Annotated in this window: 221 protein-coding genes and 5 tRNA genes (1 of these 226 only partly in view); 101 read left to right on the top strand and 125 right to left on the bottom strand. The window is 62.7% G+C overall.

The genetic code is table 11. The annotated features are described in order from the left end of the window. The 3 genes in view from C7435_RS04215 to C7435_RS04205 are tightly spaced (each overlapping or abutting the next) and all read left to right on the top strand, a layout consistent with a single transcriptional unit that may run on beyond the window. Window positions 1-13 carry the 3' portion of an NAD(P)-dependent oxidoreductase gene (locus tag C7435_RS04215; RefSeq protein WP_121210167.1) on the top strand. 866 nt of this gene lie to the left of the window's left edge, so 13 of the gene's 879 nt are visible here — the last part of the coding sequence; its start codon lies off the left edge, out of view; its stop codon occupies window positions 11-13. Beyond that, entirely contained in the window at window positions 10-537 is a 528-nt protein-coding gene (locus tag C7435_RS04210; protein WP_121210166.1) for a hypothetical protein, read from the top strand. The genes C7435_RS04215 and C7435_RS04210 overlap by 4 nt, the downstream gene beginning before the upstream one ends. After that, window positions 534-1163, top strand: a complete 630-nt coding sequence (locus tag C7435_RS04205; protein WP_075190609.1) for a trimeric intracellular cation channel family protein — start codon at window positions 534-536, stop codon at window positions 1161-1163. The genes C7435_RS04210 and C7435_RS04205 overlap by 4 nt, the downstream gene beginning before the upstream one ends. Before the next feature lie 27 nt (window positions 1164-1190). On the opposite strand, the gene C7435_RS04200 is transcribed toward C7435_RS04205, so the two are convergent. The 4 genes from C7435_RS04200 to hemB all read right to left on the bottom strand — a co-directional run bounded on the left by C7435_RS04200 (window position 1191) and on the right by hemB (window position 4720). Continuing rightward, window positions 1191-2336 (bottom strand): trans-sulfuration enzyme family protein, encoded by a 1146-nt coding sequence (locus C7435_RS04200; RefSeq protein WP_121210165.1) that lies wholly within the window; start codon window positions 2334-2336, stop codon window positions 1191-1193. Between the two features lie 131 nt (window positions 2337-2467). Next, window positions 2468-2794, bottom strand: coding sequence for a hypothetical protein (locus C7435_RS04195; RefSeq protein WP_121210164.1), 327 nt, complete (start codon window positions 2792-2794; stop codon window positions 2468-2470). Between the two features lie 548 nt (window positions 2795-3342). Beyond that, a complete protein-coding gene (locus C7435_RS16935; protein WP_147422624.1) occupies window positions 3343-3717 on the bottom strand; it encodes a hypothetical protein in 375 nt (124 codons plus the stop codon). A gap of 22 nt (window positions 3718-3739) precedes the next feature. Continuing rightward, complete coding sequence (hemB, locus tag C7435_RS04190; protein ID WP_121210163.1) at window positions 3740-4720, bottom strand: porphobilinogen synthase; 981 nt, start codon at window positions 4718-4720, stop codon at window positions 3740-3742. 134 nt (window positions 4721-4854) lie between these two features. Here hemB and C7435_RS04185 point away from each other — a divergent pair, with 134 nt between their 5' ends. The 9 genes from C7435_RS04185 to C7435_RS04145 all read left to right on the top strand — a co-directional run bounded on the left by C7435_RS04185 (window position 4855) and on the right by C7435_RS04145 (window position 11632). Continuing rightward, the gene (locus C7435_RS04185) at window positions 4855-5991 is read left to right on the top strand and encodes an isobutyryl-CoA dehydrogenase (RefSeq protein WP_121210162.1); all 1137 of its coding nucleotides are present in this window, start codon (window positions 4855-4857) and stop codon (window positions 5989-5991) included. A 66-nt stretch (window positions 5992-6057) separates the two neighbouring features. Next, on the top strand, window positions 6058-6321 hold the full coding sequence (locus C7435_RS04180) for a type II toxin-antitoxin system Phd/YefM family antitoxin (protein ID WP_121210161.1): 264 nt from the start codon (window positions 6058-6060) through the stop codon (window positions 6319-6321). Further along, entirely contained in the window at window positions 6318-6731 is a 414-nt protein-coding gene (locus C7435_RS04175) for a type II toxin-antitoxin system VapC family toxin (RefSeq protein WP_121210160.1), read from the top strand. Before C7435_RS04180 ends, C7435_RS04175 begins: the two co-directional genes overlap by 4 nt. A gap of 12 nt (window positions 6732-6743) precedes the next feature. Further along, a complete protein-coding gene (locus C7435_RS04170; RefSeq protein ID WP_121210159.1) occupies window positions 6744-7799 on the top strand; it encodes an enoyl-CoA hydratase/isomerase family protein in 1056 nt (351 codons plus the stop codon). 67 nt (window positions 7800-7866) lie between these two features. Further along, complete coding sequence (gene mmsB / locus C7435_RS04165; protein WP_121210158.1) at window positions 7867-8760, top strand: 3-hydroxyisobutyrate dehydrogenase; 894 nt, start codon at window positions 7867-7869, stop codon at window positions 8758-8760. A 102-nt stretch (window positions 8761-8862) separates the two neighbouring features. Next, window positions 8863-9354 (top strand): transcriptional regulator LdtR, encoded by a 492-nt coding sequence (gene ldtR / locus C7435_RS04160; protein WP_121210157.1) that lies wholly within the window; start codon window positions 8863-8865, stop codon window positions 9352-9354. Between the two features lie 203 nt (window positions 9355-9557). After that, window positions 9558-9911: a DUF2200 domain-containing protein gene (locus C7435_RS04155; RefSeq protein ID WP_121210156.1), complete on the top strand. Its 354-nt coding sequence runs from the start codon at window positions 9558-9560 to the stop codon at window positions 9909-9911. A 239-nt stretch (window positions 9912-10150) separates the two neighbouring features. Then, window positions 10151-11374, top strand: a complete 1224-nt coding sequence (hemA, locus tag C7435_RS04150) for a 5-aminolevulinate synthase (protein WP_121210155.1) — start codon at window positions 10151-10153, stop codon at window positions 11372-11374. Window positions 11375-11404: 30 nt separating this feature from the next. After that, window positions 11405-11632 carry a DUF6898 family protein gene (locus C7435_RS04145; protein ID WP_075189903.1) on the top strand — a complete coding sequence of 76 codons (228 nt, stop codon included), beginning with the start codon at window positions 11405-11407 and terminating at the stop codon, window positions 11630-11632. An 11-nt stretch (window positions 11633-11643) separates the two neighbouring features. Here the strand turns inward: C7435_RS04145 and C7435_RS04140 are convergent, their stop codons facing one another. After that, entirely contained in the window at window positions 11644-12066 is a 423-nt protein-coding gene (locus tag C7435_RS04140) for a Ros/MucR family transcriptional regulator (RefSeq protein ID WP_075189902.1), read from the bottom strand. A gap of 267 nt (window positions 12067-12333) precedes the next feature. Here C7435_RS04140 and glyA point away from each other — a divergent pair, with 267 nt between their 5' ends. From glyA to C7435_RS04085, 11 genes are all read left to right on the top strand, one after another. Continuing rightward, window positions 12334-13641: a serine hydroxymethyltransferase gene (gene glyA, locus C7435_RS04135; protein ID WP_121210154.1), complete on the top strand. Its 1308-nt coding sequence runs from the start codon at window positions 12334-12336 to the stop codon at window positions 13639-13641. 9 nt (window positions 13642-13650) lie between these two features. Next, window positions 13651-14139, top strand: coding sequence for a transcriptional regulator NrdR (gene nrdR / locus C7435_RS04130; protein ID WP_075189900.1), 489 nt, complete (start codon window positions 13651-13653; stop codon window positions 14137-14139). Then, on the top strand, window positions 14136-14711 hold the full coding sequence (locus tag C7435_RS04125; protein WP_121210153.1) for a RibD family protein: 576 nt from the start codon (window positions 14136-14138) through the stop codon (window positions 14709-14711). Before nrdR ends, C7435_RS04125 begins: the two co-directional genes overlap by 4 nt. Next, window positions 14711-15316 carry a riboflavin synthase gene (locus C7435_RS04120; protein ID WP_121210152.1) on the top strand — a complete coding sequence of 202 codons (606 nt, stop codon included), beginning with the start codon at window positions 14711-14713 and terminating at the stop codon, window positions 15314-15316. The genes C7435_RS04125 and C7435_RS04120 overlap by 1 nt, the downstream gene beginning before the upstream one ends. A gap of 15 nt (window positions 15317-15331) precedes the next feature. Continuing rightward, window positions 15332-16453 (top strand): 3,4-dihydroxy-2-butanone-4-phosphate synthase, encoded by a 1122-nt coding sequence (gene ribB / locus C7435_RS04115; RefSeq protein ID WP_121210395.1) that lies wholly within the window; start codon window positions 15332-15334, stop codon window positions 16451-16453. Continuing rightward, window positions 16450-16878 carry a 6,7-dimethyl-8-ribityllumazine synthase gene (gene ribH, locus C7435_RS04110; protein ID WP_121210151.1) on the top strand — a complete coding sequence of 143 codons (429 nt, stop codon included), beginning with the start codon at window positions 16450-16452 and terminating at the stop codon, window positions 16876-16878. The genes ribB and ribH overlap by 4 nt, the downstream gene beginning before the upstream one ends. 2 nt (window positions 16879-16880) lie before the next feature. Beyond that, a complete protein-coding gene (gene nusB / locus C7435_RS04105; RefSeq protein ID WP_075189896.1) occupies window positions 16881-17363 on the top strand; it encodes a transcription antitermination factor NusB in 483 nt (160 codons plus the stop codon). A gap of 3 nt (window positions 17364-17366) precedes the next feature. Continuing rightward, entirely contained in the window at window positions 17367-18329 is a 963-nt protein-coding gene (gene thiL / locus C7435_RS04100; protein WP_121210150.1) for a thiamine-phosphate kinase, read from the top strand. Window positions 18330-18369: 40 nt separating this feature from the next. Further along, entirely contained in the window at window positions 18370-18888 is a 519-nt protein-coding gene (locus C7435_RS04095; RefSeq protein WP_121210149.1) for a hypothetical protein, read from the top strand. A gap of 198 nt (window positions 18889-19086) precedes the next feature. Further along, window positions 19087-21180, top strand: coding sequence for a sodium-translocating pyrophosphatase (locus C7435_RS04090; RefSeq protein WP_075189893.1), 2094 nt, complete (start codon window positions 19087-19089; stop codon window positions 21178-21180). 530 nt (window positions 21181-21710) lie between these two features. Then, window positions 21711-22823 carry a serine hydrolase domain-containing protein gene (locus C7435_RS04085; RefSeq protein WP_121210148.1) on the top strand — a complete coding sequence of 371 codons (1113 nt, stop codon included), beginning with the start codon at window positions 21711-21713 and terminating at the stop codon, window positions 22821-22823. Between the two features lie 138 nt (window positions 22824-22961). On the opposite strand, the gene C7435_RS04080 is transcribed toward C7435_RS04085, so the two are convergent. After that, window positions 22962-23456, bottom strand: coding sequence for an outer membrane protein assembly factor BamE (locus C7435_RS04080; protein ID WP_075189944.1), 495 nt, complete (start codon window positions 23454-23456; stop codon window positions 22962-22964). A 118-nt stretch (window positions 23457-23574) separates the two neighbouring features. Between C7435_RS04080 and C7435_RS04075 the strand changes: the two genes are divergently transcribed. The 6 genes from C7435_RS04075 to C7435_RS04050 all read left to right on the top strand — a co-directional run bounded on the left by C7435_RS04075 (window position 23575) and on the right by C7435_RS04050 (window position 27320). Beyond that, window positions 23575-24108: a ubiquinol-cytochrome C chaperone family protein gene (locus C7435_RS04075; protein ID WP_121210147.1), complete on the top strand. Its 534-nt coding sequence runs from the start codon at window positions 23575-23577 to the stop codon at window positions 24106-24108. 97 nt (window positions 24109-24205) lie between these two features. Next, window positions 24206-25261 carry a phosphate acyltransferase PlsX gene (gene plsX, locus C7435_RS04070; RefSeq protein WP_075189890.1) on the top strand — a complete coding sequence of 352 codons (1056 nt, stop codon included), beginning with the start codon at window positions 24206-24208 and terminating at the stop codon, window positions 25259-25261. Continuing rightward, window positions 25258-26235 carry a beta-ketoacyl-ACP synthase III gene (locus C7435_RS04065; protein WP_121210146.1) on the top strand — a complete coding sequence of 326 codons (978 nt, stop codon included), beginning with the start codon at window positions 25258-25260 and terminating at the stop codon, window positions 26233-26235. The genes plsX and C7435_RS04065 overlap by 4 nt, the downstream gene beginning before the upstream one ends. Before the next feature lie 98 nt (window positions 26236-26333). After that, on the top strand, window positions 26334-26639 hold the full coding sequence (locus C7435_RS04060) for an integration host factor subunit alpha (protein WP_075189888.1): 306 nt from the start codon (window positions 26334-26336) through the stop codon (window positions 26637-26639). A gap of 30 nt (window positions 26640-26669) precedes the next feature. Further along, complete coding sequence (locus tag C7435_RS04055; protein WP_075189887.1) at window positions 26670-27122, top strand: MerR family transcriptional regulator; 453 nt, start codon at window positions 26670-26672, stop codon at window positions 27120-27122. A gap of 120 nt (window positions 27123-27242) precedes the next feature. Next, window positions 27243-27320, top strand: a tRNA-Pro gene (locus C7435_RS04050). Between the two features lie 185 nt (window positions 27321-27505). On the opposite strand, the gene C7435_RS04045 is transcribed toward C7435_RS04050, so the two are convergent. Next, window positions 27506-28771 carry an NAD(P)/FAD-dependent oxidoreductase gene (locus C7435_RS04045; RefSeq protein ID WP_121210394.1) on the bottom strand — a complete coding sequence of 422 codons (1266 nt, stop codon included), beginning with the start codon at window positions 28769-28771 and terminating at the stop codon, window positions 27506-27508. Between the two features lie 153 nt (window positions 28772-28924). Here C7435_RS04045 and C7435_RS04040 point away from each other — a divergent pair, with 153 nt between their 5' ends. Next, entirely contained in the window at window positions 28925-29950 is a 1026-nt protein-coding gene (locus C7435_RS04040) for a COX15/CtaA family protein (protein ID WP_075189885.1), read from the top strand. A 17-nt stretch (window positions 29951-29967) separates the two neighbouring features. Here the strand turns inward: C7435_RS04040 and C7435_RS04035 are convergent, their stop codons facing one another. Then, on the bottom strand, window positions 29968-30816 hold the full coding sequence (locus C7435_RS04035) for a CPBP family intramembrane glutamic endopeptidase (protein WP_121210145.1): 849 nt from the start codon (window positions 30814-30816) through the stop codon (window positions 29968-29970). 83 nt (window positions 30817-30899) lie between these two features. Between C7435_RS04035 and C7435_RS04030 the strand changes: the two genes are divergently transcribed. Continuing rightward, window positions 30900-31379 carry a MarR family winged helix-turn-helix transcriptional regulator gene (locus C7435_RS04030; RefSeq protein ID WP_075189883.1) on the top strand — a complete coding sequence of 160 codons (480 nt, stop codon included), beginning with the start codon at window positions 30900-30902 and terminating at the stop codon, window positions 31377-31379. Window positions 31380-31465: 86 nt separating this feature from the next. Here C7435_RS04030 and C7435_RS04025 read toward each other — a convergent pair whose 3' ends face one another. Then, window positions 31466-32476, bottom strand: a complete 1011-nt coding sequence (locus tag C7435_RS04025; protein ID WP_121210144.1) for a hypothetical protein — start codon at window positions 32474-32476, stop codon at window positions 31466-31468. Next, on the bottom strand, window positions 32455-33870 hold the full coding sequence (locus tag C7435_RS04020; RefSeq protein ID WP_075189943.1) for an alkaline phosphatase PhoX: 1416 nt from the start codon (window positions 33868-33870) through the stop codon (window positions 32455-32457). Before C7435_RS04020 ends, C7435_RS04025 begins: the two co-directional genes overlap by 22 nt. Before the next feature lie 213 nt (window positions 33871-34083). Between C7435_RS04020 and rplM the strand changes: the two genes are divergently transcribed. Then, window positions 34084-34548, top strand: a complete 465-nt coding sequence (gene rplM / locus C7435_RS04015) for a 50S ribosomal protein L13 (RefSeq protein ID WP_075189881.1) — start codon at window positions 34084-34086, stop codon at window positions 34546-34548. 1 nt (window position 34549) lies between these two features. Continuing rightward, window positions 34550-35047: a 30S ribosomal protein S9 gene (rpsI, locus tag C7435_RS04010; protein ID WP_075189880.1), complete on the top strand. Its 498-nt coding sequence runs from the start codon at window positions 34550-34552 to the stop codon at window positions 35045-35047. Between the two features lie 66 nt (window positions 35048-35113). On the opposite strand, the gene C7435_RS04005 is transcribed toward rpsI, so the two are convergent. After that, entirely contained in the window at window positions 35114-36025 is a 912-nt protein-coding gene (locus C7435_RS04005) for a LysR family transcriptional regulator (protein WP_075189879.1), read from the bottom strand. Between the two features lie 112 nt (window positions 36026-36137). Between C7435_RS04005 and C7435_RS04000 the strand changes: the two genes are divergently transcribed. Together C7435_RS04000 and C7435_RS03995 are read left to right on the top strand one after the other, a co-directional pair. Further along, window positions 36138-36764 (top strand): class I SAM-dependent methyltransferase, encoded by a 627-nt coding sequence (locus tag C7435_RS04000; protein WP_121210143.1) that lies wholly within the window; start codon window positions 36138-36140, stop codon window positions 36762-36764. Window positions 36765-36797: 33 nt separating this feature from the next. Further along, window positions 36798-38687, top strand: a complete 1890-nt coding sequence (locus tag C7435_RS03995) for an ABC transporter transmembrane domain-containing protein (RefSeq protein ID WP_121210142.1) — start codon at window positions 36798-36800, stop codon at window positions 38685-38687. Here the strand turns inward: C7435_RS03995 and phaC are convergent. Continuing rightward, window positions 38684-40750 (bottom strand): class I poly(R)-hydroxyalkanoic acid synthase, encoded by a 2067-nt coding sequence (gene phaC, locus C7435_RS03990; RefSeq protein ID WP_121210141.1) that lies wholly within the window; start codon window positions 40748-40750, stop codon window positions 38684-38686. The two genes, C7435_RS03995 and phaC, sit on opposite strands and share 4 nt — an antisense overlap. An 83-nt stretch (window positions 40751-40833) precedes the next feature. Between phaC and C7435_RS03985 the strand changes: the two genes are divergently transcribed. The 10 genes from C7435_RS03985 to C7435_RS03940 all read left to right on the top strand — a co-directional run bounded on the left by C7435_RS03985 (window position 40834) and on the right by C7435_RS03940 (window position 46897). Continuing rightward, window positions 40834-41163, top strand: a complete 330-nt coding sequence (locus tag C7435_RS03985; protein ID WP_121210140.1) for a hypothetical protein — start codon at window positions 40834-40836, stop codon at window positions 41161-41163. A 52-nt stretch (window positions 41164-41215) separates the two neighbouring features. Beyond that, complete coding sequence (gene glpX, locus C7435_RS03980; RefSeq protein WP_075189874.1) at window positions 41216-42172, top strand: class II fructose-bisphosphatase; 957 nt, start codon at window positions 41216-41218, stop codon at window positions 42170-42172. An 11-nt stretch (window positions 42173-42183) separates the two neighbouring features. Next, window positions 42184-43995 carry a single-stranded-DNA-specific exonuclease RecJ gene (gene recJ / locus C7435_RS03975; RefSeq protein ID WP_121210139.1) on the top strand — a complete coding sequence of 604 codons (1812 nt, stop codon included), beginning with the start codon at window positions 42184-42186 and terminating at the stop codon, window positions 43993-43995. Between the two features lie 67 nt (window positions 43996-44062). Continuing rightward, window positions 44063-44137 (top strand) — tRNA-Glu (locus C7435_RS03970). 121 nt (window positions 44138-44258) lie between these two features. Continuing rightward, window positions 44259-44768, top strand: a complete 510-nt coding sequence (locus C7435_RS03965; protein WP_075189872.1) for a 6-pyruvoyl trahydropterin synthase family protein — start codon at window positions 44259-44261, stop codon at window positions 44766-44768. A gap of 373 nt (window positions 44769-45141) precedes the next feature. Beyond that, window positions 45142-45630: a cold-shock protein gene (locus tag C7435_RS03960; protein WP_170150333.1), complete on the top strand. Its 489-nt coding sequence runs from the start codon at window positions 45142-45144 to the stop codon at window positions 45628-45630. A gap of 113 nt (window positions 45631-45743) precedes the next feature. Further along, window positions 45744-46313, top strand: coding sequence for a DUF192 domain-containing protein (locus C7435_RS03955; protein ID WP_121210137.1), 570 nt, complete (start codon window positions 45744-45746; stop codon window positions 46311-46313). Window positions 46314-46354: 41 nt separating this feature from the next. Beyond that, window positions 46355-46431: transfer RNA gene (locus tag C7435_RS03950), tRNA-Pro, on the top strand. Between the two features lie 63 nt (window positions 46432-46494). Beyond that, window positions 46495-46800, top strand: a complete 306-nt coding sequence (locus tag C7435_RS03945) for an ETC complex I subunit (RefSeq protein ID WP_075189869.1) — start codon at window positions 46495-46497, stop codon at window positions 46798-46800. A 20-nt stretch (window positions 46801-46820) separates the two neighbouring features. Continuing rightward, window positions 46821-46897, top strand: a tRNA-Arg gene (locus tag C7435_RS03940). A 251-nt stretch (window positions 46898-47148) separates the two neighbouring features. Here C7435_RS03940 and C7435_RS03935 read toward each other — a convergent pair. Genes C7435_RS03935 through C7435_RS03920 form a run of 4 tightly spaced genes read right to left on the bottom strand, consistent with a single transcriptional unit; the run spans window position 47149 to window position 50743 of the window. Continuing rightward, window positions 47149-47709: a DUF1993 domain-containing protein gene (locus C7435_RS03935; protein WP_121210393.1), complete on the bottom strand. Its 561-nt coding sequence runs from the start codon at window positions 47707-47709 to the stop codon at window positions 47149-47151. Between the two features lie 58 nt (window positions 47710-47767). Continuing rightward, the gene (metC, locus tag C7435_RS03930) at window positions 47768-48916 is read right to left on the bottom strand and encodes a cystathionine beta-lyase (RefSeq protein WP_121210136.1); all 1149 of its coding nucleotides are present in this window, start codon (window positions 48914-48916) and stop codon (window positions 47768-47770) included. Window positions 48917-48920: 4 nt separating this feature from the next. Then, complete coding sequence (locus C7435_RS03925; RefSeq protein ID WP_121210135.1) at window positions 48921-49742, bottom strand: sulfurtransferase; 822 nt, start codon at window positions 49740-49742, stop codon at window positions 48921-48923. Then, window positions 49742-50743 carry a cysteine synthase A gene (locus tag C7435_RS03920; protein WP_121210134.1) on the bottom strand — a complete coding sequence of 334 codons (1002 nt, stop codon included), beginning with the start codon at window positions 50741-50743 and terminating at the stop codon, window positions 49742-49744. Before C7435_RS03920 ends, C7435_RS03925 begins: the two co-directional genes overlap by 1 nt. A 107-nt stretch (window positions 50744-50850) precedes the next feature. On the opposite strand from C7435_RS03920, the gene C7435_RS03915 reads away from it, so the two are divergent. Then, a complete protein-coding gene (locus tag C7435_RS03915) occupies window positions 50851-51495 on the top strand; it encodes a DUF6134 family protein (RefSeq protein WP_121210133.1) in 645 nt (214 codons plus the stop codon). Here C7435_RS03915 and C7435_RS03910 read toward each other — a convergent pair. Beyond that, entirely contained in the window at window positions 51492-52976 is a 1485-nt protein-coding gene (locus C7435_RS03910; RefSeq protein WP_121210132.1) for a cryptochrome/photolyase family protein, read from the bottom strand. The genes C7435_RS03915 and C7435_RS03910 overlap by 4 nt on opposite strands. A gap of 130 nt (window positions 52977-53106) precedes the next feature. Between C7435_RS03910 and kdsA the strand changes: the two genes are divergently transcribed. Next, window positions 53107-53955, top strand: coding sequence for a 3-deoxy-8-phosphooctulonate synthase (kdsA, locus tag C7435_RS03905; RefSeq protein WP_121210131.1), 849 nt, complete (start codon window positions 53107-53109; stop codon window positions 53953-53955). 13 nt (window positions 53956-53968) lie between these two features. Here kdsA and C7435_RS03900 read toward each other — a convergent pair whose 3' ends face one another. After that, window positions 53969-55171, bottom strand: coding sequence for a DUF3089 domain-containing protein (locus tag C7435_RS03900; RefSeq protein ID WP_121210130.1), 1203 nt, complete (start codon window positions 55169-55171; stop codon window positions 53969-53971). Between the two features lie 158 nt (window positions 55172-55329). Between C7435_RS03900 and C7435_RS03895 the strand changes: the two genes are divergently transcribed. Beyond that, complete coding sequence (locus C7435_RS03895) at window positions 55330-56037, top strand: DUF502 domain-containing protein (protein ID WP_121210129.1); 708 nt, start codon at window positions 55330-55332, stop codon at window positions 56035-56037. On the opposite strand, the gene recG is transcribed toward C7435_RS03895, so the two are convergent. Next, window positions 56034-58118: an ATP-dependent DNA helicase RecG gene (recG, locus tag C7435_RS03890; RefSeq protein WP_121210392.1), complete on the bottom strand. Its 2085-nt coding sequence runs from the start codon at window positions 58116-58118 to the stop codon at window positions 56034-56036. The two genes, C7435_RS03895 and recG, sit on opposite strands and share 4 nt — an antisense overlap. 76 nt (window positions 58119-58194) lie before the next feature. Between recG and C7435_RS03885 the strand changes: the two genes are divergently transcribed. After that, window positions 58195-58488 carry an FAD assembly factor SdhE gene (locus C7435_RS03885; RefSeq protein WP_121210128.1) on the top strand — a complete coding sequence of 98 codons (294 nt, stop codon included), beginning with the start codon at window positions 58195-58197 and terminating at the stop codon, window positions 58486-58488. A gap of 44 nt (window positions 58489-58532) precedes the next feature. After that, complete coding sequence (gene mfd, locus C7435_RS03880) at window positions 58533-62006, top strand: transcription-repair coupling factor (protein WP_121210391.1); 3474 nt, start codon at window positions 58533-58535, stop codon at window positions 62004-62006. Window positions 62007-62029: 23 nt separating this feature from the next. Here mfd and C7435_RS03875 read toward each other — a convergent pair whose 3' ends face one another. Then, the gene (locus C7435_RS03875; protein ID WP_075189858.1) at window positions 62030-63346 is read right to left on the bottom strand and encodes a PleD family two-component system response regulator; all 1317 of its coding nucleotides are present in this window, start codon (window positions 63344-63346) and stop codon (window positions 62030-62032) included. Between the two features lie 95 nt (window positions 63347-63441). Between C7435_RS03875 and C7435_RS03870 the strand changes: the two genes are divergently transcribed. Continuing rightward, entirely contained in the window at window positions 63442-64533 is a 1092-nt protein-coding gene (locus C7435_RS03870) for a CaiB/BaiF CoA transferase family protein (protein ID WP_121210126.1), read from the top strand. Between the two features lie 18 nt (window positions 64534-64551). Here C7435_RS03870 and C7435_RS03865 read toward each other — a convergent pair whose 3' ends face one another. Beyond that, window positions 64552-65721 (bottom strand): pentapeptide repeat-containing protein, encoded by a 1170-nt coding sequence (locus C7435_RS03865; protein ID WP_121210125.1) that lies wholly within the window; start codon window positions 65719-65721, stop codon window positions 64552-64554. Between the two features lie 329 nt (window positions 65722-66050). Here C7435_RS03865 and C7435_RS03860 point away from each other — a divergent pair, with 329 nt between their 5' ends. Continuing rightward, window positions 66051-66299, top strand: coding sequence for a hypothetical protein (locus C7435_RS03860; RefSeq protein ID WP_075189855.1), 249 nt, complete (start codon window positions 66051-66053; stop codon window positions 66297-66299). Between the two features lie 7 nt (window positions 66300-66306). Here the strand turns inward: C7435_RS03860 and C7435_RS03855 are convergent, their stop codons facing one another. After that, window positions 66307-67299, bottom strand: a complete 993-nt coding sequence (locus C7435_RS03855) for a helix-turn-helix transcriptional regulator (protein WP_121210124.1) — start codon at window positions 67297-67299, stop codon at window positions 66307-66309. Window positions 67300-67390: 91 nt separating this feature from the next. On the opposite strand from C7435_RS03855, the gene C7435_RS03850 reads away from it, so the two are divergent. The 5 genes from C7435_RS03850 to C7435_RS03830 all read left to right on the top strand — a co-directional run bounded on the left by C7435_RS03850 (window position 67391) and on the right by C7435_RS03830 (window position 74051). Beyond that, entirely contained in the window at window positions 67391-68317 is a 927-nt protein-coding gene (locus tag C7435_RS03850) for a YihY/virulence factor BrkB family protein (protein ID WP_121210123.1), read from the top strand. 60 nt (window positions 68318-68377) lie between these two features. After that, window positions 68378-69082 (top strand): CoA transferase subunit A, encoded by a 705-nt coding sequence (locus C7435_RS03845; RefSeq protein WP_075189852.1) that lies wholly within the window; start codon window positions 68378-68380, stop codon window positions 69080-69082. Next, window positions 69082-69741 carry a CoA transferase subunit B gene (locus C7435_RS03840; RefSeq protein WP_121210122.1) on the top strand — a complete coding sequence of 220 codons (660 nt, stop codon included), beginning with the start codon at window positions 69082-69084 and terminating at the stop codon, window positions 69739-69741. The genes C7435_RS03845 and C7435_RS03840 overlap by 1 nt, the downstream gene beginning before the upstream one ends. A 136-nt stretch (window positions 69742-69877) precedes the next feature. Next, a complete protein-coding gene (locus C7435_RS03835; RefSeq protein WP_121210121.1) occupies window positions 69878-72961 on the top strand; it encodes an efflux RND transporter permease subunit in 3084 nt (1027 codons plus the stop codon). Between the two features lie 22 nt (window positions 72962-72983). After that, entirely contained in the window at window positions 72984-74051 is a 1068-nt protein-coding gene (locus C7435_RS03830; protein ID WP_121210120.1) for an efflux RND transporter periplasmic adaptor subunit, read from the top strand. A gap of 47 nt (window positions 74052-74098) precedes the next feature. On the opposite strand, the gene C7435_RS03825 is transcribed toward C7435_RS03830, so the two are convergent. The 6 genes from C7435_RS03825 to kynA form a co-directional block, all read right to left on the bottom strand. Further along, complete coding sequence (locus C7435_RS03825; RefSeq protein ID WP_147422623.1) at window positions 74099-74623, bottom strand: hypothetical protein; 525 nt, start codon at window positions 74621-74623, stop codon at window positions 74099-74101. Window positions 74624-74751: 128 nt separating this feature from the next. Then, on the bottom strand, window positions 74752-76137 hold the full coding sequence (locus tag C7435_RS03820; RefSeq protein ID WP_121210118.1) for an L-serine ammonia-lyase: 1386 nt from the start codon (window positions 76135-76137) through the stop codon (window positions 74752-74754). A gap of 26 nt (window positions 76138-76163) precedes the next feature. Further along, window positions 76164-76430 carry an Lrp/AsnC ligand binding domain-containing protein gene (locus C7435_RS03815; protein ID WP_075189847.1) on the bottom strand — a complete coding sequence of 89 codons (267 nt, stop codon included), beginning with the start codon at window positions 76428-76430 and terminating at the stop codon, window positions 76164-76166. Between the two features lie 143 nt (window positions 76431-76573). After that, window positions 76574-77803, bottom strand: a complete 1230-nt coding sequence (kynU, locus tag C7435_RS03810) for a kynureninase (protein WP_121210117.1) — start codon at window positions 77801-77803, stop codon at window positions 76574-76576. Beyond that, a complete protein-coding gene (kynB, locus tag C7435_RS03805) occupies window positions 77800-78429 on the bottom strand; it encodes an arylformamidase (protein WP_121210116.1) in 630 nt (209 codons plus the stop codon). The genes kynU and kynB overlap by 4 nt, the downstream gene beginning before the upstream one ends. 4 nt (window positions 78430-78433) lie before the next feature. Beyond that, the gene (kynA, locus tag C7435_RS03800; protein ID WP_121210115.1) at window positions 78434-79282 is read right to left on the bottom strand and encodes a tryptophan 2,3-dioxygenase; all 849 of its coding nucleotides are present in this window, start codon (window positions 79280-79282) and stop codon (window positions 78434-78436) included. A gap of 164 nt (window positions 79283-79446) precedes the next feature. Between kynA and C7435_RS03795 the strand changes: the two genes are divergently transcribed. Beyond that, the gene (locus C7435_RS03795) at window positions 79447-80031 is read left to right on the top strand and encodes a HupE/UreJ family protein (protein WP_233350674.1); all 585 of its coding nucleotides are present in this window, start codon (window positions 79447-79449) and stop codon (window positions 80029-80031) included. A 62-nt stretch (window positions 80032-80093) separates the two neighbouring features. On the opposite strand, the gene C7435_RS03790 is transcribed toward C7435_RS03795, so the two are convergent. From C7435_RS03790 to C7435_RS03780, 3 genes are all read right to left on the bottom strand, one after another. Continuing rightward, window positions 80094-81956, bottom strand: coding sequence for a M2 family metallopeptidase (locus tag C7435_RS03790; protein ID WP_121210113.1), 1863 nt, complete (start codon window positions 81954-81956; stop codon window positions 80094-80096). Between the two features lie 121 nt (window positions 81957-82077). After that, complete coding sequence (locus C7435_RS03785) at window positions 82078-82524, bottom strand: YaiI/YqxD family protein (protein WP_121210112.1); 447 nt, start codon at window positions 82522-82524, stop codon at window positions 82078-82080. A gap of 3 nt (window positions 82525-82527) precedes the next feature. Then, window positions 82528-83652 (bottom strand): M14 family metallopeptidase, encoded by a 1125-nt coding sequence (locus C7435_RS03780; RefSeq protein WP_121210390.1) that lies wholly within the window; start codon window positions 83650-83652, stop codon window positions 82528-82530. 114 nt (window positions 83653-83766) lie between these two features. Between C7435_RS03780 and C7435_RS03775 the strand changes: the two genes are divergently transcribed. Then, a complete protein-coding gene (locus tag C7435_RS03775) occupies window positions 83767-84252 on the top strand; it encodes a hypothetical protein (protein WP_121210111.1) in 486 nt (161 codons plus the stop codon). On the opposite strand, the gene C7435_RS03770 is transcribed toward C7435_RS03775, so the two are convergent. After that, window positions 84192-84869, bottom strand: a complete 678-nt coding sequence (locus C7435_RS03770) for a protein-methionine-sulfoxide reductase heme-binding subunit MsrQ (protein ID WP_121210110.1) — start codon at window positions 84867-84869, stop codon at window positions 84192-84194. The genes C7435_RS03775 and C7435_RS03770 overlap by 61 nt on opposite strands. Before the next feature lie 23 nt (window positions 84870-84892). Further along, the gene (gene msrP, locus C7435_RS03765) at window positions 84893-85879 is read right to left on the bottom strand and encodes a protein-methionine-sulfoxide reductase catalytic subunit MsrP (protein WP_121210109.1); all 987 of its coding nucleotides are present in this window, start codon (window positions 85877-85879) and stop codon (window positions 84893-84895) included. A gap of 229 nt (window positions 85880-86108) precedes the next feature. Here msrP and C7435_RS03760 point away from each other — a divergent pair, with 229 nt between their 5' ends. Genes C7435_RS03760 through C7435_RS03750 form a run of 3 tightly spaced genes read left to right on the top strand, consistent with a single transcriptional unit; the run spans window position 86109 to window position 89625 of the window. Beyond that, window positions 86109-87653, top strand: a complete 1545-nt coding sequence (locus C7435_RS03760; protein WP_075189838.1) for a bifunctional GNAT family N-acetyltransferase/carbon-nitrogen hydrolase family protein — start codon at window positions 86109-86111, stop codon at window positions 87651-87653. After that, window positions 87653-88141: a GNAT family N-acetyltransferase gene (locus C7435_RS03755; RefSeq protein WP_121210108.1), complete on the top strand. Its 489-nt coding sequence runs from the start codon at window positions 87653-87655 to the stop codon at window positions 88139-88141. Before C7435_RS03760 ends, C7435_RS03755 begins: the two co-directional genes overlap by 1 nt. Then, complete coding sequence (locus tag C7435_RS03750; protein ID WP_121210107.1) at window positions 88138-89625, top strand: RimK family ATP-grasp domain-containing protein; 1488 nt, start codon at window positions 88138-88140, stop codon at window positions 89623-89625. Before C7435_RS03755 ends, C7435_RS03750 begins: the two co-directional genes overlap by 4 nt. A gap of 54 nt (window positions 89626-89679) precedes the next feature. On the opposite strand, the gene C7435_RS03745 is transcribed toward C7435_RS03750, so the two are convergent. Further along, window positions 89680-89808, bottom strand: a complete 129-nt coding sequence (locus C7435_RS03745; protein ID WP_121210106.1) for an entericidin A/B family lipoprotein — start codon at window positions 89806-89808, stop codon at window positions 89680-89682. Window positions 89809-89905: 97 nt separating this feature from the next. Next, window positions 89906-89993: transfer RNA gene (locus tag C7435_RS03740), tRNA-Ser, on the bottom strand. 123 nt (window positions 89994-90116) lie between these two features. Here C7435_RS03740 and C7435_RS03735 point away from each other — a divergent pair. The 7 genes from C7435_RS03735 to mazG all read left to right on the top strand — a co-directional run bounded on the left by C7435_RS03735 (window position 90117) and on the right by mazG (window position 96807). Further along, window positions 90117-91067: a septal ring lytic transglycosylase RlpA family protein gene (locus C7435_RS03735; protein WP_170150332.1), complete on the top strand. Its 951-nt coding sequence runs from the start codon at window positions 90117-90119 to the stop codon at window positions 91065-91067. A gap of 124 nt (window positions 91068-91191) precedes the next feature. Continuing rightward, window positions 91192-92337 carry a D-alanyl-D-alanine carboxypeptidase family protein gene (locus C7435_RS03730; RefSeq protein WP_121210104.1) on the top strand — a complete coding sequence of 382 codons (1146 nt, stop codon included), beginning with the start codon at window positions 91192-91194 and terminating at the stop codon, window positions 92335-92337. Between the two features lie 3 nt (window positions 92338-92340). Beyond that, window positions 92341-92976 (top strand): dTMP kinase, encoded by a 636-nt coding sequence (gene tmk, locus C7435_RS03725; RefSeq protein ID WP_121210103.1) that lies wholly within the window; start codon window positions 92341-92343, stop codon window positions 92974-92976. Continuing rightward, window positions 92973-94022 carry a DNA polymerase III subunit delta' gene (locus tag C7435_RS03720; RefSeq protein WP_121210102.1) on the top strand — a complete coding sequence of 350 codons (1050 nt, stop codon included), beginning with the start codon at window positions 92973-92975 and terminating at the stop codon, window positions 94020-94022. The genes tmk and C7435_RS03720 overlap by 4 nt, the downstream gene beginning before the upstream one ends. 2 nt (window positions 94023-94024) lie before the next feature. Beyond that, window positions 94025-94807, top strand: coding sequence for a TatD family hydrolase (locus C7435_RS03715; RefSeq protein ID WP_121210101.1), 783 nt, complete (start codon window positions 94025-94027; stop codon window positions 94805-94807). Window positions 94808-94854: 47 nt separating this feature from the next. After that, window positions 94855-95655: an MBL fold metallo-hydrolase gene (locus C7435_RS03710; protein ID WP_233350672.1), complete on the top strand. Its 801-nt coding sequence runs from the start codon at window positions 94855-94857 to the stop codon at window positions 95653-95655. Between the two features lie 330 nt (window positions 95656-95985). Then, window positions 95986-96807: a nucleoside triphosphate pyrophosphohydrolase gene (gene mazG, locus C7435_RS03705; RefSeq protein WP_121210099.1), complete on the top strand. Its 822-nt coding sequence runs from the start codon at window positions 95986-95988 to the stop codon at window positions 96805-96807. 16 nt (window positions 96808-96823) lie between these two features. Here the strand turns inward: mazG and hflX are convergent, their stop codons facing one another. The 10 genes from hflX to dusB all read right to left on the bottom strand — a co-directional run bounded on the left by hflX (window position 96824) and on the right by dusB (window position 109215). Beyond that, window positions 96824-98176, bottom strand: a complete 1353-nt coding sequence (gene hflX, locus C7435_RS03700) for a GTPase HflX (protein WP_121210098.1) — start codon at window positions 98174-98176, stop codon at window positions 96824-96826. Further along, window positions 98173-98445 carry an RNA chaperone Hfq gene (gene hfq, locus C7435_RS03695; protein WP_075189826.1) on the bottom strand — a complete coding sequence of 91 codons (273 nt, stop codon included), beginning with the start codon at window positions 98443-98445 and terminating at the stop codon, window positions 98173-98175. Before hfq ends, hflX begins: the two co-directional genes overlap by 4 nt. Before the next feature lie 106 nt (window positions 98446-98551). Beyond that, entirely contained in the window at window positions 98552-99397 is an 846-nt protein-coding gene (locus C7435_RS03690) for a D-amino-acid transaminase (RefSeq protein WP_121210097.1), read from the bottom strand. A gap of 10 nt (window positions 99398-99407) precedes the next feature. Continuing rightward, on the bottom strand, window positions 99408-100811 hold the full coding sequence (locus tag C7435_RS03685) for a potassium transporter TrkG (protein ID WP_121210096.1): 1404 nt from the start codon (window positions 100809-100811) through the stop codon (window positions 99408-99410). 3 nt (window positions 100812-100814) lie between these two features. Next, the gene (gene trkA, locus C7435_RS03680) at window positions 100815-102188 is read right to left on the bottom strand and encodes a Trk system potassium transporter TrkA (RefSeq protein WP_075189823.1); all 1374 of its coding nucleotides are present in this window, start codon (window positions 102186-102188) and stop codon (window positions 100815-100817) included. A 21-nt stretch (window positions 102189-102209) separates the two neighbouring features. Continuing rightward, the gene (gene ntrX / locus C7435_RS03675) at window positions 102210-103598 is read right to left on the bottom strand and encodes a nitrogen assimilation response regulator NtrX (protein ID WP_121210095.1); all 1389 of its coding nucleotides are present in this window, start codon (window positions 103596-103598) and stop codon (window positions 102210-102212) included. Between the two features lie 3 nt (window positions 103599-103601). Continuing rightward, window positions 103602-105821, bottom strand: a complete 2220-nt coding sequence (locus tag C7435_RS03670; RefSeq protein WP_233350671.1) for a sensor histidine kinase — start codon at window positions 105819-105821, stop codon at window positions 103602-103604. Window positions 105822-105893: 72 nt separating this feature from the next. After that, window positions 105894-107159, bottom strand: coding sequence for a sigma-54-dependent transcriptional regulator (locus C7435_RS03665; protein ID WP_121210094.1), 1266 nt, complete (start codon window positions 107157-107159; stop codon window positions 105894-105896). Continuing rightward, window positions 107156-108220 (bottom strand): two-component system sensor histidine kinase NtrB, encoded by a 1065-nt coding sequence (locus C7435_RS03660; RefSeq protein ID WP_121210093.1) that lies wholly within the window; start codon window positions 108218-108220, stop codon window positions 107156-107158. The genes C7435_RS03665 and C7435_RS03660 overlap by 4 nt, the downstream gene beginning before the upstream one ends. Beyond that, entirely contained in the window at window positions 108217-109215 is a 999-nt protein-coding gene (gene dusB, locus C7435_RS03655) for a tRNA dihydrouridine synthase DusB (RefSeq protein ID WP_121210092.1), read from the bottom strand. The genes C7435_RS03660 and dusB overlap by 4 nt, the downstream gene beginning before the upstream one ends. Window positions 109216-109295: 80 nt before the next feature. Here dusB and C7435_RS03650 point away from each other — a divergent pair, with 80 nt between their 5' ends. Next, window positions 109296-110459 (top strand): bifunctional 2-C-methyl-D-erythritol 4-phosphate cytidylyltransferase/2-C-methyl-D-erythritol 2,4-cyclodiphosphate synthase, encoded by a 1164-nt coding sequence (locus C7435_RS03650; protein ID WP_170150350.1) that lies wholly within the window; start codon window positions 109296-109298, stop codon window positions 110457-110459. Then, window positions 110456-110956, top strand: a complete 501-nt coding sequence (locus C7435_RS03645; protein ID WP_121210090.1) for a CinA family protein — start codon at window positions 110456-110458, stop codon at window positions 110954-110956. Before C7435_RS03650 ends, C7435_RS03645 begins: the two co-directional genes overlap by 4 nt. Here the strand turns inward: C7435_RS03645 and C7435_RS03640 are convergent. From C7435_RS03640 to C7435_RS03630, 3 genes are all read right to left on the bottom strand, one after another. After that, on the bottom strand, window positions 110927-111427 hold the full coding sequence (locus C7435_RS03640; RefSeq protein ID WP_121210089.1) for a type II toxin-antitoxin system RatA family toxin: 501 nt from the start codon (window positions 111425-111427) through the stop codon (window positions 110927-110929). The genes C7435_RS03645 and C7435_RS03640 overlap by 30 nt on opposite strands. Before the next feature lie 21 nt (window positions 111428-111448). Continuing rightward, a complete protein-coding gene (gene lipA, locus C7435_RS03635; protein WP_121210088.1) occupies window positions 111449-112426 on the bottom strand; it encodes a lipoyl synthase in 978 nt (325 codons plus the stop codon). A gap of 285 nt (window positions 112427-112711) precedes the next feature. Next, on the bottom strand, window positions 112712-113659 hold the full coding sequence (locus tag C7435_RS03630; RefSeq protein ID WP_121210087.1) for a hypothetical protein: 948 nt from the start codon (window positions 113657-113659) through the stop codon (window positions 112712-112714). Window positions 113660-114992: 1333 nt separating this feature from the next. Here C7435_RS03630 and C7435_RS03625 point away from each other — a divergent pair. Together C7435_RS03625 and C7435_RS03620 are read left to right on the top strand one after the other, a co-directional pair. Then, on the top strand, window positions 114993-115724 hold the full coding sequence (locus C7435_RS03625) for a hypothetical protein (RefSeq protein ID WP_121210086.1): 732 nt from the start codon (window positions 114993-114995) through the stop codon (window positions 115722-115724). Window positions 115725-115841: 117 nt separating this feature from the next. Further along, window positions 115842-116561 carry an SET domain-containing protein-lysine N-methyltransferase gene (locus C7435_RS03620; RefSeq protein WP_121210085.1) on the top strand — a complete coding sequence of 240 codons (720 nt, stop codon included), beginning with the start codon at window positions 115842-115844 and terminating at the stop codon, window positions 116559-116561. Window positions 116562-116567: 6 nt separating this feature from the next. Here C7435_RS03620 and C7435_RS03615 read toward each other — a convergent pair whose 3' ends face one another. From C7435_RS03615 to C7435_RS03600, 4 genes are all read right to left on the bottom strand, one after another. Continuing rightward, the gene (locus C7435_RS03615; protein WP_121210084.1) at window positions 116568-117080 is read right to left on the bottom strand and encodes a DUF6702 family protein; all 513 of its coding nucleotides are present in this window, start codon (window positions 117078-117080) and stop codon (window positions 116568-116570) included. Between the two features lie 25 nt (window positions 117081-117105). After that, complete coding sequence (locus tag C7435_RS03610) at window positions 117106-119541, bottom strand: M1 family metallopeptidase (protein ID WP_121210083.1); 2436 nt, start codon at window positions 119539-119541, stop codon at window positions 117106-117108. A 112-nt stretch (window positions 119542-119653) separates the two neighbouring features. Next, window positions 119654-120943 carry a hypothetical protein gene (locus C7435_RS03605; RefSeq protein ID WP_121210082.1) on the bottom strand — a complete coding sequence of 430 codons (1290 nt, stop codon included), beginning with the start codon at window positions 120941-120943 and terminating at the stop codon, window positions 119654-119656. A gap of 64 nt (window positions 120944-121007) precedes the next feature. Next, window positions 121008-121781 (bottom strand): hypothetical protein, encoded by a 774-nt coding sequence (locus C7435_RS03600; RefSeq protein WP_075189808.1) that lies wholly within the window; start codon window positions 121779-121781, stop codon window positions 121008-121010. Window positions 121782-122033: 252 nt separating this feature from the next. On the opposite strand from C7435_RS03600, the gene C7435_RS03595 reads away from it, so the two are divergent. After that, entirely contained in the window at window positions 122034-123698 is a 1665-nt protein-coding gene (locus tag C7435_RS03595) for an AMP-binding protein (RefSeq protein WP_121210081.1), read from the top strand. A 167-nt stretch (window positions 123699-123865) separates the two neighbouring features. Here the strand turns inward: C7435_RS03595 and C7435_RS03590 are convergent, their stop codons facing one another. The 3 genes from C7435_RS03590 to C7435_RS03580 form a co-directional block, all read right to left on the bottom strand. Beyond that, window positions 123866-124531 (bottom strand): hypothetical protein, encoded by a 666-nt coding sequence (locus C7435_RS03590; RefSeq protein WP_121210080.1) that lies wholly within the window; start codon window positions 124529-124531, stop codon window positions 123866-123868. A gap of 84 nt (window positions 124532-124615) precedes the next feature. Continuing rightward, window positions 124616-126016 carry a dihydrolipoyl dehydrogenase gene (gene lpdA, locus C7435_RS03585; protein ID WP_121210079.1) on the bottom strand — a complete coding sequence of 467 codons (1401 nt, stop codon included), beginning with the start codon at window positions 126014-126016 and terminating at the stop codon, window positions 124616-124618. Window positions 126017-126138: 122 nt separating this feature from the next. Continuing rightward, complete coding sequence (locus C7435_RS03580) at window positions 126139-126510, bottom strand: cupin domain-containing protein (RefSeq protein WP_075189935.1); 372 nt, start codon at window positions 126508-126510, stop codon at window positions 126139-126141. A 77-nt stretch (window positions 126511-126587) separates the two neighbouring features. On the opposite strand from C7435_RS03580, the gene C7435_RS03575 reads away from it, so the two are divergent. Further along, window positions 126588-127004, top strand: coding sequence for an ACT domain-containing protein (locus C7435_RS03575; RefSeq protein WP_121210078.1), 417 nt, complete (start codon window positions 126588-126590; stop codon window positions 127002-127004). A 55-nt stretch (window positions 127005-127059) separates the two neighbouring features. Continuing rightward, window positions 127060-127734, top strand: coding sequence for a 2OG-Fe(II) oxygenase (locus C7435_RS03570; protein ID WP_121210077.1), 675 nt, complete (start codon window positions 127060-127062; stop codon window positions 127732-127734). Here the strand turns inward: C7435_RS03570 and C7435_RS03565 are convergent. The 12 genes from C7435_RS03565 to C7435_RS03510 all read right to left on the bottom strand — a co-directional run bounded on the left by C7435_RS03565 (window position 127731) and on the right by C7435_RS03510 (window position 139195). After that, the gene (locus tag C7435_RS03565) at window positions 127731-128516 is read right to left on the bottom strand and encodes an acyl-CoA thioesterase (protein WP_121210076.1); all 786 of its coding nucleotides are present in this window, start codon (window positions 128514-128516) and stop codon (window positions 127731-127733) included. The two genes, C7435_RS03570 and C7435_RS03565, sit on opposite strands and share 4 nt — an antisense overlap. A 267-nt stretch (window positions 128517-128783) precedes the next feature. Further along, window positions 128784-130130, bottom strand: coding sequence for a pyruvate dehydrogenase complex dihydrolipoamide acetyltransferase (locus C7435_RS03560; protein ID WP_121210075.1), 1347 nt, complete (start codon window positions 130128-130130; stop codon window positions 128784-128786). Window positions 130131-130146: 16 nt separating this feature from the next. Then, a complete protein-coding gene (locus tag C7435_RS03555; RefSeq protein WP_121210388.1) occupies window positions 130147-130566 on the bottom strand; it encodes a GFA family protein in 420 nt (139 codons plus the stop codon). A gap of 4 nt (window positions 130567-130570) precedes the next feature. Then, on the bottom strand, window positions 130571-131971 hold the full coding sequence (locus C7435_RS03550; protein ID WP_121210074.1) for a pyruvate dehydrogenase complex E1 component subunit beta: 1401 nt from the start codon (window positions 131969-131971) through the stop codon (window positions 130571-130573). 53 nt (window positions 131972-132024) lie between these two features. Then, a complete protein-coding gene (locus C7435_RS03545; protein ID WP_199288353.1) occupies window positions 132025-132435 on the bottom strand; it encodes a nuclear transport factor 2 family protein in 411 nt (136 codons plus the stop codon). Next, window positions 132432-133064: a hypothetical protein gene (locus tag C7435_RS03540; protein ID WP_147422622.1), complete on the bottom strand. Its 633-nt coding sequence runs from the start codon at window positions 133062-133064 to the stop codon at window positions 132432-132434. Before C7435_RS03540 ends, C7435_RS03545 begins: the two co-directional genes overlap by 4 nt. 83 nt (window positions 133065-133147) lie before the next feature. Beyond that, on the bottom strand, window positions 133148-134188 hold the full coding sequence (pdhA, locus tag C7435_RS03535; protein WP_121210072.1) for a pyruvate dehydrogenase (acetyl-transferring) E1 component subunit alpha: 1041 nt from the start codon (window positions 134186-134188) through the stop codon (window positions 133148-133150). Between the two features lie 137 nt (window positions 134189-134325). Continuing rightward, on the bottom strand, window positions 134326-134631 hold the full coding sequence (locus C7435_RS03530; RefSeq protein WP_170150331.1) for an FtsB family cell division protein: 306 nt from the start codon (window positions 134629-134631) through the stop codon (window positions 134326-134328). Window positions 134632-134958: 327 nt separating this feature from the next. Next, window positions 134959-136233: a phosphopyruvate hydratase gene (eno, locus tag C7435_RS03525; RefSeq protein ID WP_075189933.1), complete on the bottom strand. Its 1275-nt coding sequence runs from the start codon at window positions 136231-136233 to the stop codon at window positions 134959-134961. 136 nt (window positions 136234-136369) lie between these two features. Continuing rightward, window positions 136370-138040, bottom strand: a complete 1671-nt coding sequence (locus C7435_RS03520; protein WP_121210070.1) for a formate--tetrahydrofolate ligase — start codon at window positions 138038-138040, stop codon at window positions 136370-136372. Window positions 138041-138225: 185 nt separating this feature from the next. Next, the gene (gene rpmF / locus C7435_RS03515) at window positions 138226-138408 is read right to left on the bottom strand and encodes a 50S ribosomal protein L32 (protein WP_075189795.1); all 183 of its coding nucleotides are present in this window, start codon (window positions 138406-138408) and stop codon (window positions 138226-138228) included. A 133-nt stretch (window positions 138409-138541) separates the two neighbouring features. Further along, window positions 138542-139195: a head GIN domain-containing protein gene (locus C7435_RS03510; RefSeq protein WP_121210069.1), complete on the bottom strand. Its 654-nt coding sequence runs from the start codon at window positions 139193-139195 to the stop codon at window positions 138542-138544. Between the two features lie 136 nt (window positions 139196-139331). On the opposite strand from C7435_RS03510, the gene C7435_RS03505 reads away from it, so the two are divergent. Together C7435_RS03505 and C7435_RS17435 are read left to right on the top strand one after the other, a co-directional pair. Continuing rightward, window positions 139332-140720 (top strand): pyridoxal phosphate-dependent decarboxylase family protein, encoded by a 1389-nt coding sequence (locus C7435_RS03505; RefSeq protein WP_121210068.1) that lies wholly within the window; start codon window positions 139332-139334, stop codon window positions 140718-140720. Between the two features lie 102 nt (window positions 140721-140822). Then, complete coding sequence (locus C7435_RS17435; protein WP_456085632.1) at window positions 140823-141095, top strand: Imm32 family immunity protein; 273 nt, start codon at window positions 140823-140825, stop codon at window positions 141093-141095. Window positions 141096-141261: 166 nt separating this feature from the next. Here the strand turns inward: C7435_RS17435 and C7435_RS03500 are convergent, their stop codons facing one another. From C7435_RS03500 to tpiA, 4 genes are all read right to left on the bottom strand, one after another. Next, the gene (locus C7435_RS03500) at window positions 141262-142890 is read right to left on the bottom strand and encodes a CTP synthase (protein ID WP_121210067.1); all 1629 of its coding nucleotides are present in this window, start codon (window positions 142888-142890) and stop codon (window positions 141262-141264) included. A 76-nt stretch (window positions 142891-142966) separates the two neighbouring features. After that, window positions 142967-143293 (bottom strand): preprotein translocase subunit SecG, encoded by a 327-nt coding sequence (gene secG, locus C7435_RS03495; protein ID WP_075189932.1) that lies wholly within the window; start codon window positions 143291-143293, stop codon window positions 142967-142969. Window positions 143294-143382: 89 nt separating this feature from the next. Further along, window positions 143383-144429 (bottom strand): response regulator, encoded by a 1047-nt coding sequence (locus C7435_RS03490; protein WP_121210066.1) that lies wholly within the window; start codon window positions 144427-144429, stop codon window positions 143383-143385. A gap of 81 nt (window positions 144430-144510) precedes the next feature. Beyond that, window positions 144511-145251 carry a triose-phosphate isomerase gene (gene tpiA / locus C7435_RS03485; RefSeq protein WP_121210065.1) on the bottom strand — a complete coding sequence of 247 codons (741 nt, stop codon included), beginning with the start codon at window positions 145249-145251 and terminating at the stop codon, window positions 144511-144513. A 175-nt stretch (window positions 145252-145426) separates the two neighbouring features. Here tpiA and C7435_RS03480 point away from each other — a divergent pair, with 175 nt between their 5' ends. Together C7435_RS03480 and trpE are read left to right on the top strand one after the other, a co-directional pair. Next, complete coding sequence (locus C7435_RS03480) at window positions 145427-147358, top strand: peptidylprolyl isomerase (protein ID WP_121210064.1); 1932 nt, start codon at window positions 145427-145429, stop codon at window positions 147356-147358. Next, window positions 147355-148851, top strand: coding sequence for an anthranilate synthase component I (gene trpE, locus C7435_RS03475; protein WP_121210063.1), 1497 nt, complete (start codon window positions 147355-147357; stop codon window positions 148849-148851). Before C7435_RS03480 ends, trpE begins: the two co-directional genes overlap by 4 nt. On the opposite strand, the gene C7435_RS03470 is transcribed toward trpE, so the two are convergent. Then, on the bottom strand, window positions 148816-149868 hold the full coding sequence (locus C7435_RS03470; RefSeq protein ID WP_121210062.1) for a divergent polysaccharide deacetylase family protein: 1053 nt from the start codon (window positions 149866-149868) through the stop codon (window positions 148816-148818). The genes trpE and C7435_RS03470 overlap by 36 nt on opposite strands. 99 nt (window positions 149869-149967) lie before the next feature. Here C7435_RS03470 and C7435_RS03465 point away from each other — a divergent pair, with 99 nt between their 5' ends. The 4 genes from C7435_RS03465 (at window position 149968) to lexA (ending at window position 153517) form a co-directional block, all read left to right on the top strand. Further along, window positions 149968-150558 (top strand): anthranilate synthase component II, encoded by a 591-nt coding sequence (locus C7435_RS03465; RefSeq protein WP_121210061.1) that lies wholly within the window; start codon window positions 149968-149970, stop codon window positions 150556-150558. Window positions 150559-150880: 322 nt separating this feature from the next. Next, window positions 150881-151900: an anthranilate phosphoribosyltransferase gene (gene trpD / locus C7435_RS03460; RefSeq protein WP_121210060.1), complete on the top strand. Its 1020-nt coding sequence runs from the start codon at window positions 150881-150883 to the stop codon at window positions 151898-151900. 24 nt (window positions 151901-151924) lie between these two features. Further along, window positions 151925-152722: an indole-3-glycerol phosphate synthase TrpC gene (gene trpC, locus C7435_RS03455; protein WP_121210387.1), complete on the top strand. Its 798-nt coding sequence runs from the start codon at window positions 151925-151927 to the stop codon at window positions 152720-152722. Between the two features lie 96 nt (window positions 152723-152818). Continuing rightward, the gene (gene lexA / locus C7435_RS03450) at window positions 152819-153517 is read left to right on the top strand and encodes a transcriptional repressor LexA (RefSeq protein ID WP_075189783.1); all 699 of its coding nucleotides are present in this window, start codon (window positions 152819-152821) and stop codon (window positions 153515-153517) included. 227 nt (window positions 153518-153744) lie between these two features. Here lexA and C7435_RS03445 read toward each other — a convergent pair whose 3' ends face one another. Next, the gene (locus C7435_RS03445; protein WP_121210059.1) at window positions 153745-155844 is read right to left on the bottom strand and encodes a ComEC/Rec2 family competence protein; all 2100 of its coding nucleotides are present in this window, start codon (window positions 155842-155844) and stop codon (window positions 153745-153747) included. Between the two features lie 70 nt (window positions 155845-155914). On the opposite strand from C7435_RS03445, the gene gltX reads away from it, so the two are divergent. Beyond that, a complete protein-coding gene (gene gltX, locus C7435_RS03440) occupies window positions 155915-157354 on the top strand; it encodes a glutamate--tRNA ligase (protein ID WP_121210058.1) in 1440 nt (479 codons plus the stop codon). A gap of 24 nt (window positions 157355-157378) precedes the next feature. Further along, on the top strand, window positions 157379-158683 hold the full coding sequence (gene gltA / locus C7435_RS03435; RefSeq protein WP_121210057.1) for a citrate synthase: 1305 nt from the start codon (window positions 157379-157381) through the stop codon (window positions 158681-158683). Window positions 158684-158730: 47 nt separating this feature from the next. Here the strand turns inward: gltA and lpxB are convergent, their stop codons facing one another. From lpxB to C7435_RS03320, 23 genes are all read right to left on the bottom strand, one after another. Next, window positions 158731-159897 (bottom strand): lipid-A-disaccharide synthase, encoded by a 1167-nt coding sequence (gene lpxB / locus C7435_RS03430; RefSeq protein ID WP_121210056.1) that lies wholly within the window; start codon window positions 159895-159897, stop codon window positions 158731-158733. Continuing rightward, window positions 159894-160736, bottom strand: coding sequence for an LpxI family protein (locus C7435_RS03425; RefSeq protein ID WP_121210055.1), 843 nt, complete (start codon window positions 160734-160736; stop codon window positions 159894-159896). Before C7435_RS03425 ends, lpxB begins: the two co-directional genes overlap by 4 nt. After that, entirely contained in the window at window positions 160729-161526 is a 798-nt protein-coding gene (lpxA, locus tag C7435_RS03420) for an acyl-ACP--UDP-N-acetylglucosamine O-acyltransferase (RefSeq protein ID WP_075189778.1), read from the bottom strand. The genes C7435_RS03425 and lpxA overlap by 8 nt, the downstream gene beginning before the upstream one ends. Then, on the bottom strand, window positions 161523-161969 hold the full coding sequence (gene fabZ / locus C7435_RS03415) for a 3-hydroxyacyl-ACP dehydratase FabZ (RefSeq protein WP_075189777.1): 447 nt from the start codon (window positions 161967-161969) through the stop codon (window positions 161523-161525). Before fabZ ends, lpxA begins: the two co-directional genes overlap by 4 nt. Window positions 161970-161974: 5 nt before the next feature. Beyond that, window positions 161975-163009, bottom strand: a complete 1035-nt coding sequence (lpxD, locus tag C7435_RS03410) for a UDP-3-O-(3-hydroxymyristoyl)glucosamine N-acyltransferase (RefSeq protein ID WP_121210054.1) — start codon at window positions 163007-163009, stop codon at window positions 161975-161977. 24 nt (window positions 163010-163033) lie between these two features. Then, the gene (locus C7435_RS03405; RefSeq protein WP_075189775.1) at window positions 163034-163624 is read right to left on the bottom strand and encodes an OmpH/Skp family outer membrane protein; all 591 of its coding nucleotides are present in this window, start codon (window positions 163622-163624) and stop codon (window positions 163034-163036) included. 4 nt (window positions 163625-163628) lie between these two features. Beyond that, entirely contained in the window at window positions 163629-166016 is a 2388-nt protein-coding gene (bamA, locus tag C7435_RS03400; protein ID WP_121210053.1) for an outer membrane protein assembly factor BamA, read from the bottom strand. A gap of 37 nt (window positions 166017-166053) precedes the next feature. Further along, the gene (rseP, locus tag C7435_RS03395; protein ID WP_121210052.1) at window positions 166054-167496 is read right to left on the bottom strand and encodes an RIP metalloprotease RseP; all 1443 of its coding nucleotides are present in this window, start codon (window positions 167494-167496) and stop codon (window positions 166054-166056) included. Window positions 167497-167513: 17 nt separating this feature from the next. After that, window positions 167514-168704, bottom strand: coding sequence for a 1-deoxy-D-xylulose-5-phosphate reductoisomerase (locus C7435_RS03390; RefSeq protein WP_121210051.1), 1191 nt, complete (start codon window positions 168702-168704; stop codon window positions 167514-167516). Further along, on the bottom strand, window positions 168701-169504 hold the full coding sequence (locus C7435_RS03385; protein ID WP_121210386.1) for a phosphatidate cytidylyltransferase: 804 nt from the start codon (window positions 169502-169504) through the stop codon (window positions 168701-168703). The genes C7435_RS03390 and C7435_RS03385 overlap by 4 nt, the downstream gene beginning before the upstream one ends. Then, window positions 169488-170225 (bottom strand): isoprenyl transferase, encoded by a 738-nt coding sequence (locus C7435_RS03380; RefSeq protein ID WP_121210050.1) that lies wholly within the window; start codon window positions 170223-170225, stop codon window positions 169488-169490. The genes C7435_RS03385 and C7435_RS03380 overlap by 17 nt, the downstream gene beginning before the upstream one ends. A 25-nt stretch (window positions 170226-170250) precedes the next feature. Next, the gene (frr, locus tag C7435_RS03375; protein ID WP_075189770.1) at window positions 170251-170811 is read right to left on the bottom strand and encodes a ribosome recycling factor; all 561 of its coding nucleotides are present in this window, start codon (window positions 170809-170811) and stop codon (window positions 170251-170253) included. 22 nt (window positions 170812-170833) lie between these two features. Further along, entirely contained in the window at window positions 170834-171625 is a 792-nt protein-coding gene (gene pyrH / locus C7435_RS03370) for a UMP kinase (protein ID WP_075189769.1), read from the bottom strand. Between the two features lie 49 nt (window positions 171626-171674). Beyond that, a complete protein-coding gene (gene tsf, locus C7435_RS03365; RefSeq protein ID WP_121210049.1) occupies window positions 171675-172613 on the bottom strand; it encodes a translation elongation factor Ts in 939 nt (312 codons plus the stop codon). Window positions 172614-172647: 34 nt separating this feature from the next. Further along, window positions 172648-173550, bottom strand: coding sequence for a 30S ribosomal protein S2 (gene rpsB / locus C7435_RS03360; RefSeq protein ID WP_075189928.1), 903 nt, complete (start codon window positions 173548-173550; stop codon window positions 172648-172650). 277 nt (window positions 173551-173827) lie between these two features. Further along, a complete protein-coding gene (locus C7435_RS03355) occupies window positions 173828-174292 on the bottom strand; it encodes a YybH family protein (RefSeq protein ID WP_170150330.1) in 465 nt (154 codons plus the stop codon). A 247-nt stretch (window positions 174293-174539) separates the two neighbouring features. Beyond that, the gene (dnaE, locus tag C7435_RS03350; protein ID WP_121210047.1) at window positions 174540-177983 is read right to left on the bottom strand and encodes a DNA polymerase III subunit alpha; all 3444 of its coding nucleotides are present in this window, start codon (window positions 177981-177983) and stop codon (window positions 174540-174542) included. Window positions 177984-178283: 300 nt separating this feature from the next. After that, a complete protein-coding gene (locus tag C7435_RS03345; protein WP_075189765.1) occupies window positions 178284-178973 on the bottom strand; it encodes an ABC transporter ATP-binding protein in 690 nt (229 codons plus the stop codon). Beyond that, window positions 178966-180297 (bottom strand): lipoprotein-releasing ABC transporter permease subunit, encoded by a 1332-nt coding sequence (locus C7435_RS03340; RefSeq protein ID WP_121210046.1) that lies wholly within the window; start codon window positions 180295-180297, stop codon window positions 178966-178968. Before C7435_RS03340 ends, C7435_RS03345 begins: the two co-directional genes overlap by 8 nt. After that, window positions 180290-181624, bottom strand: a complete 1335-nt coding sequence (proS, locus tag C7435_RS03335; RefSeq protein WP_121210045.1) for a proline--tRNA ligase — start codon at window positions 181622-181624, stop codon at window positions 180290-180292. Before proS ends, C7435_RS03340 begins: the two co-directional genes overlap by 8 nt. A 226-nt stretch (window positions 181625-181850) precedes the next feature. Further along, window positions 181851-182789, bottom strand: coding sequence for a sterol desaturase family protein (locus C7435_RS03330; protein ID WP_121210044.1), 939 nt, complete (start codon window positions 182787-182789; stop codon window positions 181851-181853). A 2-nt stretch (window positions 182790-182791) separates the two neighbouring features. Beyond that, the gene (locus C7435_RS03325; RefSeq protein WP_121210043.1) at window positions 182792-183250 is read right to left on the bottom strand and encodes a hypothetical protein; all 459 of its coding nucleotides are present in this window, start codon (window positions 183248-183250) and stop codon (window positions 182792-182794) included. Window positions 183251-183330: 80 nt separating this feature from the next. Then, window positions 183331-186051: a TonB-dependent receptor gene (locus C7435_RS03320; RefSeq protein WP_121210042.1), complete on the bottom strand. Its 2721-nt coding sequence runs from the start codon at window positions 186049-186051 to the stop codon at window positions 183331-183333. Between the two features lie 247 nt (window positions 186052-186298). Between C7435_RS03320 and C7435_RS03315 the strand changes: the two genes are divergently transcribed. From C7435_RS03315 to C7435_RS17340, 5 genes are read left to right on the top strand one after another with little or no spacing between them, the layout of a single operon-like run. Next, complete coding sequence (locus C7435_RS03315; RefSeq protein WP_121210041.1) at window positions 186299-187555, top strand: serine hydrolase domain-containing protein; 1257 nt, start codon at window positions 186299-186301, stop codon at window positions 187553-187555. After that, window positions 187548-189152: a GMC family oxidoreductase gene (locus tag C7435_RS03310; RefSeq protein ID WP_121210040.1), complete on the top strand. Its 1605-nt coding sequence runs from the start codon at window positions 187548-187550 to the stop codon at window positions 189150-189152. The genes C7435_RS03315 and C7435_RS03310 overlap by 8 nt, the downstream gene beginning before the upstream one ends. A gap of 14 nt (window positions 189153-189166) precedes the next feature. Next, the gene (locus tag C7435_RS03305; protein WP_121210039.1) at window positions 189167-190588 is read left to right on the top strand and encodes a coniferyl aldehyde dehydrogenase; all 1422 of its coding nucleotides are present in this window, start codon (window positions 189167-189169) and stop codon (window positions 190586-190588) included. A gap of 7 nt (window positions 190589-190595) precedes the next feature. Further along, window positions 190596-191354: an SDR family NAD(P)-dependent oxidoreductase gene (locus tag C7435_RS03300; RefSeq protein WP_121210038.1), complete on the top strand. Its 759-nt coding sequence runs from the start codon at window positions 190596-190598 to the stop codon at window positions 191352-191354. A 20-nt stretch (window positions 191355-191374) separates the two neighbouring features. Then, window positions 191375-191965, top strand: coding sequence for a methylated-DNA--[protein]-cysteine S-methyltransferase (locus C7435_RS17340; protein ID WP_325048639.1), 591 nt, complete (start codon window positions 191375-191377; stop codon window positions 191963-191965). Window positions 191966-191989: 24 nt separating this feature from the next. Here C7435_RS17340 and C7435_RS03290 read toward each other — a convergent pair whose 3' ends face one another. Further along, on the bottom strand, window positions 191990-192484 hold the full coding sequence (locus C7435_RS03290; protein ID WP_121210036.1) for a response regulator: 495 nt from the start codon (window positions 192482-192484) through the stop codon (window positions 191990-191992). Window positions 192485-192828: 344 nt separating this feature from the next. On the opposite strand from C7435_RS03290, the gene C7435_RS03285 reads away from it, so the two are divergent. Both C7435_RS03285 and C7435_RS03280 read left to right on the top strand, forming a co-directional pair. Beyond that, the gene (locus C7435_RS03285; RefSeq protein ID WP_121210035.1) at window positions 192829-193611 is read left to right on the top strand and encodes an isocitrate lyase/PEP mutase family protein; all 783 of its coding nucleotides are present in this window, start codon (window positions 192829-192831) and stop codon (window positions 193609-193611) included. A 176-nt stretch (window positions 193612-193787) separates the two neighbouring features. Then, window positions 193788-194135, top strand: a complete 348-nt coding sequence (locus C7435_RS03280; RefSeq protein ID WP_075189752.1) for a DUF6481 family protein — start codon at window positions 193788-193790, stop codon at window positions 194133-194135. Between the two features lie 94 nt (window positions 194136-194229). On the opposite strand, the gene C7435_RS03275 is transcribed toward C7435_RS03280, so the two are convergent. Continuing rightward, window positions 194230-196002: an N-acyl-D-amino-acid deacylase family protein gene (locus tag C7435_RS03275; RefSeq protein WP_075189751.1), complete on the bottom strand. Its 1773-nt coding sequence runs from the start codon at window positions 196000-196002 to the stop codon at window positions 194230-194232. Window positions 196003-196014: 12 nt separating this feature from the next. Then, window positions 196015-196953, bottom strand: a complete 939-nt coding sequence (locus C7435_RS03270) for a bile acid:sodium symporter family protein (protein ID WP_075189750.1) — start codon at window positions 196951-196953, stop codon at window positions 196015-196017. A gap of 122 nt (window positions 196954-197075) precedes the next feature. On the opposite strand from C7435_RS03270, the gene C7435_RS03265 reads away from it, so the two are divergent. Next, window positions 197076-197702 carry a winged helix-turn-helix transcriptional regulator gene (locus tag C7435_RS03265; protein ID WP_233350669.1) on the top strand — a complete coding sequence of 209 codons (627 nt, stop codon included), beginning with the start codon at window positions 197076-197078 and terminating at the stop codon, window positions 197700-197702. 428 nt (window positions 197703-198130) lie between these two features. Next, entirely contained in the window at window positions 198131-198445 is a 315-nt protein-coding gene (locus tag C7435_RS03260) for a hypothetical protein (protein WP_121210034.1), read from the top strand. Window positions 198446-198507: 62 nt separating this feature from the next. Here C7435_RS03260 and C7435_RS03255 read toward each other — a convergent pair whose 3' ends face one another. From C7435_RS03255 to C7435_RS03205, 11 genes are all read right to left on the bottom strand, one after another. Next, the gene (locus C7435_RS03255; RefSeq protein ID WP_121210033.1) at window positions 198508-199878 is read right to left on the bottom strand and encodes a M28 family metallopeptidase; all 1371 of its coding nucleotides are present in this window, start codon (window positions 199876-199878) and stop codon (window positions 198508-198510) included. 148 nt (window positions 199879-200026) lie between these two features. Further along, entirely contained in the window at window positions 200027-201001 is a 975-nt protein-coding gene (locus tag C7435_RS03250) for an NADPH:quinone oxidoreductase family protein (RefSeq protein ID WP_121210032.1), read from the bottom strand. A 26-nt stretch (window positions 201002-201027) separates the two neighbouring features. Beyond that, the gene (locus C7435_RS03245; RefSeq protein WP_121210031.1) at window positions 201028-201948 is read right to left on the bottom strand and encodes an SDR family NAD(P)-dependent oxidoreductase; all 921 of its coding nucleotides are present in this window, start codon (window positions 201946-201948) and stop codon (window positions 201028-201030) included. A 34-nt stretch (window positions 201949-201982) separates the two neighbouring features. Continuing rightward, window positions 201983-202441: a MaoC family dehydratase gene (locus tag C7435_RS03240; RefSeq protein WP_075189744.1), complete on the bottom strand. Its 459-nt coding sequence runs from the start codon at window positions 202439-202441 to the stop codon at window positions 201983-201985. Next, window positions 202441-204153 carry a class I adenylate-forming enzyme family protein gene (locus C7435_RS03235; protein ID WP_121210030.1) on the bottom strand — a complete coding sequence of 571 codons (1713 nt, stop codon included), beginning with the start codon at window positions 204151-204153 and terminating at the stop codon, window positions 202441-202443. Before C7435_RS03235 ends, C7435_RS03240 begins: the two co-directional genes overlap by 1 nt. A gap of 2 nt (window positions 204154-204155) precedes the next feature. Then, complete coding sequence (locus tag C7435_RS03230) at window positions 204156-205385, bottom strand: acyl-CoA dehydrogenase family protein (RefSeq protein WP_121210029.1); 1230 nt, start codon at window positions 205383-205385, stop codon at window positions 204156-204158. A gap of 60 nt (window positions 205386-205445) precedes the next feature. Next, a complete protein-coding gene (locus C7435_RS03225; RefSeq protein WP_121210028.1) occupies window positions 205446-206237 on the bottom strand; it encodes an SDR family oxidoreductase in 792 nt (263 codons plus the stop codon). A 29-nt stretch (window positions 206238-206266) separates the two neighbouring features. Beyond that, a complete protein-coding gene (locus C7435_RS03220) occupies window positions 206267-207406 on the bottom strand; it encodes an acyl-CoA dehydrogenase family protein (protein WP_121210027.1) in 1140 nt (379 codons plus the stop codon). A 27-nt stretch (window positions 207407-207433) separates the two neighbouring features. Beyond that, the gene (locus tag C7435_RS03215; protein WP_121210026.1) at window positions 207434-208600 is read right to left on the bottom strand and encodes an acyl-CoA dehydrogenase family protein; all 1167 of its coding nucleotides are present in this window, start codon (window positions 208598-208600) and stop codon (window positions 207434-207436) included. A gap of 189 nt (window positions 208601-208789) precedes the next feature. Continuing rightward, the gene (locus C7435_RS03210; protein WP_121210025.1) at window positions 208790-209698 is read right to left on the bottom strand and encodes an acyl-CoA desaturase; all 909 of its coding nucleotides are present in this window, start codon (window positions 209696-209698) and stop codon (window positions 208790-208792) included. 100 nt (window positions 209699-209798) lie between these two features. After that, entirely contained in the window at window positions 209799-211823 is a 2025-nt protein-coding gene (locus C7435_RS03205; protein ID WP_170150329.1) for a PAS domain-containing protein, read from the bottom strand. Between the two features lie 229 nt (window positions 211824-212052). Here C7435_RS03205 and C7435_RS16930 point away from each other — a divergent pair, with 229 nt between their 5' ends. Beyond that, the gene (locus tag C7435_RS16930) at window positions 212053-212268 is read left to right on the top strand and encodes a hypothetical protein (protein WP_143742968.1); all 216 of its coding nucleotides are present in this window, start codon (window positions 212053-212055) and stop codon (window positions 212266-212268) included. Here the strand turns inward: C7435_RS16930 and ccmI are convergent. The 5 genes from ccmI to C7435_RS03180 are packed head-to-tail and all read right to left on the bottom strand — an operon-like array spanning window position 212265 to window position 217647. Then, window positions 212265-213125, bottom strand: a complete 861-nt coding sequence (gene ccmI / locus C7435_RS03200; RefSeq protein WP_121210023.1) for a c-type cytochrome biogenesis protein CcmI — start codon at window positions 213123-213125, stop codon at window positions 212265-212267. The two genes, C7435_RS16930 and ccmI, sit on opposite strands and share 4 nt — an antisense overlap. Further along, complete coding sequence (locus C7435_RS03195; protein ID WP_121210022.1) at window positions 213122-213604, bottom strand: cytochrome c-type biogenesis protein; 483 nt, start codon at window positions 213602-213604, stop codon at window positions 213122-213124. Before C7435_RS03195 ends, ccmI begins: the two co-directional genes overlap by 4 nt. Continuing rightward, window positions 213601-214134, bottom strand: coding sequence for a DsbE family thiol:disulfide interchange protein (locus tag C7435_RS03190; protein WP_121210021.1), 534 nt, complete (start codon window positions 214132-214134; stop codon window positions 213601-213603). The genes C7435_RS03195 and C7435_RS03190 overlap by 4 nt, the downstream gene beginning before the upstream one ends. After that, entirely contained in the window at window positions 214131-216119 is a 1989-nt protein-coding gene (locus C7435_RS03185; protein ID WP_121210020.1) for a heme lyase CcmF/NrfE family subunit, read from the bottom strand. Before C7435_RS03185 ends, C7435_RS03190 begins: the two co-directional genes overlap by 4 nt. Before the next feature lie 58 nt (window positions 216120-216177). Beyond that, window positions 216178-217647, bottom strand: a complete 1470-nt coding sequence (locus C7435_RS03180; RefSeq protein ID WP_121210019.1) for a sodium/proline symporter — start codon at window positions 217645-217647, stop codon at window positions 216178-216180. A gap of 176 nt (window positions 217648-217823) precedes the next feature. Here C7435_RS03180 and C7435_RS03175 point away from each other — a divergent pair, with 176 nt between their 5' ends. Together C7435_RS03175 and C7435_RS03170 are read left to right on the top strand one after the other, a co-directional pair. Further along, on the top strand, window positions 217824-219044 hold the full coding sequence (locus C7435_RS03175) for an acyl-CoA dehydrogenase (protein ID WP_121210018.1): 1221 nt from the start codon (window positions 217824-217826) through the stop codon (window positions 219042-219044). A gap of 83 nt (window positions 219045-219127) precedes the next feature. Next, window positions 219128-219862, top strand: a complete 735-nt coding sequence (locus C7435_RS03170) for a tetratricopeptide repeat protein (RefSeq protein WP_121210017.1) — start codon at window positions 219128-219130, stop codon at window positions 219860-219862. 93 nt (window positions 219863-219955) lie between these two features. Here the strand turns inward: C7435_RS03170 and C7435_RS03165 are convergent, their stop codons facing one another. Further along, window positions 219956-220246: a hypothetical protein gene (locus C7435_RS03165; protein ID WP_143742967.1), complete on the bottom strand. Its 291-nt coding sequence runs from the start codon at window positions 220244-220246 to the stop codon at window positions 219956-219958. Between the two features lie 420 nt (window positions 220247-220666). Here C7435_RS03165 and C7435_RS03160 point away from each other — a divergent pair, with 420 nt between their 5' ends. After that, window positions 220667-221545: a glycosyltransferase family 39 protein gene (locus C7435_RS03160; protein ID WP_121210016.1), complete on the top strand. Its 879-nt coding sequence runs from the start codon at window positions 220667-220669 to the stop codon at window positions 221543-221545. Window positions 221546-221606: 61 nt separating this feature from the next. Next, window positions 221607-222080, top strand: a complete 474-nt coding sequence (locus tag C7435_RS03155; protein WP_121210015.1) for a hypothetical protein — start codon at window positions 221607-221609, stop codon at window positions 222078-222080. On the opposite strand, the gene C7435_RS03150 is transcribed toward C7435_RS03155, so the two are convergent. Genes C7435_RS03150 through C7435_RS03140 form a run of 3 tightly spaced genes read right to left on the bottom strand, consistent with a single transcriptional unit; the run spans window position 222077 to window position 223890 of the window. Then, window positions 222077-222739, bottom strand: coding sequence for an SOS response-associated peptidase (locus C7435_RS03150; RefSeq protein ID WP_121210014.1), 663 nt, complete (start codon window positions 222737-222739; stop codon window positions 222077-222079). The two genes, C7435_RS03155 and C7435_RS03150, sit on opposite strands and share 4 nt — an antisense overlap. A 10-nt stretch (window positions 222740-222749) precedes the next feature. After that, window positions 222750-223013 carry a hypothetical protein gene (locus tag C7435_RS03145; RefSeq protein WP_147422620.1) on the bottom strand — a complete coding sequence of 88 codons (264 nt, stop codon included), beginning with the start codon at window positions 223011-223013 and terminating at the stop codon, window positions 222750-222752. Window positions 223014-223059: 46 nt separating this feature from the next. After that, complete coding sequence (locus tag C7435_RS03140; RefSeq protein WP_121210012.1) at window positions 223060-223890, bottom strand: DNA adenine methylase; 831 nt, start codon at window positions 223888-223890, stop codon at window positions 223060-223062. A 150-nt stretch (window positions 223891-224040) separates the two neighbouring features. Here C7435_RS03140 and C7435_RS03135 point away from each other — a divergent pair, with 150 nt between their 5' ends. Continuing rightward, window positions 224041-224412: a hypothetical protein gene (locus C7435_RS03135; RefSeq protein WP_121210011.1), complete on the top strand. Its 372-nt coding sequence runs from the start codon at window positions 224041-224043 to the stop codon at window positions 224410-224412. Here C7435_RS03135 and C7435_RS03130 read toward each other — a convergent pair. From C7435_RS03130 to C7435_RS03105, 6 genes are all read right to left on the bottom strand, one after another. Next, the gene (locus tag C7435_RS03130; RefSeq protein ID WP_147422619.1) at window positions 224409-224606 is read right to left on the bottom strand and encodes a hypothetical protein; all 198 of its coding nucleotides are present in this window, start codon (window positions 224604-224606) and stop codon (window positions 224409-224411) included. The two genes, C7435_RS03135 and C7435_RS03130, sit on opposite strands and share 4 nt — an antisense overlap. Further along, window positions 224587-225024, bottom strand: a complete 438-nt coding sequence (locus C7435_RS16925; RefSeq protein WP_147422618.1) for a hypothetical protein — start codon at window positions 225022-225024, stop codon at window positions 224587-224589. The genes C7435_RS03130 and C7435_RS16925 overlap by 20 nt, the downstream gene beginning before the upstream one ends. Continuing rightward, on the bottom strand, window positions 225018-225350 hold the full coding sequence (locus C7435_RS03120; protein ID WP_121210008.1) for a ubiquitination-like system serine protease family protein: 333 nt from the start codon (window positions 225348-225350) through the stop codon (window positions 225018-225020). The genes C7435_RS16925 and C7435_RS03120 overlap by 7 nt, the downstream gene beginning before the upstream one ends. Continuing rightward, complete coding sequence (locus C7435_RS17335; RefSeq protein WP_325048636.1) at window positions 225347-226324, bottom strand: transglycosylase SLT domain-containing protein; 978 nt, start codon at window positions 226322-226324, stop codon at window positions 225347-225349. The genes C7435_RS03120 and C7435_RS17335 overlap by 4 nt, the downstream gene beginning before the upstream one ends. 71 nt (window positions 226325-226395) lie before the next feature. Then, entirely contained in the window at window positions 226396-226842 is a 447-nt protein-coding gene (locus C7435_RS03110) for a hypothetical protein (protein ID WP_121210007.1), read from the bottom strand. A 65-nt stretch (window positions 226843-226907) separates the two neighbouring features. Continuing rightward, window positions 226908-227621 carry a hypothetical protein gene (locus tag C7435_RS03105; RefSeq protein ID WP_121210006.1) on the bottom strand — a complete coding sequence of 238 codons (714 nt, stop codon included), beginning with the start codon at window positions 227619-227621 and terminating at the stop codon, window positions 226908-226910. Window positions 227622-227721: the final 100 nt, after the last annotated feature.

The raw sequence follows: 227721 nt of genomic DNA, 5'->3' as shown, positions 1-227721 counted from the left end.
GAGCGAGGCATGAGCGAACCGCAGGGCCAGATCGCCAATGATCCCGTCGTGATGGGCGTGTGGAAACGGCTGACCCAATTGTTTGCCGTCTGGCGCCTGATCGTGTTTGCAGGCTTTTCCAAGCGGATGCTCTATCAGGTGACCAATGACCAGATGAGTACGCTGATGCGGTCGCGGCACTGGAAGCTCGGCCTCGGCCTGCTCGGCGGGCTGGATGAGGCGCAAATTATCTTCCTTGCGGACTGGGCGCGCCTCAATGCCGAGCGGACCGAGCGTATTTTCCGCTCCACGGCGCTTATCATTGTTTCGATCCCTGTGGCCGCAGTATTCGGCATCTCCGAGTTGGACCCCGGCATTTGGGAAAGCCTCGGTTTTGCCCGTCTCGATACGCTGATCTTCATCATCGGGGCCTGGATGCTGGTCAGCGGCGTGATGATGGCGGCGGCCTGGCGCGCCCGTGACCTCGCCGATCTGCTGGATCTGGAAAAGGCCCGCCGCGCGCTCAAGCGGGCGCAGGCGGGAGCTGAAAGCGCGTGAGCATCGAGCTCCTCTTCATCGTCCTCGATTATGCTGGCATCGGCTTTTTCGCCTATTCCGGCGGCATGCTGGCGGCGCGCAAATCCCTTGATCCGTTTGGAGCGGTGATCATCGGCGCGGTGACCGGCATGGGCGGCGGAACGCTGCGCGACATCCTGCTCGGCTCGTTGCCGGTCTATTGGATCGTCGAACCGAAATACCTGCTGGTTGCCGTCTTCGGCGCGCTGCTGGGCTATTTTACCTCGCCCTGGGCGCAAGCCATCGCCACCCGCCGCGCCGCCCTGATCTGGGCCGATGCGATCGGGCTGTCGGTCTTTTGCGTGCTGGGTGCCCAGGCCGGTCTCGCCGCCGGCGCCCATTGGACGATCGCGCTTTTGACCGGGATGATGAGTGCGGCCTTTGGCGGGCTGTTGCGCGATATCATCGTCAATGATGTGCCGCTGGTCCTGCGTGAAGACATTTATGCGCTCGCCGCCTTGGCCGGGGCGGCGGCCTATGTCGGCGGCATGGCGCTGGGCTTCAATGCGAGCCTGGTCACGCTTGGCTCGGCACTTCTGGCGCTGGTCCTGCGCGGCTGCGCGATCCAGTTCAAATGGTCGCTGCCGGCGATCAAGCTGGGTGAGTAAGGCTGGGTTGCAGGCGGTCGACAGGCTTTAAATCCGCCCGTGACGGAGCGCCTGGCGGATGTCGACCAGCAGGTCGGCTGCGTCCTCCAGTCCGACTGACAGCCGCACCAGATTGTCGGCCACCGGACTGTCCGGCCCCTCGATCGGTTTGCGATGTTCGACGAGGCTTTCCACGCCGCCCAGCGAGGTCGCCTGGGTGAAGATCCGTGTCGACGCCGCAAAACGGGCCGCGGCCTCGTAGCCACCTGCGATGTGCAGCGAGAGCATGCCGCCAAAACCGTTCGTCATCTGACGTGCCGCGATTGCATGTCCGGGATGGTCCGCCAGGCCCGGATAGAGGACGGCCTCAAGCCCGTCCGCGCCCTGCAGCGCCTCGGCGATGGCCAATGCACTGGTACTTTGCCGCTCGAAGCGGACCCAGAGTGTGCGCAGGCCCCGGATCAGAAGCCAGGTCTCGAATGCACCGGGCACCGCGCCCGTCTTGGAGTGAATCTCGCCGATCTCGGTCCAGCGCTCATTGACCTCCCGCGTCGCCAAAACGCCGGCCAGCACATCGGAATGGCCGTTGAGGTATTTGGTTGCCGAATGCATGACGATATCGGCGCCCAGCGCCAGGGCCTGGGTGGTGCAGGGCGGGGCGCAGGTTGAATCGACCGCCAGTGTCGCTCCGACCGCATGGGCGATATCGGCCGTCTTGGCGATATCGACGACCGCCCAGGACGGGTTGGCCGGGCTTTCGATCCAGATCAGGTCTGTGTCGGGCCGGGCGGCGGCGGTGAGGGCGTGCAGGTCGCCGGGGGCGACGAGATTGAGCGATATCCGCTTCTTCCCCGCCGCGCGCTGCATCAGCAATTTGGCGCCGTAATACATTTCGGTCTGGGCGATCACATGGCCGCCCGTCGGCACGCTCTCAATCACCGCCGTGATGGCTGCCATCCCGGAGGAAAACAATTTGGCCTCCGGCGCGCCCTCCAGCATGGCCAGAACCCGGGCCGCCTGTTTCTCGGTCGGACCCGAGGGGCGGCGATAATCCTGCTCACCGATCAGCTGGTTGTCAGCGTCGCGCGCATAGGTCGTCGCCGGATGAATTGGCGGGATGACCGCGCCGGTTATTTCGTCGATCGCGTGCAGGGCCTGGACGGTGAGGGTGGTGCGGGTCGGTTTGTTGGACATATCAGTTTGCCTGCTCGGTCATGATGCAAGCTGACTAGGCAGGGGTTGGCGCCAGGTCAATCAATCCCCAACGAAAAGAGCCCCGGGCGTATAGCCCGGAGCTCTGTGGATGTCAGATCGGCTGGCGGGTCTCAGTCGCCCGACATGCCTGGTACGAGCCGCTCGGCCGTTGCCATCACGATGACCATGAGGGAGGCGGCCGCGAGTACGGCGCCGTAATTGCTGAAGATGGCGGTCAGATACTCACCGACCGCCGGAATGCCACCGAGGGCGCCAGCCCCGCCGGCCATGAGAAAGATCGCGGCGATCAACAGGCCGCGGCGATGATCACCCTTCACGAAGAAGCCGCAAGCCAGGCCGAGAATGGCCAGGATGAGGCCCGTGAATTCAAAGGTGACAAAGGCGAAAACAATCGCGGCGAGTGCAGCGACGGCATAGAGAATTTTGTCCAGCGACATGTGTGTCTCCCCAGAGTGTTTGTTTGCAACAACGCTCGTGAACCACAACACATGACGGACGGTAGGCCTGTGTTACGGGTGACGCAAGCGTCGTCGCGCTATATATTGTGGATTACTGGGGTTCGGCATACTCTATTTTGATTTCTGGCAAGGGTCGGGATGCTGTCTCTCGGCAGGTCATTTGCGACGGGATGAGCACGGCATGCGCAATCCTTCCTTCCCGGTACACTTGTCATCCCCGCAGTATGTCCGGCGAAGGCCGGACGGATGGCGGGGACCTATGTATTCGAACATCTAGGTCCCTGACTTTCGCCCCACCTTCGCGGGGCGTCCATCCGGGATGACAACAGCTGGAGGTGCGCGGTGCGAAAAAAATCGGCGCCTCGCGCGGAGCCGACCTTAAATCACTTGTCAGCCAGCGGGCCGTATCCGTTTCTTCAAGTCAAGGGCGCCGCAGGCGCCGCTCCGCGGTTGAAACCCTTGAGCTCAAGAACCGGATACGGCTTTCTCTCGGCAAGCGGTTTATGGCGGCGTGGGCGCCAAAGGCGCTAGCAGCGGATCGGCTTGGCGATTGAGTGAGCAATGATGGCGTAGACGAGGCTTGCCGCGAAAAATATGCCGGCGATCCACGGCAAGGGCGCGGCGAATTCGTCGGGAATCTTGTCGGATAGCAAGATGACCATCATGGTCATCCCGGCCAACCATACCGATGCAAACGAACAGATCAGCGGGATGAATGGCCAGATCGCCATGCGTTGAGCAAGATTGCAAACAGGGCAATGCGGTATCGGGTCACGACCAGTGAAGTGATAATAGTCCCCAATGTGAGATATCGGCTCACCGGCCGGACCAAGCTGTCGCCGCTTATCCTGGAGTTCGGCGACGTAGGCATCGAATACATGCCCGCAACCGAGACATTTCATCCGTCCCCACGCCATGGTCTCGCTACCTCGCCAACTTCATCGCCGCCCGCTTGGCGAAATACGTCACAACCCCCGCTGCCCCCGCCCGTTTGAAGGCCAGCAGACTCTCCATCATCACCCGTTCGCCATCGATCCAGCCATTGGCGGCGGCGGCTTCGATCATCGCGTATTCGCCGGAGACCTGGAAGGCATAGACCGGGACCGGGAAGGTGTCGGAGAGGGCGCGGACGATGTCGAGATAGGGCAGGCCGGGCTTGACCATGACCATGTCGGCGCCCTCGGCGATGTCGAGTTCGACCTCGCGCAGGCACTCATCGCGATTGGACGGGTCCATCTGATAGGTCTGCTTGTCGCCTTTCAGCGCCGCCGCTGAACCGATCGCTTCGCGATAGGGGCCGTAAAAGCCCGACGCGTATTTCGCGGCGTAGGAGAGGATCATCGTGTCGTGATGGCCTTCGCCCTCCAGCGCTTCGCGGATGGCACCGATGCGGCCATCCATCATGTCGGACGGGGCGACGACATCGCAGCCGGCAGCGGCCTGCAGCAGGGCCTGCTCGATCAGGCGTTCGACGGTCTCGTCATTGGCGATCCTGTCGCCCTGCAGGATCCCGTCATGACCATGGGTGGTGAAGGGGTCGAGCGCGACATCACAGATCACGCCGAGATCGGGGGCGGCATCCTTGATGGTGCGGATGGCATTGGGCACGAGGCCGTCCGGATTCAGGGCTTCGTTGCCGGCATCATCTTTCTTGGCCGGATCGATATGCGGGAAGATCGCCATCGCCGGGATGCCCAGGGCCTGGGCTTCCTTGGCGGCCTTCGCCAGTGCAGCGAGGGAGAGGCGTTCCACGCCGGGCATGGCGGCGACCGGTTCGACCGGGCCGGCGGTGTCGGAGACCACGACCGACCAGATGAGGTCATTCACCGACAGGGCATTTTCGCGCACGAGGCGGCGGGACCAGTCGGCCTGGCGGGTGCGGCGAAGGCGGGTATTGGGATACATGTCGGCCTCTGGTCTTGTTCGTTTGCAATGACATATCAAACTTGCCGCCGCGGCAAACCCGCGTTACGGCTCCGGCCAAAGCCGTCGGACAAGATTTGTCCGCCAAACAACCGAATAGCAACAGGAGTGCTGCTGTGGATTTCGCTCTCACAGAAGATCAGACCCTGATCCGCGACATGGCGAGAAAATTCGCCGAAGACCGTCTGAAGCCCAATGCCGCGCAGTGGGACGAGGAAAAGCACTTCCCCGTCCAGGTGATGCGCGAAGCCGCCGAGCTGGGTTTCGCCGGCATCTACACGGCCGAGGATGTTGGCGGATCGGCGCTGTCGCGCCTCGATGCCGCGATCATCTTTGAAGAGTTGTCGCGCGGCTGTGTGCCGACCGCGGCTTTCCTGTCGATCCACAACATGTGCGCCTGGATGATCGACAGCTGGGGCACCGAGGACCAGCGCCAGCGCTTCCTGCCTGGAATGATGTCGATGGAGAAGATCGCCTCCTATTGCCTGACCGAGCCGGGTGCCGGGTCGGATGCCGCCAATCTGCGGACCAAAGCCGTACGCGATGGCGACCACTACGTGCTCAACGGTGCCAAGGCCTTCATCTCGGGTGCCGGTACATCGGATTATTATGTCGTCATGTGCCGCACCGGCGGCGACGGACCCAAAGGCATCTCGACCATCGTCGTCGAGAAGGACACGCCGGGCCTCTCCTTTGGAGCGAACGAGCGGAAAATGGGCTGGAATGCCCAGCCGACCCGCGTTGTCACCTTCGAGGATTGCCGCGTGCCGGCTGCCAACCTGCTGGCGGAAGAGGGGATGGGCTTCACCCTGGCGATGAAGGGCCTCAATGGCGGCCGCATCAATATCGGCGCCTGCTCGCTGGGCGGCGCCACCGAGGCTTTCGAACTGGCGAAAGACTATGTCGGCACGCGCAAGCAGTTCGGCCGCGAGATCGGGCAATTCCAGGTCACCCAGTTCAAGCTGGCCGACATGGCCACCGAACTCGAAGCCTCGCGCATGATGCTTTATCGCGGCGCCGCGGCGATTGATGCCGGTGACCCGTCCGCCGCCAAGTATTGCGCGATGGCCAAGCGCTTTGCGACCGACACCTGTTTCGACGTCGCCAACCAGGCCCTGCAGCTGCATGGCGGCTATGGCTATCTCCAGGACTATCCGCTCGAACGCATCGTCCGCGATCTCCGCGTCCACCAGATCCTGGAAGGCACGAACGAGATCATGCGGGTGATTATCGCCAAGGATGTGATGAGGTAGGGAAACGCTGTTCGGGGACCCGGTTTCGCGTTATGATCTGACCATAATGCTGGTCAGGAGAAAATCATGATCGAAGTCGGTGTCCTGGAAGCCAAGACCCGGCTCTCCGCCCTGCTCGAGATGATCGAACAGGGTGAGGGGCCGATCGCGATCACCCGATACGGCAAGCGGATTGCGGTCCTTGCCAAGGATGTCAGCTATGACGAGCCGCCGCGCCTGTCCGGTACGGAATTGGCAGCGCGCTTGAAGGCTTTTCGCGAGCGCCAATCATCAGCGCCGGAACTGGACGGTCTTGTCTGGGACGAAATCAAGGACGAGAATCGGAAGTGACGCCGCTTGTCGTTGACGCATCAGCGGCCATCGCCTGGTTGGTGCGCTCGCAATCGGGGCCGGTGAGTGAAGCCTTTATCGGCAGGCTGGACGCTTACGAGTTGATCGCGCCGGATGTCTTTGCCTGGGAGATGGCCGACCTCCTGCGTCGCTTCACGTTGGCAGGCGTGCTGGACTTGGAGGAGGGTCTGGGTGAGTTGTCGGCTCTGGATATTCGTCATGCGCCTTCGCGACCGACCCAGCGGATATATGAGCTTGCACCTGTCGCCTTTGAGCTGAGGCTCAGCGTGTATGGTGCGGCCTATCTCGCCCTGGCGGCCGAAGCCGATGCGGAACTGGTCTCACGCGACAGAGCCCTGTTGACGGCGGCGCGGGCGCACGCCATCCCGTGTCACGACCTGAATGAGTAGAGCGGAAAAATCATGACCGACGAACCCGAAATCATCGCCCGCAAGATCGGCCAGGTTGGCCGGATCACGCTCAATCGTCCCAAGGCGCTCAATGCGCTGACCCATGGCATGTGCCTGTCGATGATCGAAGCGCTGCAGGCTTGGCGGAATGATGATGACGTTCAGGCCATCGTTGTGGACGGGGCTGGCGAGAAAGGGTTCTGCGCTGGCGGCGACATTCTCCAGCTGCACAATTCCGGCAAGGCGGGCGATGACAAGGCCTGGCTGTTCTGGCGCGATGAGTACCAGCTCAACACGCTGATCCATCACTATCCCAAACCCTATGTCGCCCTGATTGATGGCATCACCATGGGCGGCGGTGTGGGTGTGTCGGTTCATGGCTCGCACCGGGTCGCCGGCGACCGGACGATGTTGGCCATGCCAGAAACTGGGATCGGTTTTCACCCCGATGTCGGCGGTGCCTATTTCCTGCCGCGCCTCGCTGGCGAGATCGGCATCTGGATGGGGTTGACCGGCGCCCGTCTGAAAGCCCCCGATTGTGTCGCCGCGGGCCTCGCCACGCATTACTGCCCGTCCGGCCAGTTCGATGCGCTGGTCTCGGCTCTGGAGGCCGCTGACCTGACCGGCGAGGATGCGCTGGAAGTCCTGCTTGAGGAATATTCCGGCGATCCGGGTGACAGTGACCTCTCGGTGACGCGCGGCCTGATTGATGCGGCCTTTGCCGGTGATAGCGTCGAAGATATCCTCGCCCGCATCGCGGCGGCCGGTGACCCTTGGTCGGCCAAACAGGCGAAAGTCCTCGCCACCAAATCACCGACCGCGCTCAAACTGACCCTGGCCTGCCTGCGCAAGGGCGCTGATCTCTCCTTCGAGGGTGTGATGTGCCAGGATTTGCGGGTGTCCAGCTGGTGCCTGACCGGGACCGATTTCTACGAGGGCGTCCGGGCCGTGATCATTGACAAGGACCACGCGCCGAATTGGGCGCCGGCCGCAGATGACAGCGCGATCGAAAAGGCGTTCGCACCGCTTGATGCGGCCCATGAGATGAGCTTTCTCGACGAGGCCTGACGGTCACGACACGCAGACCACCAAGAAGACACCACAAAGAACACCACCATCCACCGGGAGACACAAAATGGCCCGCATCGCCTTTATCGGACTTGGAAACATGGGCTCCGGCATGGCCGCCAACCTGGTCAAGGCCGGCCATGAGGTCCACGCTTTCGACCTCAGCGCCGACGCAGTTGCCCACGCCGTGGAGCAGGGCGCCAAAGCCGCCGGTTCGGCGGTGGATGCGGTCACCGGCTCTGATGCCGTGGTCACCATGCTGCCCGCGGGCAAGCATGTCCGCGGTGTCTATGAGGGCCAGATCTTCGACGCCGCAGCGCCTGGTACGCTTTTCCTCGATTGCTCGACCATTGATGTCGACAGTGCGCGCCATGTCGGCGGCCTCGCGGTGGACAAGGGATTCCGTTTTGTCGATGCACCCGTTTCAGGCGGCGTCGCGGCGGCACAGGCTGGCACGCTGACCTTCATGGTCGGTGGCTCTGAGAGTGACTTTGCGGCGGCCGAACCGATCCTCGATGCGATGGGCAAGGCGGTGATCCGCGCCGGCGATGTCGGTGCCGGCCAAGCCGCCAAGATCTGCAACAACATGCTGCTGGCGATCACCATGATCGGCACCTGCGAGGCGTTTGCCCTGGCCGAGAAACTGGGTCTGGACCAACAGAATTTCTTCGACATTGCCTCCAAGGCGTCCGGCCAGTCCTGGTCGATGACGTCCTATTGCCCGGTGCCGGGTCCGATCCCGACCACGCCGGCGAATAACGGCTACACGCCGGGCTTTGCCACAGCGATGATGCTGAAAGATCTCAAGCTCGCCCAGGACGCGGCACAAAGCGCCGGGGCGACCACGCCGCTGGGTGCGCAGGCCGAAGCGCTCTATGCCATGTTCGACAATCTTGGCGGCGGTTCGGCAGATTTTTCGGGCATCTACAAACTGCTCGATGGCAGCTGGCAGAACAGGTGATTCGCATTTGAGCGTGCCTGTTAAGGGGATTTTTGCGCTTTCACATTACAGTCCTCACTGAACGTAAAAAACGATCATCAAAGATCGGGTGGAGTGTGTGTGATGGCGATGGCAGAAAGCGTGGCACCGGAAGCGGCGCCGAGTTCCGACTATCTTGAGCTTCTTCAACTGGTGGAACGTCTCCACCGGCAATTGCTTGATGTGGTCAAGGACGAGCTGGACCGCGAGGGACTGGACGATCTGAACAGTGTGCAGGCTCTGCTGTTGTTCAATATCGGTGACCAGGAACTGACCGCCGGCGAATTGCGTACGCGTGGCCATTATCTTGGCTCGAATGTCTCCTACAATCTGAAAAAGCTTGTTGATGCCGGCTATATCCGCCACGAGCGTTCGGCCGTTGATCGTCGTTCGGTCCGGGTCAGCCTGACCGAGAACGGGTTTGCCGTGTGTGGCCATCTCAACAAGCTGTTCGATCGTCAGGGCACGGCACTGAATCCGGTCGGCGGAGTAGATGTCGACCAGCTGCCGGGCATCAACACCGCGCTGGCCCGTATCGAGCGTTTCTGGGCCGATCATATCCGCTTCCGGATGTAGCCGAACTTTCCAGCGATCAAATCTGCAACACCACCGCTATCCTTGCCGGACAGCGGTGGTTTGTCGTGCCTGGAACCCTTGTTCCCGCGCGCTCGGCGGTTGTGCTAGTTTTCACCAGAGTCGGTCTGGCGGGTCGACCTTGCCGGTAAGGCGTGGTCGAGCGTTGGAACGAGGCGAGGGGGACGAGGCGAGGGGGACGAGGCATGACCAAACACCGTATCTACACAATGAGCTTTTCTTCCGTCTATCCGCACTATGTCGCCAAGGCGGAACGCAAGGGGCGGAAGAAGGCAGAGGTCGATGAGATCATTTGCTGGCTGACGGGATACAGCCAAACTGAGCTGGATGCCCGGATTGCGGCCGGGACAGATTTCGAGACCTTCTTCGCCACAGCGCCGTGTCTCAACCCCTTGAGGCGTTTGATCAAGGGCGTGGTCTGCGGTGTCCGCGTGGAAGAGGTCGAGGATGCGACGATGCAAGAGATCCGCTATCTCGACAAGCTTGTCGACGAGCTGGCACGCGGCAAGGCGATGGTACGGATACTGCGCACAGCCTGACGATCCGTCGGCCATTTGATCATGCGCGGGCATGAAATGCAGCGTCGCCATCGGGCGTTGTTCCTGGCTTTCGATCGTGCAAGCCCTCAATTTTATAGGGATATAGTTCGCGTCACTGCAGGTTGTTGTGATATTTCATGGGGGTGCGGCTGTCTGTCCTGTCGCCCTGGCGTGGCAATGCGGCTAGACAGGCTGTCAGATCACGACATGATCGGGCACGCACCACGAAAGGCCCCGAGATGAATTATGAACGCGCCTTTGAAGATGCTGTCCGCCGGGTCAAGGCCGAAGGGCGCTATCGCGTCTTTGCTGACCTGCTGCGCCGCAAGGGCGAGTTTCCGGTTGCACGCTGGCGCTCGGAAGACGGCAAGGTGCGTGATGTCACGGTCTGGTGCTCCAACGATTATCTCGGCATGGGGCAATTGCCCTGCGTCGTCGAGTCGATGAAAAAAGCGATCGATGATGTCGGGTCCGGCGCCGGCGGCACGCGCAATATTTCGGGCACAACGCATTATCATGTCGAGCTGGAGCGGTCGCTCGCCGATCTGCACCAGAAGGACGCGGCGCTGCTCTTCACCTCGGGCTATATTGCCAATGAGGCGACGCTGGCGACGCTCGGCAAAATCCTGCCGGGCCTGATCATGTTCTCCGATGAACTCAATCACGCCTCGATGATCGAAGGCGTGAAGGGCGCGCGCTGTGAAAAGCGGATCTGGCGCCATAATGACATCGCCCATCTTGAGGAATTGCTGGCCGCAGCGCCGCCGGACGCGCCGAAAGTCATCGCGTTTGAATCCGTCTACTCGATGGACGGTGATATCGGGCCGCTGGAAGCCGTCTGTGATCTCGCCGAGAAGTACGGCGCGCTGACCTATCTCGACGAAGTCCATGCTGTGGGGCTCTACGGTCTGCGCGGCGCCGGCATCGCCGAGCGCGAAGGGCTGATGGACCGGATCGACATTGTCGAAGGCACGCTCGGCAAGGCTTTCGGTGTGATGGGTGGGTATATCGCAGCCGACGGGGCCATCGTCGACGCCATCCGTTCGCTGGCACCTGGCTTCATTTTCACCACGGCGCTGCCGCCGGCATTGGCCGCCGGGGCCCGGGCCAGTGTCGAATATCTCAAGGCCGGCCATCACTTGCGCGAACAACATCAGGAACGCGCCGCGACGCTCAAGGCCAAGCTGAGCGATGCCGGTTATCCGGTGATGCCCTCGATGACCCATATCGTACCGGTCAAGGTCGGTGATCCGGTCTTGTGCAAGCGCATGTCCGACATGCTGCTGGAAGATCATGGCATCTACGTGCAGCCGATCAATTATCCGACGGTACCGCGCGGAACCGAGCGCTTGCGGCTGACACCGACACCGCTGCACAGCGATGAAATGTTTGACCAACTCATTGCGGCTCTCGATGATGTCTGGGAACGGGCTTGCGAACAGACCGGGGTGGCCCGGGCCTGACAGGCAGCGCCCGCATGCCGAGGTAGCAAGATGGCCGGCGACATATTCGTCGAAATCCAGCGTGTGGGGAATGCGTTGCGCGTTGCGGCGATCGACGCCACGACGGCTGAAGAAGTTGTCTTTCAGGTGCCGTCAAACACGCCGCGGGCCAGTATCGACGATCTGGCCCGGGCCAAGCTGGCCTGGAAACTCAAGCGCGCCTCCGCCAACGAAAAACGGCCGGACACAAGGCCCGGCCGTCGCGGAATCGAAGTCTAGGTGCGGTCGGCTTAGCCGTCTTTCTTGCCGCGGCCCAGACCGATATCCTTGGCAAACTGCGAGCGCTTGCGCGAATAGGCCGGTGCCACCATCGGGTAATCCGATGGCAGGCCCCATTTCCGGCGATAATCATCCGGCGACATGTTGTATTGCGAGCGCAGATAGCGCTTGAGCATTTTCAGTTTCTTGCCGTCTTCCAGACAGACAATGTAGTCGTCGGCGACAGACTTGGACACGGCAACGGCCGGTTTGGTCTTCGGCTCCGGCTTCACTTCGGATTCCGAAACTTCCTTCATGGTTGCGTGGACAGACCGGATCAGGTCAGGAACATTATCTGCCGGCATGGAGTTGTGCGAGAGATAAGATGCGACGACATCGGTCGTCATTCGCAGCAATTCTTCCTTGTCGACGTCAGGGAGCATGTCTTCGGCCATCGGGGCAACCTTTCAAACGTTGTCTTGCTTTTGTCACAAGTGGTGACTTCATTCATTATTGCAATGGGTGATCGGTATTATGAGTTGATGTTCAGTTCAAGCGTGTGAGTATGAATATCTTTCATGCGCGATACCACACATAACACTGCGTAAGTAAACTGGCTGACCTGGGCTGGTGGGCAGCAGACCTGTCATACCGTCAATTGCCCGCTTGCCCCGTCGGGAGCAGCACCTTATCACACGGGTCAAATATGATGAGGATGTGTCATGCCCGATACCCAGGTCGAAGCCGGTAATGAAAGCCCGTTTTTCACGCGCTCCATCGTCGAGAGTGATCGTGAGATCGCGCACGCCATTCATGAGGAAATCCAGCGCCAGCAGAGCCAGATCGAGCTGATTGCGTCGGAGAATATCGTGTCGCGAGCCGTGCTCGAGGCACAAGGCTCGCCGCTGACCAATAAATACGCGGAGGGTTATCCTGGTCGTCGTTATTATGGCGGCTGCGAGCATGTCGATGTGGTCGAGACCCTGGCCATCGAGCGCGCCAAGGCGCTGTTCGGCGCCCAGTACGCCAATGTCCAGCCCAATTCCGGCAGCCAGGCCAACCAGGGCGTTTTCCTCGCCCTGCTTCAGCCGGGTGATACTATTCTCGGCATGTCGCTGGACGCGGGTGGACACCTCACCCACGGCGCCCGCCCGAACATGTCCGGCAAATGGTTCAACGCCGAGAGCTATGGCGTGCGCGAGAGCGATGCGCGCATCGACTATGACGCGGTACGCGCCAAGGCGCAGGAGGTCCGGCCACAGCTGATCATTGCCGGAGGCTCGGCTTATCCGCGCGAGATCGATTTTGCCGAATTCCGCAAGATCGCCGACGAGGTCGGCGCCTGGTTCATGGTCGACATGGCGCATGTTGCCGGCCTGGTCGCGGGCGGGGTCTATCCCAATCCGATGCCGCACGCCCATGTCTGCACCACGACGACCCACAAGACATTGCGTGGCCCGCGTGGCGGCATGATCCTCACCAATGACGCCGATCTCGGCAAGAAGTTCAATTCGGCCATTTTCCCGGGCCTGCAGGGTGGCCCGCTGATGCATGTCATCGCCGGCAAGGCCGTGGCCTTCGGTGAAGCGCTGCAGCCGGAATTCAAGGATTATGTCAAACAGGTCGTCGCCAATTGCCAGGCGCTGGCCAAGGCCATCACCGATGGCGGATATGCGATCGTCTCGGGCGGCACCGACAGTCATCTCGCACTTGTTGACCTGCGCCCCAAGGGTCTGAAGGGCAATATTGCCGAGCAGGCGCTCGAGCGTGCCTACATCACCTGCAACAAGAACGGCGTTCCTTTCGACCCGGAGAAGCCGACCGTCACCTCCGGCTTGCGCGTCGGCTCGCCTGCCGCGACCACGCGAGGCTTCGGTGAAGCCGAATTTACCTTGGTTGGCGAGTTGATGGTGAAGGTCCTCGACTCCTTGGTTGATGCGCCCGACGGCAATGCCGAAATCGAGGCTGAAGTGCGCGAGGCGGTGAAGGCGCTCACGGCACGCTTCCCCATCTATCCCGAACTGGCCTAAGATACCCGCATGCGTTGTCCTTTTTGCGGTCATCCTGACACCCAGGTCAAAGATTCCCGTCCTGCCGAGGACGGGAATGCCATCCGGCGTCGGCGGCAATGCCCGTCCTGCGCGGCCCGTTTCACCACGTTCGAGCGCGTGCAGCTGCGCGAGCTGACGGTGATGAAGAAGTCGGGACGCCGGGTGCCGTTTGATCGTGAAAAGCTCAATCGCTCGATCCAGCTGGCGATGCAGAAGCGCAATATCGAACCGGACCGGATCGACCAGATGATTTCCGGCATCGTGCGCCGCCTCGAATCGACCGGCGAGACCGATGTCACCTCGGATCGCGTCGGTGAACTGGTGATGGAAGGCCTGAAAAACCTCGATGCTGTGGCCTATGTCCGCTACGCCTCGGTCTACAAGGACTTCCACAAGGTTGAGGATTTCCGCGAATTCATCACCGATGAAGCGCTCACCGCTCATTTCGGCGAACCTGACGACGACGGCGGGGCATGACCGGCACCGAGCGACCGCGGGTCACGCTCAAGCTTGCCACCTCGCTCGACGGCATGATTGCGCTGGGCAATGGCGCGTCCAAATGGATCACCGGTCCCGAAAGCCGTGCCGTGGTGCACCGGATGCGGGCGGCGCATGATGCCATTCTCACCGGTATCGGCACCGTACTCGCCGATAACCCGCAATTGACGGCTCGGCCCGAAGGCGGCTGCGAGCGCCAGCCGGATGTCATCATCATGGACTCAACCGGGCGGACACCGGGCGATGCCGCCGTGTTCAAGGGCGGCGACCGGTCGGTGACCTTGATCCCGCACCGTGATCTTGCTCGCGCCATCACCGGCCATGAGCGTGTGATGGTCGAGGCGGGTGGCAAGATAGCCGCCGCCATGATCAAGGCGAACCTGGTTGATTGCATCGAATGGTTCCGCGCTCCGATCGTTCTCGGCGGCGACGGATTGCCTGTGATGGCAGCGCTGGGCCTTGAGACGCTGGATGAAGCCCCCATTTTCAGGCGGACCGGTGTCGTTGAACGCGGCGCCGACCTGCAGGAAACATACGAACGGATACGCTGATGTTCACCGGGATTGTCACCGCCAAGGGCCGCATCCGCGCGATCAGTGGCGAGACTGTGCGACGCTTTGAGATCGAGGCGCCCTATGACGCCGACACGATCGCGCTCGGTGCGTCGATCGCCCATGCCGGCACCTGCCTGACCGTGGTCGACAAGGGCGTGTCGGGCGAGGGCTGCTGGTTTGCGGTCGAGATTTCCCCGGAGACACTTCGCCTGACCACACTCGGCGACTGGCGCGAGGGTGACCCGGTCAATCTTGAACGTGCGCTGGCACTGGGCGAGGAGCTGGGCGGGCACCTGGTTACCGGCCATGTCGATGGTGTCGGCGAACTTGTCGAGCGGCGCGATGAGGGCGAGTGGATCGTGCTGACCGTGCGGCCCCCGGCCGAACTCAACCGTTTCATCGCCCGCAAGGGTTCGATCACCGTTGATGGCGTGTCGCTGACCGTCAATGACGTGACCGCCGACAGCTTTGATCTCATGATCATTCCCCACACAGCCGAGGTCACGACGCTGGGCGCGCTGCAAATTGGCGCGCACGTCAATCTTGAGGTTGACCTCATGGCGCGCTACGCCGCCCGCCTGAGCGAATTCTCGCCGGCCTGATATTTGGAGACGCGCGTGAGCGACATCCCACTTTCCCCCATCGAGGACGTCATTGAGGATGCGCGCAATGGGCGCATGTTCATCCTGGTCGATGCCGAGGACCGCGAGAATGAGGGCGACCTGGTCATCCCCGCGAAGTTCGCCACGCCGGACGCGGTCAACTTCATGGCCAAGCATGGCCGCGGCCTGATCTGCTTGGCGATGAGCCAGGAGCGGGTCGAACAGCTCGATCTCAAATTGATGTCCAGCGACAATCGCTCGCGCCACCAGACCGCCTTCACCACCTCGATCGAAGCGCGTGAGGGCGTCACCACCGGCATTTCCGCTCATGACCGGGCCCGTACCATCGAAGTTGCGACCGACCCGTCCAAGGGCGCCGACGATATCGCCACGCCGGGCCATGTCTTCCCGCTGGTTGCCCGTGATGGCGGCGTGCTGGTCCGCGCCGGCCACACCGAGGCCTCGGTTGATGTCGCGCGTCTGGCCGGTGCCGGTTCGGCCGGTGTGATCTGCGAGATCATGAATGAGGACGGGTCGATGGCGCGCCTGCCGGACCTTGTCGCCTTTGCCCAGTTGCACGGTCTCAAAATCGGCACGATTGCCGACCTGATTGCCTATCGTCGCAAGAATGACCGCTTCATCGAGCGCCGGATCGAAAGCGAGTTCACCAGTCAATTTGGCGGTCCGTTCAAACTGATCGTCTTCCGCAACACCCTGGACGGTGCCGAGCATGTGGCGCTGGTCAAGGGCGAACCGAATGCGTCGGAACCCACGACGGTGCGCATGCACAAGGTCAGTTTCGTCGACGATGTCCTGCATGAGAGCGGTCCGCGCGGTGAGCTGATCGAGGCCGGGATCCGCGCCATCGCTGAGGCCAAGGGACCGGCGGTGATGGTCTTTATCCGCGAGACCTCGCACACCGCCATCATCGAGCGCCTTGGCGCCCATCCCAGCCTGCCGCAGGACGAGCGTGAAGCGCGGCGTCTGCGCGAATATGGTGTCGGCGCCCAGATCCTGCTCGATCTCGGCGTGCGCGACATGGTGCTTTTGTCAACCAAGCCGCAGACGATTGTGGGCTTGGAAGGATATGGTCTGTCCATCCGCGAAGAGCGGCATTTTCCGGAGGGTGACGCATGAGCGCGCCGAAATATCTCATCATTGCGGGCACCTTCTACCGTGATATCGCCGATGCCCTGATCAAGGGCGCCGTTGAAGCCGTTGAGGCCAAGGGCTTTGCCCATGACGTTGTGGAAGTTCCCGGCGCGCTGGAAATTCCCGGCACCATCGCCCAGGCCGAAAAGGCCGGGGCCGGCTATGACGGCTATGTTGCTTTGGGATGTGTCATTCGTGGCGAAACCTCTCATTACGACTATGTCTGCGGCGAATCTGCGCGGGGAATCATGGATTTGAACCTGCGTGCCATTCCCGTCGGAAATGGTATCCTGACGGTCGAGAACCGCGCCCAGGCCTTGAAGCGGGCGGTCGACAAGAATAAAGGCGCGGACGCAGCCAATGCAGCGATGATGCTGATCGAGCTGCGCAATCGCTTCAGGAGCGCGTGAGCATGGCCACTGCCAGCAAGGAAACCCCGTCGGAAAGCCGCGCCCGTCTGCGTCGGGCGGCCCGTCTGTCCGCTGTTCAGGCGCTCTACCAGATGGAAATCGGCGGGCTGGGTGCCAGTGCTGTCATCCGCGAGTTTCGCGACCATCGTTTCGGCGCCGACCATGAAGGTCCGGAATATGTTGAGGCGGATGAGGATTTCTTCGAGAGCCTGGTGGCCGGCGTGGTCGAGCGCCAGGCCGAGGTCGATCCGGCGATGGATGCGCTGTTGGCCGACAAATGGCGCCTAGAACGTCTCGATGCGACCGTGCGTGCGATCCTGCGTGTCGGCGGTTTTGAACTCCTGTACCGCAAGGACGTTCCGGCCCGCGTTGTGATCGACGAATATATCGAGGTCGCCAATGCCTTCTTCGAGGGCTCGGAACCCAAATTCATCAATGCAGCCTTTGATCGCTGCGCCCGCGGCGCCCGTCCGGACGAATTCTAGGCGATGGCCGGCGACGGCGAGTTCGACTTCATCCGACAGCGGCTGCAGCCGCTGACAGAAGGCGATCCCGCCGCTCTCGACCTGGCCGACGACGCCGCCTTGCTGACACCCGGAGCGGGCGAGGATCTGGTGCTGGCCTGCGACACACTGGTTGCCGGCGTGCATTTCCTCGAGACCGACACGCCGCAAGTCGTCGCGAGCCGGACGCTGCGGACCAACCTGTCCGACCTGGCCGCCATGGGCGCCGTTCCGCGGGCCTATCTGTCGGCCATCGCCTGGCCGCGCGAGCTGGATGCTGATTGGCGCGCCGCATTCACGGCTGCCTTGCACCGTGAGCAGGCGGGGTTCGGTCTCACCCTGATCGGCGGCGACACCACATCGACACCGGGCCCCCTGACGATCAGCCTCACCCTGGTCGGAACCGTGCCGGCCGGAACCGCGCTGCGTCGCAACGGCGCGCGTATTGGCGATGATGTCTGGATCTCCGGCGTGGTTGGCGATGCCGGTCTTGGCCTGAAGGCGGCCGGTGGGGCAGGGGGCGACCTCGCCGCTTGTTGCGCCGCCTATGAGGCGCCAGAGCCGCGCTTGGCGCTCGGGCAGGCGCTGCGCGGTTTCGCCAGTGCAGCAATTGACGTCTCTGACGGGTTGCTGGCCGATGCCGGTCATGTCGCGATGGCGAGCCGCTGTGCGATCCGGATTGATGTCGATGCCGTGCCGCATTCGCCCACCGCGCACGCTTGGCTGCGCGACGGTGGACAGGTCGAAACGCTTTTGACCTCGGGTGATGATTATGAACTCCTGTTTACCGCATCGTCGGACGACAGCGCTGCGCTGACAGCGCTGGGCGGTCGGCTTGGTCTGTCGTTGACCCGGATTGGTGCGGTGCGTGATGGGGCCGGCGTCGTGGCCGAAACCGCCGACGGGCGCCGCCTTGAGCCGCAGACGGCCGGGTTTACGCATTTTTGAGGCAAGTCTGTCAGTCTCCTGTCGTGATTGAGAGGCTGTCATGCGTTCCGTCTTTGCATTCCTGTTTGCTGCCCTTCTGGTGTCGGCTTCGCCAGTGCCGGGCTTGGCCTTGGCGTCGCCGCCGGCGGATTCCGGAAATGAGTCCGAAGGCGGCCAGCGTGGCAACCGCATCCTGACGCTCTTCAATCTTGCCGGGTCCGACGACGAAGAGGACGAAGTCGAGGAAGAGGACGAGGATGATCCGCGTTCCTTCACCATGCCGACCGTGGTCGCGCCCTTGTCGCGCGAAGGCCGGCTGACCGGCTTTGCCTACGTGCAGATCCGGGTCCGTATCGCTGACGGGCAGAATATCTGGTCCATCCGCGACGACGCGCATTACGCGCTCGATGCTGCCGTCCGGGCGGCCTATCGCAATTCCGTGTCCAATGTCGAAGGCTCCGGCCTCGACGTGACGCGGGCGGTGGCCGTGTGGCAGGCGGCGTTGGCCGAGCATTACGGACCGCGGGCAATCGAGCGTGTCGAGATTCGCAATGCCGATACCCGGCTCTTTCGTCGATAATTCTATATTGCGCTGCAGCAAGTCAATGTTTTGACTTGTTAAAGAGTGCGTGTTGCACCGCTCTAATGCTTTGGGCATAGTCCCCCCAACAATAAGAACAAAAGCGGGGAGATGTCTAAGGTCGGCGTGGGCACACGCGCATGACTCCCTGCATTCATTCCGAGACCACAACGAAGTGAACAAACGGGGCTGGAATCCATGAACATGCTTTTGTTGGCCATTGCGGCAGCTGTTCTCGCCATCATCTACGGGGTCGTGCAGACCCAGCGTTTGATGGCGGCGAGTGCAGGCACTGAGAAGATGCAGGAAATCGCATCGGCCATTCAGGAAGGCGCGAACGCCTACCTCAAACGTCAATACACCACCATCGGCATCGTCGGCGTCGCCGTCTGCGTCCTGATCGCTGTCTTCCTTGGTTGGCAGGTCGCGCTGGGTTTCGCCATTGGCGCCGTCCTGTCGGGCGCTGCCGGTTTTATCGGCATGCTGGTCTCGGTCCGCGCGAATGTGCGCACCACCCAGGCTGCCAGCACGAGCCTGGCTGCAGGCCTGGCCGTCGCGTTCCGCTCCGGTGCGGTGACCGGCATGTTGGTCGCCGGTTTGGCCCTGCTGGGTGTCGCTGGCTATTACTGGATTCTGACCGGTCCGATGGGCTTCGTGCTCGGCAGTGAAGAGAATGGCCGGGTCATCATCGACTCCTTGGTCGCGCTCGGCTTCGGCGCGTCGCTGATCTCGATTTTCGCCCGTCTCGGCGGCGGTATCTTCACCAAGGGTGCGGATGTCGGTGGCGACATGGTCGGCAAGATTGAAGCGGGTATTCCCGAAGACGATCCGCGGAATGCCGCCACCATTGCCGATAATGTCGGTGACAATGTCGGTGATTGCGCCGGCATGGCGGCTGACCTGTTCGAGACCTATGCCGTGACCGTGGTTGCCACCATGGTGCTCGCCGCCATCTTCTTCACCGGCGGACTGGCCACCACAATGGTGCTCTATCCGCTGATGATCGCGGCGGCTTGTATCGTCACGTCCATCATCGGCACCTTCTTTGTCAGCCTGGGCAAGGGCACCAATGTGATGGGGGCGCTCTACAAGGGCCTCATCGTTGCCGGTGTCTTGTCCATCGGTGCGCTTTATTTCGTGACCGATTTCACGATCGGCATGGGCGATATCGCCGAGGTCAATGGCAAGATGATCACCGGCATGAACCTGTTCTATTCCGGGATCATCGGCCTGGTCGTCACGGCGGCCATTATCTGGGTCACTGAATACTACACCGGCACCGAGTACCGCCCGGTCAAATCGGTCGCCCTGGCGTCTGAGTCCGGGCACGGCACAAATGTCATCCAGGGCCTCGCGGTTTCGCTGGAATCGACGGCGCTGCCGGCCCTGATCATCATTGGCGGCATCCTCGGCACCTACATGCTGGCGGGCCTGTTCGGCATTGCCATCTCGGTGACAACCATGCTGGCGCTCGCTGGCTTGATCGTGGCTCTCGATGCCTTCGGGCCGGTCACCGATAATGCCGGCGGTATCGCTGAAATGGCTGGGCTCGATGAAAGCGTCCGCAACACGACCGACACGCTGGACGCCGTGGGCAACACGACCAAGGCGGTCACCAAGGGCTATGCGATCGGTTCCGCCGGTCTCGGCGCCCTGGTCCTGTTTGCGGCCTATACGACCGATGTTGAACACCTGCTTGGCATCCAGCCGGACTTCTCGCTCGAGAATCCGTATGTGATCGTCGGCCTGCTGTTCGGCGGGCTGCTGCCTTACCTGTTCGGTGGCATGTCGATGATGGCGGTGGGCCGTGCGGCCACGGCCGTGGTCGCCGAAGTGCGCCGCCAGTTCAAGGAAATCCCGGGCATCATGGAGTACAAGGCAAAGCCGGATTATGGCCGCGCCGTGGACATCCTGACCAAGGCCGCGATCCGCGAGATGATCGTGCCATCGCTTCTGCCCGTCCTGTCGCCGATCGTGCTCTACTTTGCCATCAATGCCATCGCCGGTCAGGCGCAGGCACTGGCGGCAGTCGGCGCGATGCTTCTGGGTGTCATCGTCAATGGCCTGTTTGTCGCGGTCTCCATGACTGTCGGCGGCGGCGCTTGGGACAATGCCAAGAAGTATATCGAAGACGGCCATCATGGCGGCAAGGGCTCGGAAGCCCACAAGGCCTCCGTGACCGGCGATACCGTCGGTGATCCCTACAAGGACACCGCCGGCCCGGCTGTGAACCCGATGATCAAGATCACCAATATCGTGGCCTTGCTGCTGCTGGCCTTCCTGGCCCACTAGTCAGGCAGGATCATCGAGACGATCTGGGAGCTCCGGCCAGCGGCCGGAGCTCCTTCTTTTTGCCAGGGTCTCGCAGCGCGATTTCCAGGTTTCCTCGGCGTCGGAATAGGCGGCCTGACAGGCCCGCCAGACCGGATGCGCTTCGCTCTCCCCAATCCCCTGGATAACCGATCCATGGCCTGGGAACGGGAGTGATGATGGGGTGGGCGAAAAGGGGGGCGGACAAGTTTTCTCGATTTTTTGATGTGGCGCGCTTTCCCTCTCCCTTGGGAGAGGGTCAGGGTGAGGGGCAAGTCCCGGTGGGCGGAGGCGTTTCCCCCCTCATCCGCGTTGTGCGCACCTTACTCCCAGGGAGACGGCAAGTGGCCGGGAGCGGGGTCGGCACGTCGACGTCGCGCTCGGCGCGGGGCAATCGTTCGGCGGTGGCGATGGATCGTCGAGCGGCGATGATTGGCGGGGTCAGGTCAGCTAGCCTTGCTTCATGGCTGCGGCACCGGAACCCGCCGCGATAGCAAGGAGACAGGTCTTCCATGACGCATATTTTGACGATTGCCCTGGCGGCGGGGCTGGCCGCATGTTCCGCGAATACCGGTTCAACTCCGGCTGTGATGGCGCACGATCAGGCGGTAGACGCGATAGCGCGTGAATGGGTCGAAGCGCATGACTTCAATGGCGTCATCATGTCGAGCGCGCCAGGGCACCCAGCCTATCAACTGGTCGTTGGCGTGGCGGACCCGGATACCGCGCGGCCGCTGACAGCGGATACGGCATTCCAGACCGGCTCGGTCGAGAAGTATTTCGCGGCAATCGTGGTTTTCGCCCTGATGGATGAGGGGGTGCTGGACATTGACACCCCGATCTCGGCCTATCTTCCCGATTACCGGAGCGATACCGGCGACCAGCTGACCCTGCGCCATATCCTGAGCAATCAGTCAGGCCTTCCCAATGACATTCTCCAGGCGTTCCGACGGGCTGCCAATGGCGAGATGGAGGCGGTCGAAGCGATCCGTGTCCCTGATGCTGTTTCGCTCTACGCCAGCGGTGATCTCGGCTTCGAGCCGGGGGCGCAATTCGACTATGTCCTGTCGAATTGGCTTTTGGTTCAACACCTTCTGGAGGAAGTGACAGGCCTGCCTTACCCGCAATTGCGGGCGCGCTTTGTCTTCGATCCGGCGCAAATGCGCCAGAGTGGCGGCTATCTCAACGACCTGTTCAATACCGACCCGCGGGTAGATGATGTCGCGATCGGATTCGACCCGGGCGACCCGGCGGGGCAGGGCGATTATTGGTCGCCGAGCTTTTTTCGCGGCAGCTATACGACCGCGGCGGACATGATCGCACTGGAGCGGGCGCTTGCCGATGGGCGTGTGTTGAGCGCGGCGCGCCTGGAGTTGTTCCGGACGGTGCAGGCGCCACAGCAAGCCTATGCTTTTGGCGGCCGCTATCGGGACTGGGAGCTGTGTGGCGAGCCCCGCCTTGTCTCGACCCAGTCGGGCTCCAACGGGGCGTCCAACATGACGTCGGCCTTCGATATCCAGTCAGGTTACGCCGTGGCCATCATGACCAATGTGGATGAAAGCCAGGGTGAAATGTTCGCCCTGTCAGCGCGATTGATGGAAACCATGATGGGATGTGGTGAATAATCCCGAGCGCTGCCGGCGAACGTCCTTGGATGACAAACGCCGCTGAGGCCGGCCTGTGTCCGGGCCTTCAGCAAAGAAAAGCCCCGACCGGATGGTCGGGGCTTTTTTTGTGGATGCGACGCTGTTATGCCGATCGTCTTACTGGTCCCGACGCGGGCCGCCGGCGCCGCCGGGCAGGTTCTGTTCGCCACCGAATTGTTCCGTCGGGAGCCGTCCGACATTGCCGAGCAGCTGCTCGAGGAAGGTCAGCTCCCGGCCACGGGTCGGGGTTTCGCGACCGGCATAGGCGACGACGCGGCCGTCTTCCAGACCGTATTCAGACACTTCGCTGACCACGCCCTCTGCGTCGAAGGTGACGGCAATGATGCGGCGATCGCGCGTGGCGGGCCGCAGATAGGCGAGGCTCTCGCGTGTCGCGGAGATGTAATACCAAGTATTGTCTTCAAATGTGCCACGGGTCGACGGGTTGCCAAGGCGCGACAATACGGAGCTTTCCGTGTCCTCGGCGACCACGATATTGGGCTCTTCCTGCGTCGTGTAGCGATAGCCGTGCGAGCGGAGGACCGGATTGCAGGCCGAGGCGCCGATCGCGCAAGCGGCAATCAGGACTGTAAGGCTAACGCGACGCTTCATCAGGAACTCCTGCGACATGGGATCAGCCCCGCGCGACGTGATGACGCGTGCGGCCCTGTCTTGACCTAACCAAGGGCGAGCTTAGCTTCAAGCGCCAATTCTTGGGAGTGCGGATCGCATGTTGAACCGTCTTTTCAGCCGCAAGCCGGAAAAACGCCGGGCCGAGGCATTGTATCGTGACGTCGTGACAGCGGCCCGCGCGCCGCATCTCTATGCCGGGCTTGGCGTGCCGGACACGGTGGAGGGCCGGTTCGAGATGATCATCCTGCATTGCGCCGTGGTCGTATTGACCCTGAAGCCGGTCGACAGCGACCCGGCCCGCGGGCTCAGCCAGGCGCTGTTTGACACCATGTTTGATGATTTCGACGCCGCCATGCGCGAAATGGGAGTCGGGGATTCGGGCGTCGGCAAGAAAATCCGCTTCATGGCGCAGGGGTTTTATGGCCGTGCCGAAGCCCTTCGCGATGCCATCGACAGTCCCGATCCCGGCCAATTGCAGGCCGTGCTGGCGCGGAATGTGTTCAATGCCGGGCCGGATGATCCGCGTGCGCCCGCCCTTGCCCTATACGTCAACTCGGCGGTCGAGGCGCTGAACGGCCAGGGCGGGCAAGCGCTTCTTGATGGCGCGGCGCCCGATTTCCCGCAATCCTGATCGCCGCCTTGCTGCCTTGCATTGCTTCGGTCATGGTCTAAGTTCCGCGAGCTTTTTGGCGCATGGCGCCTCTGCGAGGGACTGAGCACCGCTACTCATGACAGGTATCCCCACGATTTCGGTCGACGCCATGGGCGGCGATCTCGGACCGGAGGCGGTCGTCGAGGGCATCGGACACGCGCTCAAGCGCTGGCCGGACCGCAAGGCAACCTACCTCCTTCACGGCGACGAGGCCTTGCTGGCCCCCTTGCTGGCCAAACATCCCAAGGTCGCCGCCGTGTGCGAGCTGCGCCACACCGACACGCTGGTCCAGATGACTGACAAGCCCAGCGAAGCCGTGCGCCGGGCGCGCGGCTCGTCGATGTGGAACGCGATCCAGAGCGTCAAGGCGGGTGAGGCGGGCGCCATCGTGTCGTCGGGCAATACCGGCGCATTGATGGCGATCAGCAAGGTCATCCTGCGCATGAAGAAGGGCGTCCACCGCCCCGCGATCTCGGCCAACTGGCCGACCCCGAAGGGCCACACCGTGGTGCTCGATGTGGGGGCCAATGTTCAATGCAATGCGACCCAGCTGGTCGAGTTTGCGATCATGGGCGAGGCCTATCATCGTGCCGTGTTCGGCGGCGAGGCGCCCAGTGTCGGCCTGTTGAATGTCGGTCAGGAAGAACTCAAGGGCAATGACACCGTCCGTGAGGCCGATCAGCTGATCCGCAAGGCCAATCTGGACATCGCGTATCAGGGCTTCATCGAGGGCAATGACATTTCCGCCGGCGGTATCGATGTCGTCGTCACCGACGGTTTCACCGGCAATATTGCGCTGAAAACGGCTGAAGGCACGGCCCGCCTCGTGGCCGGCTGGGTGCGTGATGCGCTGACCAGTTCGCTGCTGGCCAAGCTGGCGGCCGGCCTGTTGTCGCTGGGCGCGCTTGAACGCCTGCGTCAGCGCATGGATCCGCGCTATATCAATGGCGGCGTGCTGCTGGGTCTCAAGGGCATCGTGGTAAAGTCCCATGGCGGTGCCGATGGCGAGGGCTTTGCCTCGGCACTCGGCCTTGCCTATGTCATGGCGCAGAGCGATTTCATGGCCCAGATTCGCGCCAATCTCGACAAGTTTGCCAGTTTCGAAGAACAGGAAGTCGCAGCCGCGTCATGACTGAATTGAGTTCGCGTATAGCCGGTATCGGCTCGCATCTGCCCGAACGGATTCTCACCAATGATGAGATCTCGGCGATGGTGGATACCAGCGACAGCTGGATCCGCGAGCGCACGGGGATCCGCCAGCGCCATATTGCGGGCGAGGGGGTGACCACTTGTGATCTGGCCGAACGGGCAGCCCGGCGTGCGCTGGACGATGCCGGTCTGGCCGCGGAAGACCTCGACCTGATCGTGGTTGCCACCACGACGCCGGATTTCACCTTCCCGTCGGTTGGCACCATGTTGCAGGCGCGCCTCGGGGCGACCAAGGGCGCCGCGTTTGACGTCCAGGCTGTGTGCACCGGCTTTGTCTATGCGCTTGCCATGGCGGACAACATGATCGCTCGTGGTCAGGCCCGGACCGCTCTGGTGGTGGGCGCCGAGACCATGTCGCGTATCCTCGACTGGACCGACCGTTCGACCTGCGTCCTGTTCGGTGACGGCGCCGGTGCCATGGTGTTGCAGGCCGACGAGACCGCCAGCGGTCCCGAGCGGTCCGGCATTCTGGGCACCTATCTGCGCTCGGACGGGCGTTTCAAGGATTTGCTGCACGTCGATGGCGGTCCGTCCTCGACGGGCACGGTCGGGCATTTGCGCATGGTCGGCAATCAGGTCTTCCGGCACGCCATCACCAATATTGCAGAGTCGATGACCACGATTGCGGGCCGGTCAGGCGTCACGATCGAGGAGGTTGACTGGTTCGTGCCGCACCAGGCCAATCAGCGCATTCTCGAGGGTGTCGCGCGCAAGTTGTCGATCCCGACCGAGAAGGTGATTTCCACCGTCGCCGACCATGGCAACACGTCGGCAGCCTCGGTCCCGCTGGCTTTTGACCGCGCTGTGCAGGACGGTCGGATCAAGCGGGGCGACCTGGTTTTGATGGAAGCATTGGGCGGCGGATTTACCTGGGGCGCAGCCCTGGCCCGGTTCTGATCGACATTTTCCAGAGTTTCTCGCACCTATCCAAGACCTTGGCGTTGACCTGACCCGGTTTCGGGGCGTAGCCTGATATCGTCTTTGTGGGGATAGCCATGGCAGATAAAACCTTGACGCGAGCGGATCTGGCGGAAGCAGTCTACCGGGAGGTAGGTCTGTCTCGTCAGGAATCCGCAGATCTGGTCCAATCCGTGCTGGGCATGGTTTCGGACACGCTGGCGAAAGGCGAGTCCGTGAAGCTCTCCTCCTTCGGCTCGTTCCTGCTCAGGGACAAGCGTGGACGTGTGGGGCGTAATCCGAAGACCGGGGTGGAAGTGCCGATTGAGGCCCGCCGCGTTCTGGTGTTCAAACCGTCACAAGTACTAAAGGAGCGCGTCGACTCGGCTCTGTCCAAGGATTAGGGCGGACCCGCAGACTGACGCGAACAGCGCATGTCGGTCACGAACAAGTCTGCAGACGCATTTCGAACCATCAGCGAAGCCGCTGAGGAATTGGATATCCCCGCGCATGTGCTGCGCTTTTGGGAAAGCAAATTCGCCCAGATCAGCCCGCTAAAACGGGCCGGTGGCCGCCGTTTCTACCGGCCGCAAGACCTGCAATTGCTGCGCGGCGTGAAGCGTCTTCTCTATGAGGACGGCTACACGATCAAGGGCGCCCGCAAATATTTCAAGGATCATGGTGTCGCTGCCGTGATGGAAATGGGTGACCCGTCCGGCAGCCAGCCGCGTGACGCGCTGGCAATCGATGCCGCGGATCGTGAAACACCGACCGTGCGGACGCCGGCCAAACCGCGTCCGGCTGATGGCGCGCAACGCCAGCTCGATGATATCCTCGCCGACCTGGAAAACGCCCAGGCCAAGCTGAAAGCGGCGCTGGAACCGTGACCCTGGGTGCCCGGGCGTCGTCACCGCAGATGGTGCTGACAGGCCTGTTGCCCAGCGGCAAACCTCCCCCTATAAGCGACTTCCCCATCGGACGGGCCTGCCTGTCCAGCAAGTGAGTGTCGGAGCGTGGCGCAGCCCGGTTAGCGCACCGGTCTGGGGGACCGGGGGTCGCGAGTTCGAATCTCGCCGCTCCGACCATTTGCTTGCGATGTTCTCGACAATTCTGACCCCGTTGCGGGTATCAACCCACCTTCTCCTTGGGGAGAAGGTGGCCCGAAGGGCCGGATGAGGGGGATTCGCTCTGCGGTCACCGGGATTTACCCCTCACCCTGACCCTCTCCCCAGGGAGAGGGAAGGCAGGTGGCAGACGCGCGCGACCGCCTTTACACCCCCGCCATAGCCGCTTTCATCACATCCTTCATCGCCATCTCCGGATCCGCCAGCGCGACCGGGTCCGGCTTGGCGCGTTTCAGGATCATCATCTTGGCGGCCATGAAGCTTTGCGGGTCATTGATGCAGTCGGCGGCAATGAGGACGCCATTGGCGAGGTGGAAGAAGCTGCGCGGGGTTTCACCGTCGCCGCCACGGGTGATGGTGGTGTCGTGTTGGCCGATCAGGCCGGCGGTCTGGAGCTTGAGATCGAACTGGTCGGACCAGAACCAGGGCACTTCGGGTTTCGGTGCGGCCGCGCCGCAAATCGCCGCGGCGGCGTGCTTGGCCTGGTCGAGGGCATTGGGCACGCTTTCCAGGCGCAGGCGGGTGCCGGTGAGCCAGTTGTGCTGTTCGGCGCAATCGCCGATGGCGAAAATGGCCGGGTCATCGGTGCGGCACTCGGCGCCGACGCAGATACCGTTGGCGGTGGCGAGACCGCTGGCCGCGGCCAATTCCTGATTGGGGATGACGCCGATGCCGACGAGGACACTGTCGCAGGCAATCGTCTCTCCACTGGTCAGTTTGACCGCCTGCACGTGCTTGCCGCGTGAGAACAGGCCGGATTTGGCCTTGAGCGCCGCGACCTGGCTGTCCAGCCGCACCGAAACGCTGCGCGTTTCATGGGCGGTGCGGTAAAATTCCGAAACTTCGGGGACGGCGACGCGGGCCAGCAACCGGTCCATCGCTTCGATCACGACCGGTTCGGCGCCGCACTTTTGGGCCACGGAGGCCGCTTCCAGACCGATATAACCGCCACCGATGATGGCGATGCGCTTGCCGGGCGCGAAATCGGCCTTCAGGGCGTCGACATCGGCAATGGTGCGCAGATAGCGCACACCGTCGAGATCCGCGCCGGAGACGGGCAGGCGGCGGACCCGCGATCCGGTCGCCAGGACGAGATGGGTATAGGTCTCGCTCGACTCGTCGGCAAAGCGCACGATGCGGGCATCGCGGTCGATTTCGGTCGCTTCGCTGCCCAGGTGCAGCTCGACATTCTGCTCTGCCCAGGTTTCCGGCGGCTGCAGCCACAGCCGGCTTTCATCGATCTCGCCGGACAGATAGGTCTTGGACAAGGGCGGGCGTTGATAGGGCGGATGGGGCTCGTCGCCCGCCAGCACGATACGACCGGCAAAGCCGCCGCGCCGCAGCGACGCGGCACACTGGCCGCCTGCCTGGCCGGCGCCGAGAATGACGACTGTCTCGTCGGTATTGCTCACGCGCATCTCTCCCCAATTCGCGAACCGCTTGCGACATGATGGCGCGTCCGGTCCAGTCCTGCGAGTGCAATATCATCATGTCGGGGTCCGGCGGTGAGGCACAAGGCTTGTGCTGCGGCGTGGATGGGGTAGGTAGCCCGCCCGGGAGATTGCATGTCGTATCATTCCAGCACCACAAGCCGCGCCGTCTCGCTCTGGCTGCTCGTCGTTGCCGCGCTCGTCTGCGCCATGATCATTATCGGCGGCACCACGCGCCTGACCGATAGCGGCCTGTCGATCACCGAGTGGAAGCCGATCTCCGGCGCCATCCCGCCGCTCAGCCAAGCGGATTGGGAACGTGAGTTTTCGCTCTATCAGCAGACGACCGAGTTCCAGGTCCAGAATTCGGCGATGACGCTGGCCGAGTTCGAATTCATCTTCTGGTGGGAGTGGGGCCATCGCCAGCTCGGTCGCCTGATCGGCCTGGTCTATTTCGTGCCCTTCGTTTTCTTCTGGCTGCGCGGCCATCTCAGCGCCCGCCTCAAGCCGCGCCTGTTCGGGCTTTTCCTGCTTGGCGGCGCTCAAGGCGCGATCGGCTGGTGGATGGTGGCGAGCGGATTGTCCGACCGGCTCGATGTCAGCCAATACCGGCTGGCCACGCATTTGGGCATGGCCTTTATCATATTGGGGGCTTCGATCTGGCTGTCGCTGGAAGCGCGCTTCGGCCCGCCGCCGCTGCGCCGGGGACGACTGGCCGGTGTGACCACTGGTCTGCTGGCGCTGATCTTCGTACAGGTCTTGCTGGGGGCGTTTGTGGCCGGCCTCGATGCCGGACGCATCTACAACACCTGGCCACTGATGAATGGCGAGCTGATCCCGTCTGACTATCTCGGCGGCATGTCGTTCTTGCCGGCGATTTTCGAGAGCCATGCCGCCGTCCAGATGCACCATCGCTGGATGGCCTATCTGGTGGCGCTGTGCGTATTTGCGCATGCCGTCCTGATCTGGCGTGAGCCGCGGGTGTCGCTGAAACCCTTCATGATCATTCTGCCGGCCCTGGTGATCGGCCAGATGGCTTTGGGCATTGCGGCCCTGGTATCGGTCGTGCCGCTGCACCTGTCGCTGGCCCACCAGGCGGGGGCGATCCTGTTGTTCAGCGCCACGGTCTGGGCGGCCTGGACGGCGCGGCGGGCGGTCTGAGAGACGCCCTCGTCAGGCTAGAGACCGGCCCGGCGCGCGCGCTGCCAGTAGATGATCGCGATCAGGCTCACGGTGATCGGGATCATGAGTCCGTATTCATCGGTCCACAGGGCGGTTGAGGCATTCTCCACCGTCAAGGGCGTGAAGATTTTCTGGATGTAGATATTGTGGGCGCCGTGAAACATGATGGCAGGCCAAACCGACCCGCTCTTGAACGTGTAGTAGGTCATGATGACGCTCATCGCGATGATCATCACGGTGAAGCACGCCAGCTGAAACAGGGTGTTGCCGCCGCCATAGGCAATGATGACCGGGTAGTGCCAGACGGCCCAGATGCCGCCGCTGATCAGGCATGTGGCATTGAAAGAGAAGATCTTGCGCAACTCCCACACAAAGAAGCCGCGCCAGCCGATTTCCTCACCGGCGATCGTGCCCAATGATTTGACGAATTGTACGACGGCCATCAGCACGCCCATCAAGCCGATCACGACGAAGGCCGGAGCTTCCGGCAGTCCGAGTGACTGCCCCCATTCGGTAATGGTTTCGGCATTGCCAAACCCGCCCAGCCCGGTCAGCCAGACAAGCCCGTAGGCAATCGATACGTAGAGAACCGGGATCAGGTAACCGGCTCGATTGGCGCCGTGCTTGCCCCATTTCCAGGGCAGTGACGCGATCGTCCGGCGGCGGAGTTTGAGTGTCAGGAAGGCCGCCACGGCCGGCATCATCATGAGGGTGCCGACATAGAGCGAGGTTGGAATGAGCGCGACGATGGCGTAGTGGGCGAGGGCGCTCAGGACTGTGAGAATGCCGATAAATACCAGCAGGGTGATGACAGTCGTGCGTTTGTCAGCCTGGGTTTCGGTCATGGTGTGCGGCTTTCCTTTACGTGTGAGGCCGTCAGGTGTAATTTATGCACATAATTGTACAATTAATTGTATAAAGGCAAGCCATGCGTGACAGCAATATCATGGACACCCACCGGCTGAGCGGCGCTTTCGTGTCGAACAAGCTTCTGCGGCTGGTTGAAACCCTTGCCGATCAGGGTGAGGTCTTGTTGCAGACAGCCGGCATCGTCATTCCGCCGCGCGCCATTTCCACCGTGCTGATGATTGGTGAAGTGCCCGACGTCACTGCAGCGGATATCGCAACCGCGCTGGACCAGCCGCACCAGGTTGCGACCCAACGGGTGGCGCTCCTCATCAAGCTGGGACTTGTGTCCAAGCGGCCTCACTCATCGGACAGTCGCCGCAAGGTTCTGGAATTCACTGCGCTAGGCAGGACCCAGTATGATCTGATGATGATCATGCTGGAGAAAATTCGCGCGGCCATGGACGCGCTGTTTGACGAGTTGGGCGTCGATCTGGCGGCCAAGGCCGTGGAAGCGGTCCGATCGCTGAAGGCGACGCCGTTGGTCGACCGGGTTTCCTGACCGGGCCATGGCCATGCAAACAGGGCCATGCAAAATGAGCCGCGTGCGCGGCTCACCTTGATGTCTGATCGAATTTCAACCCGTCGCTAGTCTTGCGCCACAACGGCCCGGATCAGGGCATCGCGCGAGACGACTTTGAGACGGCCGGCACCCTCATCGAACACGACCATCAGCCCGTTGGCGTAGGCGGTGTAGCCGAAATCAGCATCGGTGACGGCGAGGGCGGCGGGTGTCTGGATGCCGGGGGTTGAGAGTCCGTCGACAATGTCGAGCGAGGCGCCCCGCACCAGTGTTTCCGCGTCAAAGCTTTCCACTGTCTCGCCACTGCCACTGGTCGCGAGCACGCGCTGGGTGCCGTTGAAGTCCCCGAGCGTGAGATTGGCAGCCCGGAAGGGATCCTCGGCCAGGATCGTGCCGTCACCGGACAGGCGGGCAATGCCGCCGACCGGGCTGGCCGTGTAGATGTCGCCGTCCAGGGTCGCGCACTGGCGTGCCGGCGCGGGCAGTGGGAAATCACGGACGCGTTCGACGCTGAGCTGGTCGCTGCCGGCATCGCGGACACGCCAAATCTCGGCATGGGCACCGGTGCCCAGAATGACCAGCTCGACAAAGCCGACGCCCTCACGCATCAGGCACAGCCCGGCGACGCCGTCGACCGGCTCGATGGCGCCAAGCGGCAGGTCGAGAACCTGGGCACCGTCGCGCACCACGGCATAGCCCCGGACGGCATTGGCGTCGCTGACCGATCCGAAAATGAGCGGCAGGGCTTCACCGCGCAGCTCGAAGGCCGGCGCAACAGCCAGACCGGTAAGGCGTTCACCGGCATGGCGGGTCTTGAGGAGCCCGTCGAGATCGAAAATGTCGATCCCGCCGGCGCCGGGTGCAGACAGCACAAAGCCCAAGGAAGGGGCGTTCGGATCGGGCAGGAAACCGACCGGGCCGCCGCCACCCTCAACAGCGGTGAAGGCCGCAGTGACAAGCACCTCGACCGGGCCGGTTTCCTCAATCTCCGCCGTCTCGCCTTCCGGCGCTTCCGCGTTCGGACCGCAGGCGGCGAGTGCCAGCAGCGAAGCGCCTAGAGCGAAGGCGCGGGCCAAGGACCGCGAACCGCGAAGGTTTGTCCGGGATAGCGCTGAACGTTGAAAAACAGGGTCGAACCGTCGGGACTGAAACATGGACCGCAAATCTCGCTTTTTTGACCTTCCGGCCCGGAGGCCGCATTGCGTCCAATCGTATACACCTCGCCATCGGGCGTCACGCCGCGGATGTACTGGTCCTGCGGCCCATCCTCGACGACGATCAGATCGCCCCAGGGCGCGACGCAGAGATTGTCGCAGCGCTCCATCACGGCATCGTCATGGCTCTCGAAGAAAAGTTGGAGACGACCGGCCTCGGCTGTTTCGTCCGCTTCGCCTTCGGCCGGGCTGGGCTGATAGCGCCAGATCTGGCCGAGACGCTCCGGGCCGCCGTCGGTGCAGGTGAAATAGCACTCATTATCGCCCCACCAGATGCCTTCGCCGCGGGTGAATTTGGCGGCGCCGGCGGCGATCCCGCGCAGGGCCAGGTCGGCATTGGGCGCCTCGACATCGTCGAGATCGATCCACTCGACGTCCAGCCATTCGCCCTGCGCGATGTCGGCACCGTTCCAATTGCGGGTATCCAAGCCCGGACGGCCACGCACGGCGAGACCCTGCAGCCGGCCGCCTTGCGCCAGCTCACCCGGCACATTGGCCAGAAAGCGGTAGAACAGGCACGCATCATACCGGTCCTCGGTGAGGTAGGCGATCAGCGTCCGCGGATCAATGGCAACGGCCTCGTGGCGGAAACGGCCCATTGCCTTGAGGGGGACCGGTTCGACCAGGCCGGTCGCGTCAGCAGGAACCTCGAATACATAACCATGTTCGACACCGGCTTCCGGTCCGGCATTGGTTTCGTTTTCTTCGCACGTCAGCCAGGTGCCCCATGGTGTCTGGCCGCCGGCGCAATTATTGATGGTGCCGACCAGGGACAGGTATTCGTCTTCGACGGCGAGGGTTTCCGGATTGAGGACGACATGGCTGGTGCCGCCAATATGCGGATTGCCGTCGGCGTCCCAGTCATGCACCAGCGAGCGATCAATCAATTCGAGCCCGGCATTGTCGACGCCAAACGGGCTCTTGTCGGTCTCACCGACACGCAATTCGTGATTGCGCACCAGGACCAGGCGCCCGTCGGTCCGCTGGAAACAGGCCATGCCATCAAAATCGCCGGGCACGATGAGGCCGTCGCTCATCGGCTGGCCGGCCGAGGAGATCACGTCATAGGTGAAGCCGCGGGGCAGATCGAACAGGCCGTCCGGATCGACCTGCAGATCACCAAAGCCTTCGACCTGGTTGAAATAGCCCTGTTCGGCCGGATAGCGACGCTGGCAGGCCGACAGGGCAGCCAGGCCGGAAAAGGCGAGGGTGGTGGCAGCGCTGTTGCGCAGGAAATGGCGTCGGGACAGGGACATGATGCTCTCCAGGGCGTGCGTGATCACCTTGTAACTACAACGACTTCGCGACGGATGCATGACGCCGCTGCAGCATACGGTATTATTTAACCGCATCCCTAGGTGTATAAAATTACAGCTAAAATCGGACACCCGCTTGACCGAGTGGAAAATCCCCCCTAAACGGCGCGCTCGAATTCAACCTGATCCAATCAGGCCTGAGGCAGGATTATTATGAAAACCATCTCCGTTAAGCCGGCGGATGTCGTTAAAAAGTGGGTCGTGATCGACGCAGAAGGTGCCGTTGTCGGTCGCCTCGCTGCTTATGTCGCCACCCGCCTGCGCGGCAAGCACCGTCCGGACTACACCCCCCATGTCGACATGGGCGACAACATCATCATCGTGAACGCCGAGAAGGTCGTCTTCACCGGCACCAAGCGCGATGACAAACGCTATTATCACCACACCGGTCACCCGGGTGGGATCAAGGAAACCAGCCCGGCGAAACTGCTGGACGGCCGTTTCCCGGAACGCGTTGTCGAGAAAGCCGTGCTGCGCATGCTGCCGAAAGACAGCCCGCTGGCGCGTCAGCAGTTCTCGAACCTGCGTGTTTACGCCGGTCCCGACCACAAGCACGAGGCGCAACAGCCGGAAGTGGTCGATTTCAAGTCCATGAACTCCAAGAATACGCGAGGCTGATATGTCTGAAGAAGCCCGCTCGCTCGAAGACCTCAAAGACGTCATCAAGGAAGCCGATGCCGGCACCGTGGTGGCTGACGAGTCCGTTCCGGCTGAGCCCAAAATCGATGAGCACGGCCGTTCCTATGCCACCGGCAAGCGCAAGAACGCGGTCGCCCGCGTCTGGATCAAGCGCGGCAATGGCAAGATCACGGTCAATGGCCGTGACCAGGAAGCCTATTTCGCCCGTCCGGTCCTGCGCATGCTGCTCCAGCAGCCGCTGCAGGCCGCCGAGCGCGTTGACGAGTTCGACATTGTCGCCACCGTCGTCGGTGGTGGCCTGTCCGGCCAGGCCGGTGCTGTGCGTCACGGCATCTCCAAGGCCCTCCAGCTGTTCGAGCCGGGCCTGCGCCCGGTCCTGAAGGCCGGTGGCTTCCTGACCCGCGACAGCCGTGTCGTCGAGCGTAAGAAGTACGGCAAGGCCAAGGCCCGCCGCTCCTTCCAGTTCTCCAAGCGCTAAGCTTTACGGGAACACGCCGAATACAAGACGGGCGGTGCCAATGGCGCCGCCCGTTTTCTTTTTGTCTCAGCTTCGGCGGCGCGACCGCGCCTGTTTTGCCAGCCCGTCCGCGATCGCATCGAAGACCAGTCGGATACGGCGGCTGGTATTGAGCTCGCGATGGGTGACCAGCCAGGTCTGGACGGGGATGGGCGGCAGCGCCGGCCACAGCTCCTCCAGCTCCGAATGCTGCTCGATCCAGTCGCGCGTCATCGGCGTCACGCCCAGGCCCTGCATGGCCAGCGCATGGTGAACGGTGCTGCTGCCGCAACTGATGGGGAAATTGTCAGGCGTGAGGCTGAGTCCGATCGCGTTGAGGGCCTCGATCACCCGTTCATTCTGCTCGAACCCGATGAAATCCATGCGATTGATGTCGTCGATTGAGGTCGGTCGTCCGACCCGGTCGAGATAGTCGGGATGGGCGTAGAGATGGCCGGTCGTTTCGCCAACCAGTCGCGCGATCAGGTCGGGCTGTTCGGGTCTTGCGTGACGGATCGCAATGTCGGCTTCACGCTTTTGCAGGTCGTGCAACTCGTTCGAGGCGATGATCTCCAGCCGGATGCCGGGTGCCGTCTCGCGGATGTGCCGGATGATCGGCGGCAGGTAGTAGGAGGCCATGATATTGGTCGCCGTCACGGTCACCAGCCCTTCAATCGTGCTGGACTGGCCGGAGGCGGTCAGGGATATCCGTTGCGCGGCTTCGCCCATGGAGCGGACATGTTCGACCAATTCCATGGCGGCGCCGGTCGGCACGGTGGCGCGCCGATTGCGCTCGAATAGCGTGACGCCCAGGTCCGATTCCAGCGCCGCGATCTGTCGGCTCAGCGTGGGTTGGGTTTGCCCCAGGGCGCGGGCAGCGCCGGAGAACGACCCTTCCTCGATTGTGGCGAGGAAGGCGCGGATCTGATTCCAGTCGAAGGCGATAGCGGACCAATTCATGGGTTTTCGTATATCAGAAACCCGTTTTGCGGCAATTCATATCCGGTCTGCGTATGCCTAAATATCAGCCGAGGCGATCACGACGGGTGGTCGTGGCCGGGAGAGACAGAACATGACGCAAGCGCACCGCTGGTGGGACAAGATCGCCGAGAAATACTCGACCCAACCCATCGCGGACATCCCCGGCTGGGAACACAAGCTGGACCGGATCCGCAGCCATCTGACCCCGGACACCCGCATGCTGGAGTTCGGTTGCGGCACCGGCGGAAATGCCCGCCGTCTGGCACCCCATGCCGGGTCGATCCTGGCAACCGACCTGTCGGGCGAAATGTTGCGTATCGCCAAGGCTCGGGGGGACGAAGAGGGATTGACCAATATCAGCTATGAGCGCGGCGATTTTCTCGAGCTCGACCTTCCTGCAGGTCAATTCGACATGGTCCTGGGGATGAGCATCCTGCACCTGCTCGACGACCGTCATGCGGCAATGGCCAAGGCGCGACAGCTGTTGAAGCCGGGCGGTCTTTTCATTACCAGCACGGCCTGCCTGCTGGACGGTTTCTGGTTCATGGTCCCCATCCTGCCGATCGGGCGAATGCTGGGCGCCTTTCCGCCGGTGAAGGCGTTTGGCGCCAAGACGCTGAAGCGCGAGATTGCCGATGCCGGCTTTGAGATCGAGTATGAATGGCGCGCCAAGCCGTCGGCGGCGCTCTTCATTGTCGCCCGCAAACCGGCTGGTTGACCGTTTTCACGCGCAGGATTGCAGGACACACAGATGAGCCAACAGGACGCATCGGCCAGTGATGCCGTGGATGAAGCGCGCGGGTCCGGCTTTGCCGCCGAGCTGGAACGAGATCAGGCCCATCGCGAAAAGGCCAAGACGGTGCAGCCCTTGCGCCGCCTGCTGCCCTATATCACGCGCTATCCGGGACTATTGGCGGCGTTTTCGGCCTTTCTGGTGCTCGCCTCCGGCCTGACCCTCGTTCTGCCGGCCGCCTTCCGCCTCGTGGTGGATTGCGGTTTCGCTGGCGATGTCCGGCCGGCGAGTTGCGGGACGCTGGGCGATGGCGGCGGTCTGGGCGTGTATTTCATGGCCGGCATGGCCGTCGCCGTCCTGCTCGGGCTCGCCAGCGCCTTTCGTTTCTACTTCATCAGCCGGCTCGGCGAGCGAGTGGTGGCGGATCTGCGCCGCGATGTCTTTGCCCACCTCCTGTCGCTCGATCCCGGCTTCTATGCCCGCACCCGGACGGGCGAGGTCCTGTCCCGCCTGACCACGGATACAACCCTGATCCAGACCGTGGTCGGTTCGTCGATCTCGGTCGCCCTGCGCACCGTTGCGACGACGACCGGGGCACTGGTCCTGATGGTGGTGGTGAGCTGGCAGCTGGCGCTGCTGGTGCTGGCACTCGGCCCGCTCATGCTGGGACCGATCCTGCTCTTCGGGCGCCGCATCCAGCGCCTGTCCCGGGTCAGTCAGGACAATCTGGCCGACGCATCGGCGCGGGCCGGGGAGACCCTGCAGGCAATTGAAACCGTGCAGGCCTTTACCCGCGAAACTGAGGAATCCACCCGTTTTGCCGATGCGGTGGAGATGACGTTCGGCGCTTCGATGCGCCGGATCGTCGTGCGCTCGATCATGACGGCCCTGATCTTCTCGGTCATTCTCACCGGCCTGATCGCGGTGTTGTGGTTCGGGGCGGTCCAGGTCCAGTCCGGCGCGATCACGCCGGGCGCGATGACGCAATTCGTCATGTATGCCTTCGTTGCGGTCAGCGGCGTTGCGATGCTGACGGAAACCTATACCGAGATGATGCGGGCGGCCGGTGCGACGGAACGCCTGATGGAATTGCTGGCGGCGCGGTCGACCCTGCCAGTGCGCGAGTCGGCCCTGCCGCTGGCCCAACCAGTACGCGGTGCCATCGGGTTTGATGCGGTCTCCTTTTCCTATCCATCGCGACCGCAGGACCCGGCGCTGCGTGATGTGTCCTTTTCCGTCGAGCCGGGCGAAACCGTCGCCATTGTCGGCCCGTCCGGTGCCGGCAAGAGCACAGTGTTCCAGCTCTTGCTGCGCCTGTACGACCCGCAGTCCGGGGAGGTCCGTCTTGACGGGGTCGATATCCGCGACCTCGATCCGCGCGCCGTGCGGCAGGAAATGGCAATCGTGCAGCAGAATGCGCCGCTTTTCTCCGGAAGTGTCGCCGACAATATCCGCTTTGGTCGCCCCGGTGCGTCTGATGCGGATGTCCGCGCGGCGGCGCAGGCCGCCAATGCTGACGGTTTCATCGCGGCCCTGCCGCAGGGCTATGACACGGCACTGGGCGAACGGGCGGCGACCCTGTCGGGCGGCCAGCGGCAACGCCTGGCCATTGCCCGGGCCATCCTGCGCGACGCGCCGGTGCTGCTGCTCGACGAGGCGACCAGCGCCCTCGATTCGGAAAGCGAGCAATTGATCCAGTCTGCCGTGGAACGCCTGTCCCAAGGACGCACCACGCTGGTCATTGCCCACCGCCTGGCGACGGTCCGCTCGGCTGACCGGATCATCGTGCTGGAAGATGGGTTGGTCGTCGATACAGGCCGGCACGAGGTCTTGCTGGCACGCGGCGGCCTCTATGCCCGCTATGTCGAACTTCAGTTCGGCCAGGACGGCGCCACCGCCGATCGCTAGTTGGCCTTCGGCGTGGTCTTTCCGGGCTTTCTGGCGCTGGTTTTCCGGGCCGCAGGTTTGCGCGCGGCAGGTTTCTTTGCGGTTGTTTTCTTGGCCGTGGCCTTTGCAGACGCCTGTTTTTTCGGCGCCGGTTTGCTGGACGCGGGTGTGGTGGCAGGCCGACTGTCTGCCGTGGACTCAGGACCGGCCGAGGTCGCGGCTTGGCCCTTGGGTGCATCGCTGCGCACCAGGACATTACGGCCTGGCGCCTTGCGGATGGGTTTCAGCTTGCCATCGCCGGGCGTGCGGGCCGGGACGTTGTCGCCGGAGCGCTCGAACAGCCAGTCGCGCCAATCGCCCCACCAGGAGCCGGGATGTTCGGTGGCCCCATCAATCCACGCCTCGACCGTCTCGGGCAGGGCCTCATTGGTCCAGTATTGGTATTTCTTCGCGTCCGGGTGGTTGATGACGCCGGCGATGTGACCGGATCCCGCCATCATGAAGCGGGCTTCGCCGCCATAGAGCCGCGCCGCGCGATAGACGGACGGGTAGGGGGCGATGTGGTCGTCGCGTGAGGCCTGGATATAGACCGGTGTCTTGACCGCGCCGAGATCGAGCTTGTGTCCGCCCAGCTCCAGCTCGCCCTTGGCCAGACGGTTATTCTTGTAGAAATTGTCGAGATACCAGAGGTGCAGCGCCTTGGGCATGCGGGTCTGGTCGGCATTCCAGAACAGGAGGTCAAAGGCCTGAGGCTGGCGCCCGAGCAGGTAATTGTTGACCACGAAGGACCAGACCAGATCGTTCGAGCGCAGCAGGTTGAATGTGTCGGCCATGGAACGGCCATCGAGCACGCCGCCCTGGCTATCCATGATGCGCTCGATCTCTTTCATCCAGACGTCGTCAATGAAAAGCAGGAGATCACCCGCCTTTTCAAAATCGGATTGGGCGGCAAAGAAGGTGGCTGAGCCGATGCGGTCGGCCTGGCCTTCCGCTTCCAGCCACGCCAGGGCCGAGGACAACAGCGTGCCGGCGACGCAATAGCCGACCGCATTGACCGAGGTCTCTCCGGTTGTCGCCTCAATCGCGTGCAGTGCCGCGAACAGGCCTTCATGCATGTAGTCGTTGAAGGTCTTGTCCTTCAGCTCGGGACCGGGATTGACCCACGAAATCAGGAAGACGGTGAAACCCTGGTCGACCAGCCAGCGGATCATCGAGTTCTTCTCGCGCAGATCCATGATGTAGAATTTGTTGATCCAGGGCGGCGCGATCAGCAGTGGGCGCTGCTTCACGGTCTCGGTGGTCGGCGTGTACTGGATCAGCTCCATCAGCGCGTTTTCGAACACCACTTCGCCCGGCGCCGTCGCCATGTCGCGGCCGACCTGGAAACCGTCCATATCGGTCTGTTTGAGTGCCAACCGCCCGTCGCCTCCGGCCAGATCGTCGAGCAGGTTTTGCAGGCCGCGGGTCAGGTTCTCGCCCTGGCTCTGCATGGTCTCGCGCAGGACATCGGGATTGGTCAGGGCGAAATTGGTCGGCGACAGGGCGTCGGTCATTTGCCGCGTCAGGAATTCGACCTTGCGTTTGGTGCGATCATCAATGCCCTCGACACTGCCCACCAGGCCCATCAGGAAATGCTGGTTGAGGAGATAGGATTGTTTGATCGCGTCAAAGACCGGGTTTTCCGACCAGTCGGACGAGCGCCAGCGTTTGTCGCCGGCTTCCGGCTCGATCGCGGGCTTGGTCTCGGCCTCGCCAGCCATCACGCGCTTGCTGGTATTCGACCAGAGATCGATATAGCCCTTCATCAGATCGGCCTGGGCGCGCATCATCAGGTCGGGCTGGGCGATGATCTGTTTCCAGACTTCCTGGAATTCCGGCGCCGAATGAAACGGGTCTGCGTTGGGCAGGACGGGGTCACCCTCAAGCGCCTTGCGCATAACATCGGACATCAGATGCTGCGATTTCAGCGAGGCCTGCATGAGATTGCGCGAAAGATGATCGAGTGTTTCGAGTTCTTTCTCCGTCAACTCGCTCCAACCCGCCGCACCGGATCCGGCCTTGCCTTTGCCCGACTTGTCGCTCATGGCAGTCCCTTGTTATCAACGGGTGACTCAGACCCTTATCAGCGTATAGAAAGCGCGACGCGCGTCCAGCGCGAGGAGATCCCATGCAACATGTCCTGATCGCCGTGTCCATCACGCTGCTTGTCGGGGGCTGTGCTGTCATCGACAGGCCGACGGAGAATGCCGGCAATCCGGATTGGGTTGAGGATCGTCTGGACCAGGCCGGGGATGGACGGCAGGCACCGGCGGTGGTACCGGTAACATCCATTCCCGCGGCGGAAACCAGCGCCATGGATGCCGAGGCCCGCCGGCTGCTTGCAGAACGCGCGGCCATGGCAGCCGAGGCCGAACGTCGGGACGCGGAAAACCGGCGTGGCTCTCCAGAAGAATTCACGTCCGAAGGGCAGGCACGCACGCAGCCGCCCCAGCAATGAACAGGAAGTCTCCGACCGGACCCGATCCGGACGGTGTTTTGAGGAAGACGAGATGAGCGATACGCATGCCTTGACCAATCTGGCCTTCCAGGCCGTCCGAGCGGCTGAAAGCGCCGCTGTCGCCGCATCCGGCTGGATCGGTCGCGGTGAGAAGGAGCTGGCTGACCAGGCCGCCGTCGACGCTTTGCGTACCGGTCTCAACGCCATGCCGATGAAGGGCCGGATCGTGATCGGCGAGGGCGAGCGCGACGAGGCGCCGATGCTGTATATCGGCGAGGAAGTCGGCACCGGTGAAGGTCCGGAGATCGATATCGCGCTTGACCCGCTCGAAGGCACCTCCCTGACCGCCAAGGGGCAGGCCAATGCGCTGGTTCTGGTTTCCTTCGCGCTGCGCGGTGGTCTCCTGTATGCGCCGGACACCTATATGGACAAGATCGCTGTCGGGCCGGGCCTGCCTGCGGGGGTGGTCGATCTTGATGCGACGCCGGGCGACAATGTCCGCAATCTGGCCAAGGCCAAAGGCGTCGATGTGTCCGAGATCACCGTCTGCATTCTCGAGCGCGAACGTCACCAGTATATCATTGATGGTGTGAAAGAGGCCGGTGGCCGTATCCGACTCATTCCCGATGGCGATGTTGCCGGTGGCATGGGCACGGCAGGACTCGGCGCCGGTGTCGACATGTATATCGGGCAGGGCGGGGCACCCGAAGGCGTGCTGCTCGCTTCCGCGCTGCGCTGCATTGGCGGCCAGATGCAGGCCCGCCTGGTTTTCCGCAATGATGATGAGCGTGCCCGCGCCGCCCGTACCGGTGTCACCGATCTCGACCGCAAATATGACGTTGCCGAGCTGGCGGCCAGCCATTGCCTCTTCGTCGCCGCCGGCGTCACCGATGGTGATCTGGTCGATGGTGTCCGCTTTGAGGGCGGTTCGGTGCACACGCATACGCTTTTGCTCGACTCAGCCGATCATTCGGTCCGCCGTATCCGGTCAGCCCGACCGGCGGCCTGATCGATGGTGTGATGCTCGACGACAATCCGACACTGACAAACGGCTCGCCCCCACTCCTGGGGGTGAGCCGTTCGCTTTCCGGCAAGCGCTGGCGGCTGCGTGAGGCCGATGAGAGCGCCGTGGTCACCATTGCCCGCCAGCAAGGTGTTCCGGACGCCCTGGCCCGTGTGATCGCGGCGCGCGGCATCACCGCCGAGGCGGCGGGCGCTTTTCTGACGCCGCGTCTGCGCGACAGCTTTCCCGATCCGTCCGATTTTGCCGACATGGACAAGGCTGCGGCCCTGGTCTGGGACGCCATCGAGGCGCAGCGGCCCATGGCCGTCTTCGCCGATTATGACGTCGATGGCGCGACGTCGGCGGCGCAGCTGATCCGCTATTTCCGGCATTTTGACCGGCCGGCCGACATTTATGTCCCCGATCGCATCGAGGAGGGCTATGGCCCATCGGGCGCGGCGTTCGAGACGCTGCAACAGCGTGGCGCCGAACTGGTCATCACGGTCGATTGTGGTGCAGCGGCGCATGCGGCCCTGGAGCATGCGGCCGGGATCGGGCTCGATGTCATCGTCATCGACCACCACCTGATGGACGCGGCGATGCCGCCGGCCGCCGCCCTCGTCAATCCCAACCGCGCCGACGACAAGTCCGGCTGTGGCCATTTGGCGGCGGCAGGGGTGACCTTCATTTTCCTTGCCGCGCTCAATCGCGAGGGCAGGCGGCGTGGCACGATCACACCGGACAATGAACCCGACCTGCTCGATTGGATCGACCTGGCGGCCCTGGGCACGATTTGTGACGTCGTTCCGCTGACCGGGGTCAATCGCGCCATCACGGCGCAGGGCCTCAAGGCCATGGGGCGCTGGTCGCATCTCGGCCTGCGCTGCCTGGCCGAGGCGTCAGGTGTCGAGGGCGAGGCCAATACCTATCATGCCGGCTTTCTGATCGGTCCGCGCATCAATGCCGGCGGCCGTGTTGGCAAGTCCGATCTCGGGGCCACGCTCTTGACCACCGAAGATGAAGCGCTCGCCCGGCGGATCGCCGGGGAGCTTGATGCGCTGAATGCCGAGCGCCGCAGCATCGAAGCCGATGTGCAGGAAGCGGCATTGGCGCAATTGGAGGGCCAGGCCAGTGAGCGCGCCATCCTGGTCGCGGCCGGGGAGGGTTGGCATCCCGGCGTGATCGGCGTGGTCGCCGGGCGTCTGAAAGAGAAATTCGACAAGCCGGTCATCGTGATCGGGCTGGATCGCGCGGCCTCACCGCCGATCGGCAAGGGGTCCGGGCGCTCAGTGCCCGGGGTCAATCTCGGCGGCGCCATTGCCGCCGCGCGCGATGCCGGCCTGTTGCTGTCGGGCGGCGGTCACGCCATGGCTGGCGGGTTGAGCATCGACCCGGACCGGATTACCGAGCTGGTCGCCTATCTTGACGACAGGCTGGCGCCGGAACTCGCCGCAGCGGCAGATGAGATGGCATTGCGGGCCGATGGCGTTCTGACTGCAGGCGGGATCACGACGGAACTGGCGCAATTGCTCGAACGGGCGGCGCCCTTCGGCCAGGGCAATGCCGAACCGCGCTTTGTGCTGCCGCGCATGCGGGTGAGCTTCGCCAAACGGGTTGGCACCGATCATGTCCGATTTACGCTGGGTGATCTCGACGGGCGGCGGGTTGATGGCATTTGTTTTCGCTGCGCCGAAACCCCGATTGGCGAGGCCCTGCTGGCCGCCGGGCCGGGCTTGTTCCATGCCTTCGGTCGTCTTAAGCTGGACACTTGGCAGGGTCGGGAACGGGTGCAGCTGCACTTGGAGGACCTCGCGACTGCAGCGGAATGAGATTTTACAGAAATCCCGCTTGCAAGGTCGCTCAGGCTTTTCTATACGACGGCCCTCACATCGCTGCGGTCCCTTCGTCTATCGGTTAGGACGCCAGGTTTTCAACCTGGAAAGAGGGGTTCGATTCCCCTAGGGACTGCCACGATGTTCCTCCCCATACAGAGCGATCCGACCCTGAACCCGGTCGCAAGTCCGGCGCCGGTTTGCCTTGGTGCAGGGTGCGGGCTATAGGCCCACACCGAACAGTGAGCGGAGAGTGGGGCATGGCCCATCTGTCGACCAAATCCTATGGCAATGAGCGCGGACTGTCCTGCTGTTCGCGGCAATGGGCGGCGGACAGTCATTGCGCACTCCTGCACGGTTACTCCTTCGGATTCCATTTCGTCTTCGCCGCTGAACAGCTCGACAAGCGCGGCTGGGTGCTCGATTTCGGCAGGGGTGGTTTCGGGCCGATCAAGGATTGGCTTCATGAGATGTTCGACCACACGCTTCTTGTCGCCGAGGACGATCCGGAACGGCCCGTCCTGGAAGCGCTGGGCGAGCGCGGCCTGGCGCGCGTGCGCATCGTGCAGGGCACCAGCTGCGAGCGGATGGCGGAACTTGCCTTCCACAAGGCCTCCGAGATCGTCCGCGCGGCGACCGGCGGGCGTTGCTGGGTCGAGTCGGTGGAATGTTCTGAGCACGCGTCCAATTCGGCCATCTACCGGTCGTCGGCGGCCATGGCACAGCTTGCCGAGGCGGAACGGCTGCAGGCCGAACTCTCCGGCGACTGATTCGTTTTCACCGGATTTGCCACCACCGGCTGACCGTCGAACAGGCAAATCCATGCGCACACGAACCGGTTTTTGTCGAATGTGAACGCTGTTAGCTGCTCAAGAAATTCGCTTTAAACGCGAATTTTGCAGATTACCAAACTGTCATGAAAACCGCATCAGATAGCGGTCGAAATTTGTCTATACCACAACATGTTGTGGTAATCTTGCTGCGACTGGCTCTCACTATCAAGATTTAGCGGAAGTTTCAAGCAACCAATCGTCGCTTTCATCTTCTCTTAACATGTCATTTTGTGTAACAATCCTTCGCTTGAGGGTTGTTTTAGCGAGTGACAAGATGGTTTTGGCTCACGAAGTCTTTGAAGACACAGAGATGCTTGAGCTCGAAGGCCGGGTAAAATGGTATGATCCAGCTCGGGGCTACGGGTTCATTGATGCAAGTGACGGGCAGGGGGACATCCTCCTTCATGCCAGTTGCCTTCGACGGTTCGGCCAAGGGCCGGCCCTGCCCAACGCGAAAATTGTCTGCAAGGCTGTTCAAGGCGACAAGGGTCGGCAGGCGGTCGAGTTGATGGCGATGACGGGTGGCGATGCCGAGGCGGAATCCCGCCCACGCCGTTTCCATCCCTATGCCGTGGTCAACACGCCGTTTTGTGAGGCCGTTGTGAAATGGTTCGACGCCTTGCGCGGCTATGGCTTCGTGACCTGCGATGATGTCGAGGGTGATGTCTTCCTGCATGCGGCCACACTGCGGCGGGCGGGTCTGGACGATATCCAGCCGGGTGACCGGCTCGAAGTGCGTTGCGTGGAAGGTCCCAAGGGGGCGCTGGCGGCGGAAATCAAGGTCGCCGGCCTGTCGTGAACAAGCGCGGACCGGGGCAGAAGGCCCGGTCCTGTTTGCCCGGCTCTGCCTGACGCTGCCCCTGCTTGTGATTGAGCGTTGCGCACGAACCGGTGCGCCGCTAGCTTCGGCGCATGCGAAACCTGATCCTTTCCGGCCTTCTGGCTCTTGGTCTTGCTGACGCCGCCTCGGCGCAGCAGACCGACCCGCAAACCAATCAAGATCCGACCGCCCGGGATGCGAGCATCGAATTCGGTGGTCCCGATCCTGTGCGCATCGTGACCGCGCGCGGCGATGAGTATGAAATCATGGCAGAAATTGCCGCGACGCCGGCCCAGATGGAGCGCGGGCTGATGTGGCGCGAGGCGGTCGAGCCGGGCAGCGGCATGCTGTTCCACTACGAACCGGCACAGCCGGCTTCGATGTGGATGCGCCATACCCTGGTTGACCTCGACATTGTCTATATCGACCCGGCCGGCGTGGTCGTGAAGATCATCGCCTACGCGCAAGCCGAATCGCTGCGCAGCCTGTCGTCGGATGCGACCGTGGCCGGTGTGCTGGAATTGGGAGCCGGTCAGGCGATCGAGATGGGATTGCGTCCCGGCGATATCGTGCATCATCCCTTTTTTGACACGGTTGAGGTCGAGGCGGCTGCGTTGGACGACGCGCCCGCTGCAGAGGAAAGCGCCGACGAGGCGCAGTAGGCTTGCCTTAATCGGGCGGCGCTTACATAAGGGCATCAAGTCGGGGCGTGGCGCAGTCTGGTAGCGCATTCGCTTTGGGAGCGAAGGGTCGCAAGTTCGAATCTTGCCGCCCCGACCATTTGCCGTTGACGTGATCAGCCCTGTGCTCCGGGCCGGTCGAGGGTTTGATTGGGAGAGGCGAATGTTCGCGAAGATCTACCGTCCCGCACGCAATGCCATGCAATCCGGTCGCGGCAAGACCAAGAGATGGGTCCTGGAATTCTCGCCGGAAATGGCCAAGCGCCCGGATCCGCTGATGGGCTGGACGTCTTCGTCCGACATGCGCGGTCAGATCAAACTCAATTTCGATAGCCAGGATGACGCGGTGGCCTATGCCAAACGTCAGGGCATTCCCTTCCAGGTCGTCGAACCGCAAGAGCCCAAGCGCTACGCCAAATCCTATTCCGACAATTTCTCGGCGACCCGCAAACAGCCCTGGTCGCACTAGCGCCTGCGCGCCTGATTTCAGCTTCCGTAGCTCAACCGGATAGAGCGCCCGCCTTCTAAGCGGATGGTTGCAGGTTCGAGTCCTGCCGGAAGCGCCAGCCATTCTTTTTGTTCCCGTTCCGCTCGACCCGAGGCGGTCACCGTTTCCGGTGCCGGGGTCGATGCCCACATGGAACGCGCTCAGGGCTGTGGTCTTGGCGCTTGATTGATCTTTGATCTCGCGGCAGTTCGCTGCGCGAACGCCACCGAGGGGCGGGCTGACCGCCCGGCGCTTGGACGCACTTGCGAACCCTGCGGGTTCGAATTGGTGGCGCGCCCGATCAATATCGCGGTCAGCCGGGATCCGCCGCTAGCCAGGCGTGTCCGCGGACTCGCGGCGATAGGCAAACATGTGGGCGACATAATCCGCCTTGCCCAGCTCGACACCCTGTTGGCGCAGGATCGCGTAGGCCATCGTGATGTGGAAGTAGAATTGCGGCAGGGCCCAATCCCGCACATAGGTCGCACCGTCGAAATCGAAGGCCAGGCCGATCGGCAGCTCGAGAGCGAGCGGGCGGTCGCCACCTGCGTCCATTTCCTCTGGGACAAAGGAGTCCAGGGCCGCCAGAGCCTCGTCGATCCGTTGCAGTGCGTCGGCCATGGTTCCCGGCGTGTCGCCGCCCTGCCGGCCTTCCTCGAGCAGAATATCGAGCTCTGCGGGAAAGTCCTGGTGACACAGACGGTGACCGCCCTCGTGGGCCTGCAGGCAGGCAAAGCGGATCTGTGTCGTCAACGGAAACATGTCCGGCGCCAGGCGAGCAGCCATCAGCGTGTCGGGGTTGTCGACCTGGTCACGCGCCTTTTCGAGCCAGGCGGCGAGGCCCTTGAGCATTTGCGTGTAGGTGCGAAGCAAAATTCCGCTGGGTGTCATCGTCATGGATTGGGATCTCTTGTTAATGGCGAGGTGGATCGGTTGCGATAACCGGCTTTCAGGTCGCTGCCTTAAATCCGCGTTCCAGATCCGCGATCAAATCTTCCGGCGCTTCCAGGCCGATCGACAGGCGGATCAGCGCGCCGTCATGCTTGTGCTCGGTCTTGCTGCGCTTCAATTGCGGGTCGCAATGGATGGCGAGGCTCTCATAGCCGCCCCAGGAAAAGCCCATGCCGAAAACCTCCAGCGCGTCGAGGAAACGCTCTGACGTCGGGATGTCCCAACCCGGCACTTCAAAGGCGAACAGGCCGCAAGCGCCGGTGAAGTCGCGCTTGAAAATGGCATGATCGGGGTGATCGGGCCGGGCCGGGTGGCGGATCGCACCGACGCCCTCGCGGGCCGCCAGCCAATCGGCGATGGCCAGGCTGCTCTCGGCGCTGCGCTGCATGCGAACACCCATCGAGCGCAGTCCGCGCAGGGCGAGATAGGCGTCGTCAGGGCCGGTGTGGAAGCCGAAGGCGCGTTCGGTGGTCTGCAGGCGCTGGAACAGGGCCTCGTCGCGCGCGACCACAGCGCCCATCAACAGGTCGGAATGTCCGCCGACATATTTGGTCAGCGCCTGGACGGCATAATCGACGCCGAGCTGCAGCGGTTTCAGGGTCAGGCCGGCGCTCCAGGTGTCGTCGATAATGGTGATGACGCCTTTTTCGCGTGCGATTTTGGCGATCGCCGGCACGTCCTGCAATTCCATGGTCAGCGAACCGGGGCTTTCCAGCAGGATGGCCTGGGTCTTGTCCGTGATGAGATCGGCGATTTCCGCGCCCATGCGCGGCGCAAAGAAGCGCGTCGTGACACCAAAGCGCGCCAGCTGGGTCAGCAGGAAATTGCGTACGGGACCGTAGATGCAATCGGCAGCCAAGACCTCGCCACCGGCTTCGGTCGCGGCCAGGATGGACAGCGTGTTGGCCATCAGGCCGGAGGAGGTGAGGGCACAGCCTGCGCCTCCTTGCAACTCGGTCAGTGCCCCGCGCAGCGCGTCATGGGTTTCAAGGCCGATGCGGCCGTAATGCTTGCGGCCCGGCGGGAAGTCGTAGAGTGCCGACGCTGAAGGGGCGAGCATGGTCGAGCCGCGCGCCACCGACGGATTGACCTGGCCGCGCTCATCATGGGGCCGACCGAGGCGGGTGAGTTTGGTCTCGTCTTTCATGGCGTCATGCTTCCGGTTCAATTGCGGTGTCGGGACGGCTGCCCCATTCGCTCCAGGACCCGTCATAGACCGCCGACTCCTTGCCCAGACAATCCAGTGCCAGCGACAGAATGCAAGCCGTCACCCCAGAGCCGCAGCTGGTGATGACCGGTTTGTCGAGATCAATGCCGACATCCCGGAACGCTTCGGCGCTGACCCGCAAACGACCGTCCGGGTACAACAGGGTGGTAAAAGGCAGGTTGTGGGCGCCGGGCATATGGCCGCTGCGCATGCCTTCGCGCGGTTCGGGAGTGCGGGCGGAAAAGCGGGCCTCGCCGCGCGCGTCAAGAATCTGCCGCTCGCCCGACGCAATCGCGGCCGCGACCGCCACCCTGTCAGCGACCCGTTGCGGACAGAAACGCGCCTGGAAATCGCCCTCCGGCCATGTCGGCTCAATCGTGTCGGCGATGAGTCCGCCGGCGATGGCCCAGGCGGGCAAACCGCCATCCAGGACCGCAACTTCATCATGGCCCATGGCGTGAAACATCCACCAGACCCGGGCGGCGCTGAACAGGCCGTAGCGATCATAGATGATCAGGCGTGAGGTGTTGTTGAGGCCCAATGCCCGGGCGTGGGCGGTGAACGTGTCGGCGTCCGGCAACATGTGCGGCAGCGGGTTGGCGCGGTCTTTCACCGTATCGATATCAAAGTGCCGACTGCCGCGGACATGACCGTCTGCGCCGGTTCGGGGACCGCCTGGAAAGGTCCAACTGCCATCCAGAAAGACCGTGTCCGGATCGTCAAGCCGAGCCACGGCCTCAGCAGCGGTGATGAGCGCGCGGGTCATCAGGCCAGCCAGGCCGGCACGGGCAGACCCTTCTCGCGCAGGAAGTCGGGATTGTAGAGTTTGGACTGATAGCGCCCGCCATGATCACACAATATGGTCACGATGGTGTGGCCGGGACCAAGGTCGCGGGCCATGTGCATGGCGCCGGCGATATTCACGCCGGACGAGCCGCCAAGGCAGAGCCCCTCATGCTGGACCAGGTCGAAGAGGAGCGGCAGGGCCTCGTCATCATTGATGCGATAGGCCCGGTCGACAACCGTCCCGTCCAGATTGGCGGTGACCCGGCTCTGGCCGATGCCTTCAGTGATCGAAGTCCCTTCGGATTTCAGTTCGCCGTGCTTGTAATAGCCATAGAGCGCCGCGCCGCCGGGGTCGGCAATGCCGATCTGGATGTCGTCGCGCTTGGCCTTGAGCGCCTTGGAAAGCCCGCCCAGCGTCCCGCCGGACCCGACGGCGCAGATGAAACCGTCCAGCTTGCCACCGGTCTGTTCCCAGATTTCCCGGGCGGTGGTGTCGGCATGGAAATCGCGATTGGCGGTATTGTCGAACTGGTTGGCCCAGATCGCCCCGTTCGGCTCGCTCTTGTCGAGCTGCGCCGCGAGTGCCCCCGAATAGCGGGCATAATGATTGGGATTGGCGTAGGGGACCGCATCGACCTCAATCAGCTCGGCGCCGAGCAGGCGGATCGCATCCTTCTTTTCCTTGGACTGGGTGCGCGGGAAGACGATGACCACGCGATAGCCCAGTGCGGCACCGACCAGGGCGAGGCCGATACCGGTATTGCCGGCCGTGCCTTCGACGATCGTGCCACCGGGCCGCAGAGCACCGCTGGCCTCGGCGGCACGAATGATGCCGAGCGCCGCGCGGTCCTTGATCGAGCCGCCCGGATTGAGGAATTCGGCCTTGCCGAGTATTTCACATCCCGTCGCTTCCGAGGCCGCCTTGAGGCGCAGGAGCGGCGTGTTTCCAATCAGGTCGATGACATTGCGGGCTGTTGGCACGGTTCGTCTCCTGAAATTGCGCGGTCCGGACTCATCTGGGTTTCGCGGATGGTGAATTAAATGGCAAGCGCTGCGATCCGGATACTGCGCTGAAACGTAGGGATAGCATGACCTTGCCAACACGATTCCGTATCGTCGCGCTCAGCGCCCTCCTGCTTGCCGCCGCGGTGCCTGCCGCCGCGAAGTCGGAGATGCCCCGGGACGTCGTCTTCGACGTCTATCGCAATGGTTCCCTGTTCGGAGAGCATGCCGTGCGGTTCGAGCAATTGCCGGGCGGCGAACTCCAGGTGGATATTGATGTCGAGCTGCGCGTCGGTTTCGGACCTGTGACTGTGTTCCGCTACCAACACGCTGCCGACGAAGTGTGGGCGGACGGCGCGCTCCAAAGCCTTCAGGCATCAACGCTGAAAGACGGGGATCGCGAGCGCTTCACGCTTCGCCGCCGACCGGACGGGCATGTCGATATTGATGGCGACATTGTTGAAGCGCTGCACCCGTCCAGTCACTGGTCCGGCTATACACCGGGCGTGCCGGCGGTCCTGAATACTGAGACCGGGGAGCCGATGCCGGTCGAGATCGAGGACCTCGGTGTCGGGACGGTGACGACTGCGGATGGAGTGATCGAGGCTCGGCATTTGCGCATGACCGGCACGGTTTCGGTCGATCTTTGGTATGACGCCACCGGGCGCTGGGTCGGTTGCGCCTTTACAATCGGTGATCAGGACATTGTCTATCGCCTGCGTGATACCTAGCCATCAATGCCGAGTGCGGTCGCGGCTTCGGCGTCAGCCTTCATGGACTGGTAAGCCTCCAGTGCCTGCTCGCGCCCCAGTTTCAAATCAATGATCGGTTCGGGATAGGTCTTGCCAAGCGTGACGCCAGCCTTGGCAAGCATATCCGTTGATTGATGCCAGGGGGTATGGATGGCCTTGCCGCCGAGATTTGCCAGTTCGGGCACCCAGCGACGGACATAATCGCCGTCGGGGTCAAACTTTTCGCCCTGGGTGACCGGGTTGAAGACACGGAAATAGGGGGCCGCATCAGCACCGGACCCGGCGACCCATTGCCAGCTCGCCGCGTTCACATTGAGGTCGGCATCAACCAGCGTGTCCTCGAACCAGGCCATGCCTTTGCGCCAATGCACGCCGAGGTGTTTGATCAGGAAAGACGCCGTGATCATGCGGGTGCGATTGTGCATCCAGCCGGTGGTCCATAGTTGCCGCATCGCGGCGTCGACCATCGGAATTCCGGTTTGCCCGCGTTTCCACGCGGCCAGGCTGTCCGGGTTTTCGCGCCATGGAAAATAGTCGAACTGGCGGTTGAAGTTGGTGGTGCGGAAATCCCCGAAATGGGTGGCGAGATAGGTCGCGAAATCGCGCCAGCCGATCTCGGCGAGGAGTTTTTCGGCCTGCTGGTACTGCCCGCTGCGCTCGGCATGTCCACGGGCCCGGTGCCACACCGTCCGCGGTGAAATTTCACCCCAGGCCAAGTGCGGTGACAGTCGCGACGTGCCCTCAATGTCGGGACGGTCTCGATGCTCGCGATAGTCGATCAGCCGGTTCGCCAGAAAACTGTCCAGCCGCGCGTTGGCGCCGTCTTCTCCGGGTGTCCAGTCGGCATCAAACCCGGTTGCCCAGTCCGGCGATGTCGGCCGGAGATGCCAGGTGTCCAGCCTGTCACTGACCAGGCGCGGGCCGCCGACAAGCCGGATTGGAGCCGGCAGGGCTTCCCTCGGATCGAGCTCTTTGAGTGCCGCCTTCCAGAAGGGTGTGAAGACCCGATAGGGGGCGCCGGAGCCGTTGAGATGTCTTTGCGGATCGATTAGCGTGCTGGCGCGAAACCCGCGCGCCCTGACGCCCATTCCGGCCAGTTCGCTGGCAAGGCGACAATCGCGGGCGTCGATCTGGGGGATGTCGCTGCGGTTCCAGAACACCTCGCTACAACCCGCCTCTTGGCACAGCGCCGGCAGGACCTGCGACGCCGGCCCCTGGCGCAGGACCAGTTGACCGCCGATGCTTTCGATCGCGTGACCAAGTCGTGTGAGCGAGTGGTGCAGCCACCAGGCCGATGCCGCACCCGGTGCCAGCGCGGTGTCGCTCCCGGTCTCGTGGATATAGACGCAGACAAGCGGTCGCCCGCTCTGCACGGCGGCGTGCAGGGCCGGGTTGTCTGCCAGTCTCAAGTCGCGTCTGAACCAGACGAGAGCTGTGTCGGTGGCGCTCGAACTTGCCATTCCTGTCCTGTCGCTCAATAAGGGCCTTGTCCGGTTACGTCATCGACCCGATATCGGATCACTCCGATACGCATCAGGTCGCAACACGTTCCGGCGAGCGACAGCGTCCGCACCGACAAGGAGACAGAGCGTGAGCCAGGTCAATTCCGTCATTTCCATTCCGCGTCCCGGTCAGGCCCCGATCGAGATTGGCAATGATCGCAAGCTGACGATGATCGCCGGCCCGTGCCAGCTGGAAAGTCGGCAACACGGTCTGGAAGTCTCCGCCCAATTGCGGGAAATCGCGGATCGCCTTGATATCGGGCTGATCTACAAAACCTCTTTCGACAAGGCGAACCGCACCAGTGCCAGTGCCCAGCGCGGGTTGGGCCTGGAAGCCTCTTTGCCAGTCTTCGCGGAAATCCGTGAGACCAGTGGACTGCCGGTGCTGACCGATGTGCACAGCGAAGAGCAGGCCCGGATCGCGGCCGGGGCCGTCGACGTGTTGCAGATCCCGGCCTTCCTGTGTCGCCAGACTGACCTGTTGATCGCTGCCGCCAAGACCGGCAAGCCGATCAACGTCAAAAAGGGTCAATTCCTGGCCCCTTGGGACATGAAAAACGTGATCGAGAAGCTGGCGGCTGCCGGCAATCCCAACATCATGGCCTGTGAGCGCGGGGCCAGCTTTGGCTACAACACGCTGGTGTCCGACATGCGCTCATTGCCGATCATGGCGCAATTCGGTGCGCCGGTAGTTTTCGATGCTACCCATTCGGTTCAACAACCGGGCGGGCAAGGCACCTCATCGGGCGGTCAGCGCGAATTCGTGCCGACGCTGGCGCGGGCGGCGGTTTCGATCGGTGTTGCGGCGGTCTTCATGGAAACCCATCCCGATCCGGACAACGCACCGTCGGACGGCCCCAACATGGTCCCGCTCAATGAGTTCGAAGCGCTGGTGAAGCGCCTTTTGGAATTCGACGCCCTGGCCAAGGGCTACTAGCCGACTTCGGGGATCAGAATTCGCGCCGGTCCGGGATCGGAACCACCGGCGCGTCTTCAACCTCTTCCAGCGTCTCAAGCGGCGGCGCCCAGCGCCGCTCCTCCTGCAGGATGCTGGTCAGGGCAAAGGCCCGGCGGGCCGCATCCAGCCGCAAATCCTCATAGAAAAGATTGAAGGGCGGTTCGCGGAAATCCTCGGCAAGCCGATGGGGGCGTTGCAGGTCACGGTGACGCGGTTCATCGACGAACAGGATACCGTCAGCGCATTGCGCACTCGTCTGCCCGGGTATCGGCGCCGGTGTCGTGTCGGGCGGCAGACCCTCGGCGGCAACGCCGCCGCGATGCTGGCGCGCGGTCGCATACTCGCTGCTTCGTGTGCCGAGAACAGGATTGACGCATAACAGGCCGCGACCTTCCACAAAGGCAAGATCGCCGCTGGGCGTCCAGCTCATTGTCCGTTCGGTCAGGATGCGGATCCGGTCGGTATCGTCCGGCCGGGCATAGGAATAGGCGTGCACGCAGCGTACATCCTCCGCTGTCTCGCAGGGGGGGATGGTCGCCAGCGGGCCCGCGAACAGGTCGAGCGGAACCGGGGTATCAATGACATAGGCCGCCACAAGGCGGGCGCGCAGGGCGGGAGCATCGGCAAACCGATTGAGAAGCAGGCCGAGAACATGAAATCCGCCCTGGCCAACGCCGGCGAGCAAGATCGGCCTGTCATCGCCGACCCGCAGCAGGAAGACATCGAAGGCCTGCTCGACATCGTCATAGGCAAACAGGCGGGCCTGCACGCTGTCCTCGCGATTATTCATGAAGGCATAGAGCGAGGCCTGGCGGTAGCGCGGCACGTAAAGCGTGCCTGATCGGGCGAAGGGCGCGGCGTAGTTGGGCAGGGCGATGTCGATTACGGCCTGGTTGGCGCTCTCCTTGTCGAGTTGCGCATTCCAGTTGGCGCCGCCGGAATAGGTGGTCGGATGCACAAAGAACACCGCCGCCTCTTCATCGTCGTCCGGCACGCTGAGCGCGTACCAGGCATTGGCATTGGCGTAATCGGCACCGGTTGGCGGCGTATAGGTCTGGAAGGGTTCGCCCGGGTCCTGGAAGGTCTGGAAGATCTGGTCACGCAGGAACCAGCTCGCCAGCGCTGCGATGACCAGGACGCCGGCGGTTCCGGCGAGGACCATCCAGCGCGCGATCGTGATCGGATTCGCGAGCATGTGCTTGGTATTCCCCTGTTACTCAACGCATCGTGCGAACATTGTGTCGGGCGATTGGCGACCCATTTGCCTTACCCTATGCTGACCCGGCTGCCGGGGGGTAGTGTTTACGCTGGCCCGGGTGTTATCCGGCCGGAAGTCATCAGGACGGGAGCGCCATGTTTCGCTGGCTTCGCAATAGTTTCCTCACAGGCATTGTCATCGCCACCCCGCTGGGCGTGACCTTCTACCTCATCGTGTCATTCGTCGGCTTCGTCGACAATGTGGTCAAGCCCCTGATCCCGGCGCGCTACAATCCCGAGACCTATCTGCCGGCCGATTTCACCATCCCCGGACTGGGTGTGTTGATCGCCGTCCTGCTGCTGACCGCGCTGGGCGCCCTGGCTGCCAATATCTTCGGGCGGACATTGATCGGCATCGGTGATCGCATCCTCAATGGCGTGCCGCTGGTGCGCAATGTTTATGGCGCACTGAAACAGATCATGGAGACGGTCTTTTCCGGCAAGGCCAATTCCTTCAAGGAAGTGGTGCTGATCGAATACCCGATGAAGGGGCTTTATGTGGTCGCATTCGTCTCGGCTCAGGGCCAGGGCGACCTCAAGCGCAAGATCAGTGATGATGTCGTGGCGCTTTTTGTGCCCACCACCCCCAACCCGACCTCGGGTTTCCTGCTCTACACCCCGCGCTCCAATACGATCCATGTTGACATGTCGGTCGAGGAGGCGGCCAAGCTGATCATCTCTTTCGGGATGGTCACACCGGACAAGCTGCCGGACGAGGTCAAGGCCAAGCTGCCGGCCGGTGTCGCTGATGCGGTCGACCTGGTCGAGCCGGTCGATACCCCCAAATCCGACAAGCCCGACTAGCCCGAGCGCAGGAAACGTACGCCCTGGTCATGGTCGAACAGGTAGAGCAGGGTGCGCAGGGCATCTCCCTGCTCACCAGCGAGTTCCGGGTCCTGATGGACAATCAGGCGGGCATGGTCATTGGCGAGCTCGATCAGCTCTGAATGGGCCTCCAGATCGGCGAGCCGGAATTGCGGCAACCCGCTCTGGCGCAGGCCGAGCGGGTCGCCGGCACCGCGCAGGCGCCAGTCTTCCTCCGCGATTTTGAACCCATCATCGGTCTCGCGCATCATTTCCAGGCGGGCGCGGGCCGTGTCGCCCAGCGGCCCCTTGTAGAGCAGCAGGCAGGAGGATGGCTTGTCACCGCGCCCGACCCGGCCGCGCAGCTGGTGCAATTGGGCCAGGCCGAAACGCTCGGCATGTTCAATGATCATCACGGTCGCGTCCGGGGCATCAACGCCGACTTCGATCACGGTGGTCGCGACCAACACATCCATTTCGCCAGCCCGGAAACGCGTCGCGATATCTTCCTTCTCAGCCGGCTTCATGCGTCCGTGCAACAGGCCGACACGCTCATCGCCCAGCGCCGCGCGCAGATGGCGCCAGCGGTCCTCGGCAGCGGAGAGTTCTGACATCTCGCTTTCTTCGACCAGCGGGCAGACCCAATAGACCCGGTCGCCGCGGCCGATCGCCCGACGCACGCCCTCAACCACCTCGTCAAGCCGATCCATCGAGGCCAGCCGTGTCTCTGGCGGAATCCGACCGGCCGGTTTCTCGTCCAACCGCGATACATCGAGATCGCCATAAACCGACAGGGACAATGTGCGCGGGATCGGCGTCGCCGTCATGACCAGCGTATCCGGCCGGTGCCCCTTCGATGTCAGGCGCATCCGGTCCGACACGCCGAAACGGTGCTGCTCATCGATCACCACCAGGCCGAGATCGGCGAACTCGATCCCGTCCTGGAACAGGGCATGCGTGCCGCATACGACATTGACGCTGCCGGCGACCATGCGTTCAAGGATGGCGGCACGCGCCTTGCCCTTGTCGCGGCCGGTCAGGGCGGTCACGGAAATGCCTGCGGGTTCCAGTATTTGCGACAATGTTTTCGCGTGCTGCCTCGCAAGAATTTCGGTCGGCGCCATGATCGCCGTCTGAACGCCGGCCTCGGCGGCATGGGCGGCGGCGAGGGCGGCGACGAAGGTCTTGCCGGCGCCGACATCGCCATGAAGAAGCCGGGTCATGCGAGCATCTGAGCGCAGGTCGCCGCGAATGTCCTCGAAAGCCCGCAGCTGGGCGCCGGTCGGTTTGAACGGCGCCTTGGCGAGCACAGTTTTGACGCGCGTGCCGTCAGCTTCCAGCGCCCGGCCAGGCTGGGCCCGACGCCGGGCGCGGACGATCTGCAGGGCCAACTGGCGAGCAAATATCTCATCGAAGGCCAGCCGTTCGCGCTCGGGCCTGTCTGGGGCCAGCGACACCGCGCCTTCCGGCGCGTGCAGTGCTTTCATCGCCGCCTTGAAGTCCGGCCAACCATGTTCGCCGCGCACATCCCCGGGGATCCATTCCGGCAATACCGGCAGGAAAGTCAGCGCCCCTTCGACCGCGCGTCGCATGACTTTGGCACTGAGGCCTGCTGTCAGCGGATAGACCGGCTCGATCAGCGCCATCTCGCTGGCTTCGTCCTCGCTGGCGACGAGGTCGGGGTGCACGATCTGGATCTCCGACCCGAAGCGTTCGAGCTTGCCCGAGACCACCCGGGTCTCGCCCTCGGGCAGGAGTTTGGCGAGATAGTCTTTGCGGGCGTGGAAAAAGATCAGGTGCAAAAAGCCGGTCTCATCACGCATCCGCACCTTGTAGGGCTGTCCCTGGCGCTGGGCCGGGATATGCGTTTCGACAACGGCCGTAAGGGTCACGATCTCGCCAGTCGGTGAGTTGGCGATCTCGACCCGGCGGCTGCGATCGACAACGCCCGTCGGTGGTGTGAACAGGATATCGCGGATACGACCGCCACAGACTTTTTCCACCAGCGTTGCCAGACGCGGGCCGATGCCGGGCAGTTTGGTGACATCCTGGAAGAGCGGAAAGAGAATCTCGGGGCGCATGGCATGCACCTTATCGGCAAGTTGTGCGGCTGCCACCGGTCGACGGCGGCGATGCGGCGGACTATATGCCCCGGTCATGACCGATGACATCGAAACCCAACGCAAAAAACTGCGCATTCGCGCCTGGCGCCGCGGCTTCAAGGAGGCTGACCTGATTCTCGGACGGTTTGCCGATGTGCATCTCGACGGGCTGTCGCCGGCATCGCTCGACGCGTTCGAAATCCTGCTCGACGAAAATGACGCCGATATCTATGCCTGGATCATCGGCAAGGCCGCAACGCCGGACCGGTTCGACACGCCGGTCATGGACGCGTTGAAAGGGTTTCGTGTTGATGCCGACGCCGCTTTCGGTGACGGACCGAAGGAATAGGCATTGTGAGCGACACAACGACGACCGGCTTGTCCGAAATTGAGATGGTGGCAGCTGTGCGCGGTCAAGCGACCGTGTGCGGGGCGCCGGAAGGTCTGGACGCGCTTGTCTTCGCAGACACGGCACGCCTGCGCGGCGGTGTGAATGTGTTCATTGCGCGCGATGATTCCCGGGCTGCCGCCTTCGTCTCGGCGCTGCAATTTTTCGCGCCGGACACCGAATTGCTGCGCCTGCCGGCTTGGGACTGCCAGCCCTATGACCGGATTTCGCCGAGTCCGCGTGTTGCCGCCCGCCGAGCGGCGACGCTGGCGCGTTTGGCGTCGGGTACACTGCCGGACACCGTGCTCGTCGTCACCACGGTCAATGCGATGGCCCAGCGCGTACCGCCGCGGGCCGTGCTGCAGGAGGTTGGTATCGCCGTTCGCCCTGGCGGTAGTGTCGACCTGGACGCGCTGATCCACCATTTCACCGTCAATGGCTATGCCCGCGCCGCGACGGTGATGGAGCCAGGTGATTTCGCCGTGCGCGGCGGCGTCGTGGATGTTTATCCGCCTGGCGCCGCAGAGCCGGTCCGGCTGGATTTCTTTGGCGATACGCTGGAATCGATCCGGGCTTTCGATCCCGAGACCCAGCGCTCGCTGCGCCAGCTCAAATCGATTGATTTCACGCCGGTCAGCGAAGTGCTTCTGGACGAAGCGAGTATTTCGCGTTTCCGCTCGGGTTTTGTGAAGACATTTGGCGCCGTGCGGGGCGGCGATCCGGTCTATGAGGCTGTCAGCGCTGGCGCCCGTCCGGCCGGGGTCGAACACTGGATGCCGCTATTCTATGACCAGCTCGACACGCCCTTCGATTATCTGCCGGACAACAGCCTGATCGCCATTGACCATCTGGCCGATGAAGCGTTGGACGAGCGTTTGAGTCAGGTCTCCGACTATTACGATGCGCGAATTGCGGCCGGCGAGAGCAAGCATGAAACCGCGCTGTCGGCGCCGACCTATCGCGCCCTGCCAGCCAAGGCGCTCTATTTCGCACCGCAGGACTGGGATGCGGCCCTCAAGGAGCGCCCGGTTCGTCGCTATACGGCCTTCCGCGAGCCCGGCGGCCAGACCATTGATATTGGCGGCAAGCAGGGCCGCGGCTTCACGGCCGAACGGGCGGCCGAGAATACCAATGTGTTCGACGCCGTCGCCTCGCATATCAAAGCGCTGACGGCGGATGGCAAGACCGTCATGCTGGCGTCGTGGACGGGCGGGGCTTCAGAGCGCCTGGCCAGCGTGCTGCACGATCACGGCATCGCGCGCATCCCGCTTGTCGACAATTGGCGCGATGTCGCGTCCGGCGGGAAGGGCGGTGTGTGCCGTGCCGTGCTGCCGCTCGAGCGTGGCTTCGAGACCGGCACGCTGGCAGTGCTGTCCGAGCAGGACATTCTCGGCGACCGCCTTGCGCGCCCCCGCAAGAAACGCAAATCAGCCGATATCATCGTTGAGGCCGGGTCGCTGTCGCCGGGCGATCTGGTTATCCATGCCGATCATGGTCTGGGCCGTTTTCTCGGCCTGAAGACCTTGCCGGTGCAGGACGCGCCGCATGACTGTATCGAGCTGGAATATGCCGGTGCGGCCAAGCTCTATCTGCCGGTCGAAAATATCGAGCTGTTGTCGCGCTATGGCGCCGAGTCGGAAACGGCCCAGCTCGACAAGCTGGGCGGGGTCGCCTGGCAGGCGCGCAAGGCCAAGGCCAAGAAGCGCCTGCGTGACATGGCGGATCAGCTCATCAAGATCGCGGCCCAGCGCCTTGCCCGCACCGCCGATCCGATCGAGCCGGCCTCCGGCGTGTTCGATGAGTTCTGTGCCGCCTTCCCCTATCCGGAGACCGACGACCAGCTCAATGCCATCGATGATGTCCTGACCGATCTTGGCAGGGGCCGGCCGATGGACCGGCTGATCTGCGGTGATGTCGGTTTCGGCAAGACCGAAGTCGCGCTGCGCGCCGCCTTCGTGGTCGCCCTGAGTGGGCAGCAGGTCGCGGTCGTGGCCCCGACGACACTGTTGGCGCGTCAGCATTTCAAGACCTTCTCCGATCGCTTCCGGGGCTGGCCGGTCAAGGTCCGGCTGTTGTCGCGCCTGGTGACGGCCAAGGAAGCCAAGGCAACGCGGGACGAGTTGGCGGCCGGCAAGGTCGAAATCGTCATCGGCACCCATGCGCTGCTAGCCAAGACGGTGAAATTCGCGGATCTGGGTCTTCTGGTTGTCGACGAGGAGCAGCATTTCGGGGTCAAGCACAAGGAAAGGCTGAAGGAATTGCGTTCGGACGTGCACGTTCTCACGCTGACCGCGACACCGATCCCGCGCACGCTGCAACTCGCGCTGACCGGCATTCGGGACCTCTCCATCATCGCCACCCCGCCGGTCGATCGACTGGCTGTGCGCACCTATGTTGCGCCCTTTGACCCGGTCAGCGTGCGCGAAGCCCTGCTGCGCGAGAAATATCGCGGTGGGCAGGCCTTTTTCGTCGTGCCCCGCATCAGCGATCTGGAAGAGACTGTACGCTTCCTGACAGACAGTGTGCCGGAGATCAGTTTCGTGGCGGCGCACGGACAGATGGCGGCCTCCCAGCTCGAAGACATCATGACCGCCTTCTATGAGGGCCGGTATGATGTTCTGCTGTCGACCACGATCATTGAATCGGGAATCGACATCCCGACCGCCAATACGCTGATCGTGCACCGCGCCGACCGGTTCGGCCTGTCCCAGCTTTACCAGCTGCGCGGACGGGTGGGGCGGTCCAAGACGCGCGCCTATGCGTATCTGACAACGCCGATGCGCCAGAAGATCACCGAGAGCGCGGAAAAGCGGCTGAAAGTGATGCAGTCGCTCGATTCACTTGGCGCCGGCTTTACCCTGGCCTCCCACGATCTCGATCTGCGCGGCGGTGGCAATCTGCTCGGCGAAGAACAGTCCGGGCATATCAAGGATGTCGGCGTCGAGCTCTATCAGTCGATGCTGGAAGAAGCCGTCGCCTCGCTGCGCTCGGGCGGTGATGAGAGCGATGAAGGAGACTGGTCGCCACAGATCAATGCTGGTGGTGCGGTCCTCATTCCGGATCACTACGTCCCCGATCTCGACGTGCGCCTGCAGCTTTATCGCCGCCTGTCCTCGCTGGACGAAAAAGCCGAGCGTGAGGGCTATGCGGCCGAGCTGATCGACCGTTTCGGACCCTTGCCGCGAGAGGTGGAAACCTTGCTGCGGGTGGTGGCCGTCAAGGCCTTGTGCAAAAAGGCCGGAATTGAAAAGGTCGATGCCGGACCCAAGGGGGCTGTCATCCATTTCCGCAATGACCGTTTTGCCGATCCGGCCGGCCTGATCGCCCATATTTCCGCCAATCCGGCCCTGTTCAAGGTGCGTCCTGACCACAAGCTGGTGCTGCGGGCGGAATGGGATGAACCGGAGGATCGCCTGCGCGCGATCGAGCGGGCCATGGCGCCGCTTGCGGAGCTGGCGACCAAGGCAAAGCAGGCCTAAGCCCCCATCAACGCGCGGAGGTATCAGGCGCTGGCGATGATCGGGCGCGGCCGGACCAGGCTGGCCAGCGCACGTTCAACCAGGGCGTCTGCGGTTTCACCGGGCCGGGTCTGGACCGGTGCGGCCCGGACGCTGAGCCGGAAGGGACGCAGCGGATCATCACTCTCAAACGCGGTGCATTCGGCGATTGCGGCAACGCGTGCGGCGACACAATCAATACCTGCCGGATCGGTAAAGGGCAGGACGGCGAGGAAGACATCATCCTCAAACCGGGCCGCCGCATCTTCGGTCCGCAGCAAGTGGCGCAGCATGGCGGCAAACTGGCGGCGCGCCTTCTCGGCGGAGACGTCGTCTGGACGTTCGCTGCCCTCGGGCAACAGGGTCTGCAACGCGATCAACGAGAAATGCAGCTGGTCGCGGCCGGTCTCGTTCAGCAGGTCCTGGATGTGTGAAACGAGGTAGGCCGGGTGAAACAGGCCGGTCTCGATGTCGAGCGAACGGGTGTCGCGGCACGATTCCAGGATCGCCTTGGCTTCGCGTCGGCGGCGACGTTCGGCGGTCAGGGTCAGGACTCGTTCGCGCAACTCGTCATCATCGGTGCGCGGCGGCAGGAGATCAGACACGCCGCGGGCAAAGGCTTCTTCCGCGGCGCCAGGGTCAACATCGTCGGTCAACAACAATACGGGCGTATGATAAAGCCGCGCATTGCGACGCATTGCCGACGAGATCGTGAAAGCAATGTCGCGCTTGCCGGCGGCATTGAGAACCACCGCATCGAAAGCGCGCTCGTGCAGGTAGTCGAAGGCGGAATAGGACGAGAACGCGGCGATCACCTCGGCATCGACCGAGGCGAGTGTGTGCTGCAGGGCCATGAAACGCGGCGAAGCGTCACCGACATAAAGCACGCAGGGCGGTTGGTCCTGACGTTCGACAAGACCCGGTTTCTGCCCGTAGAGCGCGCTGACCTCGGTGCGCCGGCGAGCGATGATTTCCATGGTGTGCAGGCGGAAAAGGGCGCGGATGCGGGCGGCAATCTGTACCGCCGATGCCGGTTCACGGATCCAGGCATCGACCAAGTCGGTCGGTCCATAACTGTCAGGCCCGACCACGAGCAGCGGCCGTTCGCCCGGTGCAAAACGCTGGAAGGCCTTCATGCCGTCTTCGACATCGCGGTCGCATTCGGCGAGCACAACGCCGACGGCCCAGTAATGATGGCGGCGTGCCGGCGGACTGTCAGCGCGGACGAGACGACAATTCAGCGCGAGGCGCCCGAGCTTTTCAGCCAAGGCCTCCACGCGGTCGGACAAGCCAAATACAAGGACGTCGAGTTCGCGTCCCATTCGTCCCCCAGCCATCGTCCCCGGTCCTCCGGTGTTTCGCGAGTTTGTCACAAGTGCCACGCTTTCAAAACAATCGATTCGAGAGGTGAAGCCCCATGAAAGCCCAAGGTCCTCTAAAAGGCGTTAAAGTGGTGGAGTTTGTTGGTCTGGGTCCGGCTCCCTTCTGCGCCATGATGCTGTCGGACATGGGCGCGGACGTGGTGCGGATTGACCGCCCGGGCGCGCTTGGGCTGGGCGCGGCGGACGTGCTGGGCCGGGGGCGGCGCTCGGTCGCGCTCGATCTCAAGAGCGAGGCCGAACTCGAAATCGCGCTGCGTCTGATCGCATCGGCGGATATTCTGTTGGAGGGATACCGACCCGGCGTGATGGAGCGCCTGGGCCTTGGACCGGATGTCGCCTTGGCGCGTAATCCGGCATTGGTCTATGGGCGGATGACCGGTTGGGGCCAGTTCGGCCCGCTGGCTCATGCCGCCGGCCATGACCTCAATTATATCGCCCTGACCGGAGCTTTGGGGTCCATCGGGGACACCGACAAGCCGACCATTCCGCTCAATCTTGTGGGCGATTTCGGTGGCGGGGCGATGTATCTGGGCTTTGGCGTGCTCGCCGCCATGCACCATGCCCGCGCGACGGGCGAGGGCCAGGTTGTGGACGCCGCAATCGTCGACGGGGCGGCGTCCCTCATGGCCTCGCAGCACCAGCTGGCTGCGCTTGGCCTGTGGTCCCGCGATCGCGGCACCAATCTGCTCGACGGTGCCGCGCACTTCTACACGGTCTATGAGTGCGCCGATGGCGGTTTCATCTCGGTCGGCCCGCTCGAGCCGGAATTCTATACGTTGCTGTGCGAGAAGACGGGCTTTGACGGCGGCAAATGGCCAGCCGATTGGAGCGGCAAGGGCTGGCCCGAGGCAAAGGCCGAACTGGCGGCCCTGTTCAAGAGCCAATCCCGCGATCACTGGTGCGACTTGCTCGAAGGAAGCGATGCCTGTTTTGCGCCGGTTCTGGACTTTGAGGAGTCGGCCACGCATCCACACATGGTGGAACGCGGTGTCTATGTCGAGCTGGACGGGGTTCGCCAGGCGGCCCCGGCGCCGCGCTTTTCACGCACGCCCGGTGCGATCCAGGGACAGGCGCCGACGCCCGGCGCCGACCATGAGGCCGTCTTGGCCGACTGGCTGGATGATTGACGGCTAACCCTGACCCGTTCAGGTGCGGGCATGGGCCGTGTCGCAGCCTGTTGTGCGGGCCTTCGACAGATCGCAATCGCGCAGGTCCGCAAAGCGCAGACGAGCGTCCATCAGATTGACTGGCAGCTCGCGTCCACCACCCAGCGTGAGCGGGTCGAGACAGGCACCGCGCAAATCGGCATGCGCGAGATTGGCGCCGGCCAAGTCTGCGCCGCGCAGGTCGGTTTGGCGCAAGTCACAACGGCGCAGATCGGCCCCGGTCAGGCGCGCGCCCTGCAGCTCGGCGCCGCGCAGGTCAAGCCCGCTCAGATTGGCCTGTACCGCCTGCAGCGCCGTGAGCGACGCCCCGGTGAGCCCTGCGACAGCACGCAGATCGCAACCGTCCAGCCGGGCCGGACTGCCTTCCTTGCCGCCGGTCCGGACACGTTTGATATGATCATCAATGCGCTGTTGCGGCGTGCGACTGTCACTGTCGGGCGGCAGGTCCGGCAATTGGCGTTTGTCGGGCAGGGCGCCGGTCAGCATGCCCTTGGTGGTCGCCATCGCCATGTCGGCTTCGGTCTCGGCGACGCCCCGAAAATCGGCGTTGGAGAGATTGGCACTGCCAAAGCTGGTGGTGGCGATCAGGGCGCCGGCAAAGACCGCGCCTTCCAGATCGGCCCGATGAAAGCGGGTGCCGGCCAGGCTGGTTTCGTCGAATTGGGTGCCACGGGCGCTGACGCCCGCAAGGCGGGCACCATCAAGGACCGAGCCGGACAGGCTGGCGGCATCCAGCCGCGTTGCTTGGCTGGCCGATGCTGAGCGGCTGACGCCCGGCGATCCCGGTCGGGCCAATTCACGGAAATCCGCACCGCTGCACTGGCTCGCCGTCAGGTCAGCGCCGGTAAAGTCGCAGCCGCGCAGGTCCGCACCGTCCAGCTGGCACCGGGCCAGATTGGCACCATCGAGACGGGCGCCGGCCAGTCGGGCGCCACGCAGGTCCGCTGCGCTCAGATCACAGCCCGTCATCACACAATCACGCAGATCCGCATCAGACAGGTTTCGACCAGTCAGCGACAATCCGGTCAGGACCTGACCGGCCAAGCGCGCCAATTGCCCGCCCGGCTTTCCGGCGAGCAGGCGTTCATGGGCCTCGCAGATCCGGTCAAGCGCGATCTGGTCGATGGAAGAAACAGCGGGCTGGGGCAAGCGCGGGTCCGGTCTGGCAGTCTGGAGTCGGGGAGTAGCCGGGACAGGTTAGACGATGGATAGCCGTTCAGGAAAGCGTTCATGTCGGGTTCAGGGGGCGTGCGTCATCTTCATCCTCGAGATCAGCGGACAATCTTTTTAGTCCCTCGCTCGTTCGCTGAACTCGGTATCGTAAAGATAGCCCCCGAAACGCCGATCACCCCCAATGATCGGCGTTTCTTCTTTGTGGGCGCCTGAAATGACAGGCCCCGGAAGGGGTGACAGGTTTTGTCTGGCACCCCTGTCATTGTGATCCTCAACGAAGCGAATGCACGTATGGAGAGATCACAATGGCTATCGCGATCAATGCTTATGTCGAAGGTGTCAGCGGTTTGCGCAATGTGGTGCCGCACCGTTTCCGCGATGGTTTTTACCGCATGCAGCGTCCCGGTGACGAGATCGACTGTTTGCACGTCGAAGATCTGCGCTCGGTCTGCCGCTATCTGAACAAGGGCTATCAGCTGGCCATGAGCACGTCGGACGGCCATTCCATGCCGTCCTGGCAGCCGGCGGAAACCGTGCGGATCGCGATCCGCTAGTTTTCCGTCATGGCAAGCCGGGAAAATCGCTGCGGCGGTGATCGCGGACCATCTCGGCCAGTTCCGGTGGGGCAAGCACTTCAACCTGGTCGCCCCACGCATAAAGATGCCAGCACATTTCCAGCCAGCCGCAGGCCTCAAAACGCACTGTGAGCGCCCCGTCTTCACCGGTTTGGCTGGTCTGGCCAGGATGGAAGCGATATCGCGCCGCATGTGGTGCCGCGTCCGGGCTGAATTTCCACACCACTTCGCCGAATTCACGCTCATCCTGGAAGACACCAAAGGCGCGATTGGCATAGGCGTCGAAATCAAATCCGTCCTCGCGGGCGAACCAGTCGGCTGTGGCTTCGGCCTGCTCGATGTCCTCGACGCGGAAGTGCCGCATATGGCCGTCCGTCCGGTCGCGGTCGCGACCGACCAGGTAGCGCCGGGCGCCGAGCAGCAGCCCATAGGGTTCGATCCAGCGGTCCCGCGCCGTCTCATCGCGGCGGCCGCGATAGCGGATTTTCAGCACGAAGGGGCCTTTGAGGGCGTCGGCGATCGCGGCATCGACTTGCGGATCCGACGCGGGTTGTGGTCCGGGGCGGGCGGCATGCCCCATGGCTTCCAGCAAGGCTTCCTCATCGGCCTCGACCCGGGCCCGGCCACGGTCCGGCATCAATAGATCAATCTTCGAACGCAGGCTGCGCAACTGGCCGGCCTCACGGCCAAGACCGTCGCGCTGAAGTGTCGAGAGCGCCAGTTCCAGTGCCGCAACTTCATCGGCCTGCGGCGCAAAAAACTCGCCGACCCGGCGACGCGGCACCCGCCAGCGCTTGATTCCCTCGCCATCGACATGGTCTTCGGTGTCCGGAAATACCTGTTCCAACGCCTGGGTCATGCGCTGTGCCGTGCGGCGGACGCAGCCAAATTCAGCCTCGATCTCGCTCAACGAAATGCCATTAAAGCTGGTCGCGAGGCGGGCCAGCCGGAGCAGGTCAACGGCTTTGGAAAATGACATCTCGACGTCCTGACTACCGGTCTGATTTTCCGCGCCTGAAGCCGGCCTGGTCTGCTAGACTCAGCGGCGCGTGATTTGCATTCGACAGGACATGAACACACCACTCAACCCGAACCCGCCGAAACACCATTTTTTGATCCGTTTCGCCGCTGTCATCATTGCCGCCGTCAGCCGATCGATGGCGCGCGACGTCATGCTGTTCGCCGGTGGGGCCTCCTTCTTCGGCATGCTGGCCCTGTTCCCGGCAATCGCCCTCGCGATGTCGGTCTATGGTCTGGTTTTCTCGGCAACCGATGCCGAACAACAGATCGCCCGGTTTGCCGAAGTCATGCCGCCAGGGGCACAGGATTTCGTTCTGGGACAGATGGGACGACTGGCCGACGCGCCGATTGCCGCCCTGTCGCTGAACGGTTTCATCGCCTTGCTGATCGCACTTTTCGCGGCCTCGCGCGGCGCCAAGGCGATCATTGCCGGCCTCAATCATCTCGCGGAAGATCGCGATATCCGCAATATTCTCCAGTTCAACATCCTCGCCATGATGAGCGTCCTGGTCGGCGGCGCACTGCTGACGGCCGCCAATCTGGCGGTGCTGCTGATCCCCGTCCTGCTTGCCCGTCTGTTCCGCATGGTCGGGCTGGAAGCCTTGGACATGGACTCGATCATCAATGAATGGTCGGCCGCAGCGGCTTTCATGTTCATCGCGCTGGAGCTTCTCTATCGCGTGACCATGCGCAAACGGCACGTAGCGGTGAGCTGGCGGGCCTCGACAGCGGCGGCCATCGTTGCCACATCCTTGTGGCTGGGCCTGTCGAAAGGATTTTCCACCTATGTCGGTGAAGTGATCGATTTCAGCGTCTATGGGTCACTTGGTGCACTTGTCGTCTTCCTGTTGTGGATTTACTGGTCGGCCTATGCCGTCTTCTTCGGAGGCGCACTGGCGATCGAGATCGACAACCGGGTCAAGGCGGCCCGGACCGGTCAAACCGGTGAGGGCGGGCCGACATCAGACGCGGGCTAGCAATTTGCGGCTTGCGCGATATAAACATGAACCGAATATCAACTTTGAAACGGGGTTCGCATGAAAAAGGTTTTTGCCGACGCCCAGGCCGCGCTTGACGGGCTGGTCTTCGACGGGATGACGATCATGGCCGGCGGGTTCGGCCTGTGTGGCATTCCGGAAAATTCCATCGCCGCTCTGCACAAGTCCGGCGTCAAGGACCTGACCGTGATTTCAAACAATTGCGGTGTTGACGGTTTCGGTCTCGGCGTGCTGCTGGACGCCAAGCAGATCAGGAAAATGGTCTCCTCCTATGTCGGTGAGAACAAGGAGTTCGAGCGCCAATTCCTGTCCGGCGAGCTAGAGCTGGAATTCAATCCGCAAGGCACGCTGGCCGAGCGGATTCGCGCTGGCGGAGCCGGCATTCCCGGTTTCTTCACCAAGACCGGCGTCGGCACGCTGATCGCCGAGGGCAAGGAACATCGCGAGTTCGACGGCGAGACCTTCATCATGGAAACCGGCCTCAAGGCTGATGTCTCCATCGTCAAGGCCTGGAAGGCCGACCCGCAGGGCAATCTCGTCTTCCGCAAAACAGCACGCAATTTCAACCCGATGATGGCGACCGCCGGCAAGGTCACCGTGGCCGAGGTCGAGGAAATCGTTGAGCTCGGCTCGCTGGATCCGGACGAGATCCACACGCCTGGCATTTTCGTCCAGCGCCTGTTTGTCGGCAGTTTTGAAAAGCGCATCGAACAACGCACCATTCGTGAGAGGGAGGTCGCATAATGGCCTGGACACGTGATGACATGGCGGCTCGCGCCGCCCAGGAATTGCAGGACGGTTTCTACGTCAATCTCGGCATTGGCATCCCGACCCTGGTGGCCAATCACATTCCTGAGGACATTGACGTCACCCTGCAGTCGGAGAACGGCATGCTGGGCATGGGGCCGTTTCCCTATGATGACGAGGTTGATGCTGACCTGATCAATGCCGGCAAGCAGACGATCACCGAGCTGCGCCGGACCTCATATTTCTCCTCGGCGGACAGTTTCGGCATGATCCGCGGCGGCCATATCGACTTGTCCATCCTGGGCGCGATGGAAATCTCCGAGGGCGGCGACATCGCCAACTGGATGATCCCGGGCAAGCTGGTCAAGGGCATGGGCGGCGCCATGGACCTGGTCGCCGGCGTCAAGCGCGTGGTGGTGATCATGGATCACGCCAACAAGGCCGGTGAGCCGAAATTGCTCAAGGAATGTACCCTGCCGCTGACTGGCAAGGCCTGCGTCCACCGCATCATCACTACGCTCGGCGTGTTTGATGTGGTCGAGGATGGTCTCAAGCTGATCGAACTGGCACCCGGCGTTTCGCTGGATCTTGTCGCATCCCAGACCGAGGCGAAATACACCGTCTCCGACAGCCTGCTCCAGCACGAGCCTGCCTGATCGAGCGGCACACACAAACTGTTGAAATGTCGAGGCGGCTCACGGATGCGTGAGCCGCCTTAGCATTGTTTAATCTGCGTTTCACACTCCCGGACAGGTGTACTCGGCTAGGACCGGCATGCGAGGGGAGACTCACATGCCATTGACACGTTTGTCGCTGAACAATCCGGCCGCCGTTTTTGTCGGCATCGCCCTGATTGCCCTGATGGGCGTCGTGGCGTTCACCAAACTCCCGATCCAGCTCTTTCCTGATACCGAGCGGCCGCAAGTCAATATCGCGACTTTCTGGCGCTCCGCCTCGCCGCTGGAGATGGAAAGCGAGATCATCGAACCGCAGGAGCAATTGCTGACCGGCCTTCCGGGCTTGGAGGAAATGCGCGTGTTCGTGGGTGAGGGCTCGGCCTTCATCAATCTCACCTTCGCACTTGAAACCGACATGACCCAGACGGCGATCGAGATCTCGAACCGCCTGTCGCAATTGCCACCTTTGCCGCGCGATGCCGTCGGCCCCAATATCGGCGGTTTTGGCGGTGACGCACAGCAGAGCCTGATCTGGTTCTTCATGCAGGCACTGCCGGGCAATCCGAACGAGATCCACGACTATTCCGCCTTCGTCGAAGACACTGTCATTCCGCGGCTGGAAGCCATTCCCGGTGTTGCCAGCGTACAGATCGGCTGGGGTCAGCGTCCCGAGGAGCTGCAGGTCACGATCGACCCCTATCGCGCGGCCGCCCTGGGCGTGACCCTGCCGCAGATTTCCGGTGCCATCGTCAACAATTCCGACGTCTCTGGCGGCAATGCCGAGATCGGCCGGCGGTCCTATCAGATGCGGTTTGAGGGCGAATTCGAGCCGGAGGAATTGGACGAGCTGGTCATTGTCTGGCGCGATGGCACGCCGGTGCGTCTGGGCGACGTCGCGACGGTCGCCGTCAATTTCGGCGAGCGCAACAATTTCACCTACCAGAACGGCAATCCAGCCATGGGCATCGAGGTCCGCCGCCAACCCGGCGCCAATGTCCTGTCGGCGCTTGATGCGGTGAAGGCGGAAGTGGCCGACATCAACGAAAACCTTCTCGCCGAGCGCCAGCTGGTCATGGCGCCGTCCTTTGATGCGTCGGTCTTCATCATGCGCGCCATCGACCTTCTGCGGACCAATCTCGCGCTCGGTGTCGCACTGGCGATCTTCGGCCTCTGGCTTTTCCTGCGCCGGGCGCGGGCGACGCTGATCATCTCGCTGGCCATCCCCGTCTCCTTGCTGTCGACGTTGATCGTGCTGTTCCTGCTCGGACGCTCGCTCAATGTGATTTCGCTCGCCGGTCTCGCTTTCGCCACCGGCATGGTGATGGATGCGGCGATCATTGTGCTGGAAAACATCATCCGAAGACGCGAGGCCGGGGAGGATGCGGACACCGCCTCCGACAAGGGCGCCCAGCAGGTCTGGGGCGCACTTCTGGCCTCGACCACGACGACCGTGGCGATCTTCCTGCCCATCATCTTCACCCGCAATGCCGAAGGCCAGATATTTGCCGACTTGGCCGTGACCATCGCGGTTGGGGTGGCGATTTCGATGATCGTCGCGGTGACCATCCTGCCGGTGGCGGCGAAATACTGGATACGGGACCGCACCACTGTCACGCGGCAGCCCATTCTCAACCGCATCGGCGGGTTCGTGCTGATGATCAGCGACAGCCCGCGCCGCCGGATCGGTGTCGCCGCCTTGCTGATTGCCCTGCCACTGGCCTTCACCTGGTTCTCGCGTCCGGCGATGGATTATCTACCGCCGGTCAAGCGCGACGCAGTCGATGCCTTCTTCATGTTCCCGCCCGGCTCCAATCTCGACTGGATCGAAGAAGAAGTCGCGGCCACGGTGATCGAACGCCTCGCCCCCTACATGTCCGGCGAGCGCGAACCGGCTCTGCGCAATTATTATTTCGGCACTTTCCCCGGCGGTGGCGGTGCGACGGCGGGCATCCGGGTGCAGGACCAGTCGCGCGTTGGCGAGCTGGAACGCATCGTCCGCGAGGAGATCATCACCGGCATTCCCGATGTGATCGGTTTTGCGCAACAGGGCAATCTGTTCGGCGGCTTCTCACAGGGCGGCAATATCCAGGTCAATATCCAGTCCTCGGACGAAGGCGCGCGGGCGCGGGCGACCCAGGTCGGTTTGCAGCTGCTGCGCGAGCGCTTCCCGGGCGTCAACATCAATGCCAATCCGCCGCCGCAATCGACCCAGCCGCGCCTGACCCTGGTGCCTGATGACCGCCGCATCCAGGAAGCGGGTTGGGCCCGCCGCAATGTGGCCGGCATGATTTCCATGCTCGGCGATGGCCAGTTCATCGGCGAATATTTCGATGGCGAAAGCCGGATGAACATCATCCTGCGTTCGGAAGGCTGGGCCACGCCGGACCAGCTCGCCGGCCTGCCGATTGCCACGCCGACCGGTGCCGTGGTGCCGCTGGGTGATCTCGTCCAGATCCGCGAGGAAGTGGGTGTCGGGGGCATTCAGCGTCTCAATCGCCGCCGCACGGTGACCATCAATATCAACCAGCCCGAGGGCGTCTCGCTGGAAGAAATCCTGACCGTGGTCCAGGACGAGGTCGAACCGGCCATCCGCGCTGAATTACCGGCCGATGGCTCGGTGATCTATGGCGGCAGTGCCGACAGTCTCGACCGGGCGATCAACACCATGCTGATGAATATGGGCATGGCGATGGTCATTCTCTTCCTGATCCTTGCCGGCATGTTCCGCTCGCTGCGCGACGCGGTGCTGGTACTGGTCTCGATCCCGCTGGCGGGCGTCGGCGGTGTGGCGATGCTGCAGATACTCAACCTCTTCGTCACCCAGCCACTCGATCTTCTGACCATGATGGGTTTCGTCATCCTGCTCGGCCTGGTGATCAACAATGCCATCCTGCTGGTGGACCAGACCCGGCAGGGCGAGCGTGACGGGCTTGGCCGCCGCGAGGCCGTTGAACAGGCATTGCAAATGCGCCTTCGGCCGATCTTCATGTCGACCATGACGAGTTTGCTGGGCATGCTGCCGCTGTTGCTGGTTCCCGGCGTCGGCAGCGCGATTTATCGCGGGCTGGCTGCGGCGATCGTCGGTGGCATGAGCATCAGCCTGGTCTTCACCCTCATCCTCATTCCCTGCCTGCTGCGGCTGGGTGAGGGCGCCCGCAAAACGCGCGCACAATCGACACAGACAATTCCGGCCGAATAGGCCCGAAAGGGAAGGCATACACATGCTGGCTCAAACGCTCATCCGGACACTCATACCGCTCGCCCTCGCCATCGGTTTGGCCACGGCGCCGGTTCACGCGCAGCAGGCGCCGCCCCCCGCCGTGGTGCGCACCGCGGAAGTCGTGTCGCTGGACATGGCGCGGACGATCATGACGCCGGCCAGTGTGATGTCGCGCAATGATGCCCAGATTGCCGCCGAGGCATCCGGCCGCATCACCTTCATCGCCGAGCCGGGCGACGAGATTGCCGAGGGCGGACTGATTGCCCAGATGGATGACCGCCAGGCCCGGATCGACCTGGAATCCGCCCGGGCACGCCATTCCCGCGCCGCCGCCAATGCCAGCTATCAGGGTGCCGAGGCGGCGCGTTATCAACAATTGGCAGAAAACGGCACCGTGCCGGCGACGCGCTTGCGCGAGGTTGAACTGGCCCGCGACCTGGCTGTCCAGGACGCGCGTGAGGCGCGCTCGGCGCTCGACCGGGCCGAACTTGCCCTTGAGCGCACCCAGATCCGGGCGCCGTTCGCAGGCCGCGTCGCCGAACGTCTGATCCAGGTCGGGGAATTGTCGGCGCCGGGTCGCGATATCGCCCGCCTTGTCGATATCGAACACAAGGAAGCGGTCGCCCAGGTGCCGGTGGCGGTGGCGCCCTTCCTGCGTGTCGGCATGGATGTGACTTTGTCCCTGTCCGATGCCAGCGCCATTCGCGCCCCGATCCGGGCCATCATTCCCGTCGGCAACGCCGTATCGCGGACATTCGAAGTCCGGATTGATCTGGAAGGGTCGGACTGGATCATCGGCTCGGCCGCCCGTGTCGCCCTGCCAGCGGAGACACCGCGGACCCAACTCGCCGCGCCCTATGACGCGGTCATCCTGCGCGCCAATGGCAATTTCGTCTTCGTGATTGATGATGACGACATCGCGCACCAGGTCGCAGTTGCACCGGGCGTGCGCACCGATGGTTATATCGCCATTGCCGGCGAGGTTGAAGCGGGTGACCGGGTGGTCGTCTCCGGCGCCGAGACCCTGTCAGAAGGACGGACCGTCACCGAGCTGGGCGAGGACGCCTGACCGGACAGCCCGGGGGGAGAGGGACTGTCCGGTGGCGCCGACAACCGCTACGCGGTCGCGAGCTTGTCCTTGGAAACACTGGTTGCCAACGTCTCGAAGACGATTTCCGACACCGACCCGGACAGGCGCATGACCTGAATGGGCAGATTGTTGGAAATGAGAATGAGGTCGGGCTTGCCGTCATTGACGACATTCTGGCCGCCGATCCACCAGTTATTGTGCGACGAATTGCTGCCTTGGGCGAGGTAGAGCGTAATGGGTGTCGCATTGGCGAAGGTGACCTGGACGCCGAACATGAAGTTCAACTGGTCCGGCGTTCCGCCACCGCCACCCTGCGGCGCGTATTCGTGGAGTGCGCCACCGCAAAGCCCGTTGAACTTGTCGGCCACGGGGTCGGATTTCTTGCGACCGCAATTGACCGTGATTTCCCATTGTCCCTTGCCGAGATTTTTCGGCGTCGGGCCGGAATCATAGGGCTGGCCGTCGGTAATGACGAATGTGCCGTCGATATAGATGATCGACTGGATATCGTCGGACTGCAGGATCACATTGTTGGTGTGAGAAGATGTCATGATGTTCGCCTTCATATTGCTCGTTTGAGACAGGAAACTGCGAACTACACTCCGGCCATTCCGGCCGGGACGCGCAATCTACCACAAATTCGAACGCGACACGACTATACCTTTGCGTGCATTTCGATTTAGCAGGCAACCACATTGACGGCGAGGCCGCCTTGGCTGGTTTCCTTGTACTTCTCCTGCATGTCGACGCCGGTCTGGCGCATCGTTTCGATAACCTGGTCGAGCGAGACCTTCATGTCCGAGGAGGTCGCCCGCAAGGCAAGCCGGGCCGCGTCGATGGCCTTGATCGCGCCGATCGCATTTCGCTCGATGCACGGAATCTGGACCAGTCCGCCGACCGGATCGCAGGTCAGGCCGAGATTGTGTTCCATGCCGATCTCGGCCGCGTCCTCGATCTGGGCATTATTGGCGCCCATGGCGGCGGCGAGCGCGGCGGCAGCCATCGAGCAGGCAACGCCGACTTCACCCTGACAACCAGCCTCGGCGCCGGAGATGGAGGCATTTTTTTTGTAGAGCGAGCCGATGGCCGCAGCGGTCAGGAAGAAGCGCTGAAGCGCTTCCTCGTCATCCTGGTCGCGATGATATTTGTCGAAATAGCGGGCCACGGCCGGAATGATGCCAGCAGCGCCATTGGTCGGCGCCGTGACGACACGGCCACCGGCGGCGTTTTCCTCGTTGACGGCCATGGCCCACAGATTGATCCAGTCCATCGCCGCCAGCGGATCTTTCTTGGGATCGACCGGCTCTGCCACCAGATCGCGATGCATTTTGGGGGCGCGGCGTTTGACGTTGAGGCCGCCGGGCAGCACGCCATCATGACGCAGACCGCGATCGATACAGTCTTCCATCGCCCGCCACAGCCCCTCAATCCCGGCCCGGATCGTGTCCTCTGGCAGGAAGGTGCGCTCATTGGCGAGCATGATGCGATAGATCGACAAGCCGGTTCGCTCACCAATTTCGAGCAGCTCGGCGGCCGAGTTGAACGGGTAGGGCTCACCCTCTTTCACATCGGCGGCGGAGTTGCGCCCGGCCTCGTGCTCGTCGATCACGAAACCGCCGCCGATCGAATACCAAATCTCTTCGCGCAAAACGCTGCCATCTTCACCGAGGGCGCGGAACTTCATCGCATTGGCATGGAAGGGCAGGCGGATATCACCGCGAAAATCAAGATCTCGGCGTTCCTCGAACCCGATCTCGCGGCCATCGGCGAGTTTCAGCGTCTTGTCCTCGCGAATGCGGGCCAAGCGGGCGGGTATACTGTCCGGATTGATCCGCGCGGGGTCGTGCCCCTCCAAACCCAGCAGTACGGCGGTGTCGGTGCCATGACCGAGTCCCGTCAGCGCAAGCGAGCCATAGAGTTCGGTCTGCAGCTGTGCGATCGGCTGTTCGGCGGTCTCCGACAGCACACGCTCGACGAAGACCTTCGCGGCTTTCATCGGGCCGACCGTGTGCGAGCTGGACGGACCAACACCGATCTTGAACAGGTCGAAGACACCAAAATGCATGGCATGTACTCGCTTTGACGTGGGGTTCAGCCGTCGCCGAGACCCTGGTCGCGGGTAAAGGCGTTGAAACAGATGATGGTCTGGGTGTCCTTGATGCCCGGAATTGTCTGGACTTTCTGGTTCACGAAGCGGCCGATATCGGCCTCGTCTTTCAGCGTGAACCGGGCCAGCAGGTCAAAGGCGCCGGAGATGGAATGCACCATTGGCGCTTCGTCGAGATCATCGACCAGCTTGGCGGCGACGTCATAGGTGTGACCCAGCTCGCATTTGATGAAGACGTAGAATTGACGCATGGCAAACTCCTCGCGGCGGCTGATTCAAATGCCGACTCTGGCGCGGCGGGTGGACAGTATCGACAAGTGGCGGCGGGTTGAACCGTGCATTCCCGACCCCGGCGGATCGTTCGCCAGTGCGAAACAGGTCCCGGGTGTCAGGCTCAGGTCACGGCAGCGCGGACATTGAAGCGGTCTTCACGCCATTCGCCTGTCCGCATGATCGTGGCCAGCGTGTCGACTGCCGTCCAGACATCCTCATAACCGACGTAAAGCGGGGTGAAGCCGAAGCGCAATATGTCCGGCGCCCGGAAATCCCCGATCACGCCGCTGGCGATCAACGCCTGCATGATGGCATAACCGTTTTCGTGCGCGATCGAGACTTGCGAGCCGCGCACGGCGGCCTCGCGCGGGCTGCGCAGGTCAAACCCCTCGAGGCGGTCCTCGACCAGCTCGATGAAAAGATCACCCAGCGCCTGCGACTTGGCGCGGATGGTCGCCATATCGGCTTCCAGCATGATATCGAGCCCGCATTCCAGCGCCGCCATGCCGAGAATGGCCGGCGTGCCGCACTGGAAACGGTCAATGCCGGCCGCCGGCTCGTAGTCATCGCGGAAGTCAAACGGTCGGGCATGGCCCAGCCAGCCGGACAGGACCGGGAAGATCGCGTCGTGATGGCGTTCGGCAACGAACAGGAAGGCCGGCGCTCCCGGCCCGCCATTGAGATATTTATAGCCGCAACCGACTGCGAAATCGGCGTGGCAGGCATTCAGTTCGACCGGCAGGGCGCCGGCGCTGTGGCTGAGATCCCAGATCACCGGAATGCCGAGCTGTTGCGCCTTGGCGGTCAGGTCGGCCATATCGTGCAGGCGACCGGACTTGTAGTGCGTATGGGTCAGCAAAAGCGCTGCGACATCGGTGTTGAGCGCTGCCTCGATGGCGTCGCTGGCGACCAGGCTTTGCCGGATACGCCCACCGGACAGGGCCGCCAAGCCTTCCATCATATAGGCGTCAGTCGGGAAATTCCCGGCCTCGGAAAGAATGACGGACCGCTCCGGCGCCAGCTGAAGGCATGCCGTGAGGGCCTTGAAAATATTGACGGATGTCGACTCGCCTGCGATCACCTCATGCGGTTTGGCGCCGATCAATCGGGCAATTTTCGCCCCCAGGCGCCGCGGCGCGTTGATCCAGTCATGCGTGTTCCAGGAGCGGATGAGATCAACACCCCATTCCTCGCGGATCATGCGGTCCATGCGGGCCGGAACATTAGCCGGCAAGGCGCCCAGCGAATTGCCGTCGAGATAGATTACGCCTTCGGGCAGGGCAAAGCGGTTGCGGAAACCGGCGAGCGGGTCGGCCGCATCGAGGGCGCGGACATCATCCAGGCGGGTCATGGCACGTCTCTCAATACAGCGCGCACCGGCGCGGCATCGGCGCCGGCGATCTTGAGTGGCAGGGCGATGAGCTCGTAGCGGCCATCGGGCACGTCGTCGAAGACAAGGCCTTCCAGTATCCGCATATCGTGACGCTGGACGGCATGGTGTGCGTCCATGGTCTTGGAGGTTTCCGGATCGAGCGAGGCGGCATCTACCCCGATCAAGCGGCAGCCGACGGCGGCGAGGCGGCCAATCGTGTCGGCGTGCAGGGCGCGGAAGTGCGAATCCCAGCGTTCATACGGAAATTCGGCATAGGTCCGGACCAGCACCCGCGTCTCGCCGGTGATCCGGGTCCAGTCGAGATCGTCAGGGCGCACGTGTGAGCTCTCGCCGCTGGCGGTGAGCAGGACACACGGTCCGACATAGGGCGTGAGATCGGCCGCAGCCATGTCGATCCCGTCCGGGTCGTAATGGCTGGGCGCATCGGCATGGGCGCCGCTATGGGTCGACAATGTCAGGCGCGAGACCTTGACCGGGCAGTCCGGCCCGATCGTCCAGACCGCCTCGCACTTGAAGGCGGTGTCGCCCGGCCAGACCGGAAGGGCAGGGCGAAGCGTTTGCGATATGTCCCAGAGCTTGGCCATGGCGTCAGAGCGAAGTCCGTACGGTCCAGATTTCCGGGAAGAAACGCAGATCAAGCGCTTTCACCAGATAGGAGACGCCACCCGTGCCACCGGTGCCGCGGCGATAGCCGATGATGCGCTCGACGGTCTTCATGTGATTGAAGCGCCATTGCTGGAATTTGTGTTCCAGATCGACCAGTTTTTCGCCCAGCTCATAGGCTTCCCAATGCGTGTCGCTGTCGCGGTAGACCGTGCGCCAGACATCCTCGACAGCGGAACTCGCCTCATAGGGCTGCGACCAGTCACGCTCCAGCTTGTCGGCCGGAATGTCATAACCCTTGCGCGACAGCCAGCGCAGCGCCTCGTCCCACAGGCTGGGCGTGTTGAGCGCGTCGCTGACCATTTTGTGGGCCGGCGGGTTGCTGGCATGGACGCGGGCGAGGGCGCCATTCTTGTTTCCAAGCCGGTATTCCAGCGTGCGGTACTGGAAGGACTGGAAACCGGAGGACGCGCCCAACTTGTCGCGAAAGGCGAGGTAATCGGCGGGCGTCATGGTGGCCAGGACTTCCCAAGCCTGAATCAATTGCTCCTGGATACGGCTGACGCGCGCGAACTTTTTCAAGGCCGGGCCTGCATCATCGCGGCGCAGGTCGTCCAAAGCGGCACCGGTCTCGTGAAGCAGAAGTTTCATCCACAGCTCGGCGACATGGTGGATGATCACGAACAGCATCTCGTCATGCTCGTCGGTGATCGGCTTTTGCGCCGCCAGAAGCGTGTCGAGCGCGAGATAGCCGCCATAGGACATCTCGTCCTTGAAATCCCAGTGAATGTCCTCACCAGACACATCGACCTGGGTGGTGAAACCCTCACTCATGCCGTTACTCCCCGTTCTCCGGTCGCGCGTCTGACCGACTCGCGGATGCCGTCGTCGTTGCGTCGAGGTGTAGGGGCTAACAAGGCTCACTGGCAACCGCGCCGCACGCTTGAAGCGCCCGCCGCGCCTGCCTAGCCTGCGGCCTGTCAATCGGGGGGCGTGTCTTGGACACTGCAGTGGAACAAACCGTCTGGGACGTGATCGCCCTCTATCTGCGCCAGGGCTATGTCCACATTTTGCCGATGGGGCTGGATCATATCCTGTTCGTGCTGGCACTGTTTTTCGCCTCGACGCGGATGAAGCCGCTGATCTGGCAGATATCCGCCTTCACCCTGGCCCACACCCTCACGCTCGGCCTTGCCACGCTGGGTTATGTGACGCTGGACCCGGCGATTGTCGAACCGATCATCGCCTTGTCGATCGCCTTCGTCGCCATCGAAAACCTGGTCTTCAAGGACATGACGCGCTGGCGTCCGGCGATCGTCTTCGCCTTTGGCCTTTTCCACGGTCTGGGATTTGCCGGGGTCCTGTCCGACTACGGCCTGCCGCAGGACCAGATTTTGCCCTCCCTCCTAAGCTTCAATGTTGGTGTCGAAGCGGGGCAGCTGACGATTGTCGGCGTGTGCTGGCTTGTCCTTCACCGCTTTGCCGATACGAGCTGGTATCCGTGGTTGGTGCGGATTGCCTCGGCGGCCATTGCCCTGATGGCGATCTGGTGGACCATCGAGCGCGTCTTCCTCGGCGGCTAAGGCGAGCAACAAAAAAGGCGGCCCCGGTGCGGCGCCGCCTTTCACTCAACCCGATGGATTGATTACCAGCCGCAATTGCGGTCGGCGTTCTGTTCTTCCAGATGTGTCATCAGCGGCTGGAAATAGGCAATGATCGCCGAACCATCCATCTCGCGGGTGCCGGTGAAGGCTTCCAGCGCGTCCGGCCAGGGCTGGCTGGCGCCCATTTCCATCATCGCGTTGAAGCGGGCGCCGACTTCCTCATTGCCATAGATCGAGCAACGGTGCAGCGGGCCTTCCCAGCCGGCCATTTCACAAGCCGCTTCATGGAATTGGAACTGCATGATGAAGCTCAGGAAATAGCGCAGGTAGGGAACATTGTTGGCGATATGGTATTTCGAGCCCGGATCGAAAGCGCCATCGCCGCGTTCCACCGGCGGCACAATACCCTGATAGCTCTCGCGCAATTCCCACCAGGCGTCATTGTAGTTTTCCGGCTGGATCTCGCCGCGCAGCACCCGCCAGCGCCACTGGTCCATCATGATGGCGAAGGGCAGGAAGGAAATCTTGTCGAGGGCCGTATCCATCAACAAGCCCAGATCCGCCGACGCGTCCGGCACATCGGCTTGATCGAGCAGGCCGATCTGAACCAGATAATCCGGGGTCACAGACAGGGCGATGAAATCACCGATGGCTTCGTGGAAACCGTCATGGGCGCCGCCCTGGAAGAGGAAGTCCTGCTGGTTATAGGCGCGCTGATAGAAGTTGTGGCCCAGCTCGTGGTGCACGGTGACGAAGTCGTCGGCATTGACGCGCGTACACATCTTGATGCGCAGATCATCGACACTGTCGAGATTCCAGGCCGATGCATGGCAGGCGACCTGGCGGTCACGCGGCTGGGTGATGAGTGAGCGATCCCAGAATGTGTCCGGCAGCTCTTCCATGCCCAGTGACGTGAAGAAGCTTTCCGCCGTCTCGGTCATGCGGATCGGGTCGTATTCGGCGTCGACAAGAAGCTGGGTCAGATCATAGGCCGGGCCGGCATCGCTGACCGAAGCCACGTCTGACAGCGCCGCCCAGGACTGGGCCCACATATTGCCCAGCAGATCGGCCCGGATCGGACCTTCGGCGGCCTGGACCTCGTCACCATAAAGCTCGTTGAGGTCGTCACGGACATAGCAGTGGAGTTGTTCATAGAGCGGCTCGACCTGGCCCCAAAGACGCTCGACCTCGGCCTCCATCTCGTCGGCGGGCATGTCGTAGTTTGACAGCCACATCTCGGCGAGGTCGGAAAAGCCCAGATCGCGAGCACCTTGGTTGGCGATCTCGACCATTTCGGCATAATCCGTCGCCATCTGCTCGGGACCATAGCTGTCACGCCAGCCAGCCCAGACATGCGACAGGAATTCGGGATCACGGCTGGTCCGCATGATGTTTTCCAGCTCGTTGTGATCAACCATCTCGCCGTCGATTTCCATCAGACCGGTCGAGTATGCCGACCCCATGCGGGTCGACAGCTCGGACAGGCGCGCTGCGGCCGCGCTGTCGGAGGGGGCGGGCAGGGTGATGCCGGCCCGTAGGACATTCATCTTGCGCGCCATCTCGGTGGTCAGCTCAAGATCATTGTATTGCGCGGTCTCGGTCGCCAGGCGCACGGCAATCTCGGTGCCCTGGGTCGACATGCGCTCCAGCAGCCAATTGGTGTCATAGGTGATAAAATTGTTTTGCACCCAGGCGGTGCGCGCACCGAACTCGCTGAACTCGCGCAGCTCGCTTTCGGCGTCGGCCAGGAATTGCTCGGCATCGGCCAGCGTGATCGGTGCATCAACCGAGGTGTTCGCTGCCTGATCGGCGGTGTTCGCAGCCGGCCCTTCGGTCGGCGCGCTGCAGCCTGCCATAGCAAGCAGAAGGGCGCTCGTAGCGACGCCCGTCATCAAACGTTTCATGATCATCTCTCCCCGTCTGCCCTGTCAGGCAGGTTTGGCTATCGCGCGCTATCCTGAGGCGCTTGCCGTGCAGGTCAAGCCACGCGCACGCAAATGTGTGCTGAAAAATCGGATGTTAGCGCTATTTGGCGGCAGCGGCCCGCATCACGCGTTCCATTCCGTCGAGAAAGGCCGAGCGATCCTTGGGGCCGAAAGGCTTGGCACCGGAGGTGACAGCCCCGGCTTCACGCAGGTCGGTCATCAGATTGCGGGTTGCCAGGGAGGCGCCGATATTGTCGACGGTCCAGAGCTTGCCACGTGGATCAATGCCGATCGCGCCGGCCTTGATACACCGGTCGGCGAGCGGAATATCGGCGGTGACGAAAACATCGCCCGGCCCGATATGCTCCGCGATCCAGTCATCGGCCGCGTCGAGCTTGCCCTCGACGATCACCAGCCGCGCCCATTGCGAGTTCGGTCGCCGCAATCCGCCATCACAGACAAACAGCATCTCGACCTGGTGGCGCTCTCCGACCCGGATGATCTCGTCCTTCACCGGGCAGGCATCGGCATCGACATAAATCGTCATGCGCTAAAGCTCGCTGACCAGGGCCAGCATGGCATCCAGATTGGCCGCCCCCAGCTTGCGACAACGCTCGGGCGACCAGCCGAACTCCGGGTCCGGCAGGTCGGCATTGTCCTTGAAGGGCATCTCCAAAGTCATCGCCAGGCATTTGAATTCATTGGCGAGATAATTGGTGCAGACGGAGAGGTTGGCGGTGCCGGGCGCGTCGACATCATAGCCGTGCTCGGTCTGGAAATCCGGACTGGCGAGGCAGAGCGCGTCCTTGTAGCCGTCCAGCAGCGCCTGGCCGCGCTCATCGAAATTCGGGGCACCTTCGCCGCCGGCGATGAAGTTGTAGGGCAGGGCCTCGTCGCCATGGACATCGAGCGCCAGGTCGATCCCGGTCTCGCGCATGCGACCCAGGACGTGGAAGACTTCCGGAGAATTCTCGATCGTCGCCTTGTCCCATTCCCGGTTCAGATTGACGCCCTTGGCATTGGTGCGCAGATGACCGCGCCTGGAGCCGTCGGGATTCATGTTGGGCACGATGTAAAAGACGGCCTGTTCGCGCAGCTTGCGGGCAACCGGATCGTCATCGTCAAGCAGGCGGCTGAGAAAACCCTCCATCCACCATTCCGCCATGGTCTCGCCAGGGTGCTGGCGCGCCGTGACCCAGATCGTTCGGGTGGCGCTGTCCTGTTCGCCCACCGTGAGCAGGTCCATCGTCTGGCCATCCAGCGTCTCGCCGATCACTTCCAGTTCGACAGCGTGATGCAGCTGCGCCCAGGCGATCAGATCCTGATGCCGTTCCATCGAGAAGGGGGCGAAATAGGCAAACCAGACGGTGTCCGCTTCGGGCAGGTGGTGGATGGTAAGGGTGCCGTCGGCATAATCGGTATCGACCCGGAACCAGGTTTCGCGATCATAGGAGGCACAGGCCTGATAGCCCGGCCAGCCTTCCAGATAGGCCGCGCCGCCGGCATTCTCGATCGCCATGGAGAGTTGTTCGCCCATCGCGCCGGTCACGCGGAAATGGAACCATTGATAGAAGTCGGAGCCATTGTCCTTGCGGATTTCAAGGCGAATGCGGGCCGGATCGGCGGCGTCGAGAACTTCGATATTGCCGCTGTCAAAGGCGTCGGTGATGTGCAGGCCCATTATGTGCTCCGCTTTCCTCGCTAAAGGGTGACTCGCTTGTGACCGTGATAGACCATATCGCACGGGCAATCGACGGCGTGCCTGCGTCGCGGCTTGGGAGACATGCACATGATGATCTGGCTTTCACGGGCCGTCCGCTTCGGGCTGCCACTCTTTGTTTCAGCGATCTTTCTCGACTCGCTGCGCTACAAATTTACCGATGCGCCGGAAACACAAGTGATCTTCGGGCGGCTCGATGGATGGGCCGCCGGCTGGGGCGCGCCGGGCCTGTTTGATCACGCCGGACTCTTCAGCCAATACGTCATCGGATCGGCAGAACTCCTTGCTTCCACGCTCCTATTGATTGGATTTATACCGGCATTTCGCCGTTTTCAGCTGCTCGGCAGCGCGCTCGGACTGGCCATCATGACGGGCGCGGTCAGCTTCCATCTCTTCACCCCGCTGGGCATCGATCCCAATAGCGATGGCGGCGGCCTGTTCGTGGCGGCCTGTCTGGTTTGGCTATCCTGCCTCACCCTGCTGGTGATCAAGCGTCAGGAGGCCTTGGCGCTGGCCTGTGACCTCGTCCGGGCGATCATCCCGAAAACCCGGTAGCCGAGCAGCACGGCCAGTATGCCGCCATGGATCCATGGGCCCAGCTGATTGCCCTTGACCATGAAGCCGTGATGGAAGACCGCCAGGATGGCGATCGGGTAAGCAAGGCGGTGCAACCCTTGCCAGCGCCGGCCGCCAAGCCAGCGCTGCACCCGGTTGAACGATGTCATCGCAAGCGGAATGAGCAGCACGAAAGCCGTCATGCCGAGCGTGATATAGATCCGTTCGGCGACATCGCGCCACAGACCCGCCAGGGCACCGGAGACACTCATCCCGGCGGCCAAAAAAAGATCCAGGCCCAGATAGGCGAGGATGTGCAGCAATGCATACCAAAAGGCTGCCAGCCCGATCCGCCGCCGGATCATCATGATCGGTCCCCAACGGGTCAGATCACGCACAGGCGTCACCGCCAGCGAAACCAGCAGGATGCGGATGGCGGCATCACCGAGAAAGCGGTGCGTGGTCTCGATCGGATTGAAGCCGAGATCATGGGGTTGGCCACTGAGCAATAGCGCCCATTGCCAGCCCAGCCACAGGCCGGGCAGGGCGAGAAGCCAGAAGGCGAGCGGCTTCATGATATGACGGCTGAATGTCCGCAGAACCGGATTGCGTGCCATGGGGCGAAATTATCCTGTCCGGCCTAGTGGTTCTCGATCAGGTCCATACCGGCATACATGTGAGCGACCTGTTCGGCATAACCATTGAACATCTCGGTATCCCGCCGGGCAAAGACATTGCCACCGATAACCCGCTCCGACGCCTGGCTCCAGCGCGGGTGCGCGCGGTTCGGATTGACGTTGGAATAGAAGCCGTATTCGCGCGGCGCCGACCGGTTCCAACTGGTTTCCGGCTGTTCCGACACAAAACGGATTTTCACGATCGATTTGATCGACTTATAGCCGTATTTCCACGGCACGACGAGACGCACCGGGGCGCCGTTCTGATTGGGCAGGACCTCGCCATAGAGCCCGACCGCCAGGAAGGCGAGCTCATTCATCGCCTCATCCATGCGCAGGCCTTCAACATAGGGCCAGTCGAGCACCCGGAACCGCGTACCCCGCATTTCGTCATGATCCAGCTTGGTTTCGAACTGGACGTAGCGGGCGTCCGATGTCGGCTCGAACGCTGCCAGGACCTGCGCCAGCGGTACGCCGATCCAGGGAATGACCATCGACCAGGCCTCGACACAGCGCAGCCGGTAGATGCGTTCCTCCAGGTTCGAGAAATCGACAACATCCTCGAGCGCAAACCGACCCGTGCGACCAGCATGACCCTCGACCTCGATTGACCAGGGATCCGTGGTCATCGCATCGGCATAACGGGCGGGATCATCCTTGCCGACGCCGAATTCGTAAAAATTGTTATAGCCTGTCACAGCCGGGTAGGGCGTCTGCGTATCCGCGACGTCATAAGCGGTGCCTCGATAGTCAAGCGCACCGCTGGTCGGTCGTGATCCGGAGGCCGCGCCACCGCTCGGCTGGCTGGCCGTCTCCGCCTCACACGCCGCCAGGCCTGACAGGGCCAGGGCGCCGCCCGAAGCGATGATCTTGCGGCGATTGAGGAACAAGCCCTTGGGTGTGACCTGGGATTCTCGGGCCTGCCAGGGGCGGGAGGTGCGAAAGAACATGTGTGGTTTCCGTGCCTGCTTGCCTAAAGAGATAAGCCGATTTGGCCGCGCGTCTGCCCCGTCTACGGTTTCGTGATCGCTTTGCGCGCGGATGTTACCCGAAAACAGGGGTGAAGCTTGCAGTTATGCCGGCAATATTGTCGTTGACGACACTGATGGTTGCTCTACGGATCAGTCTTGAAAGCACCTGCGGCCATGGGCCGGGGTCAACGCCTTACAGGGGATATGATTGCCCAGCCAACCCGGTCGCTCGACGCTCAATGTCCGTAATGCCACGCTGGACGATATTCCCCGGATCATTGATCTGGTCGGTCGGGTCTATCCTGAAATGGGCGCCTATTCCGCCGGCATGCTGCAGGGCCAGATCAGCAATTTTGCCGATGGCCAGGTTGTCGTCGAGTATGAGGACCAGATCGTCGGCTATGCGGCCAGCTTCATCATTGATGGCGAGACCGCGCTGAAACCGCACACCTGGGATGCGATCACCGGTGGCGGCTATGCCTCGCGCCATAATCCGAAAGGCGAGTGGCTCTATGGCATGGAGGTCTGTGTCGATCCGGCGCGGCGTCGATTGCGGATCGGTCAGCGCCTGTATGATGCCCGCAAGGAACTCGCGGAGCGCTATGAGCTGGAAGGCATCGTGTTCGGTGGCCGGATGCCGAACTGGCAGCGCAAACGCAAGCAATACCCCACCGCCAAGGGCTATCTCGATGCGGTCATGGCCCAGGAGATCGCCGATCCGGTGATCCGCTTCCAGGCGCGCATGGGCTTTGAGCCAATCGGCGTCCTGAAAGCCTATTTGCCCAGCGACCGCGCCTCGCGTGGCTGGGCCAGTCACATGGTGTGGCGCAACCCTTATGCCGTTGAACAAAAATTGAGTGACAACGCGCCGCCGGGGCAAAAGGACATTGTTCGGGTCGCGACGGTGCAATTCCAGCAGCGGCGGGTCGAGAGTTTCGACGAATTCATCAGCAATATCGAATACTTCGTCGATGTCACATCGGACTATCGCTGCGATTTCGTGGTGTTTCCGGAGCTTTTCACCCTGCAGCTTCTGGCGCTGGAGGAGACCCGTCTCACCCCGGCCCAGTCCATTGAACGCCTGACCGAGTACACGCCGCATTTCGTCGAGAAAATGCGCGAGCTGGCGATCAGCTACAATATCAACATCATCGGTGGATCTCACCCGACCCGGACCGAGGATGGCGATATCCAGAATGTCGCCTATGTCTTCCTGCGTGACGGTTCGGTCCACGCCCAGGAGAAGATCCACCCGACGCCATCCGAGCGTCACTGGTGGAATATCCTGGGCGGTGACGAGATCATCACCATCCCCACCGATTGCGGCCCGATCGGCGTGCTGATCTGCTATGACAGCGAATTCCCGGAACTGGCCCGCAAGCTGGTCGATGCGGGCGCCAAGCTGCTTTTCGTGCCCTTCTGCACCGACAATCGCCAAGGCTATCTGCGCGTACGCTATTGCGCCCAGGCCCGGGCGATTGAAAACCAGTGCTATGTCGTGATGTCCGGCAATGTCGGAAATCTGCCGGGCGTGGAAAACATGGATATCCAATACGCCCAGTCCTGCATTCTCACCCCGTGCGACTTCCGCTTTGCCCGCGACGGCATCGCCGCCGAATGCACCGAGAATGTCGAAACCGTCGCGATCGCCGATCTCGATCTCACCGACCTCGATTGGGCGCGGCAGGAAGGCACCGTCCGCAATCTGCGCGATCGCCGCTTCGATCTCTACAAGGTCGACTGGAAAGCCTGATGACGACCCCGGTGCGCCTGGCGGTGCGGGATGACATTGATCGCATCGACGCAATCGAGGCGGCCAGCTTCACCGCGGATCGTTTTGCGCGCCGCAACCTCCGGCGCATGCTGACCGGTGGTCGCACGCGCTTCTTCCTTGCGGATGCCGAAACCGGGCAGGGCGGTTATCTCGCCCTCAGCCTGCGCACAGGCAGTACGGTGGCCCGCATCTATTCGCTGGCCGTTGATCCGGTGTCGCGACGCCAGGGCATTGCGGACGCGCTTTTGCAAGCCGCCATTGCCTGCGCTGCGGCCGAGAATTGCGACCGTGTACGGCTTGAAGTCCGGCCCTCGAACAAGGCCGCGGTCAAATTGTATGAGCGCCTCGGTTTTCGCTTGCATGACAAGCGAATTGCCTATTACGAGGACGGCGAAACAGCCTTGGTTCTGGAGCGCCCCGTCGGGACCGGTTCCACAACCTTTCCAGCGGAGCATGACCCCTCGTGAGCGACTGGCTCATCCTTGTCGAATTTCCGAATGATCTCGCCCAACACGAGACCCCGCACAAAGTCCTGCGAGTCCGCGACTATCTCGCCAATCCGGGGCTTTTTACCCAACGGCGACCCAATATTCTCAATCTGGCGCGCTCCTACGGCTACCAGACGCAAGGCTATTACGCCTCCCTGCTGGCCGAGGCCCGTGGTCACCGGATTGCGCCGACAGCCCAGACCATGGTCGAGCTGTCGCGCAAGACACTCTACGCCCAGGCCCTGCCGGAATTGAACGCAGCCTTGCTCCGTGAGCGCGCCGACGCGGCGTCTTTGCCATCCGCCCTGACCATTGCCTTCGGGCGCGTGGATCAGCCCGGTCTTGGACGTTTCGGCAAACTGTTGTTCGACTGGTTCCGGGTGCCGGTACTGGAAGTCACGCTCACCAAATCGGGACAGGCGATCGAACGGATCCGGTCGTTGGCGCCCAATGCGCTCAAGGGCGAGGCGCGCGCCTTCTTTCTCGATGCCCTGGCACGCCACACCCAGCGTGGCTGGTCGGACCGCAAGGAGAAGGCGCCGGCACGCTGGTCGCTTGCCGTGCTGACCGACCCGTCCGAAGACATGCCGCCGTCCAGGCCCGCATCGTTGAAGCGGCTGGCGACCGTGGCGGCCCGCATGGGCGTCGAAGTTGCTCCGATCGGCCCCAACGATCTGGCCAGCCTCGCCGAATACGACGCGCTCTTCATCCGCATGACGACAGCCATCGACAATGTCACCTATCGCTTCGCCCGCCGGGCCGAGCAGGAGGGCATGCCGGTGATTGACGACACCACGTCGATGATCCGCTGCACCAACAAGGTCTTCCTGAAGGAATTGCTGGAACTGGGCGGCGTGCCGGCGCCGCGCACCGAAGTGATCGATGAGAACCAGTCGCTGGACGGGTTGATGGACCGTTTGGGAACGCCGGTCGTGCTCAAGGCGCCGGACGGCTCGTTCTCGCGCTCCGTCCACAAGGTCTCGACCGAGGCCGATCTGCGGGTGCGGGCCAAGCAATTATTTGAGGACACTGCGCTGATCATCGCCCAGGAATACCTGCCCACCAGTTTTGACTGGCGGGTTGGCGTGCTGGACGGGGAGGCGCTGTTTGCCTGCCAATACAAAATGGCCAAGGGCCACTGGCAGATCATCAAACATGTCGAGGGCGGCAAATCGCTGGAGGGCGGGTTTGCGAGTTTTGATGTCGCCGACGCGCCGCCGGCCGTCATCGAAACGGCCCTGGCCGCCGCCAAATTGATCGGCCGAGGCCTTTACGGCATCGACCTCAAGGAAACGCCGGACGGCGTCTATGTCATTGAGATCAATGACAACCCGAACCTGGAGAGCGATGTCGAAGGCGCCGTGCTCAAAGACAAGCTTTGGGAAGCCATCATCGGCTGGTTCGCCCGACGCCTCGAAGCCCGCATCGGAACGCCTGCTACCTTGCTCGTCGGCAAGTCCTGAACTGTTGGCGGCGGCACTTGGCGCCGCCGCCCAAACAGCTCCGGTCGTGTTTTCCTAGTTGGTCGAGTCCTGAACGGCCTCGCCGGCGCGCTCTATATCCTGTCCGGCCCCGCGGATCGTATTGCACCCGGCGAGGCTGACCGCAAAAAGCGCGACGGCGGCAAAAGTGACGATTCTCTTCATGGCGACCTCTGCTGATATGAGATGAGCAGAATGCCTGATGACGCTTGGGGCGGCAATGCCACTTTTATCGCGACGCCGGGGCCAGTTACCAAGCGAATGGCGGAGGGGGAGGGATTCGAACCCCCGGAACCTCGCGGTTCAACGGTTTTCAAGACCGCCGCAATCGACCACTCTGCCACCCCTCCGGTCGCTTCAATTAGACGGCTTGGCGCATGGTGCGCAACTCTCCAGATGCAGCTTACGCTCCTTTCACCATTCTGCGCTAAACAGGTGACTGGACCGAAATTCCAAAGCGGAGTGATCGCGGCGTGCAGAACTGGCGGCTTTTTCTGGCGGGCCTGGCCTTGAGCCTGGTGGCGGCCTGCTCATCGACACCGGACAATCTGCGTCATTATTCCAGTGGCGGTTCGACCGCCGGTGGTTCGGGGCCGTGGCAGCCGGCGACCAGCACGTCGACACGCTCCACAGCCCCGGTCAGTACCAACGGCCTGATCGCCGCATCGAGTGACCATCAAAAAGTCGGGCGCGCCTACACCGTTGCCGGGCGGACTTACCAGCCGCGGCGGGACGACCGCTACGACCAGACCGGTATCGCATCCTGGTATGGCCCGAATTTCCATGGTCGCCCGACCGCCAATGGCGAAGTCTTCGACCAGCACGCCATGACAGCGGCGCACACGACCCTGCCGATTCCCTCCATCGTCGAGGTCACAAACCTGGAGAACGGCCGTTCGGTGATCGTGCGGCTCAACGACCGCGGCCCATTTGTGGACAATCGCCTGATCGATCTCAGCCGTGCGGCAGCCACGGAGCTCGACTATATCGGTACGGGGCTGGCGCATGTCCGCGTGAGATATCTCGGCCCGGCCCACGAAGACGGTGCACCGCCGAACCGGGTCTATCATGCCAATGCCGAACCGGCACCGGCACAAGTGCCGACCCAAATGCCTGTCACGACACAAGTTGCGACAGTTGAACCGGTCACGATGGAGCCAAGCCCGGCCTGGCAGCCGGCCAGTGCAGGGGCCGGCCAGTTTTCACTGCAGCTGGGTGCTTTTTCCGATCCCGACAATGCCCAATCCTTCGCCCGGCGCCTGGATGGTGCCGGTGAGGTCTGGGTAGAAGCCGGCAATTCCGGTCGCGGACAGGTCTGGCGGGTCTTCTTCGGACGCTGGGCCGATCGCTCCGCAGCCCAGGCTGCGCGCGGCTCGCTGGCCGATTGGGGCGTCTATGAAACACGCATTGTCGCGATGAACTGACCGGGGATGTTGTCCCGGCCACTGCCGTCTTCGTGACCGCGGCGCTGGACGCCATCGTCTTGCCGCGCTTCAATGCTCATCTCGCCTCGAAGCAGTTCCGATTCCGGCCAGGGAGCGTATCGACGTGCGCGTCTTATCAGCATTTGCCTTCCTTCTTTCGCTCGTGATCACCGCGCCGCTTGCGGCACAGGCCACGTATCAGACCGATGCCAGCCACGCCGTCATTCTTGACGCCGAGACCGGTGAAGTCCTGTTCTCGCGCAATGGCGAGGAGGCGATGCCGCCCGCCTCGATGAGCAAGATGATGACCGTCCTGATGGTTATCGAGGCTCTTGAAGCCGGCTCATTGTCACTGGATGACGAGCTCCCGGTCTCTGAACATGCCTGGCGGACCGGCGGTGCGGCGTCCGGTTCCTCCACCATGTTTCTCGAGGTCAATTCACGGGCCCGCGTCGAGGACCTTCTGCGCGGCGTGATCATCCAGTCCGGCAATGATGCCTGTATCGTGCTTGCCGAAGCGATCGGTGGCAGCGAGCGGGGTTTTGCCGACATGATGACCGATCGGGCCCATGAGCTTGGCCTGACCAGCGCCAGCTTCGCCAACGCGACCGGCTGGCCTGACCCCGATCACCGCATCAGCGCCCTCGACCTGGCCCGTCTGGCCCGGATCCTGATCGAGGATCATCCGGACTATTACGGTCTCTGGGCCGAGCGTGAATTCACGTATAACGGCATCCGCCAGTATAACCGTAATCCGCTCCTGGGCGTGTTTTCCGGTGCCGACGGGCTGAAGACCGGCCATACCGAGGAAAGCGGCTACGGGCTTGTCGGCTCGGCCGAGCGTGATGGCGAGCGCCGCATCATCGTTTTCAATGGCATGACGTCGAACGCCGCCCGCGCCACCGAAGCCGAGCGCATGATGCGGGCAGCGCTGTCGGATTACGGCCTCTATCGCCTGTTCGAAGCCGGTGATGTGGTTGATCACCAAGCCGAGGTTTTCATGGGCGAAACGGAACGCGTTGCGTTGCGGGTCAATGCTGACATCACGGCCGGGCTGCATCGCCGCGCCCGGCGCGATCTGAGTGTCACGGTCAGTTATGACGGCCCGCTTGTTGCCCCGGTCAATGAAGGCGATGTCGTCGGCACGCTGATCGTTGAAGCCCCGGATTATCCGCCGCGCGAATACGATCTCGTTGCCGCAGAAAGCGTCGCCCAGAAAGGCCTGATGGGCCGGATTGGTGCTGCCCTTGCGCACATGTTGCGAGGCTGAGACGTGGCGGCGGGGAAATTCATCACGCTGGAAGGCGGCGAGGGCGTTGGCAAGACCACACTGATCCGCAGGCTGGCCGAAAAACTGGCCAAGCGCAGGATTGACGTCGTGGTGACCCGCGAGCCGGGGGGGACGCCGGGGGCTGAACTCCTCCGTGACATTCTTCTCAATGGCGATGTCAAACGCTGGTCGGCGCGCACCGAAGCCCTGCTCATGTTTGCGGCGCGCGTTGACCATGTCGAACGACGCATCAAGCCGGCCCTGGCCTGTGGCGCCTGGGTTTTGTGTGACCGTTTTGCCGATTCCACTCGGGCCTACCAAGGCGTGGCAGGCGGATTGTCGGCATCTGATCTGGCCGAGCTGCAGCATTTCGCACTCGGAGACTTCAACGCCGATCTTACCCTGGTCGTCGATCTCGATCCGGCGACCGGTCTGGAACGGACCGTGGAGCGGGGCGAAAAGGCAACCCGGTTTGAAAAATTCGACACCGCATATCATCAGCGCCTGCGTCAGGCTTTTCTCGACATTGCCGCCGAGGCGCCGCAACGATGCGCCGTCCTGGACGGCGCTTCCACGCCCGACCAGCTTCTTGACGCAGCCATGACCGCAATCGACACCCGGCTGATTGCCACCACATGAGTACCGATCCGGATATTGGCTCCGATGTCCAGCCCGGCTGCCTGCCGCCCCGCGAACGCTACGACTTGTTTGGCCATGACGCCGCCGAACAGGCCTTCGCCGACGCCTGGCAGAGCGGTCGCCTGCATCATGCCTGGATGATCACGGGACCGCGCGGCGTCGGCAAGGCAACCTTGGCCTGGCGCGCCGCGCGCCGTGTATTGGGAGCCCGCGCGATGCCGGAAGCGGGACCGCTCGGTGCCGGCGCCCAGGACCCGGTGTGCAAGCTGATCGAGTCGCAAGCCACGCCGGATCTTCTGTTATTGCGGCGCCCCTGGGACGAGAAGCGCAAGCGATGGCGCGGCGAGATCACGGTCGAGGAGGCGCGCCGGGCACCGCATTTCTTTGAAATGAGCTCGGGCGGTGGCGGCTGGCGGGTCTGCATTGTCGATAGTGCTGATGACATGAACAACAACGCCGCCAACGCACTCCTCAAGACACTTGAGGAACCACCGCATCGCGGCGTGCTTTTTCTGGTCACGCATACGCCGGGACGTTTGCCTGCCACGATCCGGTCGCGCTGTCGTCGCTTGTCGCTTCGCGCGCCTTCGGTCGAAGCCACAGCGGGCTGGCTGGAAGAGACGGGGGCTGCCGACAATGCCGGGTCGGCGTTGGCAGCCTCGAAACTGGCCGGCGGCGCACCCGGTCGGGCGCTGACGCTGATTGCCGGTGGCGGTGTCGAGCTGGCGGCCGAGGTCAATCTCCTGGTGGATCGCGGTGCAGCAGCCAGTGACGCTGATATCCGCAAAATCGCTGACCGCCTCAGCCTGAAAGGGCAGGAGGAGATGCGCGACCTGTTTTATGAAGTGTTGGCCAATGCGATCCGCGTCCAGGCGCGTGACCGGGCCGAGGCCGGTCGCGACGTAACGGACTGGCTGGATAGCTGGCGTAACCTCAACACGCTTGTCCGCGACGCCAACGCCCTTTATCTCGACCCCAAGCAGACAATTTTGAGCGCGCTCGGCCAGGTCCGCGATGTTGCGCGCAAGGAAAAGGCCCGCGCCTAGACATGTTCATCGACAGTCACGTCAATCTGCACGGCGAGCAATTCGCCGAGGATCTTGATGCGGTCATCGACCGAGCCCGGGCGGCCGGTGTGGGACGCATGATCACCATCTGTTGCCAGCTTGCTGATTTTGAAGCCGTTTCAGCGATCGCTGAAACGCATGACGATATCTGGTGCACGATCGGCGCGCATCCGCACCACGCCAAGGATCGTCCGGACATTACAGCGGACGAGCTGATCGAGATTGCCGCCCACCCCAAAGTCGTCGGCATTGGCGAAACCGGCCTTGATTTTCACTACGGCTACTCGCCCAAGGACCAACAATTTCAGTCGCTTGTTGCCCATATCGAAGCCGCTCGACGAACCGATCTGCCCCTCATCCTGCACACGCGTGACGCCGATGAGGCGATGGCCGATCTGCTGGAAGCGGAAATGGGGAAGGGGGCGTTTCGCCCGCTTTTGCATTGTTACACCGGCGGCGCCGAACTGGCCCGACGGGCGTCGAAGTTGGGTGCCTATTTCGCCGCCTCCGGAATCATTACCTTCAAAAAGGCCGACGAGGTCCGCGTGGTGTTCCGCGACGAGGTTGCCGACGACCGGGTCATTGTCGAGACCGATTGCCCGTATCTGGCGCCCATGCCGCACCGTGGACGCCGCTGTGAGCCGGCTTTCCTGCCGGATGTGGCGCGCGGCCTGGCGGCGGTGAAAGGTTGGAGCGAAGCAGAGTGCGAGCGACGCACGACCGAGAATTTCTTCCGCCTGTTTGACCGGGTCCCGGGTCCGTGAGTGGGGTCACCCGCCTGACGCTCCTGGGAACAGGATCATCCGGCGGCGTGCCACGCGCCAATGGTGATTGGGGCGATTGTGACCCCGCCAACCCGAGAAACCGGCGTCGGCGGTGTTCCGCGCTTGTCGAGCATGCACACTCCCAGGCCGATCTGGCGGGTGGCGAGGCGGTGACCCGGGTCGTTATCGACACATCACCGGATTTCCGCGAGCAGATGTTGTCGACCGCCGTGACGCGGATCGACGGTGTCCTGATGACGCATGACCATGCCGACCAGACCCATGGCATTGATGACCTGCGCGCCTTTGCCTATCTGCAGCGCCAGCGCATTCCGGTATGGATGGACACCGCTACCGCGAAAACCCTGACCACTCGTTTTGGCTATACCTTTCAGGCGGCACCGAATTCCGGCTATCCGCCAATCCTGGACCAGCGTCACATGCCGGCATTTGGCGAACGCGTGCTGGTCGGTGGTCCGGGCGGCGAGGTTGCGATCATCCCGTTTGACCAGGAACATGGCCGGATCCGATCGCTCGGGTTCCGGATTGGTCAGATCGCGTACTCGGCCGACATCAACGGACTGCCGGAGGATAGCGCCGAAATTCTCGACGGCGTGACTTGCTGGGTCGTCGACGCGCTGCGCGACGAACCGCATCCGACACATTTTCACGTCGATGCGGCGCTCGCCGCACTGAGCCGGGTCGATGCGACGATCGGCATTCTGACCAATCTCCACATCACACTCGACCATGCCGAGCTCGCGGCACGACTCCCGGACGGAGTCCGCCCAGGGCATGACGGTCTCATGCTGGAAGAGGTCGACGGCGTGATTTCGATCCGCGACTGACCGATTTGACCGGCACTTTGTCGCGCAGTTTCGCGCAGCGCCGGGCTCGATAAATCCATCATTTATTTCTCATAATATTTATTATGCGCTAAACGGACGTGCGCCAGCAACGAGATGCGCCGACACCCGGTAGCACCCCCTCATCCAATTTATCGAATAAATTCAATGCGACGCACCACCTACTTAAGGCGCGCTATCAGCGAGGAATTCGTTCGCGTGGTATGAGAGGTCTGAATTTTCTTCCTGCTTTAAGTATCGGCGGCGGGCTTACAGCGCGGCAAATCGGATTATGGTCGCGACGAAACTGCGCTCGACAAATCCGGAGACGTCATGGCCACGCCGCCCGAAAATCTCGCCCCTATCGACCGTCTTCGCGTCATCATGGCGAAGCTCCGTGATCCCGATGGCGGCTGCCCTTGGGATCTGGAACAGGATTTCGCGAGCATCGCGCCCTACACGATCGAGGAAGCGTATGAGGTCGCTGATGCGATCGAGCGCAAACGCTATGACGAGCTCAAGGACGAGTTGGGCGACCTCCTCCTCCAGGTCGTGTTTCACAGCCAGATCGCCGCTGAAGCCGGTCTGTTCGGCTTTGACGATGTCGCTGCCGCCATCAATGACAAGATGATCCGCCGCCACCCGCACGTGTTCGGAGATGCCGACACGCGCGATTCCGAGACGCAGACAGCTGAGTGGGAGGCGATCAAGGCAGCCGAACGGAAGTCCTCGGACAAGGGCGAGAGCCTGCTCGACGATGTGCCGGTCGCCCTTCCCGCCCTCAAACGCGCCCAGAAACTGCAAAAGCGCGCCGCCACGGTCGGCTTTGACTGGCCGACCGCTGACCGCGTTCTGGAAAAGGTCGACGAGGAGTTGGCCGAGGTGCGTGAAGCCATGGCGGCCGATGATGCCGACGCGGTCGCCGAGGAGATCGGCGACCTGATCTTCGTGTGCACCAATCTCGGTCGCAAGATGAAGGTCGATGTCGAGGCGGCAACACGCAGCGCCAATGCCAAGTTCGAGCGCCGCTTTCGGCATATCGAGGACACGCTCGCCGCCCGCGGTCAGGCGATGAAAGACACGTCCCTGGACGCCATGGAAGCACTGTGGGACGAGGCCAAGCGGATCGAGAAATCAACCACCGAACCGGCCTGATCAGCGACAGGTCCGGTCAGAAATCATCTTCGTCCTCGACCTCGCCAATCCCCTGCGGGATTGCCAGTTCGGGGAACTGTGCGCGAAACCGTCCGGCCTCGACCGGGTGCAGGCGAACCTGCATCGTGGTGGCACCGGTTTCCGCATCGATCTTGCTGGCCAACACATCGCCATGCGCATGCAGCCAGGCCAAGGCGCGTGCGTCCTGCGGCGGAATCCGGATTTCCAGCCGCTCATTCTCGCGTGACAAGGCCCGCTCGACGGCTTCGACGAGCACGGTAACGCCCTCGCCGGTCACCGCCGACAAGGCGAGCTTGACCGGGCGGCCGGCCTTCAGATTGGCCATCTGCACCGTGATGGCGAGGTCTTCAGCGCCGTCTTCGTCCAGTCGATCCGCCTTGTTCCAGGCTTCCAGCATGGCTTGTTCGTGCGCCGGCCCGGCCTCGATCGCATCCAGCACGCTCTCGACATCCTTGATCCGGCCGTCGCGATCCGGATCCGAGGAGTCGATGACATGGACCAGAAGGTCCGCCTCACGAACCTCCTCCAGCGTCGCCCGGAAGGCCGCGATAAGCTCGGTCGGAAGGTCCGTAATGAAGCCGACCGTGTCTGACAGGAGAATACGGGTGCCACCAGGCAGATCGACCGCCCTCACCGTCGGATCCAGGGTCGCAAACGGCATGTCCTGGGCGAACACGCCGGCACCGGTCAACGAATTGAAAAGCGTAGACTTTCCTGCGTTGGTATAGCCAACCAGCGCGACCGTCGGAAACGGCACATCCTGACGCTTCGAGCGGTGCAAGGCGCGCGTCCGGCGGACCTCGTCGAGCTGACGGCGCAGCTTGGCCATTTTTTCGTTCAGCAGACGCCGGTCGGTCTCGATCTGTGTCTCCCCGGGGCCGGCCAGGAAGCCGCGGCCGCCACGCTGGCGTTCCAGGTGGGTCCAAGTCCGCACCAGGCGCGAGCGTTCATAGGCCAGACGGGCCAGTTCGACCTGCAGCACACCTTCCTTTGTACGCGCGCGCTGGCCGAAAATTTCCAGGATCAGACCGGTCCGGTCGATCACTTTCACATTCCAGGCTTTTTCCAGATTGCGTTGCTGGATCGGCGACAGGGCGGTGTCGATTACCGCGACATTGGCCTCGAGATCGGCAATCATCTCGCCCAATTCGGCAAGCTTTCCACGACCAAAATAGCGGCCGCTATCGATCTTGCGGATTTGCAATATGGAAGCGTCCACGACCTCAAGGTCGAGGGCTTCGGCCAATCCGGCAGCTTCTTCGAGACGCGCCTCGGCGCGTTCCATGTCAGCGCGGCTGGCGGGATGAATGACAAGGGCGCGTGATACCGGCGCCTCGCGCTCAATCAATCCGTGGCGCTCTCTTCCGCTGCGTCTTCATCCGCCTTGTCATCCTCGAACAGCGAGACCGGTGCGGCCGGCATGATGGTCGAGATGGCGTGTTTGTAGACAAGCTGGGACAGCCCGTCGCGGCGAAGCAGGACACAGAAATTGTCGAACCAGGTGACAACGCCCTGCAGCTTGACCCCATTGACGAGGAAAATGGTCAGGGGCGTCTTCGTTTTACGCACAGAGTTCAGGAAGACATCCTGGAGATTTTGTTTTTTATCGTGCGACATGTTGGCTCCGCATGCGTCGCTTTGATCAGCGATTCGTATGTAGGGTATACAGCCCCTGCCTTGCCCTGCAACCACTTCATTTTGCATGGGAAGCTGGATTATGGGCTCACGCCTCGCCAAGATAGGCCTCGCGGAGCGCGGAGGTCAGTGAACCGGGTTCGCCATTGGCAATCACATTGTTGTCAATCGAAACTACCGGTGTCACGAACGAAGTCGCGGACGTCAGGAAAGCCTCGCGCGCATCCAGCGCGTCCTCCGGGGTGAAGGCGCGTTCCACGACATCAAGCCCAAGCCTTTGGGCACATTCAATAATTCGAGCGCGAGTTATGCCGTGAAGTATACCATGATCGGCCTGCCGTGTGAGCAATGTGCCGGCCTTGGTCACGATCCAGGCATTGGTCGAACTGCCCTCGGTGATGAAGCCGTCTGCGTCGACTTGCCAAGCCTCGACAGCCCCGGCCTCCACCGCCATTTGCTTGGCGAGGACATTTGGCAACAGGTTGACAGTTTTGATGTCACAACGCGCCCAGCGCTCGTCGGGAACGGTGATCACCGCGATTCCGGTCGCCGCACGGGCATCGGCCGCCGCGAAATCGAGTCGTTTGCAGGTCAGGACGATGGTCGGGGTGATCGGCTTTTTCGGAAACGCATGGTCCCGCCTCGCCTGCCCGCGTGAAACCTGCAGATAGACCAGCCCGTCGCGGACCCGGTTGCGGCGCAGGAGTTCGCGGATGATATGTTCCAGCGCCGGACGGCAGCGTGGCTCGGGAATGCGCAATTCCCCCAATGACCGGGCCAGACGCCCGAAATGCCCGTCCGCGTCCATCAATTGTCCGTTGCGAACGCTCCAGACCTCATAGACGGCGTCGGCGAACTGGAAGCCGCGGTCCTCGACATGAATGGCGGCATCGCCATGACGGCAGAAGCGTCCGTTGACATAGGCAAAGCGCATTGGTTTTTCGTCACTTCCTGATGAAGAGTGCCCACACGGCGGCGATCGCGGCGAGCACTTCCAAACGCCCCAAAATCATGGCTGAAATAAGGATGGGTTTGGTCTGGTCGGGCAGGTGCGACCAGCTCGCCAAGGGCTCGGACTGGTCGAACAACGGGCCGATATTGGCGAGCGCCGCCGTCATCGCGAGGAAAGCATCCTCGAAATTGAGACCGGCCGCCGTCAGCGCCATCGTACCCAATCCGATCGAGCCAACGAAAGCGAGCACATAGGCCCAGATCCCGACCAAAGCCGTCTCGTGTACCCGGCGGCCGCGAAAGCTCACCGGGACGACGCTTCGCGGGTCGGACAGGACCGCAAGCTCGGCGCCCATGCGTTTCCACAACAACAGTATCCGCGACACCTTGATGCCGCCTGTCGTCGACGCTGCCGCTCCGCCGATCAGCGCGACAAAGATCGATGCCGCGAGAGCCGGTATCACGCCACCGCCAGCGGAGAACCCACTGGTCGACACGATGAAGGCAGCATCCATGAAGTCCGAAAACGGTGTCCCGGGCCGCGCCAGGATAAAAAAGAAGCCCAAACCGATAATCAGGGCGCTGATGCCGAGAATGTCGGGGTCGCGCAGAACCGAGCGGTCACGGAGGACATCCCAGAACAGGGCAATGTTCAACGAGCCGAGCAGGCAGCCAATAACCACCCACAGTGTCGAGATCGGACCGATCGTGGCCAACAGGCCACCATCGGCGACCGTATAGCCGCTGGTCGAAATGGCGCTCATTGCCAGCACGGTCGAGGTGAACAATCCGTTGCCGCCAAACAGGAGACCGAGCCAGATCAGCGATGTCAAAATGGTGTAGATGACGCCGATGCGCCGTGCCGCTTGCGGCAAGTGGGAAAACACATTGTCGGACCGTAGCGTCAAAAGCGCCGACTTGCGGATCGCCGGAATGTCCCGATCGAGTGCCGCGAAAATGCCGATCGCGAGCAGTAGCGACGCATAACCGCCCAGCCAGGCCAGGATGGCGCGCCAGAAGATCAGCGAGCGTGGCAAATCCTCGGCCGGCAATAGCGTCGCACCGGTCGTCGTGACCGCCGAATAAGCTTCGAATACAGCATCGATCGGATCGAAATACCCGGTCAGCCAGAACGGCAGGGCCGCCATGGCCGGCGCGGTAATCCAGGATAGAAGCGCCAGACCCAGCGCATCGAGCGCACTCGCTTTTGATTGCAGGCCCCGCGTCGCTGTCAGGATGAAGATGCCGGGGATGAAGGCAATCAGCGCCGTCGTCCCGAACAGCGGCGCAAGATGCGGCTCGCCGACCGCCGCCGCCACGAAGGCCGCAAACAGGGCCACGCCCGCCAGGAGAACCCAGAGCGCGCCAAGCGGCCGGAGAAAGGCGACAGGCGTCATGGCTCAGAAATATTCGAGGCTGACGCGGAACAGGTGCTCAACCTTGGGAATGAGCGCGGTGTTGCAGAACAGGAGGACCCGGTCATTCTCGCGGATGCGGCCCTCGTCGCAGGGCAGGATCACCTTGTCGCCGCGCACCACGGCACCCAAGGCAACCCCGTCCGGCAATTCCAGCTCGTCGAGCGTCTTGCCGACCAGCGGTGAGGTGGACAGGGCAACGCCCTCCAGCGCTTCGGCCTGGCCGCCACCCAGGCTTTGCAGCCCCGTGATCCGGCCGCGCCGGATATGCTGGAGGATGGTCGAGACCGTGGTCGCCCGGGGATCGATCAGGACATCGATATCGAGGGCATCGCGCAGGCTTTCAAAGGCCCGGTCATTGATCAGCGACAGGGCACGTTCGGCCCCTTCCCGCTTGGCCATGACGGCGGACAACATGTTGACCTTGTCGTCATTGGTGACGCAGACCACAAGTTCGGCATCGGCGACGCCGGCTTCACGCATCAGCTTGGCATTGAGCCCGTCGCCATGCAGGACGACCGTCTTTTTCAAGCGTTCGGCGGCGGCTTCGGCGCGCGCCTTGTTGGCCTCGATCAGCCGGACCTTGACGCCACCGGCCCGCTCCAGCGCCCGCGCCACATAGACACCAATATTGCCGGCGCCGACGACCACAACGCGGCGGATCTGTTCGGAATTGCGTCCGAAAATGTCGAGAATTCGGCGTACCTGACGGCTTTCGGTAACAACATAGACGTCATCGCCGGCCAGCAAGGGGTCGTGCAGTTTGGGAATGAAGAGTGTTTGTTCACGTTGCACACCGACCACGGCGAGCCGGAGGTCGGGAAACAATTCCATGACCTGTTCGGTGGTTGAGCCGGCGACGGGCGAGTTTTCGTCGAGGCGCAGCCCCAACAATTGCACCCGCCCGCCGGAAAAGACGGCGGTGTTGAATGCGCCCGGTGTTTCGACCCGCTGCAGGATCGCCCGGCCAACCTCCAGCTCCGGCGAGATCACCACATCGACCGGCATATTCCCTGTCGAAAACAGGTCGCCCCAGGCCGGGTCGAGATAATTCTGTGCTCGCACGCGGGCAATGCGCATGGGTGTGTGGAACAGCGAATGGGCGACCTGACAGGCCACCATGTTGACTTCATCGGAATGGGTGACAGCGACCAACAGGTCCGCCTGGGCGGCGCCGGCGCGCTCCAGCACGTCCGGGTGCGAGCCGTGGCCGACAATGCCCTGGACGTCGAGATCGGTGACGACATTGTCGATCAACTCAGTCGACCAGTCGACGACCGTGACTGCATTGCCTTCACGCGCCAGTGCGCGGGCGATACCCACACCAACCTGCCCTGCTCCGCAGACAATCGCTTTCATGAGATATCCATCCGTCCGGCGTCAGGCCGCGCCTTCGCGTTGCGGGCTGCCAACCCCGAGCGATTTGAGTTTGCGATGCAAGGCCGACCGCTCCATGCCGATAAAGGCTGCGGTGCGAGAGATATTGCCGCCAAAACGGTCAATCTGGGCCTTGAGGTATTCACGCTCGAAATTCTCCCGCGCCTCGCGCAAAGACAAGGCGATCATCTTCTCGGCGTCAAACCCCACATCCTGGTTTTCCCGCGTCACGACTTCTGACGGCAGGGAGTCCAGCGTGATCGGTTCATCCATCGCGCCGGTCGCCAGAATGAGCAGGCGTTCGATATTGTTGCGCAACTGCCGAACATTGCCCGGCCAGCCATGGGCCTGCAAGGCGGCCATTACATCCTCACCGAAGCGGCGACGCGGCAGGCCGGCAGAGGCTGTTAGACGGTCCACGAAATGACCGACCAGGGCCGGGATGTCCTCGCGCCGGTCCGCCAGGGGCGGCACCTGCACCGGCACCACGGCCAGGCGGTGATAGAGGTCTTCGCGGAACAAGCCGCCCTGTATCCGACCAGCCAGATCCTGCGCCGTCGAGGAAATCACCCGCACATTGACCTGCACGTCGGCAGCGCCACCGATACGCCGGAAACGTTGCTCGACCAAGAGCCGCAACAACTTGCTCTGCGTGTCCTTGGGCATGTCGGCGATTTCGTCGAGATAGAGTGTGCCCCCATGGGCGCGCTCCAGCAGGCCGACATGCTTGACGCTGCCGTCCTCATTCTCGCGGCCGAACAATTCCTCCTCGACCCCCTCCGGCGACATACCCGGGGCACTGACGGCGACAAAATCTGCCTGTGCGCGCGGCGAGTTGTCGTGGATCAGCCGGGCTACCAATTCCTTGCCGGCGCCCGACGGGCCGCGAATGAGGACACGGCTATTGGTCGGCGCGACCCGGTCGACAAGCTGGCGCACCTGCACGATACCGCTGGAATCGCCGATCAGCGAGCTTTGTGCCTCGCTGCGTGCCCGCAACTGGGCATTTTCCTGGCGCAGGCGGCTGGTTTCCAGCGCGCGTGTCACGGTGAGCAGAAGCTTGTCGCTCTTGAAGGGTTTTTCCAGGAAGTCGTAGGCGCCCTTGCGGATCGCGGCGACGGCGGTCTCGATCGTGCCATGGCCGGAAATCACGATGACCGGCATGTTGGCATCAATGGCCCGGAATTCGTCGAGCAGTTCGATCCCGTCCAACCGGCTGCCCTGCAGCCAGACGTCGAGAATGACGAGGGAAGGTTTGCGGGCACGGATTTCGCCCAGCGCGCCGTCGGCATCCGCCGCTTCGCGCGTTTCATAGCCATCATCTTCCAGCAAGCCGCCGATCAGCTCCCGGATATCCGCCTCATCATCCACGATCAGAATGTCGCGAGCCATCGATCAGGCCTCCTGTGTGCTTTGAAGTTCTTGTTCTGGCAGTTCGGCGAGCGGGAATATCAACCGGACAACCGCTCCCGTTCCGCTGGGCGGCAGGTCGAGTTCGAGCCGCCCCTTATGGTCTTCCATCACGCGCTTGACGATGGCGAGGCCGAGGCCGGTCCCCTTCTCGCGCGTGGTCATATAGGGTTCGGTCAGTCGTTCCCGGTTCGCGGTCGGCCAGCCGAGCCCGTCATCGGTCACAGAGATGATGGCGAAACCATCCTGCTCGGTCAGCTGGACAGCAATGCCCCCCGAACCGCCATCCCTTTCCATACGCGCTTCGACACTTTCAGACGCATTCTTGAGAATGTTCGCAAGCGCCTGCCCGGACAGGCGGGCGTCGCACAGGCCGAGCACCGGGGCGGACGGCTTTTCGAAACTGACTTCGATGCCGGACGACGCCACGCGTCGTGCAAAAACGGCGGACTTGGTCAACTCGCCAAGTTCAACCGCCTCGACCTTGGGCTGCGGCATGCGGGCAAAGGAGGAAAACTCATCGACCATGCGACCGATATCACTGACCTGGCGGACGATGGTTTCGGTGCAGCGGTCAAAAGTCTCCAGATCGCTCTTTATCTCGCCGCGATACTTGCGGCGGATACGTTCGGCGGAGAGCTGGATCGGGGTCAGCGGATTCTTGATCTCATGGGCGATGCGGCGGGCCACCTCCCGCCATGCCGCATTACGCTGGGCGGTCACAAGGCGCGTCACATCATCAAAGGTGATCACCAGGCCGGCTTCCTCATCCATCGATGCGCGCGCGGTGATATGACGGATTTGTTCGTCGTCTGCCTCGAGATCGATCTGGGCTTCCGCGACTGAGCCGGGGCGCCGGCGTGCTTCATTGACGAGCCCGCTGAGCGCCGGGGTGATGTCATCCAGCCGGGCACCGATCTGATCGTGCGAACCGGGCGACAGCATGCCGATCGCGGAACGGTTGATCAGTGTGATCTTGTCGTCCTTGTCGAGGCCGATCACACCGGCCCGGACACCGGCCAGAATGGCCTCGATAAAAGCCCGGCGTTGTTCGCTTTCGGCATGGCTCTCGATCAGCTCGCGACGCTGGCTGCGCAATTGCCGGGTCATGCGGTTGAAGGCGCGGGCCAGGGCGGCAATCTCGTCATCATCGCGCCCCATCTGGACGCGCGCCTCCAGATCACCGCGACGCACCCGTTCGGCGGCAGCAACAAGGCGGGAAATCGGCGTGACAACGCGGGTGGCGGCGCTCAGGCCAAGCCAGACCGAGCCGATCAGTATCAGCGCGGCGACTTCGAAATAGAGCAGGAAGAATGTCTGCCGGATCGAACTTTCCTGCTCGTCGGCGCGGCGCAGCGCCACCCGCGCCTCCTCCATCTGCCGGAACAGGTCCACATTCATGGGGATAGAGGCGTAGAGATAAGCGTCTTCATAGGCCGTCAGCTGGGTCAGCAGGCGGACAACATCAGTTCCGACCGGGGAAAATTCCGGAGTCGACACAGCGACCCCACCCTCGCCTTCATCGGCGAGTTCATAGAGCCGGGTTGACGGCGCGACATAGGGCTCGTTCTCCTGGAACCGCGTTCGGGCCAACAGGTTGCCGCGTCCGTCCACGACATAAGCCGCCGAGAAGCTTTGCTGCGCCGCCAGTGCGCTCAGGCCCCAGACATACTGGATGCGACTGGAGCTGAAGGCCTCCACCGCATCGGGCTGATTCAGGGCCTCGACCATGGCGCTCAGCCGGTTGCCGGCCGCGTGCGTTTCACGTTCATAGATTTCGCCGGCCACGATTGCCGTGCCGTCGACGACGGTGGCGATGCGCTCGCCGAACCAATAATCGACACCACGATTGAGAACTGCACCAAGGAAGAGCGCCGCCAACACAGCCGGAGCGGCAGCGGCCAGCGAGAACAATGCCACAAAGCGAAGGTGAAGCCGCGGTGTCGGTTCGCCGAAACGCCGGGCCCGGACCCGCCGCACGAACCGCACGACCACCACACCGCCCAGACCGAGAATGAGCACCGCATTGCCGATCAGGAGCGCGGTCACCGTCCGGTCGTTCAGGCGCATCAGACCATTATCGCCCAGCAAGCCGGTTGCGGCGATGGTCAGGAAAATCGCTGAGGTGACGAAACCGATGCCAAACAGCGCCGCAGAACGCGGTGAGATGTTACGGATCAATGGCTTCGATGCAGTATTCGGCAAGTGTGTCTCACATGTTGCAGAAGCGCATCATTACTCCGTTGTTGCACACAATCAACACCCGTGCTGCATGGGTCACATATCGGCGTCTTCACCATCCAGCTCGGCCAGTCGCCGCGCGAGCGTATTGCGGTTCAGCCCGAGCAATTCAGCCGCCCGCGAACGATTGCCGCCGCACCGGTCCAGCGCCTGCGCAAACAAGGCCCGGTCGATGGCATCAATCGCGACATTGCGGGCATTATCGCGGGTCAGTGACAGCGCCGCGATCGCATTGGCGTGCACGTCGAGGTCTTCACGGGAATCACCGGCATCAGCCGAGAAGGCGACCAGAACATCATCCAGACCCGCGACCCGGCCGCGGGTGGCCAGCGACAGGCGCGACAAGACCGAACGCAGTTCGACAACATTGCCTGTCCAGGCCGAACCCTGAAGATACTGCACGGCGTCCTTGGACAGCCGGACGACGTCCTGTTTGTCACGGCGGGCAAACTGGCCGAGAAATGCCTCACACAAGGCAGGAATATCGCTGCGGCGCTCGCGCAATGGCGGCACCGTGATCACGCATTCCGACAGTCGCGCCACCAAGCGTGTATCGAGGGCCGCTTCTGGTGAATGGGACGCCGTCGCGATGACCCGGCCGATACCGGCATCAAGCGCATCACGGGCGGCGCGCTGCTGCTCGGCATTCCACTCCTCAAGGCGGAGCCAGACCACCTGGCGGGCGGCCTGTGTCGATCCGAAAATCTCCGTGGCCGTATTGGACGGTGTCACGACGATCGCATCATCGGCCGAGATGCCGCGGGCGCGCAGCAGGGCCTCCGCCGCCTGACGTTTCCCGACACCGGGCTCGCCGGTGATCATGACATGCGCCTGGCTGGTGGCAGCACGGGCAATGGCCTTGAACGAGGACTGCATGGCCGAGGACTGGCCGATGAATCCGGTCGGCTCGTCAGTCATCCGGCTGCGCCCGGTCTTGGCCACATCGCCAAGGGCCGCACCAACCGCTGAAATCATGTCGTCGAGATCAAAGGGTTTGGGCAGATATTCAAACACGCCGCCCTTGGCCGCATCGATCGCCGTCGAAGCGGTGGCTTGTGCGCTCATCACGATGACCGGCATTTGCGGTCGCAGACGCGACACCAGGCCCAGGTTTTCAAGGAAATTCGTGCCATCGAGCAAGACATCAGCAAGCAGGAGATCGCCTTCGCCATTGCGGATCCAGTTGAGCGCGGTATCGGGAGAGGCCGTCGCGCGAACCTGGTAGCCGGCCGAGCCGAGCGCGCGTGACAGGATGAGTTTCAGGCTTTCATCGTCTTCCAGGAGCAGAATTCGCGCGGTCACGGCATGTCCTTTTTTGCAATCGGCAGGCGGATATTGAAGAGCGTACGCCCCGGTTGGCTCTCGAAATCGATCTGACCATGATGCAGCGCGGCAATACGGGCCGAGAAAGCCAGTCCCAACCCCTCGCCTGCCGGCTTGGTCGTCACGAAAGGCGTAAAGATACCTGATCCGAGCGTATCGGGAATGCCCGGTCCATTATCGCGGACAGACAGGACGAGCGGGGTCGGATTGCCGCCGGTGCGGCTTTTCGGACCGGCATCGAAGCGGGTTTCAACGACGATCTCGGCCCCGGGGTCCGGTTTGACGGCGTCAAAGGCGTTTTGCAGCAGGTTGAGCACCGCCTGCATGAGCAGGTCCGGATCGCCGCTGATGGTCGGCAGGGAGGGGTCGAAATTGTCCTTGAGAACGCCTTTGGTCGCCGGATCGGCACGATGCAGACTGTCCATCGCATTGACCGCCAACAGGTTGAGATTGATCTCGGAATTCGGCCCCAGCTGGATATCCCCGACACGGCTCCAATGATCGGCCAGACGGGTGATCCGGTCGACATCCTGGATGATCAGGCGGGCCAGGTCGCGGGCGCCATCAAGGTCGGTTTCGCGGCGGATGAGCTGGGCGGCACCGCGCACGCTGGCGAGCGGGTTTTTGAGCTCATGGGCGAGCATGCGGCCAAAGCCCAGAGCCGGTGCCTCAGAGGCCTTGGCACCAGTTTCCTGGTGCGGCAGGACCGACAGGATCAACTGACTGTGTTCGTCCGACCAACGGGCATGGACATCAAACGGACCCTGGCCGCCGAGCATGCGGCCAAGGGCAACCACGGTGCGGTTGGCGGCGCAGGCCTGTTCGATGATGTTGGCGAGATGGGCGCATGTTGCCGACAGCGTTCCGAACCGGCTCTTGCGCATGTGCCGCATCGACAGGCCGAGCCATTCCTCCGCCTGGGTATTGGCCCACAGGCAGCGCGCTTCAGCGGAAAAGACCAACACCGGGATGGCGGCCTGATCGGCAGCGAGCTCGGCCGCGCCGGGGATGGTTGTGCCCGGGGTGGCTGCCGGCGTCATGCGACTGCACGTCCGGCCACATCGCGCAGGCCTTCGAGGGCGCTATGGACTTCGACCGGCCGGTCCGAACGGCACAGGCTGGCGCGTTGGGCGCGCACCCAATCGGCATCGCCGGCCCCGCATTCAACATCGCAGAAACTGGCAAAATGCTTGCGCATCATACGGATACCCAAGGCTTCGCCATAATGGGACAGGCTGTCCTCGAACTGCTGACCGAGGGCGTCGATCTTGTCGGCCCAGGGCGTTTCGCCGCCTTCCCGCCCGATCAGTTCGCGACCGATTTCGCCGAGCAGCCAGGGGCGGCCCTGGGCGGCACGACCGATCATCACGGCGGCCGCGCCGGAGCGTTGTAGCGCGTCACGGGCGTGGCCCGCCGTCTCGATATCACCATTGACGATGACCGGGATGTCCACGGCTTCGACGACGGCGCGGACAGCGTTCCAATCGGCCTCGCCCTTGTAGAATTGCTGCCGGGTTCGGCCATGCACGGTGACCAGGCGCACACCGGCATCGCGGGCCCGGCGGGCGAGGTCGGGGGCGTTGAGAGAGGCGTGGTCCCAGCCCAGTCGCATCTTGAGGGTGACCGGTTTGGAGGTTGCGCCGACGGTCGCTTCGATCAGGGTCAGGGCGTGGTCGAGATCGCGCATCAGGGCCGATCCGGACAGGCCCTTTGTCACTTGTCGGGCCGGACAACCCATATTGATATCAATGACTTCGGCGCCCGCATCTTCAGCGATCCGGGCCCCTTCGGCCATCCAGTGAGCCTGCCGCCCGGCGAGCTGGATGACGCAGGGCTTCAACGACGCGTCCAGCGCCGCCTTGCGGATCATGTCACGGCGACCGGCCGCCAAAGCGTCCGAGGCGACCATTTCGGACACCACCATGCCGGCGCCAAAACGCTGGGCCTGGCGCCGGAAAGGCAGGTCTGTCACACCGGACATCGGCGCCAGTATCACCGGTATTTCAATGTCGTGGCTGTCGATCGAAAAGCGCATGCGGCTGGACAAATCCTCGGTGTGCGTCGTAAGGCCGAAGGCTAGCGAGTATGCTGCGCTGCGGCAATCCACGAGGCCTGTTGATGAAGATCGCTGCTGTCATTGTTGCCGCCGGACGCGGTGAGCGGGCCGGTGGTGGTGTGCCGAAACAGTATCGCGAACTGGCCGGCAAAAGCGTGCTGTCCCGTACGCTTCATCGTCTGCGTCATGGCCGGGTCTTTGTCGGCATCATCGTGGTGATCAACCCGGCCGACCAGGACCATATCACGGCGGTCGAGGCGGAGCTGGGCACGAAACTGGATACAATCCCTGGCGGCGCGACCCGCACCGCCTCGGTCCGCGCCGGTCTGGAGGCGGCTCGCGCGACCGGTGCCGACGCCGTCCTGATCCATGACGCCGCCCGCCCCTTCGTCAGCCACAAGCTGATCGACCGCCTGGTCGACGCGCTGGCGACCCACGACGCAGTCATCCCCGCCTTGCCGGTTGCTGATGCGCTGTTCCGGTCCGCCGGCGACGACGGCACCACGATGGGTGATCCGGTCTCGCGTGACGGCCTTTTCGCCGCGCAGACGCCGCAGGCCTTCCATCTGGCGCCGCTGCTCGCCGCCTATGCGCAATTGGGTGACACCGCCCTGCCCGATGATGCCGCGGTGATCCGGGCGGCGGGGGGTGAGGTTGCGCTTGTTCCCGGTGAGGCGGAGAATTTCAAACTGACGACGGCGGATGATTTTGACCGGGCAGAAAGACAGATCATGAGCGAGACGATCACCGTCACCGGCCAGGGTTATGATGTGCACCGGCTGGAGCCGGCCGAAGTGATGTGGCTGTGCGGGATCGAGATCCGGGCCGGGCTGGGCCTCATTGGGCATTCCGACGCTGATGCCGGCCTGCATGCCCTCACCGATGCCATTCTGGGCGCGGCCGGTGCCGGTGATATCGGCCAGCATTTCCCGCCATCGGACCCGCAATGGAAGGGCGCGGCGTCGGACGCCTTCCTTTTGCACGCCGTAAAACTCCTGAAAGACGCTGGCGGCGAGCTCGTCCATGCCGACCTGACGATCATCGCCGAACGGCCCAAGATCGGCCCGCATCGCGAGGCCATGCGGGCGCGAGTGGCACAGCTGCTCGGCTTGCCGGAGGCGCGAGTCAATATAAAGGCGACCACCACGGAAAAACTCGGCTTTACCGGGCGCGGCGAAGGCCTGGCCGCGCAAGCCATTGTCACGGCGAGACTGACAGCATGATGTTCAACCACTCCCTGATCGAGCAGGCGGAAACCCTGATCGCCCGCGCCAAAACGGCTGGTGTGATGATTGCGACGGCGGAAAGCTGCACCGGCGGGCTGGTCGCCGGCCTGTTGACGGAGATTCCCGGCTCGTCGGACGTCGTCGACCGTGGTTTCGTGACCTATTCCAACGCCGCCAAGACCGAGATGCTGGGCGTTCCGGCGCGGGTGATTGCGGCCAATGGCGCCGTCTCGGTCGAGGTTGCCCGTCGCATGGCCGAGGAAGCGCTATTGCGTTCAAACGCTGATATCGCGGTGTCGATCACCGGCATTGCCGGGCCTGGCGGCTCGGACCACAAACCGGCCGGCCTGGTGCATTTCGGTCTCGCCTGTCGCGACAAGCCGACCCGCAGCGAAGTCTGCCGTTTCGGTGATCGCGGCCGCGATGCGGTGCGCCTGGCCAGCGTCGCCACGGCGCTCGACCTGCTAGCCGATGGCGTTGATCTCTTCGGCTAGGTCGAGGGCGGGATCACCCGCGCGCTCATGGCGCCGTTCCGCCTCGGCGGAAAACTTGCTGATCAGCACCCGGCCCGCCCGTTCCTGATTGCTCTCGAGCAGGACTTGCAGGATCGGGTTCTTGAACGCCGCCCGGATCGAGAAATCGACCAGACAGGAACCGTCGGACAAGGCGTGGAAATGCCAACGGTTTTCCAGCACCCGGAAAGGCCCGGCGACAAAGCTGACATCAATCCGCCGCGCCGCGCCGTCGGCCTCGACCCTGGATGTGAAACGCTCGCTGACGAATTTATAGCGCACGCGCGCTTCCGCCGTCAGCTCCAGACGCGGCCCGTCCCGGCGCTCATCGAGCACGCGCATGGCGGTGATCTGCGGGATGAAGTGCGGATAGCGGCGGACATCGCTGACCAGCTCGAACACATCATCGGCGCTGTGAAACAGGCGCAGGCGTTCGCGGACTTCTACGACCATCTTCGCCCCCGCTATGCCGATCTAACCGCGCGCCATCATCTGCTCGCGCGCCGCGCGCAGCTTGGCGAAATCATCGCCGGCATGATGGCTCGAACGGGTCAGCGGCGTCGCCGAGACCATCAGGAAGCCCTTGGCGCGGGCGATCGTCTCATAGGCCTTGAACTCGTCCGGGTGGACGAAGCGGTCAACGGCGGCATGCTTGCGGGTCGGCTGCAGATACTGGCCGATGGTGAGAAAATCGATGCCGGCGGACCGCATATCGTCCATCACCTGCATGACTTCTTCCTTGCTCTCGCCCAGCCCGACCATGATGCCCGACTTGGTGAATTGCGCCGGATCTCGATCCTTGACCCGCTCCAAAAGCCGCAGCGAATGGAAATAGCGCGCGCCCGGGCGTATCGAGAGATACAAGCGCGGCACCGTCTCCAGATTATGGTTGAACACGTCCGGCCTGGCATCGATCACGGCTTCGGCGGCGCCCGGCTTGCGCAGGAAGTCCGGTGTCAGGATCTCGATCGTGGTCGAGGGCGTGGCGGCGCGGATCGCACTGATCACATCAACAAAATGCTGCGCCCCGCCATCATCGAGGTCATCGCGGTCCACCGAGGTGATGACGACATGATTGAGCCCCATCTGCGCCACCGCCTCGGCCACACGGCGCGGCTCGTCCGTGTCGACCGCGGCCGGCAGGCCGGTCTTGACGTTGCAGAAGGAACAGGCGCGGGTGCAGGTATCGCCCAGGATCATGAACGTGGCGTGCTTTTGCTCCCAGCACTCACCGATATTGGGACAGCCCGCCTCCTCGCACACCGTCACCAGACCGCCATCCTTGACGATTTTCTGGGTCTCGGAAAACGTCTTGCCCAGGGGCGCCTTGACCCGGATCCACTCCGGCTTGCGCAGCACAGGCGTATCCGCCCGCTTCTGCTTCTCCGGATGGCGAGCCGCACGCGCGTCAGAGGCAGCGGAACGGGCAGTGGTGTCGATCAGATTGGCCATGGGGGCGATGTATGATGACAGGCGCGATGTGGCAAGGTCGGGGGGCTGTGGTGGTGGGGGGGATGCGGGCTTGATCCCGAAAGCGGGCCTGTACCGAGGCTCACGCTACGCCTACTCCTGCGCCCTATCGCACCACGGCACCCGCGCAACTCCGCGGTCCGCGCCGTCGCCGCTTGTTGGATATGGGATCGCGCAGCGGCCCTCAGGCCGCTGCTTTGCAAAGGTCGTGTAAAACAAGATGCCAACGCCCTCCACGGTGCGCCGGCAGTTTTTGCTTTCAGTGCGTTACCGAAAAAAAGCCACGGTGCCTTCTATAGACGCGACCTCGGCCTGATTGCTCGGATCCATGTCATAAAATGCAATATCGAGCGGGCTTTCGAGTCGATACGTACGACACCGCATGTGCCTGTGGCCGTGAGTCTGAAGGGGCAAATCCACGCCAGCAACATCAACTGCCGGTACGCGCCCAGGCTGGTCTGCTATCACCACTTGGAGGTAATTATTCGACGTCCCAGTCTGGCGGTGCTCTCCTCCATTGCAAATTTCTACCCGTCTTCGCCCGCCCAACGCGGGAATACGAACGTTGCCCTGACCAGCGAACACGAAAAACGTATACGGCGATGTGTAGGCGATTGCACCATAGCGAAACGTCTCCTGTGAAAACTGGCGAAACTCACTCGTGACCAAAGATCTGAACTCACCGTTAAGAGAACTTGCCACCTCGCCTCTCAACTCGAGGACAGCTACCTCCTCGTCTGGATTGGAGACTGCCGCCTCTACCGCTAATTCGAAGTCGCGATTGAAATTCGAGTTAATTTCCAACGATTCCATATAGAAGCCACTTAGCCCGGTCAGCAGTCGGTGGTCATGCCGCGATAGGGCAAGCTCCAGTATACAATTGTACAAATGCGCTCGTTGAGTGGCATCTCCATCCATCACGGTCCTATCGCGCAATTGCCGGATGACCCCGTCAGACAGCCGCACTTCAATGTACTTCCCTCGCGCGGCGACTATAGACGTCTGACCGCTTGCGAAGGCTGCGCCCACACCAGCGGCCGTTTCTTGGGAAATGCCGCGGCTAGACAGAAGATTGGCAAGGACAGGGCCAACATTGGCACGCGTACTGACCGCTCCACTTTCGGTGGTTGAGTAGTTTTCGGTCATTTCCGCGACCGTCAAAAACCCGGGTGTTTCCGTACCTGGCCGGGCATCGAGGGAGGACACGTCGAACATCTGAGTCGCCGTGCCTCCGCCGCATGTCGCGCCGGAGATCTGCCCGGGCAAGAGCAACTCTCCAACATGATCAAAATAGCCATCAATGTTGAGGTCGAGAGATAAATTCGGCTGCGAAGTTCGGAACGGAGTAACTTCTAACTGATCGCTACCCCTTGGACCTCGTCGTTCGCGCTCATCAAGAATGCACCCGTCGCCGCGTACGCAGAGTGCCCCGCGTGGCTGGCTTGAAGCACAGGACGAAAGGGTTTGTAGCGCTAGCAGCAGACTAACAATAAGAAATAGTCGTAACACTTTGCGTCCCCTCCAACCGGCCATACTCTAAAGTTGTATAACTAGACGCATCAATGTCAAGATATATCGAGTTTCCCAAAAATACTTGATCCGATGATTGGGGCGATGGCGTAGTCGTGTCTTAGGCCGGTATTCAACTGAATCTGATTAGTTATTGGGCCGGGTTGGCGAAGGGGTGTCCACCAGACCGGCAGCAGCTCACATTGACTATCGCGTTCCAGTTGGGGGTTCGTGACCATGAACGCATTACTCAAGATGATCGAGAAGTTGGCGCTCTCAATCCGTGGCGCCAACCCACCTGGTCCAGGTGTGGCTTGTCTACAGAGCACCGTGATCACGGTCGCGCTTACCTAGTCGCCGTAAGGCTGAACTGTGCTCCCCACCATGGGCGCTCCTGCGCCAAACTGGACTCAAATAGGCGCCCCACGCCCAATCATAGTCCTCCCGAACAGTGGGAACACACACCACTCTCCCGCACCCCCACCCCATAAACCCCATGCCATCCAGCGGGCCGTATCCGTTTCTTCAGGTCAAGGGCGCCGCAGGTGCCGCTCCGCGGGCATGCCCCTTGAGCTGAAGAACCGGATACGGCGATCTCCCGGCAATGGGTTTATGGCCCAGAGCGCGCTCGGCGCGCTTGTTTCATGTCTGGAAAGTGCGCGCTCTGCGCGCTTGATTGACGGGCTGTGGGATCGCCCGCCTGACCTCCCCATTTTTCCCGGACGCGCTTCGGCGCGATTCGGGATCTACCGGAAACACATTGCTGGGAAGGGCGCTCGGTGGGTCCCGGGTCTTCGCCCGGGAAAAATGAATGGGGGACGGGCACCGAACTCTCCTATCCGCGGTACTGACTTCCTTCTCCCTGGGGAGAAGGTGTCGCGGAGCGACGGATGAGGGGGATCAGCACCCAGGCACCGGGCTTTCCCCCTCACCCGGCCTTCGGCCACCCTCTCCCATGGGAGAGGGAATCCAAACCAGCCTTGCCTTGGCGGGCGCAACGCGCTCTGTAGAGACCGGCCTTTCGGCCCGGGGGGAAAGCATGATCTTGCGGCGTCTTGCCATTGGCCTGCGCAAGCAGGACTGGGTCACTGTGGTGATCGAAACGCTGATCGTGGTGTTTGGCGTGTTTATCGGTCTGCAGGTCAATAACTGGAATGAGGCGCGGCAGGAGCGGATCGAGACGCACAGCCTGCTGGAGCGGCTGGAGCGTGATTTCGAGCAGCAATTGGCGCTGACCGATAGCGGGATCGCGCGGCAATTGCTGTATCTGGAGGTCACGGAGCGCTTGATCACCGGTATCCGTGCCGGCCAGCTTGATGAGGACTTCCTCGCCTCTGACCTCGCCCTGGTGGATTCCATCGGCAGCATGCCGGCACCGTCCGCCGCATTTGAGGAATTGGTCTCGACGGGCCGGATGCGCCTGATCAGAAACGCGGCCTTGCGCGACGAACTCTACAGATATGACAGCTATACCGGCTTCCTGTATCTCCAATTCTCGCAAGTCGCCGAGCCGGTGGCCGAACTGAGCCGGGTCATCATCCGCGCGAAAACACTGGAACTGACCGGGCAACCGTCGACGAGGTTCGAACAGCTCGGCCGGGTTGAGGCGATCGATCACGCGGTTCTGCTGGAAGATCGAGACATCATGGATGCGTTGCAGAGTGCCTATATCACCCAGGACAACACACATCTCATCCTGATAGCCCTGCGGGCGCGGATCGAGCGAATTCTCGACCTTCTGGCCGAGGAGCGCGGAGAGCCGGGTCCCTAGTGCGAAACCGGGCCAAGTGGCGCTCCTGATTGGTCAGAATGCGCCCGCGCAAGCTTGCACCACAACACAAATCCCCTAACCTCGCCGCACCTTATTGTTTGTGTTGGGGATTCGGATATGACGCAGTTTCTTGGAGCAACCAGAGCGGCGTCTGTGCCGGTGCATTTGATCGGCTTTCATGTCGCGCTCGACGGGACGCGGCTTTATGACCGGATTGCCCTGACGATCGATGAAGATGGCCGGGTCGGCGGCACGCTGGACCGGATCGCCGAGCGCGACGGGGTGCCGCACCGGGCCGAACTGCGCGGGCTTCTGGTTGGCGAGCGTCTCGCCGTGATGCTGGAATTTGACGGCGTCTCGCCAAGCGGGGTGATGCTGGACCTGGTGCCCGAAGCCTGCCTCCATGGTGGCGCCATGAGCGGGCGCATTGCCGGCGGTGATGGCGAAGCGGCCCTGCCCTATGTCATGGCGCATGCGCCCGCCGCGCGGCTCGACCGCTCACCCACACATGGCTGGGGCACGGTGCTGGTGACACCGGTGGCGGCCGGCGAGACGGTGGTCGGGATTGATGGTCCGGTCGGCGCCGAGCAGACGCCCTATTCCTTCCGCACTGATGACAATCGCCATGTCGAACCGACCGGATACGGCCATTTCGTCAATCATGCCTGTGAGCCAAGCTGCGAGATCGTCTATGATCTCGAAACCGCCCTGCCGACCCTGGTGGCGCTGCGTGATCTGGCGGCCGGGGACGAGGTGACGTTTGACTATACCCGCACCGAAGGGCAGCTGGCCGGCAGTTTCCAGTGCCGCTGCCCGGCCCCGGTTCACAAGGTCTGAACGGTCTCAGTCGTCGCTGAAGCGGAGGCGGATCGGGGTGCGGCGTCCCGGTCCCTGCATGGCTGTGCGGACCAGCGAGTTGAAGCGCAGATTGGTCATCATCACCTGGTCGTCGAAGGTTTCGGCGAGCAGATCATTGTCGACGATGAAGCTGGCCTGCTCGGCCGGAACCGGCGCTGCGAAATAGATCCAGGCAAACTCGCCATCGATCTCGGCGCCGACAAAAGCGGGCTCCAGCAGCTCGCCGTCCGTGTCTGCCATGCGAAAAGCACCGGCCGCATAGGTGCCCACCGTCGCCATGCCGTCGGCCGTGGCCAGGAAATCGACGGCGTCGAGGCCGGTGCGGTCGAGGGCTTCCATCAGGTCGTGGGCGTAGATCCGGTGGATAATTTCCAGCTCGGCAGTGCGCGCATTGACGGCGATCTCGGTGACGCCGGCATGCATGCGATGGGCGTGCGACGGGGCTGTCACCAGGGACAGCCCCGCCAATACGGTCAGGAGGGTCAAGCGGATACGCATGCGGTGTCGCGGCCCTCCCCGTGGCCTATTCCGGACGCGTGCGGGTCGAGTCGCGGGCCACGCGCAGGTCCATGTCATCCATCATGCTGGAGGGATTGCTGGACGAGCGATAGAGCTCGAGACGCGTCGGTTCGATGCGCGGCGGATAATAATTATCCGTGCGATCGGCATCGGCAGTTTCGCGCAGCGGGTCGAGCTCGACCGAGACGACCTGACGGTCGGTGACATAGGTCCAGGTGACGTTTTGCGGATCATAGCGCCACACCTCGGCCGGAATCCGCACCAGATCAGTGCTGCCATCCGCGAAGGTGAACTCCAGGATGATCGGCATCACCACGCCGCCCTGATTGGTGAAGTCGAGATAGTAGACGCGGGTGTCGCTGTCGAGGATCTCCGCTTCCCAGTCTTCCATCCGTTCACGCGCGGTTTCATAGGCTTCCCGCTCGCGCTCGGTGACCGTGAACGGGTCATGGCGCGAATAGAAGTCCTGCACTTCCGGATTGCGCTCGGCATAGGTCACGATGCCCTCCGCCGCATTGCGCTGCGGGGTGAGGTTTTCGCGGAATTCGGTGTCGTCAGCTCGCTCCAGCAGATTTTCGATGGCCGGGTCCTCGGTGTCGAACGTGCCCTCGATCACCCGGTCGAGCGAGATGTCGACATGGTCGGTGGAGTAGAACCAGCCACGCCAGAACCAGTCGAGATCGACACCGGAGACCTCTTCCATGGTGCGGAAGAAGTCATAGGGCGTCGGCCGCCGGAAGCGCCAACGCTCGGAATAGGCGCGGAAGGCGTCGTCGAACAGTTCACGTCCAAGCACGGTTTCCCGCAGCACGACCAGCGCCGTGGCCGGCTTGCCATAGGCATTGCTGCCGAACTGAACAATCGAATCCGACTGCGTCATGATCGGCATCTGGCTGCTGGATGCCATGTAACCGGCAATCAGGTCGGGGTCGCCGCGGCGCGAGCGGAAGCCTTCTTCCCACTGCTGTTCGGCCTGGAATTGCAGGAAGGTGTTGATGCCCTCATCCATCCAGGTCCACTGGCGCTCGTCCGTATTGACGACCATCGGGAAATAGATGTGGCCGATCTCGTGAATGATCACGCCGATCAGGCCGCGCTTGGCGCGGAGCGAATAGCTCAAATTGCCGTCATCATCGACCATCGGACGGCCATAGGAACCGCCATTGAAGGTGATCATCGGGTATTCCATCCCGCCCTGCGGGCCGGCAATCGATTGCGCGACCGGATAGGGGTAAGGGAAGGCAAAATCATTATAGACATCGAGCGTGTGCTCGACGGCGCGGGTCGAGAAGGTCGACCACAAGGGCTCGCTTTCATTGGGATAAAACGACATCGCCATGACGAGGTCGGGCGCCTGCCCCATCCCGTCCTGCTCGACGCCAACCGCGTCCCAGATGAATTTGCGCGAACCGGCCCAGGCGAAATCGCGGACATTCTCGGCCCGGAACTCCCAGGTCGCCATGGAGCGGGTGCCGCGACGCTCATTGGCGCGGGCTTCGGCCGGGGTGACGATGAAGACCGGCTCGTCCGCGGTGCGGGCCTCTTCCAGACGCTCACGCTGCGGCTCGGTCAGGACCTCTTCCGGATTTTGCAGAACACCGGTCGCCGAAACGATGAAATCTTGCGGCACGCGGATGGACACGTCGTAGTCACCGAATTCGAGCGCGAATTCACCACGACCGAGGAAGGCCTTGTTGTGCCAGCCTTCATAGTCGGAGAAGACGGCGGCGCGCGGGAACCATTGGGCGATCTGATAGATGCAATCGCCGCCGGTATCCTCGGTCTCCTCGAAGCATTCCCAACCGGCGCGGCCGCCGATGACCTGGGTCTCGACCAAGCGGTAATCCCACTCGATCGTGAAGGTGACGCTGTCGCCGGTTTCCAGCACATCATCGAGATCAAGGCGCAGCAGCGTGTCGACAATGGTGAAGTCCATCGGCTCGCCGTTCGCATCGGTGACGCCGGTGATATTGAAGCCGTAACCGTCCTCATTGAGCATCTCGCGACGGCGCAGGGAACTGGCGGACATCCCGTCCGGGAAATCACCACCGACACGGCCGGCCGAACGGCCACCACCGCCAACAGTCTCGGTCATCACCGCGATGGAATCGGGACGGAAACGGTTCTGGTCGAGCAGGAACCACAGGAAGTCGAGCGTATCGGGTGCGTTATTGGTGTAGGTGACCGTCTCGGTGCCGAACAGATGCCGGGCCTCTTCATCGAGCCGGATATCGATGTCGTAATCGACCTGCTGCTGCCAGTAATCCGGACCCGGTGCACCGGTCGCGCGGCGTTCCCGGTTCGGCGAGGGCCAGTCTTCGTCCTCGAGCTGGCGGAAGGCATCGCGCCAGTCATTGACGGTCTGCTGGACAGGCTGGGCGACCGCGACGTTGAACGTCGCAGCCGCCGCTGCAAGAGCGATGATGTTGAGTGTGCGCATTATTCCCCGATACCCCTTTTGTGGGATTGTTCGGAGGCAGATTTAGCGCGCTCACCCGGCGAGGTCACCCCTGCCTTTCCGCATTGTCATGATGCGTCGTGCGACCAATTGCTCAGCTGGTTCCCGGTGCCGTCATCGCCGGCGTTGACTCACGGCGCTTGCCCAGCGACATCATCCACGAGCCCAGTCCGATGAAGAGCAGCAGGAAACCGGCCAGGAAGCCGAGTCCGCCGATCGCACCGAAGGCGGCAAAGACAGCCACGACACAGAAGGTGGACAGAAGGCGCATGCCCAGCCCCATAGTCTTCTCGTCCGGCTTGCGGTTGAAGATCATGTCGCCGACCGCGACCGCACCAAAGCCCATGCAAAGCAGCATGAAGGGCCAGAAGATCAACCACATGATCGGGATCAGCAGGATGCCGACCACGGTAATCGCCAGCAGGATGGTCATGATGATCAGGAAGACTGGCGACAGGGCAAAGCCGATAAATCCGAAAAAGCCACCGACCACCGGGCGGTCCCGGAAACGGGCCGCGACGGAGGCCACGCCATTGGGTGCCACCAGCAGGGCCATCACGGCCAGCAGGAAGACAGCACCGGGAATGAACAGGCCGAACACACCGGTCGGGGCATCAAAGTCGAAATCGATATGATCCCAGTCCTTGGCGCCGAAATTGAACTGGCGGTACTCATAGTCATAGCTGCCAAAACGGGTGCCATCGGCCACCACCGGCTCGTGCGGCGAGCGGATGCGGAGTTCACCGGCGACTTGCGTCCCGTCCAGGATATAGACTTCCTCAGCCATGATCTCGACATCGTCGAGAAAGATGCCGGCGAGGTGGATTTCACCGCCTTCGATATCAACCGGGCCGGTGAACTCGCCGGACAGGTGGACCTCGCCGCCCACGATCTCGGCGGCGCCGGCAAAGCGGCTGGCCGAACTGGTCTCGACAAAACCACCGGCCATTTTGGCATCACCGCCAACCTGGCTGTCGATCTCGACATGTCCGGAGGCCGCGTTGAGCATGCCACCGATAGTGCCGGAAATACGCGACTCCCCGCCGGCAAAATTGGCGTCTCCCGTGACATTGGCGCGCGAGACGACCTCGCCGCCGGCCAGGTCGATGTCCCCGCCGACCGATCCGGCGACGTCGATCTCTCCACCCACCAGCTGGACCGAACCGGTGACATCGGCGTTGACCCGGACACTGCCGGCCACGCCCTTTATGTCGCCATTGACCTGGCCGCGGACATTCATCTCGCCGCCCAGGAAAATGACATCGTGATTACTGCCATCGATTTCGACATCGCCACCGATGACCTGGGCCGATGCAGCCCCGGCAAAAAGGGAAATGGCCAGCCCCCCGGCCATGATCCACGTTTTCATCGTGATGTTGTTCATTGTAAAATCTCCCTGCGCCCCCCGGCGGTCAGGTGAAGGTTTCAAACGCGATTGAGTGACAGGCTCAGTCGTCGATCAGGTCATCGCAGTCGCGTCCATCGCGCGGCTGATAGTCCAGGCCGGAAACCCGGGCGCCGCTCTGCGTGACCGGCGGCTCTTCCGCCCACACCGTCACGCCGGGACCGACGCGGCTTGTGTCGGTAAAGACGACGGAAATGGCACAAATCTCGGCGCCGCCCGACAGCGTGCCGCCAACTTCGATCATCCCGCGCTGGTTTCGGCGACGGTTATTGCGGAGTTCATCGGCGGCGACGAGCTTGGCCGGTCCGACGGCTTCACCGGTGAACCAGATCTCGTCGGCCTGGGCATGCAGCGTGTCGCCGAACCAGCCGGCCACACGCATTTCGCCGGCCGCCAGAGCGGCCTCGCCATGGACGCGGCCGGTAAAGTCGATTTCGCCACCGGCGAGATTGAGGTCATCGTCAACCTCAGCGGAAAAATTGATGTCACCACCGGCGATCGAAACCTCGCCACGGACGCGGCCGGAAAAATCAATATCGCCGCCGGCGATCGAGGCTTCACCGCCAATATCCATGTCGTCGATATCGACATCGCCTGCGACCAGGCTGAGATCGCCACCGATCCGGCCACGCAGATTCATATCACCGGCCAGGCGGCTGTAATCCCCGTCACGGTCGAGCACGGTATAGCCGTCGGCAGTGCGGGTGCTGTGGCCACGCAGCATCTTGCTGTCATCGTCGTCAGCAACAACGATCACGCAGCCCGATGTCATCAGCGCGGTGGTCAGGGCCGAAGCGGCCAGCAGGACCTTTTGCATGCAAGTCTCCCGTTCATGTCAGGACTCTTCGAAGCCCCATTCATACGCTCCCCAGCGTTGAGTCGAAGCTTACATTATCGAAAAACGATATCAACCAGTTTTTTCGTTTTTCGATAAATTATTTCCGTAAATCGCGATATTCATGACGGTGATGAATGTGAATCATTCCTCCCCCTTCCCTCTGCGTCAGCCAAGCGTAATATCTCCGGTCAAACGAGCGTCCGCGACAAGGGGCGCCGATGGGAGGATTACATGGCTGACACCACAGCCGCCGGAAACATTCCGGCTGACGCCGGCACGCCGGACCAGGGCGCGCCGGTCGGGGAAACCTTCAAGGGACCCGACTTCAACCTCAACCGGATCCGCAAATCGGTCTTTGCCGCCCTGCTTGATTCCAAACGCCGGTATGGCAGCAAAAAGCTGGCAGCTGTCGATGCCGACGGCCGCGAGCTGAGCTTCGGCGACCTGACCAAGGCCGTCTTCGCGCTCGGCCACGCGCTCAAGGGCGGAACCGAGCCGGGCGAAGCGGTCGGCGTCTTGCTGCCGACCGGCGTCGGCGCGATCATCTCCTTTTACGCGGTCTCGGCCTATGGCCGTGTCCCCGCCATGCTCAATTTCACGGCCGGTGAACGCGCCCTCAAGGCGGCCTGCCGAGCCTGCAAGGCCAAGCGCATTGTCACCGCGCGGCGCTTTATCGAACTGGGTGAGCTGCAGGAGCTGGAAGCGGCCCTGAAGGAAGATCATGAGCTGATCTATCTGGAAGATGTCCGCGAAAACCTCTCCACCCTGGACAAGCTGGCCGCCGCCATCGGCATGGTGGCGCCCTTCCTGGTGCGCGCCCATCCCGATCCGGACAGCCCGGCCGTCTATCTCTTCACCTCCGGCACCGAGGGCGATCCCAAGGGCGTGGTGCTCAGCCATGCCAACCTGCTCGCCAATGTCGAACAGGTCCGCGACCATATCCGCATCCTGCCGACTGATGTGTTGTTCAATCCGCTGCCGACCTTCCATTGTTTCGGACTGACCGGCGGCGTGCTGGTGCCGCTCGGCCTCGGCGTACCGGCGATCTGCCACCCGACCCCGCTCCAAGCCAAGACCATCGTCAAGCGCATCGCCGAGACCAAGGCGACCATATTGTTCGCCACCGATACTTTCATGAACCAATATGCCCGCGCCGCTGACGAGAACGATCTGTCGACGCTGCGTATGGCCGTGTGCGGTGCCGAACGGGTCAAGGATGAGACACGGTCGTCGTTGCGCCGACGCTTCAATCTGGAAATCGTCGAAGGCTATGGCCTGACCGAGGCGGCCCCCGTCTTCTCGGTCAACCAGCCGGACAATAACCGGCCCGGAACGGTCGGCCAGATCATGCCGGGGTGTGAAGCGCGGTTGATCCCGGTTCCCGGCATCAATGATGGCGGCCAGCTGCACATCAAGGGGCCGAACATCATGAAGGGCTATATCCGTCCGGACGCGCCGCTGGTGCTCGACGCACCGCTGGATGGCTGGCACGACACGGGCGATATCGTCTCCATCGACGAGGACGGTTTCATCTCGATCCGCGGTCGCGTGAAGCGCTTTGCCAAGCTGGGCGGGGAAATGGTCTCGCTGGCCGTGGTCGAAAATTGCGCCACCTCGCTGTGGCCCGACAATATGCACGCCGCTGCCGCCATTCCCGACAAGCGCAAGGGCGAACAGATCATCCTGCTGACCGATTACGACAAGGCCGACCGCGCCGATCTGGTGGCCTTTGCCCGCAATCACGGCATTTCCGATCTCGCCATTCCGCGCAAGATCATCAAGGTCAACTCGATCCCGGTGCTGGGAACCGGCAAGACCGACTACGGCTCCGTCCAAAAAACTGTTGAGGCGCTGATGGCGGAAGACGCGGTACCGGTCGTAGAGTCGGCGGAGTAGGCGTCACCGCGCGACTGGATGTCCTGGATGGGTCCGGAGCCCGACCGCCTTGCCGAAACAAGAGGGAGCTGGAACCGGCGGGTCGTCCTGATGGACAACCATGGCCGCCGGACCCCGGATTCTTTGTCCCGGCGCGCTTGTTGCGCCGGGATGGAGCGTGCAGGCGATCAGATATATTTGCAGCTGCGATCACCAAGGGCTTCAAAGCGGAAACCGTCACCGCTCGGGCGCTGGTTCGAAATGACCAGGAGGTCACCCTCGATCCGGGCATTGCTGCGGATCTCGACTTCCGCCGCGCAGATCATGCCACCTTGTTGCAGGCGTCCGGCGAGTTCGACCCGGCCATTGCCACGATCATTGTCGCGCCCGTGACCGCGGACCGCCACCGGGCCGGCAATGTCAGCGCGCAGGATCATGCGTCCGCCATCCATCTCCAGACCACCATCAACGCGTCCGGCCAATTCCATGCGGCCGGCGGCGATGACGAGATTGCCGTTGATGATGGCGTCGACATAACCGGTGCCGGCGTCGATCTCTGCGTCGCCAGCCACTGTGCCGGTGAAACGCACCCGACCGCCGGCAGCGATCAAATTGCCACCGACCCGGGCGTCCGAGCGCACAGTGGCACCGGCCAGGTCCAGATTACCGCCGACATCCCCGTCGGCGCCGACAAACATGCCGGAAAATTCGGCGTCGCCGGGCACGTCGACATTGCGTGAGGCGACCAGTCCGGCCGATTCAACGGAACGGTTGTCGCCTTGGCCCGACACTGAATAGGTGCAGGCCGACAGGACTGTGGCGGTGATCGCAGAAAGCAGAATTCGGGTCAGCATGACATCCTCGCAAGGCTCTGGTTTGACCCTTGGATGCACGACGCGTCCGCAATGGATGCACGACCTTGATGAATTTTGTCAGCCCTAGAAGTGCAAGGCCCGGCCATAGGCGTCGAGCACGCTCTCATGCATCATTTCCGACAGGGTCGGGTGCGGGAAGACCGTGTGCATGAGTTCCGCTTCCGTAGTCTCGAGCTGGCGCCCGATCACATAGCCCTGGATCAATTCCGTGACTTCCGATCCAACCATGTGGGCGCCCAGAAGTTCGCCCGTCTTGGCATCAAACACGGTTTTCACGAGACCCTGATCGTCACCGAGCGCGATCGCCTTGCCATTGCCGACAAAGGGGAAGCGGCCGACCTTGACCTCATGCCCGGCCTCCTTGGCCTTGGCTTCAGTCAGACCGACCGAGGCAATCTGGGGGTGGCAATAGGTGCAGCCCGGAATATTGGACGTCTCAAAGGGATGGACTTTCTCGCCAGCGATCTTTTCGACACAGACCACTGCCTCATGGCTCGCCTTGTGGGCCAGCCAGGGCGGTCCCGCGACATCACCAACGGCGTAGAGACCCTTCACATTGGTGCGCCCGAAACCGTCATTGACGACATGACCGCGATCAATCTTCACGCCCAGCGCTTCCAATCCGAGGTTTTCGATATTGGCGGCGATACCGACCGCCATGATGACTTTCTCGACTTCCACGATCTCGACCTTGCCCTTGGCGTCCTTGACGTGGACCTTCACGGTCTTGGCCGTCTTCTCCAGCTTTTCGACCTGGGCCGAGACCATCAGTTTGAGTCCCTGCTTCTTGAAGCTCTTGGCGGCGAAGGCAGAGATTTCCTCATCCTCGACCGGCAGGACCCGGTCCATCATCTCGACGACGGTCACATCGGCGCCCATCGTGTTGTAGAAGCTGGCAAATTCGATCCCGATCGCACCCGAGCCGATGACCAGCAGGGATTTCGGCATGGTGTCCGGCACCATGGCTTCGCGATAGCTCCAGATCTTGTCGCCGTCGGGCTCAAGCCCCGCTTGGGGAATGGTGCGGGCGCGGGCACCGGTTGCAAGGATGACGTGTTTGGCAGTGTATGTGTCCTTGTCGACGATGACGGTCGGCGCATCGCCACCCTTTTTGAGCGTGGCTGTCCCCTTGATCACCGTGATCTTGTGCTTTTTCATCAGCCCGCCAATACCGCCGGTCAGGCGCGACGAGACCTTGCGGGAGCGCTGAACGATGGCCTGGATGTCAAAGCCGACCTTGTCCGCCGACAGGCCGAAATCCGCGGCATGTTGCATGAGATGATAAACTTCCGCCGATCGCAGCAGCGCCTTGGTCGGGATACAGCCCCAGTTCAGGCAAATGCCACCGAGTTCGTCGCGTTCGACCACGGCCGTCTTGAAGCCCAGCTGGGCGGCCCGGATCGCGGCCACATAGCCGCCCGGCCCACCACCAATCACGATCACGTCGAAAGCGCCTGAGCTCATGGTCTGCCTCTTTATTTCGCTAGCGAACCAATTATGGTTCCGTTATCAGCGAGATACCAGCCAGCGCCCCCCGGATCAATCCGCGACGTCGATCACCACAACAAGACTCGTCATCCGCGCACTCAGATATCGACCACGGTCTGGGTCAGATCACTGTCCGGATTATCGCCGGTATTGGTGACGCCGGCCTTCTCGATCAGCAGGATGTGCACGGTTTCGGTCTGGGTGACCGGACGGTGGCGTACGCCCTTGGGGATCACGCACAGCTCACCGGGCCCGAGGATGACGGCATCCTGCCCCTCGATCTCGATCCGCAGAACACCCTGGGTCACAAGGAAAAGCTCGTCTTCATCCGTGTGCGAATGCCAATCGAAGGAACCGGCGCCCTTGGCCAGTTTCAGCTCGTAATTGTCGAGGGTGGCAATCCGCTTGGGCGACCAGACCTCTTCGAACAGGCTGTGTTTTTGAACCAGCGAGATCGTTTCGACCGTCATGACATCCTCCCGCGCATCGCGACTCACGTATCACTATCGCTGTGCAACGACATTACCCGTTGGGAGGAACAAGCCAAATGACCGGTATCAGCGATCTGGGAACCCTGTTGGCCGGTCTGCGTCCGGAACCTGATCCAACCCGCTATGGCTTCGTCACCGCTGAACGAGTGCTACTTGCGCCGTATGCCGACACGGCCCTGATGATATTCCACGAGCGCGAAGGCACGACGCTGATCCTGCCCTGGCACGAGGCCGTGGCGGCGGACCTCGAGCCTGTCTTCCCCTGCCGCCGCATCACCCTGGCCATCCACTCCTCGCTCGAGGCGGTCGGCTTCATGGCCCATGTCGCCGCCGCCCTCGCCGCCGAAGGCATCGGCTGCAATCCGGTTGCCGGCTATTTCCACGACCATGTCTTTGTGCCCGAGGACCGCCTCGGCGATGCGTTGGCAGCGCTGAAGGCCTTGGCGCGGGCCAATGGTCGCGAATTTGATTGACGCCTTGACAGGCCAAGCCTAAGAGCGCCCTCCTCTTGTGGATGGATGCGCGCATTTGAGCCTGCTGCCTGCCGGTCTGACCGGCCTGCCTGCCTTCGACATCGACATGCTGTGCGACGCCCTCGCCGGACCCGGCTTTGCGGCCGTCCGCCTGACCGACACAGCGATGTTGTCAGCCCTGCGCCAGGAGGCCGAAGCCCTGTGGCAGGAAGACGCGCTCACTCCGGCCGGCATCGGCCGCGCCGAGGATCATGAGCTGATCGCCGGCATCCGCCGCGACAAGACGAAATGGCTCGACGGGTCGACGCCCGGACAGATCGCCTATCTGGCGTTCGCCGAAGCGCTTCGCCGCGAGGTCAATGCCCGGCTCATGCTCGGCCTGTTTGCCTTCGAGGCACATTTCGCCGTTTACGAGGCCGGTGCCTTCTACAAACGCCATGTCGACAGTTTCCGCGGCGCCCGCAACCGCGTCCTCTCGACCGTGCTCTATCTCAATCCGGACTGGCGCGAGGGCGATGGCGGGCATTTGCGCATATATGGCGAGGATGATCAGGTGCTGACCGAGCTGCGCCCGGAATTCGGCACGCTGGCAGTCTTCCTGTCCGAGGAAATTCCCCACGAAGTGACGGTCTCGCACCGCGAGCGCTTTTCGATTGCCGGCTGGCATCGCTGCAATGATCGTGGACTGGTGCCAGCACTGCAGGTGAAAGCACTGCCGATCGCGCCTTAAGCCAACGACCGGGCAGGCGTTGGCTTGCCGTCTGTGTCGAGCGCGACCATGACATAGTCCGCCTCACCAACCTTGCGGCGTTCGCCGGTCATCAAGTCTTCAGCTTCCGCCAGCACCGCGACCGTCATCGAGGTCCGTCCGACCGAGGCGATGGTCGCGATCACGTCGAGCAATTCACCTTCGCGCGTCGGCGCAATGAAATCGATCTTGTCCGACGCCGCCATGCCGACATCGCTGCGGGTGTGCCGCGAAGCGGCGATATAGGCCGCCTTGCCCATCAGCGACATGGCATTGCCGCCAAATAATTGGCCCAAGTGATTGGTGTCACCGGGGAAAACCAGTTGCAGCGTGCGGGCATAGCCCGGCGGGCTGGGCGCGAATTCCGGCTTGGCGTCGGGCGATGGCGGCAGTCGGTCCGGATTGGTCTTGCGGTCGGCAGCGACCATGGTGAAGGCCCCGCGTGTGCAGACATGACGGGCACCGGTGATCAGGTTTTCCGCCGCCAGCTCGACATCGACGATCAATGACGTGCGCCCGACCATGCGGACCTGTCCGGTCAGCTCGATCAGATCACCCAGCAGCGCCGGCGCCACGAAATCGAGCTTGTCGCAGGAGGCCGTCACGAAGGGGCGACGGGCATGACGCGCCGCGACCAGGAAGGCGATCTTGTCCATCTCCGCCATCGCCGCACCGCCGAAATAGCTGCCCTGGTGATTGGTCTGGTGCGGGAAGACGAGATCGGTGTGGCGGATCTCGGCGAGATGGCGGGGCTGGGTGGTCATGGGGATGGTCTCACTGTGTCGGAGATCGTAGGGGGTCGGCGCTTGCGCACAACCGCCCATTGATCGCTTGCCGAGACGACGCCTCAGCGTGTTTCTTCAGTCAAGGGGCATGCCCGCAGCGCGGCGCCTTCGGCGCCCTTGACTGAAGAAACACGCTGAGGCCCGCTGGCTGACAAGAGAACAATGTCTCCAACCGCGCAGAGCGCCGGTCTGATACGGGCCCGACTGGAACCGGCCGAGGCCGTTCATACCGCACCTACATCAGCCCTACATCAACATCGTCATCGGGTCTTCGACATAGGTCTTGAAGGCCTGCAGCCACTTCGCACCTGTCGCACCGTCAACGACGCGGTGGTCGCAGGTCAGTGTCACCGTCATCACCATGGCGATGGCCAGGGCGCCGTCCTTGACCACCGGGCGCTGTTCACCGGCGCCGACCGACAGGATCATGCCCTGGGGCGGATTGATGATGGAGGCGAAGCTGTCGATGCCGAACATGCCGAGATTGGACAGCGAGAAAGTGCCGCCCTGGAACTCTTCCGGCTTCAGCTTGCGATCCCGGGCGCGTGCAGCGAGGTCCTTGGACTGGCGCGAAATCTCGACCAGGCCCTTCTGATCCGCATCGGTGATGATCGGGGTGATCAGCCCGCCTTCAATGGCCACGGCCATGGAGACGTCGGCATGCTTGTGCCGCGCGATCATCCCGCCCTCGATCCAGGACGAATTGGCCGCCGGGACCTTCTTCAGCGCCAGGCCGGAGGCCTTTATCAGGATGTCATTGACCGAGACCTTGTCGCCATCCTTCTCGGCGGCGGCATTCACGCGCTTGCGGAAATCCATCAGCGCATCGATGCGGCAATCCACAGTCAGCGGGAAATGCGGGATGTCGCGGAAGCTTTCGGACAGGCGTTTAGCGGAAATCTTGGTGATCCCGTCGGCTTTTTCCAGCTCATAGCGGTCGCGGGCGATGCCATAGGCCTTGAGCGGGTCTTCCATATCGACGGGCTTGGCCGCGGGAGCCTCGGAAGCCGACGGAGCCTCGGAAGCCGACGGAGCCGCGGCTTGCGACGGCTGGGCGTTCTCGACATCGCGCTTGACGATCCGGCCATAGGGGCCGGATCCGTCGATGGTTTTGAGATCCAGACCCTTGTCGGCGGCGATGCGCTTGGCCAGCGGGCTGGCCTTGATGCGGTCGCTCGTTTCTTTTTCGCCCCCGCTTGCGGGGGAGATGCCGGGCTTGCCGGCAGAGGGGGCCGAAGCCGCAGGCTTCGGTTTGGCAGCCTCTTCGCTCGCTTTGCTCGCGCCGCCTTCGTCTCCGCCTGCGGCGGAGCCACTTCCCCCACCTTCGGCGGGGGCAGAAATCTCGGTCTCACCCTCTTCGAGAAGGATGGCGATCACGGCATTGACCTTGACGCCCTCAGTGCCGTCCTCGACCAGGATCTTGCCGACCGTGCCTTCATCGACGGCTTCGACTTCCATCGTCGCCTTGTCGGTCTCGATCTCGGCCAGGACCATGCCGCTTTCCACGACATCGCCTTCCTTGACGTGCCATCTGGCGAGCGTGCCCTCTTCCATGGTGGGCGACAGGGCGGGCATCAGGATTTCAATCGACATGGTTTCAGTCCTCGCCTCAGGCGTCATTGGCGCCCGGTTGGGCCAGTTCGGGGTTGATCTTGGAGACGTTCTTTTCCCAGTTCGCGCCGTCGAATTCCTCGAAGCGCAGCTGGAGGTCGGCATCGGCGTCGAGCGCGCGCAGATTGACGCTCCAGCCATCGGGATGCGAACGCGGGACGTAGAAGCTCTTCACGCCGCATTTCGAGCAGAACAGGTGCTTGGCCTCATGCGTGCCGAATGTGTAGGTCGTCAGGCTCTCCGCGCCGCGTTCGATCTTGAAATCGTCTTTTTCGACAATGAGATGAATAAAGCCGGTCTTTGCGCAGATCGAGCAATTGCACGACAGGGCGACGACACTGTCCGGCAGGTTCACGGCAAAGCCGACCTCACCGCAATGACACTCGCCGTGGCGCCAGGATTTTTGCGGAGATGCCATCATCCTACTCCGCGTAGCAGACGGCCCTCGCCGCCTTCACGATATCGTCCACGCCCGGCAAGGACAGCTTTTCCAGATTGCCGGCATAGGGCAGCGGGACGTCTTCCTGGTGGACGCGAGCGGGCGGGGCGTCAAGATAGTCGAAGGCCTCGGCGGTGACGACGGCAGCGATCTCGGCACCGACACCCATGCGGCCCCAGCCCTCTTCGGCGCAAACGATGCGATTGGTTTTCCTGACCGAGTCCACAATCGTGTCGGTGTCGAGCGGGCGCAGCGAGCGCAGGTCGATTACCTCGGCGGAGATACCGTCTTCGGCGAGGATTTCGGCGGCCTTGAGGGCATAGCCGACCATGCGGCTATGCGCCGTGATGGTGACGTCCGTGCCGGACCGGCGGATTTTGGCCTTGCCGATCGGCAGGACCCAGTCCTCCATCTCCGGCACGTCAAAGCTCTCGCCATAGATCAGCTCGTGCTCGAGGAAGACGACCGGGTTCGGGTCGCGGATGGCGGCTTTCAGGAGGCCCTTGGCGTCGGCAGCGTCATAGGGCGCGACGACTTTGAGGCCCGGCACATTGGCATACCAAGAGGAATAGTCATGGCTGTGCTGCGCGCCGACGCGGCTGGCGGCACCATTGGGTCCGCGGAAGACGATCGGGCAGCCCATCTGGCCGCCGGACATATAGAGCGTCTTGGCGGCCGAGTTGATGATGTGGTCGATCGCCTGCATGGCGAAGTTGAAGGTCATGAACTCGACGACCGGCTTGAGCCCGTTGAAGGCCGCACCGACACCCAGGCCGGCAAAGCCGTGCTCGGTGATCGGCGTGTCGACGACGCGCTTGGGTCCAAACTCGTCCAGAAGGCCGCGCGTGACCTTGTAAGCGCCCTGATATTCGGCGACTTCCTCACCCATCACGAAGACGGTGTCATCGCGGCGCATCTCCTCGGCCATCGCATCGCGCAGGGCGTCGCGGACCGTGGTGGAGACCATGTTCGTGCCCTCGGGCACTTCAGGATCGCTAGCGTCCGGGCGGCTGTAATCGATGACCTCCGGCTTGGCGTCGGCCTCGTCGTCGTTTTCGGCGTCATCGGAGCCATTATCGGCCGGCGCCTCATCCTTGGCTTCGGCTTTGGCCTTCGGCGCCTCAACCGCGCTGGCATCCTCACCGTCCTCGGCCAGGATGGCGATCGGGGAATTGACCTTCACATTCTCGGTGCCTTCGGCAACGAGGAGTTTGGCGACGACGCCCTCCTCGACCGCTTCGACTTCCATCGTCGCCTTGTCGGTTTCGATCTCGGCAATCACGTCACCGCTCTCGACGGTGTCGCCTTCCTTGATATTCCACTTGGCGAGCGTGCCCTCTTCCATCGTCGGGGAAAGGGCCGGCATAAGGATTTCAATCGACATGGCTCTACCTGTCCTGTGTCAAATCTTGCAGTGCGCCGGAGACCGGCGCGGCATCAACCGTTGGCGGCTTCGGGTTTGTAGCGCAGCGCGTGCTCGCGCATCTTTCCGGCAAACTCCATCAGCGTGTTCATCGGCCGGATCAGCACTTCGATGCGGGCCATCTGGCCCTCATCATTGAGGGTGATCTTGTCGATACCGACCAGACCCTTGCCCTCCACCGTGCCGGTGAATTCGAGCAGGAGCTCATTGCCGTTCACCCATTCCTGGCGATAGTCGAAGCCTTCAACCACCGTGATCACACCCATCAGGATGTGCAGCAGGTAATGCTTGTCCGCTGACGGCTTCCACACCACCGGCGAATGCAGTTCGCAGCCCTCGGCAATGATCGAGGACAGGCGCGCCGCATCGCGCTCACGCACGGCCTGGTGCCAATTGTCGAGGAAGTGTTTCACTTGCGGGGTCATTCCGACGGCTCCTGACTTGTGTCATCGCAGATCAATCGAGACCGAAGATCGTCAATCCGTTCCCGGGTCGAAGGGCCCGGCGCTTCATATCCGTCTTGGCCGCCGGTCCAGGCATCCAAAACCTCGACCAGTCTCTGACACCGCACATCGTCCTGGATTATTTCTTTTTCAACACCAAGCAAATAAATCAAGGCGTTGTAGCGACCGTTCGCTGCATCCTCGTGTGATGTTGCACCGGAAATCGCTAGGATCGCGTTGTCGGCTGCCGTGGGATCCTGAGCGAAGCGGTCGAGCAAGGATTCGGTCGCGGCAATCCGCTCAGCGCTCTCACCGGCCCCGATCGAACGAAAGAGCGTTTGCTGGTAACGCGCCGCATCCTGCGACACCAATGTTACCGTCCGGGTTGGAACAGACGCCCCCGGAGCTCGCTCCGTCGCCCCGCCGGACTCTTCACCAAGGATGACACGGCACTGATTGTTGAAATCCGTGTAGAAATCGGCTCGCAGCCGATAAATCCGGGACTCATGCAGGAAGCGGATATTGCGGCATGACGCTGCCGGGTCATCATCAATCATCGTCAGGATGAGTTCATGCCGATGTTCTTGATGCGACTGATAGACCGCAGCCACCGCAGCGAGACCACCCGACACGGTCGCGACGATAATGGCAGCGGGTATACCCAACAGCGAATGACTTGTTGCCGCCATACCGGTCAGACCTCCACCAACACATCCGTGTAGAGCTCACTCGGATCCGGCTCGGGGCTGTCCTTGGCGAATTGGGCGGCCTCGTTGACGATGGCTTTCACGTCCTTGTCGAGCGCCTTGAGCTCGTCTTCGGTCGCGTGCTTGCCCTCGATCAGGCGTTTCTTGATCAGGTCGATCGGGTCGTGGTGCGAGCGGATATCGTCGACTTCCTCGCGGGTACGGTATTTGGCCGGATCGGACATGGAGTGGCCGCGATAGCGGTAGGTCTTCATTTCGAGAATGTAGGGGCCATTGCCCTCGCGGGCGTGTTTGACGGCTTTCTCTGCGGCGCGCTTGACCGCCTCGACATCCATGCCATCGACTTCCTCACCGGGAATGCCGAAGGAGATGCCACGCTTGTGCAGCGCCGTTTCCGAGGAGGCGCGCTTGACCGAGGTGCCCATGGCGTACTGGTTGTTCTCGATCACATAAATGACCGGCAGATTCCACAGCTTGGCCATGTTGAAGCTTTCATAGACTTGGCCCTGATTGGCCGCGCCGTCGCCGAAATAGGCGACCGAGAGCTTGCCATTGCCCTTGTACCAGTCGGCAAAGCCCAGACCGGTGCCGAGTGCCACCTGCGCGCCGACAATGCCGTGCCCGCCATAGAATTGCTTCTCGCGCGAGAACATGTGCATCGAGCCGCCCTTGCCGCGCGAATAGCCGCCCTCGCGACCGGTCAGCTCGGCCATGACACCCTTGGGGTCCATGCCGCAGGCCAGCATGTGGGCGTGGTCGCGATAGCCGGTGATCACCTGGTCGCCCTCTTCGAGCGCCGCCTGGATCCCGGTCACCACGGCTTCCTGGCCGATATAGAGGTGACAGAAGCCGGCGATCAGGCCCATGCCATAGAGCTGGCCCGCCTTTTCCTCGAAACGGCGCATCATCAGCATCTCGCGATAATACTGAAGCAGCTCGTCTTTTCCGGCCGTTCCCGGCGCGACTGTCTTGGTCGTTTTGGCGGCCGGCTTGGATACGGCGGTCTTGCTGGTACGCTTGCTGGTCATTAATTCGCACGCGAAATATATTGTTCGCGCTCCCATCTGACGTCTATCGCCGCATAGCAGATGACGCACCGCACGGGCAAGCGCGAAGCAGTAATTCACTCAAATGGGGAATGGGCAGACTGTATGGAAGGCGTATCTCAGCGACGGTCTTCGCTGTCGATCTCGACGATGAATTCACGCGGATGGGCGACATTGAGAATGTCGCGGGCCCGCTCTTCGACGTAGTCGAGATCAAGGCTGTCAGAGCGCAGACGCGCCGCCGTGACTTCCAGCGCCTGCCGTTCGGCCTGGGCCAGGGCAAGCTCGGCTTCGGCTTCGCTGATCTCGTTTTTCACGACAATCCAGTTCAGCACGCCCTGCTCGCCCGTCAGCGCGTGATAGCCGAAATAGGCGATCGCGACGGTGAGCAATGCTGTCGTGGAAAAGCGCTTGATCGCGTCCAAAACCCGTACACCCTTGTTGAGACCGGCGCTGATACACCGTGTTCTTCTGCAAGGGTGATTCAACACGATCACACTTTAGGAGTCGTGAATCACGGATTCAGGACTGGGTAAGGGATTGGGCTGGAATGGGGCTGAGAGTTTCTGGATTCTCCCCCCACCAATCCTAATCCAATCGTCATCCCACGGTCGGCGCGAAGCGGTGATCCGGGGGACCTAAGCCAATACGCCAGTCCACCTCGCTCCGATGTCTAGCAGGCGAGCAAAGGTCCCCCGGACAAGCCGGGGGATGACGGAAGTTGATGCCGTTTGAAAAGTGCCGCTGACTACCTAACTCGCCAGGCCCGACGCGCCGGCATACATCCCGGTCTCGCCCAGCATGCTTTCGATCCGCAGCAGCTGGTTGTACTTGGCAGTGCGATCCGAGCGGGCCAGCGAACCGGTCTTGATCTGTCCGCAATTGGTGGCGACGGCAAGGTCGGCAATCGTCGCGTCCTCGGTCTCGCCGGAGCGGTGGCTCATCACCGCGCCATAGCCCGAGCGCAGCGCCATGTCGACGGCGTCGAGGGTTTCCGACAGCGTGCCGATCTGGTTGACCTTGACGAGGATCGCGTTGGCGGCCCCGGTCTCAATGCCCTGGGCCAGGCGTTCCGGATTGGTGACGAAGAGATCATCGCCGACCAGCTGGCATTTGCCATCCAGACGCTCGGTCAGAGCACGCCATCCGTCCCAGTCATCCTCGGCCATGCCATCCTCGATCGAGACGATCGGGTATTTATTTACCAGCTTTTCCAGATATTTGGCAAAGCCGGCGGCGTCATGGCTCTCGTCGGCGCCTTCCAGCACGTATTGGCCATTCTTGTAGAATTCAGTTGAGGCGACATCGAGGGCCAGGGCGACATCCTCGCCCGGCTTGTAGCCGGCCGCCTCGATGGCATCCATGATCACGTCGAGCGCCTGTTCGGCGGAGGTCAGGTGCGGCGCGAAACCACCCTCATCGCCGACATTGGTGTTGAGGCCATCAGCCTTCAGGCGCGATTTGAGGGCATGGAAGACTTCAGCGCCGCAACGCAGGGCTTCGGAGAAGCTGGGCAGACCGACCGGCATGATCATGAATTCCTGGAAGTCGATCGGATTGTCGGCATGGGCGCCGCCATTGATGATATTCATCATCGGGGTCGGCAGGACGCGGGCATTCATGCCGCCAATATAGCGGTAAAGCGGCAGGCCCTGGACGTCGGCGGCGGCGTGCGCGGTCGCCAGCGACACGCCGAGCATCGCATTGGCGCCGAGGCGGGCCTTGTTGGCGGTGCCATCAAGCTCGATCATCGCCTCGTCGATACGGCGCTGGTCTTCGGCATCCATGCCGGCAATGGCCTCGAAAATCTCGCCCTCGACCAGGTCGCAGGCTTTCAGGACACCCTTGCCGCCATAGCGTTCACCGCCATCACGCATCTCGACCGCTTCGTGGGCGCCGGTCGAGGCCCCCGACGGCACCGCGGCGCGGCCGAAGGAGCCGTCTTCCAGCAGCACGTCGACTTCCACGGTCGGATTGCCCCGGCTGTCGAGGATTTCGCGGGCAATAATGTCGGTGATGGCGGTCATGAGACTCTCTTCGGGATAAAGGCGCGTTGGGCGCTTCATAACCAAGGCTGGCCGGGACGCAAGCCCGAGCATGCCGGCAATGCGCCGTGTTACCGCGAACAGATGAAATAAGTGCGGTGAATAGCGGGTTTATTGGCTAGAACAGCCCCTCGACCTCCCCGGCTTTGTTGAGATGGATATCCAGCGCCGCCGGTTTCCGCGGCAAACCCGGCATGGTCATGATCGCGCCGCAGACAGCGACCACGAAACCGGCCCCGGCCGACAGGCGGACTTCGCGGACATGGAGTTCATGGCCCTCCGGCGCGCCGATCAGGCTCGGATCAGCAGAAAACGAGTATTGCGTCTTGGCCATGCAGACCGGCAATTGCCCGTAGCCCGCCTCCTGCCAACGCTCCAATTGCTGGCGTGCTGAGCGTTCATAGACGACCGAGCCGGCACGGTAGATCGAGGTGGCGATTATCTCGATCTTGTCGGCCAGGGTGAGGTCATTGCCATAGAGCGGCGCAAAACGGCTTGTTCCGCCCTCCACAAGGGCGCTGACGGCCTCGGCCAGTTTTTCCGCGCCCTGCCCGCCCTCGGCCCAGTGAGTCGCCAGTACGGCCTTGACGCCCCGCGCTTCGCAATAGGACTGGACCGCGGCGATTTCGGCTTCGCTGTCGGCGATGAAATGATTGATCGCGACGACGACCGGCACCCCGAACTTGGCCATGTTTTCGATATGACGGCCGAGATTGGCGCAGCCGGCCTCGACGGCGGCGACATTCTCTCCGCCCAGTTGATCCTTCGGAATCCCGCCATTCATCTTCAGCGCCCGGATCGTGGCGACCAGGACGGCGGCAGACGGCTCGAGGCCACCCTTGCGGCATTTGATGTCGAAGAATTTCTCGGCCCCCAGATCGGCCCCGAAGCCGGCCTCGGTGACGACATAATCGGCCAGGCGCAGGGCCGTGTCAGTGGCGACCAGCGTATTGCAGCCATGGGCGATATTGGCGAAGGGGCCGCCATGGATGAAGGTCGGCGTGTGTTCCAGCGTCTGCACGAGATTGGGTTGGAAAGCGTCCTTCAAGAGCACCGTCATTGCACCGGCCGCTCCGATATCAGCGGCCGTCACGCGCGAACGGTCAGCGCGCTCACCAACCACGATCTTGCCGAGCCGGTCCTCAAGGTCCGCCAGATCGCGGGCCAGGCACAGGATTGCCATGACTTCGGAGGCCACCGTGATGTCGAACCCGGCCTCGCGCGGCGTGCCATGGGCCGCGCCGCCCAGCCCGGTGACCAGATTGCGCAGGGAGCGGTCATTCATGTCCATCACCCGGCGAAAGGCGATGCGGCGGGTGTCGAGTTGTTGCTCATTGCCCCAATGGACATGATTGTCGACCAGCGCGGCGAGCAGGTTATGGGCCGAGGTGATGGCGTGGAAATCGCCGGTGAAATGGAGATTGATATCCTCCATCGGCACCACCTGTGCCATGCCACCACCGGCCGCCCCGCCCTTCATGCCAAAACACGGACCCAGGGAGGGCTCGCGCAGGCAGATGGCGACCTTCTTGCCGATCCGGGCGAGACCATCGCCCAACCCGACCGTGGTCGTGGTCTTGCCCTCACCCGCCGGAGTCGGACTGATTGCAGTGACGAGAATCAGCTTGCCGCGGGGGCGATCCTTGAGCGTGGCAATGTACTCGCCCGAAAGCTTGGCCTTGGAACGGCCAAAGGGAATGATGGCCTCATCGGGTATCCCCAGCCCCGCCGCGATATCGGCCATGGGCTTGAGCGTCGCCGCGCGGGCGATTTCGATATCGCTGGTCATGTCATCCCCTGTCCGTACGAGGCCGCCAGTTTGGGCAAGTTGCAGCCTTGTGCAAGCGGCGGGAGAAAACACCCAGAATTCCGCGCAAAAGGACAGAACACGCAAAGAAAAACGCGCCTGGCATTGGCCTGGCGCGTTTTTTTGTCAGCCATGTTGACCGGGCAATCCGGTCAGCCGGAAACGACTCAGTCGTCCTTCGGCTCGAGGATCTGGCGACCGCGATACATGCCCGACTTCAGGTCGACATGGTGCGGACGGCGCAGCTCGCCGCTGTCCTTGTCTTCAATGTAGACCGGGGCAGCCAGCTTGTCGTGGGCCCGGCGCATGCCGCGTTTGCTCGGCGTCGTTTTTCTTTTAGGGACGGCCATTGAGCCTCTCCAGCGCTATGAATCAGTGGTCGGGACAGCTTTCACCATCCGTTCGAGCCGCGCCGTATACAGGCTTAATCGACCCGGTGCAAGCATGGCGCGCGGCCTGTTGCAGGCCGCGCTGCTGCTTTGCCTAACCGCCGCTGGACAGGCTGACCGATCCGCCCATCGTGCTTCTGGAATGGCGCGCCGGCGGATTGCCGTGAATACGCACCGAAGCGCCCATGCTGGCCGAGGCGTCAGCGGCCTCGGTGGCATGCGCAGAGACCGAGGCTCCGGTCGAGGCATCAACCTCCACCCGGGCGCAAACCAGATCGCTGGCGCGCAGGGAGGTGCCGGTCGAGGCATCGATCTCAAGCGATCCGCACGTACCTGACAGGCGCACGGACGAGCCGGTGGCGACATCGACTTCAAGGTCCGCACTGTCAATCCCGGTCACCTCGGCACTGATACCGCGGCCGAAGGCCAGTTCGCTGATCGCAGGCAGGGTGACCTGTACCACCACATCGAGGCTGTGGCGCCGCGAGAACAAGCCGCTGTGCTGATCGATCTCAAGACGGTGGCCATCGACCTCGGTGTCGATCCGGTCGAAATCATCGGCATCGCCAATCAGCTCAACCGAAAACCCCTCGCCCTGCACGACAACCAGCTCGAACCCGCCATTGGCATCGATGGAATCGAACCCGGTGAGATTGCGGCTCTCATTGTCCTGGGCAAAGCCCGGTGCGGTGAGTGCGGCAGCCGCCAGAGCGGCGCCAGCGAGGGCGGTGAAACGATAACGATGCATGGCAGTCTCCTTGATCCCGTGGCCGCATGATAACGGCTTTGCCCGTTGGATGCCCGTGACAATGGGTTTAGATGCGCAAGACCTGAAAAAAATTCAGCCACCGGTCGCTCGTGGGCGACCGGTAGAGGGGATGAGGATGAAGCTCGAGGAATTTGGCACCTGGTCGCGGCGCATTGCCGACTGGTCGAAAACCTATCTGGAAACCCTGCGCGACCGCCCGGTCCGTCCGGCGACGCGGCCCGGGAATGTCCTCAACGCCCTGCCCGTTTCGCCGCCCGACGGCGCAACCGGCATGGACGAGATTTTCGCCGATTTCGAACGCCTCGTCCCCGACGCCATGACCCATTGGCAGCATCCGCGCTTCTTCGCCTATTTCCCGGCCAACGCGGCGCCCGCCTCCATGCTCGCCGAACAGCTCGTCAACACGATGTCAGCGCAATGCATGCTGTGGCAGACCTCGCCAGCCGCCACTGAAATGGAAACCCGCATGGTCGACTGGCTGCGTCAGGCGCTCGGCCTGCCGTCAGGCTGGCGCGGCGTGATCCAGGACAGCGCCTCCTCGGCCACACTCTCCGCTGTCATGACCATGCGTGAACGAGCACTCGACTGGCGCGGCATCCGCTCCGGACTCCGCGGTGAAGCGGCGCCGCGCGTCTACGCGTCAGCCCAGACCCATTCTTCCGTCGACAAGGCGTGCTGGGTGGCGGGGATCGGTCAGGACAATCTGGTCAAGATCGCCACCACCGACGATTACGGCATGGATCCGGATGCCCTGCGCGCTGCGATCACCGCTGACCGCGCCGCCGGTCATTTGCCGGCCGGTATCGTGATCTGCGTCGGCGGTACCGGTATCGGTGCCATCGATCCGGTCGCGAAGATCATTGAGGTCGCCCGCGAAGAAAATCTCTACACCCATGTCGATGCCGCCTGGGCCGGCTCGGCGATGATCTGCCCCGAGCTGCGCACGAATTGGAACGGCGTCGAGGGCGCCGACAGTATCGTCTTCAACCCGCATAAATGGCTTGGTGCCCAGTTCGATTGCTCGGTGCAGTTCCTGAAGGACCCGACCGACCAGCTCAAATCCCTGACCCTGCGGCCGGATTACCTCGAAACACCGGGCATGGACGACGCCATCAATTACTCCGAATGGACCATCCCGCTCGGCCGCCGCTTCCGCGCGCTCAAACTCTGGTTCCTGATCCGCGCCTACGGGCTGGACGGCCTGCGCACCCGCATCCGCAACCACATCGCCTGGTCAAACGAAGCCTGCGAGGCGATCCGCGCCCTGCCCGGCCTCGAAATCGTGACAGAGCCGCGCTTCAGCCTGTTCAGCTTCGCCTGCAAGGCCGGCGATGAGGCCACCGCGGACCTGCTGGAACGCATCAACACCGATGGCCGCACCTATCTCACCCAGACCCGCCATGACGGCCGCTATGTGATCCGCTTCCAGGTCGGGCAGTTTGATTGCACGCGGGAGGATGTGATGACGGCTGTGCGTGTGATCGGCGAGCTGGGGGGTGTTTGAAGCGGCAGCAATACCGTTGCGCTCGAGGAGCGCATAGCGCGCGAAACTTGCTTCGGCGAAATGAAGAAGTTGTCGCTGATTTAAAAAAGGAACAGACCGATTATGGCGGACACATTGGCGGACCTTGCGAGAAAGGCGCTTGAATCGAGAATGGCCGGGACGGCCTACGATCCGTTTATCAAGGGTGAATGCGCCAGAAATGACGGCCCGTTAGAAGTAAGATTGACCGGTTCAAGAGACGGTTTGCTGTACTTGGCTAAAGAGTGCCTTCGGGTAGCCGAATCCAAAAACGATTGGGTACATGCTCACGTGGACTCGGGAAATATTGGAGATCCCGCAAGCGTTCCGCTCACCATTGCCTTGGAGCAAAAGTGAGACTCCAATTCTGGTCGTCATCCCCCGGTCGACGCGAAGCGACGATCCGGGGGACCTCAGCCATCTTCCACACGCGTGAGTCGAGGTCCCCCGGACAAGCCGGGGGATGACGGTGGTTTCGGGTGTTCTAAATGGTTAAAAACACGGACCTAAGCCCGACACTCCCCTAAACCATCCGGCTCTGTTCCAGCGCCGCCGCGATAAAGCTCGCAAACAGCGGGTGCGGCTCGAACGGCCTTGATTTGAGTTCCGGGTGGAATTGCACGCCGATGAACCAGGGATGGTCCTCGATCTCGACGATTTCCGGCAACACGCCATCGGGTGACAGGCCGGAGAAGGTCAGGCCGCTCGCTTCCAGCTGGTCCTTGTAGCCGACATTGACCTCATAGCGGTGGCGGTGACGCTCTTCGATATGGGCCTGGCCGTAAATCTCGCGGACCTTGGAGCCGTCCTTGAGGACAGCCGGATAGGCGCCCAGGCGCATGGTGCCGCCCATATCGTCGCCGGCCTTGCGGGTCTCGACTTCATTGCCGCGGGTCCATTCGGTCAGAAGACCGATAACCGGCTCGCCCGATTCGGAGAATTCCGAGGAGACGGCCGTCGGCACGCCTGCGAGATTGCGAGCCGCTTCGAGCACCGCCATCTGCATGCCGTAGCAGATCCCGAAGAAAGGCACCTTGCGCTCGCGGGCGAATTTCGCCGCCGCGATCTTACCCTCGACTCCGCGTTCACCGAAGCCGCCCGGGACGAGCACGCCGTGCACGTCTTCCAGCGGTTCGAAGGCATCGTCTTTCTCGAACTGCTCGCTGTCGAGCCATTTCAGCTTGACCTTCACCCCATTGGCGATACCGCCATGGGCCAGCGCTTCGATGAGGGATTTATAGGCGTCCAGCAGGCCGACATATTTGCCGACCACGCCGATCGTCACTTCGCCATCGGGATTGGCGATGGTCTGCGAAATACCTTCCCAACGGGTCAGATCCGGCGCCGGCGCGTCGGCAATGCCGAAACAGCGCAGGATTTCCGTGTCCAGGCCCTGGCGGTGATATTCGAGCGGCACGTCATACAGCGAGGCGGCGTCGCGGCCCTCGATGACGGCGCTTTCCTTGACGTTGCAGAACAGGCCGATCTTGCGCTTGTCGCCGGGCGGGATCGGGATCTCGCAGCGGCACAGAAGGATATCCGGCTGGATACCGATCGAGCGCAGCTCTTTCACCGAGTGCTGGGTCGGCTTGGTCTTCATCTCGCCGGCGACCTTGATGAAGGGCAGCAGGGTGACATGCAGGAAGACGGCATTGCCGTCGCCCAGCTCCTGGCCGAGCTGGCGGATCGCCTCGAAGAAGGGCAGGCCTTCGATATCACCGACCGTGCCGCCAATCTCGCACAGCACGAAATCGACATCGCCGGCATCGGAGAGAACGAATTGTTTGATCTGGTCGGTGACGTGGGGAATCACCTGCACCGTCGCGCCGAGATAATCGCCGCGGCGCTCGCGCTCGATGATGCGCGAATAAATGCGTCCCGTGGTGATATTGTCGGCCTGGCTGGCAGCAACGCCGGTGAAGCGCTCATAATGACCCAGATCGAGGTCGGCTTCGGCGCCATCATCGGTCACATAGCACTCGCCATGCTGATAGGGCGACATCGTGCCCGGATCGACGTTGAGATAGGGGTCCAGCTTGCGCAGGCGGACTTTATATCCACGCGCCTGAAGCAGGGCTCCGATAGCGGCTGAAGCGAGGCCTTTTCCCAAAGAGGAGACCACGCCGCCCGTAATAAAGATATATCGCGGCATGGGCCGTCTGATTATCCCAGATTCGGACGCGTCGGAAGACGCGAGTTGAAATATGTGATGATTAAAGCGGGACCGACTAGCCGTCGGTGGGTACCGGAGCGCCCGTTTCCTCTTGCTCGACAACGCCGGTGGCCGGATTGTCGATCTCGGTATCAAACACGCTCGTGCCCTCGGCCGTGACGCCGGTCACGATGGCGAGCAGGATCGAATTACCGATGAAGACCGCGCCGAGGATCATGGTCGTGCGCGTCAGGATATTGGCTGCGCCGCGGCCCGACATCATGCCGCCGCCGCCACCGCCGCCACCGATACCCAGTGCCCCACCTTCCGATCGCTGCAGCAGGATGACGCCGATGAGACCAAGGGCGACCAGGAGCTGGATGATCAAAAGGACTGTGGTCATGAATACCGCCATAAGCCAGAACGCGCCGCCCAGTTGGCAGCCCGTCCAGTGATATAAGGAGTTCCCGGTGCGATGCCAGCACCGCCCGGTCACATGGCGGCGCGTTTTATATCAGGCGAACCGTCTTGGCCAGCATCGTCTGCGGTTTGGGCTGCGGCCGCCTGGGCCGCGAGCTCTGCCTTGCGCTGATTGGCTTCCGCTCGCGCCTGCAAGCGCTTGCGCAGATTGGACACGGTGCGTCCGATCTCATTCTTCGAACGCTCGATCGTGTCGCCATTGGCGAAAGCGGCATAGCTGCCCATCGCCAATTCCTTGGCCAGTTTCAGCGCTGCCGGAGGCGCGTTGCGGCCATCGCCGAGGGCCGCGATCTGCTCGATCAGGGCTTCAGCAACCTCGGCTGCCTCGCGTCGGCCCGCCCGCAGCACATGGGCCCGCAGCTCGCGGGCACCGCGTTGCAGGTCGTTGACATCGAGCGCCACCGGCACCTTGCCCTCATCCGTCTTGGAGGCCTCCAGCTCGACGGAAATGACAATCCGCATGGCGACACGGCGGACCCGCTCGCTGGTTACGGCGTCACGCGCCTCTCTGACCCATTGCTTGCCATTGTTGAGCGCCTGCTCATCATTTTCGACCGTCGCCTTGAGAAAATTCGGGACCGCAATCGGCGGCGCATCGGTCGAGCGCTCCGTATCCTTGCGGCGGTCCGGACCGATATAGTCGGAGGTGACGATGAAATCCTTGCGCCCCTTGATCAGGGTCTTGACGCGCTCCTCGGCAAACATGGTCGAAAAGGGCCGAACGATGACATCATCGGCCCCGCATTCGATCGCCTTGCGGATATGACCTGTATCGCGGCTCCAGGTCGTCAGCAGCATGACCACAAACGGGTTGCCGCCCAATTCACCGCGGCGCACCGAACGGACGAGATTGAAGATGTCGGCATCGGTGGCGCTGGACTCGGCAACGATCAACGTCGGTGCGCTGTCGGCGATGGCCGACTTGAAGTCCGACAAGGATGAGACGCATTCGATCTGGCGGAACCCGATTTCGAACAAGGCATAACGCGTTGTTCGCTGGTTCACGTGCACAGGATCGAAAAGCAGCACGGAGGCCCGGGCGTAGTCGATTTCGGCCATACTCGGCTCAGCTCCAAAGGCGGCGAATGAAAACTCAGCCTTGGACTGTCCGGCAAATAAGTTTCAATCCACTTACCGTACTTATTCGCGCTTGCGACTTGCCGCTTCGATTATTGCCGTAAAATCAGACGCATTCAGGCTCGCGCCCCCGACCAGCGCACCGTCGACATCGGCCAGGCCCAACAATTCGGCAGCATTGTCAGGCTTCACTGAACCTCCATAGAGAATACAAGAGGTTGCGGGATTTGGCAGACGCTCGCGAATGGCGGCATGCATGCTCGCGACATCGGCGACGGACGCGGTCAACCCGGTCCCGATCGCCCAGACCGGCTCATATGCTATGACCAAATCCACGCTGGCGGCATTTTCAGGCAGCGAACCGGCGAGCTGACCCGCGACAATCTCGACTTCGCGGCCCGCTTCTCGCTCGGACAGTGTCTCGCCGACACAGATCACCGGGACCAGGCCGGCAGCCAGAGCCGCCTCGGCCTTGGCGCGAATATCGGCATCGCGCTCGCCATGATCGGCGCGGCGCTCGGAATGGCCCAGAATGACATGTGTGGCGCCGGCATCGCGCAGCATCGCTGCGGAGATATCCCCGGTATGAGCGCCGCTCGGTGCGGCATGACAATCCTGGCCGCCGACCCGGACCACCGTACCGTCACAAGCCCGGGCGGCCTGTTGCAGCAAGGTCGCGGGCGGACAGACCAGCACCGTCGCCGGACTTTTGGCGGCGATGGGTGCAATCGCGCCGAAGAAGCCGAGCGCTTCTGTCAGCCCATGCATTTTCCAATTTCCCGCGATGAGTGTCTGACGCGTCATCTTGCCTCCCCGACCGGCCGATCCATACCCCTGATCCGGCGGCAGGAGTAATCATCAATTCCGGCGTCGGCAACGGTGCAAGCCGACAATCGCAGGACAACCGCCCCTCGCGCTTGCGAGGCCCATACCTCGCCGCTACCTTCCGCGCGACGTTTCCAAAAGGCATTTCGGTACCATGCTGTCCAATTTCCGGTCCTTCGCCCAGTCGCCTCTGGCGCTGATCATCATTGTCCTCCTGGTTCTCGCCTTCGCCATGACCGGCGCCGGCGGGATTTTCACCGGCAGCGGCACCGCTGTCGTCGTGGTTGGCAATGAGCAAGTCAGCCAACGCGAACTGGCCTATGCCTTCGACCGCGAAGTGCAGCGCCTGCAACAGCAAAACCCCGAAATCACCCGCGAAATGGCGCGCGAGGAAGGCATCGCCAACCAGGTCCTGCAACAGCAGATCACCTTCGCCACCCTGGCTGCCCGCGCCCATGAGCTTGGCCTCGCCATCTCTGATGCCGCCGTCGTGCGCGAGGCCGCCGCGATCCCGGCTTTCCGCAATCCGGTCACCGAACGCTTTGATCCGGACACGATGCGCTCGGCGCTGCAGCGCGTCGGGATGACCGAAGATCAATTCGCCAATGATGTCGAAGGCGACATGCTGCGCTCGCAGCTGATGGGCGCATTGACCCGCCTTGCCGACCTGCCGGACCAGATCGCCGCGACGCGTTATCTCGTGGCTGAAGAACAGCGCCGCATGTCCGCGCTCGTGCTTGACGCCTCGACCGCTGACGAGATCGCCGATCCGACCGACGAACAATTGCAGGCTTTCATCACCGAGACCCCCGGCCAGAACGGCCAGCCTCTATTCACCCGTCCGGAATTCCGGGCCATCACGCTGGTCCGTTTCCAGCTCGACGATTTCATCCGCGATGTTGCTGTCGACGAGTCGGTACTGCGCGAGACCTATGACTACCTGGTCGACACCAACCAGATCGGCACCCCGGCCGTGCGTAGCTTCACCCAGCTGACGGCGCCCGACCAAGCCACGGCCGAAGCCGCCGCCGAGCGTCTCGCCAATGGCGAAAGCGCCGCCCTGGTCGCGAGCGAGCTCGGCCTTGATGCGCCGCTCACCCTGGACAATGCCCAGCGCTACGAAGTGCCTGACACCCAGTTGGCCGACGCCGTTTTCGCCATGTCACAGGACGAAGCCCGGGCAGTGGAAGGCCGTTTCGGCTGGAGCGCCGTCCAGGTGACGCTGGCCGAAGAGGCCAATCTGCCCAGCTTTGAGGATGAGCGCGAACGCCTCCAGGCCGACGCCGCTCGCGCCCAGGCGACTGACGACATGTATGGTGCCATCTCGGCCTTCGAAGCCGCACGCGAAGACGGTGCCTCGCTTGAGGTCGCCGCTGAATCGAGCGGCACACCACTGGAGATTTACCAGCCGCTGGCCCAAAACTCCTTCGACGAAAATCTCGACTTCGATCCGGAGCGCTATCAAGCGCTGGCTGCAGAAATCCTGCCGGTCGCCTTCGCACAGGTCGAGGGTTTCGCAATCGACCTGCAGACCTACAACGACACGGATTTCTTCACCCTGCGGGTCGATTCGATTGTGCCCAGCCGTCCGTTTGAGTTGGAAGAAGTCCGCGAGCAGGCGGAAAGCCGCTGGCGCTCGATTCAAGTCGACACCCAGTTGCAGGCCCGGGCCGAGGACGCACTCGCCCAACTCGAGGCCGGAGACGATCTCGAGCTCGTCTCACTGACCGCAGGCGGCCGCACCGAAAGCTCGACGCTGCGACGCGACCAGACTGCTGGCGGATTCACCCGCGGCGCGGTCTCAACGGCCTTTTCCATGACGCCCGGCGAATACCGGATGCAACAGGTCGCCGAAGGCCGTTATCTCGTCCTGACGGTCGATGAAGTCATTCCTGCCGACATTGCCGCCGCACCGGCAGCGGATCTGGCCGGTATCGAAGGCGATCTCGTCAGCGAGTTCGGCAATGACGTGGTCTTCGCAACCCGCGACTTCCTGCTGCGTGAATACGAGATCACCGACGCATCTATCGACAACCGCCTCTACTCCCTGGCCATCGGCGAGACCGATCCCAGCACACCGCAATGACGCCGCACGCGCCGATCACGCCGGATTTCGCCACCGTCGCCGAACGTCTCGAACGCGGCGAGACCTGCGTCATCCAGGCCCGGCGTGTCGATGACCTGCTGACCCCGGTTGCGGCCTATCTGCGGCTGGCGGCGGATCAAGCCAACTCCTTCCTGCTGGAATCGGTTGAGGGCGGCGCCTGGCGCGGTCGCTATTCGGCGATCGGACTCGATCCGGACCTTATGTGGCAATGCCGCGATGGCGTCGCCAGCGAGGCGCGCGGCATGGATGTCGCGGCGCGGCGCTTCACCCCGATTGACGCCGAACCGATGACCGCCCTTCGCGACGTCATTGAAGCCGCCCACTGCCCCCTGCCCGACGACGCACCGCCCTTGGCGTCCGGTCTGTTCGGCTATGTCGGCTATGACATGGTCCGCTATCTGGAACGCCTGCCCACCGGAGCCGCGCCGGACCCGCTCGGCCTGCCCGAATCGATCCTGCTGCGACCACAGACCATGGTCGTCTTCGATGCGTTGAAGCAGGAAATCCAGGTCTATTGTCCGGTCCGCCCCGGCGAATTTTCGGCCCGGGAAGCCTATGACGCCGCGGTCGAACGCCTGCAAACCACCTTGCAGAAATTGGCTGGCGGCACGCCGGAACCGGCTCGCCCGGCCGGCCAGCTCGGCGCGCGTCAGTCCAATCAGAGTGAGGACAGCTACCGCCAGGCTGTCGATGCAGCCCGGGCCTATATCCGCGCCGGCGACGCGTTCCAGGTCGTGCCCAGCCAGCGTTTTTCCGCTGACTATCCAGCTGACCCGTTCTGGCTCTACCGCTCGCTGCGCCGCCTCAATCCGTCGCCCTTCCTCTTTTTCTTCCGCTTTGACGGGTTTGAAGTGGTCGGCTCCAGTCCGGAAATCCTGGTCCGCTTGCGTGATGATGTCGTGACCATCCGGCCCATTGCCGGCACCCGTCCACGCGGCAGAACCCCGGCCGAGGATGACGCCCACGAGGCCGACCTGCTGGCCGATCCGAAGGAGCGCTCGGAACATCTCATGCTGCTCGATCTCGGGCGCAATGATGTCGGTCGGATCGCCAAGCCCGGCTCGGTGCGGATCACGGCCCGAGAGATCGTCGAGCGCTACAGCCACGTCATGCACATCGTCTCAAACGTCGAAGGTGACCTGGCCGCCGGGGAGGATGTTGTCTCGGCCCTGTTCGCCGGCTTCCCGGCCGGAACCGTGTCGGGCGCACCGAAAGTTCGGGCGATGGAAATCATTGACGAGCTGGAGCCGCATCGTCGCGGCGTCTATGCGGGTGCCGTCGGCTATTTCAGCGCCGATGGCGGCATGGACACGGCCATCGCCCTGCGCACGGCGGTGTTCAAGGATGGCCGGATGTATGTCCAGGCCGGCGCCGGCGTTGTGCTCGACAGCGATCCCGAGTCGGAACGGGTCGAAACGGTCAACAAGGCGGAAGCCCTATTCCGCGCCGCGATTGATTCCCTCGACAATTGAGGCCTGCAGGCCGGGCTCGGCGACGAAGAGCTGGTCGGCGAGCTCGCTGACGGTCACGAACTCCACCTCAGCCGCCTCCGGACTGCCCAGCCAGGCCTCCAGTGTTTCCAGCGTCAGCGCGTGCGGATGGCCGATCACGACGGCATGCCCGTCGGTGCGCGCGAGCGTGGCGGCCTCGTCCAGGCGGGCCCGGATCGAGCCGGCATCGAGATCATGATCAAGGAAGATGTCGCGCTCCAGCGAGCGCAGGCCCAGTCCCGACGCCACCGCACGGCCACGGCTTTGCGCGGTTGTCAGGCTGTCGAGGAAAATCGGGTTGTCGTGGCTGATGGCGGCCAGCGCGACACGCAGGGCGCGCGGATCAGCAGTGAAGCGGCTGCCCATATGATTGTTGAGGCCGATTGCGCCCGGCACCCGGGCCATCGCCCAACGCACCCGCGCCTGCAGATCGGCATCGCTGAGACCGAGCCGTAGGGCGTTCGGTCCCGGATCGGCCAGTCCGACCGGTTCCATCGGCATGTGCAGCAACACATCATGCCCATTGGCTTGCGCCAGCGCGGCCAGGGTCGCGGACGCCTCGGCGTAGGGCAGGATTGCGAGGGTCAGCGGCACGGGCAGCGCAATGACGCGCTCGGCAGCGGCGACGTCCAGTCCGGCGTCATCGATCACCAGCACGATTTGCGGTCGCCGCGCTGTGACCGGCGTGGCCACTGTGACGTCGGTGATGACCGGGATCATATTTGATGCAGCTATGTCGATCGGCGCGTCCAAGGCATCGGTTTGTGAGGCGATTGCGACCGAATCCAGCGAATCAAAATTGCGGACGCGGCTGACGCGTATCCCCTGATGTTGGGAGGTCTCCTCCGCCGAGGCCATGGCCGGCATCGGGAAACCGCCGTTGCTGGCGACAGAAAACACAATTGCGCCAAGCAGATAGGCCGCAGCTGCCAAGGCCCCGGCGAAAGCCGGGATGGCTGAATGGCGGGCCTTGATCAATGTCGGAGCAGAGCGGGTCATGACACCAGCACGCGCCAGCCTGGTTAATCAGGCGTTAATGCACTTGCAGGATTGGCGAAGCCCGGCCCGGCGACTAGCTTTCATGCCAAGGAGAGCCGCATGCTGCTGATCATCGACAATTACGACAGCTTCACCTTCAACCTGGTGCATTATTTCCAGGAGCTGGGGGCGCAGACCAAGGTCGTGCGCAATGATGCGCTGACCGTCGACGAGGCATTGGCCTTGCAGCCGAGCGGGATCGTGCTGTCACCGGGCCCGTGTGCGCCGGACCAGGCCGGGGTCTGTCTCGATCTGATTGCTGCCGCGCCGAATACGATGCCGATCCTGGGCGTCTGCCTCGGTCATCAGTCAATCGGTCAGGTTTTCGGCGGCGAGGTGATCTCGGCCAAGACCATCATGCACGGCAAGACCAGCCCGGTGGTGCATGATGGCAGTGGTATCTTTACCGGACTGCCAAGCCCGTTCACCGCGACCCGCTATCATTCCCTCGCGGTGCGGCCGGAGAGCCTGCCGGACATGCTGGTCGCGACCGCCCACACTGCAGATGGCGAGATCATGGGGCTGGCCCACCGCACGCGGCCGGTGCATGGCGTGCAATTCCATCCCGAATCCATCGCCTCGGAACACGGTCACGCCCTGCTCCGCAACTTCCTCGACCTGACCGGCCTGCCCCGCGCCCAGGCTGCGTGATCGGGCGGCGCGACCGGGCCGCACGCACATGGCAACGGCCAGCGGGCGTTGAAATGCCAGCGGCCCCGCGCTAGGTCCTTTCGGTTCGCTTTGTTCAACCCGGTGACAGGTATGCCGTCTCGCGCCCTTTCATGTCTCGCCCACCCGGCCGCCTTGGCCGGTCCGGTCGGCATGGCGGCGTCGACGCGCGTTCGATACGCTCAGCCGGCCACGCGATGGCGCAGCCCCCATCGATGGCGCAAGACCGCCTCCTGACGACCCTGCGGGGTGATGGCGTCCGGCCTCAAGCCGGATTTGAACATAGCTGGCGAAACGACTGACAATGCAAAATATTTCCCTGTGCCTGAATGCCTTTTCACGCGGCACCTATCCCGAGGACGCCGCCATTGCCGGCGCCTTTGACGAACTCATGTCCGGCGATGTTGCGGATGCCGCCATCGGCGGCTTCCTGATCGGTCTCGCCGCACTCGGCGAGCGCCCTGTCGACATTGCCGCCGGCGCCCGCGCCATGCGCAGCCGGATGACCCGTATCACCGCTCCCGAAGGCGCCATCGACACGTGCGGCACGGGCGGTGACGGCAAGGGCGCCTGGAATATATCGACCGCCGCCGCGATCATCGCGGCTGGCGCCGGCGCCACGGTCGCCAAGCATGGCAACCGGGCCGCCTCCTCCAAGTCCGGCTCCTCCGACGTCCTGGCCCAGCTCGGCGTCAAGCTCGACTGTCCGCCACAAGTGGTCGAACGGGCCTTGCTCGAAGCCCGCGTCGGCTTCCTCTACGCCCCGGCACACCATGCCGCCGTACGTCATGTCGGTCCGGCCCGTCAGAATCTCGGCGTGCGCACCGTGTTCAACCTGCTTGGTCCGCTGTCCAACCCGGCCGGCGTCAAGCGTCAGCTGCTCGGCGTCTATGACAAGCGCTGGCTGGTGCCGATGGCCGAGGCGCTGCGCAATCTGGGCTGTGAGCATGCACTCTTGATGTGCGGCGAGGACGGCATGGACGAGCTGACCACGACCGGAGCCTCAAACATCGCCGAACTGCGCGACGGGGCGATCCGGGAATACAGCTTCCATCCCGAAGAAGCCGGCCTGCCACTGGCCAGCGCCGAGGCACTGCAGGGCGGCTCGCCGCAGATGAATGCCGACGCCATCCGCGCCTTGCTCGACGGTGAGACCGGCGCCTTCCGGGACATTGCCGTGCTCAATGCCGGCGCCGCCCTGCTCCTGGCCGGACTGGCCGACACCATCGCCGATGGCACCCGCCTGGCGGAAGCGGCCGTTGATGACGGGCGGGCCAAGGCGGCGCTGACCCGCATGGTCGCCATTTCACACGGGGAGGCGTGAGCCATGAGCACGCGACCCGAGATCATGCCTGACACGCTGGCCCGCATCGGCGCCTACAAGCGCGCGCACATCGCGGCCTGCAAACAGGCGCGCCCCTATGCCGAGATCGCCGCCGCGGCCCGCGATGTGGCGCCGGTACGCGGCTTTGCCAAGGCCCTCGCGGCCGCACCGGACGGTCTTGGCCTGATCGCCGAGATCAAGAAGGCCAGCCCGTCGAAAGGCCTGATCCGCGCCGATTTCGATCCCCCCGCCCTCGCCCGCGCCTATGAGGCCGGCGGGGCGACCTGCCTGTCCGTTTTGACCGATACGCCCAGTTTTCATGGCGCCGATGCCTTCCTCACCGCGGCCCGCAATGCCGTCGCCCTGCCGGCGCTGCGCAAGGACTTCATGTATGATCGTTACCAGGTTGCCGAGGCCCGCCTTCTGGGGGCTGATGCGATCCTGGTGATCATGGCGGCGGTTGATGATGACACCGCCCGCCAGCTGATCGAGGAAGCCAATGCCTGGTCGCTCGACGTGCTGGTGGAAGTCCATGACGCCGCCGAGATGGAACGGGCGCTGGCGCTCGACGCTCCCCTGCTCGGTGTCAACAACCGCAATCTGCGGACCTTCGAGACATCCCTCGACACATTCGACGCGCTGGCGCCGATGGTGGCTGATGACCGGCTGCTGGTCGCCGAGAGCGGGATTTTCGGCCGTGATGACGCCTTGCGCCTGAAACAGGCCGGTGCCCGCGCCCTGTTGGTCGGCGAAAGCCTGATGCGTCAGGACGATGTCCGGACAGCAACGGCGACCCTGTTGGGCCGTCCGGCGGCCGCTTGACGACATTTCAGAACACTTGTAGAACAAACACTCCTATTCCTGATTTGTTCCCGCAGGCCTGCGCCTGATTCCGGGAATGCGAACAAGGGGGTTGCCTTGCTGACGCGGAAACAGAACGAGCTGTTGCTCTTCATCCATCAACGCATCAAGGAAACCGGCGTCTCGCCCTCCTTCGACGAGATGAAGGGCGCGCTGCAACTGGCCTCCAAATCCGGTGTTCACCGCCTGATCACGGCGCTGGAGGAGCGCGGCTTCATCCGTCGCCTCGCCCATCGCGCCCGGGCACTGGAAGTGCTCAAACTGCCCGAATCGGCGGCGGCGGCTGAAACGCCGAGCCTGCCACGCGGCAATCTCGGCCCCAATGTCGTGCGCGGCAATTTCGCCAAGCCCGAGGAAAGCCCGCGCGAATCGACGGTCGACATACCCGTGCTCGGCCGGATCGCCGCCGGCGTCCCGATCTCGGCCATCCAGCATGAAACCGACCGCCTGCCCGTCCCTGCGGACATGGTCACCGGTGGCGAGCATTTCGCCCTTGAGGTGAAAGGCGATTCGATGATCGAGGCCGGTATCATGGATGGCGACACTGTCCTCATCCGGCGCTGCCAGTCTGCCGAGTCCGGTGATATCGTGGTCGCCTTGGTTGATGACGAGGAAGCCACGCTCAAACGCCTGCGCAAAAAAGGCGGCTCAATCGCCCTGGAAGCGGCCAATCCCGAATACGAGACCCGCATTTTCGGCCCCGATCGGGTCAAGGTGCAAGGACGTCTTGTGGGACTGATCCGGCGTTATCACTGACGACGTGATTGCTATGCTTGGCAACTTCGATGCGCACGGTTTGAATCGTCCTTGGACGCTGTCACAGCCATAGGCGCAGGTCGCGGGTGCGCTCTACAGGCGCCCCCTGTGTGCCGTTTGGAACGCACCGGTGGACGCCGGCTCTTGTTCCAGATTCAGGTCCTGCCGCGCCGCGACGATGGTCCGGGATCAGGCGGGCAAGGGACCGTCGCAAATCGCCACCGCCATCAACGCCCGTGCCAGGGGCGTGCACCGACCAATGGCCGGGCACGCTGGATCGCGACCAGTTGACCATCACGCAGATGCAGTGACTGGCCACCGGTTCTCGCCAACTCATCGGCATCGATGATTCGGGCTTGGCATTGGCGGGCAATTGCCGGCGGCACCGCAAGATCAGCGACAATGAGGTCGGCGCGGGCACAATCGGTCGGCCAATCCTGCAGCGACGACAAGCGGGTCACCCGCACGCCCTGGAGCCGGGCATTGCAGCCATGGTTGTCACAATTGGCATCCCAGACTGCCGGCGCCGGATCCGCCACCCCGCGTGCCTCGAGGAATACCCGCGCTGCAAAGCGTGAGCGGCGCCGGTCGCTGACCACCCAGCCGGTGGCGTCATCTCGGGCGAGGATCAATCCGGTCTCGGAGATGAAGATATCCGGCTGCGGCAGCACGGCCCACAAACCCAGCGCCGCTGCCATCACGGCGGCCCCGCTCCAGCGCCACAGTCCACGAACCAGAAGGCTGGCGACAAAGCCGGTCGCAAACAAGGCCAGAACCAAGCCCGGCGTTGCCGGCAGATAACGCTGCGCGCCCGGCCAGTCGGCGACCATGTGAGCAAGGCCCAGCATGATCGACAGCCCCCACTCCATGACGGCGAAGGCCGGACCATCCAGACCGACGGGTATCAGCACCAGGCCGAGCACGCCGGCCGGCATGACCAGCAAGGAGAAAATCGGCATGACCAGCAGATTGCCGGCCAGGCCGAAGCTGGCGACGCGGTGGAAATGGAAGGCGGCGAACCCGGCCGTTGCCGTACCGGCAACCAGGCTGGTCGTGCCCAAACCACCGAAAAACAACCGTATCTGCGACAAGGCGCCAGCCTGCGAGCCACGGCGGGACCGGTCCTGCCACAGCCGCGCCACCGTGATCAGCGCTGCCGCCGCGGAAAACGACATCTGAAAGCCCGGCGTGATCACGGCTTGGGGCTGCAAGGCAAGGACGGCAATGACGGCAAGGCTGAGCGTGTGTAGCGACAGGGCGCGACGGCCGAGAATGACCGCACCGAGCACCGAAACCGTCATGATGAAGGCGCGCTGGGTCGGGATCGTACCGCCGGACAGGACCAGATATCCCGCTGCGAATGCCAATGCCACCCAAGCCGCCGGCACAGCGGCATCATGACGCCGCGCCCAAGGGAAGACGGCAGCCAGACCAAGGCGGACGGCGAAAAAGACCCCGCCGGCCAGCAAAGCCATATGCATGCCGGAGATCGCCAGGACATGTCCAAGCCCGGCCCTTCGCAGCGCTTCGACATCACCCGGATCGATATGGGCCCGGTCGCCGGTCAGGAGGGCCGCAGCCAGCGCACCGGGGCGGGCCTGCATGCGCGAGCGGATATGCCGGGACATGTCCGCCCGCAATCGGGCCACCGCCCGCGCTATACGGTCCTCGTGCACCGGTGGGCCGGCCTCGGCCGGCGCGATTCCGTATCCGGTGGCGACAATGTCCGCAAAGGCCGCATGAAAGGCGAAATCATAACCACCCGGCACCGCGGCCGGTCGCGGCGCTGCCAGCACGGCGCGAAGCCGGATCGCGTCGCCGGGACGGATACCGGCCGGATCACCCAGCACCCTCACCCGCTGCGGCCGGGCGCCATCATCGCCGCCGACGAGACGCAGCAACAGGCGTTGTCGGCCACCGCCGCTGCGATCGATCGCTTCCAGCCAACCGGTCAGCTCAACCGCGCGATCCCCGGTCACAAATGGTTCGCGGTCATGATGGGCCGCTGTGTAGCGGGTTGCGTGCCAGCCAAAGAGCGCGGTTGCGACCAGGAAAATCGCCAGAAGTCCGGCTAGCCGATCCGCCCCAATTCGGCTGGCAGGGGAAATGCGAACCGTGGCCAGGAGCACGCCCGCGACCGCGACCGGCAAGGCAATCAGCCCCCATCCCGGCTCGACCGGGGCGGAAAAATAACTCGCACACCCGATCATTGCGCCCAGGCTGCCAACAATGGCCGGGCTGAAATCCGCAAGCGGATCAACGCGATTGCCCGGTGAGTTCCGGCTATTTGCCGCGCGTTGCGGCAGGATTGCGTCAGGTTGAAGCATCAAGCAGCCTACGGTCTATCGCAAAAGCTGATATTCATGCTAACACGGCTTTCCCTTCTCGCAGTGCAGCATGAATTCGCAATTGCAAAACAACGACAAGATGATCCGCACGCGCTTTGCGCCCTCGCCCACCGGCTTCCTCCATATTGGCGGAGCCCGGACGGCGTTGTTCAATTGGTTGTTCGCCCGTCGTCATGGCGGCCAATTCCTGCTGCGCATCGAGGACACCGATCGCGCCCGCTCGACCCAGGCCGCGATTGACGCGATCCTCGACGGGCTTGGCTGGCTTGGCCTCGACTGGGATGGCGACGCCATCTCGCAATTCGAGCGGGCCGAACGCCATGCCGAGATCGCCTATGCGCTCCTGGAAAAGGGGCATGCCTTCAAATGCTGGTGCACGCCGGACGAAGTCCAGGCCCTGCGGGATGCAGCCTTCGCCGAAGGACGAGCCCTGCGTTCGCCCTGGCGCGATCGTGACCCGGCCGACGGGCCTGCCGACCAGCCCTTCACCGTTCGCTTCCGGGCGCCGGATAGCGATGTCGTGCTCGAGGATGCAGTCCAGGGCACCGTGCGCTGGGCAGCCAAGGAATTCGACGATCTCATCCTGCTGCGCTCGGACGGCAATCCGACCTATAATCTCGCTGTTGTGGTCGATGATCATGACATGGCGATCACCCATATCGTGCGCGGCGATGATCACCTGGTGAACGGTGCCCGCCAGAGCCAGATTTATGACGCCATGGGTTGGGATCGCCCGGTCTTCGCCCATGTGCCGCTGATCCATGGTCAAGACGGTAAAAAACTGTCCAAACGCCATGGTGCCCTGGGCGCGGAAGCCTATCGCGACATGGGCTATCTGCCCGAAGGCCTGCGCAATTATCTGCTGCGGCTTGGCTGGTCACATGGCGACCAGGAACTCTTTACCGATGCCGAGGCGGTCGCCGCCTTCGCGCTGGACGGCCTCAACAAGGCGCCGGCGCGGATGGATATCGACAAGCTCAACCACATCAACGCTCACCATATCGGCCAGGCTGAGAATACCCGCCTGATTGAACTGGTGACGCCCTTCCTCGCAACCCTTGAAGCGCGGATTGAGGATGCCGATATTACCCGCGAACGCCTGACCGCGGCGATGCCGGTTCTCAAGACCCGGGCATCGACACTGGAAGAGCTGGCAGCTCAGAGCTATTTTCTGCTGCGACCGCGCCCCTTCCAACTTGAAGGCAAGGCGGCCAAACCGCTCATGGATGACGAGGCCCGCGACCGGCTTTACCGCCTGTTCACGCATCTCGGCGATGTGGAGGCTTGGACGGAGGCTGCGTTGTCAGACGCGCTCAAGGAATTCGCTGAAGCCGAAGATGTCGGTTTCGGCAAAATCGGTCAGCCGCTGCGTGCAGCGCTGACCGGCGGAGCACCCGCTCCCGATCTGGCCCTGGTCATGACCTTCATCGGTCGTGACGAGACGCTGGACCGTATCAAGGATCAGATGACGCCGGCTACATCCGAGTAGCCTGCGAACCATGGGGATGACGTGATGGAAAACAAAGCCAAGCCGAATGGGTCGGCCACGCTCAACTACAATGGCAAATCGCTCGAACTGCCCGTGTTCAGCGGCGAGATCGGCCCGGATGTGATCGATATCCGCAAGCTGTACGCGCAAACCGGCATGTTCACCTATGATCCCGGCTTCACCTCGACCGCGAGCTGCGAAAGCCAGATCACCTATATCGACGGCGACAAGGGCACGCTGCTTTATCGCGGCTATCCGATCGACCAGTTGGCAGACAATTCAAATTTCATCGAAGTCTGCTACCTGTTGATGAATGGCAATCTGCCGTCCTCCGGTGAGCTGGAAACCTTTGACTGGACGATCCGTCGTCACTCCATGCTGCACGACCAGTTCGACCAGTTCTTCCGCGGCTTCCGCCGCGACGCCCACCCGATGGCGATCATGGTCGGCACGGTTGGCGCGCTGTCTGCCTTCTACCACGACTCGACCGACATCAATGATCCGGAGGCGCGCACCATTGCCAGCCACCGCATGATCGCCAAAATGCCGACGATCGCGGCCCGGGCCTACAAATATGCCATCGGCCAGCCCTTCATCAGCCCGCGCAACGAGCTCGACTACGCCGCCAATTTCCTGCGCATGTGCTTTGCCGTTCCGGCCGAGGACTATGAGAGCAATGCCGTGCTCGCCAAGGCGATGGACAAGATCTTCATCCTGCACGCCGATCACGAACAGAACGCCTCGACCTCGACCGTGCGCCTGGCCGGATCTTCGGGGGCCAACCCGTTTGCCTGTATCGCGGCCGGCATTGCCTCGCTGTGGGGCCCGGCCCACGGCGGCGCCAATGAAGCCGCCCTCAACATGCTCAACGAGATCGGCTCGGTCGACAAGATTCCGGAATATGTCCGCAAGGCCAAGGACAAGTCGGACCCGTTCCGCCTGATGGGCTTCGGTCACCGCGTCTACAAGAATTATGATCCGCGCGCCAAGGTCATGCGCGACACCTGCCACGAAGTTCTCGACGTGCTGGGCGTGCGCAATGACCCGACCCTGCAGGTCGCCATGGAGCTTGAGCGCATCGCGCTGGAAGACCCGTATTTCGTCGAAAAGAAGCTCTACCCGAATATCGACTTCTATTCGGGCATCACGCTCAAGGCGATGGGCTTCCCGACCGAGATGTTCACCGTGCTCTTCGCCCTGGCCCGCACCGTCGGCTGGATCGCGCAATGGTCGGAAATGATCGAGGATCCGTCCCAGAAGATCGGCCGTCCGCGCCAGCTCTTCACCGGCGCGACGCCGCGCGACTACATCGATCTCGGCAAGCGTTGACAGTTCGCATGATGATCACAGAAAAGGCCGCCTCCGGGCGGCCTTTTTTATTGCGGGGCAGGCAGACCTGCCAGCACAGCTTCGGCAGCGCGGCGGCTGGCTTGGCCGCTGCCGCGCAGCTCGGCGGTCACGGCCTTGAGCTTGGCGGATATCTCGGCCCGCTTTCCGGCGCTGCCCAGCAGAGGTTCGACAGCGGCGCTCAGATTGGCGCCGGTACAGGCCAGCTGGATGACTTCCGGGACGATGCGCTCATCAGCGGCGATATTGACCAGTGAGATGTGCGGCGTCTTGAGCAGGTTGAAGGCCCGCACCAAACCCCAGGTGATCCAGCCAAGCTTGTAACTGGCGACCGTGGGCACACCCGCCGTCGCCAGCTCGGTCACCACCGTGCCCGAACAGGCCAGCGCCACGTCGGCTGCGGCGAAAGCGTCGGCCTTCTCGTCCTCGCCAACCCGGATCGCGGAGGCCAGTACCGGATGACGGGCCATCACGGCATCGACCTGCGTCGCAACGGGATCCGCGACCGGCAAGACCAGGCGCAGCCCGGGATGACGCCGGGTCAGACGCTCGAGTGCCTTCACGAAAGGCTTGGTCATGCGCCGGATTTCCGACGGACGACTTCCCAGCAAGACCACCAGCACCGATTCCTCACCGGTGACGCCATGGCGCTGACGGAAAGCGGGGCCATCACCGGTCGGCAGGCGTTCCAGCGTCGGATTACCGACAAAGGTCACCGGCAGGCCGTGCGGTTCGTAATAGGGACCGTCGAAATTCAGGATCGTCAGCAGTTCATCGACGGTCGCCGCCAGAACGGCCGCTCGTCCTGGCCGGGTCGCAAACACCTGCGGACCCACATATTTGACCAGGCGGATGGCCGGATTGATCGCCCGCACACCGCGCGCCACCCGCAAGGTGAAGCCCCAGGAATCGATCAGGACAACCGTATCCGGTTTGGCCGCAATGATCGCGTCAACCGCCTCGGCGACAGCGGCCTTGACCCGCTTGTAAGCCCGCAAACCGTCGATCCAACCGAGAATGTTGAGACCGTCGATCGACATCGCCGAGACGACGCCCTGTTCGGCCATGGCACTGCCACCAATGCCGGAAAGGGTGATGGCCCCGGAGGTCAGACTGCGCAGCTCGCGGGCCAAGCCGGCGCCGAGCAGATCCCCGGAGCGCTCTGCCGCCACAAGAAAGACGTGCGGCTGGCTCATCGGACCGCCTCGATCAAGACGAACAGGCCATGCTCGGCCAGCGCCGCCTCGACACCGTCACGATCCACGATCAGCGCACCATCGGCTTCCAGCACAATACCGGCCAGGCCGGCCCGCGCACAGCGTTCCACCGTATCAACGCCAATGGTTGGCAGATCGACGCGGCGCTCCTGTATTGGTTTGGGGCGCTTGGCGAGCACGCCCATGCGGTCACCGGGCCGACCGCGCAGCACGTCAGGCAGGCCGGCGACGCGGTCGAGCATGCCATTCGTGCCCTCCTGCGCCTCGACCGCCAACACGATCCCGCCGGCAACCACGGCACCTTGACCGATATCCAGCCGCCCGATTTCCGCCGCGACAGACATCGCCTTGGTGACATCATCACGGTGAGCCTCAACCAGGCCCGGATCGCCGATCACGCCGGCCGGCAAGCCGCCCTGCCCGATCAGGCTGTCAGCCCCGACCACGGCGAAACCGGCCCGCTCGAACTCATCAACCACGACGCGGATTACCGCATCATCGCCCTTGCGACCGGCTGCGAGCGCCCGCGGCACCATGATCAGACCGCGCGCATCCATCTTGAGCGATTTGATATCCGGCCGCGTTACATAGCCGGCAAAACACACGGCGTCACAGCCGGCCGCCCGCAGCGCCTTTATCATGCCGCCGATTTCTCCGACTGATTTGAACACCGTGTCGGCATGGCTGTAATCCCGGTCGGCAAAGCCGCGCAGCGCGATGACAAAGACCGGTTTTCCGGCTTGGGCCTTGAGGATTTCCAGCGGCAGGTCTCCACCGCCGGCGAGCAGGCCCAGCTTTGTCCAACCCGCCTCAGTCATCCGGCATGCAAATGGAGCGTTTGGCGTCGGCCCGGATGAAATCGATGATTTCCGCGATCGGGGCATTGCCTGAATACAGCTGGGCGACATCATCCACCCGCTCGTCAAATGTGCCTTCCTGGGCAAAGAGGAGGCGGTAGGCGGCACGCAGCTCGCGCAGCGTCTCACGCGGCATGCCACGACGCTTGAGGCCGACCACATTGAGGCCGGCAAGATGGGCGTGATTGCCAATCACCGAGCCATAGGGAATGACATCTGCCGTCACCATCGCCATCGCACCGACAAAGGCGTGGCGACCGATCCGGCTTTTCTGGTGGATGCCGGCATAACCACCGAGAATCGCGTGATCGGCAATTACGGTCTCGCCGCCGATCGCGGCGCAATTGGCGAATACAACCCGGTCACCGACGATACAGTCATGCGCGACATGGGCGCCAACCATGAAGTAGCCGTCATTGCCGACCACGGTCCGCCCGCGCGCAAATGTCGTCCCGGGGTGCATGGTGACATTCTCACGCAGAATATTGCGCTGGCCGATGATCAGCTCGGTATCTTCGCCCTGGTATTTGAAATCCTGTGGCGGATGGCCGATCTGGGCGCCCGGATAGAGCACGCAATCCTCGCCCAGCGTCGTATTGCCGGCGATCGTGACATGCGAGATGACGCGCACACGATCCTTCAGCACGACTTTCGGTCCGACGATGCAGAAGGGGCCGATCTCAACCCCCTCGCCAATCTGGGCGCCCGGATCGACAATGGCGGTGGGATGGATCTGACTGGACTGGGTCATTTGTTCTCAATGGCCTTGGCAGAGAATTCAGCCTGGACGGCGCGCTTGCCGTCGGCCCAGACCTCGCCCTTGAACTTGAACACGCCATGGCGCGCTGCGGTCACCGCAACGGGCATGCGCAACATCATGCCGGGACGCACGGGGGCGCGAAACCGTACCTTGTCGGCGCCCATGAAGAAAACGGTCGCGGAATCGGGTGAGGCGCCGAGCGTCTTGTACATCAAAACCGCGCCAGCCTGGGCCATGGCCTCGATCATCAACACGCCCGGCATCACGGGATTGCCGGGAAAATGCCCGGGAAAGAAGGGTTCATTGGCGGTCACGCCCTTGATGCCGACGATCGAAGTGCCGGCGACATAGTCTTCTGCGGCGTCAATGAGCAAGAAGGGGTAGCGATGCGGGAGCAGGGTCTGGATTTCCGCGTTTTCAATGCGATCGGACACGCCGTTCAGCCTTTCTTCGAGGTCTTTTTGCCGGTTTTCGCCAGGCGGCGGAGTTCGGCGAGTTCACGCAAATGCTGCCGCAGGGGCTGGGCGGGATTGCCGACCCAGAATTCGCCAGCCGGGACATCCCTGGATGCCGCCGAATTGGCACCGACCTGGGCCCCCTCACCGATGCGGACATGATCATAGACACCGACACGCCCAGCCAGGACGGCGCGATCTCCAATCACGGCACTGCCGGCGAGACCGGTATAACCCGCCATCACCACCTGCCGACCGATCCGGGCATTATGGGCAATATGGCAGAGATTATCGATCTTGGTGCCATCGCCGATGCGCGTCGCGCCGAACACGCCACGATCAATCGCGGTATTGGCCCCAATGGTGACGTCACGGCCGATAACAACGCTCCCCAAGTGCAAAATATCGGTGTTAATTCCGTTGGATATTGCAACGCCGAAGCCGTCCTCGCCAATCACGGCTCCCGCAAGAATGTTGCAGTTTTCGCCAATTTCGCAGCACAGGAGGCTGACCCGGGCCGCCAGCCGGGTCCCGGCTCCGAGTCGGCAACCCGGTCCGATCACGCTGTGGGGACCAACCGCGCAGTCGGCGCCGATCTCGGCACCGGCACCGACCACCACGCCGGCTGCGAGCGAAGCGGTCTCGTCGATCCGGGCCGTTGGATGGATGAAGGTATCCACATCAAAGCCGCGCAGGCGGAACAGATGAGGCAGGGTATGGGCGAAGGCCGTACGTGGCGCATCATGGGTCAGTGTGGTCGCACCCAGGCTCGCCGCTTCATTCGCGGCATCAAGCGGGCAAATCACCACGACACCGTCCAGCGCGCCGGCCGGCGCGTTCGCGAAATGCTTGCCGGTTTCGGCATAAGCCAGCGTACCGGGACCGCCCTCGCCAAGTGGAGCGACGCCCTCGACCGATATCCCGACGGCTGCAGAATCAGAAATCGCCGCACCCGAAAGCGCGGCGATCTCTTGCAGGGTCAGAGGGCCAAGCCGGTCATAGAAACGCGGGTCTGCCACACTCTCCCCCTTTGCGCTGTCCGCTTATTGCGGGCGTTGCTGACCGGCTCCGTCCTGCGGCAGACGCACGCGGGTCACCGGAACCGTGGGCAGGCGTTCGTTCAGCAGGGTGATCACCGACGCGGAAATATCGATGTCCGGCGAGGCAAAGACCAGATTGGAACGATCAACCAGGATGTCGATCCCCTGGGCCGCGACAACTTCTTCGAGGATCGGACCCAGCGCTTCATAGACAGGACGCATGGCCTGGCGCTCGGTCTGGACGATTTCCTGTTGGCGGGCCCGGCGCGTGACTTCGAATTGCTGGGCTTGCTGGTTAAGCGTGGTGATCCGGCTCATCAGGTCCGGACGCTCCTGGATCGCCGCCTGCGTCATTGACGCGGTGTCGGCATTGAGGCGTTCGGTTTCCTGTTGGATCGGCTGGCTCATCGCCTGCAGTTCGGAGTCAATTTCCTGTGCGATTTCCTGCATGCGGGCGGCGATATGCTGGCCAGCCGCGCTTTCACGCAGGACACGTTCCTCATTGAGCACAGCAATATTTGTCTGTGCCATCGCCGGCGCGGCGATACCGACCACCAGGACCGGCAGAAGGAGAAGAGTCTTAAGCAGTTTCATGGTTTTAGAACCCCGTTCGCGTGCTGAACCGGAAGAATTCGGCTCTGTCATAGTCTTCACGAATGAAAGCCTGTGCAAAGTCGAACCGGACCGGTCCGAATGGTGAATCCCAGAAGATGCTCAGGCCGGCCGACGCCCGAAGCGCCAAATCATCAACCGTGAACACCGCATTTGTCGCTTCGTCTACCTGATCAGCCGAATCCAGCATGCCAAGCGTGCCGAACTCGGTGAACAGGCTGCCCCTCACTCCATATTGCTCGGGCAAACCGAGCGGGAATGAGACTTCCAGTGCGCCCACTGCATAAAGCCTGCCACCCAGGGCATCACCCCGGATCAGCTCACCGGTCGTGGCATCGCGCGACACCGCACGCGGGCCAATACCGGCGACTTCGAAGCCGCGGAACGAATTGCCGCCCTTGAAGAAGCGATCATTGATTCGAACCGAGTCACCGCCCCAAGGCAGGACAAAACCGCCATTCATGGTGAAGCTGGCGACCACATCATTGCCGAGTAGACCCGGGAAGAATGGCCGATAGATGGCACCATTGAACTCAGACCGGACATAACGCACATCGCCGCCAATCCCCGCAAAGCCCTGCGTGAACTGCAAACGATAGCCATTGCTCGGCTCGATCGGGTCATTCAGCCGCGACCAGTTCAACGTATAGGTCAACACCGATGTTGCACGGCTCCCCGCCTGATTGAGCAGGGCTGACGACGCCGAGGTATAAACCAGGACATTATCCGTCCGGTAGGTATAGCCAAGCTGCAGATTGGTCGACGCGGTCACCGGAAAACCAAGCCGCAGGCTGGCACCGGTCGACTCGGTCTGGAACGAGGCTTCTGACAGGAAATCCGAATTGACCCGGAACAGGTCGAAACCGGCGGCCAGATTGCGATCAAGGAAGCGTGGCTCGGTAAAGCGGATATCCAATGATTCCCGGTTCGACGAGGCCGAAATCCGGAAGCGCAGGAATTGGCCGCGGCCGCGCAGATTACGTTCCGAGATCGACAGATCGATCAGGAAGGCATCCGTCGAGGAGAAACCGGCACCAAAGGCCAACTCACCGGTCGGTTGCTCGGTTACGGCGACATTGACCCGGGCCCTGTCAGGAGCGGATCCGGGAGTTTCCTCGACTTCAACTTCCTCGAAGAAGCCCAGCCGGCGGATATTGTTGCGCGAACGATCAATCAGGACCTGGTTGAAGGCGTCGCCCTCAACAATATCGAGCTCGCGGCGGATCACCTGGTCCAGGGTTCGCGTATTGCCGGAGATATCGATGCGTTCGATGTAAACACGCGGGCCTTCATCGATGACGAATTCGACGTCAACGGTACGGTCCTCACGATTGCGCTGCGACAGCGGGCGGATGTTGACGAAGGCATAGCCCGACGCACCGGCCGAGAAGGTCAGTGCATCGATACTGTCTTCAATCAACTGGCCCTGGAAGAGGTCGCCTTGCTGGACAGGCAGGATGGCTTGCAGGAATTCCGGATTGAGATCAGGGATTTCCGTTGAGACCGTGACTTCACCGAAATTATAGATCTCACCTTCGTCGATCGTGATGGTGATGTAGAAATCGCGCTGGTCCGGCGTCAGTTCTGCGACGGCGGAAAGGACGCGGAAATTGGCATAACCCTGGTTGGAATAGAATTGCCGCAGCAATTCACGATCATATTCCAGACGGTCCGGGTCATAATTGTCGTTCGATGAGAAGAAACGCCACCAACGCGATTCGCGCGTCACCAATTCACGGCGCAGACGACGGTCGGAATAGCTCTCATTGCCGATGAAATTGATCCGGCGCACGCCCGTCACCGGACCTTCCGAGATTTCAAAGATGAGATCGACACGATTTTGCGGTTGCTCGACAATCTTCGGCGTCACCGTCGCCGCGAAGCGACCGGAGCGGCGATAGACCTCGATGATGCGCTGAACGTCCGACTGGACACGCGACCGCGTGAAGATGGCGCGCGGCTGAGCCTGGATTTCATCGGTGATCTTCTCGTCATCAATCGCACTGTTCCCCTCAAGGATCACGCGGTTGATGATCGGATTTTCCTGGACACGAACCAGAACGATCTGGCCGCGGTCCTCGAACTGCACGTCCGAGAACAGACCGGTCGCCATCAGGGTCTGGATCGAGAGGTTGACCAGGCGCGTGTCAAACGGTTGTCCCGGCTGCAAGAGCAGGTAGGACAGGACCGTATCGGCCTCGACCCGCTGATTTCCCTCGACAAGGATTTGCCGGATTACCGGCGCCGGCGCGGGTTGCTGCACCTCCGGCTGGGTCGTTGCGGGAACTTCCGCACCCGATTGTTGTGCCGGCGCTATAGCCGACACGGTCACAGTCATCAGGGCTGCGAAGAGCACACGCAGAACACTCGCCATGGAAGATCGCCGCTTGCTGGGCCCGGTCAGACATTCATCAGAAAATCTGGCCGAGCAAATAATTCAGGTCATTCCAGGTCGCTACAAGCATCAAACCGAGCACGAAAACAAGCCCCACCCGGAAACCGAGTGCCTGTGCCTTCATGCTCAGCGGACGTCGTGCCACCGCTTCATAGGCGTAATACACCAAATGCCCGCCGTCGAGGATGGGTATCGGTAGAAGATTGACCAATCCCAGTCCGACGGAGAGAAAACCGGCGACAAATATCAACCTGCGCAGCAGATTACCGGCACCTTCCACGACGCTGTCAGCGTCATCAACGGCGACATGCGCCACTTGGCCTGCGGCGGTCGCAATTCCGATCGGTCCGTTCAGATATTCCGGCGACGATCGGCCGGACACGATCCGCCCGACATAGCTCGCGGTGCTGGTTACCGTTGTCCAGACCATCCGGGCGCCTTCAACCGGTGCGGTCAGGAGGGTGAAGCTTTGATGCTGGCGGAGCACCAGCTCGTTGCCGAGACCCAGGCGTTCCAGCGCAGCGTGATTGCGGCGGTCGATATCGGCGAGCGGGACGGGGTCGGCAATGATTTCAAGCTGCGATCCGTCACGTTCAACCATAATTGTGAGTTCGCCGTCGCGTTCACCGATCAGGGTATTGAACTGGCCAAACGTCTCGACAGTCTGTCCATCGACGCTGACAACGCGGTCCCCCGCACGAAAGCCGGCCGCTGCACCGCGGGACTCTTCGACGACCATGCCGATAACCGGCTCGTAGAACGGGCCAATGCCAATCTGACCGACATTCCGGGTCCCACCGAACCGGTCTTCCTGGGCGACACGCTGCGGCGTCGCGACCAGCGTGATCAACGTGCCATCCCGCTCGACGTCGATGGACACGGTATCATTGGCCCGGTCGAACAACGCCTGGCTGATATCCATGAAGCCGCTGATCTCACGGCTCCCAACCCGGACAATACGGTCACCGATCTCGAAACCTGCCGCCTCGCTAGGCGATCCCGGTTGGACAAAACCGATCACGGGCTGAACCTGTTCATCGCCGAAAATCAGCGCATGGCTCGCAAAGATGAAAATCGCCAGGATGAAATTTGCAATCGGTCCCGCTGCCGTGATGAAGGCGCGTTGCCAGATCGGCTTGAAATGATAGCAGCGGTCCGCCGCCTCCCCCATCTGCTCGCGAAGCAGCGCCAGCTTGTCGGCATCCGGCTCGCTGGCAGCGCCGGCATCACCCAGGAATTTCACATAGCCGCCCAGCGGCAGTGCCGCAACGCGCCATACCGTCCCGCGCTTGTCCCGCCATGAGACCAGGGTCGGCCCGAATCCCATCGAGAATGTTTCCGCATGAACGCCGCAGAAGCGGCCTGCCCAATAATGCCCAAGCTCGTGAATCACGACGACAATCGAGATCAGGAACACAAAGGAGAAAATGGTCAGAAAGCCGCTGCCAATCAGGCTCATGAATGAAATGTCCGTTGTTATGGGTTCGCCAAGCGCTCAGCCATCAAGTCCCGTGCCATCCGGCGCGCGCGACCATCAATGGCGAACACATCTTCAAAAGCCGTTAGCGCATGCGGCATGTCTGCATCGGACAAGCTGCGATCAAGAACCTCTTCAACGCTCGCAGCGATGTCAAGGAAACGGATGCGATCCGCCAGGAATGCCTCGACGGCGATCTCATTGGCTGCGTTTAGCACGGCCGGGGCGATCCCCCCTGCCTCGATTGCCTCGCGGGCCAACCGTATGGCCGGAAAGCGGGTCAGGTCCGGCGGCTGGAAATCGAGCCGGCCGATCTCCGCAAGCCGCAGGCGCTCAACCGGTGCCGACATACGCTTTGGCCAAGCCAGGGCGCTGGCGATCGGTGTGCGCATGTCCGGCGAGCCAAGCTGGGCCAGCAGCGATCCGTCGGCATATTCCACCAGTCCATGCACGATGGATTGTGGATGCACCACCACTTCGACCCGATCGGGCGACAGGTCGAACAACCAGCACGCCTCGATGACCTCCAGCCCCTTGTTCATCATGGTGGCGCTGTCGATGGTGATCTTGGCCCCCATTTCCCATGTGGGGTGTGCCAAGGCGTCCGCTCGGGTGGCACGGGCCATGTCCTCGCGGCTGGCTTCCCGGAACGGGCCGCCCGATGCGGTCAGCGTGATCGAGCGAATGGCAGCGCGCTGGACCGGATCGAAGACCTGAAAGACAGCATTATGCTCGCTGTCGACCGGCAACAGCGTGGTGCCGCAGCGGGCGGCCTCATCCATGAACAGCGCCCCGGCGCAGACCAGGCATTCCTTGTTGGCAAAGGCCAGCGCCCGCCCCTGGCGCAGGGCGGCCAAGGTTGGCTTGAGTCCGGCGGCACCGACGATGGCGGCCATGGTCCAGTCAGCATCGCGTCCGGCGACATCGCAGACCGCGTCCTCGCCGACACCGATCGCGATACCGGGATGATCCTTGAGCGCCGCCTCCAGGGCCGGTGCCGCCGCCGGGTCCGCGATGGCGACGCATTCAGCCCCGAAACGGATCGCCTGCCGGGCCAGCTCGGCCGCATTGGTCTTGGCGGTCAGCGCAACCACCTGAAATGTGCCGGGCGTCGCCCGGCCGATCAGGTCGAGTGTGGCCAAGCCCACCGAGCCGGTGGCCCCGAGTATGGAAATCCGGCGGGCCGTCATGCCGCAGCCCAGCCGAGTGGCCAGACACGATTGACAAGGACAGCAGCAATCACCGCCAGCATCAGCGCATCAACCCGGTCCAGCACGCCACCATGCCCCGGGATCAGCGTGCCTGAGTCCTTGACCCCGAAACTGCGCTTGAAGATCGACATGGCGAGATCGCCACCAACCGAGGCCAGCGCAACGATCACGGCAAACGGAATGACCCGGGACGCCTCGAGACCGAAAAGGCCGCCCGCCGCCCACCCAGCCGCACCGCCGGCAACAACGCCGGCGAGAAAGCCCGACCAGGTTTTTTTCGGGCTGGCCTGGGGTAGGAGTTTCGGGCCACCGACCCAGGTACCGACCAGATAGGCGACACTGTCCGCCGCCCAGACGATGGCGAACAACAGGATGACCGACTGCAGTCCGTGATCCGGCATGGCCCGCATCGAGGCCAGCAGGGCCGCAGACAGCGAGACATAGAGCACACCGAGCACCTCGCTCGACCAACCCCGCCGCCAGCGCTCGATCCCGCTGGCCAGCGTCCCGGCCGCACCCCAGGCGAGCGCGTCGATCACATTCGTCTGTCCGGCCAACAAGACCGTTCCGGACGCTGTTGCACAGGCGATGGCGTAGGCAACGGGCGGCGCGTCGCGGTCGGACATGTAAATCCATTCCCACGCCATCGCGGCCGCAAAGGCAGCAACCCAGGCCGTAAAGGCCAGGTCACCAAGATAGAGAAGCACGACCGCCAGCGGGCCGAGGATCAGGGCGGAGATCAGTCGACGCCGGAAGACCGGGTCACGCGGCGCCGGCATCCACGCCTCCATAGCGCCGGCTGCGCTGTCGGTAGAGATCAATCGCCCGGGCCAAGTCCTGGCGCGAGAAATCCGGCCACAAGACGTCGAGAAAGACGAGTTCGGCATAGGCCGCCTGCCAGAGCAGGAAATTGGAAATGCGCTGCTCGCCACTGGTGCGAATCATCAGGTCGACATCGGGCAGGCCGGCAGTGTCGAGATGCGTGCCAAGGGCCGCCTCATCAAGCGTATCGGGATCAAGGCGCCCGTCTGTAGCCTCACGGGCGATCGCCTGACAGGTCCGCAGGATTTCGTCGCGCCCGCCATAATTGAACGCAATGGTGAGATGGAAGGCGTCATTGTCACGGGTCCGGTCTTCGGCGCGCTCAATGATCGCGGTCAGATCCGAGCCCAGATTGTCGCGGCGACCGACAATGCGGATCCGCACGCCACGGCGGGCCAGGCCTTCCAGATCGGCCTCGACATAATGTTTGAGAAGCTCGAACAAGGCCCCGACCTCGTCCGCCGGCCGGTTCCAGTTCTCGGTCGAAAAGGAGAACAGCGTCAGATAGCGGACGCCGAGATCACCGGCATCTTCAACAATCTGCCGCACCGTCTCGACCCCGCGCTTGTGGCCGAAGGAACGCGGACGACCGCGGGCCTTCGCCCAGCGGCCATTGCCGTCCATGATGATGGCCGCATGGCCCGGACCCGGCTGGTCAGCAGGAGCGTCGTCAGTCATTCTTTCGCTCCGCCAAACGGCATGATCAGACCTGCATGATCTCGTCTTGCTTGCCCTTCAGACTCTCATCAATGCGCTTGATCGCCTCATTGGTGAGCTTCTGGACGTCTTCGGAGAAGGCCTTCTGCTCGTCCTCGGACAAGTCGCCATCCTTCTCCATCTTCTTCAGCGCGTCCATGCCGTCACGCCGTACATTGCGCACCGCGACACGGGCATGTTCGGCATAGCTGCCGGCCAGCTTGGCGATCTCGGCGCGACGCTCTTCATTGAGCGGCGGGATCGGAATACGCAGCAACTGGCCTTCCATGACCGGATTGAGACCGATGCCGGAATTGCGGATTGCCTTGTCGACAGCGCCAACCATGGACTTGTCCCAGACCTGCAGCGTGATCATGCGCGGCTCGGGAACCGAGATATTGCCGAGCTGGTTGATCGGCGTCAGGGCACCATAGGCTTCAACCTTGATCGGATCGAGCAGGCCGGCACTGGCGCGACCGGTCCGCAGACCGGCGAATTCCTTGCGCAGGGCCTCGATGGCCCCGTCCATGCGCCGCTTCAGATCATTCTCGTCATACTCGTCACTCATGGTGTTCTTGCTCTTTCCTGGTTCAGCCGGCTGACACGTCGGTCTTCATCTTGCCGATCATGGTGCACAAACCCTCCCCGGCCAGCACCCGTGCAAGACCATTCGTCTTGTGAATGTCAAACACGACAATCGGTATCGCATTTTCGCGCATCAGCGTCACCGCCGAGGCGTCCATTACCCGAAGGTCTCGGGTCAGCACGTCGAGATAATCAAGTTGGTCATAGCGCTCGGCATCCGGATTGGTGCGCGGATCGTCGGAATAGACCCCATCGACCTGGGTACCCTTGAGAAGCGCGTCGCAGCCCATCTCGGCCGCTCGCAGCGCTGCCGCCGTGTCGGTGGTGAAGAAGGGATTGCCAGTGCCGGCCGCGAAGATCACGACCCGGCCCTTTTCCATGTGCCGGGTGGCGCGGCGGCGAATATAGGGTTCGCAGACCGTGGTCATGGGGATGGCCGACTGCACCCGCGTCTGGACGCCGATCCGCTCGAGCGCGGTCTGCATCGCCAGCGCGTTCATGACCGTGGCCAGCATGCCCATGTAGTCGGCAGCGGCCCGGTCCATGCCCTTGGCCGCGCCGGACAGGCCGCGGAAGATATTGCCACCGCCGATCACGAGACACATTTCAGTGCCGCGCGTGACGGCCGCAGCGACTTCGCGCGCAATCCGGTCAGCCGTATCGATATCGATACCGTAACTCTGGGAACCCATCAGGGCTTCACCAGAAACTTTCAGCAGTACGCGCCGGAATTTCGGCGCGCCCGCCTGGCCATCAGCCGGCCCGGATGCAGAGGAATCAGTCACGGCGTGCAGCATATAGAAAGCGGCGGCGCTGAAAAGCGCCGCCGCTTGTTGTCAACGAGGATCAGGACTGGCCGGAGGCCGCAGCGACTTCGGCTGCAAAATCCTCTTCCGGACCCTTCTCGACGCCTTCACCCAGCGCCATGCGGACAAAGCCCGAAATGGTGACCGGTGCGCCAACATCCTTGGCTGCTGCTTCGAGGACCTGTTCGATCGTCGAATCCGGATCCATCACGAAAGCCTGCTTCAGCAGCACGACTTCCTCATAGAATTTGCGCATGCGGCCTTCGACCATCTTTTCGACGATCGCTTCCGGCTTGCCGGACTGGCGGGCCTGGTCGGCAAAGACTTCGCGTTCCTTGTCGGCGATCGCGCTGTCGACACCGTCAACATCAACCGAGACGGCGACGGCCGGCGAACCGGCGGCGACGTGCATGGCGATCTTGCGGCCCAGCTCGGCCAGCTTGTCCTTGTCACCATCCGATTTCAGGCCAACGAGCACGCCGATGGCACCCATGTCGGCAACAGCCGGATTGTGGACGTAGGACGCAACGACGCCCGGCTCGGCGGTCACGACGGCGGCACGGCGCAGGGCCATGTTCTCACCGATCGTGGCGATCAGGTTGGTGAGATGATCTTCGACCGTGGAACCGGAGGCCAGCGAAGAGGCCTTGATCTCGGCAACATCGCCCGATCCGCCAATGGCGAGTGAGGCGATTCCCTTGACTGTGGCCTGGAATTTTTCATTCCGGGCCACGAAATCGGTTTCCGAGTTCACTTCGACCACGGCACCCTTGCCACCATCGGTGGCAACGGCGACGAGACCTTCGGCGGCAACGCGATCAGCCTTTTTGGCAGCCTTGGACAGGCCTTTCTTGCGCAGCCAATCAACGGCGGCTTCGAAGTCGCCGTCGTTTTCACTCAGCGCCTTCTTGCAGTCCATCATGCCTACGCCGGTTTTTTCGCGCAGTTCCTTCACGAGAGCAGCGGTAATGGCAGCCATCGGTTTCTCCTGGATTTCGCTTTGGATCGAAACGTTACGCTTCGGTCTTGTCAGATTCGGATGACGTGTCCGTGGCGGCCGCATCAGCTTCCGGTGCGGCGTCCGCGGCCGGAGCCTCTTCTGCTGCAGCTTCCTTCGCGGGTGCTTCCTGGGCCGGAGCCTCATCAACCGGAGCCGCTTCGGCTTCGATCAGGGTCTCGACCGGTGCTTCGGCTTCGCCGAGATCCATGCCCATCGCCATCTGGCTGTCGCTCATGCCGTCAAGAACAGCGTCGGCGATCAGGTCGCAGTAAAGCGAGATCGCACGGCTGGCGTCGTCATTGCCCGGGATCGGGAAGTCGATCAGGTCCGGATCGCAATTGGTGTCGACCACGGCGATGACCGGAATGCCCAGCTTCTTGGCTTCCTGGATGGCGATGCCTTCCTTGTTCGTGTCGATCACGAACATCAGGTCCGGCGTGCCGCCCATGTCCTTGATACCACCAAGCGAGCGATCAAGCTTTTCGCGCTCACGGGTCAGCATCAGCTGTTCTTTCTTGGTCAGACCGGCCAGGCCGCCCTCACCTTCAAACATGCTTTCCAGCTCGCGCAGACGGGCGATCGAGTTGGAAATCGTACGCCAATTGGTCAGCGTACCGCCGAGCCAGCGCTGGTTCATATAGTATTGGGCGCAGCGACCGGCAGCCAGGGCCAGCGGCTCGGAAGCCTGGCGCTTGGTGCCAACGAACAGGACCCGGCCACCCTTGGCCGCCGTTTCGCGCACTTTCACCAGGGCCTGGTGCAGCAGCGGGACGGTCTGGGACAGGTCGATAATGTGAATGTTGGACCGCTCACCAAAGATGAAATCCTTCATCTTCGGGTTCCAGCGGTGGGTCTGGTGTCCAAAGTGACAACCAGCTTCAAGCAGCTGACGCATGCTGAAATCAGGGAGAGCCATCGTGTTTTCCTTTTCCGGTTGGCCTCCACGGAGCGGAGCCACCTGCACCTGCAGGCGACACCGGAGCGTCAGGCCAAAGACCGGACGTAGCCCCGTGTGCGTAATGGCGCGGCTTATAGGCTCGCAAGCCTGTCATGGCAAGCGGGCGCGGGCATGGCCGATGCAGTGCGGCCATGCGTCAGCGGGTGGCAGCCTGTCACGGCACCAAAATGCCGATGACAATGCGGCGATGGACAGGCCGGACCCGCCGGCCGCCGGGCATGCCTGGCCGGTGGCGCTACTCGCCGGCCGATGCAGGCGGCGGTGGCGAAACCGAGGCGTGATCGGCGCGGTAATACCACTGGCCGTCAATGCGGCTCTGAACATCCATGAAACGCCCGGTGAGCGTGAAGGCCGCGCCGCCACCGGCGGGCGTCTGGCTCATCGTCCACTCGCCCCAGGCCGCATGGCTGTCGCCCAGGCCTGCAGAGCCATGCATGTCGAGCGTCAGGCTGATATTGTCAAAGGCATCGAAGAAGCCCTGCCAGTCAGCGGCGATCGCCTCCCGACCACGGACATGGTGCGTGCCCGGCGAATAACTGTCGGCATCCGCAGTGAACAAGTTTCCCAGTGCCGTGGCGTCCTCGGCCTCGACCGCCGCCACGAAGGCCCGCTGCAATGCCTCCGGCGTGTCCTGCGCCTGGGCACCTGCCGACACAAAAAACATCAGCGTCATCGCGCTGCCTGCAAAAAGACTATTCATACGATCCCCTCCCCACGAGTTTGGCGCACTATCCACGGCTTCAGCCGCCGACGCAAACGAAAGCGCGCCCGTCATGGCGAGGGCTGAACTGACCTGTTGAATAACCGCAACAGCTAGGCCGTTTCAGGCCCCGTCAGCCGCCATGGTCCTTGTCGACACCGCGGGCGTCGGCCGATGACCGATGTGGCCGCCGGAGCCGGTCAGCCATGCTGCCCCAATCTGGTTCCGACAAAGCAAACACATCGCATCAGGTCACTTCCACCGAAGCCACCCCCTTCACCCCTTTCAGGGCAGCCTGCAGGGCGGCATCGGCCGAGTGACGACCGGGCAAGCGCATCTCGATCTCACCGCCATCGCGCAAGGGCAGAAGCAGGTCGATCACCGCGTCATGACTGGCATCTGCCCGATTATTTGCGCGCTCGAGACGGGCGTGCACGCCTGACAGCGCATCGGCCAGGTCGAGCCGGATACGCAGGCGTTCGGCCGAGACCTTGGTATCGAGCGGCTCGATCCGGTCGGCGAAGAAGGAGATTTGCTCGTCGCGCTCATCAACCCGGCAATTGACCAGCACCGCCTGACCGCTGTCGAGAATTTCACGTGAGGTCCGCAACAGCTCGGAATTGACGAAAACCTCGAACTCCCCTGTCGGGTCGGACAGGGTCGTCCAGGCAAAGCGCTCACCGTTTTTGTTGGAGACCCGTTCCTGGCGCCGCCGGACCATGCCGGCCAGGCGCAGGGCGGTGGCTCCGTCTGCCACGCGGCCCGGCGCTTCAGCGAAAAAGACCACGCCGCGTCCGGCCAGATGCTCGGCCAGATCGTCGAGCGGGTGGCCGGACAGGTAAAAGCCGATGGCGGACAATTCCGCATCCAGACGTTCGGTCGCCGTCCAGGGGTCGGGTTCTGGCAGGCGCGGCCGTTCCAGAAGCGCTTCCTCACCGCCACCGCCAAACAGGCTGGCCTGGGCGCTTTCGCGTTGCTCGGCGGCGTGCTGCGCCATCGAGATCAGCGTCTCGGCGGACGCCATGACACGCGCCCGGTCAGGATCGAGCGAGTCGAAGGCACCGGCCTTGGCGAGGTTTTCAAAGGTGCGCTTGTTGACCTGGCGCGGATCAATGCGTTCGGCAAAATCATAGAGATCGCAGAACGGCCCATTAGCCTCACGCTCGGCGACGATGTGTTCCATGGCGACAAACCCGACATTACGGATCGCGCCAAGGGCAAAGCGGATCGCGCCCTCCTCGACCGAAAAATCCGCTTGCGAGGCATTCACGTCGGGCGGCCGCACCTCGATCTTCATGCGCCGGATTTCCTGGAAGAAAGCGGCCAGCTTGTCAGTATTGGCCGCGTCCAGCGACATCAGGGCGGCCATGAATTCGACCGGATAATTGGCTTTCAGATAGCCGGTCCGGTAGGCGATGGCGGCATAGGCGGCGGCGTGCGATTTGTTGAATCCGTAGCCGGCAAACTCGGCCACCAGTTCGAAAATATAGGAGGCCTTCTCGCGGCTGACGTCGTTTTTCTCGGCGCCCTCGAGGAAACGGACTTTCTGCTTGTCCATCTCCTCCTTCTTCTTCTTGCCCATGGCCCGACGCAGAAGGTCGGCTTCACCGAGCGAGTAACCCGACAGGATCTGGGCGATTTGCATCACCTGTTCCTGATAGATGATGACGCCATAGGTTTCCGACAGCACGCCTTCGAGATCGGGGTGGAGATTATCGACCTCGGCCCGGCCGAATTTGCGATCGACATAGACGTCAATATTCTTCATCGGGCCCGGTCGATACAGCGAGATCAGGGCGATCAGGTCCTCGATCGCATCCGGCTTCATCTTCTTGAGCGTATCGCGCATGCCCGACGATTCCAGCTGGAACACGCCGATCGCATGACCCGACTGCAACAGGTCGAAGGTCGCCTGGTCGTCGAAATCAATGCCCTCGATATCCGGCACATCCTTGCCTGCCGAGGCGATATAGCCCAGCGCCCGGGCGATGACGGTCAGGGTCTTGAGACCGAGAAAGTCGAATTTCACGAGTCCGGCCGGCTCGACCCATTTCATGTTGAACTGGGTCGCGGGAATATCGGAACGCGGATCGCGATAGAGCGGGACAAGCTCAGACAGTTTGCGATCGCCAATGACCACGCCGGCGGCGTGGGTCGAGGCGTTGCGGTAAAGCCCTTCCAGCTTCAGCGCCACAGTCAGCAGGCTATCGACCGAGTCGTCATCGCGGCGCATTTCGCGCAACCGTGGTTCGATATCCAGCGCCTGGGCCAGCGTGACCGGATTGGCGGGATTGGCCGGCACCATCTTGGCGAGACGGTCGACGAGGCCGAGCGGAAGCTGGAGGACCCGGCCAGTATCGCGGACCACAGCTCGGGCCTGCAAGGTCCCGAAGGTGATGATCTGGGCGACCCGGTCATGGCCGTATTGTTCCTGGACATAGCGGATCACCTCGCCGCGCCGCTCCTGGCAGAAATCGACGTCGAAGTCGGGCATCGAGACCCGTTCCGGATTGAGGAAGCGTTCGAACAGAAGGCCGAAACGAAGCGGATCGAGATCGGTGATGGTCAGTGCGTAGGCGACCAGTGAACCGGCGCCTGACCCCCGCCCCGGCCCGACGGGAATATCATTGTTCTTGGCCCACTGGATGAAGTCCGAAACGATCAGAAAATAGCCCGGAAAGCCCATCTGGCGGATAATGCCGAGTTCGAAATCCAAGCGTTCGCGATATTCAGTTTCCGGTGCCGCCGGATTAATGCTGGCGAGACGCTCGGTGAGGCCTTCATGGGCACGGGCAACCAATTCCTCGCCCTCGTCACGGCCGCCCACTGTCGGAAAACTCGGCAGGATGGGCGCGTGGGTGCGCACCCGGAAAGCGCAGCGGCGGGCGATCTCAACCGTATTGTTCAGCGCTTCCGGCAAGTCGGCGAAGCGCTCATTCATTTCCTGCGGCGTGGTCAGATAGTGATCGGCCGTGACCCGGCGCCGATCGGCAACCGAGACGAAGGAGCTTTCCGATATGCACAGCAGGGCGTCGTGTGCCTTGTGCATCGAGGCGTCGGGGAAATAGGCCTCATTGGTCGCCACCAGCGGCAGGTCCCGTGCATAGGCCGTCTCGACCAGCCAATCTTCCGCTTCCAGTTCCGGTGCCAGCCCGTGGCGTTGCAATTCGACATAGAGGCGGTCACCGAAGGCGGCTTCCAACTGGCCGAGAAACCCGCCAGCCTCGGGCTGACGTCCGCCAGTGACCAGCCGGTTCAGCACACCATCAGGCCCCCCCGTCAGACAGATCAGCCCGGCGGCGTGTTCCAGGACCAGTGCCATCGGCACATGCGGTTCTTCCGACCCGTCCACATCCAGATAGGCCGCGCTGGAGAGCGCCATGAGATTGCCATAGCCGACCTCATCCTGGGCCAGCAGTACCAGCGTGCCATCAGGCTCCGCGCGTTCGCCGGGATGCGGGTCACTGAGCCGGACCTTGAGTGTGCAGCCGACAATCGGCTGCACACCGGCGCCCGACAGGACTTCGGAAAATTCCAGCGCTCCGAACAGGTTGTTCGTGTCAGTCAGCGCGATGGCCGGCATGCCATGGGTCTGGCAGACCTCGACCATTTTCGGCATGCGAATGGCGCCTTCCAGGACCGAATAGGGCGAGCGCACCCGCAAATGCACAAATGGATATTGCGCGCCCATGGGTCTCTCCTGACATCCGGCCTGAAAACTGATCCCGCCCTGCCCGGACCTGACGCCGTCGGCGCCACCGAGTCAGATCAATCAGTCTAACCGGTTCAGGCCGCGCCGAGAACCGATCCCCACATCGCGATCATCCAGGCAAAACCCAAAACGGCGGTGGCGGCGGAAACATCTTGAACAACCCGGCGCATGACACTCTCCCCAAAACGCTTGTTCTGCTTTTGTTCTATTTCGGCAAAGACGCGTCGTCAAGCGAAATGTTCCACTTTTGTTTCAGTGTGGTTTTGAAGCTATCAGACCTCAGTCGGCGACATACGGCGTGAGATGCCCGTCGGCGAAGGTGAGGATGCGATCCATACGACCCGCCAGCTCGTGATTATGGGTCGCGACCAGGGCCGCGGCGCCCTCTGCCTTCACCGTCTCCCGGAAAGCGTCGAACACCTTCTCGGACGTTGTTGGATCGAGATTGCCGGTTGGCTCGTCGGCCAGCAGCACGTGCGGGCGATTGGCCAGGGCGCGGGCAATCGCAACCCGCTGCTGTTCGCCGCCGGACAATTGCGAGGGCTGGTGCAGGATCCGGTCGCCGAGCCCCAGCTGGGTCAGCAGCAACTCCGCCCGTTCGCGCGCCTTGCGCGCCGGAACGCCGCCGATCAATTGCGGCAGGACGATATTCTCCAGCGCATCAAACTCGGGCAGGAGGTGGTGAAACTGGTAGACGAAGCCGATTTCGCGACGCCGGATCGCGGTGCGATCACGATCCGACAGCTCACGTGTTGCCCGCCCCCTCACCCGCACATCGCCAGCATTGGGGCGTTCGAGCAGGCCGGCCGCGTGCAAAAGAGACGACTTGCCAGATCCGGACGGACCGACCAAGCCGACAATCTCGCCGGGCGACAGGCTGAGACTGGCGCCGCGCAGCACCGGCAATTCCCCGGCCTCGGTGACATAGGTGCGGTCGATCGCGTCGAGTTCGAGAACGAAATCACTCATAACGCAGCGCCTCCACCGGATCGAGACGCGCCGCCCGCCAGGCCGGCGGCAAAGTCACCAGCAGGGAAACGGCCAGCCCGAAGATCGAGATGAAGGCCACCTCGCCCCAATCCATCTTGGCCGGGATGCGGTAGAGATAATAGACGTTCGGATCCCAGACCTGGGCCCCGGTTGTCCAGGTGATGAAGTCCTGGATCGGACCGATAAAGGTCACGAAGAGTATGCCCAGCAACAGGCCGGCCAGCGTACCGGCCATGCCGATGCTGGCGCCCACAATCAGGAAAACCCGCATCACCGAGGCCCGGGTCGCGCCCATCGTACGCAGTATGGCGATATCGCGCGACTTGTTCTTCACCAGCATGACCAAGCCGGAAATGATGTTCATGGCCGCGATCGCCACCACGATGGACAGGATCAGTCGCATCGCCGTGCGCTCGAATTGCAAGGCGTTGAAGAAGGCCGGATCAAGCCTTGTATAGTCATAGACCAGCGCATTCGGACCTGCGAGGGCGCGGATCGGGGCGACAAATTGCGGTGCCATTTCCGGAATGTCGAGACGGATCTGGATCGTGTCGACCACGTCCCCACGGTTGAAATAGAGCTGACCCTGATCCAGCGGCATGTAGGCGAGATTATTGTCGATGGTGGAGACACCCGCCGCGATGATCGCCTCGACATAATAGGCTTTTTGCTGCGGCCGGATGCCGAAGGCGGTCGGCGCGGCGCGGGCGGCCGTGAAAGTGACCCGGTCACCGATCGTCACGCCAAGGCGCTGGGCCACGCCGGCCCCGATGACGATGCCATCGCCGCCATTATGCCCGTCACCAAAGGTCTCGAGATCGCCATACTGGATGCCGGTCAGACTGCGGGGATCATCGCCGGACTGGATCACATCCATCCGGGCGAGATCGGACGGCCGCACCGCGAGCACCTGAAGCACGGATTCGTAACGCTGGGACGAGGCCAGGACCTGACCGGTCACCACCGGGTCGGCGCTTTTGACGCCGGTCATCGCTTCGATTTCCGCAAGCAGGCGATCTATATCGTCAGATGGAATTTCACGTGTATCGACATAGACATGCGGCTGGAAACCGAGAAGCTGGCTGAAAAGTTCAGCCCGGAAACCATTCATGATCGACATGACAGCGATCAGGCCGGTGACGGCGAGCGCAATCCCACCGAAGGAAATCCAGGCGATCAGAGCAACGCCGCCATGCTTGCGGCGGGCCCGCAGATAGCGGAAGGCGAGCAGGAATTCATAAGGGCTGAAGGGTCGCGCCCCGCCGGTCGATGCCACACTCGTCCCGCGCGCTGCTTCAGTCATCGCTGAAGGCCCTTTCGGCCAGCCGGCTCACTGCATCCTCCAGCGACAGCTCATGGGTCTCGCCATTGCGGCGAACCTTGAGTTCGATCTTGCCCTCTTTCAGCCCGCGCGGACCGATCACCAGCTGATAGGGCAGGCCAATCAGGTCGGCAGTCGCGAATTTGGCGCCGGCCCGGTTGTCAGTGTCATCATAAAGCGGGTCAAGGCCGGCCTTGGCCAACGCCGCATAGGCGGTTTCGCAGGCCGCATCACACGCGGCGTCGCCGACGCGCATATTGATGATGCCGACGCCAAAGGGCGCAACGCTTTCCGGCCAGATACAGCCCTTCTCGTCGTGATGCGCTTCGATGATCGCGCCGAGAAGCCGCGACACGCCGACACCATAAGAACCCATATGGACAGCGCGCGGCTGGCCGTCCTGATGCTGGACCAGCGCTTTCATCGGCTCGGAATACTTGGTGCCGAAATAGAAAATATGGCCGACCTCGATTCCGCGCGCCGAGAGTTGACGATCCTTCGGCACGGCCGCGAACTGGTCGGGCTCGTGCATTTCGTCGGTCGCCGCATAAAGCGCTGTGCGCTGATCGACATAGGACTGAAGATCGCCGTCGAAATCGACATCCAGTCCAGGCGCACCCATCTCGACGAGATCGGCATGGCAGAAAACCTCGCTCTCGCCGGTTTCGGCCAACACGATGAATTCATGGCTGAGATCGCCGCCGATCGGACCGGTATCAGCCTTCATCGGCACGGCCTTGAGGCCGAGCCGCGAGAAAGTGTTGAGATAGGCCACAAACATGCGGTTGTAGGAGCGTCGGGCGGCGGCCTCGTCGACATCGAAGGAATAGGTGTCCTTCATCAGGAATTCGCGGCCGCGCATGACCCCGAAACGGGGCCGGCGCTCATCGCGAAACTTCCACTGGATGTGGTAGAGCATCTTCGGCAAGTCCTTGTAGGACTTGCAGTATGAGCGGAAAATCTCGGTGATCATTTCCTCATTGGTCGGCCCAAAGAGCAGCTCGCGATCATGGCGGTCGGTGATGCGCAGCATCTCGTCGCCATAATCCTCATAGCGCCCGCTTTCGCGCCACAGGTCCGCCGACTGGATGGTCGGCATCAGGAGTTCGACGGCGCCGGCCCGGTCCTGTTCCTCGCGCACAATCTGTTCGATTTTCTTGAGCACGCGATGGCCCAGCGGCAACCAGGCATAAATCCCCGCCGCCTGCTGCTTGATCATGCCGGCGCGCAGCATCAGCTGGTGCGAGACGATCTCGGCGTCAGAGGGGGTTTCCTTGAGGACGGGCAGGAAATAACGGGACAGGCGCATGGGGCGATTCCGGTGGGTTCGTGTTTGACGCCCATTAGACCGGGTGAGCGTCGTAATACAAGGCGGGATGCGCGATTGGGTGCAGAGACTTCGTGACCGTCTTGGCAAACGCAGCAGGTCTGAAATACACGCGCCGATCGTCACAGTGGAACGTGGTCCGAAATCGCCGGAGCGGGTAAAGGCGCCAACCGCTTGCCCCTATCACCCGCTCAGCGGTTCTCCGCCGCTACTCTGCCGCTTCGGCTTCGGGCTTGGGCTGGGCGGCCTGACGGGCCTGCCATTTGGCAAGGAGCTGCTTGGACGTCTCGCGCGAGCCGTCCGGCGACCAGCCAGGCGGGGCGAGCAGGTACATCGCTGCGTGTTTGAGGGACTTGGCGCCGGCCATGTCATTCACGATACCCATCCATTCATGCAGACAGATCTTGATCGGGTTGTAGGTGCCCAGATTCTTGACGATGCCATAGCGGCAGGGTTCGTCGGCGCGTTCGACCTGGAAAGTGCCGAACATCTTGTCCCAGATGATGAAAATGCCAGCGTAGTTCTTGTCGAGATAAATCGGGTTGGTGGCGTGATGGACGCGGTGGTGCGACGGCGTGTTCATCACCGCCTCGAACCAGGCCGGGCAACGCTTGATCGCCTCGGTATGGATCCAGAACTGGTAGATCAGGTTGAGCGCGCCGACAAAAGCAACCATGGCCGGATGAAAGCCCAGGAAGACCATGGCCGAACCAAGCCATAGGAATTTCAGGGTCAATGGGCTGATCCAGGGTTGGCGCAGGGCCGTCGTGAGATTGTAGTGCTGTGACGAGTGATGGACGATGTGGTCGGCCCAGAACCAGCGCACGGTGTGAGCAAAACGGTGCGACCAGTAATACAGGAAATCATCAAGCACGAAGGCGATCACCCAGACCCACCAGGCGAAGGAGATATCCAGCAGGCGGTGCTCATAGACGAAGACTGACCAGCCACCCAGCAGGATGCCGAACACGATCGAGGACACATTATTGCCCAGCCCCATGACCAGGCTGGCCGCAGTGTCGCGGGTTTCAAACCGGGTCTTGCCGGTCAGGCGCGCATGCAGCATCTCGGCAAAAACGGACAGGGTGAAGAACGGGATCGCCAGCGTGATCGGGTTCCAGTTCTGGACAAAGGCGGGAACGTCCATTTTTAGCTCCTTGCCCCTGCCTGAAGGGGCGCGACCTCGACGGCGACCGCCTGCAGGGCAGTGAGCCGCTCGGCCCAGTCTGCGGCGACCTCGGCGCTGTCAAAGCGCAAACGGGCCGGTGCGAAGACAAAATCATTGAGACGCAGGTGAAGCACATGTTCGTTGTCGATGGCCACATCACGGACGCGGCCGGGGCCGAGATAGCGGATCACGAAATCGCTGCCGCGCGCCACCACAAGACCAAGACACGCGCCGGAGCGTTCCGCGACCAGGGCGCCTTCACCGTCTGCGGCGAGCACCCCCTCGCCGGCTTCAAAGCCGACGCGGTCCGTATCGAGGCGCATGATGGCCTCGTCCAGCCCGCTCAGCTTCGCCTGGGTGCTGATACCCAGCCGGGCGTTGAAAAACACCATGACACTGACGCCGACCACTGATCCGACAATCAGGAAAAACAATCCCATCACTGGCTCCGCCGCACATGAAAACGGGCGGGAACACCTGGTTCCCGCCCGCGATCATACGCTTATTTGAACAATGTTCACTAGCCGCGAACACGCAGCGTGATGCCGTAGGTCTGCGGATCACCCGGATAGGCGTTGTAGCTGGTGCCGAGATAACCAACCGACGGGAAACCGCCCTTGGTGTAATTCTCGTCAAAGATGTTCCGACCCCACACCTGCAAGGCCCAAGCGCCGTCATCGGCACCGAGCGTCACCGACGCGTTGTAGAGCTGGAAGGCATCCTGGTTTGCGAACGGACGCGGGTCCTGGCTGGTGGTGTGCGAGAAATCCGAGATGTGGCTCATCTCGCCACGCCAGGACATCTCCATATTGTCACCGACCTGGTGCGTGTAGGTCGCCGTCATCGCCGCCACGAACTCCGAATTGCCGCGGTCACGACCGGTCAGGTCGTTGAAGAGTGCGGTCACGCCGGCACCATTGGTGCGCTCGGCACCTGGCACGCAAAGCGCGAAATTCGGATCGGTCGAATCAAAGCTGTCCGGGCACGGCGCGTAGAGATATTCGCCGTAGATGCTTTCGAACAGGTAGGTGAAACCACCGGTGACGAGCAGATTGTCGGTCGGTGCCCACTGCCCCTCGAACTCAAGACCGGAGACTTCAATCGAACCGGCATTCTCGAGTGCGAAGCCATTGCCGACGAAATTGTTGGTCTGGAAATCAGTGATTTCCTGGTTGAAGTAGGCCAGCGCGTAGACGAAGCGACCGCCGTCAAAGGACCCTTTGGCCCCCACTTCAAAGCTCTCTGCGGTCTCTTCCTCGAACTCGAAAACGCCGGTGAAGGCGGCATTGGTCGAGACGTTGAAACCGCCCGGCTTGAAGCCCGTCGCGTAGCTCGCATAGACGTTGAACGTGTCCGACACATCATAGGACAGGATAATATTGCCCGAGAAGTTGGTGTCGTTACGCGAGGTCGGGAAGTCGGCTGCATTGACCGGCGGGAAGTTCTGGAAGGCCGTGAAAGCGAGCAGCGGATTGAGGTCCGGATTATTGGCAAATGCCGCCGGCAGCGGAGCGGTCGGCGAAATGCCGAGGCCGATCAGCGTATTCAACAAGGTCGGATCGCCTGCCAAGGCTTCGGCCTGAGCCTGACCAAACAGGATCGACGGCACCAGATACGCACAGGCATCGCCGCCAATGACCGGGAAGAGGCCCGGATCACAGGTACCCGGCGTCACCAGGCGCAGATCCTGTGCCAGGTCGACAAAGGAGAAGGCCGACAACGGACCCGGCTGGTTGATGGCCGTGACCATTTCCTTGTCTTCGTCGGAATAGCGACCACCCAGCGTCACCGTGAACTGGTCGGTGAGATGCCAATCGATCTGGCCGAACGCCGACCAGGCATTGGTGTCGTATTGATAGCTTTCCGAAATCAGGCCGTGGCTGGTGGCAACAAAGCCTTCAGCCGGCGTGGTCGGAAGCGCGCCATTGCCTGACGCCAGCGGCACGAAGGCGCCAACGCCAGCGGCCTGGTTCATGTCGAGGAAGATCTCAAGCAGCGAGACGCCGCCCGTACCGGCCGGAAGTCCGAACGAAGCAACGAGGTCGGCCACTGCCGGCGCTGACGCCGCATCGAAGAAGGCGCGGGCATCGGCACCATAAGGCGTCGAATTATCGAAGCTCAGCTCGTTGTTGTAATAGAAACCGCCGAACATCCAGTCGACCATATTGTCGCCGGTCGAGGTCAGGCGGAATTCCTGGGTGAAGCTGTCATACTGGTTCTGGATGTGACGCAGGCTGACCAGGTCGAGGTCAGAGAAGTCGGCGTCGAACAGCTGGTCTTCATCATAGTTACGGAAGGCCGTGATCGAGGTGAAGGTGAAGCTGTCGAAATCATGGTCGATCTGGGCCGAAATACCCTGCGTGGTCAGCTGGGTGTTCAGGTCACCGTCAATGGCGATCGTGTCGCCGCCATTGGGATCAGCCGGAACCGCCGTACCGCCAAGGCCGACAAGCGCCGCGAGGTCGATCGGATCATAAAAGGCGAACGGTGCCGCACAGCAATTCTCGTCGATATCACCCCAATCCGCGATGATGCGGACTTCGGTATTGTCGCTCGGGTTGAACAGCAACTGGCCGCGAATGCTCATACGGTCGCGGTTATTGGCCTCGCGGCCATCAACGACGTCAATATAGCCGTCATTCTGGTGGACATTACCTTCCAGACGGAAAGCTGCGTTGTCAGACAGCGGGCCGGTCACGGTGCCGCGCGCTTGGCGCATGCCGTAATTTCCGACCGTCACTTCGCCGGCATAGTTGAAATCAAAATCCGGCGCCTGGGTGATGATGCTGACGACACCGGCCGGCGTATTGCGGCCGAAAATCGTGGACTGCGGTCCCCGGATGACCTCGACGCGCTCAACCGACATCAAGTCGTTGATCGCGGAGCCGGAGCGCGGACGGTAAACGCCGTCAATGAAGACGCCGACCGACGGCTCGAGGCCCGGGTTGAAGCTCGACGTGCCAACGCCGCGCAGGTTGAACTCGGTGTTGGTGGACGTCGCAAACTCAGAAACCCGAAGCGACGGGACCAGGGTCTGCAGGTCCGCGGCATCGCGAATTTGCGATTGCTCGATCTGCTCGCCGGTCACAACGGCGACCGAGACCGGCGTGTCCTGAAGCGTCTGCTCGCGCTTCTGGGATGTCACGGTGATCACGTCGACCTGAGCCATCGCGCTACCCGCAAAAAGCCCGCTCAGAATAGCCGTCGTGCCCATCGCGACGGCTTTGGAAAACAGTTTCATTGGAATTTCTCCCCTGTGGCGCGGTTTTATTAGCCAACCATTCCGCGCATCTGTCCAATATATGAACACCGCTCGACACCGCTGTCAGCCGGTTTATCCTGACTGCGCAAAAAACATGCCCGGCCTGATGCACGGATACCTCACCCAGCGTTTTGAAATGCCGGCGGAAATCTGACCCTTTTCTCCTGTCCCAACTCTGATACGGTAAACAGTGAACAGCGTTCAAATCGCTGTCATGGGGAGAAAAATGAAGAAACTTATCATTGGCTTAGTCATAATTTTCAGCGCCGGCGCGCTCGCCGCAGCAGGCTGGTTCTACCGCCCCTGGTCCGAGTATTCGCCAGCGGAAATCCAGGCCGCCACCCAGCCCGAACGGCTTGTTGAAACATTTTCCAACATGAGCGATGTCTTCCCCTGGCGCGCGATCAATCCATCCGACTCAGCCGCTCATTTGCCGCGGAATCTTCAATCGGTAGCGATCAGCTACCAGTTTGACGGCGCCGACCGGACCCTTGATGACTGGATGGCCGAAAGTGACACAACGGGCCTTATGGTGCTGCATGATGGCGAGGTCGTTTACGAGACCTACCGCCTCGGCGCCGATGCCGACACTCGCCACACATCCTGGTCTGTCGGCAAGAGCTATGTCGCGACCCTGATCGCCATGGCCATGCAGGATGGCCGAATCGCCAATCTCGACCAGAGCGCCGAAATGTTCGCGCCGCAATATGGCGGTACGGACTATGGCGACACGACACTGCGCCATCTCCTGATGATGTCGGCGGGCATGGATTTCGAGGAGAACTATAACGCCCCGAATTCGGACATCCGCCGTCTCTTTCTAGGCGCCAATATCTATGGCCAGAACATTGACCGTCTGGTTGGCGAGATCGAGCGCAATCGCGCGCCTGGCGAAGACCTGCACTATGTCAGTGCCAATACCCAGGTGCTCTCGGCGGTCGTTCGCGGTGTCTATAACGACAATCTGGCCAATATCGTCCAGGACCGCATCTGGCAGCCGCTCGGCATGACCGGCGAGGCCTACTGGAACCAGAACATTCCGGGCGAGAACGGCATGGCGATCGGCTATTGCTGCCTCAATGCCACGCTTGAGGACTATGCCCGCTTCGGCCAGTTCTATCTGCAGGACGGGGTCTGGGACGGCGCGCGTCTCCTGCCCGAAGGCTGGGTTGCCCAAGCGACCCGACCGAATGCGCCCTTCCAGGAGGCCGGGCCCGATTCGGTCTACGCCCATCGCGGCTATGGCCTGCACTTCTGGGTGCCGGAGAACCATGACGGGGAATACTTCATGGCTGGCGTCTACGGCCAGTATGTCTGGGTCGATGAGCGCCGCAATATCGTCATCGCCCGCACCGCGGCCGACACCACGTGGAGTGCCCGGACCGAAGAGTCGATCATCGCGATGCGCGCCCTCGCCGCCCACTATGGCGAGATGTCCGCCTCCGAGACCGAAGCGGGGATGACGGAGGCAGGCAATGAGTAAGCTCGACTACGACTATATCATTTGCGGCGCCGGCTCGGCCGGCTGCACGGTGGCGGAGCGCCTGTCGCGCGACCCGTCGGTCTCGGTCCTCGTTCTGGAAGCTGGCGGCACCGACAATTCACCAATCATCCGCACGCCGATGCTGTTGCAATACGCGGTCACCGGCGAGCAATTCAATTGGGGTTATTGGACCGAACCACAAAAACACCTCAACGACCGCAAACTCCTGTGGCCCCGCGGCAAGACTCTGGGTGGCTCGTCCTCGATCAATGCCATGCACTATATGCGCGGTGCGAAAGAGAATTACGACGAGTGGGAAAGCGCCTATGGCGCCGAGGGTTGGGGCTGGAACAATGCCCTGCCCGCCTTCAAGGAAGTCCAGCACCAGACCCGTGGCGCCAGCGATCTGCACGGCACGGGCGGTCCGCTCTGGGTCCAGGACATCAAGCCGCTCAACCCGCTGACCGAGGACTTCCTCAAGGCGGCAGACCAGCTGCAATACAAGCGCAATGACGATTTCAACGGTCCGGACCAGGAAGGTTTCGGCCCGTATCAGGTCACCCAGAAAGGCAATAAGCGCTGTTCGGCCGCCGACGCCTTCCTGCGCCCGGCCCTGGAGCGCGAGAATTGCGCAGTCCAGACCGGCGCCCTGGTCCATCGCATCGTCATCGAGAATGGCCGCGCCACCGGCGTCGAGGTCGAGATCGAGGGCGAACTCCGCGTCATCAATGCACGCAAGGAAGTCGTCCTCTCGGGCGGGGCGATCAACTCGCCCCAGACATTGCTCCTGTCGGGGATCGGCCCGGCTGACGAATTGCGCGAGGCCGGGGTCAGTGTCGTGCACGACCTGCCCGGTGTCGGCAAGAATCTGCAGGACCATCTCGATGTCACGGCCCAGGTCTGGACCAAGTCATCGACATCGATCGGCAACTCGCTGCGCTCCCTGCCCAGCCACATGTATATGGTGGCGCGTTGGGCCTTGCGCGGCGATGGTCCGTTCACGGTCAATCCGGTTCAGGGCGGCGCCTTCATCAAGTCGGCCTTTGCCGACGATCTCCCCGACCTGCAACTGGTCTTCATCCCGGCGATCTCGAACCCGCACGGCGTTGAAAAGACGAGCGGTCACGGCATCACCCTGCATGTCTGCCAACTCTATCCAAAGAGCCGCGGCGAGATCCGGCTGAAAACCACCGACCCCACCGACCATCCGGCCATCCAACCCAATTATCTCGCCGAGGACTTCGATCTCGACGTGATGACAGACGGGCTGGCCAAGGTGCGCGACATTCTCAATGCGCCGGCCTTTGATCATGACCGCAAGGAAGAGCGCTATCCCGGTGCCGACATCACCACGATGGACGGGCTGCGTGAGGATGTGAAAGCCCGCGCTGAAACGCTGTACCATCCGACCTCGACCTGCGCGATGGGATCCGGCGACCTCGCCGTCACCGACAGCCGCTGCCGGGTCAGGGGCGTCGCCGGATTGCGGGTCATCGACGCCTCGGTCATGCCGCGCCTCGTCGGCGGCAACACAAATGCACCCACGATCATGATCGCGACCCGCGCGGCCGCCATGATCGTCGAAGACAACGCGTAGTTAAGGAGGCCACGATGAGTGAAGCCGAAGCCAAGCAGATCGAACGCATGAAAAGCCTTCTGGCGACCCAGCAATCCGCCTTCCGGGCCGAGCGTCACCGGCCGATCGACAAGCGCAAGGCCGATCTCGACCGGGTCGCTGATCTTTGCCGCAAGCATGCCGATGCCATCGCCGAAGCGATCAGCCAGGATTTCGGCAATCGGGCGAAGCAGGAAAGCGTCATCGCCGAGATCGCCTTCGTGATCCAGGATGCCGGCCACGCCAAGAAACATCTGGCCAAGTGGATGAAGACCCGCAAGGTCGGTGTCCCGATGACGCTGATGCCGGGCTCAGCCACGATCCGTCGCGAACCCAAGGGCGTCGCTGGCATTGTCTCGCCGTGGAATTACCCGTTCCAACTCGCCATGGCACCGCTGGTCGCCGCCTTGGCGGCCGGATGCCGGGCGATGGTCAAGCCGTCTGAATACACGCCGGCCACGGCGGAGATCATGAAATCCCTGCTGGCCGAAGCCTTCGAGGAAGACCATGTCACCGTGATCACCGGTGGACCGGCGGTCGGCGAGGCCTTCACCAAGCTGAAATTCGACCATCTCTTCTACACCGGCTCGACCCAGGTCGGACGGCTGGTGGCGATGGCAGCGGCAGAAAATCTCGTACCGGTTACGCTCGAGCTGGGCGGCAAATCCCCCGCCATCGTGACCCCGAACTACCCCCAGGATGCGGCCGCCAAATCGATCGGCTGGGGCAAGTTTTTCAATGCCGGCCAGACCTGTGTCGCGCCGGACTACGTCCTTACCCCGAAAGGCAGGGAGAAGGCGTTGGGCGAGGCGATCATCAAGGTCGCCCGACACCAGTTCAAGGATGCGGCCAGCGACGACGCCTACACCGCCATCGTCTCGGACCGCCATTATGAGCGCCTCAACGGGATGATTGAGGAAGCCCGCGCCGGCGGCGCCGAAATCCTGCAACCCGAGCATGACAGCCAGGCAGCCCAGGCCGCGCGCAAAATCCCGCCGACCGTGATCCTCAACCCGCCGGTCGATAGCCGCGTGATGACGGAAGAAATCTTCGGACCGGTCCTGCCGGTGATCGGCTATTCCGAGCTCGATGCGGCGACCGACTTCGTCAATGAACGTGACCACCCGCTGGCGCTTTATGTCTATTCCACCGACAAGACCCAGGCCGACCGCGTGCTCGACAGCACGATGTCCGGCGGCGCGGGCGTCAACATCAACCTGCTCCACCTGTCTGTGCCAGACCTGCCCTTCGGGGGTGTCGGGGCATCAGGTCAGGGTGGCTATCACGGCGAGACCGGCTTCCTGACTTTCAGCCATGAGCGCTCGGTCTTCCGCACCGGCAAATGGCACCCGTCCCGCCTGCTTGCTCCGCCCTATGGCAAGATGTACGAAACCGTCGCAAAGAAGCAGATGAAATAGGCTTGAAATGACGGGACAACTGGCGGGCAAGCGCGCCCTGATCACCGGCTCCAGCCATGGCGTCGGCCTGGCGGCGGCCCACATGTTCGCCGCCCAGGGGGCCGAAGTCGTGCTGCACGGCAATCAGAACATGGCCGATGCGGACACGGCCGTGCAGGCCATCGGTCCGGCAGCACTCGGTGCCGTCCAGGCCGACCTGTCCCTGCCGGGAGCCGGGCGCGATCTCTATGACGCGGCGCTGCACCTGGCCTCCGGTCGGCTCGACATCATCGTCAACAATGCCGGCATCCACTGGGCGAGCCCGCTGGACAGTTCGGATACCGATTGGGAATCCAGTTGGGCGACCACGCTGCAGGTCAATCTGATGGCAGTCGCCGATATCTGCCGTGCCGCGATCCCGGAAATGGTCGCCTCTGGCGGCGGGTCGATCATCAATATCGCCAGCCGCGCCGGCTATCGCGGCGAGGATCGCAATCACATGGCCTATGGCGCTTCGAAGGGCGCCCTCCTGTCGCTGACCAAGACGATTGCCCGGCAATGGGGCAGCGATGGTGTCTACGCCTATGCCCTCGCCCCGGGGTGGATCGATACCCGCATGGGTCCGCAACATGAAGAAGACCGGGCCCGCGCCAAGGCCGAAATCCCGATCGGCGAGCTGGCCCATCCCGACGAGATCGCCGCCATGTGCGCTTTCCTCGCCTCGGGCGCCTGTCGCAGCGCGACGGGCAGTTGTATCGACATCAATGGCGCCAGCTACGTCCGGTGAAACCGGAACACCCCGCGCCCTTGTTCGACGACGATGCCGGTTTCCGGCAGGCTTTCACGCAGCTGCTCGGCGGCGAACCGGCCCCTGAGGCCGCCCTCAAGGCGGACTGGGTCGACAGCCCGGTCGGCCCCCTCCTGGCCATCGCCGATAACGACCATCTGCGCCTTCTGGAGTTTTTCGACCGCGGCATCCTGCCGACAGAACTCGGCAAGCTGAAAGCTGACGCAGACTCGGATATCACCCTAGGACGAACTGACCCGATCGACAGGCTCGCCGACGAATTGCAAGCGTACTTCAAAGGACAGAGCGCGACGTTCAAAACCCCGCTCGCCCCCGTCGGCACGCACTTCGAGCAACGCGCCTGGGAGGCGCTGCTCAAAGTGCCCGCCGGCGAGACCCGCAGCTATGGAGACCAAGCCGTCGCGCTTGATCAACCCACCGCCACCCGCGCCGTCGCGCGCGCCAATGGCGCCAACCCGATCGCAATCCTCATCCCCTGCCACCGCATCATCGGTGCAGACGGTTCGTTGACCGGATATGGCGGCGGATTATGGCGAAAGCGCTGGCTGCTCGATCACGAACGCCGCGCTTTCGGGCATGTTCTGATCTAGCAGGTCTGGACGCATCGGCGCCGGTCAGAAGCGGCGATAGGCAAGGCTTGGCCGGTGAGCGAGTGCGGACCGCGAGGGCGTCGCGGCCCAAGCCGGAGCGGCACCGGTCTCTTCGCCGCGTTCGGCGCAGGGATGTTGATAGGCGTGAAAAACATCAATGAGTTGCGCGCCCAACAGCATGATATCGAAAGGCTTGGAAATCACCGCCTGGGCGCCGTTCTCCTTGAGCTGTTTCCAGTTCCCGACGTCAGATCGAGCGGTCAGGAAGACAAATGGCACACCGGTCCCGTTCGGCAGGCGACGGATTGCACGCATGGCATCCAGCCCGGTCATCCCCGGCATCAAGTGATCAAACAGGCAAATATCAAAGGCATTGGATGTGAAACACTCGATCGCCTCACGCCCGTTCGTGGCATGGGTCACCTCGAAGTCGGACACGGTCTCCAGCGAGAAACGGATAAGATTCGCGTTCGCCTCAATGTCCTCGAGCAGCAATATTCGTTTCAGTATCTTGGCCATGCAACAAACTCCGTCGACCCGATCAACCCGTCGGGACGTCTTGTGCACAGCAGCATCCGGGCGCCACTTGAAACTATGGTTAACGTGCAGGGCGCGTGAAGAACGCCTGCATTAGAGGGTAAAAAATATTTATATAAATCAGATAGGTATCATCATGCATCCGCCTGATACGCCGCAGTCATAAAGTATGCGGACCCGGTTTGAGGCCATGATCAAAGGCCACTGAACCTCGGCGAACCCGATCGCGGCCGAGCCGGGAATCGACCGGGTTTGCGCAAGAACCGGGTCGCAAACCTGCCGCGCCTTCCTCACATCGTCTCCAACCCTTCCATGGAGACACAACGATGACGCAAACCGAAAACGCCAAAACCTTTGCCGCCCTGCACCGGCCCGGCGACCCGCTGGTCCTGTTCAATATCTGGGACACCGGCAGCGCCGCGGCCGTCGCCTCGGCAGGGGCCAAGGCATTGGCAACCGGCAGCCACTCCGTCGCTGAAGCGCAAGGCTGGCCGGACGGGGAAAACCTGCCGCTCGAGACATTGCTGGCAGTCGCGACCCGCATCACCGCAACCAGCAAACTGCCACTCAGTGTCGATTTCGAGACCGGGTTCGCGCGTGAGCCGGAGCGCCTGGCCGACAATGTGAGTCGCCTTCTTGCAACCGGTGCCGTCGGCATCAATTTCGAGGATCAGCTGATTGGAGGCGAAACCGAGAATGGTCTTTACCCGGTCTATCCGCTCGTCGAACAAATCAACCGTCTGCGCGCCGTGCGCGCCGCTGCCCAAGCCGCTGACATCGATCTTTTCATCAATGCCCGCACCGATCTTTTCCTGCGCCAGAAAGACGGTGCGACACATCCTGACTTGATCGACGCCGCGATCGAGCGCGGCCAAGCCTATGCCGAGGCCGGTGCCTCCGGCTTCTTCGTGCCCGGCCTGGTCGCGCCGGAGCTGATCAGCCGCGTGGTGGAGGCAGTCCGCCTGCCCGTCAATGTCATGAGCATGCCCGGCGCGGCCACGAGATCCAGCCTCGCCACCCTCGGAGTCGCCCGCATCAGCCACGGTCCTTTCCCCTATTGGCGGGCAATGGCGAAGGTGAAGGCGTGGGCTGCCGAGGCGATGGCATAACCCGGATCGGACCCCGCCCGCGGCCACGCTGAAGCGGCGATAAACCGGAAGACTCATCCGACATGACCCCGGATAGGGGTTGTGCTTGCAAGAGCGCAGGGGCAGATAGGGGCCGGTCGTTATTGACGACCGGCTGGCCATTTCGGCCCCAAAACCTGACCAGGGACAAAAACAGCTTGAAAAACTTCGCCAACCCGAGCTTCGCCGACCGCAATAAACACGCTGCCGAAGCCAAGAAAAGGCTTCTCGAAAAATTCAAGAATGCGCCCAAGCCGGACGAGGCCCAGCTGGCGGCCCGGCGGGCCGAACGCGAAGCCGCAGATGCGGCCCGCGAAGCGCGCCGGATTGAGCGCGAGCGCGTGAAGGCCGAAGCCGAAGCCCGCAAGGAAGCTGAACGCGCCGAGAAGGCCGCCGCCGTCCTCGCCGCCGAAAAAGCGGCCGCCGACGCCCTCGTGGCCGAAGAAGCCGCCAAGAAAGCGGCCCGCGACGAGCGCTATGCGGCGCGCAAAGCCCGCAAGCGTTAAGCGTGTGACCGAGGGGCATGGACCTTCAGTCCGTGTCCCTTGAAGGAAACTGCCACCCTGTCGAAATAGCTGGCACGGGCACACAGGCCAGGCGTCATTCCGCCGCCAGCGCCTGCTGCCCGGCCCGATAGACCGTGCCCGGCATGGCGCCTGTCAGCTTGCCCTCTTCCATCACCACCTCGCCGGCAACAATCGTCGCGACATATCCGGTCGCGCCCTGCAACAGGCGCTGCCCGCCGGCGGGCAGGTCGCGCTCCATGTGGGGCGGTTCCATCTGCAGGCGGTCCAGATCAATGATATTGAGATCGGCCTTGAGGCCGGCACGCAGATAGCCACGATCGGTCATGCCCATATAGTCGGCCTGGGCGCCGGTGAGCATGCGAACCACGCGCGGCAGGTCGAGCTTGCGGCCGCGTTTACGGTCACGGGTCCAGTGGGTGAGCATGAATGTCGGCATCGATGCGTCGCAGACCGTGCCGACATGGGCGCCACCATCGGACAGGCCATACAGCGCCTGGGGATGCTCCATCATCTTGAGCACATTGTCGTAATTGAGCTCGGTGTAATTATAGAGCGGCAGATAGATCAGCTCGTGGCCGTCGCGTTCCAGCAGGGTGTCATAGACCATCTCCATCAGGGAGACGCCCTTGGCCCGGGCCCGCGCTGCCAGTGAGTTTTCGCCAGCCTGCTCATAGTCCGGCGGATTGCCGAGCTGGAAGAATTTCTCGGCGACAAACTCGATATGCTCCATCAGCAAGTCCGCCAACGGCGGCACCGATGAGCCGGGACCGGAGAGCTTGTCGGTTTTCTCCGACAGGATCTTCGCCTTGAAGTCCGGGTCTTTCATCCGCGCGACACGCTCATCAAGCGGCAGGTCGGCGATGGTCTTGTAGCTCGGATAGCCCATGAAGGGATGGAAGGTGCAGTTGAAGCCGAGGAAGACGCCAATGGCGCGTGGAGCGACCTGCATGCGGGCATCCACACCCTCGTCTTTGAGTTTCTCGGTACGCTCGATCAGTTTGAGCCACTGGTCCGGCGCGAAATCGCGCTGCATGAGCGAGAAGGAAAAGGGCCGGCCAGACGCCTTGGCATAGTCGGCAATGATGCTCCATTCGTCGTCGAAATCCTGCTCACCGCGTTCCAGATTGAAATCCGAGACCGCCTGCACGACGCCGAAATCGAGACCGTTGAAAGCACGGGCGATGCCGGCCAGTTCCTCGCGGGTGGATTCAGACGACGGCGTCCATTCACCATCAGCCGTCTTGTGCACGTCCGAGCGACCAGTGGCGAAACCAACTGCGCCTGCTTCCAGCGCTTCACGGGTCAGACGCCGCATCTCGGCGATGTCGTCGTCGTTGGCCGGCTCGGAGTGGACGGCACGATCGCCCATCACATAGACCCGCAGCGGATCGTGCGGGACCATCGCGGCGATATCGATGGTGCGCGGGATTTTCGCCAGCGCGTCGAGATAGTCCGGAAAGCTCTCCCAATCCCAGGTCAGACCTTCATGCAGGGCGGTGCCGGGAATGTCCTCGACGCCTTCCATCAGCTTGATCAGCTTGTCGTGATCGGCCTCGCGCACCGGCGCAAAGCCGACGCCGCAATTGCCCATCACTGCCGTGGTGACACCATGATCGATCGAGGGGCGCAGCTCGCCATCCCAGCTCGCCTGACCGTCATAATGAGTGTGAATGTCGATGAAGCCGGGCGTCACCAGCTTGCCGGTCGCGTCGATTGTCCGGGCAGCCGGGCCGAGATCCGAACCGATGGCGGCGATGCGCCCATCCTTGATCGCGACATCGGCGGTGATCGGCGCCCCTCCGGCCCCGTCATGAACCTGGCCGCCCGTGATCTTGATATCGTACATGTCTACCTCCCGTCAGCTCTCACGCTCTGTGGCGTTTGCCCGAAGTGTCCGCGAATCGAGCAGCCGGAACAAGCCCGCCAGCAGCGATCCGCCGATCAGGTGCCAGATGCTCCAGGTGCCGATGATGGCTGCCGCACCGCCCACCCCGTCGAACTGGCTGAGCAGGATGACCAGTCCGAGCCCGGCATTCTGGATGCCGACCTCGAAAGTCAGGGCGCGCTGGCGGGCGGCCTCCATCGCCATGCCGCGCCCGGCCAGCCAGCCGAGGCCGAAAGCGGCGCTGTTATGCAGGATCACGATCGGAATGATGATCGAACCGACAGCCAGGAAGATCGACCAATTCTGGACAATGCCGACGGCAACCAGCAACGCAATACAGGCCAGCGCCAGGGGGCCGAGAATGGCGGCGGCCCGGGCCGCGATGGCGGGCTTCCAGGCATTGATGACCATGCCCAGGCACAGCGGCAGTGCCAGCAGGATGGCAGTCTGCAGGAAAAACGGACCGGGATCGATCTCCAGCGCTCTGACCAGATCTCCGGCCGGTGCGTAAAGTCCGGACCAGAACAGGATGGAGAGCGGCGTCATGACCGCGGCCGACACACTCGATATCGAGGTCAGTGTCACCGAATAGGCGGTGTTGCCACCGGCGGCCCGGGTCAACACGTTGGAGACATTACCGCCCGGGCAGCTGGCGACAATAAGCATGCCCAAAGCGATACTGGCCGGCGGCGACAGCACGAGAATAAGACCCAGCGTCAAGAGCGGGAGCCCGACCAGCTGGACCGCGACCCCTCCCAGAACCCGCAGGGGTTCTTGCCGGACCAATGCGAAATCGGACAGGCGCAAAGTCAGCGCCACCGAGATCATCATCAAGAAGAGAATGAGCGTGATCCCCAGCCGCGATTGGTCATCAACTATTACCTGCAATTGGTCGATCGAAGCGGCGTCCATAAAGAGCTTTCCTGTCAATAACTTGTCACATTAACCAAAGTTGGAAATGTCAGACCAATCAGCGTCTAACCAGTTGTCATGTCAACATAAGGGGTCGCCAAACACGTAAGAGCCTGTATCTTATGACCCTGCATTTGCGGGTCATGAGGCGCTTGAGTCTCACTGTGGCGCGCATGGATCACAGAGACAACATCTCGCCTCGGGGGCCGGATGCTGTGGTTGTTTTTGGTGTAAGCTTGGATGGTCGCACGGGCAGCGACCTGGTGTTTGGGGGACCGGGAATGGGCCGGAAACGTTTTGATGAAATGTCGTGCGCAATCGCGCAGACCTTGAATCAAGTGGGCGATTGGTGGACGCTCCTTATCGTACGTGATGCCATGAAGGGCGCGCGTCGCTTCAGTGATTTCCACGAAAGCACAGGTATCGCAAAAAACATCCTGACGGATCGACTCAACAAGCTTGTTGAGAACGGCATCATGATGCGCGAAGAGGTCGGTGTGCGCGGGCAACGTCAGGAATATGTCCTGACCGAGCGCGGCGAGGCGCTGTTCCCGATCCTCATGGCGATGCAGCAATGGGGCGACAAATGGGTCTACGGCGAGGACGGCCTGCCGCTGGAAGTCTATGACGCCCGCACGGGCGAACAGCTGGCCCCGATCAGCGTTGCCAATCAAAGCGGCGAAGAAGTCACCCATCGTGACATCGCCGGTCGCGATCCGCGCAATAGCTCGATCCGCGAAGCCGGGTAGCAGACAGTAGCAGATACCCCCTCCGCTAAACGGACGGATTAATCGTGTGAACAAAAGGCCTATCAGCTCGTGCGGCAGCGCGATCCGGTGGGCCTTTCTTCCTTCTGACGATCAACCCGCCCACACCGCCCAGCCCCAGGTCAGCACTGGGCCAGCACTGCGGCGGCACCATACTGTGCGGCCGAAGTTCCGATCCGCCGCTGAAGAACACGGCAGCCGGTTTCGTCAGACAGTGACTGCGCCGACCCGGGCGGATCATCCGCCGAATGTCACTGGCATGACATTTTGAAGAAATTCGCCTGTCACACGATTTTTGCAAATAGATGTGTTGAGACGGGCGAACTCACGATTTAACCTCATACCGGATGCATGAAACGGCAATCCTGCCGGTCATAAAACCAAACGCATCCGTCCAAGGGGAAATACACATGCTGCTCAATTCAATCGTTCTGGCCGCGGCCCTGCAGGCCTCACCCATCCAGCCATTGCTCGACAACGCACTGCAGGTCTCCAGCGATGCTGGATCCTATGTCACCTATTTCCACGAAGATGGCACCTACACGACCAATGCCGGAATTTCCGGCACTTGGCATGTCGAGGACGGTGAACTTTGTGTCGTGCGGGCCACCGGTGAAGCCGGCTGCGCGCCGATCGAGTCCGGCCTCGCTCTCGGTTCGAGCTGGACCGCACCCAATGCCGCAACCGGCGCGATGGTGACCTATACCATCATCGCCCGCGACTAAGCATCGCGAAACGGCGTGGAGGGGCCGGCCATGCGCCGCCCCTCCCGCCTCATTCTTCCGACCTAATTCCCGAACGAACCGGCCGGCCCCGGGAAGACAACCGGCGTTTCCGATCCGTCCAGCGCCACCGCCGATACTCCGAAATAATAATTGTCGATCACGACATTCTCGAGCGTGAACGTATCGGTGAGGCCGACAAAGCGGCTCCACTGCCATTGAGGTTGGTCAGTCAGGCGCCAATAAACGCGGTAGCCGGCAAGGTTCGCGGCTTCCGGGCCATCCGCCATGTTCCAGCTCAGTGTGGTGGACGGCTGCACTGCGCCCTCAACCGTCACATTGGACGGAAATGGCGGCGCCCCCGCCATCTGGGCCATCACCGCGATATTGAGCGCAGTCAGACGGGCGGCGTGGTCGAAATCAACGCCGTCAATCGTATCGCCATAGGGGCGCCCGTCCTCGCTGCGCAGGTCCTGGTGTTGGCGGTCGTAATGCTCATTGGTCTCCATGATCCGCACACCCGGATAGCCGACCGCGTTGAACGGCCGGTGATGGCCGCCACGACCGAAACGGTCGAGCCGATAGACCATCATCACATCGAGATTGGGGATGTATTGATCGGCTGTGCGGTCCACGAAGCGGGCCAGATTGCGTGACGGGCTGTCGACCTCGCCGCCGGTGAAGCGTCGGATGCGGGCTTCTTCCGGGGTTTCGACGGCGCGCGTACCTTCGGAGAAGACGCGGGCGGTGGTGTTGTTGATGACGCCATTGATGCCGGCGATATTGCCGATCATGTCATTGTTGAGCACGCCCTTGATGCGCCAGCCATTCTCGATGGCATGGGCGGCCACGATCTGGCCACCGAACAGGCCCTGTTCCTCGCCGGACAGGCCGGCATAGATAATCGAGCCGTCAAATTCGTGCTGGCTGAGCACGCGGGCCGCCTCGATGACGCCTGCCATGCCGGAAGCATTGTCATTGGCGCCCGGGCTGTCAGAGGTGCCGTCCAGCGGGTCGGTGACCCGGCTGTCGATATCGCCGGACATCATCACATAACGATCCGGGTCGATCCGGCCGCGCTGGATGGCGATCACCGAGACCACCTCGACCGGCTCGGGAATCCGCCTTTCACCGGAAATCGTGTCGGAGACGTACATGACCTCCAGACAGCCGCCGCAATCTGCGGAAATGCGTTCGAACTCATCGAAAATCCAGCGCCGTGCGGCGCCGATGCCACGCGTCTCGCTCTCGGTTTCGGACAAGGTGTGGCGGGTCCCGAATTCCGCCAGGGTACGAATATCGGCCTCGATCCGGTCCGCGGAGACCGCCGCGACATGGTCATGGACGGCGAGGACTTCGGATGGCGGCGCGTGCTGCTGGGCCATTGCCGGTGTGGCCAACAGGATGGCCATGGATGCGGCGGTCACGAACTTCATGCTTCCCTCCCCGGAAACGCGTAAAACAACTGACAGGATGATGGGCCAGACAGGCTGCGGGTCAAGCGCTCCGCCTGTTTTGTCCATCCGGAAACGAAAACGGCGCGCCCGATCGGGCGCGCCGTCAATTCTGGGTTCCGCTTGGGCGTCAGGGCGTCAGGATCACCTTGCCGATCGCCTTGCGGCCGGACAGGGCATTGAAGCCCTCGATGAAGTCCTCGAGCTTGTAGGTCCCGGCGACATGCGGCTTGATCTTGTCGGCTTCAAACATCGCAAACAGCTCGTCCATGTTCTGCTTGTGCGCCTTGGGCATGGCGCCCGCGAAAGCACCCCAGAACACGCCGACCACACTGGCCATTTTCAGGAGGGGCAGGTTGAGTGGGAGTTTGGGGATCTCGCCAGCGGCAAAACCGATGACGAGATGACGTCCACCGGGCGCAATACCGCGGAAGGCCGTTTCAGCATAATCGCCGCCGACCGGGTCATAGATCACATCGACGCCCTTGCCGCCGGTCAGCTCCTTGATCCGCGCCTTGAGGTCCTCGGTCGAGTAGTTGATCAACTCGTCAGCACCATGGGCCTTGCACACCGCCAGTTTCTCATCGCTCGAGGCCGCTGCAATCACCTTGGCGCCCATTGCCTTGCCAAGCTCGACCGTGGCCAGGCCGACACCGCCGGCCGCGCCAAGGACCAGCAGGCTCTCGCCCGGCTTGATCTGGCCGCGTTGCTTGAGCGCGTGATAGGAGGTGCCGTAGACGATCGTCAGACCGGCGGCGGCATCAAAGGGCATTGAATCCGGGATCGGCGTCACCGAGGCGGCCGGAACGACCGCTTGCTCGGCAAAGGCCCCGACCGGCGTATTGAAAAGGACCTTGTCGCCAACCGCGAAGTCCTCAACACCCTCGCCCAGCTCCGAAATCACACCGGCGCCTTCCGTGCCCGGCACGAAGGGCAGCGGCGGTTTGAACTGGTATTGCCCGCGCACGCAGAGCAGGTCGGGGAAGTTGAGGCCCCCGGCCTTCACGTCAATGCGGACATGGCCCGGCTGGATGGCCGGGGCTTCGACGTCCTCGACGACCAGCTGGTCCTCGGGACCGAATTCCTTGCAGACAAGTGCTTTCATGGCCTTGGCCTCTCCTGTTGTTGGGGTCAGCCCAGCTTGACGCCGGCACTCGCCGCCGCCTTGGTGAGAAACTTGATGGTCTGCTCGCCGCCAGCGCCCAGCTCTTTCTGGCCGGCCTCGTCGCAAATGTCGGCGAAGCGTGCGGCGACATTCTCCGGCGTCTGCTGCTCGGGCGGCAGATGGATGCCGTCGGTCTCATGGACCTTGGTAACGGCATAACCACCGGCTCCGGCGCACAGGATGGTGCGGCTGGGGCATTCATCGCTGACCAGAAAGACCAGACCGGTCGACACCGATTCCGGCGTCATCAACTCCAGCGCGGCCGGCGGCAGCAGGTTCTCGGTCATCCGGGTCGCGGCGGTCGGTGACAGCGCATTGACGCGGATATTGTACTTCGCGCCTTCCAGATGCAGCGTGTTCATCAGCCCGACCAGGCCGAACTTGGCGGCGCCGTAATTGGACTGACCGAAATTACCATACATGCCCGACGAGGAGGTCGTCATGGCGATGCGGCCATATTCCTGTTCGCGCATGATGTCCCAGACCGCCTTGGTGCACACCGCCGAGCCATTGAGGTGGACATCGACCACGGCGCGGAAATCATCCAGCTCCATCTTGGCGAAGGACTTGTCGCGCAGGATGCCGGCATTATTGACCAGGATGTCGACCCGGCCCCATTTGTCCATCGCCTGGGCGACCATGTCGGCCACCTCGTCGGCCTTGGTGACATTGGCGCGGTGCGAGATCGCCTCGCCGCCCGCAGCGCGGATTTCCTCGGCAACGTCTTCGGCGGCCGAGCCGGTGCCGGTGCCATCCAGCGACCCGCCGAGATCATTGATGACCAGCTTGGCGCCGCGCGAGGCCAGCGCCAGCGCGTGGGTGCGGCCCAGCCCCTGGCCCGAGCCGGTGACAATGGCGACGCGGCCGTCAAAACGAATTTCACTCATATCGTCTTCATTCCTTGATTGTTTTGTGCGCCGGTCAGCCGACGATCTGCAGGGTCAGCCATTGCGCCATCAGCGCCGGCTTGTCCTCGCCGTCGATCTCGACCGTGACATCATATTTGAGCATCCACTGGCCCGGATTGCGTTCGACCGCCTCGGCCAGGGTGAAACGCCCGCGAATCTTCTTGCCGGAGCGAACCGGCGTGAGGAATCGGACTTTCTCGAAGCCGTAATTGATCCCCATCACGATGCCGTCGAGCACCAACGCGGTTCCGCCAGCCAGCGAGGACAGCATGGACAGGGTCAGGAAGCCGTGCGCGATCGTGCCGCCAAACGGCGTCTGGGCGGCTTTTTCCGGGTCGATATGGATGAATTGATGATCATCGGTGACATCGGCAAAAGTGTTGATCTGGTCCTGGGTGATCTCGGTCCAGTCGGACACACCGATCTCTGTCCCGACCTTGGCGGCCAGGTCGCTTGTCTTGATAGCGGGCATCAGGCGGTCTCCCCTTGGGTCAAAAGCATTTTGCGCAAGCCCGGCTTGTCGATCTTGCTGGTCCCGCCACGCGGCAAGGGGGTATCCATCAGCCAGATCCGGTCGGGAATCTTGAACGGGGCCAGGTGAGGTTTGAGGAAAGTCTTGATGTCCTCATCGGTCAGGGTCGCACCGTCACGGGCGAGGATCGCCGCTCCGACCCGCTCGCCAAGACGTTCGTCCGGAATACCGATCACCGCCGCTTCCAGGATGTCGGGATGGTGCGCCAGTGCGCCCTCCACTTCCAGGCAGCTGACATTCTCGCCGCCGCGCAGGACCATGTCCTTGATGCGGTCAACGATGAACAGGAAGCCGTCCTCGTCGAGGATGCCGACATCACCGGTCTTGAACCAGCGGTCCGCGGTCAGCACGTCCGCAGTGGCCTCGGGCTGGTTGAGATAGCCGCGGAATACCGCCGGTGACTGGATCCAGACTTCGCCCGGTTCGCCGGTCGGGGTCTCGTTGCCGTTTTCATCCACCGTCTTGATGAAGGTCACGGCCGGCAGCGGCGCGCCGCATGAACCCGGCTTGGCCTGGTATTCGCCCAGCCCGTTGAACGTGCCCAGCGCATTGGTTTCGGTCAGGCCGTAGCCTGAGGACGACCAGGCCTGCGGGAAGACCTCGTTGATCTTCTCGACATGGGCTTCGGGGCGCTTGGCGCCACCTGTCCCCATGGACTGAAGCGTCTCGAGAACAATGCCGCGACGCTCCGCCTCCAGGGTCAACTCGTGCGACATGGTCGGCACGCCAACCATGTCGGTCAGTTTTTCCGCCTGGATGATGTCGACGGCGTCACCGGCATCCCATTTGCGCATCAACGCCATCTTGCGACCGGAAAACATGGACAGCATGAAGACCGCGTGTGACCCGGTGCAATGAAAGAGCGGCAGGCAGACCAGAACGCCGGGATCGCCGTCGACGAATTCCTGGTCGCCATTGGCCAGTTTCAGGGCCGCGCCGAGCAAGGCAAAGGACAGGATGGTCGTCACCGCACCGCGATGGGTCAGCACCGCACCCTTGGGTTTTCCTGTCGAACCCGACGTGTAGAAGATCGCGAAATCGCTGTCAGTATCGATGACGAATTCCGGCGGCGGCTTGCCGGCACTGGCGGCGACCATGGCATCAAACGTGTCGGCAACGCCATCGATCTCGCCACGACCGGCGATCAGGGTCAGGCCCAGCCGTCCGGCGTGCGGGCGTATGCGCTCGATCTGGCGGGCACCGGCGATGACGATCTTGGCACCGCAGTCTTCCAGACCGAAGGCCATCTCCTCGCTGGTCCACCAGCCATTGATCGGCACGATGACACCGCCTGCCGCGATGACACCGAGGAAACAGGCCATCCATTCAGGACAATTGCGCAAGGCCAGCGCCACCCGCGTGCCCGGCTTGACGCCATGGCGGTCGATCAGCGTGTTGGCAAAGGCCACGGATTTCGCGGCCAGGTCGGCAAAGGACCAGCGCTGGCCTTCAAAGACCACCGCCGTCTTGTCGCCATGCTCCATCGCCTTGAGCAGCAGGAAGCGCAGATCGGCCGGCGCGTTGACATAGGCCTTCTGCGTCACGCCGAGAACATCCGTCTCGGCGATATTGAGCACCGGCTCCGCTTCGGCGACCTGCCTGGCGATCTGTTCGAGAACGGCCCGCGGCGGGGCGGGTTTACGCTGCACCATGATCAGACCTCATTGGCGTAGGGCTTGAGTTCCTTGCGACCAATGACCATGCGGTGCACGGCGTCGGGCCCGTCGGCAAAGCGCAGCGTGCGCAGGCCGGTCCACATGGCGGCCAGCGGCGTGTCCTGGGAAACCCCGGTGCCGCCATGCATCTGCATCGCCTCATCAACCGTCTCCAGGGCCACGCGGGGCGCGACAACCTTGATCTGGGAAATCCACGGCGCAGCCGCGCGCGGATCACCCTGGTCCATCATCCAGGCGGCTTTCAGGCAAAGCAGGCGCGCCTGTTCGATCGCCATGCGGCGCTCGGCAATGATGTCGTAATTTGCGCCCAGCTTGGCCAGCGGCTTGCCAAAAGCCGTCCGCGACACCGAGCGACGGCACATCAGTTCCAGCGCCCGCTCCGCCTGGCCAATCGCACGCATGCAGTGGTGGATCCGGCCCGGCCCAAGGCGGCCTTGCGAAATCTCGAAGCCGCGACCGCGACCGAGGATGAGGCAGTCCTTGGACACGCGCACATTGGTGAAGCGGATATGCATGTGACCGTGCGGGGCATCGTCATGACCGAACACCGTCATCGGGCGCAGGATCTCGATACCGGGCAGATCGCTGTCGATCAGGAATTGCGAGTGGCGCCCATGGCGCGGCGCGTCATCGCCTTCGGTGCGGGTCATCAACACATAAACGGCGCAGCGCGGATCACCGGCGCCCGAGGCCCAGTATTTCTCGCCATTGAGTACCCATTCATCACCATCCTCGACGGCAGAGAAGGCGATATTGGTGGCGTCCGAGGAAGCCACATCCGGCTCGGTCATCAGGTAGGCTGAACGCATTTTGCCCGCGAGCAGCGGCTCGAGATATTTCTTCTTCTGCTCGGCGTTACCGTAGCGCTCGATGACTTCCATATTGCCGGTGTCAGGCGCCGAGCAGTTGAAGGTCTCGGCGGCCAGTTGCGACCAGCCCATTTCCTCGGCCAGATAGGCGTATTCCACGGTCGAAAGACCATAGCCGCGATCCGAACCGGTGAGCCAGAAATTCCACAGGCCGCGCTTGCGGGCCTCGGCTTTCAGGCTCTCAAGGATTTCGGTCTGACGGTCGGTGAAGGCAAAACGGTCGCCGGCCTTGCCGATCTCCGCATGGTATTCGGCCTCAACCGGCATGACGACGTCGCGCACCATGGCGCGGACCTGCTCGATGAGCGGCTTGACGCGCTCTGACATACCCAGATCCATGTTTCTCCCCTTGATCTCTCTACCGTTGTGTCTGTTCTGATTATGCTTTTACGTGTTGGTCTAAACCGGTCGGCCACGAGCGCCCATCATCATGCGACGGAATTTCCGCATCCCGCCAATCCAGCGGTCGCGCTCATTGGCCCGGGCCCGCTCATAGGCCGGGACACTGTCATGTGGTAGCGCCAGAAAGCGCTTCTCTGCGATCGCTGCGAGCGTCTCGGCCGCGACATCGGACGGCTCGACGATACCATCAGCGCCGGCAATGCCGCCATCCTCGCTACCGCCCAGCATGTCTGTGCGGACCGCCTGCGGGCACACGCACACGACTTGCAGCCCTTCATCACCATGCCCGATTGCCAAGCTCTCGGCAAAGGAGACAGCGGCATGTTTGGAGGCGGTGTAAGAGGAGGCTCCGATCTGGGCGAGCAGGCCCGCGGCCGACGCCACCAGCACAAACACGCCGCCGCCCTGCGCCTTCATGCGCGGCCAGACCTGGCGGGCCCCACGAACGGCGCCCATCACATTGACCTCGAAACTGTCCTGCCAGGCCTTGTCATCAGCGCCAGCCGCGTCCCAACTCGGTTCATCGGTGCGCAATATGCCGGCATTGGAAACATAGACCGCGACCGGCCCCAACTCAGCCTCGACCTTGTCGAGAAAGGCAGCGATCTCGGCTTCCTTGGTGACGTCGACTTTCATGCCGATGCCGCCGAACTGCGCCGCTGCCTGTTCGGCCCCGTCCAGATCGGCGAGCGCGACTTGGGCGCCCTGAGCGTGGAAGGCCTGCGCCATCGCCAAGCCAATGCCGCGGGCGCCGCCGGTGATCGCGACCACCTTGCCTTGGTAATCCATGATGTTTCCTCCTCCGCGAACCTCGCGGATCAGTATTGCCGCATGCGGGCGAATTTCTCGGCGTGATAGTTGGCGTCACCATAGAGCGCCTCGGCCACCCGGATCCGCTTCATGAAGAAGCCGATATCGAACTCGTCCGTCATGCCCATCCCGCCATGCATCTGCACGCCTTCCTGGGCAGCCAGCTGGGCGACCTGACCGAGCTTGGCCTTGGCCGCTGACACCATCATCGCGGCATGCTCCGGCGCGGCGTCGAGGGTCTGCAGGGCTTTCAGCACGATCGACTTGCCAAGCTCGACCTCGGAATAAAGATGCGCCGCGCGGTGCTGCAGCGCCTGGAAGGTGCCGATGATCTGGCCGAACTGCTTGCGCTCTTTCAGATAGCCCACCGTGCTTTCAAGGCATTGCTGGGCCGAGCCGGACATTTCGGCCGACAGGCCGGCGCGACCGGCATCGAGCACGGCTTCCAGTGCCGCGAGCCCGCCATCGACCTCGCCCAGCACGGCATCGGCCGTCACATCAACACCATCCAAGGTGACAGTCGCGAAATTGCGGCTGTCGACGGTCTTGATACGGTCCACCGCCAACCCGGCAGCATCCATGGGCACCAGGAAGAGCGAGATACCCTCGGCTTCGTTTTCACTGCCGGCGGTGCGTGCCGAGACAATCATCATGTCGGCGACATGCCCCTCGGCGACAAAGCTTTTCTTGCCGTTGAGCTTGAACCCATTGCCCGAACGTTCTGCCGTCGTCGTAACGCTGGACGGGTTGTGCTTGCGGCCTTCGTCGACGGCGATTGCCGTGATGGCTTCGCCGGCAGCAATGCGCGGCAACCATTCACCCTTCTGGCCGTCAGACCCGAAACGCGACAGCGCCGTGGCGCCCATGACCGCGGTCGACAGGAAGGGCGAGGCGGTCAACGTCCGGCCCATCTCCTCGGCGATGACGCCCGCAGCGACATACCCCATTTCGACACCGCCCTGGTCTTCAGGCACCAAGACGCTGGTCCAGCCCATCTCGGCCATTGCGGCCCAGGTCTTGCGGTCGAACCCGTCTGCATTGTCGGTGTCACGCAGATTGCGCAATTGCGCGAGCGGCGCGCTGTCCGCGAGAAATCCGCGGGCGGCATCCTTGAGCATGCCGGCTTCTTCATTGAGCACCATGGCCATGATGGTCTCTCCCCTTTGGTGCGTCTCTTAAGCGGACGGCAATTCGAGAATGCGTTTGGAAATGATGTTGAGCTGGACCTCGGACGTGCCGCCCTCGATCGAATTGCCCTTGGTGCGCAGCCAATTGGCCGCAACATCATCATCGACGCCCCATTCCAGACCGTCCTGACCGACACTGTCCATCATCAGTTCGAGGCGGCGCTTGTTGAGCTCGGTGCCGTAGTATTTCAGAACCGAGGAATTGGCGCCCATGCCCTGCCCGGCCTTGGCCTCGTCGGAGACGCGTTCCATCGTCGACATAAAGGCCAGACCATCGATTTCCAGACGCACGATATCCGTCCGCAACAGCGGGTCAGCCAGGCGTCCGTGCTCGTCCTTGCCCAGCATCTGCACAGCAACATCGCCAGCCGGGCGCATGGCGCCCGATCCCATGCCGCCGATCATTTCGCGCTCATGGGTCAAGAGATATTTGGCGACCGTCCAGCCCTTGTTGAGTTCGCCGACCACATTGTGCTTCTCGGCTCGTGCGTCGTCGAAAAAGGTCTCGCAGAAGGGTGATTTTCCGGAGATCAGCTTGATCGGCTTGGTGGTGACCCCCGGCTGATCCATGTCGACCAGGATGAAGGAAATGCCTTCATGCTTCTTGGCCTCGAAATCAGTACGCACGAGGGCAAAGATCCAGTCGGCCTGATCGGCATAGGAAGTCCAGATTTTCTGACCATTGATCAGGTAATGGTCGCCCTTGTCCTCGCACTTGGTCATCAGCGCAGCGAGGTCGGACCCGGCATTCGGCTCGGAATAGCCTTGGGCCCAGCGGATTTCCCCGCGCGCGATCTTTGGCAGATGCTCCAGCTTTTGCTCATGGGTGCCGTATTTCAACAGAGCCGGTCCAAGCATCCAGATGCCGAAGGATTGCAGCGGCGAACGCGCCTTGATGCGCTGCATCTCCTGACGCAACACCTTGGCTTCAGCCTTGTCGAGACCACCGCCGCCATACTCGGTCGGCCATTCCGGCACCGTCCATCCCTTGGACGCCATCCGGTCGAGCCACAGTTGTTGCGGTTCGGAGTATTTGGTCTTCTTGCCACCCCAGACAGCGTCGTTCTCGCTCGCCATGGGCCGGCGCATTTCCGCCGGGCAATTGGCGTCCAGCCAGTCACGGACTTCTTCGCGGAAGCTTTCCAGATCGGACATTATCTCCCCTTTATAACCGTTATCGAGCATTCGGTATGATGCACTTGCGAAGACGCTAGCGCCGAACCGGGGACAGGTCCATGGCCGAAAGCGGCGATTTCAGTGAAAACGCGGCATGCGTGAACGCATGAAAAAGCCCCGACCGTATGGTCGGGGCTTTGGGTGCCGTGCAGCCGTGAGCCGGGATGATCACGCAAATTGCGGCGCGATCTCCAGATTGCGAGCCAGGCCGACGCGGCGCATCACCAGAAGCGCGGTCCCGTTATAGTCGACGACCCGGTTCCAGAAGCCCTTCTTGGGCAAATGAAGGGCCGAGCGCGGGAAATCATGATGATGGTCGTGCAGGGCCTCGCCGCCGGTCAGCAGGGCCAGCAGATAATCGAACCATTTCGGCGTCTTCATGTGACCGAACACATTCACGCCCAGTGTGGTGGCGTGAAATTGCAGGCCGCGACCGATGATCACACTGGCGTGGATCAGGGCGGTCAGGATCAGCGATCCGCCGCTCAGCGCGACGATCAGATAGATCACGGCCGGAATGGCAAAATGCATGACCAGCGACAGGGTGATGTGGAAGCGGTCCGCGAAATGAACGACCGGATTATCCTTCAGCCACATCGGCATGGGACGCGCCAGGTCCTTTTCGTCGCGCCACAGGATCCACCCAACCCAGGCCCAGACCTTGGACTCGAACGGATTGTGCGGATCACCGGGCTTGTCGGCAAAGCGGTGATGCTGGGAGTGATAATTGACCCAATCCTTCAATGTGCCCTGCATCGCCAGGATACAATTGATCATGATGATGACCTGGCCCGGCCATTTGATCTCGCCGGCCCGGTGCTGCCAGATCCGGTGCAGCGGCCCGATCCCCATATTGCACAGGAAGATGGTCAGCGCGGTGACGCCAAAGCAAAGCGGCGCATACCACCAGCGCAGGGTCAGCCCGCCGAGGGCGAGTCCGAGGACGATCATGGTGGTAAGCAGCGCAATGCCGAGCGCCGGATAGATGATAGCCGAAAACGCGCTCGCCCAATTGAGCGTACGCCAGGATCGCAGGATCGCTTCGGAACGCGCCAGAATGCGGGATTCAAGGGTCATGAAGGGACACTCTCTTAAAAACAAAAGAACCGGTACGGAGCTGACTCGGAGTTTCAGCCGTCCCGCACCTCTCGTCAAACACTCATTGTATGGACTGCGCCTACCCGGTCTCGCCAGTCATAAGGGAATAGCAATCAACCGGCTCGAGCGGTAACTCGACGGTAAAACTTGCACCGACACCACATTCACCATCGGCCCGAATCGCACCGCCATGACGCTCGACAATGCGTTGACACAAGGCCAGGCCGACACCCGTACCGGGATAGGCATCACGCGCATGCAGGCGCCGGAACACTTCGAATATCCGACCGGCATGCTTGCGCTCGAAGCCGATACCATTGTCGCTGACGACGATCCTGCAGCAATTCGTCGCCGCCTGGACGCCGATATCAACCACAGGCTTCCGCGTGTTGTCCCGGTATTTCAGGGCATTGCCGATCAGGTTGACGAATAGCTGGCGCATCAACACCCGATCACCCTTGATGACGGCATCTACAGGATAGTTGATCGTGGCGTGGCAGTCGGTGATCGCCATTTCAAGGTCCGCCATGACCTCCTCGATCAACGTCGCCAGAGACAAGTCCTCCAGCTTCAACGCGACATGGGACGAGCGCGAATATTGCAGCAGGTCGGCGATCAATTGTTGCATGCGCTGCGATGCGTCGACCATCTGGGTGACCATCTTGGTCCCGCGTGCGTCGAGCACCTCGCTGTAATCTCGCGCCAGGAGGCCGCCATAGGTCGAGACTTTGCGCAGGGGCTCCTGAAGGTCATGCGAAGCGACCGAGGCAAAGCGTTCGAGCTGCACATTGGTGCGTTTCAGTTCCACCGTCTGATGACGCAATTTCTGTTCATCGGCCCGCTGCACGGTGACATCCTGAATGACGCTGAATGTCCGCACATTGCGCCCGTCCGCTTCCCGCACGGCCCGGATCCACACGTGGACCAGGCGTTCATCGCCATCACTCTTTCGCACAAACCGAAAGGTCTCCGACGCCAGATGACCGCTTTCCAACGCGTCTTCGACAAAGACACGTGCGGTCGAGGCCTCATCCCGGTGCACGCATGACAGGAGGTTGTCGAAAGAGAGTTCGAACCGGGCCCGGTCGAGACCAAGTATGTCATAAACTTCATCGCTCGCCGTCCCCAGTCCGGCCTCGGGGCTGATCTCGATATAGCCAATCTGCGCCGCTTTCCCGGCCATTTCGAGCAGGCGCAGGCGATCACTCGCCCGCATTTCGACATTCTTCCGCTCGGTAATGTCATCAAGGGAGCCAGCCATACGCAAGGCTTGGCCACCGCGCCCCCAAGCGGCCTGCCCACGCGCCTGAACCCACACATAATGGCCGTGTTCATGCCGCCACCGGTACTCGATCGCGAATGGTTTTCGCTGCGAAAGATGGTCATTGATAGCCAACATCACCCGGTCGACATCCGCAGGATGCAGGCGATCCGCAAAATCGTCGAATACAGGCTGGAAATCCGGATCGGTGATCCCGGCAAGCTCCATGAAGCGGGGCGACCAGAACACCGCGTCGGTTCGCACATCCCATTCCCACAGGCCGACGCTGGCTCCTTTCACTGCGAGCGAGAAACGGCGATCCGCCTGGCGCAAGGCAAGTCGGTGACTGACCAAGGCTCCGGCGGTTTCCAGCACGGCCACCTCCTCCGGTGACCAAGGCTTGTCGCGCGCTTCCGGTCCGGTCAGGTTCAACGTGCCGTAGACCACACCATCGACGAACAGGCGCACGCCGAGATAGGTCTCCAGCCCCAAGTTCCGATAACATGGATGGTCCGCGAACAGGCTGTCGGAGGCCCGGTCGACATAGATCGGCTGTTCAAGCGCAATCACGCGTTCACAATAGGTCTCGCAGAGGTCAAAGACTTGACCGACGACCACGGCGTTGTTCACGTCGCGGACGAATTCCACCTCGTAGCGACCATCTTCGATCTGGGAAATAATGGCGAGCGGCAGACGGAAATATTGCGCCACGGTATCCAGCAACTGGTCGATACAGGCATCATGGCCACCCTCGCCCGTCGTGCTAATTTGCACCAGCTGCAACAGGATTTCTTGCGTCGACGCCCAACGACCGGCGCGCGCTGATTTTGTCAGCTTGTCCATACATTCCAAAACGGGAGACCGGCGCCCCAAATTTGCCAGCCAACCCTGCCTCGCCCAGTGCCCACAGGGTAAACGCCCATCTGCACCGGCACAAGCAACCATACCGGGCAGCAAGACGGCACAATGCCGTAAATTTTCGCAGACTTATCGATAGTCGGGATGGACCTCGCGCCGATATTACGTTTTCGTAACGATACTTGCTAATCGATTCATCGCTGGGGAGCTGTGGATGAAAACGACTGCAATCATCTTGGGTGGAGCGCTTGCCGTTTCATTATTGGCGGTGAATTGCCCGCAATCAGTCCGTACGGCCGTGACCGAACGGACCCAAATTCCGGACCATGTATACGAAGAAGCCGAGCGCCAGCTCGACGTTTTCGTCTCCTGGGCCCGCAATGACGCCAATGTGCCGCAGATGGCACCCCGCGAATTGCCGGCCTCCTAGGGTTCGACCTCATCGCCGGATAATGCTGCGGCCTCGCCGTCGGCAAGAGCCGCTGCAATCCGCGCCTCGACCATGCCGCGATAGGCGGCATCAGGCGCGGCACTGTCCAGGATCGCCTGCCAGCTCGCCAGCGCGGCCTCGCGATCTCCGTCCTGATAAACGGCCTCCGCCATGAAAAAACGGGCCCGCACGTCGAGCGGATCAATGTCCAGCGCCCGGGCAAAGGCCTCACGCGCGGCAGCATTCATCATGCCACCGGTTTCAAACAGGCGCGCCTGTCCAAGCGCGGCAAACAGGAAAGCCGAACCCGGCTCCCAATTGATCGCTGTTTCAAAGGCGGTCGCCGCATCGCCATAACGCCCCATCCGCAAATAAGCCTGACCGAGAACCGCCCAGCCCTGCGGATTGTCCGGGCGCTCGGCGAGTTCGTTGCGGAGATTTTCCAGCTCCGCCATGACGGCCTGCGCCTCCGGCGGCAGTCCCGGCGCCCGGGCCGGGGTCATGCCGACGAGGAAGGGGCTGCCGACCAACATGTATATGATCACCGCCAGGATGACGCTGACACCAGCCCCGCCCACCAGACCGTGCCGCAGCCATTTCGACGCCGCTGCCGGCGGCGCCAACGCGGCCGCATCCCCTGTCCCGGCCTGACTCATACGGCGCCGGATATCGAGTTCGGCCTGGCGGGCCGCGTCCTCGCCGATAAAGCCCAGCTCGCGGTCCCGCGCCAACTCAGCCAGCTGGCCGTCGAACACATCGCGGCCGTCCGACACATCACCGCGAACGCCGCGCATGACGGGCAGGACCAAGACCAGCGCCACCAGGCTGGCCAACGCGGCAATCAGGAACCAGATCATGACTGCCCCTCCTCCTCGCGCAGCCGCGCCAACTCGGCTTCCTCATCCGGGTTGAGCGCCGGTGCCGCGCGGCCCGACTGGCCGCGGACAAACAGCACGATCAGCGTGCCGCCGATCAGGAAGGCGATCACCGGGAAGAACCACAGCAAAATGGTATTGCCCTGCAGCGGCGGCATCATCAGCACATAATCGCCATAACGGGTCTGCAACCAGGCGCGTACCTCTGCATCGCTATCGCCGGCCAGCAAGCGCTCGCGCACAACGGCGCGCATGTCGGCGGCCAACGGCGCATTGCTCTCGTCAATGCTCTGACTTTGACAGACCACACAGCGAAGCTGGCGATACAGGGCGCGCGCACGCACTTCCAGTTCCTCGTCCTGCAGGCGTTCATCCGGCTCCGGAGCCGCCATGGCGACCGGTGCCGCGAGCAGGAGTGCCGGCAGGAGAAAGAGAAGGAAAAGGCGGGCCAATTGTCTCATTCCGCTTCCAGGGCCTCGATACGGGGCAGGAGGACATCGCGCCAGACGGTCTCGTCAATGATGCCGACATGGTGGAAACGCACCCGCCCCTCACGGTCGACCAGAAAGCTTTCCGGCGCGCCGGTGATGCCGAGATCGATCGCCACCCGCCCCTGGGCATCATCGCCGGCGCGTTGGTAGGGATTGCCATGCCGGGCCAGCCAGACCGCTCCATCGCCGGGCCGGTCGCGCCAGTCGACGCCATAGATCGGCACCCGTCCCGAGCGGCTGATCTGCATCAGCATCGGATGCTCGATCTCGCAGGGCGGGCACCAGGACCCGAAGACGTTGAGCAGCGAGACATGCCCCGCCAGATCGGTACTCGCCAGACCCGGTTCGCCATCGGCAATGCCGGGCAGGTCGAACACCGGCAGCGGACGGTCGATCATCTGGCTGGGAATGGCCGACGGATCCTCACGCAGGCCAAGGCCGAAATAGACGCCAAGCACCAGAAAAATGGCCAGTGGCAGGAAAAGGAAGACGCGGTTCATTCGGCAGGCTCCGGACGGGCTTGTGCCTCGCGCGGCTGTTTGCGAACCGCCAGCGCCCGGCGGCCGCGGTCGGAAATCGACAACAATCCACCCAGACCCAGAATACCCGAGCCGATCCACAGCCAGATCGCAAACGGGTAGATATAGACAAAGACCGGCCAGCCGCGGTCCGGATTGGGTTGACCGATGGTGACGTAGATGTCGCCGGTCAGGCGGGCATGAATGGCCGACTCGGTCGTCGCCATGCCGCGCACCGGGTAGAGGCGTCGTTCAGCCGTCAGATTGCTGACCACCTGCTGGTCGCGCCGCGCCGTCAGATATCCGCGCTCGGCGACATAATTGGGCCCTTCGATCTGCTCGACATCATCGAGTGTGAGGGTGAGCTGGCGGATATCGAGATGCTGGCCGGGCATCAAAAAGGCACTCGTCTCCTGTTTCCAGGCGCTGACACCGGTGATGGCGAAGACCACCACGGCGACCCCGAAATGCGCCACAGCCATGCCCCAAATGCCCAGCGGCAGGCGGGCTGCCCGCGCCAGCGAGGCCTTGAATTCGATCTGGAACAGCTTGAAACGCTTGGCCAGATCGATCAGCACGCCGAGCGCGATCCAGATCGCCAGTGCCGTGCCCAGCGCGCCCGCCAACAAGCCCCGGTCGGCGATCCAGAAGGCCGCAAGTCCGCCGGCAAGCGCGGCAATGGCGGCAGGCGCGAGGTCCTTGAGCACCGGCATCAGGCGGCCACGCTTCCAGGCGAGCAGGCCGGAAATCGGTACCAGCACCAATAATGCGCCGATGAAGGGATTGAAGGTGTTGTTGTAGAATGGCGCCCCAATGGTCACCGTCTCATCGCTCACCGTGGTGATGAAGAGCGGATAGAAAGTCCCGAAAAAGACCAGACCGCAAGCGACGACCAGAACCAGATTATTGATCAAAAGCGTGCTCTCGCGGCTGATCGCGGAAAACACGCCGGTCGGCTTGAGCAGCCCCGCCCGCAGGCCATAGATCAGCAGCGACCCGCCGATCAGGGCGATCAGGATGGCCAGGATGAAGACACCGCGTTCCGGATCGACGGCAAAGGCGTGGACCGAGGTCAACACGCCGGACCGGACCAGGAATGTCCCCGCCATCGACAGGGCAAAGGTCAACAGGGCCAGCAGAATGCTCCAAGCCTTCAGCGTATCGCGCTTTTCCATCACCCGCAGTGAGTGGATGAAGGCGGTCCCAGCCAGCCACGGCATCAGGGAGGCATTCTCGACCGGGTCCCACGCCCACCAGCCGCCCCAGCCGAGCTCGTAATAGGCCCAGCTGGCACCCAGCGCGATACCGATGGTGAGGAAGGTCCAGGCCGCCAGTGCCCAGGGCCGCACGATCCGCGCCCAGCGGGCATCGACCCGACCGTCAATCAGTGCTGCCAGCGCAAAGGAGAAGGTGATCGAGAAACCGACATAGCCCGCATAGAGCATCGGCGGATGCGAGGCGAGACCGGGGTCCTGCAGAAGCGGGTTGAGGTCCTGGCCATTCTCCGGCCCCGGCCACAGGCGGGCAAACGGGTTGGAGGTGAAGAGCAGGAAGGCCGTGAAAGCCGCCGTGATCAGTGATTGGACTGCAAAGGTCAGCGAGATCAACCGCGCCTCGACCGGCTTGGCCGACCAGGCCAGCGCCGCAGTATAGGCCGTCAAGATCAGCACCCACAGCAGCATCGAGCCCTCATGATTGCCCCAAACGCCGGTCAGCTTGTAGAGGAAGGGCTTGTCGGTGTGCGAATTCTCGGCCACCACCAGCGCGGTAAAGTCCGACATCGCGAACAGCGCCGTCAGGCAGGCGAAGGCCGCCAGAACCAGCACAAACTGCGCGATGGCGCCCGTGCGCGCAAACCCGTGCACCACAGCATCGCCGGTCCGCAGCCCCGCAAAAATGGCCACGGATTGGAAGAGCGCGACCACAAAGGCCAGGATGAGGGCAAATTGCCCGAGTTCAGCAATCATGCCGGGGTGGTGTTACGACTGGCGCAAAAGGTCAAGGCGCAGGGTGTCGCAGGGGGGATCACGCCGTCGCCCTCACCCGCCCGAACCACAGGATCAACAGCGCCGGAAGCCACGGAAACACGCGCTCGAACGGGTCGCCGGGCAGTTGTGCCCATTGCGCCGCAACGGCGCCGGGACCGCTGAGTGTTGAGGCGTCCAGCGCGCCCATCGCATTGAAGAAGACCGTCAGGCCGAAACCGACAATCATCGCGGCGAGCACAGCCCTGTGACCGGACTGGACGCCGATCACCCGCATCACGATGACCGGGCCGAAGGCGGCGCCCAGCGCCGCCCAGGCGAAGAGGACACGGGCGAAAATCGTCGATGGCAGGGCCAGCGTCATCCACACGGCGACAAGGGCAATGGCAACCATGACGATGCGCGAGACGGTGACTCCCTCGCCCTTGAAGCGGCGTGACACGCCGAGATCGCGGCTGACGGCGGAGGCCGCCACCAGCAGGATGGAGTCGACCGTCGACATCACCGCCGACAGCACGGCGGCGATCACGAGACCGCCGATCAGCGGTGGCAGATAGTCGCGTGCGACCTGATAGAAAAGCGCCTCGCCGTTTGACCCGGCACCAACCAGCGCCCGGCCGGACAGGCCAAGGACCGTCATGCCGATAAAAACCAGCACGGCCCAGACAATGGCGATCTGGAATCCGTGCCGCCGCGCCGACTCGTCCTTGACCGCCATCAGGCGGGTGATGAGTTGCGGCTGGCCCAAAGCGCCAAGGCCCACACCCCAGACGCCAACCACAAAGCCGGCCAGCAGCATGACCGGCATGTCGCCGCCGAAACTGAGATAAGCGGCCGCCTCATTGGCTTGCAGCGTCGCCATCACGCCGGACGGACCGCCCGCCGCAACAAGCGCCGCAACCGGCAGCAGACAGGCGACGAGCAGCATCAGCGCGCCCTGCAGCATGTCGGTCACGCTGACCGCCCAGAAACCGCCGAGCAAGGAGTAGATGAGAACCACCCCCGCCCCGACCAGCACGGATTCCATCCGCGGCAAGTGGAACTGGGTCTCGAAGGCCTGGGCCGCGGCGCCGAACTGGGCGGCAATATAGAAGATGAAGCAGAACAGGATCATGGCCGCGGCGACACCGGCGATCAGCCGCTTGCCGCCCGGCGATTGCCCGCCGGCGAGGAAATCCGCCGTGGTGACATGGCCCTCCGCGGCGGTCTCGGACCGCAGGCGACGTCCGAACCACAGCCAGACGGCGACATAACCGCCCCAAATGCCCGGCACCATCCACAGTGCCGACAGGCCGGTGAGATAGACGAAGCCGGAAAAACCCAAGAGCACCCAGGCCGAGGAGGTCGAGGCGGCATAGGACAGGCCCGCGACCCAAGGCCCCAAGCCCTGACCGGCGATGAAAAAATCGCTTTCCGTCCGATTGCGCCGCGAGGCCCAGACACCAACCCCGACGAGGATCAGCTTGTAGGCCACCAGCGTGGCCAGCACGATCATGTTGTCCTGCGACATCCATCCCTCCCCGAACGGCGCCTGGCGCGACCATGCGGCCACCTTTGCTGACAGCTCTAGCCGTGTTTGCGATACCACGCCACGTCGAACCGCTCCGGCGGCTTGCCCCCGCTGCCCGCCCCGGCTAATCCGGCATCAAAGCAAAACCCAATGACGTCCGGGGAGACCATATCATCATGACCGACAAGCCGACGCTGAAAGCCAAGGATGCTCCGGATCTGGGCCGTTTTGACTGGCAGGACCCCTTCCGTCTCGATGATCAGCTGACCGAGGAAGAACGGCTCGTTCGCGACACCGCGCACAGCTATGCCCAGGCCAAGCTGCAACCGCGCGTGATCGACGCCTATCGCGAGGAACACACTGATCCGGCCATTTTCCGCGAAATGGGTGAGCAGGGCCTGCTGGGCTGCACGCTGCCGGAGGAATATGGCGGCGCCGGCCTCGGCTATGTCGCCTATGGTCTGGTCGCCCGCGAAGTCGAGCGCGTCGACAGCGGCTATCGCTCGATGATGTCGGTCCAGTCCTCTCTGGTGATGTATCCGATCTACGCCTATGGCTCGGAAGAACAGCGCACCAAATACCTTCCCAAGCTCGCCTCGGGCGAATGGATCGGCTGTTTCGGCCTGACCGAGCCGGATGCCGGATCCGACCCGGCCGGCATGAAGACCCGCGCCACCAAGACCGCGACTGGCTATACCCTCAACGGTGCCAAGATGTGGATCTCCAACTCCCCCATCGCCGATGTTTTTGTGGTCTGGGCCAAGTCCGACGCCCATGACGGCAAAATCCGCGGCTTTGTGCTCGACAAGGGCATGAAAGGCCTCTCCGCCCCGAAAATCGGCGGCAAACTGTCCCTGCGCGCCTCGATCACCGGCGAAATCGTGATGGACAATGTCGAGGTCGGCGAAGACGCCCTCCTGCCGCATGTGTCCGGCCTGAAAGGCCCGTTCGGCTGTCTCAACCGGGCCCGCTACGGCATTTCCTGGGGCGCCATGGGCGCCGCCGAATTCTGCTGGCATGCGGCGCGTCAATACGGGCTCGACCGACACCAATTCAACAAGCCGCTGGCCCAGACTCAGCTCTTTCAGAAAAAACTCGCCGACATGCAGACCGAGATCACGCTGGGCCTGCAGGGCTCGCTGCGCATCGGCCGCCTGATGGACGAGGCCAAGGCCGCGCCGGAGATGATCTCGATCATGAAGCGCAATAATTGCGGCAAGGCACTCGATATAGCCCGCATGGCGCGTGACATGCACGGCGGCAACGGGATTTCCGAGGAATTCCAGGTCATGCGCCACATGGTGAATCTGGAGACGGTCAACACCTATGAAGGTGCCCATGACGTGCACGCCCTGATCCTCGGACGGGCACAGACAGGCCTGCAGGCCTTTTTCTAGCGCCTGATCAAGACGCGCAGTACGCGCGCGCTTGCCCCCTGCAACCGTCTCGCTTATCAGGAATTGGTCAGCAGGGGGACACGATGCCGATTCTGATGGGACTCCACATTCTTGTGGCGCTCGGCTGCGCCGTACACGTCATTCGTACACAACGGCAGATGTACTGGATTTTCATCCTGTTCGCCTTCCCGGCCCTCGGATCGATTGTCTACTTGCTCGCGGAAGTCCTGCCCTCGGCCGCCGGCAGCACCTCAGCCCGAAAGGCAGGCGCCGCTGCCCGCAAAGCACTCGATCCGGGTCGCGAGGCGCGCGACGCCCTGGTCCAGATCGAGATCAGCCGGACGCCGGGCAATTTGCGCCGCGCCGCCGCCGCACTGCTCGCAACCAAGCGTGCCGACGATGCGCTGGTGCTGGCCCGCGAGGCCGCCAGCGGTGCTTTCGCCGAAGACGCGGCCATGATGTTCACCCTCGCCCAAGCGCTCTATGAGACCGGCGAGTTCGGCGAGGCGTTGACCCAGCTTGAAGCGATGCAGACCGCCCACCCGGATATCCGCCATCCCGAAGCCCACCTGCTGTTTGCCCGGACGCTGGAAGCGCTCGGCCGGATCGACGAAGCGCTGGCCACCTATGCCAGCGTCGCCGACTATTTCCCCGGTCCGGAAGCGCGTGCCCGCTGGGCCATGTTGCTCGATGTCCATGGCGACACGGTATCCGCCCGCGCCCGCTGGCAGGAAATCCTGACCGCTGCCCGACATGCTCCCAAATTCGTCCAGCGCACCAATCGCCGCTGGCTCGACATGGCACGCTTGAAAGCGTGAACTGAAATCAACGCCGAGCGATCAAGAAAACGGCCACCCCGAAGCTCGAGGCGGCCGCAATCTCACACCACAGATTTTCGCAGGACCTTGCCGTCAGAGGCCGAACTCGGAACACTCATGAACGGTCTGCCACCCCGTGCTCGTTGTGCACACAACGGCGGAACACTCGCCAGTGAACTGGTTGTAGTGGACGACGCAATTGTCCGGCACAGAACGGGCGTCCTCCCTGAGATAGGCGTTGATTTCAGACGCACTCAGTCGCACGTCATCGGCGCGAATCTTGTCCGCCGCGCTGGTCGCCTCTTGTCCACCCACGGCGACGCCGCCAACGGCAAGCCCCACCGTGCCTGCCAACACAGCCATCGTGACTATAACATTTCTCATGCTCATTCCCCTTTTCAAAAAATGACACACTGAGCACGCTAAGATAGTGAGGGATAAATCGTCAATCAGAAAGGGATATGAAAGTGGGGAGAGCAGACCACGCGGCCTGCAATCCGTCCCGCAATCGCCGCAACTCCCACTTGATGCCCGCGCCGCCGCATTCTAAACCCGTCAGTGGAGAGGTGGCCGAGTGGTCGAAGGCGCTCCCCTGCTAAGGCCCCGCCGTCTCTTTTTAACCCACAGAAAAAGCTAAGATTTTTCGGGCGCACCGAATGCGCTTCCCAATTATCTCCCTTACGCCTTGTCGCAGCCATCATCGCCATCAGCCTCACTGCTCGCGCGATCAACCCTGCCTTCATCAATGACCAGCTCGAGCTGCTGGAGTTTTCGCGGGAATGGCGCCTCGTCTACGATGAACAAATGCCGCTGTATGCGTGGCTGGCCACGGCCCTGCTGCGCGCCACAGGCGACAGCGTGCTGGCACTGGACGCCCTGAAATATCTCTTTGTCGGCGGAATGTGGTTGGCACTTGCCTCGACGGCCGAGCGTTTGCGACCGGGCACGGGCGTGATCGCCATCGCCTTTGCCTTCCTGCTGCCCACCGTCAATGACGATCTTCTGGGCGAGGTGTCGCACACGGCAGCGCAGATGTGCGCGGGCGCGGTGTCGGCCTGGCTGATCGTGCGCGCCCTGGACGGCGAGACGAGCCGTCTCTGGCTCTGGCTCGGATTGGTCTGGGCCGGAGGGCTGGCGGCCAAGCATTCCATGATCCCGCTGGTTGCCGCGGAATTTGCCGCCGTGGCGCTGCTGGCAGGCCCTGCGAGGGCGCGAATGCTTCGGCACATGGTTCAGGCCGCCTGTATCATGGTGGCGCTGTGCGCGCCCCTCTACGCGATCCTCGCAATGGCGCCGGAGACGGTCGAGGCCCAGCTCGCCGAATTCTTCACCGACCGTGGGCTGCCCGGCGCGCTGATGGACGGCCTCACATCGCCGCTGGCAGAAGCCGGATTGTTGATTTTGGGGATTGCAGCCCTGGCGGCGTGGAAGCGTCCCGCGCTTGGCCGGGCGCGCTGGGTTCTTGTCGCCGTGTGCGCCGGCTTCGTCTGCGCGATTATTGGCGGGGTCCTGATGTCCGGTGCGACCGTGTTGCGCGACCGCTGGCTGGCAGCCGGTCTCGTCCTGCTGGCCCCGGTTGCGGCCAGCATGGTGCCACGGCCGCAACGGTGGAGGGGGCTTGCAGGCGGGCTTGTGCTCGCAGCGGCAGCCGCAAGGGCGGCGGAGACGGCCGGCCTGCTGTGACCGGCGTCACGCGACACGAAGCCAGGTTGACCAGCGTCCGGGCAGTGATACCGTCCGCGGCATGCAGCTCTATGCCGACAGCCCCGTCGCCATCCGCGCCGACACACCCGCCCTGCCCGATCGGGACGGCTTCGAGCACGGCTTCACCTATCTCGACTTCGGCGATGCTGCGCTGAACCAGCCTTTGCGCGTCGACGCTCTGTCGGCCGGGCCGTTCATGGTTCACCACCTGGTGCGGCCGGATGGCTCGCTGATCGAGGATGGCGGGTTCGGGATCACGCTGGACCCCGGCGGCAAGCTGTTTCATTGGGGCCGGATTTTCTTCCCCCGCCTGGACGATGCCCTGGCGCTTGTCGATCGGCTGATCGATACCGGAATTCCCTGGTACGAGCGGCCGCTTCTCGAATCGGAAATGCCGTTGATCCGCGAGATATGGGAAAAGGCGCTCGCGGCCGGGCATCTGACCGACGGCACACGCCTGCCGGCGAACTGGCCCGCCTTCCATGAAGGCGACCGCTCCGGCATGGTCTCCTAGCCCGGGTCCCGTTCGACAATCTCAAGCTGGTCATCCGGCAGCGGCCGCTGCAGCGCGAGGCTGCCCTCGCCGCCGGCGAGCCAGGCGCGGCAATCCTCCGGATCCGTTAGTATCACGGGCATCGCTTTCGGATGGATCGGCGCAACCACGTCATTCGGCTCGCAGGTCAGGAAAGCGTAGAGCCGCCAATCTCCCGGTGTGCGTTGCCGCCGCGATTTGCCGGCCACGGGGGCTAGCCGCTCGCCCTGCCACGGGCGCCAGACACCGGCGAAGAACGCCACGTCCCGCCCCGGCACGGCGAACCAGGCATTGCGCCGGCCGGCAATGGGTTCGGCAAAGCGCCTGAATGGCACCAGGCAGCGATACTCTGGCTGCATCAGATAGGCGCCATTCACCCGGCGCCACCAGGGCGAGGCCAGATTACGGATATTGGTGATGGGCGACTTGCCCTGCCCGGCCGGCGGGAAGCCCCACCGCATCTCGGAGAGCTGCACACCATCGTCTACGGCGTGAATGACGACGCCGTCCTGATCCGGGTAAAGCCGGGGCCGACCGGCGAAATTTCCGGTAGCGGGCTCGGTCGACAGATCGAACGTCAACTGCCCCATCGCCGCGCGGATGGCGTCAAGGCCCGTATCGAGGTCATAGAGATTGCACATGCCGGCCAGCCTAGCCGGAAATCAGCGGCCGCCAAACCGTGCCGACCTGCGCCTGGAAGAACATCCGGCCGTCACAGCCCCACCGCTTGCAGCGCGGATGCAGATCAATCGGAGATGCGGCACGGCCCTGCGACCAGATCAGCACGGCCAGGTCGGCCGACAGAATGATATCGCACTTGCGGCAGGTCAGACGCAGTGCCAAGCCGCGCCGCTCGATCTCGTCGAACGTCCTGTATGCTTCAAGCCAGATCGGGGAGATGTTCGCGCGCGCCATGAGGCGCGGAACATTCAGCGAACAGAGTCCGCCTGTCAATCAACCATCACTCACCACCACCCCGGATGATCAACTCCCGCGCGTCCGTGGCGATTCCCTTCGCGACGCCGTACTTCAGCTCGACCGTTTCAAGGTCGAAAGCTGCGAAGATCTCGCGGATTTCCGGCACATCATTGATTGACAGGATGAAGCGCCCCTCGATACCGGCGAGCTGTTCTGCCAGGCGCTGGAAATCATCACGCACAAACATGCCTTTGCCGTAGTCATTCTCACCACCCCAATAAGGCGGATCGAGATAAAAGAGCGTGGCGGGCCGGTCATAGCGGGTGATGAAATCCGCGAAGGGCAACCGCTCGATCTGCACGGCCGCCAAGCGTTCATGCAGCGCCTCGAGCCGGCTTGCGATCGTGTAGACGTTGAACGCGCCGGCATAGCCGGGCGACACCCCGAAAGAGCGACCCGCAATCTTTCCTCCGAAAGCACACGTCTGCAGATAGAGAAATCGCGCGGCCCGTTCCATGTCAGTCAGCGTGTCAGGATCGGTTGCCTGCAAACGCTCGAACTCACGCCGGCTGGTGATCTGGAATTTCAGCATGTCCAGGAAGGCGGCGTAATGGCGCTGCACCACGCGATAGAAGGTCGCCACATCAAGCGACCAGTCATTGATCACCTCCAGCGGCCGCGCGATGCGCCGGCGCAGGAAGATACCACCCATGCCCACGAAGGGTTCGGCATAGGTGTCATGCGGTTCACTGTCGAGAATCCGGACCAGCCGCTTGGCCAAGTTTCGCTTGCCGCCCAGATAGGGCGCAGCCGGTTCGGTAGCATCAACATGAAGGGCGCCGAGCAGATCGGGCGCAGGGGGCACTCTGGACATGGGAGGAGTCTCGCTGACAAATACACGCGCCGGTTGGCCGGCGGCGGAGAGTTTGACGATTTCTAGGGCCGTCAACTTGCGGGGCGAGAGACCCGCGGCTTGGCGTGTTGGCGCACGCCGGCCTCCGTCTTTTGGGGACGGGAGGAAGAATTGTCTTGGCAGGCGAACAGCGATTATGCGTTGAAAGAGTTCCACGCTCTTTTGGTCTGGCTCGCCATCGGTGGGTTCGGCGGCCTCGCGGCGGTCGGTGCCGCAGCAATCCAAATCAGCGCTAGGCCCGATCCGCCATTCATTTCCCTGGGCTTCGCATGGTGGTTCGCGATGGCCGCTGGCTTGGCGTTCATTGCCAGATTACTCATTGCCGTTGCTGCCGCAATCATTGCATCCGAACGACTAGCCACCAAACCAGCGGAGGCCGTCTGGCTGCAAGCAATCGGCGCTGTCGCCGGCATCTTTTCGGCCATGTCACTTACTCTAGGGGTATCTTTGGCGGTGCAGGCCCTGACAGCAATCGCGCCCTAACCACGCCCCGCCTCAACACGCCCCCACCATTCCTGACAGGCCCGCGCGATCGCCGCATTAAACGCGGCCACCTCCCCGGCGCCCAGCGCAATCGCGCGCCAGTCGTCATCGCGCGCCGCCGCCTCCAGATCGCGCGGCGGTGTCAGGCAGGTTTGCGGCGGAGTTTCGACCTGTTCACGGACGATCCGCTCCACTTCCCGGATCTCCGGCTCGAGGCTCGGCGGCGGTGAGACCGAGGGCACGGTTGAACAGGCGGACATCATCATCATGGGCAGGACAGCTGCGATCAGCGCTTTCATCGAAAGCCCTCCGGGCGGCGGCCGCATCGGCGGCCAGTTGACGGGAATCGGCGAGGAAGTCGGCGACGTGCTGTGCGCGCCAGGCGCGATCCTCCTCGAGCCGGGCTTCAGCGATGGTCGCCACGCCGGCGAGACGGGCCGCCTCCTGGCCGACGCGCTCGACAACGGCGTCGTAATTGGCGACGGTCTGGGCGTTGCGAGCGTGCGACCGGCCAAGCATGTAGGACGCCGGCACGGCAGCGACCGTGAACGCCCCCATGATCAAGGCGCCAGCGACACCGGCGCGCAGGGTGGCCGAGAGACGGCCTAGCATGACACCCACTCCCCGTTGCGCAGCCAGCCGTGCCAGATCGTGCCAAGCGCGCCGGTGCCGCGGCGCTTGAACTGGCGATGCACCGAGGGATGCAGCGTCGGGGAAGTGAGGTCGCCGCTGAACTCCCAGCTCGGGGTTTCAGCACACGGGCGAAGTTTGATCGCGCATTCGGCACCATCTCCCGACGGGCACTTGAACAGCATTTCCTTGGTTCCATCGACCATCTCTTCGATGGTGAACGACCCGGGCGGATGATCACCTCCGTCATTCCATTCGGCGAGCGGCACGAAAGCCGCAGCACACGAGGCTCGGGATTGTTCGATCATCCCCCCACCCCCACCGGCATCGCCCGCGGATCCGCGCCAGCGAGCTCACCCCACCAGCGCTCGATGCGCGCGACATAGGTGCGGGTCTCATTGGCATGATGGCCGGTGACCGACGGCAGGCAGGTCTCGATATCGCGCCAGTCGCGGGCGCCGTCACACGCCCGCTGGGCCGCGATAATGTTGCCGGCGCCGGCATTGTAGGACGCGGCGGCCAATCGCCAGCGCTCCAGCGGTGGGCGCGGCGATCGCCACACCGCCATTTGCCGGGCCATGTACCAGGCGCCGGCCTCGACGGCGATGTCATCGTGCGGGGTGTACTGCACCGGCAAGCCCAGCCGATCACGCGCCTCGCGCCAGGTCGCCGGCATGAATTGCGCCAGGCCCGCTGCACCGACCGGCGAGACCGCATGCGGGTCACACAGGCTCTCCTGATAGAGCTGGGCGGCCCAGGCGGCTGGATAGTCAAATGCGCCCCACCAACGGCCCACAGCCGCCTCCATGTCGCCGCGCCAGGCTTCGCAGGCGGCATAGCGCTCCGGCCAGACGGACGCGCCTGACGGGGCCTCCATGGCGGCCGGGGAATGGATTCGTGAATAATCCGCACCGCGATCGGTAAAAACGGCCACCTCGGCATCCGGCCACGCCGCCGGCGATGGCGGCTGCCCAAAGGCCGCGCCAGCCAGAAGAAAAAGACCGAGGACATAACAACCGCGCAGGATGGCCGCCGCAATCGGATTGGACTGGATCGAGGCCAGCGCCGGATCCTTCTCGCCGAACAGGCCGCGCATCACCCGCGCGATCCGCAAGCCCAGCATCGCCGACACGACAGCGACCAGAAAGGTGCCCGCCTTCATCAACACGCCGGAGCCGAGAAAGTCCCACACCCCGCCGACGATGATTGCCAACACCGCGAGCACCCCCACAAGCCCGAGCCAGTTTTCCGGCCCGGACAGGATCCGCTTGATCCATCCCATATCAGTCTCCATGAAAAAGCCCGCTCGAGGCGGGCAAAAACTTGAGCCACCGAACGCCGTTCGGCGGGGTGTCAGTCGTCCTCGCGCAAGTGATGCCCTTCCAACCGCTCGAGGCGGCGGCGCAGGCCGTCACTTTCGCGCCGATAATCGGTGATGATCCGGTCATCGACCTGGTCTCGCCGGCGGGCATCCTCGGCCTGGACCTGGACCATCGCGTCAAACAGCGCCGCCATGCGTTCGGCGCGGCTGCCTTCGATCGTCATGATGATCCAGGTCATGCCAGCGATTGCGCCGGTGCCGATCGTGCCCAGCGCCCCGACGAGACCGATCAGGGCCTTCCAATCCGTCCGGCTGCGCTGATTGTACTCACGCAAAAAGCCCGACAGCTTGTCCGTCATCTGATCGACGGATTTCACCAGGCTTGAGACCTCGGTTTCCAGCCGGTCCTGCCGCCTTTCGGCCGCCGCTACGCGCCGCTGCAGATCCGCCGGCGGATCGGCGGGTGTCGCATCTGCCATACCAACATCCTTTCAGGCACAAAAAAGCCGCCCGGAGGCGGCGCTGTCAGTCGATGTGGGCGACGCTAGCCGAGCAACACGGCCAGCTCGGCCGTCATGGCGGCTTCGGCCGCATCGATGAGGGCCGGGATGGCAGCAATATCCGTTTCCGGATCGGCGATATCGGCCTTGGCAGCGAAATACAGGCCTTCGATTGCGGCGTTCACCGGCGTCCAGGCAACGTGCTTGCCACGGATGAGTGCGGCGACGTCTGCAATGCTTTCGCCGTGAACACCCACCTCGGCCGACAGGTATGGATAATCGGCCGGGTCGATCTCTTCCTCGTTCAAGGCGGCCGCTTCGTGGCGCTCCACCTCGGCCAGCTTTTCGCGATAGGTCTGCGCTTTGGCGGCGCCGCCTGTCAGAACGGACAGGCGCAGGCGCTCGGCCCGATTGGCCAGATCGGCAATCCCACGCCGGCGATAGGCGGCGATATCGTCTTCCGACATCTCGGCCGGCGCCATCACCGGCAGCGGCTCCGGATTGACAACCGGTTCAGCCGCCAGCGCGTCCCGCACTGCATTGGGCAGATCGGCTTCGGCGATGAAGGCTTCGCGCGCCATCGTCGACCAAGTCGACAGCCCATAAGCCGCGATCAGGGGCATTCGCCCGGCACGGTCGATAGCAGGTTGTCTGGCGAAAAGGACGGCCGCCTCAATCAGCTCTGGTGGATAGTGGCCGGCCGAATGGCCCCATTCGATCAGGGCAAGCGCCGCGTGGGCAGGAGACTTGGGCTTCATAATGCGTTCCTTTCAGGTTAAGCGGCCAGGTCTTCCAGCGCCGCATTGGAGAGCCGGTAATCCCAAAACGAGACCCGGCGAAGGTAAGAGGAAAGATTGG

It is taken from the genome of Maricaulis maris (assembly GCF_003634045.1).
GTDB classification, from domain to species: Bacteria; Pseudomonadota; Alphaproteobacteria; order Caulobacterales; family Maricaulaceae; genus Maricaulis; species Maricaulis maris.
The sequence above is the reverse complement of the archived record's forward strand: the minus strand, read 5'-3'. Positions and strand labels throughout refer to the sequence as shown.

What these genes read in the sequence shown, in the direction of transcription:
- C7435_RS04210 (WP_121210166.1), top strand. Translation starts at nt 10, where the DNA reads ATGAGCGAACCGCAGGGCCAGATCGCCAATGATCCCGTCGTGATGGGC.
- C7435_RS04200 (WP_121210165.1), bottom strand. Translation starts at nt 2,336, where the DNA reads ATGTCCAACAAACCGACCCGCACCACCCTCACCGTCCAGGCCCTGCAC.
- C7435_RS04195 (WP_121210164.1), bottom strand. Translation starts at nt 2,794, where the DNA reads ATGTCGCTGGACAAAATTCTCTATGCCGTCGCTGCACTCGCCGCGATT.
- C7435_RS16935 (WP_147422624.1), bottom strand. Translation starts at nt 3,717, where the DNA reads ATGAAATGTCTCGGTTGCGGGCATGTATTCGATGCCTACGTCGCCGAA.
- hemB (WP_121210163.1), bottom strand. Translation starts at nt 4,720, where the DNA reads ATGTATCCCAATACCCGCCTTCGCCGCACCCGCCAGGCCGACTGGTCC.
- C7435_RS04180 (WP_121210161.1), top strand. Translation starts at nt 6,058, where the DNA reads ATGATCGAAGTCGGTGTCCTGGAAGCCAAGACCCGGCTCTCCGCCCTG.
- C7435_RS04170 (WP_121210159.1), top strand. Translation starts at nt 6,744, where the DNA reads ATGACCGACGAACCCGAAATCATCGCCCGCAAGATCGGCCAGGTTGGC.
- mmsB (WP_121210158.1), top strand. Translation starts at nt 7,867, where the DNA reads ATGGCCCGCATCGCCTTTATCGGACTTGGAAACATGGGCTCCGGCATG.
- ldtR (WP_121210157.1), top strand. Translation starts at nt 8,863, where the DNA reads ATGGCGATGGCAGAAAGCGTGGCACCGGAAGCGGCGCCGAGTTCCGAC.
- C7435_RS04155 (WP_121210156.1), top strand. Translation starts at nt 9,558, where the DNA reads ATGACCAAACACCGTATCTACACAATGAGCTTTTCTTCCGTCTATCCG.
- hemA (WP_121210155.1), top strand. Translation starts at nt 10,151, where the DNA reads ATGAATTATGAACGCGCCTTTGAAGATGCTGTCCGCCGGGTCAAGGCC.
- C7435_RS04145 (WP_075189903.1), top strand. Translation starts at nt 11,405, where the DNA reads ATGGCCGGCGACATATTCGTCGAAATCCAGCGTGTGGGGAATGCGTTG.
- C7435_RS04140 (WP_075189902.1), bottom strand. Translation starts at nt 12,066, where the DNA reads ATGGCCGAAGACATGCTCCCTGACGTCGACAAGGAAGAATTGCTGCGA.
- glyA (WP_121210154.1), top strand. Translation starts at nt 12,334, where the DNA reads ATGCCCGATACCCAGGTCGAAGCCGGTAATGAAAGCCCGTTTTTCACG.
- nrdR (WP_075189900.1), top strand. Translation starts at nt 13,651, where the DNA reads ATGCGTTGTCCTTTTTGCGGTCATCCTGACACCCAGGTCAAAGATTCC.
- C7435_RS04125 (WP_121210153.1), top strand. Translation starts at nt 14,136, where the DNA reads ATGACCGGCACCGAGCGACCGCGGGTCACGCTCAAGCTTGCCACCTCG.
- C7435_RS04120 (WP_121210152.1), top strand. Translation starts at nt 14,711, where the DNA reads ATGTTCACCGGGATTGTCACCGCCAAGGGCCGCATCCGCGCGATCAGT.
- ribH (WP_121210151.1), top strand. Translation starts at nt 16,450, where the DNA reads ATGAGCGCGCCGAAATATCTCATCATTGCGGGCACCTTCTACCGTGAT.
- nusB (WP_075189896.1), top strand. Translation starts at nt 16,881, where the DNA reads ATGGCCACTGCCAGCAAGGAAACCCCGTCGGAAAGCCGCGCCCGTCTG.
- thiL (WP_121210150.1), top strand. Translation starts at nt 17,367, where the DNA reads ATGGCCGGCGACGGCGAGTTCGACTTCATCCGACAGCGGCTGCAGCCG.
- C7435_RS04095 (WP_121210149.1), top strand. Translation starts at nt 18,370, where the DNA reads ATGCGTTCCGTCTTTGCATTCCTGTTTGCTGCCCTTCTGGTGTCGGCT.
- C7435_RS04090 (WP_075189893.1), top strand. Translation starts at nt 19,087, where the DNA reads ATGAACATGCTTTTGTTGGCCATTGCGGCAGCTGTTCTCGCCATCATC.
- C7435_RS04085 (WP_121210148.1), top strand. Translation starts at nt 21,711, where the DNA reads ATGACGCATATTTTGACGATTGCCCTGGCGGCGGGGCTGGCCGCATGT.
- C7435_RS04080 (WP_075189944.1), bottom strand. Translation starts at nt 23,456, where the DNA reads ATGAAGCGTCGCGTTAGCCTTACAGTCCTGATTGCCGCTTGCGCGATC.
- C7435_RS04075 (WP_121210147.1), top strand. Translation starts at nt 23,575, where the DNA reads ATGTTGAACCGTCTTTTCAGCCGCAAGCCGGAAAAACGCCGGGCCGAG.
- plsX (WP_075189890.1), top strand. Translation starts at nt 24,206, where the DNA reads ATGACAGGTATCCCCACGATTTCGGTCGACGCCATGGGCGGCGATCTC.
- C7435_RS04065 (WP_121210146.1), top strand. Translation starts at nt 25,258, where the DNA reads ATGACTGAATTGAGTTCGCGTATAGCCGGTATCGGCTCGCATCTGCCC.
- C7435_RS04060 (WP_075189888.1), top strand. Translation starts at nt 26,334, where the DNA reads ATGGCAGATAAAACCTTGACGCGAGCGGATCTGGCGGAAGCAGTCTAC.
- C7435_RS04055 (WP_075189887.1), top strand. Translation starts at nt 26,670, where the DNA reads ATGTCGGTCACGAACAAGTCTGCAGACGCATTTCGAACCATCAGCGAA.
- C7435_RS04040 (WP_075189885.1), top strand. Translation starts at nt 28,925, where the DNA reads ATGTCGTATCATTCCAGCACCACAAGCCGCGCCGTCTCGCTCTGGCTG.
- C7435_RS04035 (WP_121210145.1), bottom strand. Translation starts at nt 30,816, where the DNA reads ATGACCGAAACCCAGGCTGACAAACGCACGACTGTCATCACCCTGCTG.
- C7435_RS04030 (WP_075189883.1), top strand. Translation starts at nt 30,900, where the DNA reads ATGCGTGACAGCAATATCATGGACACCCACCGGCTGAGCGGCGCTTTC.
- C7435_RS04020 (WP_075189943.1), bottom strand. Translation starts at nt 33,870, where the DNA reads ATGTCCCTGTCCCGACGCCATTTCCTGCGCAACAGCGCTGCCACCACC.
- rplM (WP_075189881.1), top strand. Translation starts at nt 34,084, where the DNA reads ATGAAAACCATCTCCGTTAAGCCGGCGGATGTCGTTAAAAAGTGGGTC.
- rpsI (WP_075189880.1), top strand. Translation starts at nt 34,550, where the DNA reads ATGTCTGAAGAAGCCCGCTCGCTCGAAGACCTCAAAGACGTCATCAAG.
- C7435_RS04005 (WP_075189879.1), bottom strand. Translation starts at nt 36,025, where the DNA reads ATGAATTGGTCCGCTATCGCCTTCGACTGGAATCAGATCCGCGCCTTC.
- C7435_RS04000 (WP_121210143.1), top strand. Translation starts at nt 36,138, where the DNA reads ATGACGCAAGCGCACCGCTGGTGGGACAAGATCGCCGAGAAATACTCG.
- C7435_RS03995 (WP_121210142.1), top strand. Translation starts at nt 36,798, where the DNA reads ATGAGCCAACAGGACGCATCGGCCAGTGATGCCGTGGATGAAGCGCGC.
- phaC (WP_121210141.1), bottom strand. Translation starts at nt 40,750, where the DNA reads ATGAGCGACAAGTCGGGCAAAGGCAAGGCCGGATCCGGTGCGGCGGGT.
- C7435_RS03985 (WP_121210140.1), top strand. Translation starts at nt 40,834, where the DNA reads ATGCAACATGTCCTGATCGCCGTGTCCATCACGCTGCTTGTCGGGGGC.
- glpX (WP_075189874.1), top strand. Translation starts at nt 41,216, where the DNA reads ATGAGCGATACGCATGCCTTGACCAATCTGGCCTTCCAGGCCGTCCGA.
- recJ (WP_121210139.1), top strand. Translation starts at nt 42,184, where the DNA reads ATGCTCGACGACAATCCGACACTGACAAACGGCTCGCCCCCACTCCTG.
- C7435_RS03965 (WP_075189872.1), top strand. Translation starts at nt 44,259, where the DNA reads ATGGCCCATCTGTCGACCAAATCCTATGGCAATGAGCGCGGACTGTCC.
- C7435_RS03960 (WP_170150333.1), top strand. Translation starts at nt 45,142, where the DNA reads ATGCTTGAGCTCGAAGGCCGGGTAAAATGGTATGATCCAGCTCGGGGC.
- C7435_RS03955 (WP_121210137.1), top strand. Translation starts at nt 45,744, where the DNA reads ATGCGAAACCTGATCCTTTCCGGCCTTCTGGCTCTTGGTCTTGCTGAC.
- C7435_RS03945 (WP_075189869.1), top strand. Translation starts at nt 46,495, where the DNA reads ATGTTCGCGAAGATCTACCGTCCCGCACGCAATGCCATGCAATCCGGT.
- C7435_RS03935 (WP_121210393.1), bottom strand. Translation starts at nt 47,709, where the DNA reads ATGACACCCAGCGGAATTTTGCTTCGCACCTACACGCAAATGCTCAAG.
- metC (WP_121210136.1), bottom strand. Translation starts at nt 48,916, where the DNA reads ATGAAAGACGAGACCAAACTCACCCGCCTCGGTCGGCCCCATGATGAG.
- C7435_RS03925 (WP_121210135.1), bottom strand. Translation starts at nt 49,742, where the DNA reads ATGACCCGCGCGCTCATCACCGCTGCTGAGGCCGTGGCTCGGCTTGAC.
- C7435_RS03915 (WP_121210133.1), top strand. Translation starts at nt 50,851, where the DNA reads ATGACCTTGCCAACACGATTCCGTATCGTCGCGCTCAGCGCCCTCCTG.
- C7435_RS03910 (WP_121210132.1), bottom strand. Translation starts at nt 52,976, where the DNA reads ATGGCAAGTTCGAGCGCCACCGACACAGCTCTCGTCTGGTTCAGACGC.
- C7435_RS03900 (WP_121210130.1), bottom strand. Translation starts at nt 55,171, where the DNA reads ATGCTCGCGAATCCGATCACGATCGCGCGCTGGATGGTCCTCGCCGGA.
- C7435_RS03895 (WP_121210129.1), top strand. Translation starts at nt 55,330, where the DNA reads ATGTTTCGCTGGCTTCGCAATAGTTTCCTCACAGGCATTGTCATCGCC.
- recG (WP_121210392.1), bottom strand. Translation starts at nt 58,118, where the DNA reads ATGCGCCCCGAGATTCTCTTTCCGCTCTTCCAGGATGTCACCAAACTG.
- C7435_RS03885 (WP_121210128.1), top strand. Translation starts at nt 58,195, where the DNA reads ATGACCGATGACATCGAAACCCAACGCAAAAAACTGCGCATTCGCGCC.
- mfd (WP_121210391.1), top strand. Translation starts at nt 58,533, where the DNA reads ATGGTGGCAGCTGTGCGCGGTCAAGCGACCGTGTGCGGGGCGCCGGAA.
- C7435_RS03875 (WP_075189858.1), bottom strand. Translation starts at nt 63,346, where the DNA reads ATGGGACGCGAACTCGACGTCCTTGTATTTGGCTTGTCCGACCGCGTG.
- C7435_RS03870 (WP_121210126.1), top strand. Translation starts at nt 63,442, where the DNA reads ATGAAAGCCCAAGGTCCTCTAAAAGGCGTTAAAGTGGTGGAGTTTGTT.
- C7435_RS03860 (WP_075189855.1), top strand. Translation starts at nt 66,051, where the DNA reads ATGGCTATCGCGATCAATGCTTATGTCGAAGGTGTCAGCGGTTTGCGC.
- C7435_RS03855 (WP_121210124.1), bottom strand. Translation starts at nt 67,299, where the DNA reads ATGTCATTTTCCAAAGCCGTTGACCTGCTCCGGCTGGCCCGCCTCGCG.
- C7435_RS03850 (WP_121210123.1), top strand. Translation starts at nt 67,391, where the DNA reads ATGAACACACCACTCAACCCGAACCCGCCGAAACACCATTTTTTGATC.
- C7435_RS03845 (WP_075189852.1), top strand. Translation starts at nt 68,378, where the DNA reads ATGAAAAAGGTTTTTGCCGACGCCCAGGCCGCGCTTGACGGGCTGGTC.
- C7435_RS03840 (WP_121210122.1), top strand. Translation starts at nt 69,082, where the DNA reads ATGGCCTGGACACGTGATGACATGGCGGCTCGCGCCGCCCAGGAATTG.
- C7435_RS03835 (WP_121210121.1), top strand. Translation starts at nt 69,878, where the DNA reads ATGCCATTGACACGTTTGTCGCTGAACAATCCGGCCGCCGTTTTTGTC.
- C7435_RS03830 (WP_121210120.1), top strand. Translation starts at nt 72,984, where the DNA reads ATGCTGGCTCAAACGCTCATCCGGACACTCATACCGCTCGCCCTCGCC.
- C7435_RS03825 (WP_147422623.1), bottom strand. Translation starts at nt 74,623, where the DNA reads ATGACATCTTCTCACACCAACAATGTGATCCTGCAGTCCGACGATATC.
- C7435_RS03820 (WP_121210118.1), bottom strand. Translation starts at nt 76,137, where the DNA reads ATGCATTTTGGTGTCTTCGACCTGTTCAAGATCGGTGTTGGTCCGTCC.
- C7435_RS03815 (WP_075189847.1), bottom strand. Translation starts at nt 76,430, where the DNA reads ATGCGTCAATTCTACGTCTTCATCAAATGCGAGCTGGGTCACACCTAT.
- kynU (WP_121210117.1), bottom strand. Translation starts at nt 77,803, where the DNA reads ATGACCCGCCTGGATGATGTCCGCGCCCTCGATGCGGCCGACCCGCTC.
- kynB (WP_121210116.1), bottom strand. Translation starts at nt 78,429, where the DNA reads ATGGCCAAGCTCTGGGACATATCGCAAACGCTTCGCCCTGCCCTTCCG.
- kynA (WP_121210115.1), bottom strand. Translation starts at nt 79,282, where the DNA reads ATGAGTGAGGGTTTCACCACCCAGGTCGATGTGTCTGGTGAGGACATT.
- C7435_RS03790 (WP_121210113.1), bottom strand. Translation starts at nt 81,956, where the DNA reads ATGAAACGTTTGATGACGGGCGTCGCTACGAGCGCCCTTCTGCTTGCT.
- C7435_RS03785 (WP_121210112.1), bottom strand. Translation starts at nt 82,524, where the DNA reads ATGACGATTTATGTCGATGCCGATGCCTGCCCGGTGAAGGACGAGATC.
- C7435_RS03775 (WP_121210111.1), top strand. Translation starts at nt 83,767, where the DNA reads ATGATGATCTGGCTTTCACGGGCCGTCCGCTTCGGGCTGCCACTCTTT.
- C7435_RS03770 (WP_121210110.1), bottom strand. Translation starts at nt 84,869, where the DNA reads ATGGCACGCAATCCGGTTCTGCGGACATTCAGCCGTCATATCATGAAG.
- msrP (WP_121210109.1), bottom strand. Translation starts at nt 85,879, where the DNA reads ATGTTCTTTCGCACCTCCCGCCCCTGGCAGGCCCGAGAATCCCAGGTC.
- C7435_RS03755 (WP_121210108.1), top strand. Translation starts at nt 87,653, where the DNA reads ATGACGACCCCGGTGCGCCTGGCGGTGCGGGATGACATTGATCGCATC.
- C7435_RS03745 (WP_121210106.1), bottom strand. Translation starts at nt 89,808, where the DNA reads ATGAAGAGAATCGTCACTTTTGCCGCCGTCGCGCTTTTTGCGGTCAGC.
- C7435_RS03720 (WP_121210102.1), top strand. Translation starts at nt 92,973, where the DNA reads ATGAGTACCGATCCGGATATTGGCTCCGATGTCCAGCCCGGCTGCCTG.
- C7435_RS03715 (WP_121210101.1), top strand. Translation starts at nt 94,025, where the DNA reads ATGTTCATCGACAGTCACGTCAATCTGCACGGCGAGCAATTCGCCGAG.
- mazG (WP_121210099.1), top strand. Translation starts at nt 95,986, where the DNA reads ATGGCCACGCCGCCCGAAAATCTCGCCCCTATCGACCGTCTTCGCGTC.
- hfq (WP_075189826.1), bottom strand. Translation starts at nt 98,445, where the DNA reads ATGTCGCACGATAAAAAACAAAATCTCCAGGATGTCTTCCTGAACTCT.
- C7435_RS03690 (WP_121210097.1), bottom strand. Translation starts at nt 99,397, where the DNA reads ATGCGCTTTGCCTATGTCAACGGACGCTTCTGCCGTCATGGCGATGCC.
- C7435_RS03685 (WP_121210096.1), bottom strand. Translation starts at nt 100,811, where the DNA reads ATGACGCCTGTCGCCTTTCTCCGGCCGCTTGGCGCGCTCTGGGTTCTC.
- trkA (WP_075189823.1), bottom strand. Translation starts at nt 102,188, where the DNA reads ATGAAAGCGATTGTCTGCGGAGCAGGGCAGGTTGGTGTGGGTATCGCC.
- ntrX (WP_121210095.1), bottom strand. Translation starts at nt 103,598, where the DNA reads ATGGCTCGCGACATTCTGATCGTGGATGATGAGGCGGATATCCGGGAG.
- C7435_RS03660 (WP_121210093.1), bottom strand. Translation starts at nt 108,220, where the DNA reads ATGACGCCGGCAGCCACCCCGGGCACAACCATCCCCGGCGCGGCCGAG.
- dusB (WP_121210092.1), bottom strand. Translation starts at nt 109,215, where the DNA reads ATGCGCTTTTCGATCGACAGCCACGACATTGAAATACCGGTGATACTG.
- C7435_RS03645 (WP_121210090.1), top strand. Translation starts at nt 110,456, where the DNA reads ATGATGTTCAACCACTCCCTGATCGAGCAGGCGGAAACCCTGATCGCC.
- C7435_RS03640 (WP_121210089.1), bottom strand. Translation starts at nt 111,427, where the DNA reads ATGGTCGTAGAAGTCCGCGAACGCCTGCGCCTGTTTCACAGCGCCGAT.
- lipA (WP_121210088.1), bottom strand. Translation starts at nt 112,426, where the DNA reads ATGGCCAATCTGATCGACACCACTGCCCGTTCCGCTGCCTCTGACGCG.
- C7435_RS03630 (WP_121210087.1), bottom strand. Translation starts at nt 113,659, where the DNA reads ATGTTCGACGTGTCCTCCCTCGATGCCCGGCCAGGTACGGAAACACCC.
- C7435_RS03625 (WP_121210086.1), top strand. Translation starts at nt 114,993, where the DNA reads ATGATCTTGCGGCGTCTTGCCATTGGCCTGCGCAAGCAGGACTGGGTC.
- C7435_RS03620 (WP_121210085.1), top strand. Translation starts at nt 115,842, where the DNA reads ATGACGCAGTTTCTTGGAGCAACCAGAGCGGCGTCTGTGCCGGTGCAT.
- C7435_RS03615 (WP_121210084.1), bottom strand. Translation starts at nt 117,080, where the DNA reads ATGCGTATCCGCTTGACCCTCCTGACCGTATTGGCGGGGCTGTCCCTG.
- C7435_RS03610 (WP_121210083.1), bottom strand. Translation starts at nt 119,541, where the DNA reads ATGCGCACACTCAACATCATCGCTCTTGCAGCGGCGGCTGCGACGTTC.
- C7435_RS03605 (WP_121210082.1), bottom strand. Translation starts at nt 120,943, where the DNA reads ATGAACAACATCACGATGAAAACGTGGATCATGGCCGGGGGGCTGGCC.
- C7435_RS03600 (WP_075189808.1), bottom strand. Translation starts at nt 121,781, where the DNA reads ATGCAAAAGGTCCTGCTGGCCGCTTCGGCCCTGACCACCGCGCTGATG.
- C7435_RS03595 (WP_121210081.1), top strand. Translation starts at nt 122,034, where the DNA reads ATGGCTGACACCACAGCCGCCGGAAACATTCCGGCTGACGCCGGCACG.
- C7435_RS03590 (WP_121210080.1), bottom strand. Translation starts at nt 124,531, where the DNA reads ATGCTGACCCGAATTCTGCTTTCTGCGATCACCGCCACAGTCCTGTCG.
- lpdA (WP_121210079.1), bottom strand. Translation starts at nt 126,016, where the DNA reads ATGAGCTCAGGCGCTTTCGACGTGATCGTGATTGGTGGTGGGCCGGGC.
- C7435_RS03580 (WP_075189935.1), bottom strand. Translation starts at nt 126,510, where the DNA reads ATGACGGTCGAAACGATCTCGCTGGTTCAAAAACACAGCCTGTTCGAA.
- C7435_RS03575 (WP_121210078.1), top strand. Translation starts at nt 126,588, where the DNA reads ATGACCGGTATCAGCGATCTGGGAACCCTGTTGGCCGGTCTGCGTCCG.
- C7435_RS03565 (WP_121210076.1), bottom strand. Translation starts at nt 128,516, where the DNA reads ATGACCACCCAGCCCCGCCATCTCGCCGAGATCCGCCACACCGATCTC.
- C7435_RS03560 (WP_121210075.1), bottom strand. Translation starts at nt 130,130, where the DNA reads ATGTCGATTGAAATCCTGATGCCCGCCCTGTCGCCCACCATGGAAGAG.
- C7435_RS03555 (WP_121210388.1), bottom strand. Translation starts at nt 130,566, where the DNA reads ATGGCATCTCCGCAAAAATCCTGGCGCCACGGCGAGTGTCATTGCGGT.
- C7435_RS03550 (WP_121210074.1), bottom strand. Translation starts at nt 131,971, where the DNA reads ATGTCGATTGAAATCCTTATGCCGGCCCTTTCCCCGACGATGGAAGAG.
- C7435_RS03545 (WP_199288353.1), bottom strand. Translation starts at nt 132,435, where the DNA reads ATGACCCCGCAAGTGAAACACTTCCTCGACAATTGGCACCAGGCCGTG.
- pdhA (WP_121210072.1), bottom strand. Translation starts at nt 134,188, where the DNA reads ATGACCAGCAAGCGTACCAGCAAGACCGCCGTATCCAAGCCGGCCGCC.
- eno (WP_075189933.1), bottom strand. Translation starts at nt 136,233, where the DNA reads ATGACCGCCATCACCGACATTATTGCCCGCGAAATCCTCGACAGCCGG.
- C7435_RS03520 (WP_121210070.1), bottom strand. Translation starts at nt 138,040, where the DNA reads ATGACCAGCGATATCGAAATCGCCCGCGCGGCGACGCTCAAGCCCATG.
- rpmF (WP_075189795.1), bottom strand. Translation starts at nt 138,408, where the DNA reads ATGGCCGTCCCTAAAAGAAAAACGACGCCGAGCAAACGCGGCATGCGC.
- C7435_RS03510 (WP_121210069.1), bottom strand. Translation starts at nt 139,195, where the DNA reads ATGCATCGTTATCGTTTCACCGCCCTCGCTGGCGCCGCTCTGGCGGCT.
- C7435_RS03505 (WP_121210068.1), top strand. Translation starts at nt 139,332, where the DNA reads ATGAAGCTCGAGGAATTTGGCACCTGGTCGCGGCGCATTGCCGACTGG.
- C7435_RS17435 (WP_456085632.1), top strand. Translation starts at nt 140,823, where the DNA reads ATGGCGGACACATTGGCGGACCTTGCGAGAAAGGCGCTTGAATCGAGA.
- C7435_RS03500 (WP_121210067.1), bottom strand. Translation starts at nt 142,890, where the DNA reads ATGCCGCGATATATCTTTATTACGGGCGGCGTGGTCTCCTCTTTGGGA.
- secG (WP_075189932.1), bottom strand. Translation starts at nt 143,293, where the DNA reads ATGACCACAGTCCTTTTGATCATCCAGCTCCTGGTCGCCCTTGGTCTC.
- C7435_RS03490 (WP_121210066.1), bottom strand. Translation starts at nt 144,429, where the DNA reads ATGGCCGAAATCGACTACGCCCGGGCCTCCGTGCTGCTTTTCGATCCT.
- tpiA (WP_121210065.1), bottom strand. Translation starts at nt 145,251, where the DNA reads ATGACGCGTCAGACACTCATCGCGGGAAATTGGAAAATGCATGGGCTG.
- C7435_RS03480 (WP_121210064.1), top strand. Translation starts at nt 145,427, where the DNA reads ATGCTGTCCAATTTCCGGTCCTTCGCCCAGTCGCCTCTGGCGCTGATC.
- trpE (WP_121210063.1), top strand. Translation starts at nt 147,355, where the DNA reads ATGACGCCGCACGCGCCGATCACGCCGGATTTCGCCACCGTCGCCGAA.
- C7435_RS03470 (WP_121210062.1), bottom strand. Translation starts at nt 149,868, where the DNA reads ATGACCCGCTCTGCTCCGACATTGATCAAGGCCCGCCATTCAGCCATC.
- C7435_RS03465 (WP_121210061.1), top strand. Translation starts at nt 149,968, where the DNA reads ATGCTGCTGATCATCGACAATTACGACAGCTTCACCTTCAACCTGGTG.
- trpD (WP_121210060.1), top strand. Translation starts at nt 150,881, where the DNA reads ATGCAAAATATTTCCCTGTGCCTGAATGCCTTTTCACGCGGCACCTAT.
- trpC (WP_121210387.1), top strand. Translation starts at nt 151,925, where the DNA reads ATGCCTGACACGCTGGCCCGCATCGGCGCCTACAAGCGCGCGCACATC.
- C7435_RS03445 (WP_121210059.1), bottom strand. Translation starts at nt 155,844, where the DNA reads ATGCTTCAACCTGACGCAATCCTGCCGCAACGCGCGGCAAATAGCCGG.
- gltX (WP_121210058.1), top strand. Translation starts at nt 155,915, where the DNA reads ATGAATTCGCAATTGCAAAACAACGACAAGATGATCCGCACGCGCTTT.
- gltA (WP_121210057.1), top strand. Translation starts at nt 157,379, where the DNA reads ATGGAAAACAAAGCCAAGCCGAATGGGTCGGCCACGCTCAACTACAAT.
- lpxB (WP_121210056.1), bottom strand. Translation starts at nt 159,897, where the DNA reads ATGAGCCAGCCGCACGTCTTTCTTGTGGCGGCAGAGCGCTCCGGGGAT.
- C7435_RS03425 (WP_121210055.1), bottom strand. Translation starts at nt 160,736, where the DNA reads ATGACTGAGGCGGGTTGGACAAAGCTGGGCCTGCTCGCCGGCGGTGGA.
- lpxA (WP_075189778.1), bottom strand. Translation starts at nt 161,526, where the DNA reads ATGACCCAGTCCAGTCAGATCCATCCCACCGCCATTGTCGATCCGGGC.
- C7435_RS03405 (WP_075189775.1), bottom strand. Translation starts at nt 163,624, where the DNA reads ATGAAACTGCTTAAGACTCTTCTCCTTCTGCCGGTCCTGGTGGTCGGT.
- bamA (WP_121210053.1), bottom strand. Translation starts at nt 166,016, where the DNA reads ATGGCGAGTGTTCTGCGTGTGCTCTTCGCAGCCCTGATGACTGTGACC.
- rseP (WP_121210052.1), bottom strand. Translation starts at nt 167,496, where the DNA reads ATGAGCCTGATTGGCAGCGGCTTTCTGACCATTTTCTCCTTTGTGTTC.
- C7435_RS03390 (WP_121210051.1), bottom strand. Translation starts at nt 168,704, where the DNA reads ATGACGGCCCGCCGGATTTCCATACTCGGGGCCACCGGCTCGGTGGGC.
- C7435_RS03385 (WP_121210386.1), bottom strand. Translation starts at nt 169,504, where the DNA reads ATGCCGGCGCCGCGTGACCCGGTCTTCCGGCGTCGACTGATCTCCGCC.
- C7435_RS03380 (WP_121210050.1), bottom strand. Translation starts at nt 170,225, where the DNA reads ATGACTGACGACGCTCCTGCTGACCAGCCGGGTCCGGGCCATGCGGCC.
- frr (WP_075189770.1), bottom strand. Translation starts at nt 170,811, where the DNA reads ATGAGTGACGAGTATGACGAGAATGATCTGAAGCGGCGCATGGACGGG.
- pyrH (WP_075189769.1), bottom strand. Translation starts at nt 171,625, where the DNA reads ATGCTGCACGCCGTGACTGATTCCTCTGCATCCGGGCCGGCTGATGGC.
- tsf (WP_121210049.1), bottom strand. Translation starts at nt 172,613, where the DNA reads ATGGCTGCCATTACCGCTGCTCTCGTGAAGGAACTGCGCGAAAAAACC.
- rpsB (WP_075189928.1), bottom strand. Translation starts at nt 173,550, where the DNA reads ATGGCTCTCCCTGATTTCAGCATGCGTCAGCTGCTTGAAGCTGGTTGT.
- C7435_RS03355 (WP_170150330.1), bottom strand. Translation starts at nt 174,292, where the DNA reads ATGAATAGTCTTTTTGCAGGCAGCGCGATGACGCTGATGTTTTTTGTG.
- dnaE (WP_121210047.1), bottom strand. Translation starts at nt 177,983, where the DNA reads ATGGGCGCGCAATATCCATTTGTGCATTTGCGGGTGCGCTCGCCCTAT.
- C7435_RS03345 (WP_075189765.1), bottom strand. Translation starts at nt 178,973, where the DNA reads ATGAGTGATTTCGTTCTCGAACTCGACGCGATCGACCGCACCTATGTC.
- C7435_RS03340 (WP_121210046.1), bottom strand. Translation starts at nt 180,297, where the DNA reads ATGACTGAAGCAGCGCGCGGGACGAGTGTGGCATCGACCGGCGGGGCG.
- proS (WP_121210045.1), bottom strand. Translation starts at nt 181,624, where the DNA reads ATGCGCCTGTCCCGTTATTTCCTGCCCGTCCTCAAGGAAACCCCCTCT.
- C7435_RS03330 (WP_121210044.1), bottom strand. Translation starts at nt 182,789, where the DNA reads ATGGACGTTCCCGCCTTTGTCCAGAACTGGAACCCGATCACGCTGGCG.
- C7435_RS03325 (WP_121210043.1), bottom strand. Translation starts at nt 183,250, where the DNA reads ATGGGATTGTTTTTCCTGATTGTCGGATCAGTGGTCGGCGTCAGTGTC.
- C7435_RS03320 (WP_121210042.1), bottom strand. Translation starts at nt 186,051, where the DNA reads ATGAAACTGTTTTCCAAAGCCGTCGCGATGGGCACGACGGCTATTCTG.
- C7435_RS03315 (WP_121210041.1), top strand. Translation starts at nt 186,299, where the DNA reads ATGAAGAAACTTATCATTGGCTTAGTCATAATTTTCAGCGCCGGCGCG.
- C7435_RS03310 (WP_121210040.1), top strand. Translation starts at nt 187,548, where the DNA reads ATGAGTAAGCTCGACTACGACTATATCATTTGCGGCGCCGGCTCGGCC.
- C7435_RS03305 (WP_121210039.1), top strand. Translation starts at nt 189,167, where the DNA reads ATGAGTGAAGCCGAAGCCAAGCAGATCGAACGCATGAAAAGCCTTCTG.
- C7435_RS03300 (WP_121210038.1), top strand. Translation starts at nt 190,596, where the DNA reads ATGACGGGACAACTGGCGGGCAAGCGCGCCCTGATCACCGGCTCCAGC.
- C7435_RS03290 (WP_121210036.1), bottom strand. Translation starts at nt 192,484, where the DNA reads ATGGCCAAGATACTGAAACGAATATTGCTGCTCGAGGACATTGAGGCG.
- C7435_RS03285 (WP_121210035.1), top strand. Translation starts at nt 192,829, where the DNA reads ATGACGCAAACCGAAAACGCCAAAACCTTTGCCGCCCTGCACCGGCCC.
- C7435_RS03275 (WP_075189751.1), bottom strand. Translation starts at nt 196,002, where the DNA reads ATGTACGATATCAAGATCACGGGCGGCCAGGTTCATGACGGGGCCGGA.
- C7435_RS03270 (WP_075189750.1), bottom strand. Translation starts at nt 196,953, where the DNA reads ATGGACGCCGCTTCGATCGACCAATTGCAGGTAATAGTTGATGACCAA.
- C7435_RS03265 (WP_233350669.1), top strand. Translation starts at nt 197,076, where the DNA reads ATGACCCTGCATTTGCGGGTCATGAGGCGCTTGAGTCTCACTGTGGCG.
- C7435_RS03260 (WP_121210034.1), top strand. Translation starts at nt 198,131, where the DNA reads ATGCTGCTCAATTCAATCGTTCTGGCCGCGGCCCTGCAGGCCTCACCC.
- C7435_RS03255 (WP_121210033.1), bottom strand. Translation starts at nt 199,878, where the DNA reads ATGAAGTTCGTGACCGCCGCATCCATGGCCATCCTGTTGGCCACACCG.
- C7435_RS03250 (WP_121210032.1), bottom strand. Translation starts at nt 201,001, where the DNA reads ATGAAAGCACTTGTCTGCAAGGAATTCGGTCCCGAGGACCAGCTGGTC.
- C7435_RS03245 (WP_121210031.1), bottom strand. Translation starts at nt 201,948, where the DNA reads ATGAGTGAAATTCGTTTTGACGGCCGCGTCGCCATTGTCACCGGCTCG.
- C7435_RS03240 (WP_075189744.1), bottom strand. Translation starts at nt 202,441, where the DNA reads ATGCCCGCTATCAAGACAAGCGACCTGGCCGCCAAGGTCGGGACAGAG.
- C7435_RS03235 (WP_121210030.1), bottom strand. Translation starts at nt 204,153, where the DNA reads ATGGTGCAGCGTAAACCCGCCCCGCCGCGGGCCGTTCTCGAACAGATC.
- C7435_RS03230 (WP_121210029.1), bottom strand. Translation starts at nt 205,385, where the DNA reads ATGGATCTGGGTATGTCAGAGCGCGTCAAGCCGCTCATCGAGCAGGTC.
- C7435_RS03225 (WP_121210028.1), bottom strand. Translation starts at nt 206,237, where the DNA reads ATGGATTACCAAGGCAAGGTGGTCGCGATCACCGGCGGCGCCCGCGGC.
- C7435_RS03220 (WP_121210027.1), bottom strand. Translation starts at nt 207,406, where the DNA reads ATGGCCATGGTGCTCAATGAAGAAGCCGGCATGCTCAAGGATGCCGCC.
- C7435_RS03215 (WP_121210026.1), bottom strand. Translation starts at nt 208,600, where the DNA reads ATGTCCGATCTGGAAAGCTTCCGCGAAGAAGTCCGTGACTGGCTGGAC.
- C7435_RS03210 (WP_121210025.1), bottom strand. Translation starts at nt 209,698, where the DNA reads ATGACCCTTGAATCCCGCATTCTGGCGCGTTCCGAAGCGATCCTGCGA.
- C7435_RS03205 (WP_170150329.1), bottom strand. Translation starts at nt 211,823, where the DNA reads ATGGACAAGCTGACAAAATCAGCGCGCGCCGGTCGTTGGGCGTCGACG.
- C7435_RS16930 (WP_143742968.1), top strand. Translation starts at nt 212,053, where the DNA reads ATGAAAACGACTGCAATCATCTTGGGTGGAGCGCTTGCCGTTTCATTA.
- ccmI (WP_121210023.1), bottom strand. Translation starts at nt 213,125, where the DNA reads ATGATCTGGTTCCTGATTGCCGCGTTGGCCAGCCTGGTGGCGCTGGTC.
- C7435_RS03195 (WP_121210022.1), bottom strand. Translation starts at nt 213,604, where the DNA reads ATGAGACAATTGGCCCGCCTTTTCCTTCTCTTTCTCCTGCCGGCACTC.
- C7435_RS03190 (WP_121210021.1), bottom strand. Translation starts at nt 214,134, where the DNA reads ATGAACCGCGTCTTCCTTTTCCTGCCACTGGCCATTTTTCTGGTGCTT.
- C7435_RS03185 (WP_121210020.1), bottom strand. Translation starts at nt 216,119, where the DNA reads ATGATTGCTGAACTCGGGCAATTTGCCCTCATCCTGGCCTTTGTGGTC.
- C7435_RS03180 (WP_121210019.1), bottom strand. Translation starts at nt 217,647, where the DNA reads ATGTCGCAGGACAACATGATCGTGCTGGCCACGCTGGTGGCCTACAAG.
- C7435_RS03175 (WP_121210018.1), top strand. Translation starts at nt 217,824, where the DNA reads ATGACCGACAAGCCGACGCTGAAAGCCAAGGATGCTCCGGATCTGGGC.
- C7435_RS03170 (WP_121210017.1), top strand. Translation starts at nt 219,128, where the DNA reads ATGCCGATTCTGATGGGACTCCACATTCTTGTGGCGCTCGGCTGCGCC.
- C7435_RS03165 (WP_143742967.1), bottom strand. Translation starts at nt 220,246, where the DNA reads ATGAGAAATGTTATAGTCACGATGGCTGTGTTGGCAGGCACGGTGGGG.
- C7435_RS03160 (WP_121210016.1), top strand. Translation starts at nt 220,667, where the DNA reads ATGCCGCTGTATGCGTGGCTGGCCACGGCCCTGCTGCGCGCCACAGGC.
- C7435_RS03155 (WP_121210015.1), top strand. Translation starts at nt 221,607, where the DNA reads ATGCAGCTCTATGCCGACAGCCCCGTCGCCATCCGCGCCGACACACCC.
- C7435_RS03150 (WP_121210014.1), bottom strand. Translation starts at nt 222,739, where the DNA reads ATGTGCAATCTCTATGACCTCGATACGGGCCTTGACGCCATCCGCGCG.
- C7435_RS03145 (WP_147422620.1), bottom strand. Translation starts at nt 223,013, where the DNA reads ATGGCGCGCGCGAACATCTCCCCGATCTGGCTTGAAGCATACAGGACG.
- C7435_RS03140 (WP_121210012.1), bottom strand. Translation starts at nt 223,890, where the DNA reads ATGTCCAGAGTGCCCCCTGCGCCCGATCTGCTCGGCGCCCTTCATGTT.
- C7435_RS16925 (WP_147422618.1), bottom strand. Translation starts at nt 225,024, where the DNA reads ATGCTAGGCCGTCTCTCGGCCACCCTGCGCGCCGGTGTCGCTGGCGCC.
- C7435_RS03120 (WP_121210008.1), bottom strand. Translation starts at nt 225,350, where the DNA reads ATGATCGAACAATCCCGAGCCTCGTGTGCTGCGGCTTTCGTGCCGCTC.
- C7435_RS17335 (WP_325048636.1), bottom strand. Translation starts at nt 226,324, where the DNA reads ATGGGATGGATCAAGCGGATCCTGTCCGGGCCGGAAAACTGGCTCGGG.
- C7435_RS03110 (WP_121210007.1), bottom strand. Translation starts at nt 226,842, where the DNA reads ATGGCAGATGCGACACCCGCCGATCCGCCGGCGGATCTGCAGCGGCGC.
- C7435_RS03105 (WP_121210006.1), bottom strand. Translation starts at nt 227,621, where the DNA reads ATGAAGCCCAAGTCTCCTGCCCACGCGGCGCTTGCCCTGATCGAATGG.